The 226635-nt window shown below is 66.7% G+C and carries 211 protein-coding genes (2 of these 211 cut by a window edge); 124 read left to right on the forward strand and 87 right to left on the reverse strand.

Annotated elements, in window-relative coordinates; genetic code table 11:
* The 4 genes in view from ACQY78_RS26030 to ACQY78_RS26045 are tightly spaced (at most 53 nt apart) and all read left to right on the forward strand, a layout consistent with a single transcriptional unit that may run on beyond the window.
* Positions 1–285, forward strand: the end of a protein-coding gene (locus tag ACQY78_RS26030) for an AMP-binding protein (protein WP_428680709.1). The gene continues 1302 nt to the left of window position 1, outside the view; the window shows 285 of its 1587 coding nt (coding positions 1303–1587); the start codon falls outside the window, past its left edge; it ends in the stop codon at positions 283–285.
* A gap of 9 nt (positions 286–294) precedes the next feature.
* Positions 295–1878 (forward strand): acyl-CoA carboxylase subunit beta, encoded by a 1584-nt coding sequence (locus ACQY78_RS26035; protein WP_428680712.1) that lies wholly within the window; start codon positions 295–297, stop codon positions 1876–1878.
* A 53-nt stretch (positions 1879–1931) separates the two neighbouring features.
* On the forward strand, positions 1932–2921 hold the full coding sequence (locus ACQY78_RS26040; protein ID WP_428680715.1) for a Bug family tripartite tricarboxylate transporter substrate binding protein: 990 nt from the start codon (positions 1932–1934) through the stop codon (positions 2919–2921).
* A gap of 23 nt (positions 2922–2944) precedes the next feature.
* Positions 2945–4447 (forward strand): acyl-CoA carboxylase subunit beta, encoded by a 1503-nt coding sequence (locus tag ACQY78_RS26045; protein WP_428680718.1) that lies wholly within the window; start codon positions 2945–2947, stop codon positions 4445–4447.
* Positions 4448–4470: 23 nt separating this feature from the next.
* Here ACQY78_RS26045 and ACQY78_RS26050 read toward each other — a convergent pair whose 3' ends face one another.
* Entirely contained in the window at positions 4471–5127 is a 657-nt protein-coding gene (locus ACQY78_RS26050) for a glutathione S-transferase family protein (protein WP_428680721.1), read from the reverse strand.
* On the reverse strand, positions 5120–6316 hold the full coding sequence (locus ACQY78_RS26055; protein ID WP_428680724.1) for a pyridoxal-phosphate-dependent aminotransferase family protein: 1197 nt from the start codon (positions 6314–6316) through the stop codon (positions 5120–5122). The genes ACQY78_RS26050 and ACQY78_RS26055 overlap by 8 nt, the downstream gene beginning before the upstream one ends.
* A 62-nt stretch (positions 6317–6378) precedes the next feature.
* On the opposite strand from ACQY78_RS26055, the gene ACQY78_RS26060 reads away from it, so the two are divergent.
* The 14 genes from ACQY78_RS26060 (at position 6379) to ACQY78_RS26125 (ending at position 23749) form a co-directional block, all read left to right on the forward strand.
* Entirely contained in the window at positions 6379–7077 is a 699-nt protein-coding gene (locus ACQY78_RS26060) for a GntR family transcriptional regulator (RefSeq protein WP_428680727.1), read from the forward strand.
* Entirely contained in the window at positions 7074–8066 is a 993-nt protein-coding gene (locus ACQY78_RS26065) for a Bug family tripartite tricarboxylate transporter substrate binding protein (protein WP_428680730.1), read from the forward strand. The genes ACQY78_RS26060 and ACQY78_RS26065 overlap by 4 nt, the downstream gene beginning before the upstream one ends.
* A 92-nt stretch (positions 8067–8158) precedes the next feature.
* Positions 8159–11083 (forward strand): FAD-binding and (Fe-S)-binding domain-containing protein, encoded by a 2925-nt coding sequence (locus tag ACQY78_RS26070; RefSeq protein WP_428680733.1) that lies wholly within the window; start codon positions 8159–8161, stop codon positions 11081–11083.
* 130 nt (positions 11084–11213) lie between these two features.
* Positions 11214–12068 carry an NAD(+) diphosphatase gene (gene nudC / locus ACQY78_RS26075; RefSeq protein WP_428680736.1) on the forward strand — a complete coding sequence of 285 codons (855 nt, stop codon included), beginning with the start codon at positions 11214–11216 and terminating at the stop codon, positions 12066–12068.
* A gap of 16 nt (positions 12069–12084) precedes the next feature.
* Positions 12085–13221, forward strand: a complete 1137-nt coding sequence (locus tag ACQY78_RS26080) for an NADH:flavin oxidoreductase/NADH oxidase (RefSeq protein ID WP_428680738.1) — start codon at positions 12085–12087, stop codon at positions 13219–13221.
* A gap of 9 nt (positions 13222–13230) precedes the next feature.
* Entirely contained in the window at positions 13231–13590 is a 360-nt protein-coding gene (locus ACQY78_RS26085; RefSeq protein ID WP_428680741.1) for a response regulator, read from the forward strand.
* Positions 13591–13596: 6 nt separating this feature from the next.
* On the forward strand, positions 13597–15771 hold the full coding sequence (locus ACQY78_RS26090; RefSeq protein ID WP_428680744.1) for an ATP-binding protein: 2175 nt from the start codon (positions 13597–13599) through the stop codon (positions 15769–15771).
* Between the two features lie 39 nt (positions 15772–15810).
* On the forward strand, positions 15811–16923 hold the full coding sequence (locus ACQY78_RS26095) for an HlyD family secretion protein (RefSeq protein ID WP_428680747.1): 1113 nt from the start codon (positions 15811–15813) through the stop codon (positions 16921–16923).
* Positions 16920–18071: an FUSC family protein gene (locus ACQY78_RS26100; RefSeq protein ID WP_428680750.1), complete on the forward strand. Its 1152-nt coding sequence runs from the start codon at positions 16920–16922 to the stop codon at positions 18069–18071. The genes ACQY78_RS26095 and ACQY78_RS26100 overlap by 4 nt, the downstream gene beginning before the upstream one ends.
* A 108-nt stretch (positions 18072–18179) precedes the next feature.
* Entirely contained in the window at positions 18180–19079 is a 900-nt protein-coding gene (locus ACQY78_RS26105) for a DMT family transporter (protein WP_428680753.1), read from the forward strand.
* A 262-nt stretch (positions 19080–19341) separates the two neighbouring features.
* A complete protein-coding gene (locus tag ACQY78_RS26110; protein WP_428680756.1) occupies positions 19342–20424 on the forward strand; it encodes an ABC transporter substrate-binding protein in 1083 nt (360 codons plus the stop codon).
* Positions 20424–21359: an ABC transporter permease gene (locus tag ACQY78_RS26115; protein ID WP_428680759.1), complete on the forward strand. Its 936-nt coding sequence runs from the start codon at positions 20424–20426 to the stop codon at positions 21357–21359. The genes ACQY78_RS26110 and ACQY78_RS26115 overlap by 1 nt, the downstream gene beginning before the upstream one ends.
* Positions 21349–22176 (forward strand): ABC transporter ATP-binding protein, encoded by an 828-nt coding sequence (locus ACQY78_RS26120; RefSeq protein ID WP_428680762.1) that lies wholly within the window; start codon positions 21349–21351, stop codon positions 22174–22176. Before ACQY78_RS26115 ends, ACQY78_RS26120 begins: the two co-directional genes overlap by 11 nt.
* 31 nt (positions 22177–22207) lie before the next feature.
* Entirely contained in the window at positions 22208–23749 is a 1542-nt protein-coding gene (locus ACQY78_RS26125) for an amidohydrolase family protein (RefSeq protein WP_428680765.1), read from the forward strand.
* Positions 23750–23837: 88 nt separating this feature from the next.
* Here ACQY78_RS26125 and ACQY78_RS26130 read toward each other — a convergent pair whose 3' ends face one another.
* Positions 23838–25130, reverse strand: coding sequence for an RsmB/NOP family class I SAM-dependent RNA methyltransferase (locus ACQY78_RS26130; protein WP_428680768.1), 1293 nt, complete (start codon positions 25128–25130; stop codon positions 23838–23840).
* 81 nt (positions 25131–25211) lie between these two features.
* Here ACQY78_RS26130 and ACQY78_RS26135 point away from each other — a divergent pair, with 81 nt between their 5' ends.
* Positions 25212–26927, forward strand: a complete 1716-nt coding sequence (locus ACQY78_RS26135; protein ID WP_428680771.1) for an ABC transporter ATP-binding protein/permease — start codon at positions 25212–25214, stop codon at positions 26925–26927.
* 83 nt (positions 26928–27010) lie between these two features.
* On the forward strand, positions 27011–27388 hold the full coding sequence (locus tag ACQY78_RS26140; RefSeq protein ID WP_428680774.1) for a cupin domain-containing protein: 378 nt from the start codon (positions 27011–27013) through the stop codon (positions 27386–27388).
* Positions 27389–27459: 71 nt separating this feature from the next.
* Here ACQY78_RS26140 and ACQY78_RS26145 read toward each other — a convergent pair whose 3' ends face one another.
* The 5 genes from ACQY78_RS26145 to ACQY78_RS26165 form a co-directional block, all read right to left on the reverse strand.
* A complete protein-coding gene (locus ACQY78_RS26145; protein ID WP_428686549.1) occupies positions 27460–27744 on the reverse strand; it encodes a hypothetical protein in 285 nt (94 codons plus the stop codon).
* Positions 27696–28751 carry a 2-oxoacid:ferredoxin oxidoreductase subunit beta gene (locus tag ACQY78_RS26150; protein WP_428680777.1) on the reverse strand — a complete coding sequence of 352 codons (1056 nt, stop codon included), beginning with the start codon at positions 28749–28751 and terminating at the stop codon, positions 27696–27698. The genes ACQY78_RS26145 and ACQY78_RS26150 overlap by 49 nt, the downstream gene beginning before the upstream one ends.
* Complete coding sequence (locus tag ACQY78_RS26155; protein ID WP_428680780.1) at positions 28748–30592, reverse strand: 2-oxoacid:acceptor oxidoreductase subunit alpha; 1845 nt, start codon at positions 30590–30592, stop codon at positions 28748–28750. The genes ACQY78_RS26150 and ACQY78_RS26155 overlap by 4 nt, the downstream gene beginning before the upstream one ends.
* On the reverse strand, positions 30577–32391 hold the full coding sequence (locus tag ACQY78_RS26160; protein WP_428686508.1) for an FAD-dependent oxidoreductase: 1815 nt from the start codon (positions 32389–32391) through the stop codon (positions 30577–30579). The genes ACQY78_RS26155 and ACQY78_RS26160 overlap by 16 nt, the downstream gene beginning before the upstream one ends.
* Before the next feature lie 159 nt (positions 32392–32550).
* Complete coding sequence (locus ACQY78_RS26165; RefSeq protein WP_428680782.1) at positions 32551–33267, reverse strand: AraC family transcriptional regulator; 717 nt, start codon at positions 33265–33267, stop codon at positions 32551–32553.
* A gap of 149 nt (positions 33268–33416) precedes the next feature.
* Between ACQY78_RS26165 and ACQY78_RS26170 the strand changes: the two genes are divergently transcribed.
* The 9 genes from ACQY78_RS26170 (at position 33417) to ACQY78_RS26210 (ending at position 43995) form a co-directional block, all read left to right on the forward strand.
* On the forward strand, positions 33417–34610 hold the full coding sequence (locus ACQY78_RS26170; protein ID WP_298306303.1) for an MFS transporter: 1194 nt from the start codon (positions 33417–33419) through the stop codon (positions 34608–34610).
* A 92-nt stretch (positions 34611–34702) separates the two neighbouring features.
* Positions 34703–35680: a Bug family tripartite tricarboxylate transporter substrate binding protein gene (locus ACQY78_RS26175; protein WP_428680786.1), complete on the forward strand. Its 978-nt coding sequence runs from the start codon at positions 34703–34705 to the stop codon at positions 35678–35680.
* A 5-nt stretch (positions 35681–35685) separates the two neighbouring features.
* Positions 35686–37638 (forward strand): alkyl/aryl-sulfatase, encoded by a 1953-nt coding sequence (locus ACQY78_RS26180; RefSeq protein WP_428680789.1) that lies wholly within the window; start codon positions 35686–35688, stop codon positions 37636–37638.
* Between the two features lie 76 nt (positions 37639–37714).
* Positions 37715–39028, forward strand: a complete 1314-nt coding sequence (locus ACQY78_RS26185; RefSeq protein ID WP_428680792.1) for an ABC transporter substrate-binding protein — start codon at positions 37715–37717, stop codon at positions 39026–39028.
* 29 nt (positions 39029–39057) lie between these two features.
* On the forward strand, positions 39058–39837 hold the full coding sequence (locus tag ACQY78_RS26190; protein ID WP_428680795.1) for an ABC transporter ATP-binding protein: 780 nt from the start codon (positions 39058–39060) through the stop codon (positions 39835–39837).
* Positions 39838–39850: 13 nt separating this feature from the next.
* Positions 39851–40555: an ABC transporter ATP-binding protein gene (locus ACQY78_RS26195; protein ID WP_428680798.1), complete on the forward strand. Its 705-nt coding sequence runs from the start codon at positions 39851–39853 to the stop codon at positions 40553–40555.
* A gap of 8 nt (positions 40556–40563) precedes the next feature.
* Positions 40564–41436 carry a branched-chain amino acid ABC transporter permease gene (locus ACQY78_RS26200; RefSeq protein ID WP_428680801.1) on the forward strand — a complete coding sequence of 291 codons (873 nt, stop codon included), beginning with the start codon at positions 40564–40566 and terminating at the stop codon, positions 41434–41436.
* Entirely contained in the window at positions 41433–42404 is a 972-nt protein-coding gene (locus ACQY78_RS26205; RefSeq protein ID WP_428680804.1) for a branched-chain amino acid ABC transporter permease, read from the forward strand. Before ACQY78_RS26200 ends, ACQY78_RS26205 begins: the two co-directional genes overlap by 4 nt.
* On the forward strand, positions 42397–43995 hold the full coding sequence (locus ACQY78_RS26210) for a GMC family oxidoreductase (protein WP_428680807.1): 1599 nt from the start codon (positions 42397–42399) through the stop codon (positions 43993–43995). The genes ACQY78_RS26205 and ACQY78_RS26210 overlap by 8 nt, the downstream gene beginning before the upstream one ends.
* On the opposite strand, the gene ACQY78_RS26215 is transcribed toward ACQY78_RS26210, so the two are convergent.
* Genes ACQY78_RS26215 through ACQY78_RS26225 form a run of 3 tightly spaced genes read right to left on the reverse strand, consistent with a single transcriptional unit; the run spans position 43963 to position 46690 of the window.
* Positions 43963–45012, reverse strand: coding sequence for an adenylate/guanylate cyclase domain-containing protein (locus tag ACQY78_RS26215; protein ID WP_428680810.1), 1050 nt, complete (start codon positions 45010–45012; stop codon positions 43963–43965). The genes ACQY78_RS26210 and ACQY78_RS26215 overlap by 33 nt on opposite strands.
* Positions 45009–46004 carry a threonine ammonia-lyase gene (locus ACQY78_RS26220; RefSeq protein ID WP_428680813.1) on the reverse strand — a complete coding sequence of 332 codons (996 nt, stop codon included), beginning with the start codon at positions 46002–46004 and terminating at the stop codon, positions 45009–45011. Before ACQY78_RS26220 ends, ACQY78_RS26215 begins: the two co-directional genes overlap by 4 nt.
* The gene (locus tag ACQY78_RS26225; protein WP_428680816.1) at positions 46001–46690 is read right to left on the reverse strand and encodes a haloacid dehalogenase type II; all 690 of its coding nucleotides are present in this window, start codon (positions 46688–46690) and stop codon (positions 46001–46003) included. The genes ACQY78_RS26220 and ACQY78_RS26225 overlap by 4 nt, the downstream gene beginning before the upstream one ends.
* Positions 46691–46730: 40 nt before the next feature.
* On the opposite strand from ACQY78_RS26225, the gene ACQY78_RS26230 reads away from it, so the two are divergent.
* Both ACQY78_RS26230 and ACQY78_RS26235 read left to right on the forward strand, forming a co-directional pair.
* Complete coding sequence (locus tag ACQY78_RS26230) at positions 46731–47045, forward strand: monooxygenase (RefSeq protein WP_428680819.1); 315 nt, start codon at positions 46731–46733, stop codon at positions 47043–47045.
* Between the two features lie 48 nt (positions 47046–47093).
* Positions 47094–48059 (forward strand): aldo/keto reductase, encoded by a 966-nt coding sequence (locus ACQY78_RS26235; protein ID WP_428680822.1) that lies wholly within the window; start codon positions 47094–47096, stop codon positions 48057–48059.
* 3 nt (positions 48060–48062) lie between these two features.
* Here ACQY78_RS26235 and trxC read toward each other — a convergent pair whose 3' ends face one another.
* Together trxC and ACQY78_RS26245 are read right to left on the reverse strand one after the other, a co-directional pair.
* Complete coding sequence (trxC, locus tag ACQY78_RS26240; protein WP_428680825.1) at positions 48063–48512, reverse strand: thioredoxin TrxC; 450 nt, start codon at positions 48510–48512, stop codon at positions 48063–48065.
* Positions 48513–48608: 96 nt separating this feature from the next.
* Positions 48609–50696 (reverse strand): lytic transglycosylase domain-containing protein, encoded by a 2088-nt coding sequence (locus tag ACQY78_RS26245; RefSeq protein WP_428680828.1) that lies wholly within the window; start codon positions 50694–50696, stop codon positions 48609–48611.
* 120 nt (positions 50697–50816) lie between these two features.
* Between ACQY78_RS26245 and dapA the strand changes: the two genes are divergently transcribed.
* The 10 genes from dapA to ACQY78_RS26295 all read left to right on the forward strand — a co-directional run bounded on the left by dapA (position 50817) and on the right by ACQY78_RS26295 (position 60506).
* Positions 50817–51695: a 4-hydroxy-tetrahydrodipicolinate synthase gene (gene dapA, locus ACQY78_RS26250; RefSeq protein WP_428680831.1), complete on the forward strand. Its 879-nt coding sequence runs from the start codon at positions 50817–50819 to the stop codon at positions 51693–51695.
* A 31-nt stretch (positions 51696–51726) separates the two neighbouring features.
* Positions 51727–52200: an SsrA-binding protein SmpB gene (smpB, locus tag ACQY78_RS26255; RefSeq protein WP_428680834.1), complete on the forward strand. Its 474-nt coding sequence runs from the start codon at positions 51727–51729 to the stop codon at positions 52198–52200.
* 31 nt (positions 52201–52231) lie between these two features.
* Positions 52232–52903 carry an SDR family oxidoreductase gene (locus ACQY78_RS26260; RefSeq protein ID WP_428680837.1) on the forward strand — a complete coding sequence of 224 codons (672 nt, stop codon included), beginning with the start codon at positions 52232–52234 and terminating at the stop codon, positions 52901–52903.
* 2 nt (positions 52904–52905) lie between these two features.
* Entirely contained in the window at positions 52906–54042 is a 1137-nt protein-coding gene (locus ACQY78_RS26265; RefSeq protein WP_428680840.1) for an acyl-CoA dehydrogenase family protein, read from the forward strand.
* A 110-nt stretch (positions 54043–54152) separates the two neighbouring features.
* A complete protein-coding gene (locus ACQY78_RS26270; protein ID WP_428680843.1) occupies positions 54153–55235 on the forward strand; it encodes a TRAP transporter substrate-binding protein in 1083 nt (360 codons plus the stop codon).
* A gap of 45 nt (positions 55236–55280) precedes the next feature.
* Positions 55281–56888: a carboxyl transferase domain-containing protein gene (locus ACQY78_RS26275; protein ID WP_428680846.1), complete on the forward strand. Its 1608-nt coding sequence runs from the start codon at positions 55281–55283 to the stop codon at positions 56886–56888.
* 7 nt (positions 56889–56895) lie between these two features.
* Positions 56896–57678, forward strand: a complete 783-nt coding sequence (locus ACQY78_RS26280; RefSeq protein WP_428680849.1) for an enoyl-CoA hydratase/isomerase family protein — start codon at positions 56896–56898, stop codon at positions 57676–57678.
* Positions 57678–59684 (forward strand): acetyl/propionyl/methylcrotonyl-CoA carboxylase subunit alpha, encoded by a 2007-nt coding sequence (locus ACQY78_RS26285; RefSeq protein ID WP_428680851.1) that lies wholly within the window; start codon positions 57678–57680, stop codon positions 59682–59684. Before ACQY78_RS26280 ends, ACQY78_RS26285 begins: the two co-directional genes overlap by 1 nt.
* 39 nt (positions 59685–59723) lie before the next feature.
* Positions 59724–59930 carry a hypothetical protein gene (locus ACQY78_RS26290; protein ID WP_428680853.1) on the forward strand — a complete coding sequence of 69 codons (207 nt, stop codon included), beginning with the start codon at positions 59724–59726 and terminating at the stop codon, positions 59928–59930.
* Positions 59931–59966: 36 nt separating this feature from the next.
* Positions 59967–60506: a disulfide bond formation protein B gene (locus tag ACQY78_RS26295; RefSeq protein ID WP_428686509.1), complete on the forward strand. Its 540-nt coding sequence runs from the start codon at positions 59967–59969 to the stop codon at positions 60504–60506.
* Between the two features lie 209 nt (positions 60507–60715).
* Here ACQY78_RS26295 and ACQY78_RS26300 read toward each other — a convergent pair whose 3' ends face one another.
* The 4 genes from ACQY78_RS26300 to ACQY78_RS26315 form a co-directional block, all read right to left on the reverse strand.
* Positions 60716–61990, reverse strand: coding sequence for a solute carrier family 23 protein (locus ACQY78_RS26300; protein ID WP_428680855.1), 1275 nt, complete (start codon positions 61988–61990; stop codon positions 60716–60718).
* Between the two features lie 8 nt (positions 61991–61998).
* Complete coding sequence (locus ACQY78_RS26305) at positions 61999–62883, reverse strand: DUF2189 domain-containing protein (RefSeq protein WP_428680857.1); 885 nt, start codon at positions 62881–62883, stop codon at positions 61999–62001.
* A gap of 141 nt (positions 62884–63024) precedes the next feature.
* Complete coding sequence (locus tag ACQY78_RS26310; RefSeq protein WP_428680859.1) at positions 63025–63954, reverse strand: aminotransferase class IV; 930 nt, start codon at positions 63952–63954, stop codon at positions 63025–63027.
* A 16-nt stretch (positions 63955–63970) separates the two neighbouring features.
* Positions 63971–64729, reverse strand: coding sequence for a GntR family transcriptional regulator (locus ACQY78_RS26315; RefSeq protein ID WP_428680861.1), 759 nt, complete (start codon positions 64727–64729; stop codon positions 63971–63973).
* Positions 64730–64879: 150 nt separating this feature from the next.
* Between ACQY78_RS26315 and ACQY78_RS26320 the strand changes: the two genes are divergently transcribed.
* The 8 genes from ACQY78_RS26320 to ACQY78_RS26355 all read left to right on the forward strand — a co-directional run bounded on the left by ACQY78_RS26320 (position 64880) and on the right by ACQY78_RS26355 (position 72823).
* Entirely contained in the window at positions 64880–66190 is a 1311-nt protein-coding gene (locus tag ACQY78_RS26320; protein ID WP_428680863.1) for an aspartate aminotransferase family protein, read from the forward strand.
* Entirely contained in the window at positions 66191–67153 is a 963-nt protein-coding gene (locus tag ACQY78_RS26325) for an ABC transporter ATP-binding protein (protein ID WP_428680865.1), read from the forward strand.
* An 11-nt stretch (positions 67154–67164) separates the two neighbouring features.
* Positions 67165–68190 carry an extracellular solute-binding protein gene (locus tag ACQY78_RS26330; RefSeq protein WP_428680867.1) on the forward strand — a complete coding sequence of 342 codons (1026 nt, stop codon included), beginning with the start codon at positions 67165–67167 and terminating at the stop codon, positions 68188–68190.
* Positions 68191–68308: 118 nt separating this feature from the next.
* Positions 68309–69139 (forward strand): ABC transporter permease, encoded by an 831-nt coding sequence (locus ACQY78_RS26335; protein ID WP_428680869.1) that lies wholly within the window; start codon positions 68309–68311, stop codon positions 69137–69139.
* Between the two features lie 10 nt (positions 69140–69149).
* Positions 69150–69968 (forward strand): ABC transporter permease, encoded by an 819-nt coding sequence (locus tag ACQY78_RS26340; protein WP_428680871.1) that lies wholly within the window; start codon positions 69150–69152, stop codon positions 69966–69968.
* Between the two features lie 262 nt (positions 69969–70230).
* Positions 70231–71202 carry a hypothetical protein gene (locus ACQY78_RS26345; protein WP_428680873.1) on the forward strand — a complete coding sequence of 324 codons (972 nt, stop codon included), beginning with the start codon at positions 70231–70233 and terminating at the stop codon, positions 71200–71202.
* Positions 71203–71269: 67 nt separating this feature from the next.
* Positions 71270–72178 carry a hydroxymethylglutaryl-CoA lyase gene (locus tag ACQY78_RS26350; RefSeq protein WP_428680875.1) on the forward strand — a complete coding sequence of 303 codons (909 nt, stop codon included), beginning with the start codon at positions 71270–71272 and terminating at the stop codon, positions 72176–72178.
* Positions 72179–72229: 51 nt separating this feature from the next.
* Complete coding sequence (locus ACQY78_RS26355) at positions 72230–72823, forward strand: LysE family translocator (RefSeq protein WP_428680877.1); 594 nt, start codon at positions 72230–72232, stop codon at positions 72821–72823.
* A 6-nt stretch (positions 72824–72829) separates the two neighbouring features.
* Here the strand turns inward: ACQY78_RS26355 and pbpC are convergent, their stop codons facing one another.
* Together pbpC and ACQY78_RS26365 are read right to left on the reverse strand one after the other, a co-directional pair.
* On the reverse strand, positions 72830–74866 hold the full coding sequence (pbpC, locus tag ACQY78_RS26360; protein WP_428680879.1) for a penicillin-binding protein 1C: 2037 nt from the start codon (positions 74864–74866) through the stop codon (positions 72830–72832).
* Between the two features lie 5 nt (positions 74867–74871).
* Positions 74872–79851 carry an alpha-2-macroglobulin family protein gene (locus ACQY78_RS26365; protein ID WP_428680881.1) on the reverse strand — a complete coding sequence of 1660 codons (4980 nt, stop codon included), beginning with the start codon at positions 79849–79851 and terminating at the stop codon, positions 74872–74874.
* A gap of 159 nt (positions 79852–80010) precedes the next feature.
* On the opposite strand from ACQY78_RS26365, the gene ACQY78_RS26370 reads away from it, so the two are divergent.
* A complete protein-coding gene (locus ACQY78_RS26370; RefSeq protein WP_428680883.1) occupies positions 80011–80439 on the forward strand; it encodes a DUF1489 family protein in 429 nt (142 codons plus the stop codon).
* Between the two features lie 107 nt (positions 80440–80546).
* On the opposite strand, the gene ACQY78_RS26375 is transcribed toward ACQY78_RS26370, so the two are convergent.
* From ACQY78_RS26375 to ACQY78_RS26395, 5 genes are all read right to left on the reverse strand, one after another.
* Entirely contained in the window at positions 80547–81746 is a 1200-nt protein-coding gene (locus tag ACQY78_RS26375) for a peptidoglycan -binding protein (protein ID WP_428680885.1), read from the reverse strand.
* Positions 81747–81751: 5 nt separating this feature from the next.
* Positions 81752–82897, reverse strand: a complete 1146-nt coding sequence (locus ACQY78_RS26380; protein ID WP_428680887.1) for a flagellar motor protein MotA — start codon at positions 82895–82897, stop codon at positions 81752–81754.
* A gap of 269 nt (positions 82898–83166) precedes the next feature.
* The gene (locus ACQY78_RS26385; RefSeq protein ID WP_428686511.1) at positions 83167–84015 is read right to left on the reverse strand and encodes an inositol monophosphatase family protein; all 849 of its coding nucleotides are present in this window, start codon (positions 84013–84015) and stop codon (positions 83167–83169) included.
* A 72-nt stretch (positions 84016–84087) separates the two neighbouring features.
* Positions 84088–84657: an elongation factor P gene (gene efp, locus ACQY78_RS26390; RefSeq protein WP_428680889.1), complete on the reverse strand. Its 570-nt coding sequence runs from the start codon at positions 84655–84657 to the stop codon at positions 84088–84090.
* 133 nt (positions 84658–84790) lie between these two features.
* Positions 84791–85144 carry an MmcQ/YjbR family DNA-binding protein gene (locus ACQY78_RS26395; protein WP_428680891.1) on the reverse strand — a complete coding sequence of 118 codons (354 nt, stop codon included), beginning with the start codon at positions 85142–85144 and terminating at the stop codon, positions 84791–84793.
* Between the two features lie 44 nt (positions 85145–85188).
* Between ACQY78_RS26395 and epmA the strand changes: the two genes are divergently transcribed.
* Entirely contained in the window at positions 85189–86184 is a 996-nt protein-coding gene (gene epmA / locus ACQY78_RS26400; RefSeq protein WP_428680893.1) for an EF-P lysine aminoacylase EpmA, read from the forward strand.
* Here the strand turns inward: epmA and thiE are convergent.
* The gene (thiE, locus tag ACQY78_RS26405) at positions 86164–86808 is read right to left on the reverse strand and encodes a thiamine phosphate synthase (protein ID WP_428680895.1); all 645 of its coding nucleotides are present in this window, start codon (positions 86806–86808) and stop codon (positions 86164–86166) included. The two genes, epmA and thiE, sit on opposite strands and share 21 nt — an antisense overlap.
* 128 nt (positions 86809–86936) lie before the next feature.
* On the opposite strand from thiE, the gene ACQY78_RS26410 reads away from it, so the two are divergent.
* Positions 86937–88001, forward strand: coding sequence for a hypothetical protein (locus tag ACQY78_RS26410; protein WP_428680897.1), 1065 nt, complete (start codon positions 86937–86939; stop codon positions 87999–88001).
* Here ACQY78_RS26410 and ACQY78_RS26415 read toward each other — a convergent pair.
* Positions 87973–88488: an ester cyclase gene (locus ACQY78_RS26415; protein WP_428680899.1), complete on the reverse strand. Its 516-nt coding sequence runs from the start codon at positions 88486–88488 to the stop codon at positions 87973–87975. The two genes, ACQY78_RS26410 and ACQY78_RS26415, sit on opposite strands and share 29 nt — an antisense overlap.
* A 94-nt stretch (positions 88489–88582) precedes the next feature.
* Positions 88583–89503: a class I fructose-bisphosphate aldolase gene (locus ACQY78_RS26420; protein WP_428680901.1), complete on the reverse strand. Its 921-nt coding sequence runs from the start codon at positions 89501–89503 to the stop codon at positions 88583–88585.
* 187 nt (positions 89504–89690) lie between these two features.
* Between ACQY78_RS26420 and ACQY78_RS26425 the strand changes: the two genes are divergently transcribed.
* Complete coding sequence (locus ACQY78_RS26425) at positions 89691–91010, forward strand: MFS transporter (RefSeq protein WP_428680903.1); 1320 nt, start codon at positions 89691–89693, stop codon at positions 91008–91010.
* Between the two features lie 193 nt (positions 91011–91203).
* On the opposite strand, the gene ACQY78_RS26430 is transcribed toward ACQY78_RS26425, so the two are convergent.
* The 10 genes from ACQY78_RS26430 to ACQY78_RS26475 are packed head-to-tail and all read right to left on the reverse strand — an operon-like array spanning position 91204 to position 98658.
* Positions 91204–92127 (reverse strand): allantoinase PuuE, encoded by a 924-nt coding sequence (locus ACQY78_RS26430; protein ID WP_428680905.1) that lies wholly within the window; start codon positions 92125–92127, stop codon positions 91204–91206.
* The gene (locus ACQY78_RS26435; RefSeq protein ID WP_428680907.1) at positions 92124–92480 is read right to left on the reverse strand and encodes a hypothetical protein; all 357 of its coding nucleotides are present in this window, start codon (positions 92478–92480) and stop codon (positions 92124–92126) included. The genes ACQY78_RS26430 and ACQY78_RS26435 overlap by 4 nt, the downstream gene beginning before the upstream one ends.
* Positions 92477–93400: a polysaccharide deacetylase family protein gene (locus ACQY78_RS26440; protein WP_428680909.1), complete on the reverse strand. Its 924-nt coding sequence runs from the start codon at positions 93398–93400 to the stop codon at positions 92477–92479. The genes ACQY78_RS26435 and ACQY78_RS26440 overlap by 4 nt, the downstream gene beginning before the upstream one ends.
* Before the next feature lie 15 nt (positions 93401–93415).
* A complete protein-coding gene (locus tag ACQY78_RS26445; RefSeq protein ID WP_428680911.1) occupies positions 93416–93889 on the reverse strand; it encodes an ureidoglycolate lyase in 474 nt (157 codons plus the stop codon).
* Between the two features lie 13 nt (positions 93890–93902).
* Positions 93903–94730, reverse strand: coding sequence for an ABC transporter permease (locus tag ACQY78_RS26450; protein ID WP_428680913.1), 828 nt, complete (start codon positions 94728–94730; stop codon positions 93903–93905).
* A complete protein-coding gene (locus tag ACQY78_RS26455) occupies positions 94717–95556 on the reverse strand; it encodes an ABC transporter permease (protein ID WP_428680915.1) in 840 nt (279 codons plus the stop codon). The genes ACQY78_RS26450 and ACQY78_RS26455 overlap by 14 nt, the downstream gene beginning before the upstream one ends.
* Entirely contained in the window at positions 95553–96572 is a 1020-nt protein-coding gene (locus tag ACQY78_RS26460) for an extracellular solute-binding protein (protein ID WP_428680917.1), read from the reverse strand. The genes ACQY78_RS26455 and ACQY78_RS26460 overlap by 4 nt, the downstream gene beginning before the upstream one ends.
* A gap of 19 nt (positions 96573–96591) precedes the next feature.
* Positions 96592–96822 carry a hypothetical protein gene (locus tag ACQY78_RS26465; RefSeq protein ID WP_428680919.1) on the reverse strand — a complete coding sequence of 77 codons (231 nt, stop codon included), beginning with the start codon at positions 96820–96822 and terminating at the stop codon, positions 96592–96594.
* A gap of 5 nt (positions 96823–96827) precedes the next feature.
* Positions 96828–97685, reverse strand: a complete 858-nt coding sequence (locus ACQY78_RS26470) for an ABC transporter ATP-binding protein (protein ID WP_428680921.1) — start codon at positions 97683–97685, stop codon at positions 96828–96830.
* A gap of 58 nt (positions 97686–97743) precedes the next feature.
* A complete protein-coding gene (locus ACQY78_RS26475) occupies positions 97744–98658 on the reverse strand; it encodes a polysaccharide deacetylase family protein (protein ID WP_428680923.1) in 915 nt (304 codons plus the stop codon).
* Positions 98659–98730: 72 nt separating this feature from the next.
* Here ACQY78_RS26475 and ACQY78_RS26480 point away from each other — a divergent pair, with 72 nt between their 5' ends.
* Together ACQY78_RS26480 and ACQY78_RS26485 are read left to right on the forward strand one after the other, a co-directional pair.
* Positions 98731–100011, forward strand: a complete 1281-nt coding sequence (locus ACQY78_RS26480) for a Zn-dependent hydrolase (RefSeq protein WP_428680925.1) — start codon at positions 98731–98733, stop codon at positions 100009–100011.
* On the forward strand, positions 100001–100723 hold the full coding sequence (locus ACQY78_RS26485) for a GntR family transcriptional regulator (RefSeq protein ID WP_428680927.1): 723 nt from the start codon (positions 100001–100003) through the stop codon (positions 100721–100723). The genes ACQY78_RS26480 and ACQY78_RS26485 overlap by 11 nt, the downstream gene beginning before the upstream one ends.
* Before the next feature lie 73 nt (positions 100724–100796).
* Here the strand turns inward: ACQY78_RS26485 and gap are convergent, their stop codons facing one another.
* Both gap and tkt read right to left on the reverse strand, forming a co-directional pair.
* On the reverse strand, positions 100797–101804 hold the full coding sequence (gap, locus tag ACQY78_RS26490) for a type I glyceraldehyde-3-phosphate dehydrogenase (protein ID WP_428680929.1): 1008 nt from the start codon (positions 101802–101804) through the stop codon (positions 100797–100799).
* Between the two features lie 13 nt (positions 101805–101817).
* Positions 101818–103806, reverse strand: coding sequence for a transketolase (gene tkt / locus ACQY78_RS26495; RefSeq protein WP_428680931.1), 1989 nt, complete (start codon positions 103804–103806; stop codon positions 101818–101820).
* Positions 103807–104081: 275 nt separating this feature from the next.
* On the opposite strand from tkt, the gene ACQY78_RS26500 reads away from it, so the two are divergent.
* The 20 genes from ACQY78_RS26500 (at position 104082) to thiD (ending at position 121098) form a co-directional block, all read left to right on the forward strand.
* A complete protein-coding gene (locus ACQY78_RS26500) occupies positions 104082–104255 on the forward strand; it encodes a hypothetical protein (RefSeq protein WP_428680933.1) in 174 nt (57 codons plus the stop codon).
* 109 nt (positions 104256–104364) lie between these two features.
* Positions 104365–104697, forward strand: a complete 333-nt coding sequence (locus ACQY78_RS26505) for a cell division protein ZapA (protein WP_425066554.1) — start codon at positions 104365–104367, stop codon at positions 104695–104697.
* A 275-nt stretch (positions 104698–104972) separates the two neighbouring features.
* Positions 104973–105548, forward strand: coding sequence for a 5-formyltetrahydrofolate cyclo-ligase (locus ACQY78_RS26510; protein ID WP_428680935.1), 576 nt, complete (start codon positions 104973–104975; stop codon positions 105546–105548).
* 3 nt (positions 105549–105551) lie between these two features.
* Positions 105552–106358 (forward strand): TIGR00282 family metallophosphoesterase, encoded by an 807-nt coding sequence (locus ACQY78_RS26515; RefSeq protein ID WP_428680937.1) that lies wholly within the window; start codon positions 105552–105554, stop codon positions 106356–106358.
* Positions 106359–106657: 299 nt separating this feature from the next.
* Positions 106658–107416, forward strand: coding sequence for a YebC/PmpR family DNA-binding transcriptional regulator (locus ACQY78_RS26520; protein ID WP_428680939.1), 759 nt, complete (start codon positions 106658–106660; stop codon positions 107414–107416).
* 10 nt (positions 107417–107426) lie between these two features.
* Positions 107427–107918 (forward strand): crossover junction endodeoxyribonuclease RuvC, encoded by a 492-nt coding sequence (gene ruvC / locus ACQY78_RS26525; RefSeq protein WP_428680941.1) that lies wholly within the window; start codon positions 107427–107429, stop codon positions 107916–107918.
* Complete coding sequence (gene ruvA, locus ACQY78_RS26530; RefSeq protein ID WP_428680943.1) at positions 107915–108529, forward strand: Holliday junction branch migration protein RuvA; 615 nt, start codon at positions 107915–107917, stop codon at positions 108527–108529. Before ruvC ends, ruvA begins: the two co-directional genes overlap by 4 nt.
* Positions 108526–109584, forward strand: coding sequence for a Holliday junction branch migration DNA helicase RuvB (gene ruvB, locus ACQY78_RS26535; protein WP_428680945.1), 1059 nt, complete (start codon positions 108526–108528; stop codon positions 109582–109584). Before ruvA ends, ruvB begins: the two co-directional genes overlap by 4 nt.
* 5 nt (positions 109585–109589) lie before the next feature.
* Positions 109590–110060 carry a tol-pal system-associated acyl-CoA thioesterase gene (gene ybgC, locus ACQY78_RS26540; protein WP_428686513.1) on the forward strand — a complete coding sequence of 157 codons (471 nt, stop codon included), beginning with the start codon at positions 109590–109592 and terminating at the stop codon, positions 110058–110060.
* Positions 110061–110137: 77 nt separating this feature from the next.
* A complete protein-coding gene (gene tolQ, locus ACQY78_RS26545) occupies positions 110138–110812 on the forward strand; it encodes a protein TolQ (protein WP_428680947.1) in 675 nt (224 codons plus the stop codon).
* The gene (gene tolR / locus ACQY78_RS26550) at positions 110812–111363 is read left to right on the forward strand and encodes a protein TolR (protein WP_428680949.1); all 552 of its coding nucleotides are present in this window, start codon (positions 110812–110814) and stop codon (positions 111361–111363) included. The genes tolQ and tolR overlap by 1 nt, the downstream gene beginning before the upstream one ends.
* 22 nt (positions 111364–111385) lie before the next feature.
* A complete protein-coding gene (locus ACQY78_RS26555) occupies positions 111386–112342 on the forward strand; it encodes a hypothetical protein (protein ID WP_428680951.1) in 957 nt (318 codons plus the stop codon).
* Between the two features lie 46 nt (positions 112343–112388).
* Positions 112389–113708, forward strand: a complete 1320-nt coding sequence (tolB, locus tag ACQY78_RS26560; RefSeq protein ID WP_428686515.1) for a Tol-Pal system beta propeller repeat protein TolB — start codon at positions 112389–112391, stop codon at positions 113706–113708.
* A 73-nt stretch (positions 113709–113781) separates the two neighbouring features.
* Complete coding sequence (gene pal, locus ACQY78_RS26565; RefSeq protein WP_428680953.1) at positions 113782–114246, forward strand: peptidoglycan-associated lipoprotein Pal; 465 nt, start codon at positions 113782–113784, stop codon at positions 114244–114246.
* Between the two features lie 123 nt (positions 114247–114369).
* Entirely contained in the window at positions 114370–115095 is a 726-nt protein-coding gene (gene ybgF / locus ACQY78_RS26570; protein WP_428680955.1) for a tol-pal system protein YbgF, read from the forward strand.
* On the forward strand, positions 115092–116180 hold the full coding sequence (gene tilS, locus ACQY78_RS26575; protein ID WP_428680957.1) for a tRNA lysidine(34) synthetase TilS: 1089 nt from the start codon (positions 115092–115094) through the stop codon (positions 116178–116180). Before ybgF ends, tilS begins: the two co-directional genes overlap by 4 nt.
* Positions 116181–116192: 12 nt before the next feature.
* On the forward strand, positions 116193–118133 hold the full coding sequence (gene ftsH, locus ACQY78_RS26580; protein ID WP_428680959.1) for an ATP-dependent zinc metalloprotease FtsH: 1941 nt from the start codon (positions 116193–116195) through the stop codon (positions 118131–118133).
* On the forward strand, positions 118130–118948 hold the full coding sequence (folP, locus tag ACQY78_RS26585; RefSeq protein WP_428680961.1) for a dihydropteroate synthase: 819 nt from the start codon (positions 118130–118132) through the stop codon (positions 118946–118948). The genes ftsH and folP overlap by 4 nt, the downstream gene beginning before the upstream one ends.
* A 9-nt stretch (positions 118949–118957) precedes the next feature.
* On the forward strand, positions 118958–120307 hold the full coding sequence (gene glmM / locus ACQY78_RS26590) for a phosphoglucosamine mutase (RefSeq protein ID WP_428680963.1): 1350 nt from the start codon (positions 118958–118960) through the stop codon (positions 120305–120307).
* Positions 120304–121098: a bifunctional hydroxymethylpyrimidine kinase/phosphomethylpyrimidine kinase gene (thiD, locus tag ACQY78_RS26595; protein WP_428680965.1), complete on the forward strand. Its 795-nt coding sequence runs from the start codon at positions 120304–120306 to the stop codon at positions 121096–121098. The genes glmM and thiD overlap by 4 nt, the downstream gene beginning before the upstream one ends.
* A gap of 3 nt (positions 121099–121101) precedes the next feature.
* Here thiD and ACQY78_RS26600 read toward each other — a convergent pair whose 3' ends face one another.
* Both ACQY78_RS26600 and ACQY78_RS26605 read right to left on the reverse strand, forming a co-directional pair.
* Positions 121102–121974, reverse strand: coding sequence for an alpha/beta fold hydrolase (locus ACQY78_RS26600; protein ID WP_428680967.1), 873 nt, complete (start codon positions 121972–121974; stop codon positions 121102–121104).
* A gap of 51 nt (positions 121975–122025) precedes the next feature.
* The gene (locus ACQY78_RS26605; protein WP_428680969.1) at positions 122026–123204 is read right to left on the reverse strand and encodes an aminotransferase; all 1179 of its coding nucleotides are present in this window, start codon (positions 123202–123204) and stop codon (positions 122026–122028) included.
* A 299-nt stretch (positions 123205–123503) separates the two neighbouring features.
* Here ACQY78_RS26605 and ACQY78_RS26610 point away from each other — a divergent pair, with 299 nt between their 5' ends.
* The 6 genes from ACQY78_RS26610 to ACQY78_RS26635 all read left to right on the forward strand — a co-directional run bounded on the left by ACQY78_RS26610 (position 123504) and on the right by ACQY78_RS26635 (position 129899).
* Positions 123504–124844 (forward strand): ABC transporter substrate-binding protein, encoded by a 1341-nt coding sequence (locus ACQY78_RS26610; protein WP_428680971.1) that lies wholly within the window; start codon positions 123504–123506, stop codon positions 124842–124844.
* A 218-nt stretch (positions 124845–125062) separates the two neighbouring features.
* The gene (locus ACQY78_RS26615) at positions 125063–125992 is read left to right on the forward strand and encodes a carbohydrate ABC transporter permease (protein WP_428680973.1); all 930 of its coding nucleotides are present in this window, start codon (positions 125063–125065) and stop codon (positions 125990–125992) included.
* The gene (locus tag ACQY78_RS26620; protein ID WP_428680975.1) at positions 125992–126900 is read left to right on the forward strand and encodes a carbohydrate ABC transporter permease; all 909 of its coding nucleotides are present in this window, start codon (positions 125992–125994) and stop codon (positions 126898–126900) included. The genes ACQY78_RS26615 and ACQY78_RS26620 overlap by 1 nt, the downstream gene beginning before the upstream one ends.
* A 7-nt stretch (positions 126901–126907) precedes the next feature.
* Positions 126908–128008, forward strand: a complete 1101-nt coding sequence (locus ACQY78_RS26625; RefSeq protein ID WP_428680977.1) for an ABC transporter ATP-binding protein — start codon at positions 126908–126910, stop codon at positions 128006–128008.
* 30 nt (positions 128009–128038) lie between these two features.
* Complete coding sequence (locus ACQY78_RS26630) at positions 128039–128803, forward strand: SDR family oxidoreductase (protein WP_428680979.1); 765 nt, start codon at positions 128039–128041, stop codon at positions 128801–128803.
* Between the two features lies 1 nt (position 128804).
* Positions 128805–129899 carry a malate/lactate/ureidoglycolate dehydrogenase gene (locus ACQY78_RS26635; RefSeq protein ID WP_428680981.1) on the forward strand — a complete coding sequence of 365 codons (1095 nt, stop codon included), beginning with the start codon at positions 128805–128807 and terminating at the stop codon, positions 129897–129899.
* 4 nt (positions 129900–129903) lie between these two features.
* Here ACQY78_RS26635 and ACQY78_RS26640 read toward each other — a convergent pair whose 3' ends face one another.
* Positions 129904–131592: a hypothetical protein gene (locus ACQY78_RS26640; RefSeq protein WP_428680983.1), complete on the reverse strand. Its 1689-nt coding sequence runs from the start codon at positions 131590–131592 to the stop codon at positions 129904–129906.
* A gap of 98 nt (positions 131593–131690) precedes the next feature.
* On the opposite strand from ACQY78_RS26640, the gene ACQY78_RS26645 reads away from it, so the two are divergent.
* A complete protein-coding gene (locus ACQY78_RS26645; RefSeq protein ID WP_425066515.1) occupies positions 131691–131990 on the forward strand; it encodes a hypothetical protein in 300 nt (99 codons plus the stop codon).
* A 101-nt stretch (positions 131991–132091) separates the two neighbouring features.
* Positions 132092–133063 carry a Bug family tripartite tricarboxylate transporter substrate binding protein gene (locus ACQY78_RS26650; protein ID WP_428680985.1) on the forward strand — a complete coding sequence of 324 codons (972 nt, stop codon included), beginning with the start codon at positions 132092–132094 and terminating at the stop codon, positions 133061–133063.
* On the opposite strand, the gene ACQY78_RS26655 is transcribed toward ACQY78_RS26650, so the two are convergent.
* Genes ACQY78_RS26655 through ACQY78_RS26665 form a run of 3 tightly spaced genes read right to left on the reverse strand, consistent with a single transcriptional unit; the run spans position 133050 to position 135698 of the window.
* A complete protein-coding gene (locus ACQY78_RS26655) occupies positions 133050–134399 on the reverse strand; it encodes an MmgE/PrpD family protein (RefSeq protein WP_428680987.1) in 1350 nt (449 codons plus the stop codon). The genes ACQY78_RS26650 and ACQY78_RS26655 overlap by 14 nt on opposite strands.
* 29 nt (positions 134400–134428) lie before the next feature.
* Positions 134429–134917, reverse strand: coding sequence for a hypothetical protein (locus tag ACQY78_RS26660; RefSeq protein ID WP_428680989.1), 489 nt, complete (start codon positions 134915–134917; stop codon positions 134429–134431).
* A gap of 16 nt (positions 134918–134933) precedes the next feature.
* On the reverse strand, positions 134934–135698 hold the full coding sequence (locus ACQY78_RS26665; protein ID WP_428680991.1) for an SDR family NAD(P)-dependent oxidoreductase: 765 nt from the start codon (positions 135696–135698) through the stop codon (positions 134934–134936).
* A gap of 82 nt (positions 135699–135780) precedes the next feature.
* On the opposite strand from ACQY78_RS26665, the gene ACQY78_RS26670 reads away from it, so the two are divergent.
* Positions 135781–136581, forward strand: a complete 801-nt coding sequence (locus ACQY78_RS26670) for an SDR family NAD(P)-dependent oxidoreductase (protein WP_428680993.1) — start codon at positions 135781–135783, stop codon at positions 136579–136581.
* 125 nt (positions 136582–136706) lie between these two features.
* On the opposite strand, the gene ACQY78_RS26675 is transcribed toward ACQY78_RS26670, so the two are convergent.
* The 3 genes from ACQY78_RS26675 to ACQY78_RS26685 are packed head-to-tail and all read right to left on the reverse strand — an operon-like array spanning position 136707 to position 138976.
* On the reverse strand, positions 136707–137261 hold the full coding sequence (locus ACQY78_RS26675) for a tyrosine phosphatase family protein (RefSeq protein ID WP_428680995.1): 555 nt from the start codon (positions 137259–137261) through the stop codon (positions 136707–136709).
* A 9-nt stretch (positions 137262–137270) separates the two neighbouring features.
* Positions 137271–138008 carry a sulfite exporter TauE/SafE family protein gene (locus tag ACQY78_RS26680; RefSeq protein ID WP_428680997.1) on the reverse strand — a complete coding sequence of 246 codons (738 nt, stop codon included), beginning with the start codon at positions 138006–138008 and terminating at the stop codon, positions 137271–137273.
* Positions 138008–138976, reverse strand: a complete 969-nt coding sequence (locus ACQY78_RS26685; protein ID WP_428680999.1) for an alpha/beta fold hydrolase — start codon at positions 138974–138976, stop codon at positions 138008–138010. Before ACQY78_RS26685 ends, ACQY78_RS26680 begins: the two co-directional genes overlap by 1 nt.
* Before the next feature lie 344 nt (positions 138977–139320).
* Here ACQY78_RS26685 and ACQY78_RS26690 point away from each other — a divergent pair, with 344 nt between their 5' ends.
* Genes ACQY78_RS26690 through ACQY78_RS26700 form a run of 3 tightly spaced genes read left to right on the forward strand, consistent with a single transcriptional unit; the run spans position 139321 to position 143398 of the window.
* The gene (locus ACQY78_RS26690; RefSeq protein WP_428681001.1) at positions 139321–142098 is read left to right on the forward strand and encodes a glycosyltransferase; all 2778 of its coding nucleotides are present in this window, start codon (positions 139321–139323) and stop codon (positions 142096–142098) included.
* Between the two features lie 53 nt (positions 142099–142151).
* Positions 142152–142772: a class I SAM-dependent methyltransferase gene (locus tag ACQY78_RS26695; RefSeq protein WP_428681003.1), complete on the forward strand. Its 621-nt coding sequence runs from the start codon at positions 142152–142154 to the stop codon at positions 142770–142772.
* A complete protein-coding gene (locus ACQY78_RS26700) occupies positions 142769–143398 on the forward strand; it encodes an NUDIX hydrolase (protein ID WP_428681005.1) in 630 nt (209 codons plus the stop codon). The genes ACQY78_RS26695 and ACQY78_RS26700 overlap by 4 nt, the downstream gene beginning before the upstream one ends.
* Here ACQY78_RS26700 and ACQY78_RS26705 read toward each other — a convergent pair.
* Together ACQY78_RS26705 and ACQY78_RS26710 are read right to left on the reverse strand one after the other, a co-directional pair.
* Positions 143395–143847, reverse strand: coding sequence for a MaoC family dehydratase (locus ACQY78_RS26705; protein ID WP_428681007.1), 453 nt, complete (start codon positions 143845–143847; stop codon positions 143395–143397). The genes ACQY78_RS26700 and ACQY78_RS26705 overlap by 4 nt on opposite strands.
* Positions 143844–144338, reverse strand: a complete 495-nt coding sequence (locus ACQY78_RS26710; protein ID WP_428681009.1) for a GNAT family N-acetyltransferase — start codon at positions 144336–144338, stop codon at positions 143844–143846. Before ACQY78_RS26710 ends, ACQY78_RS26705 begins: the two co-directional genes overlap by 4 nt.
* Before the next feature lie 61 nt (positions 144339–144399).
* Here ACQY78_RS26710 and ACQY78_RS26715 point away from each other — a divergent pair, with 61 nt between their 5' ends.
* Complete coding sequence (locus ACQY78_RS26715; protein WP_428681011.1) at positions 144400–145383, forward strand: Bug family tripartite tricarboxylate transporter substrate binding protein; 984 nt, start codon at positions 144400–144402, stop codon at positions 145381–145383.
* On the opposite strand, the gene ACQY78_RS26720 is transcribed toward ACQY78_RS26715, so the two are convergent.
* Genes ACQY78_RS26720 through ACQY78_RS26730 form a run of 3 tightly spaced genes read right to left on the reverse strand, consistent with a single transcriptional unit; the run spans position 145380 to position 147432 of the window.
* Positions 145380–146438, reverse strand: a complete 1059-nt coding sequence (locus ACQY78_RS26720) for a YeiH family protein (protein WP_428681013.1) — start codon at positions 146436–146438, stop codon at positions 145380–145382. The genes ACQY78_RS26715 and ACQY78_RS26720 overlap by 4 nt on opposite strands.
* Positions 146431–146652: a biotin/lipoyl-binding carrier protein gene (locus ACQY78_RS26725; RefSeq protein WP_428681015.1), complete on the reverse strand. Its 222-nt coding sequence runs from the start codon at positions 146650–146652 to the stop codon at positions 146431–146433. Before ACQY78_RS26725 ends, ACQY78_RS26720 begins: the two co-directional genes overlap by 8 nt.
* Positions 146653–146670: 18 nt before the next feature.
* Positions 146671–147432 (reverse strand): hypothetical protein, encoded by a 762-nt coding sequence (locus tag ACQY78_RS26730; protein ID WP_428681017.1) that lies wholly within the window; start codon positions 147430–147432, stop codon positions 146671–146673.
* A 77-nt stretch (positions 147433–147509) separates the two neighbouring features.
* On the opposite strand from ACQY78_RS26730, the gene ACQY78_RS26735 reads away from it, so the two are divergent.
* From ACQY78_RS26735 to ACQY78_RS26750, 4 genes are read left to right on the forward strand one after another with little or no spacing between them, the layout of a single operon-like run.
* Positions 147510–148112: a tRNA-uridine aminocarboxypropyltransferase gene (locus tag ACQY78_RS26735; protein WP_428681019.1), complete on the forward strand. Its 603-nt coding sequence runs from the start codon at positions 147510–147512 to the stop codon at positions 148110–148112.
* Positions 148113–148129: 17 nt separating this feature from the next.
* Positions 148130–150286, forward strand: coding sequence for a thiamine pyrophosphate-dependent enzyme (locus ACQY78_RS26740; RefSeq protein WP_428681021.1), 2157 nt, complete (start codon positions 148130–148132; stop codon positions 150284–150286).
* Positions 150279–151781, forward strand: coding sequence for an indolepyruvate oxidoreductase subunit beta family protein (locus ACQY78_RS26745; RefSeq protein ID WP_428681023.1), 1503 nt, complete (start codon positions 150279–150281; stop codon positions 151779–151781). The genes ACQY78_RS26740 and ACQY78_RS26745 overlap by 8 nt, the downstream gene beginning before the upstream one ends.
* The gene (locus ACQY78_RS26750) at positions 151778–152179 is read left to right on the forward strand and encodes a PaaI family thioesterase (RefSeq protein WP_428681025.1); all 402 of its coding nucleotides are present in this window, start codon (positions 151778–151780) and stop codon (positions 152177–152179) included. Before ACQY78_RS26745 ends, ACQY78_RS26750 begins: the two co-directional genes overlap by 4 nt.
* A gap of 112 nt (positions 152180–152291) precedes the next feature.
* Here the strand turns inward: ACQY78_RS26750 and ACQY78_RS26755 are convergent, their stop codons facing one another.
* Positions 152292–153887, reverse strand: coding sequence for a GMC family oxidoreductase (locus tag ACQY78_RS26755; RefSeq protein ID WP_428681027.1), 1596 nt, complete (start codon positions 153885–153887; stop codon positions 152292–152294).
* A 166-nt stretch (positions 153888–154053) separates the two neighbouring features.
* Between ACQY78_RS26755 and ACQY78_RS26760 the strand changes: the two genes are divergently transcribed.
* The 3 genes from ACQY78_RS26760 to ACQY78_RS26770 are packed head-to-tail and all read left to right on the forward strand — an operon-like array spanning position 154054 to position 159558.
* Complete coding sequence (locus ACQY78_RS26760) at positions 154054–157254, forward strand: efflux RND transporter permease subunit (RefSeq protein WP_428681029.1); 3201 nt, start codon at positions 154054–154056, stop codon at positions 157252–157254.
* On the forward strand, positions 157244–158425 hold the full coding sequence (locus ACQY78_RS26765) for an efflux RND transporter periplasmic adaptor subunit (protein ID WP_428681031.1): 1182 nt from the start codon (positions 157244–157246) through the stop codon (positions 158423–158425). Before ACQY78_RS26760 ends, ACQY78_RS26765 begins: the two co-directional genes overlap by 11 nt.
* 32 nt (positions 158426–158457) lie before the next feature.
* A complete protein-coding gene (locus tag ACQY78_RS26770; RefSeq protein WP_428681033.1) occupies positions 158458–159558 on the forward strand; it encodes an AI-2E family transporter in 1101 nt (366 codons plus the stop codon).
* Here ACQY78_RS26770 and ACQY78_RS26775 read toward each other — a convergent pair whose 3' ends face one another.
* Together ACQY78_RS26775 and ACQY78_RS26780 are read right to left on the reverse strand one after the other, a co-directional pair.
* Positions 159559–160413 carry an SDR family oxidoreductase gene (locus tag ACQY78_RS26775; protein ID WP_428681035.1) on the reverse strand — a complete coding sequence of 285 codons (855 nt, stop codon included), beginning with the start codon at positions 160411–160413 and terminating at the stop codon, positions 159559–159561.
* 10 nt (positions 160414–160423) lie between these two features.
* Positions 160424–161629, reverse strand: coding sequence for a CaiB/BaiF CoA transferase family protein (locus ACQY78_RS26780; RefSeq protein WP_428681037.1), 1206 nt, complete (start codon positions 161627–161629; stop codon positions 160424–160426).
* Positions 161630–161745: 116 nt separating this feature from the next.
* Here ACQY78_RS26780 and ACQY78_RS26785 point away from each other — a divergent pair, with 116 nt between their 5' ends.
* The 3 genes from ACQY78_RS26785 to ACQY78_RS26795 all read left to right on the forward strand — a co-directional run bounded on the left by ACQY78_RS26785 (position 161746) and on the right by ACQY78_RS26795 (position 164703).
* The gene (locus tag ACQY78_RS26785) at positions 161746–162447 is read left to right on the forward strand and encodes a dienelactone hydrolase family protein (RefSeq protein WP_428681039.1); all 702 of its coding nucleotides are present in this window, start codon (positions 161746–161748) and stop codon (positions 162445–162447) included.
* A gap of 126 nt (positions 162448–162573) precedes the next feature.
* Entirely contained in the window at positions 162574–163749 is a 1176-nt protein-coding gene (locus tag ACQY78_RS26790) for an iron-containing alcohol dehydrogenase (protein WP_428681041.1), read from the forward strand.
* A 99-nt stretch (positions 163750–163848) separates the two neighbouring features.
* Complete coding sequence (locus ACQY78_RS26795) at positions 163849–164703, forward strand: CmcJ/NvfI family oxidoreductase (RefSeq protein WP_428681043.1); 855 nt, start codon at positions 163849–163851, stop codon at positions 164701–164703.
* 136 nt (positions 164704–164839) lie between these two features.
* On the opposite strand, the gene ACQY78_RS26800 is transcribed toward ACQY78_RS26795, so the two are convergent.
* From ACQY78_RS26800 to ACQY78_RS26810, 3 genes are all read right to left on the reverse strand, one after another.
* On the reverse strand, positions 164840–165781 hold the full coding sequence (locus ACQY78_RS26800; RefSeq protein ID WP_428676459.1) for an IS110 family transposase: 942 nt from the start codon (positions 165779–165781) through the stop codon (positions 164840–164842).
* A gap of 233 nt (positions 165782–166014) precedes the next feature.
* Positions 166015–166734, reverse strand: a complete 720-nt coding sequence (locus ACQY78_RS26805; protein ID WP_428681045.1) for an alpha/beta fold hydrolase — start codon at positions 166732–166734, stop codon at positions 166015–166017.
* A gap of 3 nt (positions 166735–166737) precedes the next feature.
* Positions 166738–167592 carry an SDR family oxidoreductase gene (locus tag ACQY78_RS26810; protein WP_428681047.1) on the reverse strand — a complete coding sequence of 285 codons (855 nt, stop codon included), beginning with the start codon at positions 167590–167592 and terminating at the stop codon, positions 166738–166740.
* A gap of 81 nt (positions 167593–167673) precedes the next feature.
* On the opposite strand from ACQY78_RS26810, the gene ACQY78_RS26815 reads away from it, so the two are divergent.
* Entirely contained in the window at positions 167674–169116 is a 1443-nt protein-coding gene (locus ACQY78_RS26815) for an amidase (protein WP_428681049.1), read from the forward strand.
* 9 nt (positions 169117–169125) lie between these two features.
* Here ACQY78_RS26815 and ACQY78_RS26820 read toward each other — a convergent pair whose 3' ends face one another.
* From ACQY78_RS26820 to ACQY78_RS26850, 7 genes are all read right to left on the reverse strand, one after another.
* A complete protein-coding gene (locus ACQY78_RS26820) occupies positions 169126–170094 on the reverse strand; it encodes a Bug family tripartite tricarboxylate transporter substrate binding protein (protein WP_428686517.1) in 969 nt (322 codons plus the stop codon).
* Between the two features lie 47 nt (positions 170095–170141).
* A complete protein-coding gene (locus ACQY78_RS26825; RefSeq protein ID WP_428681051.1) occupies positions 170142–172001 on the reverse strand; it encodes an acetyl/propionyl/methylcrotonyl-CoA carboxylase subunit alpha in 1860 nt (619 codons plus the stop codon).
* Positions 172001–172819, reverse strand: coding sequence for an enoyl-CoA hydratase/isomerase family protein (locus ACQY78_RS26830; protein WP_428681053.1), 819 nt, complete (start codon positions 172817–172819; stop codon positions 172001–172003). Before ACQY78_RS26830 ends, ACQY78_RS26825 begins: the two co-directional genes overlap by 1 nt.
* A gap of 72 nt (positions 172820–172891) precedes the next feature.
* The gene (locus tag ACQY78_RS26835) at positions 172892–174052 is read right to left on the reverse strand and encodes an acyl-CoA dehydrogenase family protein (protein ID WP_428681055.1); all 1161 of its coding nucleotides are present in this window, start codon (positions 174050–174052) and stop codon (positions 172892–172894) included.
* 9 nt (positions 174053–174061) lie between these two features.
* Positions 174062–175222, reverse strand: coding sequence for an acyl-CoA dehydrogenase family protein (locus ACQY78_RS26840; RefSeq protein ID WP_428681057.1), 1161 nt, complete (start codon positions 175220–175222; stop codon positions 174062–174064).
* 173 nt (positions 175223–175395) lie between these two features.
* Positions 175396–177012: an acyl-CoA carboxylase subunit beta gene (locus tag ACQY78_RS26845; protein WP_428681059.1), complete on the reverse strand. Its 1617-nt coding sequence runs from the start codon at positions 177010–177012 to the stop codon at positions 175396–175398.
* A gap of 7 nt (positions 177013–177019) precedes the next feature.
* A complete protein-coding gene (locus ACQY78_RS26850; protein WP_428681061.1) occupies positions 177020–177883 on the reverse strand; it encodes an SDR family oxidoreductase in 864 nt (287 codons plus the stop codon).
* 99 nt (positions 177884–177982) lie between these two features.
* On the opposite strand from ACQY78_RS26850, the gene ACQY78_RS26855 reads away from it, so the two are divergent.
* Positions 177983–178279 carry an SCP2 sterol-binding domain-containing protein gene (locus ACQY78_RS26855; protein WP_428681063.1) on the forward strand — a complete coding sequence of 99 codons (297 nt, stop codon included), beginning with the start codon at positions 177983–177985 and terminating at the stop codon, positions 178277–178279.
* A gap of 20 nt (positions 178280–178299) precedes the next feature.
* Here the strand turns inward: ACQY78_RS26855 and ACQY78_RS26860 are convergent, their stop codons facing one another.
* Entirely contained in the window at positions 178300–178863 is a 564-nt protein-coding gene (locus ACQY78_RS26860) for a CGNR zinc finger domain-containing protein (RefSeq protein WP_428681065.1), read from the reverse strand.
* A 94-nt stretch (positions 178864–178957) separates the two neighbouring features.
* On the opposite strand from ACQY78_RS26860, the gene ACQY78_RS26865 reads away from it, so the two are divergent.
* Together ACQY78_RS26865 and ACQY78_RS26870 are read left to right on the forward strand one after the other, a co-directional pair.
* Positions 178958–179329 carry a VOC family protein gene (locus ACQY78_RS26865; protein WP_428681067.1) on the forward strand — a complete coding sequence of 124 codons (372 nt, stop codon included), beginning with the start codon at positions 178958–178960 and terminating at the stop codon, positions 179327–179329.
* 32 nt (positions 179330–179361) lie between these two features.
* A complete protein-coding gene (locus ACQY78_RS26870) occupies positions 179362–179757 on the forward strand; it encodes a GFA family protein (protein ID WP_428681069.1) in 396 nt (131 codons plus the stop codon).
* 10 nt (positions 179758–179767) lie between these two features.
* Here ACQY78_RS26870 and ACQY78_RS26875 read toward each other — a convergent pair whose 3' ends face one another.
* The 7 genes from ACQY78_RS26875 to ACQY78_RS26905 all read right to left on the reverse strand — a co-directional run bounded on the left by ACQY78_RS26875 (position 179768) and on the right by ACQY78_RS26905 (position 187398).
* On the reverse strand, positions 179768–180547 hold the full coding sequence (locus ACQY78_RS26875; RefSeq protein ID WP_428681071.1) for an ABC transporter ATP-binding protein: 780 nt from the start codon (positions 180545–180547) through the stop codon (positions 179768–179770).
* Positions 180540–181400 carry an ABC transporter permease gene (locus tag ACQY78_RS26880; protein ID WP_428681073.1) on the reverse strand — a complete coding sequence of 287 codons (861 nt, stop codon included), beginning with the start codon at positions 181398–181400 and terminating at the stop codon, positions 180540–180542. Before ACQY78_RS26880 ends, ACQY78_RS26875 begins: the two co-directional genes overlap by 8 nt.
* 26 nt (positions 181401–181426) lie before the next feature.
* On the reverse strand, positions 181427–182386 hold the full coding sequence (locus ACQY78_RS26885; protein ID WP_428681075.1) for an ABC transporter substrate-binding protein: 960 nt from the start codon (positions 182384–182386) through the stop codon (positions 181427–181429).
* A gap of 106 nt (positions 182387–182492) precedes the next feature.
* Positions 182493–184091, reverse strand: coding sequence for a gamma-glutamyltransferase family protein (locus ACQY78_RS26890; protein ID WP_428681077.1), 1599 nt, complete (start codon positions 184089–184091; stop codon positions 182493–182495).
* A 13-nt stretch (positions 184092–184104) separates the two neighbouring features.
* Positions 184105–184692, reverse strand: a complete 588-nt coding sequence (locus ACQY78_RS26895; RefSeq protein WP_428681079.1) for a hypothetical protein — start codon at positions 184690–184692, stop codon at positions 184105–184107.
* A gap of 182 nt (positions 184693–184874) precedes the next feature.
* The gene (locus tag ACQY78_RS26900; protein ID WP_428681081.1) at positions 184875–186599 is read right to left on the reverse strand and encodes a long-chain-fatty-acid--CoA ligase; all 1725 of its coding nucleotides are present in this window, start codon (positions 186597–186599) and stop codon (positions 184875–184877) included.
* 49 nt (positions 186600–186648) lie between these two features.
* On the reverse strand, positions 186649–187398 hold the full coding sequence (locus ACQY78_RS26905) for a GNAT family N-acetyltransferase (RefSeq protein WP_428681083.1): 750 nt from the start codon (positions 187396–187398) through the stop codon (positions 186649–186651).
* A gap of 69 nt (positions 187399–187467) precedes the next feature.
* Between ACQY78_RS26905 and ACQY78_RS26910 the strand changes: the two genes are divergently transcribed.
* Together ACQY78_RS26910 and ACQY78_RS26915 are read left to right on the forward strand one after the other, a co-directional pair.
* On the forward strand, positions 187468–188259 hold the full coding sequence (locus ACQY78_RS26910; RefSeq protein WP_428681085.1) for a DUF2272 domain-containing protein: 792 nt from the start codon (positions 187468–187470) through the stop codon (positions 188257–188259).
* 85 nt (positions 188260–188344) lie between these two features.
* The gene (locus ACQY78_RS26915) at positions 188345–192595 is read left to right on the forward strand and encodes a beta strand repeat-containing protein (protein ID WP_428681087.1); all 4251 of its coding nucleotides are present in this window, start codon (positions 188345–188347) and stop codon (positions 192593–192595) included.
* A gap of 15 nt (positions 192596–192610) precedes the next feature.
* Here ACQY78_RS26915 and ACQY78_RS26920 read toward each other — a convergent pair whose 3' ends face one another.
* The 4 genes from ACQY78_RS26920 to ACQY78_RS26935 are packed head-to-tail and all read right to left on the reverse strand — an operon-like array spanning position 192611 to position 196222.
* Complete coding sequence (locus tag ACQY78_RS26920; RefSeq protein ID WP_428681089.1) at positions 192611–194215, reverse strand: GMC family oxidoreductase; 1605 nt, start codon at positions 194213–194215, stop codon at positions 192611–192613.
* A 10-nt stretch (positions 194216–194225) separates the two neighbouring features.
* Positions 194226–194972, reverse strand: coding sequence for a DUF2272 domain-containing protein (locus ACQY78_RS26925; protein ID WP_428681091.1), 747 nt, complete (start codon positions 194970–194972; stop codon positions 194226–194228).
* A 10-nt stretch (positions 194973–194982) separates the two neighbouring features.
* A complete protein-coding gene (locus tag ACQY78_RS26930) occupies positions 194983–195693 on the reverse strand; it encodes a VOC family protein (protein WP_428681093.1) in 711 nt (236 codons plus the stop codon).
* Between the two features lie 4 nt (positions 195694–195697).
* Positions 195698–196222 (reverse strand): gamma carbonic anhydrase family protein, encoded by a 525-nt coding sequence (locus ACQY78_RS26935; protein ID WP_428681095.1) that lies wholly within the window; start codon positions 196220–196222, stop codon positions 195698–195700.
* 159 nt (positions 196223–196381) lie between these two features.
* Here ACQY78_RS26935 and ACQY78_RS26940 point away from each other — a divergent pair, with 159 nt between their 5' ends.
* Genes ACQY78_RS26940 through ACQY78_RS26955 form a run of 4 tightly spaced genes read left to right on the forward strand, consistent with a single transcriptional unit; the run spans position 196382 to position 199809 of the window.
* Entirely contained in the window at positions 196382–196825 is a 444-nt protein-coding gene (locus ACQY78_RS26940) for a MerR family transcriptional regulator (RefSeq protein ID WP_428681097.1), read from the forward strand.
* A 25-nt stretch (positions 196826–196850) separates the two neighbouring features.
* Positions 196851–198638: an acyl-CoA dehydrogenase C-terminal domain-containing protein gene (locus tag ACQY78_RS26945; RefSeq protein WP_428681099.1), complete on the forward strand. Its 1788-nt coding sequence runs from the start codon at positions 196851–196853 to the stop codon at positions 198636–198638.
* On the forward strand, positions 198635–198967 hold the full coding sequence (locus ACQY78_RS26950; protein ID WP_428686519.1) for a YnfA family protein: 333 nt from the start codon (positions 198635–198637) through the stop codon (positions 198965–198967). The genes ACQY78_RS26945 and ACQY78_RS26950 overlap by 4 nt, the downstream gene beginning before the upstream one ends.
* Positions 198968–199008: 41 nt before the next feature.
* Entirely contained in the window at positions 199009–199809 is an 801-nt protein-coding gene (locus tag ACQY78_RS26955) for an enoyl-CoA hydratase/isomerase family protein (RefSeq protein WP_289298448.1), read from the forward strand.
* A gap of 60 nt (positions 199810–199869) precedes the next feature.
* Here the strand turns inward: ACQY78_RS26955 and ACQY78_RS26960 are convergent, their stop codons facing one another.
* Positions 199870–200661 (reverse strand): enoyl-CoA hydratase-related protein, encoded by a 792-nt coding sequence (locus ACQY78_RS26960; protein WP_428681102.1) that lies wholly within the window; start codon positions 200659–200661, stop codon positions 199870–199872.
* A 783-nt stretch (positions 200662–201444) separates the two neighbouring features.
* On the opposite strand from ACQY78_RS26960, the gene ACQY78_RS26965 reads away from it, so the two are divergent.
* Both ACQY78_RS26965 and ACQY78_RS26970 read left to right on the forward strand, forming a co-directional pair.
* Entirely contained in the window at positions 201445–202404 is a 960-nt protein-coding gene (locus tag ACQY78_RS26965) for an OmpA family protein (protein ID WP_428681104.1), read from the forward strand.
* A gap of 128 nt (positions 202405–202532) precedes the next feature.
* The gene (locus ACQY78_RS26970; RefSeq protein WP_428681106.1) at positions 202533–203174 is read left to right on the forward strand and encodes a DUF1013 domain-containing protein; all 642 of its coding nucleotides are present in this window, start codon (positions 202533–202535) and stop codon (positions 203172–203174) included.
* 2 nt (positions 203175–203176) lie between these two features.
* On the opposite strand, the gene ACQY78_RS26975 is transcribed toward ACQY78_RS26970, so the two are convergent.
* A complete protein-coding gene (locus ACQY78_RS26975; RefSeq protein ID WP_428681108.1) occupies positions 203177–204169 on the reverse strand; it encodes an NAD(P)H-quinone oxidoreductase in 993 nt (330 codons plus the stop codon).
* A gap of 66 nt (positions 204170–204235) precedes the next feature.
* On the opposite strand from ACQY78_RS26975, the gene ACQY78_RS26980 reads away from it, so the two are divergent.
* The 8 genes from ACQY78_RS26980 to ACQY78_RS27015 all read left to right on the forward strand — a co-directional run bounded on the left by ACQY78_RS26980 (position 204236) and on the right by ACQY78_RS27015 (position 210940).
* Positions 204236–204424, forward strand: coding sequence for a DUF1192 domain-containing protein (locus tag ACQY78_RS26980; RefSeq protein WP_428681110.1), 189 nt, complete (start codon positions 204236–204238; stop codon positions 204422–204424).
* 34 nt (positions 204425–204458) lie between these two features.
* Positions 204459–205754, forward strand: coding sequence for an O-acetylhomoserine aminocarboxypropyltransferase (locus ACQY78_RS26985; RefSeq protein WP_428681112.1), 1296 nt, complete (start codon positions 204459–204461; stop codon positions 205752–205754).
* Positions 205755–205756: 2 nt separating this feature from the next.
* Positions 205757–206545: an alpha/beta fold hydrolase gene (locus ACQY78_RS26990; RefSeq protein WP_428681114.1), complete on the forward strand. Its 789-nt coding sequence runs from the start codon at positions 205757–205759 to the stop codon at positions 206543–206545.
* Positions 206538–207275 carry an SDR family NAD(P)-dependent oxidoreductase gene (locus tag ACQY78_RS26995; RefSeq protein WP_428681116.1) on the forward strand — a complete coding sequence of 246 codons (738 nt, stop codon included), beginning with the start codon at positions 206538–206540 and terminating at the stop codon, positions 207273–207275. The genes ACQY78_RS26990 and ACQY78_RS26995 overlap by 8 nt, the downstream gene beginning before the upstream one ends.
* A 93-nt stretch (positions 207276–207368) precedes the next feature.
* Positions 207369–208124 carry a DUF169 domain-containing protein gene (locus tag ACQY78_RS27000; RefSeq protein ID WP_298307523.1) on the forward strand — a complete coding sequence of 252 codons (756 nt, stop codon included), beginning with the start codon at positions 207369–207371 and terminating at the stop codon, positions 208122–208124.
* 1 nt (position 208125) lies between these two features.
* The gene (locus ACQY78_RS27005; protein WP_428681118.1) at positions 208126–208608 is read left to right on the forward strand and encodes a 2'-5' RNA ligase family protein; all 483 of its coding nucleotides are present in this window, start codon (positions 208126–208128) and stop codon (positions 208606–208608) included.
* The gene (locus ACQY78_RS27010; protein ID WP_428681120.1) at positions 208605–209714 is read left to right on the forward strand and encodes a hypothetical protein; all 1110 of its coding nucleotides are present in this window, start codon (positions 208605–208607) and stop codon (positions 209712–209714) included. The genes ACQY78_RS27005 and ACQY78_RS27010 overlap by 4 nt, the downstream gene beginning before the upstream one ends.
* 302 nt (positions 209715–210016) lie before the next feature.
* Entirely contained in the window at positions 210017–210940 is a 924-nt protein-coding gene (locus tag ACQY78_RS27015) for an IS110 family transposase (protein ID WP_428686309.1), read from the forward strand.
* Positions 210941–211002: 62 nt separating this feature from the next.
* On the opposite strand, the gene sppA is transcribed toward ACQY78_RS27015, so the two are convergent.
* From sppA to fabI, 4 genes are read right to left on the reverse strand one after another with little or no spacing between them, the layout of a single operon-like run.
* The gene (gene sppA, locus ACQY78_RS27020; protein WP_428681122.1) at positions 211003–212760 is read right to left on the reverse strand and encodes a signal peptide peptidase SppA; all 1758 of its coding nucleotides are present in this window, start codon (positions 212758–212760) and stop codon (positions 211003–211005) included.
* A 34-nt stretch (positions 212761–212794) separates the two neighbouring features.
* On the reverse strand, positions 212795–213334 hold the full coding sequence (locus ACQY78_RS27025) for a hypothetical protein (RefSeq protein WP_428681124.1): 540 nt from the start codon (positions 213332–213334) through the stop codon (positions 212795–212797).
* A gap of 8 nt (positions 213335–213342) precedes the next feature.
* Positions 213343–214413, reverse strand: coding sequence for a chorismate synthase (gene aroC / locus ACQY78_RS27030; RefSeq protein ID WP_428681125.1), 1071 nt, complete (start codon positions 214411–214413; stop codon positions 213343–213345).
* A 19-nt stretch (positions 214414–214432) separates the two neighbouring features.
* Complete coding sequence (gene fabI / locus ACQY78_RS27035; RefSeq protein ID WP_422035213.1) at positions 214433–215269, reverse strand: enoyl-ACP reductase FabI; 837 nt, start codon at positions 215267–215269, stop codon at positions 214433–214435.
* 77 nt (positions 215270–215346) lie between these two features.
* Here fabI and pdxH point away from each other — a divergent pair, with 77 nt between their 5' ends.
* The 4 genes from pdxH to ACQY78_RS27055 all read left to right on the forward strand — a co-directional run bounded on the left by pdxH (position 215347) and on the right by ACQY78_RS27055 (position 219551).
* The gene (pdxH, locus tag ACQY78_RS27040; protein ID WP_428681127.1) at positions 215347–215940 is read left to right on the forward strand and encodes a pyridoxamine 5'-phosphate oxidase; all 594 of its coding nucleotides are present in this window, start codon (positions 215347–215349) and stop codon (positions 215938–215940) included.
* A gap of 7 nt (positions 215941–215947) precedes the next feature.
* Complete coding sequence (locus ACQY78_RS27045) at positions 215948–216850, forward strand: cation diffusion facilitator family transporter (RefSeq protein WP_428681129.1); 903 nt, start codon at positions 215948–215950, stop codon at positions 216848–216850.
* A gap of 114 nt (positions 216851–216964) precedes the next feature.
* The gene (locus ACQY78_RS27050) at positions 216965–218455 is read left to right on the forward strand and encodes an AAA family ATPase (RefSeq protein ID WP_428681131.1); all 1491 of its coding nucleotides are present in this window, start codon (positions 216965–216967) and stop codon (positions 218453–218455) included.
* Between the two features lie 118 nt (positions 218456–218573).
* On the forward strand, positions 218574–219551 hold the full coding sequence (locus tag ACQY78_RS27055; RefSeq protein WP_428681133.1) for a hypothetical protein: 978 nt from the start codon (positions 218574–218576) through the stop codon (positions 219549–219551).
* A 366-nt stretch (positions 219552–219917) separates the two neighbouring features.
* Here ACQY78_RS27055 and uvrA read toward each other — a convergent pair whose 3' ends face one another.
* Both uvrA and ACQY78_RS27065 read right to left on the reverse strand, forming a co-directional pair.
* Positions 219918–222806, reverse strand: coding sequence for an excinuclease ABC subunit UvrA (gene uvrA / locus ACQY78_RS27060; protein WP_428681135.1), 2889 nt, complete (start codon positions 222804–222806; stop codon positions 219918–219920).
* A gap of 75 nt (positions 222807–222881) precedes the next feature.
* Positions 222882–224126 (reverse strand): MFS transporter, encoded by a 1245-nt coding sequence (locus ACQY78_RS27065; RefSeq protein ID WP_428681137.1) that lies wholly within the window; start codon positions 224124–224126, stop codon positions 222882–222884.
* 178 nt (positions 224127–224304) lie between these two features.
* On the opposite strand from ACQY78_RS27065, the gene ssb reads away from it, so the two are divergent.
* On the forward strand, positions 224305–224817 hold the full coding sequence (gene ssb, locus ACQY78_RS27070) for a single-stranded DNA-binding protein (RefSeq protein ID WP_428681139.1): 513 nt from the start codon (positions 224305–224307) through the stop codon (positions 224815–224817).
* A gap of 3 nt (positions 224818–224820) precedes the next feature.
* A complete protein-coding gene (locus ACQY78_RS27075) occupies positions 224821–226431 on the forward strand; it encodes a DUF4166 domain-containing protein (protein ID WP_428681141.1) in 1611 nt (536 codons plus the stop codon).
* Here ACQY78_RS27075 and ACQY78_RS27080 read toward each other — a convergent pair.
* Positions 226418–226635, reverse strand: the 3' portion of a protein-coding gene (locus tag ACQY78_RS27080; RefSeq protein ID WP_428681143.1) for a thiol-disulfide oxidoreductase DCC family protein. It continues 214 nt past the right edge of the window; the window shows 218 of its 432 coding nt (coding positions 215–432); its start codon lies beyond the right edge, outside the window; it ends in the stop codon at positions 226418–226420. The two genes, ACQY78_RS27075 and ACQY78_RS27080, sit on opposite strands and share 14 nt — an antisense overlap.

Below are 226635 nucleotides of genomic sequence, written 5' to 3' on the forward strand. Positions count from 1 at the left end.
ATCGCCGTGCCGTCGGAGCTGGGCGAGGACGAGGTGCTCGCCGTGCTCGCGCCGGTCGCCGGCAAGTCGATCGATCCGGCCGAGATCCTGGCATTCCTCCTGCCGCGAATGGCGCACTTCATGGTGCCGCGCTTCGTGCGCGTGCTGCCGGAGCTGCCCAAGACGCCAACGCAGAAGGTGCAGAAGAACCTGCTCCGCGCCGAAGGTGTCACGCCCGAGACCTGGGACCGCGAGGCCGCGGGCATCCGCGTGCGTCGCGAGCGCCTCACCAAGACATCTTCATAGGGAGCGATCATGGCCGGCGATCCGACGATGCGAGACCTGATCGAGCGGGTGGAGGCGGTGCGCACATCCTTGGACGATAGCGCCCGCCAACCCGCGATGGAGAAGCTGGCCCGGCGCGGGCGGTTGAGCGCACGCGAACGCATCGCGCGACTGGTCGATGCCGGATCCTTCAGCGAGATGGGCGGACTGGTCGCGGCCGAGGAAGACGGCATCGGCGCGGACAGGTTCCCGGTGCGCACGGCGTCGCCCGCCGACGGCGTGGTCGCCGGGACGGCGCAGATCGAGGGCCGGCCGGTCGTTGTGTTCTCGCAGGACTTTTCCGTGTTTGGTGGCAGCATCGGCAAGCTGGGAAGCGCCAAGGTTCAGCGTGCGTTGCAGGTCGCCATCACGCGCGGCCTGCCGCTGGTGATGATCCTCGACGGCGGCGGCCACCGAATCCAGGACGGGCAGGATGCCCGCCACTTCGCCAACGCCAACGGGACCTTCCACAATTTTGCACGCGCCTCGGGGTGGGTGCCCATGGTGGCGCTGATGCTCGGAGCGGGTTTCGCCGGGCCCACCAACTACGCTGGCATGGCCGATTGCGTGGTCATGGTGCGCGGCCTCTCGACGATGGGCATTGCGGGTCCGGCGCTGGTCAAGGCGGCGACGGGCGAGGACATCGACGCGATGGAGTTGGGTGGCGCCGACGTGCAGGTCGATCGCCAGGGCCTCGCCGATCTCGGCGTGGACAGTGAGGACGAAGCCATCGCCGCGGCGAAGCGATTCCTGTCCTTCCTGCCAAGCAATGCGCGTGCGCCGCAGCCGATCCTTTCCGAACCGCGCCCGCTCGGCCGGTTGCCCGATTCGATCCTCGACCTGGTGCCGGTCTCGACGCGGAAGGCCTACGACGTCCGCAAGGTTCTGCGCGAAATCGCCGACCCCGGCACGCTGTTCGAGCTGAAGCCGACCTTCGCCGGCAACATGGTGACGGGCTTTGCCAGGCTGGGCGGCCGACCCGTCGGCTTCCTCGCCAACCAGCCGCTGCGGCTGGGCGGCATGATCAACAGCGATGCCTGCGACAAGGCCGCTCATTTCATCGCGCTCTGCGATGCGTACGGCCTGCCGATCGTTTCCTTCATCGACGTGCCCGGCTTCTCGATCGGCTCGAGCGCCGAACGGACCAGCCTCGGCCGGCGCAGCGCCAAGCTGGTGTTCGAGTGGGGGCACGCCACGGTGCCGCGCGTCTCCATCGTCCTGCGCAAGGGCTACGGCCTCGGATACTTCGCGATGTGCGGCGGCCGCAGCTTCTCAGCGGATGCCGCGCTCGCCTGGCCCTCGGCGGAGATCTGCGCCATGTCGATCGAGGGCGCGATCGATGTGGCCTTCCGCAAGGACTACGAGGCGGCGCGCGACCCGGCCGCGCGGCGGGTCGAGATGATCGAACATACACGGGCGCGGATCGGCGCGCTGCGCGCCGCCGAGGGATTCGGCATCGACGACATCATCGATCCGCGCGACACGCGCCGCCGCCTCGCCGAGATCCTCGATTCCGCACAGCCGCGCCGACCCGCCGACCACCCGCCCAAGTTCCGGTCGATCGCGCCGATCTGACGACAGACGACCTGCCTCGTGCAGCACGGAAAAAACAATAAAGGAGGAAGCCCATGGTCAAGAGAATGCTCGTCTTTGCACTGCCGATATTGGGGGCGGCGCTCGCCGCCCTCACGATCCAGACGGCCACGGCGCAACAGCCGGCCCTCTCGGATCGTCCGATCCGGATGCTCTATGGATTTGCCGCCGGCGGATCGGGCGATCTGGCGGCGCGGTTGCTGGCCGACGTGGCGTCGAGGGAGCTCGGACAGCGCGTCGTGGTCGAGAACCGTACCGGCGCCAACGGCATGATCGCCGCGGAGGCGGCGGCTCGTGGCCCGACCGATGGCAGCAACGTGCTGTTCTGCACCACGGGCAACATGACGATCGTGACCGAGTTGCCAGGCGCTCAGCTGCCGATCAATCCCGCCACCGACCTGATCGGCATCGGTCAGCTCCTGCGGTCGACCTTCGGGCTCGTAGTCGGAAAGGACAGTCCCTATCGCTCCATCCAGGATCTGGTGACCGACGCCCGCGCCAATCCGGGCAAGGTGAGCTACGCCACGCCCGGCGTTGGGTCGGTCCAGCACCTGTCGACAGAACTTCTCGGCCAGAAGATCGGGGCCCAGATGGTTCACGTGCCGTACAGGGGCTCGCAGGCGGCTCTGCAGGATCTGCTCGCCGGCCGCACGAGCTTCTCCATTACGAATCTGGGCGATGTGATCGGCCACATCCGGTCGGGATCGCTGCGCCTGCTGGCGCTCGGTGATCCGCTCGGCAAGCGCTTCTTCCCCGACGCGCCGATGATTGCCGAGGTGGTGCCGGGCTTCGAAACCTACGCGTGGTTCGGTCTGTGCGGTCCGACGGGTATGCCGGACGCGGTCGTCAAGCGTTGGGAGAAGGCCATCAAGGCCGCCGTCGACGATCCGACGGTCAGCCAGAAGCTGCTCGACAATGGCATGGTGCCGGCCTTCGCCGATTCGGCTGAGCTGAAGAAGACCATGGAAGAGAACCGGCGCAGCTATCGCGAGGTGATCCGCGCCGCGAACATCAAGGCCGAGTGATGGCCGGCGAGGAGAAGCGGGACATGCCGCGCGTCAGCGTCGAGCAGGTGCGGGGGGCGCGGGCGGCCCTCGAGGACGCCGCGCGGCCGGACGCCGTGGCGCGGCAGAAGGCGCGCGGAAGATGGACCGCGCGCGAGGGCATTGCGGCGCTCACGGATGCGGGCTCGTTCGTCGAATATGGCGGCCTGGTGCGGCCGGCTCTTGCCGACATGCAGGGCGCCGCCGACGGCCTGGTGATGGGGACGGCGCGGGTCGAGGGCCGCGCCGTCGACATCGTGTTCTACGACTACAGCGTCCATGCCGGGACGCAGAGCGCCAACAACCACGCCAAGATCAGCCGGATGTTCAGCCACGCCCTGCAGAACCGGCTGCCGGTGATCTGCTGGCTCGACGGCGGGGGAGCCAGGCCGCACGACATGAAGGTCGAGGGGCGGGGATCGGCCCATACCTTCGTGCTGTTCGCGCGCCTGTCAGGTCTCGTGCCGACGATCGCCATCGTGCCGGGCCGGGCCTTCGCCGGGCACGCGAACCTGGCCGGCATGTCGGACCTGCTGATCGCGACGCGTGACAGCGCCATGGGCATGGCGGGACCGCCGCTCGTCGAGGCGGCGCTTGGCATCAAGCTGAAGCCCGAGGAGATCGGCCCGCCGGAGGTCCACTACGCGGCAGGCGCGGTCGACCTGCTGGTCGACGGCGAGGCGGAGGCGGTCGAAGCTGCCAAACGATACCTCTCTTATTTCGGTCCGCCGCTGCCGGCGGGCGAGGCGCCCGACCCGGCGGCCTTGCGCACCCTCGTGCCGGACAATCCACGCCGGGCCTACGACGTGCGCAGGGTCATCCGCGGCATCGCCGATATCGACAGCGTGATGGAGCTGCGTGGAGGCTACGGGCGCGCGATGGTGACGGCCCTGGCGCGGCTGGGCGGCAGGCCGGTCGGCGTGATCGCCAACCAGCCGATGTTCCTCGCCGGCGCGATGGACGGGCCGGCCTGCGAGAAGGCCGCGCGCTTCGTCCAGCTCTGCGATGCCTTCGACCTGCCGCTGCTGGTGCTGTGCGACACGCCCGGCCTGATGGTGGGACCGGACATCGAGAAGACCGGCCTCGTCCGGCGCAGCGCCCGGCTGCTCGCGGCGCTGGCCAATTCGACCATGCCGATCATGACGGTCGTGCTCCGCAAGGCCTATGGGCTGGGCTACTACATCATGGGCTCGCGTCCGCTCGACCCCGCGATCCTGCTGGCCTGGCCGACCGCCGAGTTCGGCGGCATGGGACTGGAGGGGGCCGCCAGCATCATCTATCGCCGTGAACTGGAAGGGATCGAGGATGCCGACGGCCGCGCAGCGCGGCATCGCGAACGCACGGACGAACTCAAGCGGTACAACACCGCCCTCGAGGTCGCCGGCCGCTTCGGCTACGACGACGTCATCGATCCGGCCGATACGCGGCCCATCCTGCTGAACACGCTGGCGACGTTGCCGCCCCCACCGCCGCGCAGCGAGCGCAAGAGAACGATCGAGCCCTACTGAGCGCGGCGGGGCCCGACGGGGATCTACCGCTGCGGCGTCTCGGCCGGCTCGGTCGCCTTCATCGAGGGGCGTTGCGCGACGGTTTCGTACCAGGCTGCGAGAGCCGGGGCGGCCTCGCGCCAGCCCGGCCCGTAGCGCCATTCGTCGTAGCCGCAGGCGACCGCCGTCGTGATCCGCGCGAGATCGAACGTGTCGCCGAACGACGACATTTTCTTCTCGAGCGCCGCGAAGCAGCGCAGCCCACGGTCGCGCATCTTGGCGATGAAATCGTCGGAGCGGTCGGCGCCGGTGCGCAGCAGTTCGGCGCGGCGCATGATCTGCGCTTCGAGGATGGCGCAAGCCAGCGCATTGATCTCGAGCGCGCGCCACCGCGCGGGTCCGTCGGCGGCGAGCAGGCGATGGGTGCCGAACGAGCCGTCGAGAAAGTCCACGATCGAATGGGAGTCGGTCAGCGTGACGTCGCCGGTGACCAGCGCCGGGATGCGCACGACCGGTGTCGCAGCCACGAAGTCGGCGGGCATCTCCACCGTTCGCGTACCCCAGGTGTGCGGCCACTTCGTCTGGACATAGTCGAAGCGGTCGGAGATCCCGAGCTCCTCGATACAGACCCTGACACGCCGGACCCAGGGTGAGGCCGGCGTGACGTAGAGGCGCATCCGCTCGGCCCCCGGATCAGGCATTGCGGGCGCCCGGCGCGGTGTCGCGCAGGTAGGTGAGGGCGGCCTGGGCGCCGCCGGCCTTGTGCGGCACCTTGGCGAGGCCCAGCGCCATCTCGACGCCGGACAGGGCGCCCATCAGCATCAGGTCGTTGAAGTCCCCGAGATGGCCGATGCGGAAGACCTTGCCCGCGACCTTGGTGAGGCCCTGGCCCAGCGACATGTTGAAGTTCTCCAGCGCGACCTTGCGGAAGGCGTCGGCGTCGTGGCCCTCGGGCATGACGATCGCCGTCAGCGAACCCGAATAGGCCTTGGGGTCGCTGCACAGGATTTCGAGGCCCCAGGCGGTGACGGCGGTGCGCGTCGCCTCGGCATGGCGGGCATGGCGGGCGAACACCGCGTCGAGCCCTTCCTCCAGCAGCATGTCGCAGGCCTCGTTGAGGCCGTAGAGCAGGTTGGTGGCCGGCGTGTAGGGGAACCAGCCGTTGGCATTGGCCGTCAGCATCTCGTCCCAGTTCCAGAAGGCCTTCAGCATCTTCGACGCCTTCGAGGCCTCGATCGCCTTCTCGCTCAGGGCGTTGAAGGAGAGACCTGGCGGCAGCATCAGGCCCTTCTGCGAGCCCGCCACCGTCACGTCGACGCCCCAGGCATCGTGGCGATAGTCGATCGAGCCCAGCGACGAGATCGTGTCGACCAGCAGCAGGGCGGGGTGCTTGGCGGCGTCGATGGCCTGCCGGACGGCGGAGATGTCGCTCACCACGCCGGTCGAGGTCTCGTTGTGGACGATGCAGACCGCCTTGATGGCGTGGCCGGTATCTTCCTTCAGGCGCTTCTCGATGGCCGCCGGATCGGCCGGCTTGCGCCAGTCGCCACCCATGAATTCCGATTTGATACCAAGCTTGTCGGCCATCTTCTTCCAGAGCGAGGCGAAGTGGCCGGTTTCCCACATCAGCACCAGGTCGCCGGGCGACAGGGTGTTCACGAGGGCGGCTTCCCAAGCTCCGGTCCCGGATGCAGGATAGATGATAATAGGTTGTTTTGTCTGGAAAATTTGCCGGACGGAGCGAAGGACCTTCTTGGCCAGCGCGTTGAACTCGGGGCCCCGGTGATCGATCGTCGGGTAATCCATCGCGCGAAGAACGCGGTCGGGCACGTTGGTCGGACCGGGAATTTGCAGGAAATGACGTCCGGCGGGGTGTGAGTTCAGGCGCATCTGGCGTTCCTCTCGGCTTGGCTGTTGCATTTTGTATACAATATGCCAGAGTGAGTCCAGAGATGGATGGTTCAACCCTCCCGATTGCCCGTTCGACGCTGCCCGAAGCGGCAGCCGAGCGGCTGCGCGCCCTGATCATCGAAGGCGAGCTGCCGCCGGGCGCCAAGCTGAACGAGCGCGAACTCAGCGAACGGCTGGGCGTCTCGCGCACCCCGCTGCGCGAGGCCTTCCGCATGCTGGCGGCCGACGGCCTGCTGGTGCAGCTGCCCAACCGGGGCGCCCAGGTGGTGGCCCTGTCGCCCGCCGACGTGCGCGGTGCCTTCGAGGTGATGGGCGCGCTGGAGGGACTGGCCGGCGAACTGGCGGTGGCCCGGGTCACCGACGCCGACATTGCCGATCTACGGGCGCTTCAGGGGGAGATGGAGGCCGCCCATGCCGGCCGCGACCTGTCGACCTATTACAGGATCAACCGCCTGATCCATGACCGGCTGAATGCCCTCGCGGGCAACGCTGTGCTGGAGCAGACCTACCGCACGCTCAACGCAAGGCTGCATGCCCTGCGGTTTCGCTCCAACCTCAACCCTGCCAAATGGGATCAGGCGGTCGCCGAACATCGCGCGATGATCGCGGCGCTTGCGGCGCGGGATGGCGCTGCGCTACGTGACCTGCTCGTCGGGCACCTGCGCGCCAAGCAGCAGGCCGTGCTCGATTCCATGGAAAACAAGGACGACAAGAACCTTCAGGGAGGAAAAAAAACATGACGACGATTTCTACGACGTCGCGCCGCCGGGCCCTCAAGCTCGGCCTCGCCGCCACCCTGGCCACTCCGGCCATGGCCCGCGCCCAGCAGGGCTGGCCGAACGGGCCGATCACCTGGGTCAATCCGTTCCCCGCCGGCGGCGGCACCGACGTGTTCGCCCGTCCGCTGGCGGCGCAGGTCGGCGAGCAGCTCGGCGTGCAGATCCTGATCGACAACAAGGGCGGCGCGGGCGGCACGGTCGGCGCCTCGCAGGCGGCCAAGATGAAGCCCGACGGCCAGACCTTCTTCGTCGGCGCGATCCATCACACGATCGCCCCGTCGGTCTACAAGACCCTCGACTACGATCTCGAGAAGAACTTCGAGCCGATCACCATGATCGCGCTGGTGCCGCAGGTCATCTCGATCAATCCGAACAAGATCCCGGCCAAGACCGCGCAGGAATTCATCGCCTACCTGAAGGCCAACCCGAACAAGGTGAATTACGCGTCGGCCGGCGCCGGCACGGCGCATCACCTGGCGGGCGAGCTGTTCAAGCTCGAGACCAAGACCGAGATCGTCCACGTGCCCTATCGCGGCGCGGGTCCGGCGATGCAGGACCTGCTGGCCGGCAATGCCGACATGATGTTCGACGGCATGGGCACCTCGGCGCAGCAGATCAAGGCGGGCAAACTGCGCGGCCTTGCGGTGGCGACGACCGAGCGCGTGCCCGAGTTCCCCGACATGCCGACCGCGGCCGAGATCGGCGTGCCGGCCTGGATCGTGTCGACCTGGTACGGGCTCTGGGCCATCAAGGGCACGCCGCAACCGATCGTCGAGCGCATGTACGCCGAGGTCGTGAAGGCTCTCAAGGCACCCAAGCTGCAGGCCATCTGGAAGGAGCAGCTCGCCCAGACGGGCGGCGAATCGCAGGCCGAGTTCGCCAAGCGCATCCGCACCGAGATCGAGAAGTGGCAGAAGGTCGTGAACGCGGCCGGCGTCAAACTCGACTGAGGGTGGAGAGCGTTCGCCGATGAGCCCGATTTCATTCACGACGCCCTCTCTGCCTGCGTATTGCAAAGGGGCGCTTTAGGGTTCCATCGGACATGTCCAAGCTCGAACAAAATCTGCGGCGCAGCCTCAAGGGAGAGGTCCTGTTCGACCGGGCCTCCCGTGGTCGCTATTCGACCGACGCATCGATCTACCAGGTCGAGCCCGTGGGCGTGGTGATCCCGCGCGACGAGGCCGATCTGGCGCTCGCCGTCGACGTGGCGCGCGATGCAAAGGCTGCGATCCTGCCGCGCGGCGCCGGCACGTCGCAGTGCGGCCAGACGGTGGGCGAGGCGCTGATCATCGACTGTTCGAAATACCTGCGCGAGATCGTGGGCTTCGACAAGAGCAAGGCCCAGGTGACGGTGCAGCCGGGCGTCGTGCTCGACCAGCTCAATGCCTGGCTGAAGCCGCACGGTCTGTGGTACCCGGTCGACGTCTCGACCTCGGCGCAATGCACGCTCGGCGGCATGGCCGGCAACAATTCCTGCGGCTCGAGGTCGATCCGCTACGGCAACATGGTCCACAACGTCGCCTCGATCGACGCGCTGCTGGCCAACGGCCAGCGGGCCCGCTTCGGCTCGACGCGGCCGGAGGACATGCCCGCGGGCGTGCGCGCCATCGCCGACAAGGTGGCCGAGCTGGCTTTTGCCGAGCGCGCCGAGATCGAGCGCATGTATCCGCACGTGCTGCGCCGGGTCGGCGGCTACAATCTCGATATCTTCTTCCCGCAGTCGGAGCGGCCCTACACGACCGACAACTCGGTGAACCTCGCGCACCTGCTGGTCGGGAGCGAGGGCACGCTTGCGGTGACCGAGCGACTCACGCTCAACCTGGCGCCGCTGCCCAAGCACAAGACGCTGGGCGTCGTGAACTTCGCCAGCTTCTACAAGGCGATGGACAGCGCCCAGCACATCGTGAAGCTGAAGCCGGCCGCCGTGGAGCTGGTCGACCGCACGATGATCGAGCTGGCGCGCGCCAACCCCGCCTTCCGCCCGGTGATCGAGCGGGCGCTGATCGGCCAGCCCGAGGCCATCCTGCTGGTCGAGTTCGCGGGCGAGGAACGCGCGGACCAGCTGCGCGACCTGGCGCGGCTCGTCGAGCTGATGGGCGATCTCGGCATGCCGGGCAGCGTCGTGGAGATGCCGGAGCCCAAGCCGCAGTCGGAGCTGTGGGAAGTCCGCAAGGCCGGCCTCAACATCATGATGTCGATGAAGGGCGACGGTAAGCCGGTCTCCTTCATCGAGGACTGCGCCGTCCCCCTCGAACATCTGGCCGACTACACGCAGCGCCTGACCGACGTGTTCGGCAAGCACGGCACGAGGGGCACCTGGTACGCCCATGCCTCCGTGGGCACGCTGCACGTGCGGCCGATCCTCGACATGCGCCGCGACGGTGCCGAGAAGATGCGGGCGATCGCCGAGGAGGCCTCGGCCCTGGTGCGCGAATACAAGGGCGCCTTCTCGGGCGAGCATGGCGACGGGCTGGTGCGCTCGGAATGGGTGGCCTGGCAGTTCGGACCGCGGCTCACCAAGGCGTTCGAGACGGTGAAGGACCTGTTCGATCCCGAGAACATCCTGAATCCCGGCAAGATCGTGCGGCCCTCGCGCATGGACGACCGCTCGCTGTTCCGCTTCAAGCCGGGATACGAATCGCTGAAGTACGAGCCGGTGCTCGACTGGTCGGCCTGGAACGTCCAGACCGATCCGGTCACCGAGATCTCGACCGCGCCGGGCACCGGCGGCGACCTCGCCGGCGGCTTCGCGAAGGCGGCGGAGATGTGCAACAACAACGGCCATTGCCGGAAGTTCGATGCCGGCACCATGTGCCCGTCCTTCCGCGTGACGCGCGACGAGAAGCATCTGACGCGCGGCCGGGCCAACACGCTGCGCCTCGCACTGTCCGGCCAGCTCGGATCCGAGGGGCTGCGCTCCGATGCGGTCGCGGCGGCGATGGATCTCTGCGTGAGCTGCAAGGGCTGCAAGCGCGACTGCCCGACCGGCGTCGACATGGCGCGCATGAAGATCGAGGTGAAGTCGGCGCGTCGCATGGCCAAAGGCTTGAGCTGGCGCGACCGGCTGATCGGCGCCACGCCGTCGATGGCGCCGTATGCCCGCCGCATGCCCTGGCTGTTCAACGCGGCCTGGTTTGTGCAGTCCTATCTCGGCTTCGCCAAACAGCGGCGCCTGCCGCAGTGGCGCGGCGACACCTTCCTCTCCACCACCGAGGTCGACGATCGCGACGCCACGGTGGTGATCTTCGCCGACACCTTCTCGAACAATTTCGAGCCTGAGATCCTGCACGCCGCCCGGCGGGTGCTGACCGCCGCCGGGCATCGCGTGGCGGTCGCCTGGCCGACGCTGGGCGCGCCGGCCCTATGCTGCGGCCGGACCTATCTGGCGACCGGCCAGGTGGAGCGGGCGAGGGGCGAGGCGCTGCGCACGCTGAATGCGCTGCGGCCGTTTGCCGTCAAGGGCGTGCCGATCATCGGCCTCGAGCCGTCGTGCCTCTTTACCCTGCGCGACGAGTTCCTGGCGCTCGGGCTCGGCGAGGATGCCGAGGAGGTCGCGGCCCATGCCGTGCTGTTCGAGGAGTTCCTGGCACGCGAGAAGAAGGCGGGACGCCTCGACCTGGCGCTCCAGCCGCTGCCGGAGAAGAAGGCGCTGCTCCACGGTCACTGTCACCAGAAGGCCTTCGGCGCCATGAGCGCGGTGCAGGAGGTGCTTTCGCTCGTGCCCGACCTCGCGGTGACGCCGATCGAGTCGAGCTGCTGCGGCATGGCCGGCAGCTTCGGCTACGAGGCGGAGCACTACGAGACCTCGATCGCCATGGCCGAGCTGTCGTTGCTGCCGGCGGTACGCAAGGCCGATGCGGGAACCCTGGTCGTGGCTGATGGGACCTCGTGCCGGCACCAGATCGCCGACGGGGCCGATCGTCAGGCGATACACGTGGCGCAGGTCCTGGAGCGCGCCCTGATCTGAGGACGTGCGCCTGCCAATTGCGGTGCGGGCGGCCCTGTGGCACGGTCCGCGGCCTATGAGAAATCCAAGAAATCCCTATTCCAGCGCCGAAATCGACCGTGCCAGCCATGAGCGCGAGAACGATGAACGGATGATCGAACTTGCCTCCTCGGGGGCCGCACGCTTCGTGCCGATCGACACCGAGAAGAACCTGGTGAAGACCGGTGGCAATCCGGAAGCCGTGTTCCTGCAGGGCATGATGGGTCGCGCGATCGCCAATTCGAGCGACGTCCAGATCTTCCTGGGCTACGTCGAGGGCACGCCGTACTTCGCCGTCGACGTCACCGGCAAGGACGTGCCGCTGAAGGATCTGGGCGAGTTCGTCGACCTGCGCCAGGTCGGCCCGCTGCTGTTCGCGCGAGAGGGTTCGATCCTCGCCTATGCCCGCGGCATGACCTACTGGCACCGCCGCCATCGCTATTGCGGTGTCTGCGGCGCCACGACCAAGGTGACTCGCGGCGGCCACGTGCGCATGTGCACCAACGAGAACTGCAAGACCGAGACCTTCCCGCGGACCGATCCCGCGGTGATCATGCTGGTCCACTACGGCGACAAGTGCCTGCTGGGTCGCGGCAAGCATTTCCCGCGCGGCATGCACTCGACCCTGGCGGGCTTCGTCGAGCCCGGCGAGAGCTTCGAGGATGCGGTCGCCCGCGAGGTCTACGAGGAAGTGAAGGTCAAGGTGAAGGACGTGATCTATCGCTCGTCCCAGCCCTGGCCGTTCCCGGCGTCGGTGATGATCGGCTTCCATGCCGAGGCCGAGTCGATGGACTTCAGCGTCAACGAATCAGAGCTCGAAAGCGCCCGATGGATGAGCCGCGAGGAGTTGCGCACCGAGAATCTTCCGAAGGACGGTTCCTTCTTCATGCCGCGTCGCGATTCGATCGCCCGCCGCCTGATCGAGGAGTGGCTGGGCCACGAGGCCGGACCTTCGATCAACGGCTGAAAATCCAAGGACTCCCATGACCGCCCAACTCTTCACCCCCGTCGAGCTCGGCGGCGTAACCCTGCCCAACCGCATCGTCGTCTCGCCGATGTGCCAGTACTCGGCCGTCGACGGCAGCGCCCAGCCCTGGCACCAGGTGCATTACGGCATGCTCGCCATGTCGGGCGCCGGACTGCTCTGCCTCGAAGCCACCCATGTCGAACGCGAGGGTCGTATCACGCAGGGCTGCCTCGGCCTCTACAGCGACGAGAACGAGGCGGCGCTGAAGCCGGTGATCGACTGGGTCCGCGGCTGGATGCCGGGCGTGAAGCTCGGGGTGCAGCTGGCCCACGCCGGCCGCAAGGCCTCGGCGCAGCGTCCGTGGAAGGGCGGCGGGCCGCTGACGCAGGCCGATGCGCCGGATCTTCCCTGGACGACCTATGGTCCGTCCGCGCTGGCCTACGATCCGGCGAAGAAGTGGCACACGCCGGTGGCGCTCGATGCCGTCGGCCTGAAGCGCGTGAAGGAGGCTTTCGTCTCCGCCGCCGAGCGCAGCCTGCGGCTCGGCTTCGACGTGATCGAGCTGCACGGCGCGCATGGTTACTTGCTCAACCAGTTCCTGTCGCCGCTCAGCAATCATCGCACCGACGAATATGGCGGCACCGCCGAAAAGCGCCGCCGCTTCCCGCTCGAAGTGTTCGAAGCCGTACGCAGGATCTGGCCGGCCGAAAAGGCGCTGGGCGTGCGGCTGTCGGCCATCGAATGGGTCGAGGGCGGCATCACCCTCGAGGATTCGATCGAGACCGCCCGCCAGTTCAAGGCTCTCGGCTGCGACTTCGTCGATGTCAGCTCGGGCGGCAACGCGCCGGGGCAGAAGCTCTCGGTCGGACCCGGGTACCAGGTGCCGTTCTCGGCTCGCATCCGCAAGGAAGCCGGCATCAAGACGTGGGCGGTCGGACTGATCACCGAGCCGGAGCAGGCGGAGAAGATCATCGCGGCGGGCGAGGCCGACTGCACGGCGCATGCCCGCCCGTTCCTGATCGATCCGCGCTGGGCGTGGAATGCGGCGCGGGCGCTGGGTGTGGAAACCCCGCCCTTGCCGTTACCCGCGGCGCGCGCCACAAGCATTCTTCCGTTCAAGCCAAAAGCCGCCGCGCCCAAAGCGGCCGAATAGGGCTCCCGCATGTCGAGTGTGTTGCTGGCTGAAGACGAGTTCCTGATCCGCGCCGTCCTGGTGGACGCGCTGAGCGACGTCGGAGTCGACTGCATCGAAGCGGCGACCGGGCGCGAGGCGCTCGATGTCCTGCAGAGTGACACGCCGCTCGGTGTCGTCATCGTCGATATCGGCTTGCCCGACATGTCGGGCGAGAAGGTGATCGAGGCGGCAGCGCTGCACCGCCCCGGTCTTCCAATCATCCGCTGCTCGGGCGCATCCGCTCCGAGCACGCTGCCGGCCGGCATCAGCATGCATTCCTTTCCCAAGCCATACAGCGCGTCGGAGCTTTCCAATTTCGTGGTGTCGCTGATCCGCAAGGCTCCCTAGGCGCACGTGCGGCGGCTCCTGAAATTCGAGACTTGGACGCTGCGCGGCAAGACGGCGGCCGATGCGTCGTTCGTTCTGCTCGCCGCCACGCTCGTCGTGCCGGCCCTGCTTTTCGCGGGCGCAAGCTGGCTGGCCTACGGCGAGACCCAGCGGCAATTCGAGGAGCGGCTGAACCGGACCCTCGATCTGCTCTATGTCGGGTCCCGCGCCACCTTCGAGACACAGCAGCTCATCGTAAGCAACGTGGTCAGCCTCGTCGACGATCTGAACGACGATGAGATCCGGCAGCACGAGGCCCGGCTACACCAGCAGTTGAAGCACCTCGTTCAGAGCCTGCCGCAGGTCGAGGACGTCTTCATCCTCGACAGGGAAGGCCGCCCGCTGGTCGCCGCCAACGTCCATCCGATGCCGGCCAACGTCACGGCTGCAGACCGGCCGTATTTCATGGCGCATCGCGACGAGCGGCAGCAGCGATACGTCAGCGAGACGTATCGCAGCCGCATCAAGAACCTCGACATCTTCCAGTACAGCGAGCGGCGGCTGCGGCCGGACGGCGGCTTCGACGGCGTCATCCTCGTGACGATACCGCCATCCTATTTCGGCAAGCTCTTCGAGCAGGCGGCCGGGGCGGACAATTACACAACGTCCCTCGTGCGCGCCGACGGCGAACTGCTGGCGCGCTATCCCGCATCTGCAGGGCCAACGAGATTCGAACCCGGCTCGAGGTTCATGCAGGCCATCGCCGCAAATACCGCGTCCGGCACATACAGCACGCCGCAGGCCAGCATCGACGGCATTGCGCGGACGGTGGTCTATCGCAAGCTGCCCGACCTGCCCGTCTATGTGGCGGTGGGCGTGGCCAGCGACGCCGTCCGCGAGGCCTGGATCCACCGCATGTCGGCACATCTCCTGTTCGGGCTGCCGGCGACGCTGGCGCTGTTCGCCCTCGCGCTTCTCGCCTCGCGCCGGGCCGCGGGCCAGGCCGAGACGCTGGAACGGCTGCGCGAAGAGCAGGTCCGGCGCGCGACGGTTGAAGAGAGCCTGCGCCAGTCGCAGAAGATGACGGCGGTGGGACAGCTCACGGCCGGCATCGCCCACGATTTCAACAACCTGCTCACGGGCATCGGGGGCGCGATCGAAATGGTCGGTCGGCGTGTGCCGCAGCCGACGCCCGACGTCGTGCGCTTCCTCGATCTCGCCCGGACCGGCGTATCACGGGCCGCCACGCTCACCCAGCGCATGCTGGCTTTCGCGCGCCAGCAGCCGCTTCAGATCGAGGCGGTCGATGCCAACCGGCTGGTCACCGGCATGTCGGAGCTGCTGCGGCGAACCCTCGGCGAGACCGTGCAGATCGAGACGGTCCTGGGCGGCGGCCTGTGGCGCGCCAGTGCCGATCCGGCCCAGCTCGAAGCGGCAGTTCTCAACCTGGCGATCAACGCCCGCGATGCGATGCCGGGCGGCGGCACGCTCACCATCGAGACGGCCAATGCCCATCTCGACGATGCCTATGCCGCAGCCAACGTGGAGGTCACGCCTGGCCAGTTCGTGATGATCGCGGTCTCAGACACCGGCACCGGCATGGATCAGCAGACGATCGCGCGGGCCTTCGAGCCGTTCTTCACCACCAAGGAGCGCGGCCAGGGCACGGGGCTCGGCCTCAGCATGACCTACGGCTACATCAAGCAGATCGGCGGCCATCTCAAGATCTACAGCGAACTCGGCCACGGCTCGACCGTGAAGGTCTATCTGCCGCGCACCCAGGCTGAGGCGGGAACCCATCCGGAGACGGCGGCCGCGGTCAGCGTCGCGGCGGGGGCGGGGCCGGTCGTGCTGGTCGTCGAGGACGATCCCGTCGTGCGCGAGTTCGCCGTCGCGGCCTGCCGCGAGTGCGGCTGCACGGTGTACGAAGCCGGCGACGGCGAGCAGGCGCTGCGCCTCCTGGAGAAGCAGCGCGATATCGCGCTCCTGTTCACCGATGTGGGCCTGCCCGGCGGCATGAACGGACGTCAACTCGCCGGGACGGCCTTGGCGCAGCATCCCGACCTCAAGGTTCTCTACATGACGGGATACACGGCGAACGCGATCGTTCACCACGGCGTCATCGATGCTGGCGTGAACTTCCTCGGCAAGCCGTTCTCCGTGTCGGCGCTCGCGGCGAAGATCAAGGGCATGGGCTTCTAGCTCCGGGCACGTTACTTTGCGGACGCGATGCCGCCCGACGTGACCCCTCCCGGACAGACCGAGATCGTGCCCGCCGCGCCGAAACCCGTCGCGGTGCCTGCGCCGTCGCCCGAACCAACCCCGGTTGCGGCACCCGAACCGCCTCCAGCCCCGGCGCCGTCCCCGAGGCCGGCCGTCGAGACCAGCCGGCTGCATCGGCTGCTCACCGTCGGCGGGACGATCCTGGCGCTGTTCGTCTTCTACGAGGTGTTCACGTATTTCGTCGCCTTCACCGACGACGCCTATGTCCGTTCCGATCTGGTGGCGGTGGCGCCACAGGTGACCGGGCAGATCATCGAGGTCCATGTCGTCGACAACCAGGACGTAAAGATCGGTGACAGGCTGTATACGATCGACCCGGAGCCCTTCCAGCTCGTGGTCAATCAGTGGAAGGCGCAGATCGATCGCGCCGCGGCCCAGCTCAAGGTCGCGCAGGAGGAGCTGGCGCTTGCCCAGGCGGCCCTGCAGGTCTCGACGTCGAGCCATACCTACGCCGTCCAGGAACAGAGCCGGTTCTCCGATCTCGCCAAGCGCGAATTCGCACCCATCGCCGAACTCGACCGCGCCAACGACGAGCTGCGCCGGTCCCGTGCCGAGATGACGATCTCCACGGTGGCGATCGCCAAGGCGGAGACCGACATCGGCGCCCATCAGGCGGCGTTGGAACTCGCGAAGGCCCAGCTGGCGTCGGCGCAGTGGAACCTCGACCGCACCATCGTGCACGCGCCGAACAACGGGGCGATCACCAATCTCACGATCCGCAAGGGCGACATGGCCACCACCGGCGTGCCGAACGTCGGCATCGTCGATTCCGACGCCTGGCGCATCATGGCCAACTACAAGCAGTACTACATCCGCGACTTCAAGATCGGCGACACCGCCTGGGTCTGGCTCGACAGCTCGCCGTGGCACTTCCACAAGGGCCGGATCACCGGCGTCGCCCGCGGCTTCAGCCGCAATCCCGGCGTCGACAAGCTTCTGCCCTATGTCGCGCCGACGACCGACTGGATCCGCCTGCAGCGTCGTATCCCGGTCACGATCGTGCTCGAGGACCTGCCACCCGGCTACAAGCTCTACATGGGCGCCGATGCGCGCACCGTGATCTTCCCGTGAGCCGCGGCTCGGGAATCAGGCACTACGCAAGGGGGGCCGTAGAGGATTTCCGTGAAGGTGCGCGGCTCCTGGACCGGACACTGACCGGCTTCTGGCGCGAGCTGGCAGACATCGGCACCCGCCCGGCGCAGTCGCGCATGGGCACCGTCGCGGCGGTTTCGGTGATGCTCACGACGACGGTCGCGCTGGTGATGCAGCTCGACGCGCCGTGGTGGGCGGCGATCAGCGGTTACATGTCCCTGATGTCGACCGGTGCAGCCTCTGTGCGGCGTGGCGTGCTGCGGCTCAGCGGCACGATCGCAGGCGCCGTGCTCGGGTTCATCATGGCCCGCTGGCTGCCCTACGACCAGGTCGCGCTGTGCCTGTTCCTGGGCTGCGCGACGATGGCCGGCGTCATCGCGGTGCAGGTGAGCCCGCACGGGCTGGCCTGGCTGTTCATGGCGATCACCTCCAGCCTCGTGTTGCTGATGAGCCTCAACGACCCGACCCAGGCGTTCGAGATCGCCTGCTACCGCACGCTCGACGTGGCGGTCGGGGTCTCGTGCGCCATGGTGACGGCCAAGCTGCTGCAGGAGTGGCATGCCGAGCCGGCCCCCTCGGCGCCGGGCTGGCGGCACCTGTTGGGCGCACAATGGCCGTCGGTGCTGCACGGGGTCCGCGCGGCCATCTCCGTGGTGACCGTGATGATCGTCTGGGTGATGGTCGACCTGCCGGACGTGGGCGAAATGGCGGTCACGATCGCCGTCGTGATGGCGGCGCCGCTGATCGCCGACGGCGGCACGACGACGCGCCACCTCGTGGCGGAGAAGTCGTTCCACCGCTTCATGGGCTGCCTGCTGGGCGGCATCGTCGCGCTGGGCTGCCTCGCGCTGCAGGTCGAATCGTTCTTCTGGTGGCTGGCCATGCTCGGCGTCGTCGTCTGGGTGGGCATGCACATCCAGATGGGCCGGCACGGCGTTCCCTATGTCGGCACCCAGTTCGCCTTTGTCTTCGTCGTCACGATGGTGCAGGGGCTGGCGCCGCCGGACAGCATCATGCCGGGCGTCGACCGCTTCGCCGGGATCACCGGCGGCCTGGGCATCCTGATGATCGTCTCGCTCCTGTTGTGGCCGTCCGACCAGGAGCTCACGACGGAACTGCGCACCTGACGTGCAACGGTGCCAGTGCCAGCATCCGAAACGACCCATGCGCTGCAGGCGCCCGCTTAGTCCGCCCCTGCACTTGTTGGCCGGCGCCAGCAGGTTAAGTTGCCGCCGATGAGTGCCAGCGCGTCCCCGCCGACCGACCGGATCCTGCGGGCCATCCTTTCGATCATATTCTCGGTCCTGTGCTTTTCCGTCCTGAACGCCATGTCCAAGACGCTGAGCCAGACCTATCCGGTCATCGAGGTGATCTGGGGCCGCTACGCCTTCGCCTTCATCTTCATGATGGCGATCTTTCTGCCTCGCGCCGGGCTGGCGCTGTTCCGCTGGCACAATGTGCCGAGCCAGATCGTGCGCGGCCTGCTGCTGTTCCTGTCCTCCTACCTCTACTTCCACGGCATCGTCGACATGCCGCTGGCGTCGGCGGCCTCGATCTCGCTCACCAGCCCGCTGATCGTCACGGCGCTGTCGTCGAAGTTTCTGGGCGAGCCGGTCGGTCCGAAGCGCTGGGTGGCCGTTATGGTCGGATTCGTCGGTGCCCTGATCGTGGTGCGCCCGGGCTCCGCGCACTTCGAGTGGCATTCGCTCTGGATCGTCGGCAGCACGATCTCGAGCTCGCTCTACCAGCTCTTCTCGCGGCGCTACGGGCAGGCCGAGCGGCCCGATGCCTCGGCCACGATGGCGACGATCGTCGGCACCGCGGTGGCCCTGCCGCTGCTGCCGTTCGAATGGGTAACGCCGACCTTCGGCTGGCACTGGGTGCTGTTCATCGGCATGGGCATCATGGCCGGTGTCGGCCACTATTTCCTGACAATCGCCTACAGCCAGGCGCCGGCTGCGGTTGTGGCACCCTTCAACTACGTGCAACTGCTGGGCGCCGCCCTGCTGGGCTACCTGGTGTTCGGCGACTTCCCCGACTTCTGGACCTGGGTGGGCGCCGGCGTGATCATCTGCTCCGGCCTCTATCTCGGGCACATCGAGCGCCAGCGGCATCGGGCACTGATCAAGAAATAGCACGCGTGACCGGGAATTGACCTGAGGCTGCACGGCCGCGGGTCGTATGCGAGCCGCCACCGCTGGTTTTCTGCTGTGGCACATCCCTTGCTTCAAATGTTGGCAGCGCAGAATCGCGCTAGCGCGATTCTTCTCGGTTGGCGTGCCGGCACCTTTGAGGACGGTCGCACCGAGTAGCGACCGACAAGGAGTTGTCAGTCGCAGACTCGCCCAAGCCAGCAGTCCCTGTCCAAATTTTCTCCGCTGCCCGAGGAGGCTCTCCATGTGTGATCGCATCGGCTGTACGCATTTTCCGGATCTGTCCAAGATGAACTTCGGCGGCGCTGTCGCGCCGTCCCGCCGCGGCTTCCTGAAGGGCGCCGCCGCCGTCAGCACCATCACCATGGCCGCCGGTCCCGGTATGCTCGTGGGCGGACAGGCTCATGCCGCGGCCAGTCTCAAGTCGACGCACGGCACCGGCTTCTGCAACCTCAACCTCTTCCTCGCCCATTCGCGCCAGTACGCCAAGGCGAGCGGCACCGAACTCGTGTTCGTGAACACGCCGACCTCGGCCGAGATGGTGACGTTCCTCGGCATGGGGCAGGTCGATCTCGGCCTCATGCCCTACACCAGCTTCATGGCGCTCTACGACGCCGGCGCTCCGGTGAAGATCGTGGCCGGTGGCGGCGTCGAAGGCTGCGCGATCGTGGCGCGTCCCGGTCTCGACACGCCCGAGAAGCTCAAGGGCAAGACGCTGGGGACGTTCCAGCTCGATACGCTGGAGGTCATGCCCTACGACTACCTGAAGAAGCACGGCATCCCCTTCAAGGACGTGAAGGTCCGTTACATGGGCAACACGCCGGAGGCCGTCGAGGCCTTCAAGGCGGGCGCCATCGACTGGATCTGCACGATCGAACCCTACGCCTCGGCGCTGGTGAACGACGTCAAGGGCGCGGTCATGCTGACCAACGGCATCGACCTCTACGGCAAGGGTTACACCGACTGCGTGCTGGCCTCGCGGTCAAGCCTGATGAAGGACAATCCCGCCGGCCTCAAGGCGATCATCAAGAGCATGATGCAGGCCCAGCTCGATGCCGAGACCAATACCGACGACGTGCTGAAGGAGCTGGTCGGCAAGTATTACAAGACCTCGATGGAGAACGCCAAGATCGCCCAGGGCAAGCAGCCGGCAATCGTCGATGCGCGCAGCCAGACCGACTTCATCCTGCAGCGCACCGACAGCGTCATGGAGATGGGCTACATCAAGAAGAAGCCCGGCCGCGACGCGATCGACTGGACGTTGCTCGAAGAGGTCATCAAGGAGAACCCCGACCTCTACGGCAAGCTCAAGTACAAGTCCGCCTGATGGCTGTCGTCACTCGCGACAGCGAAGCGTCGGGCGCCGCCGCCGGGACATCCCGCCCGGCGGCGGTCTCGCGCTTCTACACCGGCATGGTCAACCTCGAATGGTTGACCAAGGCCTGGTGGACGATCCTGTCGATCAGCCTGTTCGCCGGCCTCTGGGAACTGTGCTGGTTCTTCGGCTGGGCCGATCCGAAGCTGCTGCCGCCGCCGCACATCTTCCTCGGCAACCTCGCGGAGCAGGGCAAGTTCTTCAACACCGCCACGCGCTGGCAGGTCGGCCAGGCGATGAACGCCGGCCCCTCGGCCTTCGAATCGGTGATGATCACGGTGGGGGCCACGACGGCCCGCGTCTTCATCGGCCTGGCGATGGCCTCGGTGCTGGCGATCGGGATGGGCGTGCTCATCCGCTACCACCATGTCTTCGACAAGCTCGTGCTGCCGACCATCACGCTGCTGTCGCCGGTGTCGCCCATCGCCTGGCTGCCGGTTGCCATCTTCCTGTTCGGCATCGGCAATGCGCCCGCCATCTTCATGGTGGTGGTGGCGCTGTTCTTCCACATGGTGCTGGCCACGGTCGCCCAGATCGACGGCGTCAGCCCCAATTTCATCAACGTCGCGCGCACCATGGGCGCGTCCAAGCGGCAGATCTATGCGCGGGTCATCGTGCCGGCGATCCTCCCCGGCATGCTGCAGGTGCTGCGCCTCAACCTGTTCGGTGCCTGGATGGTGGTGCTGGTCGCGGAGTCGACGGGCGTCGGCTACGGCATGGGCCAGGTCATCATGCTGGCGCGCAACACCTTCAACCCCTCGCTGGTCTTCTTCACCATCGCAGTGATCGGCGTGCTGGGCTTCGCCTTCGACTGGCTGTTGCGCCAGGCCCAGCGGCGTATCCTCTACTGGCTGCCCGACACCAAGGAGAAGCTGCGTGGCCTTTGATGCACCGCCGACATTCTCGTCCAAGGATGCCGTGGTCTGCCGCGGCGTCGGCAAGACCTGGGCGGCCGGCACGAAGCGCGCCCACAATGCCCTGACCGACATCGACCTCGACGTCGCGCCGGGCGAATTCGTGGTCCTTCTCGGCCCCTCCGGCTGCGGCAAGAGCACCTTGCTCTACCTGATCGCCGGTCTCGAGGACGCGACCGAAGGCCAGCTCTGGTCGTTCGGCGACCTTGTGGAGACGCCATCGCCGCAACGCAGCCTGATCTTCCAGGAAACCTCGCTCTTCCCGTGGCTGACCGTGTGGGAAAACGTGAGCTTCGGGCTCTCCATCCGCGGGGCGAGCAAGGAGGAGCGCCGCAGCGTCGCCGCCGAGGCGCTTCAGCGGGTCGGGCTGAAGGCCGCAATGGACAAGCGGCCGGACGAATTGTCGGGCGGCATGCGCCAGCGGGTCGCCGTGGCGCGGGCGCTGGCCATGCGCCCCAAGGTCCTGCTGATGGACGAGCCGTTCGCGGCGCTGGACGTCCAGACGCGTGCCCGCATGCAGGACTTCCTGCTCGACGTGTGGCGAGATTCGGGTGCGTCGGTGCTGTTCGTCACCCATCATATCGACGAGGCGGTGGCGCTGGCCGACCGGGTCGTCGTCTTCACCTCGCGGCCGGGCCGCATCAAGACCATCGTGCCGATCGACATGCCGCGTCCGCGCAATCTCTTTTCGCGCGAGGCGGAGGATCTTCGGATCCGGCTCACCGACCTGCTGCGCGACGAAGTCGACCGCGCCTTCGCGGAGCAGGAAGCGCTCGCCGTCACCGCCTGATTCAGCAACCACAGACAAAGGAGAAGCCGACATGGCCACCAGCCTGATCCGTAGCCGCGCCGCCATCACGGGCACCAAGGACCGTTTCACCTGGAACGAGATCAAGGACGGCGCCGTCCTTCAGGAAGACGGTGTCATCGTCGAGGTCGGCACCTATGACGACTTGCACCGCAAGCACCCGACTGTGCCGGTGATCGGCACCGGCAAGGAGATCCTGCTGCCGGGCTTCGTCAACGGCCATCATCATGTCGGCCTAACGCCGGTCCAGCTCGGCTCGCCCGACATGCCTCTCGAGCTGTGGTTCATCACCCGCATGGTGATCCGCAACCTCGACCTCTATCTCGACACGCTCTACTCGGCCTTCGAGATGATCGGCTCGGGCATCACCACGGTGCAGCACATCCAGGGCTGGATGCCCGGCACCCTGCCCGATGTCGAGAAGCGCGCGACCGAGACCATCAAGGCCTATGAAGATGTCGGCATGCGGGTCAGCTACTGCTACGCCGTGCGTGACCAGAACCGTCTCGTCTACCAGGCCGACGAGGAATTCGTGCGCAGCCTGCCGAAGGACCTGCAGGGCCCGATGCAGCGCTGGTTCGACCGGTTCAAGATGGGCCTCGACGATGCGATGGACATGTTCAAGTCCTTCCATTCGCAGCATCACAACAAGCGCCGGGTGAAGATCCAGCTGGCGCCGGCCAACCTGCACTGGTGCTCGGACCCGGCGCTCACCAAGCTCAGCGAGGCCTCGGCCAAGTACAATGTGCCGATGCACATGCACCTGCTCGAGACCGCCTACCAGAAGGAATATGCCTGGCGGCGCGGCAACTGCACGGCGCTGGAATACATCGACCGCTTCGGCATGGTGAACGAGCGGCTGACCCTCGGCCATGGCGTGTGGCTGAACGAGAAGGACATCGACCGGCTGGCCGAGGCCAAGGGCTGCGTCTGCCACAACTGCTCGTCCAACTTCCGCCTGCGCTCCGGCGTGGCCGCGCTCAATCACTTCGAGAAGAAGGGCATCAACACCGCCATCGGTCTCGACGAGGCCGGCATCAACGACGATCGCGACATGCTGCAGGAGCTGAAGCTGGTCCTGCGCGCGCATCGCGTGCCGGGCATGGTCGAGGCCGACGTGCCGACCATGGCGCAGGTACTGCGCATGGCGACGGTCGGTGGGGCGAAGACGACGCCGTTCGGCGAGAGCATCGGCACTTTGGAGGTCGGCAAGGCCGCCGACATGGTGCTGATCGACTGGGACAGCGTGGCCTATCCCTATCTCGACGAGATGACGCCGACGCTCGACGCGGTGGTGCAGCGTGCCAAGCAGCAGGCCGTCACCATGACGATGTGCGACGGAGAGGTGATCTACAAGGACGGGCTGTTCACCAAGGTCGACAAGACCGCCGCGCTGAAGGCGCTGCACGACGATCTCAGCAAGGCCCTGGCCGACGATGAGGTCGAGCGCCGCAAGCTCTCGGTCGCGCTGCTGCCGCACGCCCGCAAGTTCTACGAGAACTACATGGACCCCTCGAAGCACCAGCCGTTCTACAGCCCGAGCTCCAGGGTGTGATCAAAGGCTGGGGGCGCGCCACGAGAGTGGCGCGTCTTCCTCTTTAGTCTTGAACGCGCCACTGGAGTGGCGCGCCCCCAGCCCTCAATCAGGTTGTGGTCAGGCGCGCGATGTAGAAGCCATCGAGGCCGCCGCGGTCGGCCCACATGAAGGGGTAGGTGCGGACGTCGCCGCGCGGGGTGATGGCGTCTTCGAGGCCGGGCAGTTCCGCCGGCGTGACACGCACGCGCTTGAGCTGCGGATTGCGAACGAGGACGCCGTTGATGCGCTCGACGCCTTCGTCCTCCTGCAGCGAGCAGACGGCGTAGACCAAGGTACCGCCGGGCTTGAGCATCTCGAGGGCGCGCACCAGCAGGCGGTCCTGCGTGACCGTCAGACGCGCTACGTCCTCCTCGTCCTTCAGCCAGGCGATGTCGGGATGGCGGCGCAGGGTACCGGTGCCGGAACAGGGGGCGTCGAGCAGGATGGCGTCGAACTTCTCCTCGGGCATCCACTTGCTGGCGTCGGCGGTCACGAGATTGGCCGACAGGCCGGCGCGCGCGAGATTCTCACCGAGGCGCGTCATGCGGCGGGCGGAGATGTCGACGGCCGTCACCTGGGCGCCCGCGGCGCAGAGCTGCATGGTCTTGCCGCCCGGCGCGGCGCAGAGATCGGCGACCCGCTTGTCGGTGACGTCGCCCAGCAGCCGCACGGGCAGGGCGGCGGCGGCGTCCTGGACCCACCAGGTGCCTTCGGCAAAGCCCGGCAGCTCCGCGATGTGCCCGCCGCCCTTGCGCCGCAGCGTGCCGGTCGGCAGCTTTTCGGCCTCGAGCTGGCCGGCCCAGAAATCGGCATCCCGGCGGACGGTGAGGTCGAGCGGCGCCTCCTGCAGATGCGCCGACGCGATGGCGCGCGTCGTATCCTCGCCATAGGCGTGGATCCAGTTCTCCCACAGCCAGCGCGGCGTATTGAGGCGGGCAGGATCGCGATCCACCAGCAGGGCGTCGCCGTCGCGCGAAATCCGGCGCAGCACGGCGTTGGTCAGGCCCTTCAGGTGATGCAGGCCGGCATCCTCGACCAGGCGCACCGACGTGTCGACGGCGGCGTGGGGCGGCGTGCCGAGGAACATCAGCTGGGCGGCGCCGAGGCGCAGGACCTGACGGCCGACCGCGTTCGCGCCCTCCAGGGGCTTGGTGATCAGGCCGGACAGCACGCCCTCGATCTCGCCCAGGTGGCGCACGGTCGTGGCCAGTAGCAGCCGGACGAAGGCGCGGTCGCGCGGATCGAGGGCGGTGAAGCCGCGATGGCCGGCCAGCGCGTCATCGAGCGGCTGGCCCTTGTCGAGGCAGGCCATCAGCACATCGACTGCGGCGCGGCGGGAGGCGAGAGGGGTGGCATCCATCGTGCGGCGCTATAGCTGCCGCAGACGCCGTTGTCATCGTCGCGCTGTCTCGGCAGTGTGCCGCCCGAAAGGATTTCCTGCATGAAGAGCGTGAGTTCCTACTTCGGCGACTGGTGGCGGCTGGTCGTCCCGTACTTCCGCTCGGAGGAGCGTTGGATCGCCATCGCCCTGCTGGTGGGCGCGATCGTGCTCACCCTGGCGAGCGTCACGGTCAACGTCGCCTTCAGCGAATGGAACCGGCGCTTCTACGACAGCCTGCAGAACAAGGACGAAGCGGCCTTCTGGATCGAGATGGTCAATTTCGGCTGGATCGCGGCGCTCGCCATCGCGTTCGGCGTGGCGCGCGGGCTGGTCAGCCCGTACCTGCGCCTCCGGTGGCGGCGGTGGCTGACGGGACATTATCTCTCGCACTGGCTCGACGGGCGCGGCTACTACCGCATCGAACTCGAGCGCAAGGTCGACAATGCCGATCAGCGCATCTCCGAGGATCTGCGGCTGCTCGGATTCTACACGATGACCCTGCTGCTGGGCCTGATCAGCGCGGTGGCGACGCTGATTTCGTTCCTGTTCATCCTGTGGCAGCTGTCGGGTCCGATGTCGTTGTCCTTCATCGGCCTCGACGTGGTGATCCCCGGCTACATGGTCTGGGCGGCGCTGATCTACGCCTTCCTCGGCACCTGGCTGGCCAACCTGGTCGGCCGGCGACTGATCCCGCTCAACTTCCTGCAGCAGCGCTACGAGGCGAACTTCCGCTTCGGCCTGATGCGGGTACGTGAGAACGCCGAAGGCATCGCGCTCTATCGCGGCGAGCCGCGCGAGAACGCGGTGCTCGAGGAAAAGTTCACCGACGTGTTCAACAATGCCTGGCGCGTGCTGGTGACCGAGATGCAGCTCGTCTTCTACCAGATCGGCTATGGCCAGCTCGCCATCATCTTCCCCTACATCGTGACGGCGCCGCGCTTCTTTGCGGGTGCGATCACGCTGGGCGTCGTCATGCAGACGGCGCAGGCCTTCGGGCAGGTGCAGTCGGCACTGTCGTTCTTCATCGACAACTACACCAACGTGGCCGAGCTGCGCGCGGTGATGGACCGGTTGAAGGGGCTGCAGATCGCCATTGAGGACAAGCCGCCGGAGAACATCACCGTCGGCGCGGAGGCCGGGCGCACCGATGTCGGCACGAGCGGCCTCGATCTCGCTTTGCCGACCGGACAGACCCTGCTGAAGGACCTGAACCTCACCCTGCCGAAGGGGGCCTGGACGCTGATTTCCGGGTCGAGCGGGTCGGGCAAGAGCACGCTGTTCCGGGCCTTGGCCGGCATCTGGCCGTTCGGCCACGGGCGGGTGCTGATTCCGTCCGGCGCGCGCGTGCTGTTCCTGCCGCAGAAGCCCTACATCCCGATCGCCACCCTGCGCGACGCGGTGAAGTATCCCGACGAATCCTCCACGGCCAACGATGCCGAGATCGTGCAGGCGCTGGAGGCGGCCCGGCTCGGCCACCTGGCCGGACGCCTCGACGAGGAGGCGCACTGGAGCAACATCCTGTCGGGCGGCGAGCAGCAGCGGCTGGCCATTGCGCGGGCACTGGTCTTCAAGCCCGACTGGCTGTTCCTCGACGAGGCCACGGCCTCGCTCGACGAGGCCAACGAGGCGGCGGTCTACAGCGTGCTGAAGGAGCGGCTGCCGCAGGCGACGGTCGTCTCGATCGGTCACCGGCCGTCGTTGCGGCAATGGCACGAGACGCGTCTCGAGCTGAAGCGCGCCCCGGGCGAGACAGGGACCTTGGGCGCCGTGAACTGAGGAGCATCGTCCGATCCAGTCAAGGGGCGTTGCTCTGTAGGACAGAGACTTGCCCATAAGGCGCCAAGGGCATGGAGGCGACCGTGTCTCCTCCCGGGCAGGAGCACTGCTACGTGCTCAGGGGCGAAGTGCTGTTCCATGTCGGCGACGCGACGTACCGACTGAAGGCGGGTCACGGCATCCTGCGGCTGGAGCCGGGCGGCTGGCATCCCGATATTGGCTTCGCGCAGGTCTGGCTGGTGCTGAAGGGCGAGTTCGTCATCGACGGCCGCAACTGTACGCCGGGCACGATGCTCTATCACCCCGACCCGAATTTCGAGGGCGAGTTCAGGACCGAGACCGGCGGCGAGATCCGGATCGTGCAGTATCCCGGCCCGACGACCGGCGAACGGCCGATCTATGCCGGCCGCTTCAACATGGAGACGCGCAAGTCGGTCGCCGAGGAGCGGGTCGACCTTTAGAGGCTAGTGCTGCGCCCACCTCAACATTCCGACGATCCAAATCCGCGTCGGAAAGCTCTATGGCACGCTCGTCAGGCTTGCGGTGGAAGGGCGGGCGAGGGCTTCCAGAAATGGAGGACCAGCCAAGCCGCAATTCCGAAGCCCAGCAGACCACCGAGCGGCAGTCCGACACTCACGCCGCCCATTGCCGCAGAGCCCTCGAACGAGCCCCAGATCGCGGTGAAAAGGATCGCAAGGCCGATCGCCATCAGGCCGGCGCCGACGCAGGCGCCGACGAGGGCGGCAAGCAGGGCGACCAGCCAGCGGATCAGCGCAGGCTCGCGTTGATCTTGTCGAGCGCCGAGGTGCCGGGGCAAAGCTCCGGGGCGTTCAGCGTGTTCAGCGGCACGTCGACCGTGTTGAGGTTGGCGTGCAGGTCGCTCGGGGTCGGATCGACATAGAGCAGGCCGGTCACGACCTCGCCGGCATGCAGGCCTTCCTGGACGCGCTTCACGGCCGCGACCTTGTCGGACGGATCGTAGTCTTCGCCGAGCTTGCGCAGGCGCAGGACCGAGCCGTCATGCTGCTGCACGATCTTCGTGGTGCCGGGATCGTAGGAGGTGGTGATCTCCTCGCGGGTCTCGATGAAGTCGATGCGGTTCAGCGCCTCGTTGTGCTCGCGCACATAGTCGTAGCTCTTGGTCGAGCCCGCATGGTTGTTGAAGGCAACGCAGGGGCTGATGACGTCGAGGAAGGCCGCGCCCTTGTGGTCCATCGCCGCCTTGATCAGCGGCACGAGCTGGTGCTTGTCGCCCGAGAAGGAGCGGCCGACGAAAGTGGCGCCCATCAGGATGGCCAGCGACACCATGTCGATCGAGGAATCGGGGTTCGACACGCCCTTCTTGCTGATCGAGCCCTTGTCGGCGGTGGCGGAGAACTGGCCCTTGGTGAGGCCGTACACGCCGTTGTTCATGACGATGTAGGTCATGTTCACGCCGCGCCGCATGACGTGGGCGAACTGGCCCAGGCCGATCGAGGCGGAATCGCCGTCGCCCGACACGCCCATGTAGATCAGGTCGCGGTTGGCCAGGTTGGCGCCGGTCATCACCGACGGCATGCGGCCGTGCACGGTGTTGAAGCCGTGGCTGGCGCCCACGAAGTAGGTCGGCGCCTTGGACGAGCAGCCGATGCCCGAGAGCTTGGCGACCTGGTGCGGCAGGATGTCGAGTTCGTAGCAGGCCTGGATGATCGCGGCGCTGATCGAATCGTGGCCGCAGCCGGCGCACAGCGTCGAGACGGCGCCCTCGTAGTCGCGGCGCGTGAAGCCCGCCTTGTTCTTGACCAGCGAGGGGTGATGGAGACGGGGCTTGGCGATGTAGGTCATGACGCGGCCTTGTCGAACGAGACAACCTTGAACTGACCGAGCTTGGTGGCGATGTCGGTCGCGATGAAGCGCGCCGTGATCGGCGTGCCGTCATAATGCAGGACGGGCACGATCTTGCGCGCGTCGAGCGTGTATTCGCTGAGCAGCATGGTGCGCAGCTGCGCGTCGCGGTTCTGCTCGACGACGAAGACGCGATCGTGCTCGTGGATGAAATCCTCGACACTCTGCGCAAAGGGGAAGGAGCGAACGCGCAGCGCGTTGACGTGATGGCCCTCGGCCTCGAGATGGTCGAGCGCCTCGTCCATCGCGGGGCTCGTCGAGCCGAAGTAGATCACGCCGAAGCGCGTCGGCTTGGGCGAGGAATAGCGCAGCGGCTGCGGCGCGATCTTCTTCGCGGTCTCCCACTTCTTCTGCAGCCGCTCCATGTTGCGCACATAGACGGGGCCTTCCTCCGAGTAGCGCGCGAACTCGTCCTTGGTCGTGCCGCGCGTGAAGTAGGAGCCCTTGGTCGGGTGCGTGCCGGGATAGGTGCGGAACGGGATGCCGTCGCCGTCGACGTCGAGGTAGCGGCCGAAGGTCTTGCCGGCCTCGAGGTCCTCGGCGGTCATCACCTTGCCGCGGTCGAGGACGCGGGTCTCGTCCCAGGCGAACGGCTTGCACAGCCGGTGGTTCATGCCGATGTCGAGATCGGTCATGACGAACACCGGGGTCTGCAGCCGGTCGGCGAGGTCGAGCGCGTCGGCGGTGAACTCGAAGCACTCGCGCGGATCCTCGGGGAACAGCAGCACGTGCTTGGTGTCGCCGTTCGAGGCGTAGGCGCAGCCCAGCAGGTCCGACTGCTGCGTGCGCGTCGGCATGCCGGTCGAGGGCCCGCCGCGCTGCACGTTCACCAGCACCGCCGGGACTTCGGCGAAATAGGCGAGGCCGATGAACTCGGTCATCAGCGAGATGCCGGGGCCGGACGTGGCGGTGAAGGAGCGCGCGCCGTTCCAGGCGGCGCCGATCACCATGCCGATCGAGGCCAGCTCGTCCTCGGCCTGCACGATCGCGTACTTGGCCTTGCCGGTCTCCTTGTCGTGCCGGAACTTCTTGCAATGGCTCTGGAACGCCTCGGCCAGTGACGAGGAGGGTGTGATCGGATACCAGGCGCAGACCGTGGCGCCGCCATAGACGGCGCCCAGCGCGGCTGCGCTGTTGCCCTCGACGAAGATGCGGTCGCCGACATTGTCGGCATGGCGCACCTTGAGCTTCACCAGGTCGGGGTCGACATGCTGCTTCACCCAGTCGCGGCCGAGGTTCATCGCCTTCACGTTGGAATCGATCAGCTTTTCCTTGCCCTTGAACTGTTCGCTGAACAGCCGCTGGATCTGCTTCTCGTCGATGTCGAGCAGCACCGAGAGCGCGCCGACATAGATGATGTTCTTGAACAGCTGGCGCTGGCGGGCGTCGGAGTAGGTGGCGTTGGTGATCGCCGTCAGCGGCACGCCGATCACGTTGATGTCCTCGCGGAACATCGACGACGGCATGGGCTTGGTCGAATCGTAGAACAGGTAGCCGCCGGGCGTAATCTCCTTCACGTCCTCGGCCCAGGTCTGCGGGTTCATCGCGACCATCATGTCGACGCCGCCGCGCCGTCCGAGATAACCCTTCTCGGTGACGCGCACCTCGTACCAGGTCGGCAGGCCCTGGATGTTCGAGGGGAAGATGTTGCGCGGGCTGACGGGCACACCCATGCGCAGGATCGACCGGGCGAAGAGTTCGTTGGCCGAGGCCGATCCAGATCCGTTGACGTTCGCGAACTTGACGACGAAATCGTTAACGGCGGCTATTGCTTGCGGCATGCGTGCTCCGCGTGTGTCATTTCGATGTAATACTTGCGCATGTCCCATGCGCCGGTCGGGCAGCGTTCGGCGCACAGGCCGCAGTGCAGGCAGACATCCTCGTCCTTGACCATGACCCGCTGGGTCTTGAGGCCGTCGGCGATGTAGAGGTCCTGTGTCGGGTTCATCGCCGGCGCCGTGAGGTGCGTGCGAAGTTCCTTTTCCTCACCGTTCTCGGTGAAGGTGATGCAGTCCATCGGGCAGATGTCGACGCAGGCGTCGCATTCGATGCAGAGCTGGCCGGTGAACACCGTCTGGACGTCGCAGTTGAGGCAGCGCTGCGCTTCTTTGAAGGCGAGCTGCGGATCGAAGCCCAGCTCGACCTCGGCCATGATGTCCTTCAGCGCCTCCTTCTTGGGGCGATGCGGGACCTTCAGGCGATGGTCGATGGTGGGGGCGTTGTCGTAGCTCCACTCGTGGATGCCCATCTTCTGGCTGGCGACGTTGACGCCGGGCGCCGGGCGCTCCTCGGGGTTCTCGCCGATCAGCATCTTGTGGATGGAGGTCGCCGCCTCGTGGCCGTGCGCCGCCGCCCAGATGATGTTCTTCGGCCCGAACGCCGCGTCGCCGCCGAAGAACACCTTCGGATGCGTGCTGGCGAATGTCTTCTCGTTGAGCTGGGGCAGGCCCCACTTGTCGAACTCGATGCCGGCGTCCTTCTCGATCCACGGGAAGGCGTTCTCCTGGCCGATCGCGACCAGCACGTCGTCGCATTCGTGGAACTCGTCGGGCTCGCCCGACGGGACCAGCGAGCGGCGACCCTTGTCGTCGTACTTCGCGACCACCTTCTCGAACACCACGCCCTTGATCTTGCCGCCCTCGTGACGGACTTCCTTCGGGACGAGCATGTTGAGGATGGGAATGTCCTCGCCGATCGCGTCTTCCTTCTCCCACGGCGACGCCTTCATCTCGTCGAAGCCGGAGCGGACGATGACCTTCACGTCCTCGCCGCCGAGGCGGCGGGCGGTGCGGCAGCAATCCATCGCGGTGTTGCCGCCGCCCAGCACGATCACGCGCTTGCCGACCTTGTCGATGTGGCCGAACGAGACCGACGACAGCCAGTCGAGGCCGATATGGATGCTGGCGGCGGCTTCCTTGCGGCCGGGCACGTCGAGATCGCGGCCGCGCGGCGCGCCCGAGCCCACGAACACCGCGTCGTAGCCCTCGGCCAGCACCGCCTTCAGGGAGTCGACCCTCTGGTGGCGGAACTCGATGTTGCCGATGCCGGTGATGTAGCCGACTTCCTCGTCGATCACCGACTCAGGCAGACGGAAGTGCGGGATCTGCGTGCGGATGAAGCCGCCGAGCTTGGGATCCTGGTCGTAAATGACGATCTCGTAGCCCAGCACCGCAAGATCGCGCGCAACGGTGAGGGAGGAGGGGCCGCCGCCGATGCATGCGATCCGCCTGCCGTTCTTCTCCGCCGCCTTGGGCATCTTGGAGTCGATGTCGTCGTCGTCCTTGTAGTCGGCGGCGACGCGCTTCAGGCGGCAGATCGCGACCGGCTCCTTCTTGCCCTTCACCAGCGTCTCGTCCTCGACGCGGCTGCGCCGGCAGGCGGGCTCGCAGGGACGGTCGCAGGTCCGACCCAGGATTCCCGGGAAGACGTTGGACTTCCAGTTGATCATGTACGCATCGGAGTAACGTCCGTGCGCGATCAGCCTGATGTACTCGGGGACGGGGGTATGGGCAGGACAGGCCCATTGGCAATCGACGACTTTATGAAAGTAGTCGGGATTGGCGATGTCAGTCGGCTTCAACATAAACTCCAGGCGGCGGCGGGAGCGCAGACTCAAGAAACTGGTAAACGACGGTTTAGATTACCCTAAACGGGGGGCGCATTGGGTGATTATTACCATCCAGCGTCAAGCGCTAACCATTTGCAATCGTGCGGTAAATCCCGCACGCGCCGGAGGGTCTTAGCGGGAAGGGCGATAGGCGCTGGGGGAAGCCCCCGAGGCGCGCCGGAACATGGCGCTGAAGGCGCTGACGCTTTCATAGCCTAGCTCGAGGGCGACCTCGGTCACGGCCTGGCCGCCGCCCAGACGGCCCATCGCCTCGAGCACGCGGGCTTGCTGGCGCCAGGCGCCGAAGGTCAAACCGGTCTCCGTCATGAACAGGCGGGCCAGCGTCCGCGGGCTCGCATTCGCCCAGCCCGCCCACTCCTCCAGGGTGCGCTGATCGCCGGGATGGGCGAGGAGGGCCGAGCAGAGGCGATGCAGCCGCTTGTCGCGCGGCATCGGAAGGTGCAGCGGCAAGGACGGTTCGCGGTGCAACTCGTCGAGGATCAGCGCCACGACATGGCCCGCGGCGCCGCGCTCGTCATAGTCCATCGGCATTTCGGTCGCGCGCACGATCAGTTCGCGCAGCAGGGGAGATATGTGCAGGACGCGGCACACGTCCGGCATGCCAGCCGCTGCATCCTGGCGCAGATAGAGCGTACGCATCGTCACATCGCCCGACATCACGATCGAATGGTGAACGCCGGGCAGCATCCAAAGCGCGCGCTGGGGCGGGACCACCCAGACGGCTTCCTCCGTGGAGATGCGCATCGTGCCGGCGGTCGCATAGATGAGCTGGGCGCGGCGATGACGGTGCGGCGCGATTTCGAAACCGTCCGGAAAGTCCTTGGGCATGGCCGCGACCGCCCGCGGGACGTGCTGGTAATCCTCGGGGTTGGTCGAACGCAGAGCGGCTTGGCGTTTTCGCGACATTAATTGGCAATATAGCGCAAGCCAGACAGGCGGACCAAGTCTAGTCTCGGCGTTCCTGGAGGAACAACAAGATGAGCCACAGCAGTCCGACTTCTCTCCTGCTCAACATCGGCCATGCCATGGATCACTGGATCCTGGTGGTCTTTGCCTATTCCTGGGGCGTGATCGCCGGGGTGTGGGGCGTCGAATGGACCGAGCTCACGCCGTTCAACTATGGCGCGCTCTTCATGTTCGGCGCCGGCTCGATCGTGAGCGGCCGCCTCGGCGACCATTGGGGCCGCTGGATCATGATGGTGATCTTCTTCGTGGGCATGGGGGTCTCCGCGCTGATCATCGCGCTCTGCACCAACAAGTGGCAGATCGGCGCGGCGCTGACGCTGATGGGCGCCTTCGCCTCGATCTATCACCCGGTCGGCATCCCGATGCTGGTGCAGAAGGCCAAGAACCCCGGCTTCACGATCGGCGTGAACGGCCTGGCGGGCAACATGGGCATCGCCATCGCGGCAGGCCTCTCCGTCTACATCGCCCAGCGCTTCGGCTGGCAGGCGGCGTTCATCATCCCCGGCGTCATCTGCCTGATCTGCGCCGTCGCCTTCGTGGTCCTTGTGCCGCGCGAGGAAGAGGCGCCGGCCAAACGCAAGGCCAAGATGCTCGACCTGCCGCCGTCGGTGATGGCGCGCGTTTTCGGGATCATGACCTTCACGGCCGTGACCGGCAGCATCATCTTCAACTTCACGACCAACGGAAACGGCGAGCTGCTGGCCAACCGCGCCAAGGCCATTGCGCAGGATCCGGCCATGCTGGCGACGATGCTGTTCGTCATCTTCGCGCTGGCTTCGCTCGCCCAGCTCGTGGTCGGCAAGATGATCGACCGGTATCCGCTGAAGAATATCTACCTGCCGATCGTGCTGCTGCAGGTGCCGCTGTTCCTGATCGCCTCGCAGGTCGAGGGCTGGGCGCTGTTCTTCACGGCCATCGCCTTCATGCTGCTGGTGTTCGGCGCCATTCCGTTCACCGACGCCATGATCGTGCGCTACATCGACGACCGCATGCGCAGCCGCGTCACCGGGGTCCGCCTGGCGATCGGCTTCGGCGTGAGTTCCTTCGTCGTGGCGCTGATCGGCCCGGCGGTGAAGGATGCGGGCTTTCCCGTGCTGCTTTCGGTTCTGGCCGGCGTGGCTTTCTGCTCGTTCCTTGCCCTGTCGATGCTGCCCAGCGAAAGCGACGTGCATGCCGCTTCGGCGGCGCCGAAGCCCGCCGAGTAGCATCGCCTCCCTGCAAACGGCGGCCGCGCGCATTGCGCGGCCGTCGCGCGTTTGCGATCCTGCCTGCAAACGAAAACAGCGAGGGTAGGATCATGCTCAAGAGACGTGGTGTGCTGGCGGGTGCCGCGGGCTGGACGATCGTCGGAGCCTCGTCGGTGCGGGCCCAGGCCTGGCCCAGCCAGCCGATCCGGCTGGTGGTGCCTTATGTGGCCGGCGGTTCGACCGACACGGCCGCCCGCATCGTCGCCGAGAAACTGTCGGGCATGCTCGGCCAGCAGGTGATCGTCGAGAACAAGGGCGGCGGCAACACCATCATCGGCATGGATGTGGTGGCCAAGGCCAGGCCCGACGGCAACACGCTGCTGCTGGGGGCCGCCACGATGGCGACCAACGTCGCCCTGGGGCTGAAGCAGCCGTTCGATCCGCTCAAGGATTTCCAGATGATCTCGACCCTGGTCGACATCCCCGATCTCCTGGCGATCGACGGCAAGGCGTTGCCGGCGAAGAACTACGCCGAATTCGCCGAATGGGTGAACAAGCAGCCGCAGCGCGTGCGCTACGCCACGTCGGGCATGGGCAACCAGCCGCACCTGTGGGGCGAGCTGTTCCGCACCCGCAACAAGCTCAATCTCGAGAGCGTCAGCTACAAGGGTGCGGCCGATGCGCTGCGCGACGTCATGGGCGGCCACCTGCCGATCATGATCGACGTCGTGCTGCCGACGGGCACGCACGTGGCGGCCGGCCGACTCACCGGCATCGCCGTCGCCTCACCCGAGCGCTCGACGGTCTGTCCCGACGTCCCGACCGTAGCCGAACTCGGCATGAAGGATCTGGAGAGCGCCGCCTTCTTCGGGCTGGTGGGTCCGGCCGGGCTGCCTGCACCGATCGTCGAGAAGCTCAATGCGCTCTGTCTCGAGACGCTGAAGGATCCGGCGGTCAAGAAGCGGTTCGCCGAACTCGGCTTCTTCACGACGGGCAGCACGCCGCAGGCCTATCTCGACCGGGTCAAGTTCGAGACCGAACGCTGGACCAAGGTCGTCAAGGAAAACAACATCAAGGTCGAGGGTTAGCAGTCATGGCGTCCGCGTCGGCAGTTCCGGTTCCATCCTCCCATCTCGACGCCGCACGCGACGCCGAACCCGCAACCAAGGCCGCCAATGCGGCGATGGCGGCGCATCTGCCGTTCGCCGACACGGACGACTTCGAGGCTGCGAAGCGCGGTCTGGTTGCGACCGTGCCCGAGGGGATCGTGCGCACCGGCGGTGGCACGGTGCTCTGGAACCTGGGCGAATACGCCTTCATCGACGGCGAGCTGGCGCCCGACACGGTCAATCCAAGTCTGTGGCGTATGGCGCGACTCAACCTTGCCAACGGGTTGTTCAAGGTCACCGACCGGCTCTACCAGCTGCGCGGCTTCGACATCGCCAACATGACGGTGATCGAGGGTGACAGCGGGCTGATCCTGATCGATCCGCTGACCACGGCCGAAGTCTCGCGCGCCGCGCTCGAGCTCTATTATGCGCATCGGCCGCACAAGCCGGTGGTCGCCGTGATCTACACCCACAGCCATGTCGACCATTACGGCGGCGTGCGCGGCGTGATCGACGAGGCCGACGTCAAGGCGGGCAAGGTCCGGGTGATCGCGCCGGCCGGCTTCATGGAGGCGGTATCGGGCGAGAACGTGCTGGCGGGGCCGCCGATGGCCCGGCGTGCGCAATTTCAGTTCGGCACGATGCTGCCGCGCGGGGCCCGCGGCCAGGTCGATGCCGGCCTCGGCAAGAGCGTCGCGCGCGGCACGCCCGGCCTGATCGCGCCGACGCAGTCGATCGCCAAAGCGGTCGAGACGCACACGATCGACGGTATCGAGATCGTCTTCCAGCTCGCGCCGGAGACCGAGGCGCCGGCCGAGATGCACATGTTCTATCCGCAGCTCGGCGTGCTCAACATGGCGGAGAATGCCTGTCCTCTGTTGCACAACTTCATCCCGTTGCGCGGCGCCGTGGCGCGCGATCCGCGCATCTGGGCCAAGTATATCGGCGACGCCATCGCGATGTACGGACCGAAGACGAAGGTGCTGATCGGCCAGCATCACTGGCCGACCTGGGACAACGCGAAGATCATCGACTATCTCGAGGCGCAGCGCGACCTCTACAAGCACATTCACGACCAGACGCTGCGCTACATGAATCGAGGTTGGCGCCCGGCCGAGATCGCCGAGGTGATCGACCTGCCGGCGGGCCTCGCCGAACGCTGGGCCGTACGCGGCTACTACGGATCGGTCAGTCACAATGTGAAGGCCGTCTATCAGCGTTATCTCTCCTGGTACGACGGCAATCCCTGCAACCTGCATCCGCTGCCGCCGGCGCCAGCCGCCGCCAAGTTCGTCGAGTATATGGGCGGTGCCGCTGCCGTGATCGAACGGGCGCGCAAGGACTTCGCCAGGGGCGAGTATCGCTGGGTGGCGCAGGTGATGAAGGAGGTCGTCTACGCCGAGCCGGGCAACGAGGAAGCCCGCGCCCTCTGTGCCGATGCGCTGGAGCAGATGGGCTACCAGGCGGAGTCGGCCACCTGGCGCAACGCCTTCCTCTACGGCGCGCAGGAACTTCGCCACGGCGTCTTCCAGATGCCGGTGCGTCCCGGCATGGGCGCCGACACCATCGCCGGCCTCACCAGCGACGTCTTCTTCGACCTGCTGGCGATCCGCCTCGATGCGAAGAAGGCGGCCGGACAGTCGCTGGTCGTCAACTGGCGCTTCACCGATCGCGACGAGACGCTGGTGCTCACCTTGAAGCACAGCACGCTCACGCACCGCATGGGTGACACGGCGGCGAATGCCGATGTCTCCGTCACGACGACTCGCGCCACGATGGACGCGATCGTGATGCGCAAGCTCACCATTCCCGACGCGCTGGCGAGCGGGGCCCTGCAACTGCAGGGAGAAATCCCGAAGCTCGGCGCGCTGTTTGCGATGATGGACCCGCCGGCGGGAATGATGTTCGAGATCCTCACGCCGGGGGAGGGCCGGTAGCGCGAAACGCTTGACAGAACCTCCCGCGTTCCCTGTGATGGGGACAAGAAATATTAAAAGTATATGGGAGGAGTTCATGCTCATGCGTAGGGCTGTGCGCTTTTTGGGTGGGGCGGTTGCTGCCGTCACGGCGCTGGGCATGGCGGTTTCCGCCCAGGCCCAGGAAAAGAAAATCAAGATCGGCGTCATCTACGATCTGACCGGCCCGCTGGCCGGTGGCGGCTCGGAGCTGAACTACACCGGCGCCAAGATCATGATCGACAACTTCATCAAGCAGGGTGGGGTCGAGGGCTACAAGATCGAGGCGATCTACGCCGACGCGCAAAGCAAGCCCGACGTCGCGATCAACGAGGCGGTGCGCCTGATCGAGCAGGAGAAGGTGAACCTCGTGCTCGGCTTCTTCTCCTCGGCGCAGTGCGTGCCTGTGGCGGCGCGCGTCGAGCAACTCAAGAGCTTCATGTGGATCACGACCTGCATCTCGACGGGCGTGGTCGAGAACAAGAACCTGAAGTACGTCTTCCGTCCGCAGGCGAGCGGCCAGCAGTTCGGCCTCATGGCCGCCGACATGATCGAGAAGAACGCCAAGGCGAAGTTCGGCAAGGAGCCGAAGGACATGCGCGTGGCCATCATCCACGAGGATGGCTCGTACGGTGTCGACGTCGCCAAGGGCAACGAGGCGGGCTCCAAGAAGGCCGGCTTCAACGTCGTCATGAAGGAAGGCTATTCGGCGACCGCGCCCGACTTGTCGTCGCTGGTGACCAAGCTGAAGCGTGCTCGTCCCGACGTCATCTTCCACACTGGCTACAACCCCGACATCACGCTGTTCGCCCGACAGGCGCGCGAGCAGGGCCTCAAGTTCGGCGCGCTGGTCGGCCATGGCGCGGGCTACGGCGTCTACGAGAAGCTCAAGGACGGCATGGGCAGCGATGTGAACTACGTGTTCAACATCGACCCGATCTCGATCTGGCTGGCCAACCAGGCGACGCTCGATCCGAAGCTGCCGCCGGTGATCAAGATGGTCGGCGAGGAGTTCGACAAGGTGAAGCCCGGCGTCGCGATCCGCTCGGCGCATGTCGGCATCGCGGCCTCCAATACCTACGTGTTCTTCACCGAAGTCCTGCCGCGCGCGATCAAGAAATACGGCGGTGTCGATCCCGAGGCGCTGCGCAAGGCCGCTCTCGACGTCGACCTGCCGGAAGGCGGCACGATGCTGGGCTTCGGCGTGAAGTTCGCGGGCGAGGGTTCGCCGATCGCCGGGCAGAACGAGCGCTCTTTCCCGGTCATCATCCAGTATGTCGACGACAAGTCGTACGTGGTGTGGCCGAAGAGCCAGCAGCAGCGTGAGCCGGTGCTGCCGCTGCCCAAGACCTCGGGCTTCAGCAACCAGTAGGCCGCGGCCGCAACGAACGAGGGCGTGCCGTGCTGGTCGTCGAGGGTCTGGTAAAGCGTTTCGGCGGCTTCACGGCCGTGAACAACGTATCGTTCAAGGTCGATCAGGGCGAGATTCTCGGCCTGATCGGTCCCAACGGTTCGGGCAAGAGCACGATCTTCAACATGCTGTCGGGCACGTTCCCGCCGACCGCCGGATCGATCCGGTTCGACGGGAAGGAGATCGCTGGCCTGCCGCCGCATCGCATCATCAACAGCGGCGTCGGGCGCACCTTCCAGATCCCGCGGCCGTTCCGCCGGCTCACCATCTTCGAGAACGTGGCGCTGGCGGGCTATTACGGCCAGGGCAGTCACAGCCTGGCCAGGGCCGAGGAGGCCGCCGAGCGCGCGCTCGACATGGTCGGCCTGCCGACCGACCGGGGCGCCAGCGTCGACGGGCTGGGGGCGGCGGGCCTCAAGAAGCTGGAACTCGCCAAGGCGATCGCGACGGGGCCGAAGCTGCTGCTGGCCGACGAGAGCCTGGGCGGTCTCGACGAGACCGAGATGGACCAGGCCGCCGACATGCTGCGCAAGATCCGCACCGAACTGGGCATCACCATCATCTGGGTCGAGCACATCATGGGCGTGCTGATGAAGGTCGTGGACCGCGTCATGGTGCTGGATCATGGCGAGAAGATCTCGGAGGGCCTGCCGAGCGCGGTGTCGCACGATCCCCGCGTGATCGAGGTCTATCTCGGCACTGATGCGCATGCCACGCAGGCGACGGCTGCCGCCGCCGCTGCCGCGGGCGGCAGCCCGGCCAAGCGCTGACGGGGCCGAGAGCATGCTTGAACTCAGATCGATCGACGCCGGCTACGGCAGGTTTCAGGCGCTGTTCGGCGTCGACCTAGACGTCAAGGCCGGCGAGGCCGTGGGGGTCATCGGTCCCAACGGCGCCGGCAAGACGACGCTGATGCGCGTGATCTCCGGCCTGATCCGCCCGACCAAGGGCTCGATCAGCATGCAGGGCACCGATGTGCTGACGACTGCGGCGCATCGGATCGTCAGTCTCGGCATCGCGCACGTGCCGGAGAACCGGCGGCTGTTCCCGCGGCTCAGCGTCGAGGACAATCTGCGCATGGGCGCCTTCATGCCCGAGGCGCGGGCGCGCTACCGCGAGCGCATGGACTTCGTCTTCGACCTGTTCCCGCGCATGAAGGAACGTCGCAACCAGCTCGCCGGGACCATGTCGGGCGGCGAGCAGCAGATGTGCGCCATCGGGCGCGCCCTGATGAGCGATCCCAAGCTGCTGCTGCTAGACGAACCGTCGGCGGGGCTGGCGCCCGTCGTGGTCCAGCAGGTGTTCGAACTGGTGAAGCGCATCCGGGCCGGCGGCCTCACGGTGCTGATCGTCGAGCAGAACGTGCAGCAGGTGCTGCAGGTCGTCGATCGCGCCTACCTGCTGGAGGCCGGTTCGATCCGGGCCTCCGGCGCGTCGGCCGATCTGCTGGCCGACGATTCCATCCGGCAGGCGTATCTCGGTGTGTAGGTGAAGCGATGATGGAAATTTTCGACATCTACCTGCTCGAGGCGCTGGTTAACGGCATCCTGCTGGGCGGCGTGCTGGCGTTGCTGGCGCTCGGCCTGAACCTGATCTTCGGCGTCATCGACGTCACGTGGATCTGCTACGCCGAGCTGGTGATGATCGGCATGTACGGCATGTACTATATGTTCTCCGTGTACGGACTGCCCTACTGGGTCGCCGCGCCGATCTGCATCCTGCTGGTGGCGGCCCTGGGGGCGGCCCTGCACTTCCTGGTGATCGAGCCGCTGCTGGGGGCGCCGCCGATCAACCAGTTGCTTGCCACGGGCGGCGTCCTGTTTGTGCTGCAGAGCTTCGCCACGGTGGCTTTCGGCATCGACTTCCGCAATCTCGGCATCCGCCTGCCGGTCCTGGCGCTGGGCGAGATGCATTTCAGCTACGCCCGGCTTCTCGCCTTCATCGCCGCGCTGGTCGGCATGGTCGCGGTCTATCTCTTCATGACGCGCACCTACACCGGCACGGCCATCCGGGCGATCGCCCAGGATCGCCAGATCATGGCCTTGATGGGCGTCGACACGAAGAAGATCTACCTGGTCACGTCGGCGCTCGGCGGCGGACTGGCGGGCCTGGCGGCCTGCCTGCTGGTGCTGCAGTACGACGTTCACCCCTTTGTCGGCCTGTCCTTCGGACCGATCACCTTCCTGATCTGCGTGCTGGGCGGGCTCGGCAACTTCGTCGGTGGCTTCGTGGCCGCCTTCCTGTTCGCCGAGATCATCTCGCTCGGCGGTCTCTTCGCCGACCTCGAATGGGGCTATGTGCTGGCCTTCGCCTTCTTCATCGTCATGATGTTCATCCGGCCCGCCGGGCTGCTGGCGAAGCGCTCATGAACAAGCAGCTCGCCTGGGGCCTGGGTCTGGCGGCGCTGGTCGCGCTGCCCTTCGTCTATCGCGACCCCTACCATCTGCACATCCTGGTGCTGATCCTCATCTGGTCGTTCGCCTACACATCCTGGTCGATGATGGGGCGTTTCGGGCTGGTGTCGCTGGGCCATGGCGGTTTCATGGGTGTCGGCGCCTACGTGACGGCGTTGCTGTGGAACCATCTCGGCGTCTCGCCGTGGATCGGCATTCCGGCGGCCATGCTGTGCGCCGGGGCGCTGGCGATGGTCGTGGCCTACCCGTGTTTCCGCTTCCGCATCACCGGCCATTATTTCGCGCTGGTGACGCTCGCGCTGTCGGGCATCGTCCTGCAGATCATCATTGCGACCCGCGACTATACCGGCGGTTCGCTGGGTTACACACCGGAGCGCACCAAGGGCAGCCATCTCCTCGCGTTGCAGTTTGACGACAAGGTCGTGTGGTACCTGATCGCGCTCGGCGTGTGGGCAGGGGGCCTGGCGGTCTGGTACTGGATCGATCACAGCATGAGCCGCTACGCGATGGAGGCGATCTCGGAAGACGAGGACGCGGCGGCGGCGGCGGGCGTCAACGTGACCGCCGAGAAGCTGCGCATCACCGTGATCAGCGCCGTCATGACGGCGATGGCGGGCGCCCTCTATGGCCAGTATCAGATGTTCATCGCTCCCGACACGGTGAGCGGAATTGCCGTGTCCCTCCAAATGGTGTTCGCAGCGGTCGTGGGCGGAATATACGTGGCGCTCGGACCGACGATCGGCGCCATCATCACCATCATGTTGGCCGAAGTCCTGCGCATCGGCTTCGGAACCAAGGCGGTGGGCTGGGACAATCTGCTCTACGGCGTGCTGCTGGTGGTCTTCATCATCTTCCTTCCGAAGGGCATCCTTGGCAGCTTGCTCGCGTGGCTGAAGTCGCCTAGCAAGCAGAGGAATGGATGAGTTCGACTACGTCGTCGTAGGGGCGGGATCTGCTGGCGGCCCCCTCATTGACCGTCTGACGGCAACGGGGCGCCATTCCGTGCTGCTGCTCGAGGCTGGCCCCGAGGCGAGGAGCCCGTGGCTCTCGATCCCGGCGGGCTTCGCCGTGACGGTGCGGGATCCCGCCGTAAACTGGAAGTCTTCGACGGAGCCTGAGGGGTATCTCGGCGGCCGCCGCATCTATTGGCCGCGCGGCAAGGTCATGGGCGGCTCGAGTGCGATCGGCGGCACGGTCTATGTCCGCGGGCTGGCGTCGGACTATGATGGCTGGCATCGGCTGGGCAACGAGGGATGGTCCTTCGAAGATTGCCTGCCGTACTTCCGCCGCCTGGAAGCCTTCGCCGATGGTGGGACGGAGCTGCGTGGCGACAATGGTCCGGTCAAGATCACGCAGAGCGAATATCACAACGAGCTGGGCGACTCCTTCCTGGAAGCCTGCACCGAGATCGGCCTCAGGACGACATCCGACTTCAACGGCGCCCAGCAGGAGGGCGCGGGCTACTACCATGCGACAGCGAGCGACGGCCGGCGCAATTCGACGGGTCGCGCCTATATTGCGCAGGCACGCCGCCGAGCGAATTGTCGGATTCTCACCCGCGCCCTGGCCGAGCGCGTTGTGGTCGAGGGGGGCCGCGCCGTCGGCGTGGCCTACCGTCTGGGGGGAATCAGCCGGGTCGTGCGGGCGCGCCGTGAGGTGATCCTGAGCGCCGGCGCCGTCGGCTCGCCGCAACTGCTGCAGCTTTCGGGCATCGGGGACGGGGCGCACCTGTCATCGCTCGGCATCCCCGTCGTCTGCGATCTCCCGGGCGTGGGCGACAACCTGCAGGATCATTACTGCGTCCGCTCGACCTATCGGACCTGGTGGCAGCTGTCGCTGAATGACGACTTTCACGTCATTCACCGCCGTCTCAGCGCCGCGCTCGTCTATGCTCTCGGGCGCAGCGGCCCGCTCATCGCGACGCCGGCCTTTGCCGGCGCCTTCGTGCGCGTGCTGCCGCAATCGGCGGAGCCCGACACCCAGTTGCATTTCCTTCCGTGGTCATTCGACAGCACGGAGAGAAGGCTGCATCGTTTTTCGGGCTTCACGATCCTGGCGAACCAGTCACGGCCCGAAAGCCGCGGCCATGTCCGCATCACGTCAAGCGAGGCAGATGTGCCGCCGGCGATCGTGGCCAATTATCTGTCGACCGACGGCGACCGGCGGGCCGTCGTCGCGGCCGCCCGGTTCACCCGTCTCCTCGCACGCAGTCCCGCTCTCGGGCGCATCGTCACCGAAGAGGTTTTGCCGGGAGTCGAAGTGTGGAACGACGAGGACTTCCTCGCCTTCGCCCGACAGGAGGGCCAGTCGGCCTTCCATCCGGTCGGCACCTGCCGGATGGGGCGCGACCCTGGGGCGGTCGTCGATCCTCAGCTTCGGGTGCATGGGATCGCGGGCCTTCGCATCGCGGACGCCTCGGTGATGCCGACGCTGGTATCGGGCAGTACCAATGCGGCCTGCATGATGATCGGCGAGAAAGCCTCAGACCTGATCCTGGCCGACGCGCAGCGATAGCGCGGCGATCTCCAGCGGCGCGTCGCGGCCGCGGATCGACAGGGTCGGCAGCGGCTCGGCCTGGAGGTCTGACGGAAGCCGGGCCAGCCCCAGCAATTCGGCGGAGACGAGCACGTCGCGCCCGAGACCCTTCGAGGCGTCGAGCAGGCGCGCCGCCACGTTCAGCGTATCGCCGACATAGGCGATCTCACGGCGGACATCTCCGATTTCGCCGGCGACGATCTCCCCGCAATGCAGCGCCGCCCGGAATCCGGGGACCGCGCCGAACCGGTCGCGATAGTGCGTGGCATTGCGGGCAATGTTCTGGCGGGCGAGGAACGGGCAGGCGAGACAGTCGCCCTCCTTGAGCGCGGGGCCGGCGGGCCAGGTGAGGATCACCTCGTCGCCGACGTACTTGTGGATCTCCGCATCGCATTCCATCGCGGCGTCGGCGACGTCGCGGAAGAAGGCGTTGAGCAGTTCGTGGAACCGGATCGCGCCCAGCTTCTCCGCAAGCCCGGTCGAATCCTTCATGTCGATCAACAGGAACGCCTTCTGCTCGTTTCGAGGCCGGGCATAGCGCCCCAGCAGCAGGTTCTTCAGGGTGCCGAACCCCAGCAGGCGGCCCGTCTCGATGATGAGGTTGCCGACCACCGACATGGCAATGGCGAAGAATACGGAGTTCCGGAAGATCGAATCGAAAATCACGAAGTGCCGGGTTCCGATCGACATCAGCAGGCGCGCGAGGATCAGGCCGGCGACGATGACGACGCAATAGAACACGACCTTGACGATGAAATAGCCGGCGAGCGGCAGTCGCCGCATCCAGCCGAGCGAGTTGATGCGGGCGCGTCGCACCTCGAAGAACACGATCGGTGTGGCGATCAGCAACGAGGTGAGGGTGCCCTGCAGCACCCCACGCAGAACGGGCTCGCTCGGGGCCACCGCCTGGCCGAAGTAGGCGCTGATCACGGCGCTGGCCAGGCTGATCCAGAGGATGATCCGCCATTCGCGTCGGTTGCGCCGCGACATCGTCATGCGGCGATGCGGTCCGCCCGGTCGAGCGCGCGCTTGAAGGTGGCATGGTCGACATTGCCGCCCGAGCAGACGACGGCCACGGCCCGGCCCTTCACCGGCAGCTTGCCGGTGAGCGCCGCTGCGAACGCCACGGCGCCGCCTGGCTCGACCACCAGTTTGAACTCGCGAAAGGCCACTTCCATGGCGTCGAGCACTTCCTCATCCGTGACGACGAGCCCGGGACCGAGGAGCTGCTGCGCCAGTGGGAACGTCACGTCGCCGGGCGTCGGCGCCAGCAGCGCGTCGCAGATCGATCCGGAGAGCTTTTCGTTCTTCTGCTTGGTGCCCGATGCGAGCGACCGAGCGAGATCGTCGAAGCCGGCGGGCTCGCCGGCATGCACGTACGTCGCCGGGCTGACGCCCTTGACCCCCAGCGCCACGCCGGTCGCCAGTCCGCCGCCCGAGCAGGGCGCCGCCACGGCGTCGAGGGTGACGCCCAGGGCCTTCGCCTGCTCGGCGATCTCGAGACCGGCCGTGCCCTGTCCGGTCAGGATCCAGGGATGGTCGTAGGGCGGCACGATGGTGGCGCCGGTCTTCGCCGCGATGCCCTGGCCGATTTCTTCCCGGCTGTCCTTGATGCGGTCGTAGAGGACCACCTCCGCGCCGCTTGCCCGCGTGTTGGCGACCTTGAGGGCCGGCGCATCGGCCGGCATCACGATGGTGGCCTTCGTGCCCAGCAGCCGTGCCGCCTCGGCCAGCCCCTGCGCGTGATTGCCCGACGACCAGCCGACCACGCCCCTGGCGCGATCGGCCTCGCTCATCGACGCGAGGAAATTGTAGGCGCCGCGCAGCTTGAAGGAGCCGGTGCGCTGCAGGCACTCGGCCTTCAGGAACAGCCGGCCGCCGAGCTGCCGGTTGACCCTCTCGTTCTCGAGCAGCGGCGTGCGGATCGTGACGCCCTCTAGTCGGCGGGCCGCGGCCTGTACGTCTGCAAAAGTCGGAAGCGAACTCATCGAGGAACACCAATCAGGTCGGGGAGCTCGGACAGGTCGCGGATTTGGGCCGAGAGCCTGCCGGGCAGGTTGTCGTTGGGCGCGCCGGTGCGGTTCACCCAGACGGTGCGGAAGCCGAACTGTGCAGCGCCATGCGCGTCCCAGCAGTTCGACGAGAGAAAACACACTTTGTCCGGCGTCACGCCGCAGCGCGCCTCGACGAGGCGATAGACGCGCGGGTCCGGCTTGAAGACGGCGGCCTCGTCGACGCTCAGCACCGCCTCGAAGTGGTTGGCGAGGCCCGATGCCGTGACCATCGGGTCGAGCATACCGGGATTGCCGTTGGACAGGATCGCCGTGCGCATGCCGGCTCGCGAGAGGCAGGCCAGCATGCCCGGCGCCTCGGGAAAGGGAGCGAGGGCCAGATAGGCCCCCATCAACCGCTCGCGCACGGCGGGATCGGCGATGCGATGGGCGGTCAGGCAGTGGTCGAGCGCCTCGCCCGTCACCTGCCAGAAAGGGGCGTAGGTGCCCATGGCATTGCGCAGCCATGTGTATTGGATCTGCTTGGTTCGCCACAGGTCCGACAGCGCATGGGCTGAAGGCCCGATCGCCTTGCGATGGCGCGACACTGCCGAATTGAAGTCGAACAGCGTGCCATAGGCGTCGAAGACGCACATCTCGATGCCAGGCAGGGGAACGGCCATTCAATTGCTCCAGAGCGGGCTAGACCGTAGGCTAACAAGCATGTTCGTCGCCATCGTTCAAATCCCCATGACGAAGCGTCCACCGGACGTTGCCGTCGAGGCTGCCACCAGATCGGCGCCGACCTACACGGCGCTCGGCGCGAAGGGCCTCCTCAAGAAGTACTATCTGAACGGCGAGGCGGGCGGCGGCGGTGTCTATCTGTGGGCCTCGGAAGCGGCAGCCCGCGCCTGGTATACGCCGGAATGGGAGGCGCGCGTGGAAGCCGCCTTCGGCGCCCGGCCGATCGTCACCTACTATGACAGCCGCGTCGTCGTGGACAACGAAACAGGCCAAGTTCGGATCGAGCAGGCCTGACGGCGCAACAGCCGTTGCGCGAGCCGGCCGAATGGCAGGGAGGAAAGTATGCAGAAGCGCAGGCTCGGCCGGACCGGGCTCGAGGTTTCGGTGCTGGGTTACGGTGCCGGCGCAGTCGGCGGGCTGTTCACGAAGGGCGCTGCGCAGGATCAGGAACGCGCCGTGGCGCGTGCGATCGAGGCCGGAATCAACTATTTCGACACGGCTGCGAAATATGGCGACGGCGAATCCGAGAAGAACCTTGGCCGTGTCCTGAAGGCGCTGAAGGCCGACGTCGTGGTCGGCACCAAGTTCCGCCTGACCGCCGCCGATCGCGCCGACGTCGCAGGTCTGGTCACCCGGTCCCTCGAGGAAAGCCTCAAGCGGATGGGCCGCGACCATGTCGACCTGCTGCAGCTCCATAATCCTCTGACGGCCAGGGACGGCGGGGACAATCTCGACGTCGAGATCGCCCTGAACGAGGTGGTGCCGGCGCTGGAGAGGCTGAGGAAGCAGGGCAAGACCCGCTTCATCGGCTTCAGCGGCGTGGGCGAACCCGCCGCACTCCTGAAAGCCGTCGACTCGAAGCTCTTCGACACGGTGCAGGTCGTTTATAACGCATTGAACCCCAGCGCCGGCGGGCCGATGCCCAAGGGGGCGCCCGGCCTCGACTATGGCCGCCTGCTCGACCGGGCCGAGGCCGCCGGCATGGGCACGATCGTCATCCGCGCGCTGGCGGGCGGCGCGCTCTCCGGTACGATGGACCGCCATCCGCTCGCTCAGCAACAGGTCCCGCCGATCGGCTCGGCCCCCGACTTCGCGGGCGACGTAGCGCGTGCCCGGCAACTGGAGCCCCTCGTGAAAGAAGGTGTAGCCGAGAGCCTCACGGAACTCGGCGAGCGCTTCGTGATCTCGCATCCCAACGTGTCGACGATGCTGGTCGGGTACTCGACCTCGCAGCACCTCGAGGAAGCGATCGCCGCGGTGAACAAGGGACCGCTGCCGGCGGCGACCCTGCAGCGGATCGCCGGCTAGGGCTTACGACAGAGCCAGTGCGTCGCGCGTCCAGCGCTCGATGGCGCTCGCGTCCATGGCGCCGGACTGGCGGGCGATCGGCTTGCCGTGGTGGAACAGGATCATGGTCGGAATCCCCTGGATGCCGAAGCGTTGCGCGAGTTCCTGCTCGTCGTCGGTGTTGATCTTGGCCAGGCGGACGGCGGGTTCGAGGCGGGCGGCCGCGCGCTCGAACTGCGGTGCCATGGCCTTGCAGGGGCCGCACCAGGGCGCCCAGAAGTCGACCAGGACCGGCAGCTCGCTCTTGGCGGCATGGGCTTCGAAGCTGCCGGCATTGAGCGCGACGGGATGACCGTCGAACAGCGGCGCGCCGCACTGGCCGCACTTGCCCTTGTTGCCCGCCGCCAGCTTCTCGCGTGGAAAGCGGTTCAGGGTGCTGCAGCGGGGACAGGCGAGGAGCAGGGCATCGGTCATGGCGTACCTCTTGGCATTTGAGCACGATGCGGCCGCAGCGACACGGCAGCCTTGATGCCGATCAACGCCGCGCCGCGCCGGACGTTTCGGCGCGAGCTACGAGCGGCCCACGGCCGGCGGCACGGTCTGGAACGGGCCGGCGAGGCGGCTGCGGTAGACGGCGAGGCCTTCCATGATGCGCTGGACGTAGTTGCGGGTCTCGCGGAACGGGATCATCTCGATCCAGTCGACCATGTCGATCTTGGCGGTGCGCGGGTCGCCGCCCGCCTCGATCCAGCGCGCGACCCGGTTGGGGCCGGCATTGTAGGCCGCCAGGGCCAGCTCGTAGGAGCCGCCGAAACGCTGCAGCATCTCGGCGAGATACTGGCTGCCCAGCTGGACGTTATAGGCGGGATCGCGCGTCAGCTTGTCCTGGATGAACGGCACTTTCGCCCGGCCCGCCACGTCGCGCGCCGTACCGGGCAGGAGCTGCATCAGGCCGAGCGCGCCCGACGTGGAGACGGCGCCGGCGTTGAACGAGCTCTCCTGCTTGGCCAGCGCCAGGGCGAGCGCGCGCTCGATCGACCCGGTGGCGCCGAGATCGACCATCGGGAAGGCCGCATCGAACAGGACCACGCCATTCTCCGCCCCGCGGCGGGCCACGGTGAGGCCGACATCGGGGCGCTTCAGCTCCAGGGAGAGCTGCGCCAGCAGCGCCACTTCGCCCGGCGTCGTGATCGAACGCGCGAGGCGCAACAGGAAGGGGCGGGCGCGGTCATAGTCGCCGGCCTGTCCGAGATAGCGCGCCATCGTCGCCAGTTCGCGCCCTGCCAGCGCCTGCTTGTCGCCGGCGGTAGGCACCGGATCGACCGGGAACTTAGGCTCCACGCCCTGCAGCTTCTTGGCCGCGAGCTGGCCGTAGAAGGTCTGGCCGTAGCCGGCGGCACGCGCATACCAGTCGGTAGCATCCTTGGTCTGCTTGGCGGCCTCGTAGGTGCGGGCGAGCCAATAGGCGCCGCGGCTCTTGGAGATGTCGGTCGAGACGCCGTCGTAGAGCGTGGAGAAATGCTTCAGCGCAACGGCCGGTTTCTTGAGCTGGCGCAGCGCGATCCAGCCCGCGAGGAATTCCGCTTCGGCGAACGACACGCCCTTGGTGAGTCCGTGACCGGTGGCGACGGTGTAGGCGTCGGCCGGACGATCGGCGTCGAGCAGCGCCCGCACCACGAGGTTGCGCTCGCTCCACCAGGCATCGGTCTGGTTGGGAATCGGGCCCGTGAGCGCCGCCTTGGCTTCATCGAGCGTGCCCGTCTTGCGAATCCACTGCATGCGCTCCAAGCGCAGCGTGGGCTCGGCGAGGCGTGCCGGCGGGACGGCGCGCAGGAGCGTGGCCGCGTCGGCGGCACGGGTCGCCATGGCGAGGCGGGCATTGGCGACGGGCTGGTAGTCCGGCGGCAGCTTCGGCACGAGATCTCGTGCGACCTGATGGCGACCTTCGCGCATGATGCGGTCGAAGCGGGCGACTTGGTCGGGGCCGGTCAGGAGCTGGGCGTAGCGATTGAGGAAATCGTTCTCGTCGGAATTGCGCAGCGTGGCGTTCTGCCAGGTGTCGCGGGCGAGCCGGGCGACCTCATTGGGCGCCGCTGTCGAAGCCGCCTCAAGCCGGCGCATATGGCCGGTGCTGGTGAGGGGCGGGAAGGCCGTGAAGTAGCGGACGACCTCGGAGGCCGGCGTCTCAGGTCCGATCCGCTCCTCGGCCTGGCGCCGCAGCACTTCGGGCTCGGGCCAGTCGGGTTGCTCGCGCAGGAAGCGCCAGGTCGCGGCGAAGCTCGCCTCGGTCCGCGGCGCCGCGCGCAGGATGCTCCAGGCGATGTAACGCTCGAGCAGGGTATTGCGGAAATTCGCGACCGCGGCCTGGGCATCGGCCCAACGATTGTCTTCGATCGCCTTGAGGGCGGCGGTGAAGGCCGTCGTCTCCGCCGCGTTGAGCGGATTGGCTGCCACGGCCGGGCCGGGGGGCGGCGGTGTCGCCGCGGAAGGAGAGGGCGAACTTCCCTGCACGGACGGTGCGGAGGCCGGCGCCGGCGGCGGGCTCGGCTTCTCGACGTCGCCCGGCAGCCGCCGCACGCCGGTGGTCGGCGCGGCGGACTGGGCCAGGGCGGGTGCTGCGGTGAGCAGCACCGCCAGCAAGATGAAGGGGGATTTCATGGGTTTCACGCCAGGAATCGTAGGCAGGGAGTTACGGCATCACAATGGCAAGTTGCCCAACTTGCAGCGCCAAACCCCGGAGCCTAGAGTGGTTCTTCAAGGGAAAATCGGAGGAAGACCATGTTCACCGGATCGCTCGTTGCGCTGATTACGCCGTTCAAGAACGGATCGGTGGACGAGAAGGGATTCGAGAAGTTCGTGGCCTGGCAGATCAAGGAAGGCACCGACGGTCTGGTCCCGTGCGGCACCACCGGCGAATCGCCGACCCTCTCGATGGAAGAGCACAAGCGCGTCATCGACATCTGCATCAGCGCGGCCAAGGGCTCGGGCGTGCCGGTGATCGCCGGTACGGGCTCGAACTCAACCGCCGAGGCGATCGAGCTGACGCAGCACGCCAAGAATGCCGGCGCGGACGCCGCCATGCTGGTCGTGCCCTACTATAACAAGCCGACCCAGGAAGGCCTGTTCCAGCATTTCAAGGCGGTGGCCGAAGCCGTCGACATCCCCATCCTGCTCTACAACGTGCCGCCGCGTACGGGCGGCGACATGCAGGTCGAGACGGTGATCCGGCTGTCCCAGGTCAGGAACATCGTCGGCATCAAGGACGCGAGCTACGACATGGCGCGCCCGACCCTGACCCGCCTCAAGGCGAAGAAGGGCTTCGTCCAGCTCTCCGGCGAGGATGCGAGCGCACTCGGCTTCCTGGCGCAGGGCGGCGACGGCTGCATCTCGGTAACCGCCAACGTGGCGCCGCGCCTGTGCGGCGACATGCACGATGCGTGGAAGAAGCGCGACCTCGACAAGGCGTTCGAGCTGCAGGACCGGCTGATGCCGCTGCACAAGGCGATGTTCTGCGAGACCAGCCCCGGCCCGGTGAAGTACGCCGCCGAGCTGATCGGCCAGTGCAGCGCCGAGATGCGCCTGCCGATGGTGCCGATCGCCGAGAGCAGCAAGAAGGCGGTGCACGAGGCCATGGTCCAAGCCGGCCTGATCAACTAGAAACCGGGTTCTTCCAACTCACGAGTGTCCTGTGGCCCCTAAACCGGAACTGGACCGCACCGTTGTGGCCCAGAACCGCAAGGCGCGGCATAACTACTTCATCGAGGAGACTTTCGAGGCCGGGCTTGCGCTGACCGGCACCGAGGTCAAGTCGCTGCGCGGCGGGCGCAGCACGATTGCCGAATCCTATGTCACGGAGGAGGGCGGCGAGGCGTGGCTGGTCAATGCCAACATCCCGATCTACGCCTCGGGCAATCGCAACAACCACGAGCCGCGCCGGGCGCGCAAGCTGCTGCTGCATCGGGGCCAGATCAACAAGCTGATCGGCGCCATCCAGCGCGAGGGGCGCACGGTCGTGCCGCTGCAGGTCTATTTCAATCCGCGCGGTCGCGCCAAGATCGAGATCGCGCTGGCCACCGGCAAGCAGGCGCACGACAAGCGTCAATCCATCAAGGATCGCGACTGGCAGCGCCAGCGCGCCCGGATGATGTCGACCCGCCGCTGAGGCGCCGGTCGTTCAGCCAAAGGAGTACGCGATGAGCACAGTCCTGATCACCGGTGCCGCGCGCGGCCTCGGCCTCGAATTCGTCAAGCAGTACGCCGCCAAGAGCTGGAAGGTTCACGCCTGCGCGCGCTCGCCCGAGTCGCTGAAGGAGGTCGCGGGCGACATCCATCTCCACAAGCTCGAAGTCACCGACTACGCGGCCGTGAAGGCGCTGGCGGCAGAGCTGAAGGGCGAGGCGATCGACGTGCTGGTCTGCAATGCCGGCGTGTCGGGTCGCGAGGCCGCCGATCTCGGCACCATCGATCCCAAGGTCTGGCGGGACACGTTCGAAGTGAACGCACTGGCGCCGCTGATGATGGCCGAGGCCTTCGTCGAGCAAGTGGCCGCCTCGAAGGATCGCAAGCTGATCGCGATCTCCAGCCGTCTGGGCAGCATCACGCACAATGACGGCGCCCGGTACGCCTATCGCGCCAGCAAGACGGCGCTCAACATGGAATGGAAGAGCCTGTCGAAGGACACGGCCTCCAAGGGCCTGATCTGCGTCGTGCTGCATCCCGGCTGGGTGCAGACCGACATGGGCGGCCAGGCGGCGACGCTCACCATCGCGCAGAGCGTGCCGTCGATGGTGAAGGTGATCGACGGGCTTAAGCCCTCCGACAATGGCCGCTTCCTGAACTACGACGGCGCCGAGCTGCCCTGGTAGCCATGCTGCTCAGCGAAGAACAGACGCTCATCCGCGACACCGCCCGCGCCTTCGCGCAGGAGCAGGTGCTGCCGCATGTGCGGGCCTGGGAAGCCGCCGGCGAGATTCCCCGGTCGCTGCTGGCCGAGATGGGACGCCTCGGCTTCATGGGCATGACGGTACCGCCCGAGTGGGGCGGCGCCGGCGCCGACATGGTGTCCTACGTGCTGGCGCTGGAGGAGATCGCGGCGGCCGATGGCGGCCTGTCGACGGTGATGAGCGTCAACAATTCGCCCGACTGCGCCGCACTGCTGGCCTATGGCTCGGACGAGCAGAAGGAGAAGTGGCTGAAGCCGCTCGCGCGCGGCGAGATGCTGGGCGCCTTCTGCCTGACCGAGCCGCACGCGGGCTCCGACGCCTCGAACCTCAAGACGCGCGCCGAGAAGCGCGGCAATGGCTGGGTGCTGAACGGCGTGAAGCAGTTCATCACCTCGGGCCGCAGCGCCGACATGGCGCTGGTCTTCGCGGTCACCGATCCGTCGTCGCCCAAGCGCGGCATTTCCTGCTTCATCGTGCCGACCGACACGCCGGGCTATCGCGTCGCCTCGGTCGAGAAGAAGCTCGGCCAGAAATCCTCCGACACCTGCCAGATCGCCTTCGAGGACTGCACCGTCGGGGCCGACGCGATGCTGGGCGGGGAGGGCGAGGGCTATCGCGTGGCGCTGGCCAATCTCTCGGTCGGACGCATCGGCATTGCTGCCCAGTCGGTGGGCATGGCGCGGGCGGCCTTCGAGGCGGCGCGCAGCTACGCCCAGGAGCGGGAGGCGTTCGGCACCAAGATCGCGAACCACCAGGCGGTCCTGTTCCGGCTCGCCGACATGGCCACCAAGGTCACGGTCGCCCGGCAGATGGTGCTGCATGCGGCAACGTTGCGCGACGCCGGCCGTCCATGCCTCACCGAGGCCGCAATGGCGAAGCTATATGCTTCGGAAATGGCTGAGGAAGTGTGCTCGGCCGCAATTCAGATCCATGGCGGTTACGGATACGTTTCCGATTACCTGGTGGAGAAGATCTGGAGAGACGTCCGCGTCTGCCAGATCTACGAGGGCACCAGCGACGTACAGCGCATCCTGATCGGCCGTGGCCTGGCAGCCTTGTAGTCTCGCCTTTCGCTTGTTCCCGATCACGCCGCGTGCGAGCATCATGAGGTGTGAGGCCGCGAAAGCGGTTTTTGGGGAATTTGGGGGAGCCGGGCGACGGATGGTCGGTCGTGCGCCGTAACTTTATGAAACTGATTGCACTTGCCGCAGCCCTGCTGTCGGTGACGGGCGCTGCTGTTGCGCAGGACACCAAGGCGGTGCCCAAGAACGTGGCCGCGCCGTCGACCACTCGCATGATCCAGATGCAGACGGCCTTCAATCCCGCCCTGCCGGGGTCGGGGGACGGCGTGCGCGTCTTCACCCGGTCCGTGAAGCACATGACGGCGGGTGCTTTCGCCATCAAGATCCTGGAGCCGGGCCGCGTGGCGCCGACGGCCGACATGCTGGATGCGATCATCGCGGGCGATCTCGAAGCTGCCTTCACTTGGTCGGGCTATGCCGCCAGCAAGGCGCCGGTTTTCAACATCTTCGCCACCGTGCCGTTTGGTCTGGGGCCCGAGGACATGGCGTCCTGGATGCTCGAGGGCGACGGGTCCCGCATTCACCGCGACGCTTACGACAAGCTGGGCGTGGCCGGCATCCCCTGCGGCATCCAGGGCCCCAAGGGCGGCGGCTGGTTCCGCGGCGAGGTCAACACCGTGGCCGACTTCAAGGGCTTGCGGCTGCGCTACGGCAAGCTGGCGGCCGAGGTGATCGCGCGGCTGGGCGCGGTTGCCGTGCCGCTGCCGCCGGGCGAGTTCTTCTACAAGCTGCAGCAGGGCAACGTGGACGGCGGCGAGATGTCGACGCCGGCCATGGATGCGGCCCTGGGCTTCGACAAGCTCGGCCTCCCTTACTACCTGCCGGGCTGGCAGCAGCCCTCGGCCGTGCTCGACTTCCTGATGCGCAAGGACAAGTGGGCGGCCCTGCCGGCCTCGCTGCGCGCCCAGATCCAGACGGCCTGCCAGGCCAACATCGCCTGGATGCTGAGCCGTTCGCCCAATGTGCAGGGCGTGGCGCTGGAGAAGCTGAAGGCGTCGGGGGTCGTGGTGCGCGAATGGTCGCCCGACGTGCTGGCCGCCTTCCGCAAGAACAGCGACATCGTGGTCAAGGACCTGGCCGAGCGCGATGCCGACTTCGCAGCCGCACTCGCCAACCAGCGGGCCTTCATGGCGCAGGGCGCGCACTGGCGGATGCTCTCTCGCCTGCCGTAACCACCGGCTTGCACACGGTCACGTGTCCGGGCAGTTTGCCCTGACATGACCGTACTTTCCTCCGAGATCGACACCCGTTCCGACACCTTCAAGCGCAACGCCGAGTCGATGCGGGCGCAGGTCGAGGATTTGCGTCGCCGCACCGACACGGTCCGCCTCGGCGGCGGCGAGGACTCGCGCAAGCGCCATGTCTCCCGTGGCAAGCTGCTGCCGCGCGAGCGGGTAAGGGCGCTGCTCGATCCAGGCTCGCCCTTCCTCGAACTGTCGCCGCTGGCCGCGCTCGACATGTACGACAACGAGGCGCCGGGCTCGGGCGTGATCACCGGCATCGGCCGCGTGAGCGGCGTCGAGTGCGTGATCGTCTGCAACGACGCCACCGTGAAGGGCGGCACCTACTATCCGATGACGGTGAAGAAGCATCTCCGCGCCCAGGAAGTGGCGATGGAGAACCGACTTCCCTGCGTCTATCTCGTGGATTCCGGCGGCGCCAACCTGCCGCAATGGCCCGAGGTGTTCCCCGACAAGCACCATTTCGGCCGCATCTTCTACAATCAGGCCAACATGTCGGCCCAGGGCATCCCGCAGGTCGCGGTGGTGATGGGCTCGTGCACGGCGGGCGGCGCCTACGTGCCGGCGATGAGCGACGAGACGGTGATCGTCCGCAAGCAGGGCACGATCTTCCTCGCTGGCCCGCCGCTGGTGAAGGCCGCGATCGGCGAGGTGGTGAGCGCCGAGGATCTGGGCGGCGCCGACGTGCACGCCCGCACCTCCGGCGTTGCCGACCACTATGCCCAGAACGACAGCCATGCGCTGGGCATCGCGCGCCGCATCGTGGCCAATCTCAACTGGAAGAAGTCGCCGTCGGCCTCGCTGCTGCCGCCGCGCGATCCGAACTACGCCGCCGAGGAACTGTACGGCGTGGTGCCGATGGACACCCGCACGCCCTACGACATCCGCGAGATCATCGCGCGCCTGGTCGACGGCAGCGAGCTCGACGAGTTCAAGCACCTCTACGGCACGACCATCGTCACCGGCTTCGCGCGCATCTGGGGCTATCCGGTCGGCGTCGTCGCCAACAACGGAGTCCTGTTCAACGAATCGGCGCTGAAGGCGGCGCACTTCATCGAACTGTGCGGCCAGCGCGGCATTCCGCTGCTGTTCCTGCAGAACATCACCGGCTTCATGGTCGGCAAGAAGTACGAGGCGGGCGGCATCGCGCGCGACGGCGCCAAGATGGTGACCGCCGTCTCGACGGTGAACGTGCCGAAGTTCACCGTGATCGTCGGCGGCAGCTACGGCGCCGGCAACTACGGCATGTGCGGCCGCGCCTACAGCCCGCGCTTCCTGTGGATGTGGCCGTCGGCGCGCATCTCCGTGATGGGCGGCGAGCAGGCGGCGAGCGTGCTGGCCACCGTGCGGCGCGACAATATCGAGGCCAAGGGCGGCACCTGGCCCAAGGACGAGGAAGAGAAGTTCAAGCAGCCGATCCGCGAGGCCTATGAGCGCGAAGGCCATCCATATTACGCGACGGCGCGGCTGTGGGACGACGGCATCCTCGATCCCATCGACACGCGCATGACCCTGGGCCTCGCCCTGTCGGCCTCGATGAACCAGCCGATCGGACCGACGAAGTTCGGCGTCTTCCGGATGTGATCCGGACATGACCGACACGATCCTGACGAAGATCGAGGGCGGCGTGGCCACGCTGACGCTCAACCGGCCCAAGGCGATGAATTCCTTCGACGGCGACACGGCGCGCGCCATCATCGACGCGGTGGAGGGTTTTGCCGCCGACGATGCGGTGCGCCTGCTCGTGGTGGCGGCCGGAGGCCCGGTTTTCTGTGCCGGCGGTGACTTCAACTGGGTGCTGAGCTGGCCCGAGCTCGACGCCATCACCCGCAAGGTCGGCGCCGATTCGATGATGGCGGCGGTCCAGGCGGTCTACGATTTCCCCAAACCCTCGATCGCGCGCGTCCAGGGCGCGGCGGTGGGCGGCGGCGTTGGCCTGATGCTGGCCTGCGACTTCGCGGTCGCCGTTTCCTCGGCACGCTTCGGCCTCACCTCGGCGCGCAACGGGCTGCTCGCGGGCATCGCGATCCCGGTGCTGATCCAGGCGGTCGGCCCGCGCATGGCGCGGCAGCTCCTGATGCACGGCGGCATGTTCGACTCCGCCACAGCGCTGCGCATCGGCCTGGTCGACCAGGTGGTCGAGGAGGAGGCGCTCGACGCCACGATTGCGGCCCTCGCCGACGAGCTGCGCCGCGGCGCGCCCTCCGTCCAGACCCTGGTCAAGAAGCTGATCACCGAGATCGATGCCATGCCGCACGATCGCGCGGTCGCCGACCTGATCGGCGAGCACGTCGCCGTCCAGTGCACCACCGACGACGCGATCGAGGGCATGAGCGCGTTCCTGAACAAGCGCAAACCGAAGTGGGCCGTCTGATGTTCTCCAAGATCCTGATCGCCAATCGTGGCGAGATCGCCTGCCGGGTCATCAAGACGGCGAGGCGATTGGGCATCAAGACGGTGGCGGTCTATTCCGACGCCGACCGCACCGCGCGCCACGTCGCGATGGCCGACGAGGCCGTCCATATCGGCCCCTCGGCGGCGCGCGAGAGCTACCTCGTGGCGGACCGGATCATCGACGCGGCCAAGCGGACCGGGGCGCAGGCGATCCATCCGGGCTACGGGTTCCTGTCGGAGAATGCCGGCTTTGCCGATGCCTGCGCCGCGGCCGGAATCGTGTTCATCGGACCGCCGGCGGCTTCGATCCGGGCCATGGGCTCCAAGAGCGAAGCCAAGAAGATCATGGAGAAGGCCAGGGTGCCGCTGGTGCCGGGCTATCACGGCGACGACCAGTCGCCGGAGCTGCTGGCCGCTGAGGCCGCGAAAATCGGCTTCCCGGTGCTGATCAAGGCCTCGGCCGGCGGCGGCGGCAAGGGCATGCGCGTGGTCGAGAGCGCGGAGAAATTCGCCGACGCGCTGGCGGGCGCCAAGCGCGAGGCCAAGGCCTCCTTTGCCGACGACCATGTGCTGGTCGAGAAGTACCTGACGCGGCCGCGGCACATCGAGATCCAGGTCTTCGCCGACGGGCAGGGGAACTGCCTCTATCTGTTCGAGCGCGACTGCTCGATCCAGCGCCGCCACCAGAAGGTGATCGAGGAGGCGCCGGCGCCCAATATGGATCCGGCGCGGCGCAAGCAGATGGGCGAGGCGGCCGTCGCGGCGGCGCGGGCCATCGGCTACCAGGGCGCCGGCACGGTCGAATTCATCGCCGACCAGGACGGCACCTTCTTCTTCATGGAGATGAACACCCGCCTGCAGGTCGAGCATCCCGTCACCGAGGCCATTACCGGCCAGGATCTGGTCGAATGGCAGCTCATCGTGGCCGCCGGTGAAAAGATGCCGCTGACGCAGGACGAACTGCGCATCGACGGGCATGCCGTCGAGGTTCGCCTCTATGCCGAGGACCCGGCGCGGAACTTCCTGCCCTCGACGGGTACGCTGGTGCACCTGAAGCTGCCGGAAGAGGGCGCGCATGTCCGCGTCGATACCGGCGTGCGCCAGGGCGATACGGTGACGCCGTTCTACGATCCCATGATCGCCAAGGTGATCGTGCACGACCGCGATCGCACGTCGGCCCTGCGGCGCATGGCGGCGCTGATGGACGAGACCGAGGTAGTGGGCGTCACGACCAACTCGGTGCTGCTGAAGGCGCTGTGCTCGCATCCTGCCTTCGTGGGCGGCGAGGTCGATACCGGCTTCATCGAGCGCCATCGTGCGACCCTGTTCGCGAAGCCGGCGCCCGCTGGCGACCGTGCCTTCGCCGTGGCCACCCTGGCGCGCCTGCTCGAATGGCAGGACGCGGCCCAGCCGGCGGCGGGCGATCCGTGGTCGCCGTGGAACCAGCAGAACGGCTTCCGTCTGCTCGACGAGGGCCATGAGGAAGTGCGCTGGAAGGACGGCGAGCGCGAGGTCGTCGTGATCGCGCGGCGCCTGCGCAGCGGCGGCGTGCGGCTGGAACTCCCCGAGGGCACGTGTGAGGCGCGGGTGGAGCGGCGCGACGACGGAACCCTGTCGATCGGATTGGGCGAGGACACGTTCCAGGCCACGGTCGTGCGGCGCACCGCCCTCGACGGCGGCATCGACTACACGCTGTTCATGGACGGCGGCAGCCTCCGCCTGCGGCTCGTCGATCCGCTCGACGTCACGCAGTACGAGGCGACGGCCTCGGCCGATGCCGTGGTCCGCGCGCCGCTGCCGGGCAAGATCATCGACCTGCGGGTCAAGGCCGGCGACACGGTGAGCAAGGGCCAGGCGCTGCTGGTCCTCGAAGCCATGAAGATGGAGCACACGCTCGCCGCACCGGCCGACGGGACGGTAAAGAGCCTGCGCTACGCGGTGGGCGAGCAGGTGCCGGAGGGTGCTGAACTGGTCGAGTTCGAATGAGCGTGCGATGAGATCGCGCTCGACGGGGCGGTCTTTCCAATGATGACGATCGCTTTCGCCGTGCTGTTGGCGGCGTTCGTGCTCCGTCTTTTGAATCTGCCGCGATCGGCGATGGTCTGTCTCTTCCTGTCCTCCATCATGGCCATCGGCCTCTTCCTCTGGGAGATCTACAGCCCCGACTATGGCTTCCGCATGCCCTGGCTGCAGGTCGAGCTGAGGCACGCCGTCACTTCGGGAAGCACCTGAATGCGCGGGCTGCGCATCGAGCCTTCCACCCTGATCATGCTGGATCGGCTCGTCCTGCTTCTCCTGACGATTATTCTGTCGGCGGTTCTCACCGCCGCGATGGTGATGCAGTTTGCCTTCGGGGAAATCCCGTGCCCACTGTGCCTGCTCCAGCGAGTGGCAATGTTCGGCTGCTGCTTCGGGTTGCTTCATCAACTTCGCGCCCGTGAAACGGAGCGGGGCGGCGGCATCGCGCTGCTCTTTGCTCTGCTGCTCCTCGTCATCGCCGCACGGCAGACTTTGATCGATATCGTGCCGCGCCCCGGTCACGCCTATATCGGCACCGCGGTCTTCGGCCTTCACATGCCGGTCTGGTCGGTCGTGGTCGGCGTGTGTCTGCTGCTCGCCCTGGCTCTTCGGCTCACCCTCTTCGGAGCGCCGCGCCTTCTGCCGCCAGCCGGACGGCCACCGCTTGCCCGGGCGGCGCGCCTTCTGGAGTTCTACGTCGTGGTGATCTGCGCCCTCAACTTCGGGGCGGTCGTTCTCCAATGCGGCTTCGACCAATGCCACACGTTCGGATATCGCCTCCTGACATAGGGCGAGGGGGCTATCGGTCGTGCGCGATCTACTCGACCTTCCTCCTCATTCAGATGGGGAGGTGTCGTCGTCTCACGACGACGGAGGGGTCAAGATGTGCTGTAGCGACGAGCATGACCCCATCGCCCCGTATGACGGGGCACTTCCCCATTTGAATGGGGAAGCGGGTGATCCCGAATTTGGGCGGTTCAATCCACGTCGGAAAGACTCTAGCGTCGTGCGGCTCCCAGCACGGCGTTCAGCAGGATCGCCCCGAAGGTCGCCGTCCCGATGCCGCCCAGGGCGAATTCGCCGAACTTCAGGGTGAAGTCGCCGGTGCCCAGCACGAGCGTGATGGCGGCCACCATGAGGTTGCGGCTCTGGGTGAAGTCGACCTTGTTGTCGACCCAGATCTTGGCGCCGGCGACGGCGATCAGGCCGAACACGACGATGCTGACGCCCCCCATCACCGGCAGCGGAATGGTGTGGATCAGCGCGCCGAACTTCGGGGAAAAGCCCAGCAGGATCGCGAACAGGCCGGCGACCACGAACAGGGCGGTCGAGTAGATGCGCGTCGCGGCCATCACGCCGATATTCTCGGCATAGGTGGTGACGCCGGTGCCGCCGACGCTGCCCGCCACCATCGTCGCCACGCCATCGCCCAGGAAGGCGCGGCCGACATAGGGATCCATGTTGCGGCCCGTCATGGCGCTGACGGCGCGCAGATGGCCGAGATTCTCGGCGACCAGGATCAGCGCGACGGGTGCGATCAGCACGATCGCCCTGGTGTCGAAGACCGGCGCGGTAAAGGCCGGCATCCCGAACCAGGCGGCTTGCTCCAGCAAGGCGCCGCTCACCGGCTTGCCCCAGCCCAGCCCGTTGGCCAGCAGGCAATAGACGAGGGTCGCCACGACGAGGCCGACCAGCACCAGCAGTCGCCGGGTCATGCCGCGCGTGAAGACCGCGACCAGGGCGATGCTCAGGAAGGTCACGGCCTGCATCCAGGCGTCGAACGAGGTCGGGGCCATGTTCTTGATCGGCACGGCGGCGAGGTTGAGGCCGATCACGGCGACCACGGCGCCGGTCACGACCGGCGGCATCAGCCGTTCGATCCAGCCGGTGCCGCTCGCCATCACGACCAGGCCGATCAGCGCATAGAGGGCGCCGCAGATCACGATGCCGCCGAGCGCCAGCGCGATGTTGGCGTTGGCGCCCTGGCCGGCATAGCCGGTCGCTGCCACCACGACGGAGATGAAGGCGAAGGAGGAACCGACATAGCTCGGGACCCTGCCGCCCACGGCCACGAAGAAGATCAACGTGCCGACGCCGCTCATCAGGATGGCGACGTTGGGATCGAAGCCCATCAGCAGGGGGCCCAGTACGGTGGCGCCGAACATCGCCACCACATGCTGGATGCCCAGCGCCACGGTCTGCGGCCACGGCAGCCGCTCGTCCGGCGCGACGACCATGCCGTCGGCCGGCTGTTTCACCGTCCAGTGGAGCATTCTCCCCCTCAGTCTTCTTGGTTCACGACGACCTTTCTATAGAGGTGCCACGTCGCGTGGCCCAGTACCGGCAGCACGATGGCGAGTCCGATCAGGAGAGGCAGCGCGCCGATCGCCAGGCTCGCCGCCACGATAACGCCCCACATCGCCATCGGCCCGGGGTTCATCCGCACCGCGCGCACCGAAGTCGCGACGGCGGTGCCGACGCCGACAGGGCGATCGAGCAGCATCGGAAGCGACACGACGCCGATCACCAGGACGACCAGCGCGAACAGGAAGCCCACGCCGATGCCGACGATCGTCATCGTCAGGCCCTGCGGCGTGGTCAGCGCATCGCGCACGAAGGCCTGGGCCGAGACGGGCGCGTCAGGCCCGAGGGTGACGGTGTAGAGCAGGTTCGCCGCGAACAGCCACAGGCAGAAGATCGCCAGCAGCAGCAGGCCCATGACCATGATCGAGCCGATATTGGGCGAGCGCGCGACGGCGAAAGCATCGGTCCAGCGCGTTTCCAGGCCGCGCTCTCGCCGGCGGCTGATCTCGTAGAGTCCGAGCCCGAACAGCGGCGCGATCAGGGCAAAGCCGGCGATCAGCGGGAAGACCAGCGCCAGCATGCCGTAGTCGAAGGCCATACGCGAGATCGCGAGGCCCGCGAGGGGATAGAGCAGGCAGAGCATCACGACGTCGGTGCGGGCGGCGCCGAAATCACGGACCCCCTTGGCGAGCGCGTCGCCGACATCGGCGGCGGTGATGCGACGGACCGTGGGCGGCGCGATCGCGCGGTCCTCCCAGGCTCCGTCCATCGAGTCGGCCGTCGACCCGACGGCCTGGCTTGTCTGCTTGAGATGGTCCCATCCCCATTCGAGGGGATTGCGTACGTGGTTCTGGGTCGCCATGACTGCCTCCTTGCGAACGAAAGTCCGAAGGTCGCGGTCCGTCGTGATCACGACAGAGCGCGATCCACCACAAGGAAAGAGTCTACGCCCGGCAGAGGGGGAAGTCTCCCCCTCTCGGTGTACGGCGCCGAGAGCCGTTCCTTACTTCGAGAACTTGAGGTACTGGGCCACGAAATCGCAGCCGACGCTCTTGGAGTAGGCGTCGATCAGCTTCTTCGTGATCGGGCCCGGCGCCTTGCCGTCGCCGACCGGTGCGCCATTGAAGCTCTTCACCGGCAGGATGCAGAGGCTGGTCGAGGTCAGGAACATTTCCTCGGCATTGGCGGCGTCGAACAGGTCGATGTCGCCCGGCGTGCACTCGACGCCGATCTGCTTGGCCATGTCCATGGTCATCTGGCGGCTGACGCCCGGCAGCACATAGCGCTCCGACGGCGTGAAGAGCTGGCCCTCGCGCACGATGAAGATGTTGCTGCCCAGGCCCTCGGCGAGGTTGCCGTTTTCGTCGAGCAGGATCGGCCAGGCGTCCGGATTGAGAGCCTTGATCGGCTTCTCGGCCATGATCATGTTGAGATAGTTGTGCGTCTTGGCGCGGGGCGAGAGCATCGACGGGGCGATGCGGCGCGCCGTCGTGGTCATCGCCTCGGCGCCCTCGCGATAGAGCTTGCCGCGCTTGGAGAGCGGCAGCGGCGTCATCTCGATCACGACCTGCGGGCCGACATTTTCCCAACCTTCGTCGCCCACGGCGTCGACGCCGCGGCTCACCCGCTGGCCCAGCCACCAGTCGCCGACAGCGGCGCGCAGATGCTCATTGCGGGCGACGACCTCCTCGCTGTGCGCGATCATCTCCTTCGGCGACAGGCCGGGATCGATCTGCAGGTAGCGCAGCGAGCGGTAGAAGCGGTCGATATGCTCCTTCAGACGGAACGGCACGCCGTTGAAGGTGCGGGTCATGTCGAAGGCGCCGTCGCCATACTTCCAGCTGCGGTCGCGGAACGGGATCATGACTTCGTTCTCCGGCACGAACTTGCCGTTGAACCAGGCGATGCGTTGATTGCTGAGCTGCTGGGCCATTGATGTGTCCTCCTGATCAGTTGACTTGAAGTTCGAAGACGGCGGCGCTGGCCGACGGACGGCGTCGCTTCCCGGCGGTCGCCGGGATGGCCGGCGCGATGTTGCCATTCTCGTCGGCGAGGCCGGCGACATAGGAAAGGGCGCGGCGAATGTCGTTTTCCATCTCGCGCCGGGCGGCTGCCGAATCGCCGGCCTGCAGGGCCTCGATGAGGCGCTCGCGCCCGGCCGGTCCGCGGGCTGAGGAGATGAAGTCGGGATAGAGGAGGTTCATGTAGGGACCGGTCTGCAGCCACAGGCCTTCGATCAGGCGCAGCAAGGTCGGCTGCGCCGCCGCGGCATAGACGGCGAAATGGAACTCGCGCACCTTCTGGCGATCGGTGGCGTTGTCTCCGCGGCTGCGGGCCGCGATGATCTCGCGGGCGGCGCGGCGGATCCCGGCAATCTGAGGGCGCGTTGCGGCGAGGGCCGCCTTGGCGGTCGCGAGACCTTCCAGCTCCATGCGGATGTCGCGCAGTTCGAGGACCTTGTCGCGGGTCATCAGCGGCACGCGCACCGACCGGTTGGGGTTCATCTCGAACGCGCCCTCGGCGACGAGGCGGCGCAGCGCCTCACGTACCGGCGTCAGGCTGACACCGAGGACGCCCGCGACGTAGCGGAAGGTGACCTTCTGGCCCGGCGCGAATCGGCCCATGGTCAGGGCCTCACGCAGCGAGAGGTACACCTGCTGGCGGAGCGAGGTGTCGGCGGCATCCGGAGGGGGCGCACTGCGGGGCATCGGCGGTGAAGCTTAGCGCAGGCCGGCGAGATTTGTGATCACAAAAATGCATTGCTGGGGTGAGAAGCGGCGGCTAGGCTCGGCTCGATTCGTGATCACAATTTTCTGCGGTCGCCGCGCCGCGGGCATCAATCTTGCTGGGTGAAGGACATGCGCTCCTACGCGAAATCGATCGCACTCTACGACAAGACCCGAAAGCACCTGGCCGGTGGCGTCAGCAGCAACGTGCGCTACGCCAGCGTTCCCGTGCCCCTGTTCTTTGCACGCGGCGAGGGCGCGCGCCTCTATGATGTCGATGGCAACGTGCACATCGACTACGTGCTGGGCAACGGACCGGCCATCCTCGGCCACGCGCCGAAGAAGGTGGTGGAAGCCGTCGCGGCCTCCCTGGGCGAGGGCCAGCTCTTTGCTGCGCAGAACCCGCGCGAGACCGAGCTGGCGGAGCGGCTGTGCGGCCTGCTGCCGAGCGCCGAGGTCGTGCGCTTCACGACGTCGGGAACGGAAGCGGTGCTGATGGCCTTCCGTCTGGCCCGCGCCTTCACCGGCCGCGACAAGATCCTGAAATTCGAGGGCCACTATCACGGCTGGAGCGACCAGGCCTATATCAGCGCGCGGCCGCCGCTGAACGAGGCGGGACCTGCCGACGCGCCGGTCCCCGTCGCCGGTTCGCCGGGCATGCCGGCCAGCGTCCTGGGCGACGTCGCCGTCTGCACCTGGAACGATCTCGACCTGCTGGAGCAGACGCTGGAGCGCCATCGCGGCGAGATCGCCGCGGTTATCATGGAACCGATCATGGTGAACGGCGGGGCGATCCCGCCGGCGCCCGGCTATCTCGAAGGCGTCCGTGCACTCTGCGACAAGCATGGCGCCCTGTTTATCTGCGACGAGGTCATCACCGGCTTCCGTGTCGGCCTGGGCGGCGCGCAGGCCAAGTTCGGCGTGACGGCCGATCTCAGCATCTATGCAAAGGCGGTGGCGGCAGGCTTCCCCCTCGCGATGGTCGCCGGCCGGCGCGACATCATGGATACGCTGGCAGACAAGGGCGTAATGCACGGCGGCACCTATAACGGTAACGTCCAGAGCATGGCGGCGTCTCTGGCGGCACTGGATATCCTCGAAGCGGACGGCGGCGCGGTTTATCGCGATCTCGAAGCGCGCGGCACCGAGCTGATGCAGGGTCTCGCGTCGCTGGCCGCCAGGCACAAGCTGCCGATCCGGGTTCAGGGCATGCCGGCGATCTTCCAGACCTTCTTCACCACGGCTCCGGCGCCCCGTAACTATCGTGAATCGGCGGCCTGCGACCGCGACGCCATGCTGGCCTTCCATGCGGCCCTGCAGGAAGAGGGTGTTCGTGCCCAGCAGGCCGGAAAGTGGTTCCTCTCCACGGCGCACGACAAGCCGGTGATCGAGGAAACGCTCGCCGCCGCCGATCGCGCCATGGCCAAACTGGCACGCGCCTAGATGTCGGATATCCGTCTCGAAGCGGTGACCAAGCGCTACGGCACGTTCGCCGCGGCCGACGCGGTCGACCTTTCGGTGACGCAGGGCGAGTTCGTCACCATCCTGGGGCCGAGCGGCTCGGGCAAGACGACGCTCCTGTCGCTGATCGCGGGGCTCAACCGGCCGACCTCGGGGCGCATCTTCATCGGCGGCCGCGATGTCACCAACGCGACGGCGCAGGAGCGCAATATCGGCCTGGTCTTCCAGTCCTATGCGCTGTTCCCGCACATGAGCGTGCTCGAGAACGTCCTGTTCCCGTTGGGCGTCCGCAAGATCGGCGGCGCCGAGGCGAACAAGCTGGCGCGCGATGCGCTGAAGCTGGTCCGGCTCGACGGTCTCGAGGCACGCCGTCCATCGCAGCTTTCGGGTGGGCAGCAGCAGCGCGTGGCGCTGGCGCGGGCCGTGGTCTTCAAGCCCGACATCCTGCTGCTCGACGAGCCCCTGGGCGCGCTCGACCGCAAGCTGCGCGAGGAACTGCAGGTCGAACTGAAGCAGCTCCAGCGCACGCTGGGGGTCACGACGCTCCTTGTGACGCACGATCAGGAAGAGGCGCTGTCGCTCTCCGACCGGATCATGGTGCTCGACAAAGGTCGCACGCAGCAGGTCGCGGCGCCGACCGAGGCCTATCTCAGGCCGGCGAACCGCTTCGTGGCGGAGTTTCTGGGCATCGCGAACTTCGTCGACTTGCCCGACGGCCGCCAGGGCGTGGTGCGGCCGGAGCGTGTGCGTCTGTCGGCGGGCGAGCAGGGCAAGACGGCGCGTGTCGTCGAGGCGATCTATCTGGGCCAGATGGTGCGCTATCACCTGGCTCTCGACGACAATCGCTCGCTGGTCGCGGCCGTGCCGTTCCTGGGCACGGCTCATGCGCCGGGAGAGCGTATAAGCGTTTCGTGGGAGTCGGCCGATGTGTGGCCGGTAACATAAAGGGGATCGAGATGAAGAGACGTACGTTCGTCGGTACCGCCGCCGCCCTGCCGGCCGTGAGCCTTCTGGGAGCGGGGAGCGCCCGGGCACAGGTCAAGGAAATCCGCATGATCGAGTCGGGCGGCAAGTCCGGCGATTCGATCGAGGTGGGATACATCGAGCCCTTCACCAAGAAGACCGGCATCAAGGTCATTCGCGAGAGCCCGAACTCGCTCGGCAAGCTGCGCGCGCTGGTCGAAAGCGGCCAGACCAGCACGGTGCTGATGGAACTGGGCTCGGGCACGCTGGTGCAGGCCAAGAACCTGAAGCTGATCGAGCCAATCGACTGGGCCGCCGTGAATCCGGCGCCGATGTTTCCCGAAGCCAAGAACGAATACGGCTTCGGCTACCAGTACTTCTCGACCATCATGGCCTGGCGGGCCGGCGCCAAGGCGCCCAAGAACTGGGCCGAGTTCTTCGACACCAAGGCCTTTCCGGGCAAGCGTTGCCTGCCGGACTTCCCGCATTACAGCCTGCCGTTCGCCGTCATGGCGACGGGCGTGCCGGCCGACAAGCTGTTCCCGCTCGATGTCGAAACCGGCTTCAAGAAGCTGAACGAGATCAAGAAGGACATCGCCGTCTGGTGGAAGGCGGGCGCGCAGCCGCCGCAGCTCATGAAGGACAACGAGGTCCAGTACGTGATCTGCTGGTCGGGCCGCGTCGTGGGCGATCCCGCCTTCGGCTGTAACTTCGACGGTGGCATGGCCGACCTGTCCTACTTCTCGATCGTCAAGGGTTCGAAGCCCGAGGATCGCGCCGCGGCCTACAAGCTGATGTACGAGATGTCGCTGCCCGCCAACCAGGCCAAGGCGGCGACGGTGGTCTCCTACACCGGCCCGAGCCCCGATCTCGATGCGCTGCTGCCGAAGGACAAGCTGTCCGAGTTCCCGTCCAGCAAGCAGAACAAGGCCGTTCAGTGGTTCCAGAACGCCGAATGGTGGGCGGCCAACGGCGAGGCGGTGAACAAGAAGTGGGAAGCCTTCAAGCTCAGCCTGTAAGGAGCGCACGCTGTCATGCCAAGCGCAGCGAGGGACCTTTGCTGAGCAGTAAAGGTCCCTCGGCCGGAGTTTACCCTGAGCTGCGCCGAAGGGGCCTCGGGATGACAGTCTTTATGTCATGAACAGAGCCAGTCGCCTCGAAGGTTTCGGATTCATCGCGCCGCTGCTGGTGCTGATGGTCGTCGCCTTCAATGCGCCCATCGTCTACATGCTGGGCCTCGCCTTCTGGGAGAAGGGGCGGGGCTTCACGCTCGAACACTACGAAGGCCTGCTCGAAGCGCCGGTCTATCTGCGCGTGCTGGGCAACACGATGCGCATCGCGTTGATCGCGACCGTGGCCAACATCCTCATCGGCTATCCGCTGGCGCACTGGATGCGGGGTTTGAGCAGCCGGGGCCGCATGATCGCGCTGGCGATGGTCGTGCTGCCCTTCTGGGTCTCGATCCTCGTCCGCACCTATGCGTGGATCGTCGTGCTGGGCAATGGCGGCATCGTGAACCGCGCGCTGCAATGGAGCGGCCTCACCGATGCGCCGGTGTCTTTCCTCTACAACGAGCTGGGGGTGACCATCGGCATGGCCAACGTGCTGCTGCCGTTCCTCGTGCTGCCGCTGTTCGCCGCCATGACCCGCATCGACGACCGGCTGCTGCAGGCCGCCGCCTCGCTCGGCGCCCCGCCGCGCACCATCTTCTGGAAGGTCTATTTTCCGCTCACCCTGCCGGCGCTGGCCGCGGGGGCGCTGCTGGTCTTCATTCTCTGTCTCGGCTTCTACGTGACGCCGGCCATCCTCGGGGGCGGCCGCGTGCCGATGATCTCTAACCTGCTCGACACGCTGATCAACCAGATCCCGCGCTGGGAGCAGGCCTCGGCGATCTCGACGATCCTGCTGATCGTGACCCTCCTGATCTTCGCGGCCTATCGCCGGCTCGACCGCAAGGCCTCGGCATGAAGGAGGGGGCATGAACCGCGAAGCGATCGGCGGCTCGGTCTGGACGCGGCGCGGGCTGGCGGCCATGGGCATCTTCGGCCTGGTCTTCCTCACCGTGCCGCTGGTCATCGTGATCCCGATGTCCTTCTCCTCGGCGCGGGCGCTCACCTTTCCGCCGCCCAGCCTGTCGCTGCGCTGGTACGAGACCTTCTTCGGCGATCCGCGCTGGATGGAGGCGATGTGGACCTCGACCTTCGTGGCCGCGATCTCCTCGGTGGCGGCGCTGATCCTCGGCGGCCTCGCGGCCTACGGGCTGCGGCGCGGCACCTTCAAGGGGCGCGACTGGGCCGAGGGCAACTTCATGGCGCCGCTGATCGTGCCGACGATCATCGTGGCCATTGCCCTCTATCTCGGGCTGGCCAAGGTCGGGCTGCTGGGTTCGCTGGTGGGTCTCGTGGTCGCGCACACGCTGCTCAACGTGCCGCTGGTGATGATGGTGCTGGGCGTCGCGATCCGCGAATTCGACCAGCGGATCGAACAGGTCGCCTGGAGCCTCGGCGCCTCGTGGGGCTACACGATGCGCAAGGTGGTGCTGCCCAACCTGGCGCCCAGCGTGTTCGCGGCCTGGATCTTCGCCTTCATCGGCAGCTTCGACGAGGTCATCGTCACCTCGTTCATCGCGGGAAAGTACGAGACCGTGCCGAAGAAGATGTTCAACGAGCTGGTCCTCGAGGTGAATCCGACCATCACGGCTGTCGCGACCCTGCTGATCGCCTTCACCGTGCTGGCGCTCGCCGCCGTGGCCTTCGTGCTCGGCCGAGCCGGAAAGCTCAAGGAGACCGTGGTCTAGAAGGCCGCCAAAACGCCGGAGTCCCGGCGGATAATCGAAACAAACGAAATAAACGAAACAATCGAAGCGGGAGTCGCACCCCCGGGACCGGCGCCGTCCGCGCAACAATATTGCTCTATAGTCCCGGCAGAGAGGCCGTTTTTTTCTGCCGGAAACGGCTTGTTCTCCGGTTTTTCCGTCGTGGACTTGGAAACGAGTGAAGCTACAAACTCCCCTCGTTATGCGGACAGTGTCCTCCGTGATCCCGGACGAGGAGATTTGTGTGGCTGGTATCGAGAGTTTCCCCAATTACGACCTGCTGACGAGCGACGCGCAGTATTTCGACTACAGCTCGGCCGCAAACCCGATCCAGCAGGGCATCATCCCGCCGGTACCGTACCGGACCTTCTCGCCGTCCTTCTTCGACGAGGGGCCGACCCGTGTGCAGCCGCTTGATGTCAGCGAAGAGTTGGGGATCGTCGGTCCCGCGACCAGCCCGGCGCTCTGCGCCAACTTCATCCGTATCGTCCGCGGCTCGGTGATGACCTCGGCCGAGGCGACCAGCCAGGTGTTCTTCGTGTTCCGCGGCAACGGGCGGACGGACGCGTGCGGCGAGACGATCCACTGGTCGGAAGGCGACTACATGGTGCTGCCGGCGCACGGCCACGCCCTGCATCATTCGGAGGGCGAGGCCGGGCTCTACTGGGTGCACGACGCGCCGCTGCTGCGCTATCTCGGCGCGACGCCGACGGTCGCGCGTTTCAAGCCGACCTTCTATCAACACAGCAAGGCGCAGCAGAAGCTGGCGGAGATCGCCACCGATCCCAAAACCGCGAACGCCAACCGCGTCAGCGTCCTGCTCGCCAACCGCAATTTCCCCAGCACGCGGACCATCACCCACACGATGTGGACGATGTTCGGCCTGCTGCCGAAGGATGCGGTCCAGTACCCGCACCGCCATGAATCGGTGGCGGTCGATTTCGTCATCGACTGCAAGCCCGGCTGCTACACGATGATCGGCACGGAACTCGACGAATCCGGGATGATCAAGAACGGTCGGCGCGAGGACTGGGTCCCCGGGGCCAGCTTCATCACGCCGCCCGGCTACTGGCACTCCCACCACAACGAATCGGGAGAGGACGCCCATGTCCTGCCGATCCAGGATGCCGGGCTGCACACCTACCTGCGGACGCTGGAGATCATGTTCAGCCATCCCGGACACGATCGCACCGCGCATATTTCGCAGACGCCGTAGGGGCGAAAATCCTGTCTGGCGGCCCTCCCACTGGTGCAGTATGTGGCGCCAGGATCGGGAGACAACGATGAATCATCCCAAGCACGTGCGACTCGTGGAAGTGGGCCCGCGCGACGGGTTGCAGAACGAGGCGAAGCCGGTGTCGGTCGAGGCCAAGGTGGCCCTGATCGACGCGCTGTCGGCCGCCGGCCACTCGGCCGTCGAGGCCGGCAGCTTCGTGTCGCCCAAGTGGGTGCCGCAGATGGCCAACACCGACCAGGTGATGGCGCGCATCCAGCGCAAGCAAGGCGTGAGCTATCCGGTGCTGGTGCCCAACAAGCAGGGCATGAACGGCGCGGTCGAGGCCGGGGTCGGCGAGATCGCGATCTTCACCGCGGCGTCGGAGGCTTTCTGCCGAAAGAATACGAACTGCTCGATCGACGAGAGCTTCGAGCGTTTCGCGCCGGTGATGGAAGCGGCGCAGAAGCACGGCATGAAGGTCCGAGGCTACGTCTCGACCGTGATCGCCTGCCCCTATGACGGCAAGGTGGCGCCGGCCAAGGTGGCCGAAGTGTCCGAGCGGCTCTTCCGCATGGGCTGCTACGAGGTCTCGCTCGGCGACACGATCGGCGTCGGCACGCCCAGCGACTGCGTCGCCATGATCGATGTCGTGGCCGAGAAAATGCCGCGTGACAAGATCGCCGCGCACTTCCACGACACTTACGGCCAGTCGCTGGCCAATATCCTGGCGGTCATGGAGCGCGGCATCGCCGTGTTCGACACCGCCGTCGCCGGGCTCGGGGGCTGCCCCTATGCCAAGGGCGCCTCGGGCAATGTCGGCACCGAGGACGTGATCTACCTGCTGAACGGTCTCGGCATCGACCACGGCGTCGACCTCGACGCCATTGCCAAGGCCGGCCGCGAAATCTGCACCGCCTTGGGCCGCGAGCCCGCCTCCAAGGTGGCCCAGGCGCTCAAGGCGAAGGTGGCCGCTTAGGCCTCACGAACGTTCAAGACGGAAGCCCATGCCCCGCCGTCATATCGGGGCATGGATGCACTTCCCGGATTCCTGATCGCCGCGGTCGCGCTGGCCGGTAGTCCCGGTCCGGCGACGCTCAGCCTTGCGGCCGCCGGGGCTGCATTTGGTGCGCGTGGTGGCATGACCTATCTCGCGGGCATCGTCGTGGGCATGGTCGCCGTGATGGCGATCGTCGCGAGCGGGATGGTGGGTCTCCTGCTCGCCGTGCCGGGCGTGGCACCCGTCGTGGCGATCCTGGCCGCACTCTACTTCCTGTGGCTGGCGTGGCGGATCGCGACCGCGCCGCCTCTGTCGGAAGAGGGCGTGCGGCGGGAAGCGCCGACCTTCGCCGCCGGCCTGCTGCTGTCGCTGGTCAATCCCAAGGGCTATGTCGCGATGGCCGCGCTCTATTCCGGCTTCACCCTGCTGCCCGACCGGCTCGGCGCCGACGTGGCACTGAAGCTGGTCGTACTCACGCTGGTCATTGCCGCCGTGAATGTTGCGTGGCTGCTCGCCGGCGCGGCGCTCACGCGCTTCTTCCGTGATCCGCGCACCAACAGGCTCATCAACCTCGTCTTTGCCGCCGCGCTGGTCGCATCGGTCGCTCTGGCGTTCGCCATCTGATCGCTTCTATTGCCGCTGTACGATCCTGACGGTCACCGAGGTCGAGCGGCCGGCTTCGTCGACCACGGCGAGGCGGGCGGTACCGGCAGCGTCAGGCACCCACTGCGTGCCCTCCAGCGGGCGGCCGTCGACCAGCCAGCGCAGGCGGCCCTGGCCGCCCATGGCGTTCAGGGGGACGGCCTCGCGGGCGGCCAGTTCGATGCGGGCATCGGCCGGCGGATAGGCGATACGCGGGCCGCCGCTGGTCTCGCTGTAGGGCGCGAGGGTGCGCATGCGCGGCGGCAGCTCGCGATGCGACGCGACCTTGATTGCGTCGGCGGGCGGTCTGATCGCGCGATTGTCCTCGCCGGGCAGGCGGCCATAGGCCTTGAACAGGATGGGCAGCGCCGAGAGCCGGCCGAGTTGGCCCGGGCGCGGCGTGCCGTCGGCGTGACCGACCCACACCACCACTGTCCAGTTGGCGCTGTAGCCGGCCGCCCAGGCGTCGCGGTAGCCGGCCGACGTGCCGGTCTTGAAGGCGATGCGGCGTTCGCGCAGGGCGACGGGCAGGGAGGCGAAGCCTTCGGGCAGCGGCGCTTCGGTCAGCACGTCCGAGACGTACCAGGCGGCGGTCGGTCCGATGAGGCGGAGTGGCTGCGGCTTCGGCCGGTCGCGGCGGACCTGGGGCGGCGCGAAGCTGCCGCCATTGGCCAGGCCCGAATAGAGTCCTGCCATCTCGATCGGTGAGATCGTGGCGCTTCCGAGCGCCACGCCCAGCGAATTGCCGTTGTCGCCCGGCGGCAGGCCGGGGGCGACGCCGGCGGTGCGCAGGGTGGAGAGGAAGCGCTGCGGGCCAACCTTCTCCAGCGCCAGCACGGCTGGAACGTTCAGGGATTGCTGCAGGGCGCGGCGCACCGTCACCGCGCCCTGATGGTCGCGATCGAAGTTGCGTGGCAGCCAGTCGCGGAAGCGCACCGGCACATCCTCGACCAGGGTCTCGGGATGCAGGGTGCGGTCGTCGAAGGCCATGGCGTAGATCAAGGGCTTCAGCGCCGAGCCCGGCGAGCGGCGGGCGCGCACGAGGTCGACCTGACCGGCGCGGCCGAAGAAATTGTCGCCGCCCAGCCAGGCCACGACGCCGCCGGTCCTGTTGTCGAGCACGACCATGGCGATCTCGGCGCCGTCGCCGAGCGGGCGCCTTTCCTCGTGCACCATCTGGGCGAGCGACTGCTGCAGCTCGTAGCGCAGCGTGGTCGGCACGGTGGTGCCGGGCGACTGGCCGGCCAGCCAAGTCGCGAGATGCGGGGCCTGCATCGGCATCGCGAGCCGGCGGTCGGGCGCGGGGCGGCTGCGCGCCATCTCGAGGAGTGGCGCATCGATCACGCCGTGCTCTACTCCGCGTTCCAGCACGCGGTCGCGCGCCGCCTGCGCCACGGGAGACGCGCGGTCGGGGCGTCGCCGCTCGGGCGACTGGGGGATGGCTACCAGCAGCGCGGCCTCGGCGGCGCTGAGCTGGCGCGGTTCCTTGCCGAAATAGGCCAGCGAGGCGGCGCGCACGCCTTCGAGGTTGCCGCCCATCGGGGCCAGCGTCAGGTAGATCGCCAGCACTTCGCGCTTCGAGTAACGCCACTCAAGCTGGAGTGCGCGGGCCGACTGGATGGCCTTCGTCGTGAAGCTGCGCGGGCGGGGATCGAGCAGCCGGGCGGCCTGCATGGACAGAGTCGAGGCGCCCGAGACGATGCGGCCGCGCTCGGCGAGCTGGCGGGCCGCGCGCACGGCCGCCAAGGGATCGACGCCCCAGTGAGAATCGAAGCGGCGATCCTCGTAGGCCTTGAGCAGGCCGAGATAGAGCGGATCGACATCGTCGACCGACGTCTTGAGCCGCCACTTGCCGTCGGCCGTCGTGAATGCGCGCAGCAGCCGGCCGTTGGCGTCGACCACCTCGGTCGACCGGTCGTGATAGCGCGACAGGTCGGGCGGGAAGTTTCGGTCGAGCGTCAGCGCCGTCGCTGCCAAGGTCGTGGCGGCGACGGCGAGGCTGGCCAGCAGAGGCCTGAGGCGCATGGTGCCTACTTCGTTCCCGCCGGAACGATCGTCAGCGTACGCATCGCGGTTCGGCCGACGACCCGCGGCGCATACATGTCGGACACGTTCGTTGCCGGGACGGCATAGGTGCCGGGCGTCACGGCGCGAACGATGTAGGCGACGTGATAGGAGTTCGGGTTCTTCGCCGAGGAATCCCACCAGGTCTGGTAGGGCCGGGTCCCCATGTTGAAGGACGCAAAGAAGCGGTCGTCGCGTGCCTCGGCAATGCGGGTCTCGGTGATGTCGGGCAGGAACGGGAAGGACTTCGCCGTCTCGTCGTTCAGCACCGCTTCGATCTCGAAGCCGGCCGGCAGCAGGTCGAGCAGCGCCACCTCATGGTAACCGCCCTCCAGGTTGCGGCCGGAGATCGAGACGATGAAGCGCTCGTTCTGCACGACCTGTCCCAGTGAAGCAGGATCGCCGTTGAACTTCAGGAACTCGCGCTGGACGCTGATGCCGGCCGTCGCCGCAGGCTGCGGATCGACCGGCACGCCGCGCGCCGTCACCTGCATCCAGATCGGACGGTCGGTGTCGTTGCGCAGCTTGAGGCCGCGCGCGAGGGCGGCCGCGTCGGGGTTGATCGTCACCGGTTCGGCAGCCGCCTGGCGCTGCTGGCCGTCCACCGAATAGGCGAGTTGGGCGCTACCGCTCATCGCCCGGGCTGCCATGACCAGCCACGCTTGTTCCTGCGTGGTGGTGAGCCCGATCGATGCGGCAAGCCTTTCGCCCACCAGGCTCGTCACCTCGGTGAGGGCGTCGCGTCCGCCCGCCTCGACCGCGAGCGTGACGAGGGCGGCGCGGTTGCGCAGCGGCGAGCCGTAATAATCGGACGGGTCGCGTTCGTCGATCCGCTGGCGGGCCAGCGCAAAGGCGAGGCGGCCGCGTCCCGGTTCGCCCACCTGGTTCAGCGCCGCGGCCAGCATCGCCCAGGCGATGCCGCCCTTCATCTCGGCGGCCTTCGTGTCCTGGAAGTAGCGGACGCGGCCGGGATCGGCGTAGCCCGACTTCGCCAGCACGTACCATGCATACGCCTGGGCGTTGGGCGAGAACTTGTCGGCGGTCTTGTTGAGCCAGCCCAGCGCCCGCTGCAGCGACGCGGAAGGCACGGCCATCTGCTGCTGGTTCGCGCGCACCAGGAAGTCGAGCACGTAGGTCTGCAGCCATTCCGCCGCCGGCGTGGAGAAGGGTCCCCACATGCCGAACGAACCATCAGGCAGCTGCATGTCTACGATGCGATAGACCGCGTCCTGCACGCGGTCGTTGATGCGCGGATCGGTGGGTCCGTATCCGAGCAGCGCAACGTCGTTGTAGTAGAGCAGGGGCATGGCGCGGCTGGTCGTCTGCTCGATGCAGCCGAACGGATACTTGTCGAGCGAGCGCAACAGTCCTGCAACGTCGATGCCGGGAATGCGCGTGAGCGAGGCGCTGACCTGCGCCGTACCGGGCGCGAAGGACGCGATCACGTTGCGGTCGACCGTGGCTTCGTTGCCCGCTCCGAGGCGCGTTACGGTGTCGACGGCGCTGGGCGTCTGAGCCGGCCGCACCTGGATGTCCCATTCGCGCTGGACGGAGAAGTTGCCCGGTCCCTGGACGGCGACCGTGACCTTGCCGAACCCGGCCTCGCCGGCCCGCAGCGGCCAGGTCAGCAGCTCGCGCTGGTTGGCGGCGAGACGCTTGGTCTCTGCGACCGGGCGTTCGAGCGAAACCGAGCCGCTGGCGGTCAGCGTCACGCGGTAATCGCCCGCCTGGCCGTCGACATTGTGCAGCGACAGCGCCACCCGCCCGAGATCCTTCGGCGCGAGGAAGCGCGGCAGCACGACGTCGGCGGTGACGGCATCGCGCACGAACAGGCGCTGCTCGCCCGAGCCGACACGGGTCTTGTCGTAGGCGACCGCCATCAGGCGGAGCTGGCCGATGAAGTCGGGGATGTCGAAGGCGATCTTCGCCTCGCCCTTGTCGTCGAGCTTCACCGGACCGCTGAACAGCGAGACGGTGCGCGTCGGCACGATGTCGAGCCCGCCGATCTCGCCGGCGTCGCCGCCGGCCCGGATGCGGCCGAGTTCGTCGGCGCGCGTGTCGAGCAGGCGGCCGTAGTCGTCGCGCATGGAAACCCCGAGGCGGCGCTTGCCGAAATAGTGGTCCGCGGGATTGGGCGTCTTGTAGCGGGTGAGCTGCAGGATGCCCTCGTCGACCGCGGCGAGGGTGACGAAGGCTTCCTGCCCGGCCTGCAGGTTGGACACCTTCAACGGCACCTCGATGCGCTGCCGCGGTGTGATCTTCTCCGGCGTGCCGATCTGGATGCCGAGCGTGCGCAGGGCCGGGTTGAGGCCGATCCAGGTCGCGCCGATTGCGCGCGTGGGGGTGCGTTCGGCCGGGGCCGCCAGCGGCCGCCAGGCCGTGACCAGCGCGTAGGCGCCGGCCCCCCATTCGCCCTTCACCGGAATGTCGACGGTCGTCCCGCCGGCCGGCACCTGCACCGACTGGGTGGAGACGATGCGGTCGGTGGCGATGGCGATCAGCGCCTCGCCGGCGAACGGCGCCTCGATGCGCAGGCGGGCCGTGTCGCCCGGCGCATAGTTCTGTTTGTCGCTGGCGACGCGCAGCGTATCGGGCGCCTCCTCGGTGCCCGTGCCGCCGTACCAGCCGACGTAGAAGGTGAGGCTGGTCGAGGTCTTCTTCTCGTTGTCGATGATGGTGAGCTTGTGCTGACCCCAGTCCAGCCTTTGCGAGAGACGGGTCGGCGTGTCGGCCTTCAAGGTCACCTTGTCGGCCGTCAGCAGCCGCGTGTTCGTGACCGATTGCCAGCGCCAGCGGCCGTCGACCTGGAACCACTGATAGGCGTAGATGATGCGCTCGATCCGGTACTCGACCGAAGGCCGCGCGATCTGCGTGCCGGCCGCGTCGACCGCCACGATGTCGAACTCGGTGTCGACACCCTCGCGGGAATAGCGGCCCTCGAAGGTCGGGCGGACACCGATATAGGTGTCGCGGGTGCGCACGGGCATGACCTTCTCGGTCTTGGTCGCGCGGCCGCCGCCCGGCTCGAAGACGCGCGCCTGGATCTGGGCGCGCAGCGGCAGGACCGTCTCCTTGGCCAGGTCACCCGCCCATTCGAGGCTCGACTTGCCGGCCGGGTCGGTATTCTCGCCCTTGAGCTCGATGAAGGGCGGCTCGAACTTCTCGCGATCGTCCTCCGGTCCGAACCGGTACTTGGCGAAGGCCGGGAACGGCACATCGTCGACCGTGATGCGCATGTCGCCTTCGACTGCGAGATCGGAAGCCGGCGCGCCGTATAGAAAATCAGCCGAGAGGACGAAGCGATTCACGCTCCCCGGCCGGATGATCGGCTCGTCGGACGTCAGCTCGATCTTGAGCTTCTCGGGCACGAAATCTTCGACCGAGAACTCGGCCCGGCCGACGGGCGCGCCCTTGGGGTCGATGTGGGCGGCGACCGACCAGCGACCGCGACGCGACGATTTCGGCAGGTCGATGGTCTGGGCGATCGCGCCTGAGCCCTGCAGGCCGTGGGTGAAGCGGGTGAACTCGCTGCCGTCCGGCCGCTTCACGATCAGGGTGACGGGCAGGTTCGAGAGCGCGTTGGCTGCGTCGTCGCGCATCAGCGCCATGAGCTGCACGGTCTCGCCCGGGCGGTAGATGCCGCGCTCGGTGTAGAGGAAGGCATCGACCGGGCCCGGCTGCGGCCGGCCGTCGACGCCGCGGTCGGACAGGTCGAAGGCCGACTTGGTGAGTTCGAGGCGCGAGAATTCCTTCTTTGCCGGATCCTGCGCCATGATGGCGACCGCTTCCGCCGCGCCGGTGCCCTTGAGCAGCCCGGCCGCGAACGTGGCGCGACCGTCGGCCCCCGTCACCACCTTGCCGATCGGCTCGTTGCCGCGCGACAGGACGGTGACCTCGATGCCGGCCAGCGGCTGGGCGGTTTGCAGCGAGCGCGCGAAGACGTTCAGCCCGTCGTCGCCGCTGAAGGAGGTGAGGCCGATGTCGGTGTCGATCACCCACAGGCCGGCTGCGGCGCCGCTGGTCGACTCGTCGTCGTCATAGTCACGCGCCGGCGGCTTGGCGGCATTCCACACGACGACGAAATAGGCGCCGGGCTTCCAGTCCTGGATGGTCTCGCGGATCGGGAAGGCGGTGACGACGGCCTGGTTGGGCACGTTGCGCACTTCCATCGTGCCGCTCCACTGCTCGGCGCCGTTGCTGCCGTTCAACCAGCTGCGCAGCGACCAGGGTTCGGTGATCGGCTCGGAGCCTGGAAAGGAGACGTCGTAGGAGCGGTCGGCGGAGAAGCGATCGATGCCGCGCTCGTTCACCCGGTAGACCGAGATGCCGACCTTGGAGACGTTGATGGTCGTGACAGGCAACCCTGCGGCGCTGCCGCGCGGCAGGATGAAACCCTTGCCCGGCAGCGTGACCACGGCGGGACGGGCCCCCAGCGCCACGCTCACGCTCTGCTCGCTGCGCAGCTTCTCGCCATCGCGCCCCGGAAAGCCCGCCAGCAGCTTCACCGTGTAGTCCTGGCCGTAGGTGAGGCCGGCGATGCACAGCCGGTCGTCGACGGTGCGGAGTGCGGTCTTGGCTTCGGGCTCGATGCGGATGAAGTCGCCGTACTTCACGTCGCCGGTGGCCAGCGGCTTGTTGAAGGCGAGGCAGGCTTCCGCTTCGCTGCGGCTCGAATCGACGCCGACGCGCCGGAAGGAGAAGGGATCGGAGGGCGACGCCGGCGGCGGGGCGATCGGCGCGGGCGCGGCCGATTGTGCCGTCTGGCCCGCCGGTGGGGTCGAAGCCGGAGGCGGGGTGGCAGGCGCCGTGGCGGGAGGCGTCGTGGATGCCGTCGTCGCCGGCACGGCCCGGTCGACGGAATCGCCCGGTCTCCCGATCAGGTAACCCGCAATGCCGGAGCCCAGCATCAGGGCCACAACCACGGCAGCCAGCGTCGATCGATTCATGAGAACCCCCGCAAAAAGCGACCGGACAATAGAGCTTGGATTGTGCAGACAGTGTGGAGTCTGAAATCCGGTCGGCAATTCTCGCAGCCTGTGGCGGGAAGGTCACGCTGTGGATAGGCGGGCTTGAGCAGGGGACCGGTCACGTACTAAGCGCAGGCGATGGCGTTGCATCTCATCAAGCTCGCGGTCGGCATCGACGATCTCGCCCACATGAAGAAGGTCCAGGCGGCGCGTCGCCAGGAGCGCGGGCAGTCGGCGCGCTCGCCGCACTGGGTCTACACCCGCAACTCGCCGCGGCGAGCCGAAGATCTGCTGGGCGGCTCGCTCTACTGGGTGGTGCGCGGCGTCATCCGCTGCCGGCAGGAGCTGGTCGGCTTCGAGGACGATTTCGACGAGGACAGCGGCAAGAAGTTCTGCCGGATCAAGCTCAAGCGCCCCTTGATCGAAATCGCCCCCCGCGCCTGCAAGGCTTTCCAGGGCTGGCGCTACCTCGAGCCCGACCGTGCGCCACCTGACTTGTCGAGCGGCGACAGCGCCGACATGCCGGCCGAGATGGCGGCGGAGCTGAAGAGACTTGGGCTTCTTTAGGCTTCGACGCGTCCTGTCATCCTGAGCGAAGCGAAGGATCCAGCGCCAGCTATGTAGCCCTATGATCGTTCCGCAAGGTCCTTCGCTTCGCTCAAGACGACATGAGCTCAGCGGTTCGTCAGCTTGAGCTCGATGCGGCGGTTGCGGGCGGTGTCGGTGGACGAGAGCGGCTGGTACTCGCCGTAGCCTGCGGCCACCAGGCGGTCGTTCGGGATGCCTTCGCTGTGCAGGAACTTGACCACGGCGATGGCGCGGGCGGCGGAGAGTTCCCAATTCGACGGATATTGGGCGCTGGCGATGGCCTTGCTGTCGGTATGGCCGTCGACCTGGAGCACCCAGTTGACCTCCTTCGGGATCGTGGCGGCGATCTCGACGAGGCGCTTCGCCACGTTCGCCAGCTGCTTCTCGCCGCTCTCCTGGAGCTTCGCCGAGCCGGAGGCGAAGAGCACTTCGGACTGGAACACGAAACGGTCGCCCACGACCTGGAGGTCGCGCTGGCCGCGCAGGGCCTCGCGCAGCTTGCCGAAGAATTCGGAACGATAGCGCGCCAGCTCCTCGACCTTGCTGGCCAGCGCCCGGTTGAGCTTCTGGCCGAGATCGACGATCTGCACCTGCTGTTCCTTGGCCTTGGCGTCGGCGGCATCGAGAACGGTGCTGAGGCGCGCCAGCTCTCCCTTTAGGGCGGCGAGCTCGGCGGTCAGCCGCACGACGGCGGCCTTCTGCTCGGCGCTGAGTTTCTGCTCTTCCGTGAGATCGCCGAACAGCTTGCCCTTGTCCTGGTTGGCGGCGGCCAGGGAAGCGGCGAGGCGGGTGAGCTCCAGCCGCTGGCGTTCGATCTCCTTCTGAAGGTCGCCGGCCTTGGCGGCCGCCTCTTTATTGGAACTCTCGAGCGAGGAGGCCAGCCGGTCGCGCTCCGCCAGCATCGAGGTCAGGCGTTCCGTGAGCTGGTCGCGCTCGATCTTGAGCGCGTCCGACGCGGTGCGCTGGGCGGAAAGGTCGGCGCCGAGCCGGTCACGTTCGGCCTGGTTCTGGCGCAGTTGCAGGGTGAGCTTCTCGATATCCTGCTTCAGGCCTTCGCTCGCCGCCTGCTCGATCGAAAGCACGCTGGCGAGATTGCCGAGCTGCTTGTTGAGGGCGTCGATGGCGCTGTCGCGTGTGTTGAGCGTGTCGGTCAGCGTGAACTGCGCGACGCTGAACAGCGACAGCAGGAAGATCAACACCATCAGCAGCGTCGTCAGCGCATCGACATAGCCCGGCCAGGTGTAGTCGGCCGAACCTCCTCCGCGACGGCGGGATGCGGCTGCCATGGCGGCTAGTGGTCGCCCGGCGTCGCGCCGCGCGTCGAGGCAATGGTGCGGGCGAGCAGGCGAAACTCGCCGCGCAGCTCGTCGGCCAGCGCGGTGCGGCTGCGTACGCTCTCATCGATCAGCCGGCTGAGGCCGGCCTCTAGGTTGCGCTGGTGCGCAAGGAGCGCCTCGCTGTCGGCCTCCGGTTTGCGCTCGGTCAGGCGCGCGACGGTGCCGCGCAGCTCGATCGACTGCTCGGCCAGGCGTGCCAGCAGCGCCTGCTGCGAGCGCATGCTTTCGGTCAGGGACGTCAGGCGCTCGACCAGGGTGGCGTTTGCCGTTGCGGCCTGTTCGCGGCCCTCCTCGCTGCGGCGCAGCGTACGGGCGAGATCGTCGAGCCCGTCGGCGGTGCGCTCCAGCAGCGCCTCGACATAGGCCGAGACGCCCTGTTCACCTTCGGTCTGCAGGGTGCCGCTCGACAGCCGCGTGGCGCCCGCCAGCCACTCCTCCAGTTCGGTGTGGAAGCGGCCTTGGGCCTGGCTGGCCTGCAGTTCGAGGAAGCCCAGAACGAGCGAGCCGGACAGGCCGAACAGCGAGGCGCCGAAGGCGGTCGACATGCCCTTGAGCGGGCCCTCGATGCCCTGTTTGAGCTTGGCGAACATCTGGACGGCATCGCCGCCGGTGACCTGCATGCCGACGATGGCATCGGCGACGGCGCCGATCGTCTCGAGCAGGCCCCAGAAGGTACCGAGCAGGCCGAGGAAGATCAGCAGGCCGATCATGTAGCGGCTGAGTTCGCGCCGCTCGTCGAGGCGGCTGGCGATGCCGTCGAGCATGGCGCGCGTCGCCGTGGGGGACAGGCGGAAATTGTCCTGGCGGTCGCCCATCATGACGGCCATTGGCGCCATCAGTTCGATCGAATCGGTCTCGAGCAGCGGGGCGCCGGGCTCGCGATGCTGGAAACGCCGCAGCCACCGAACCTCGGGCCACAGGGACAGAACCTGGCGCATCACGAAGAAAATGCCGATCGCGAGGACGCCCAGGATGACGCTGTTGAGGATCGGCGTGTTCAGGAACACACGCAGCAGGTCATGGTGGAGCAGGTAGGCGATGCAGGCCACGATCGCCAGGAACAGAAGCATGCGAACGAGATACGGAAGCGGGTTACTCATGCGTACTTCCGATGCCTGCGCGACGTTGGCGGGGAGATCATGCCAGTGGCACCCCGGATGCGCCCTGCATCCCGGTTCCGCCCGCCGTACCGCCGTCCGGCGAGCCTGCGTCGCCGGAGCAGGGACCAAAGGCGGCGCGGCTGGGGACAGCGGCCGAAGAGGGGGGCATAACCAATTGCCTTTCCAAGGGATTTGGCGGATCGACCATAACGAATGGTCGACCCGCGCTCAACCGCTCGCGGCAAGGTCCTGCGGACTGGACGCGGCCGTCAGGCCTTGGACAGGATCTCGACCATCGGGTCGCGAAGCCCGAAGTTGCTGGCGAGGATCGACGGTCCGCCCAGCTCATAGGGCTGACCGGAAATGTCGCCGACGAGCCCGCCGGCTTCGCGCACCATGAGGATACCCGCAGCGACGTCCCACGGCGCCAGGCCGAACTCGAAGAAGGCGTCGTAGCGGCCGGCCGCCACGAAGGCGAGGTCAAGCGCGGCCGCGCCCCAGCGACGGACGCCGGCCGTGCGTTCAGTGACGGCGGCCAGCTTGGCGTGATAGGCGGCGTGATTACCCTTGCCGATATGGGGGATACCGGTGCCGACAAGCGCGCGGGCCGGCTCCTTGCGGCCGGACACGCGCAGACGCCGCGAACGGGCGTTCGGCGTGTCGATATAGGCGCCGTTGCCCTTCTCGGCCCAGAACAGCTCGTCGGAGATCGGCTGGTAGATGACGCCGGCAACGATCTCTTTCTCGCGTTCCAGCGCGATGGAGATGGCGAAGTGGGGAACGCCGTGCAGGAAGTTGGTCGTGCCGTCGAGCGGATCGACGATCCAGCGGTTGCGGCCGTCCCCCTTGGTCTCGCCGCCTTCCTCGCCGAGGAAGCCGTAGTCGGGACGGACCCGCGAGAGCTCGGCGCGCAGGGTGCGCTCCGCCTTGATGTCGGCGTGACTGACGAAGTCGCCGGGGCCCTTCTCGGAGATCTGCAGATGCTCGACTTCGCCGAAATCGCGCTTGAGGTTCTTCGCCGCGGCAAAGGCCGCGCGGATCATGACGGTGACGGTGGCCGAGCGCTGCGCCAGCGATTTGCGCTCGGGCGGGCCTGAGCGCTCGCGAGCCTCGCCCATCGGGGCGCGGCCCACGCGGGCGACGGGAGTCTCTCGCGGGGGGCGATTGGTGGGGAGGGCCACGGTGCGCGCCTAGTCCTTGGCGCGTTCCATGTAGGTGCCCTCTTCGGTGTTGATCACCAGCCGCGTGCCCACACCGATATGGGGGGGCACCATCACGCGGATGCCACCCTCGACGATCGCCGGCTTGTAGGAAGAGGAGGCGGTCTGACCCTTCACGACGGCGTCGGCCTCGGTGACGGCCAGAACGACGGTCTTGGGCAGCTCTGCGCCGACCGGCGTGCCCTCGTAGAGGGACACGGTCACTTCCATGCCGTCCTGCAGCCAGCGCGACTGGTCGTCGTCGAGGACGTCGGCGCCGACCACGAGCTGCTCGAAGGTCTCCTTGTCCATGAACGTGAAGCCGTTCTCGTCCTTGAACAGGTAGGTGCACTCGCGTTCGTCGATATGGACGCGCTCGATGGTCTCGCCGGAGCGGAAGCGTTCCTGCAGCTTGTTGCCCTCGCGCAGCGCCTTGGCCTCGATCGCCACGAACGCGCCGCCCTTGCCGGGGCTGATATGCTGCACCTTGGAGGCGACCCAGAGCTTGCCGTTGTACTCGATGACGTTGCCGGCTCGGATGGAGTTGACTTGGACTTTCATGAGCTTACCCGGCCTTACCGCTGTCTCGGATGAATGGAATTCGGCCTCGTCCGCGGAAGCGGTTCGAGGCCGGCGCGGCCTTCTATCAAAGGCAGCCCTGGGTCGCAACCGGCCCGCCCAGGGCGATCCGGCGCTATTTCAGGCCGAATTCGGCCCGTTTCTTCTTCGAAAGCCCCGCCGCGATGACGGCATGCGCCTGCCTCAGATAGGCTCTCGTCTCGGCGGGTGTCAGCACCGCGGGATCCTCGAGGGCGACCCATTTCGCGCGGGCGAGATAGGGGGCCGGCTTGAATCCCCTGGCGTGCGAAAGCGCCTCGTAGTGCTCGGGCGGGCACTTGAAGCTGATCCGCGCGACGGAGTGGCCCGGTGGCCCGATCAGGCAGAACATCTTGCCGCCGACCTTGAAGACGGTGACGCCCTCCCACTGCACGCTCCGTGTGGCGGCCGGCAGCTTGCGGCAATAGGCATCGATCTGCTTGGGCGTCATGACGATACCCTACACGCCGCGCCGTTCGCGTGCGATGGTCGGGCATGACCGAGTGGCGCCCCGATAAACTCGCCCGGCGCCTGCCGCACCTGCAGACGCGCACCCGGATACAGGCCGCGATACGGCAGTGGTTCGCCGCTGAAGGATTCGTCGAGGTCGAGACGCCGATCCTGCAGGCGGCGCCCGGCGCCGAGGTCCATCTCACGGGCTTCGCCACGGAGTGGGAACTGCCCGACGGTGAAGAGCGCGAACGCTGGCTGCACAGCTCGCCCGAGTTCGCGATGAAGAAGCTCCTGGCCGGCGGCCTGCCGAAGATCTTCCAGTTCGCGCGCGTGTTCCGCAACGCGGAGGGCTCGTCCCTGCACCATCCCGAATTCACGATGCTGGAATGGTATCGCGCGGGGGTGGGCTACGAGGCCATCATGGCCGACTGCCAGGCGTTGCTGGCCGCTACCGGCGTCGACGAACTGCGCTGGGCCGGCCATGTCTGCGATCCCCGGGCCGAACCGGAGCGGCTCACCGTGGCGGAGGCCTTCGTCCGCCACGCCAGGGTCGACCTGTTCGCGACCGTCGGCAATGCCGCGGCGCTGGCGGGTGCATCGGGCATCGCCATGCATGTCGGCGACACCTGGGAGGATGTCTTCTTCCGAATCATGTTCGAGAAAATCGAATCGAAGCTCGGCATGGGCCGGCCGACCATCCTCTGCGAATATCCGATCTCGATGGCGGCGCTTGCCCGGGCCAAGCCCGGCGATGCGAGAGTGGCGGAGCGTTTCGAACTCTATGTCTGCGGCGTCGAACTGGCCAATGCCTTTGGCGAACTCACCGATCCCGCCGTCCAGCGCACGCGGCTTGCCGCGGACATGGACCTGAAGGACGAACTTTACGGTGTGCGCTGGCCGGTCGACGACGATTTCCTCGCCGCGCTCGATCACGGCCTGCCGGATTGCTCCGGCATCGCGCTCGGCTTCGATCGCCTGGTGATGCTGGCGACGGGCGCGTCGCACATCGAGGACGTTCTATGGCTCCCCGTCCGCTGATCCGTGGGCTGCGAAGAGCTCGTTGAAGGCACGCACCGCGGCTTCCGGGCCATCCTTGTAGCTCCACACGCCCCCGGCGACGGCCAGGAAGTCCGCGCCCGCGGCGATGAGCGGCCGGCAGTTCTCGACCGTGATGCCGCCGATCGCCACACAGGGAACTTCCATCAGGCCGCTCCACCATTCGACGATCTCGATTTCGGCCGGCGTCGTCACCGGTTTGGTGGAGGAGGAGAAGAAGGCGCCGAAAGCCACGTAGTCGGCGCCGGCTTCTGCCGCGTCCATCGCGAGGTGCCGCGACGCCTTGCAGGTGACGCCGACCTGGCGCTCAGGCCCCACGATCCGGCGCGCTTCAGCGTAGGGCATATCCTCCTGGCCGACATGCACGCCGTCGCAATCGAGCTTCACCGCAAGGTCGGGGCGATCATTCATGATGAAGGCGACACCGCGCTGCTGGCAGATCGGCCGCAGCGTATCGGCGGCGCGGACGATCGCCTCGTCGGAGACGTCCTTCAGCCGCAGCTGGAAGGCCGCGACGTCGCCGCCATCGAGGGCGGCGCGAAGGTCGTCGGCAAAGATCGCCGGATGCTCGATGCGGGCGGGAGAGATCAGATAGAGACGGGTCACGGGCTTCCTGATTTTCGTGTGGTGTATGCGGAACCCGGCGTCCCGTCGAGAGCCGGGTTGGGGGAATCCTCCCATTGTCCTGGCGCTTCGGCCTGGGCTAACTGACGGCAGCCTTCTCGCCAGGAACCATGAACAAAGTCATCAAGACCCTTCTTCTGGTTCTCGTTTCGACCGCCGCCAGCCTGCTGGTCGGGATCGCGATCGCCAGCTACCTGACTGTCCCGCGCATTCCCCTGATCTCCGAAGGCGACCGTCTCCTGGTGTTCGATCCCGAGATCGGTGCGATCGCCAATCCCAGTTCCCAGGCGAGGCGCATCTACCCCGCCGTGGCCGACCGCAAGACCTTTGCCTTCGACATCTATACCGACGATCGCGGCGCGCGGGTCGACGAGCCCGGGCTGCAGAGCCCTGAGCGCGTCGACGTCCTGGTCGTCGGCGACTCGTTCACTTGGGGCTACGCGCTGGCCAACGAGCAGACCTATGCAAGGCTGCTGTCACGCGAGCTCGAAGCCAGTGTGTCGAACTTCGCGATGGCGGCCTACGGAACGACCCAGTCGCTGCAGCTCTTGCGGCGCAACGGCGATCTCTCGCCGAAGCTCGTGGTCTACGGCATCATCGCACATCACTTCGAGCGCAACGTCTCGCCGTGCCTTCCATCCTACTATCCGTTCTGCTTCAGCGCGTCACACGTCGCCTGGGACGACGAGGGGCAAGCGTCGATCGCCCCGCCGCAGAGCAACGGCGTGCAGCGCTTCCAGCGGCACCTTGCCGGCGACTTCCTGCATCCCGTGACCTGGCTGCTGCATGGCATCGATGTGGTGCGCGGCCGCTTGGAATATGGCCGGGCCGCCTACGGCGCGCGGAGCGACGAGCAGAAGGAAGAGGCCGTGGGCTACCTCCTGCGCGAAATGCAGCGATCGGCCGACGAGATCGGCGCGAACCTGCTCGTGGTCTATCTGCCCACGAACTATTACTCGGCGCCGGAAGCCCTGCCGCGCGTCATCGGCGACATCGACTTGCTCGACCTCACCGAGGCCTTCCAGCGGGAGAGAGAGAAGGGCGCCAACCTCTACATCGTGGGCGACGGGCATCCGAACCAGGCCGCCCACGAGCTGATCTCGCGGGAAATCGCGAAGTACGTTCGCGACAACGGCCTGCTCGAGGTCACGAGCTCGCGCCGCCGGCCCGGGTGAAGCTCAGGCGTTCCGACCACGCCGGATCGAGGCGGGAGCGCAGCCCGTAGACGTCGCCCAGCACCCACAGGTCGCGCACCAGCGGCCCGTCGAACGTGAAGATGGGAGCGCCGTACCACCAGACGCGGCTGTTGGTCGGCGGCTCTCCGAACAGCGTCCGGCGATGGATGCCGTGGAAGCGCAGCTTGCCCGAAACGCGGTGACCTTCTTCCATCAGCTCGAGAATGTCGGACGTGTAGTCGTCGAGCGTGTCGGTGAGCCAGCTCACATAGTTGCTGAATTGCTGGTGACCGACCAGCACGGGCCCGAGCGAGCCGCGAAAGGTGAAGTCGGGGTGGAATATCTGCGGGACGAGCGAGAGATCGGCCTTGTCCCAGAGATCCTTGTAGAACACGCGCACGACATTCTTCTGCGCACTCAGGCGGGAGGGTGTCAGGTCGACTTCCGTCTCATGGGGCAACCCAGGCTGCTTCTGCTGATCCTTCATCGCACGTCCTCCTCCGAAATCCGTGACCCCGCCTGCCAACAAAAAGGGCGCTGGTTGCCCAGCGCCCTCTGCAGGCAGGCCTCTCTGGCCGTCCTTACATCTTGCCCTGGTAGATGCTGATGATCTTGTCGAGCATGTCGAGCGCCTCGGCGCGAGGACGCTGGAAGGTGTTGCGGCCGATGATCGAGCCGTTGGCGCCGCCATCGCGGAGGCTGCGGATTTCGGTGAACAGGCCCTCGAGGTCCTTGGCCTCGCCGCCCGAGAAGACGACGATGCGGCGGCCGTTGAAGGTCGCCTGCATCACGTGCTTGATGCGGGCGGCCATCGTCGAGATGTCGACGTTGGCCTTCTCGTAGGCGGCCTTCGCCTCGGGCTGCCACAGCACGTTGGTCGGCGGCTTCACCTTGATGATGTGGGCGCCGAGCAAGGCCGCGATATGGGCGGCGTAGGCGCAGACGTCCATCGCCGTCTCGCCGGCCTTGTCGAGCTTGCCACCGCGCGGATAGGACCACATGACGACGGCGAGGCCGACCGACTTGGCTTCCGCCGAGAGCTCGCGGATCTCTTCCATCATCTCGTACTGGTCTTCGGCACCCGGATAGATGGTGAAGCCGATCGCCGAGCAGCCCAGGCGCAGCGCGTCGGCCACGGTGGCCGTCACGGCCTGGTCCTTGTTGGTCGACAGCGAATTGGCCGAGTTGCACTTGAGGATGGTCGGGATGGCGCCCGCGAAGCTGTCGGCGCCGGCCTCGAGCGGGCCCAGCGGGGCGGCATAGGCGTTGAGGCCGGCGTCGATGGCCAGCTGATAGTGGTAGTGCGGATCGTAGGCGTCGGGGTTCGGCGCGAAGGAGCGGGCCGGGCCGTGCTCGAAGCCCTGGTCGACGGGGAGGATCACCATCTTGCCCGTGCCGCCGAGGCGGCCATGCATCAGGATGCGGGCCAGATTGGCCTTGGTGCCGGGGCAATCGCTCTCGTAGTTGTCCAGGATCTTCTTGACGGTGCGGGTGATCTTCACGTCCGGGCTCCCATTTTGTGCGGTTGCGCGGTGATAGCGGCGCCGGAAGAGCGGTTCAAGTCCCGGTGGGCACCCGGGAGGTCCGACTACCTGCCACGTCATTGACCTCGGGGCGGGCGTGGGGACAGGGTATCACCCCCTCCGGGCCACGATGCGTCTGGCGAAACGCGAGAAAAAGGAAAAGTCGGTGCCGTCTCCCCAGTTGCCCGCGCGATCCGCGTCGTTCGCGGCGCGCCTGCCTTTCTTCTTCGGCTGGGTGATCATCGCGGTCGCGTTCCTGACCGTCGCCGTGAGCGTGACCACCCGCACGGCCTTCTCCCTGATGTTCCCGCCGATCGTCGACGAATTCGGCTGGGATCGCGGCCTGGCGGCGGGCGCCTTCTCCTTCGGCTTCCTGGTGTCGGCCGTGATCAGTCCCGTCGTCGGCCGGACCATGGACCGGCGCGGACCGCGCTTCGTGATCGAGATCGGCGTCGTGCTGACCGCCGCGGGCCTGCTCGGAGCCACGGTGATCGACTCGCCGTGGCAGCTCTACGCAACGCTGGGTGTGCTGGTGGGGGCGGGGGCGAACTGCATGAGCTTTTCCGTGCAGTCGCAATATCTGCCCAACTGGTTCGTGCGCCGCCGCGCGCTGGCGACCGGCCTGGCCTTTTCCGGGGTGGGTGTGGGCGCAATTCTGATCCTGCCCTGGCTGCAGACGATCATCCTGAAGGACGGTTGGCGCAGCGCCTGCTGGGCGCTCGGCCTGATGACGCTATTCGTGCTGCTGCCGATCAACCTGATCGTGACCAAGCGCCCTCAGGACCTGGGCCTGCTGCCGGACGGGGCGAAGGAAGCGGGAACCGCCGCGGCGCGCCGTGCCGCGGCCATCGTCGACGCGCGCTGGGTCGCCATCGAATGGACCGTCGCCAGGGCGGTCCGCACACAGCGCTTCTGGTGGCTCTGCATCGGCTTCTTCAGCACCGGCTATGCCTGGTACGCGGTGCAGGTGCACCAGACCAAGTACCTGGTCGAGATCGGCTTCGGCCCGATGCAGGCGGCCTGGGCTCTGGGCCTCGTGGCGATGGTAGGTATCCCGGGCCAGATCCTGCTCGGCGGCCTGTCGGACCGTATCGGTCGCGAGATCGTCTGGACGATCGCCGGCACGGGCTTCGTGATCTGCTACGCGGCGCTGCTGGCGCTCGGCGCCGGCCCGTCGGAGCCGCTGCTCTATCTCATGGTCCTGTCGCAGGGCGTGCTGGGCTATTCTTTCACCAGCCTGATGGGATCGGTGGTGGCCGAGATCTTCGAGGGCCCGCACTTCGGCTCGATCTTCAGCATCATCATGGTCTCGCTGCTGGCCGGCGGCGCCGCGGGCCCCTGGATCACCGGCGTGCTGTACGACTATGAGGGCGCCTATCGTCTGGCCTTCATCGTGGCGCTCGCGTTCAGTGTCCTGGGCGCCGCCTCGATCTGGTTCGCCTCGCCCGGCAAGGTCCGCATGGTCGCGGGGCGCGCGAAGGTCTGACGTCCGCTGACGTATCGAGCGCGACGATCGCGCGGGGCAAGAGAAAGGTCCCTCACTTCGTTCCAGGGCGGGGGTTACCCCGCCCGCGATGACAATGTTTGTTGAGTTTTGCGCAGTGCGCCGATGCAAGAAAATGCTGTCATCCCGAACGAAGTGAGGGACTTTTAACTCTTACTTGCTCTTGCAGAGCGCTTTATTCGTTCAGTCCCTTGCCGGGATACGGATGTGTCGCGATCCAGTGCTTGGCGATGTCCAGGCGCTTGGTGACCCAGACGCCCTCGTGCTTCTGGACATAGTCGAGGAAGCGCCAGAGGCCGGCCATGCGGGCGGGGTGGCCGATCAGGCGCTGGTGCAGGCCGACCGACATCATCTTGGGCTGCGTCGAGCCTTCCTTGAAGAGGACGTCGAACGCGTCCTTCACCAGGCCGAACCACTGGTCGGAGTGGACCATGCCGGCGGCATACTTCCCGTCGTTGTTGGTTAGCGAATAGGGCACGACGAGGTGCGGCTTGCCCTCGACGGTTTGCCAGAAGGGCAGTTCCTCGCCGTAATAGTCGCTGTCGTAGGTGAAGCCGCCTTCCTCGATCAGCAGCCGGCGGGTGTTCACGCTGGGTCCATAGCGGCAGTACCAGCCGGCCGGCCGCTCGCCGACCGTCTGCTCCAGCGACTTGATGGCCTTCTGGATGTGCTCGCGCTCCTCTTCCTCGGAGAGCTGGAAGTGGCGCACCCAGCGCCAGCCATGGCAGCAGACGTCCCAGCCGGCGGCCCGGATCGCCTCCGCGGCCGGCAGATTGCGCTCCAGTGCCAGCGCGCAGCCGAACACGGTGAGCGGCATTCCGCGCTCCTGGAAGGCACGGTGGATGCGCCAGAAGCCGACCCGGCTGCCGTATTCGAACATACCTTCGCCGGCGAGGTCGCGGCCCTTCAGGCCCTGCGAGGAGGTGCTCGATTCGGTGAGGCCGGTCTCGGTGTAGCCCTCGCCATCCTGGACCGAGGGTTCCGAGCCTTCCTCGAAGTTCACGACGAAGTTGATGGCGAGGCGCGCGCCGCCCGGCCATTTCGGATCGGGCGGATTGGCGCCATAGCCGATCAGGTCGCGTTTCGGTTGCCAGCTCATGCAGGTCTCCTCACCAGTTCGGCGCCCATCTGACGGGCGATGTCGGCAATTTTGTCGTTCCAGGTGCGCATCGACAGGGTGCGTACCCCGGCGCGCAGACAGGCCAGCGCGTAGCCCGGCGCGTCGCCGCAATCGACGATCAGCGTGAAGGCCACGTCCGCAAACTCCTCTCGCGCCCGTTCCTGCAGGGCGCCGAGATAGCCCGCGCCGTAGAACGAGGCTGCATCCTCAGGCGTCAGCAGCACCGGCGCCGTCCCCGCGGCGCGCGCCGCGAGCAGCGCCGCCTCGGTCTGCTTCCAGTCGCGTACCAGGATCACCGGATGGTCCATCGCCGCCACAATACACGGTGTCACTCATTCAGGCCCTTGCCCGGATAGGGATGCGTCTCGATCCAGTGCCGGGCGATGTCGAGGCGGCGGGTCACCCAGACGCCCTCGTGCTTTTGGATGTGGTCGAGCAGGCGTTGCAGCCCGACGGCGCGCGCGGGATGGCCGATCAGACGCATGTGCAGGCCGATCGACATCATCTTGGGCTGCGTCGCGCCCTCGCGGTAGAGCATGTCGAAGGCGTCGCGCACGAAAGAGAACCACTGGTCCGACGTACCGATCGACGCGCCGAACTGCCCATCATTGTTGGTGACGGAATAGGGCACGACGAGCTGCGGCTTGCCGTCGACGGTCACCCAGAAGGGCAGCTCCTCACCGTAATAATCGCTGTCGTAGAGGAAGCCGCCTTCCTCGACCACGAGCCGGCGCGTGTTCACGCCCGGTCCATAGCGGCAGTACCAGCCGAGCGGCCGCTCGCCGGTCATCTTCTGGATGGCGGCGATCGCCTTGCGGATGTGCTCGCGCTCGGTCGCCTCGTCGAGTTCGTAGTGCTTGATCCAGCGCCAGCCATGCGAGCAGACATCGAAGCCCGATTTGGCGATGGCGGCCGAGGCTTCGGGATTGCGCTCCATCGCCAGCCCGCAGCCGAAGATCGTCATCGGCAGGCCACGCTCCTGGAAGAGGCGCATCAGCCGCCAGAAGCCGACGCGGCTGCCATATTCGAACAGGCCTTCCGCCGCGAGATCGCGGCCCTGGATCGACTGGCCCATACCGGCCGCGTCGCTGAGCCCGATCTCGGTATGGCCCTCGCCGTCCTGGATGGAGGGCTCGGAACCCTCCTCGTAGTTCATGACGAAGTTCACGGCGATGCGCGCGCCGCCGGGCCATTTCGGATCGGGCGGGTTGGCGCCGTAGCCGATGAAATCGCGGCGGACCTCGTAGGGCATCGTCTCGGCTCCGGGTCAGGGAATGCGAATGGTAAAGGGGGGAACCGGCACGAATTCCTCGTCGCCCTTGCCGCCGTCGCGCCACATGAAGACGGCGAAACGGCCCGGCCGGTCGAGCACGGTGAGGCCATGATGCCAGGTGTCGGGCCGGTAGGTGACGCCCTGCTTGCCGGTGGCGATGAAGGCTTTCATGCCGCTCACCTCGGGGCCTCCGGCGGCGGCATGCGGCGCCACGACGATCAACCATCGCTCGACATCGAGAGGAACGAAGGTCTGGGAGGAATATTCGTGACGTTCGAGATAGTCGCTGCGCAGCGGCCGGTCCGGCGTCTCGGCCTTCAGGCTGACCGAGAGGCTCGCATGCGCGGTCGGACGCAGGTTGCCCAGCGCGTCCTCGTAGTAGGTGCGGCCCGGAGCGTCGGGTACGTCGATCACGTCGCCGAACGGGGCGAAGGCTTCTTTGGTGAGGGGCTGGGGGATCAGTTCCATTGGCGGGTCCTCGTCAGTCGCGCATGCGGCGGGTCAGTCCCACCGTCCATTCCATGATCAGCATCAACAGGAAGGCGGCCGTGATCAACACGCCCGACACGGCGGCGATGCGCGGGTCGAGCGTGGATTCCATCATGCCCCACATGCGGATCGGCAGCATGTCGGTGCGCGCCGTCGACAGGAACAGCGACACCGGGACGTTGTCGATCGAGGCCATGAAGGCCAGGAACGCGCCGGCGAAGATGCCGGGGGCGATCAGCGGCAGGGTCACGCGGCGCATCGTGTAGAACCAGCTGGCGCCCAGGCTCTGCGAGGAATCATTCAGCGCCGGGTCGAGCTGCGAGATGCTGGCGGATGTCGTGCGAATGATGAACGGCACGGTGACGATCATGTGGCCGGCGATGATCAGGTTTATGGACGGCCGGAAGCCGATCAGGGTGAAATACATCAGCGCCGCCAGGCCGAAGGTGAGGCCGGGCAGGACCAGCGGCGACATGAACAGCCCATCGGCCACGCGCGCCAGCCGGTGGCGGTTCCGTGCCAGCCCGAGCGACGCCATGCTGCCGAACAGGATGCCGAAACCGGTCGACCAGGCGGCAACTTCGAGTGAGTTGTACACCGCACGATGGATCTGCCGCGACTGCGAGGCGTCGAACAGGGCTTCGTACCATTGCAGCGAGAAGCCGGTCGGCGGGAATTTGAGCGAGCGGCCCTCGGTAAACGACGTCGTCAGCACGATCACCACCGGCGCCACGATGATCAGCAGCGCCAGCGCCGCCAGCGTGCCGATAACGAGGCTGTAGGAGAGGTCGGCGAGGCTGCGGCGCCTACCCATGGACATAGCCTCCGGAGCGGCGGCCCAGATAGGACAGCGCGCTCACCACCGTCAGCACCGAGACGAGCAGGGTGAGGGACACCACGGCGGCGAAGGGCCAGTTGAAGACGACAAGCGACTGTTGCCAGATGAGGAGCGGCAGGTAGATCAGGCGGACGCCGCCGATCACGGTCTGCGAGATGAAGGCGGTGGTGGAGCTCGCAAACACCAGCAGGCAGCCGGCGACCAGCCCGGGCATGCTGAGCGGCACGATCACCTTGAACAGTGTCCGCCAGCGCGAGGCGCCGAGGGCGGAGGAGGCGTCGCGCAGGTTGGGATCGAGCCGCGACATCACGCTGATCAGGGGCAGCAACATCAGCGGCATCTCGATCTGGGTGAGTGAGATCACGAGGCCGAGTTCGGTCTGCAGCAGGCGCAGGGGCTCGGAGATGATGCCGAGCTGCATCAGCAGCGTGTTCACCACGCCCTCGCGGCCCAGCACGACGATCCAGGCAAAGGTACGCACCACCACAGAGAGCAGCAGCGGCATGACGATGATGAAGATCAGCACCTTCTGCAGGCGCGGCGAGGCGTCGAGGTAGATCAGGGCCAGCGGATAGCCGATCACGATGGTGGCGCACACCGTCTTGAAGCCGAGCATCATCGTGTCGGCGATCACCTTGTAACTGAAGGGATCGCCGAGAAACTTGGCCCACTGACCGAAGCCCGGCTGGCTGATCTTGTCGTCATTGAAGAAGCTGACGCCGACCAGCATGAGCAGCGGCGCCAGGAAGATCGATGCAAACGCCAGCGCGAGCGGCAGCGCGAGCTGCCACTCCGCCAGCTTCCTCACTTCGCCATTTCCTTGTTGAACTTCTCGATCCAGCCGGCGCGCAGCGGATTGATCTTGGCCCAGTCGTGCCGGATGTAGCTCGACATCTCGTCGAGGCTCTTCATCGGCAGGTAGGACGGGACCGGCACGTCCTTGTTCACCGGGATGAAGTTGTACGGCGGCTTGGTCAGGGCTTCCTGCACCTCCTTGCCGGCGACGATGTCGATATACTTGTAGGCGTTCTCGACGTCCGCAGCGCCCTTGGCGATGTGCAGGGTCGTGAGGAACGTGATGGCGCCGGTCTCGGGCTTCACGAATTCGATGTCGACTCCGCGGCCCTTGAGCGTCGCGACGGTCTGGGTGTTGGTGTACATCACGTCGCACTGGCCTTGCTGGAACAGGCTCGGCATGGCGGCCGGCTGGCCGACCGCGGCGATTTTCGGCAGGACCTTCTTCAGTTCGACGAGCGCCGGCTCGATGTTGGTCTCGGAGCCGCCGAATACCTTGGCGATCTCGATCAGCGACACCGTTCCGAAGGTGGTCTGGAAGCCGGTGAGGCCGAGACGCGACACCCACGGCTCGACGAACAGGTCCTTCCAGCCCTTGGGAGCCGGAACCTTCTTCGGATTGTAGGCGATGCCGACGACCTGAGCGTTGACGCCGACGCCCCATTCGTCGACCAGCCCGGCCGGCAGCTTCGAGGCATTGGTGATCTTCTTGATGTCGAGCTTGTCGAAGAGGCCGTCCTGGATCGCGGTGATGCGCGGGCCCGGATCGAGCACGAAGGCGTCGAACGGCGGCGCTCCGCGCGCGGCCTTGGCCTTGGCGACCTGGTCGACCGCGAAGAGCGGCTGAAGCTCGAGGTCGACGCTGTCCTTCTTCTTCAGCGCCGGCGCCACGATGGCGCGAAAGGCTTCTTCCCAGGTGCCGGGATAGATGGCGGCGGCGACGCTGCCCTTAGCGTGGGCGATCGAGGGAAGGAACGAGGCGCCGCCGAGGGCGGTGGCACCGGCGAGCAGGCGTCTGCGGCTGAACATGGAAGGATCTCCGTGGTTGTCAGGTGGTACGCGGAAACAGCGTGGGACGCGCATCGGCGGCCAGGGTGCAGTAGGTCCGGGCCGCCTCGCCCGCGACCGTGCGGCGCGGCTCGATGATCTTCAGGAACGCGCCGTCGGTCGTGCGGGCCTCGTGGACGAGCTGGGCGCCGATCGGGAGGGCGAGCCCGGGCTCGATCTTCCAGGCATCCGGGCCGGGGATCGCGGAGAGGGCCAGTTGCTCGGGCCGCACCGACATCAGGACGGGCGCGCCGATGCCAAGACCGCCGGGGGCTGCAAGGTGACGGTGGCACCGGCCTCCAGCGCTACGGTGGCCGTGCCGTTCTGAAGCGAGGCGACCCTGCCGTTCATCAGGTTGGTGGTGCCGATGAAGCCGTTCACGAACAGCGTCTGCGGCCGGTCGTAGATCGCGACCGGCGAGTCGAACTGCTCGACTCTGCCCTTGTTCATGACGGCGATGCGGTCGGCGACGCTCATCGCCTCGTCCTGGTCGTGCGTTACCAGTATGGTCGTGAGACCCAGCGTCCGCTGCAGGCGCTTGATCTCGATCTGCATGTCGAGGCGCAGGTTGCGGTCGAGCGCTGCGAACGGCTCGTCGAGCAGCAGGATCGAGGGCTCGATCGCGAGGGCACGCGCCAGCGCCACGCGCTGCTGCTGGCCGCCCGAGAGCTGACGCGGCAGGCGGTCCTTGAAGCCCCCGAGCTGAACGGTCTCGAGGAAGCGCGTGACCCGCGCCTGGACCTCCGGCCCCTTGAGGCCGCGGGCGCGCAGGCCGTAGGCCACGTTTTCCGCCACCGTCATGTGCGGGAAGAGCGCGTAGTTCTGGAAGACGATGCCGATGTTGCGCTGGTTGGGCGGGAGGTGGTCGATGGTGGCGCCGTCGACCCGCACGCGGCCGGCGGCCTGCCGCACGAAGCCGGCGATGACCCGGAGAAGGGTGGTCTTGCCGCAGCCCGAGGGACCGAGCAGCGCCACGACCTCGCCGGGCTCGATCGCGAGCGTCACGCCGTCGACCGCGGTCGACGTTCCATAGCGGACGCTCAGATCCTCGACGTCCAGCGTGCGCGCCGCGTTGGCTTTCACTGCTTGCTGCAACTGTTCCGCCTCCCTGCGACTGCAAACGCAAGGGGCATGCCAACCATCGGCGGAGCACTCATGCCGGGAACTGTTCCCGCCACGATTGCGCGATGGCGTCGCGCCGCGCGATCCACACCTTTTCGCCGTAGGATTCGAGCAGCGCGAGCACGCGCTTGAAGGCGGCGAAACGGCCGGGGCGTCCGGCGATGCGCAGGTGCCAGCCGATGTTCAGCATCTTCGGATGGCCGGCCTCGCCTTCTTCGAGCAGCGTCTCGATGGCGTCGCGTACATAGTCGACCATCTCGTCGGCGCGCACGAAGCCGTTGGGATGGAAGAACTTCATGTCGTTGCTGTCGAGCGCGTAGGGCACGACCAGCAGCGGGCGCTGCGCGTCGGCCCTGTCCCAGTAGGGCAGGTCGTCGTCGAAGCCGTTGCTGGCATAACCGAAGCCGAGCTCGCGCAGGATGGAGCGCGTTTGCGTGCTTTCACTGCCGCGGCAGAAGAAGCCCGTAGGACGCTGACCCGTCGCGCTTTTCATGACCTCGACGCAGCGCTGGAGATCGTTCAGTTCGCTCGCCCTGTCGGCGTATTCGGCATGCGCACGCCACAGCCAGCCATGGCAGGCCGCCTCGTGTCCGGCCTCGACGATGCGCCTTGCAAGCTGTGGCAGGCGCTCGACGGCGCGGCCGCACATGTAGAAGGTCACGGGCGCCTGATGCTTCTCAAGTGCGGCCAGCATGCGCCAGATGCCGGCGCGCATGCCGTAGGCGAAGATCTGCTCGTTGCCCTGGTCCCAGCGTCCAGGCGGCACGACGCTCACCACCTCGGAAATCTTCTCGGCCTGCGGATCGCCGTCGCTGACGGCGAGTTCGGCGCCCTCCTCGAAATTGACCACCAGGGAGACGGCGAGCCGGGCCCCGCCGGGCAGCTTCCAGGCCGGCGGCGTTCCGCCGTAGCCCACCAGGTCGCGCGTCTGGCTCACGCCTTGCATGTCGTCCTCCGATCAGATGTGCACATTTCTTGGCGTTATGTGCACATAATTTTACCAACCGCCGGCAGGCCCATGACCGAACTCCACCGCGACCTCGATCCCGAAACCGCCCTGGCAGGCCGGTGGTTCGAGCACCTGCGCACGCATTCCAAAGGCCGCCTCGGCGTCACCCGCGCTTCCTACGGCGAGGGTGAGCAGATGGCGCACGACCTGATGCAAGGCATCGGCCAGTCGCTGGGGCTGGAGACGCGCACCGACGCTGCTGGCAACCTCTATGTGACCCTGCCGGGGCAGGACCGGTCACTGCCTGCCATCATGACGGGCTCGCATCTCGATTCGGTACCCGAGGGCGGCAACTACGACGGCGCAGCAGGTGTGGTCGCGGGCATGGCGATGCTGGCGCGCTGGCATCGCGCCGGCCGCCGGCCCAGGCGCGATATCACCGTGATGGGCGTGCGGGCCGAGGAACTCTCCTGGTTTCCCGCGCCCTATATCGGCAGCCGCGCCGCCTTCGGCCTGCTGGAGCCCGAAGCGCTCGATGGCTGCCGGCGTCCCGACACCGGCCGAACGCTGGCCGAGCACATGAAGGAGGCGGGCTTCGCACCCGACCGCATCCGCGCCCGCGAGGCTCAGCTCGATCCCGCGCGCATCGCCTGCTTCCTTGAGCTGCATATCGAGCAGGGGCCGGTGCTGGTCCAGTGCGGCCTGCCGGTCGGGATCGTGACGGGGATCCGAGGCAACATCCGCTATCGCGATCCGCACATCGTCGGCCGCTACGGTCATGCCGGCGCCGAGCCGCGTCTGTCGCGCAACGACGCGCTGCTGGCCGGCGTCGAGTTCGTGTCGCGGCTGGAGGCGTTTTGGCTGGAGCACGAGGCGACGGGCAAGGATCTCGTCTGCACCGTCGGCCAGTTCCACACCGACACCGCCGTGCACACCATGACCAAGATCCCCGGCGAACTCTGGTTCTCGATGGACATCCGCAGCGAGGACAACGAGGTGCTGCTCGCCATCGACCGGCGCCTGCGCGAGATCGCGGCGGAGATCGGTGCACGGCGTAGCGTCACGATCGATCTCGGCGCGCTCACCAACGCAAAGCCCGGCCCGATCGACCGCGGACACCGCGTGCGGCTCGAGCGGCTGGCGAAGCAACTCGGCATCGAGGCGCTGCCGATGGCGAGCGGAGCGGGCCACGATGCGGCGGTGTTCGGCATCCTGGGCGTGCCGACAGCGATGATCTTCATCCGCAACGACCACGGCAGCCACAATCCCGACGAGGCGATGGACCTCGGCGATTTCGCGCAGGGACTCCGGTTGCTGGTCGCCGCGGTGGAGGAGATCGATGCCGCGTAAGCCGAGAAAGGGCGACGTGGCCGCCGACGAGGCGGTCTACGGCGCCATCAGGCGGGCGATGCACATGGGCCGCCTCTCGCCAGGCACCAAACTGCAGGAGCCGGCACTCGCGCGTGTGCTCGGCGTCAGCCGCGAGCGCGTGCGCAAGGCGCTGCACCGGCTGGTGCACGAGGGTTGGCTGACCGCGATCCCCAATCGAGGGACCTTCGTGCCGTCGCTCACGGTCGAGGAAATGCGCCAGATCTACGACGTGCGCTCGATGCTCGAGGCGGCGATCGTGCGTCGCCTCAGCGAGGGCCATACGGCGGCGGCGGCGAAGCGCCTCAAGGCGCATGTCGCCGAGGAGAAGGCCGCGACCCGCCGCGACGATCGTGGCCGCCTGTTCGAACTGTCGGGCGAGTTCCACGTCCTGCTCGCCGAACTCTGCGGCAATGACGAGCTGACGCGCCTGCTGCGCGGCCTGCTGACGCGCTCCACCATGCACTTCTCGCTCGCGGCCCCGCGCCAGCTCACCAACTGCGCCGGCCCGCACGACCATGGCGACATCGCCGACGCGATCTTGGGCGGCCGGGCGGACAAGGCGGCGAAGCTGATGCTGTGCCATCTCGCCGGCCTCGTGACCCTGCAGGCCGCGCGCCCGCCGGAGCATGAGGGAGTCGATCTGGTGGACGCCTTTCGCGGCATCAAGGCGCGGCGGCCTAACGTCGACTGAGGTTGCGGACTCGGCTCCAAACGAAAACGGGCGCCCCGAAGGGCGCCCGTCGTTTCCTCGCGGAACGGTTGGATCAGCCGAGCTTGCCCATCGCGACGGCGGTGTCGGCCATGCGGTTCGAGAAGCCCCACTCGTTGTCGTACCAGCTCATGACGCGGACCAGCGTGCCTTCCAGGACCTTGGTCTGGTCCATGTGGAAGGTCGACGAGTGCGGGTCGTGGTTGAAGTCGATCGAGACGTTCGGCTGGTCGGTCCAGCCCAGGATGCCCTTGAGCTGGTTGGCGGCGGCCAGCTTGACGGCCTTGTTGATCTCTTCCTTGTCCGTCTTGCGCTTGGCGACGAACTTGAAGTCGATGCACGAGACGTTCGGCGTCGGCACGCGGATCGACACGCCGTCGAGCTTGCCGTTCAGTTCCGGCAGAACCAGACCGACGGCCTTGGCGGCGCCGGTCGAGGTCGGGATCATCGACATCGCCGCGGCGCGGCCGCGGTAGAGATCCTTGTGCATCGTGTCGAGCGTCGGCTGGTCGCCGGTGTAGGCGTGGATGGTCGTCATGAAGCCGTGGTCGATGCCGACCGCGTCGTGCAGGACCTTGGCGACCGGAGCCAGGCAGTTCGTCGTGCACGAGGCGTTCGAGACGATGATGTGGTCCTTGGTGAGCTTGTCGTGGTTCACGCCATAGACCACCGTCAGGTCGGCGCCGTCGGCGGGGGCCGACACCAGGACGCGCTTCGCGCCGGCCTCGAGATGGGCCGAGGCAGCCTTCTTCGAGGTGAAGAAACCGGTGCACTCGAGCACGATCTCGACGCCCAGCGCCTTGTGCGGCAGCTTCGCGGGATCGCGCTCGGCGGTGACCTTGATCGGGCCGCGGCCGACATCGATCGTGTCGCCGGCGACCTTCACTTCACCGTTGAAGCGGCCGTGCACCGAGTCGAAGCGGAAGAGGTGGGCATTGGTCTCAACCGGGCCGAGATCGTTGATTGCCACGACCTCGATGTCCTTGCGGCCGGACTCCATGATCGCGCGCAGCACATTGCGGCCGATACGGCCGAAGCCATTGATTGCAACACGAACAGCCATCTTATTCCCTCCGTTATTGCGCCAGACGGCGCGCCGCTTGTGCGATCGCTTCGGCCGTAATGCCGAAATGCTTGTAGAGTTCCGCGGCCTTGGCCGAAGCGCCGAAGCCCTTCATGCCGACGAACGCGCCCTTCGATCCGAGCCAGCGCTCCCAGCCGAAGCCGGTCGCCGCCTCGCAGGCGACGCGAACCGTGCCGTCGCCGCCCATGACCCTGTTGCGATATGTGTCTTCCTGCGCCGCGAACAACTCCCACGACGGCATGGAGACGACCGCGGCGGAGAGCCCGTCTTTTGCCAGCAGGTCGCGTGCGGCGAGGGCAAGCTGTACTTCCGAGCCCGACGCGATCAGGCGGATCGGGGCGATCTCTTCGCCGGCGAGGATGTAGGCGCCCTTGGCGCATAGATTCTCGTCACCGGCGCCGCGCACCGTCGGCAGGTTCTGGCGGGTCAGCGCGAGGACGCTCGGCGTGTGCCTGGATTCCAGGGCGATCTGCCAGCATTCGGCCGTCTCGATGGCGTCGGCGGGACGCAGGACCTGCAGGTTGGGAATGGCGCGCAGGGCCGGGAGGTGCTCGACCGGCTGGTGGGTCGGGCCGTCTTCGCCGAGGCCGATCGAATCGTGCGTCATCACATAGATGACCCGCACGCCCATCAGCGCCGAGAGGCGGATCGACGGCCGGCAATAGTCGGTGAACACCATGAAGGTGCCGCCGTAGGGGATGATCCCGCCATGCAGCGCCATGCCGTTCATCGCGGCGGCCATCGCATGCTCACGGATGCCGTAATAGATGTAGCGGCCGGCCGTGTCGGCGCGCGAGGCGCCCTTCAGCGTGGCGGTCTTGGTGTTGTTCGAGCCGGTCAGGTCGGCCGAGCCGCCGACCGTGTCGGGCAGCACCGGATTGATGACCTCGAGCGCTTCCTGGCTCGACTTGCGCGTGGCCCAGGACGGCTTCTCAGCCGCAAGCTTGGCCTTGAACGCGGCAATCGCCTCGCCCACGGCGGGGGGGATGTCGCCCTTCTGGCGGCGGTCGAACTCGGCACGATCCTCGGGCGCCATCGCGGCGAGGTTCTTGGTCCACTTGCGGCGGGCCGACTTGCCGCGGGCGCCGATCTTGCGCCAGGCGGAGAACACCGCCTCGGGAATGTCGAACGGGCCATGGATCCAGCCGAGCTTGGCGCGGGCGCCGGCGATCTCGTCCTTGCCCAGCGGCGAGCCGTGCGTGGCGGCGGTGCCGGCCTTGGTCGGCGCGCCGTAGCCGATCACCGTCTTGCAGGCGATCAGCGAGGGCTTGTCGGTGACGTTGCGCGCCTTGCGGATGGCGCGCGTGACAGCCTCGGCATCGTGTCCGTCGACGGCGAGCACGTGCCATCCGGCGGCGGCGAAGCGCTTCTTGTGGTCCTCAGAGGTCGACAGCGAGGTCGGGCCGTCGATCGAGATGCCGTTGTCGTCGAACAGCACGATCAGGCGGCCGAGGCCGAGATGGCCGGCCAGCGTGATCGCTTCCTGGCCGACACCTTCCATCAGGCAGCCGTCACCGGCGATCACATAGGTGTAGTGGTCGACGACGTCGCGGCCGAACCGCTCGGCGAGGATGCGCTCGGCGAGGGCGAAGCCCACCGAGTTGCCGAGGCCCTGGCCCAGCGGACCGGTGGTCGTCTCGATGCCGCTGGCATGGCCGTATTCGGGATGACCCGCGGTGCGGGCGCCGAGCTGGCGGAACTTCTTCAGCTCGTCGAGGGTCATGTCGGCGTAGCCGGTGAGATGCAGCAGCGAGTAGAGCAGCATCGAGCCGTGGCCGGCCGACAGGATGAAGCGGTCGCGATCGGGCCAGTTGGGCTCCGAGGCGTCGAACTTCAGGAACTTGGAAAACAGGACGGTGGCCACGTCGGCCATGCCCATCGGCATGCCGGGATGACCCGAATCCGCCAACTGCACGGCGTCCATGGCCAAGGCCCTGATGGCGTTCGCCATGTCACGCGGGGCAGCGGTCTGATCGGTCATTTTATGCTTGTGCCGTATAGGTTTTCGGATGGCGCGCAACATGACGACCACCCCTTGGCCCGTCAATGCGCAAAAACTCGGGCCAGGCCAACATATTGCGGGCCTTTACCCTCCACAGGGGCAAGATGTTGACCGCTAACAGGCACACCACTTAATCTCGCCCAATGGAGCAGATTCAGCCGGGCGACCCACGGCGATCCGCTGTCGGGGGAATGATGTCCAAGGCAGCCAGCGTAACGGACCGAGTCGACAGCGCCCTGAGCCGGCTGGAGTCGATGCTCGACGAACGTCTGCGTGTCGAGCGGGAGCGTTCCGACGCACTCGCCGCCCGGCTCGCCAAGGTCGAGAGCGAGCACGAAGAGCTGAAGCGGGTCGCGACCGAGGTCGAAGGCCGCCTCGAACGCGCGATGGAATATATCCGGTCGCTGCTGGCCGCCGATCAGTCGTAGCGGATATCCGGTTCTCCCCAGCCCGTGCGTGCGTCGCCGGAAGCGACGTGGCAAACTCTATCTCCCCTCAGACGCCGAACACGGCGCAATAAAACAGGAGAAGCGGAAAATGCCGCAGGTTTCGGTTCAGATTGCCGGTCGTAGCTACGAACTCGCTTGTGGCCAAGGCGAGGAAGCGCGTGTCCAGGAGTTGGCCGCCTATGTCGAGGAGAAGGTGACCGAACTTCGTCGCCAGCTTCCCGGCACGCCGGAATTCAAGCTACTTGTGTTCGCCTCGCTGCTGCTCGCCGAGGAAAGCCGCGAGGCGCGTGGCGTCGCGAAGGCCGCGGAGAATGCGCGGGTGACCGCAACGGACAGTGCCGACACGCTGGCCACCGCGCTCGAGGAGCTGATCACCGCCCGCGTCGACAAGATGTCGAAGAAGGTGTCAGGAGCCGCGTAGGCGGATCCTGACATCGCGTGCGAAGCGCGGGATCTGCATCAGTACGGTGTCCTCTCATTGCGATGGCCGCCCCGAGTCCCTACATTGGGCGTGGGGCGGAATTCTGCGCAGCGCGTGGCCCGCTTAAAACCCCGGGGCCAATAAGAACTCCTGGGAGTTGTTCCTGGCTCTGACCTTGGTCTAGGCTACACGACGCCCACCTGCTTACGCAGGCCTTGGAGGTTCTACGAGCCACGGCCCATCGTGGAGCCGCCCCACTTGTTTCCCTTGCCGGCATGACCCCGATCGAGAGCAAACGGGCGCTTCGCGCCGCCATGCTGGCCCGCCGGCAGGGTCTCGGCGAGGCTGAGCGCCGGACTGCAGCCGAGGCCTTGCTCGAGTGCTTCCGCCTCGAGCGCCCCATCAAATTGCCGGCCATCGTCTCGGGCTTCTGGCCGATTAAGGACGAGATCGATATCCGCCCGTTGATGGCCCATCTGCACGGGGAGGGCTGCCGGTTGGCCCTGCCGGTCGTGCAGGGGCGTGGCCAGCGGCTGTCGTTTCGCGCGTGGCGTCCCGGCGACCCTCTGGAAGCCGGCGTGTTCGGCACGCTGCAGCCCCAGGCCAGCTGCGAGACGCTCGAGCCCGACGCTTTGCTGGCGCCCTTGCTGGCCTGTGATGCCGAAGGCTGGCGGCTGGGATATGGCGGAGGCTTCTACGACCGGACGCTCGAGGACCTGCGCAAGCGCCGCAAGGTGACGGCGATCGGCGTCGGCTTCGACCAACAACTGGTGCCCGACGTGCCGCACGGCGCCGATGACCAGCGGCTCGATTGGCTGTTGACCGACCGGCGCGCTTGCGCCTTTGTCTGACGCATGAAAATCATGTTTTGCGGCGATATCGTCGGCCGCGCCGGCCGCGATGCCGTCATCAAGGAAGTGCCGCGGCTGCGTCGTGAGCTGGGGCTCGATTTCGTCGTGGTGAACGGCGAGAACGCGGCGGCCGGGTTCGGCATCACGGCCAAGATCTGCGCCGAACTGCACGAGGCGGGCGTCGACTGCATCACCACCGGCAACCATGCCTGGGATCAGCGCGAGATCATCCCCTACATGGCGCAGGACAAGCGCCTGTTGCGGCCGATCAACTTCCCGCCCGGCACGCCGGGATGGGGTGCCAACCTGTTCCAGACGCCGCGCGGCCACAAGATCGTCGTGATCAACGTCATGTGCCGGCTGTTCATGGACGCGCTCGACGACCCGTTCCGCGCGCTCGATGCCGAACTCGCGAAATATGCACTGGGTCGCAGCGCCCAGATGATCCTGGTCGACGTCCATGGCGAGGCGACCAGCGAGAAGCAGTCGATCGGTCACTATTGCGACGGCCGCGTTTCGGCGGTGCTGGGCACCCATAGCCATGTCCCCACGGCGGATGGCTGGGTGCTGCCCGGTGGTACGGCCTACCAGACCGATGTCGGCATGTGCGGCGACTACGACAGCGTGATCGGCATGAAGAAGGACGTCGCGATCCAGCGCTTCGTCCGCAAAATGCCGGGCGAGCGCCTGTCCCCGGCCGAGGGAGAAGGCACTTTGTGCGGGGCGGTGGTGGAGACCGACGACCGGACCGGGCTGACGAAGTCCATCCGGCCGGTCAGGACCGGGGGGCGGCTGGCTCCGGCGATCTGACTTCCCGCATCTTGTATCCGCAGGGCACGGTTAATAGCTATTAGCGGTGGCCGAAGAGGGGCGTTGACGGCCTGGGGAAAAAGCGGCATCCTTTTGAAGTTAAACGGTTTTTCGCCGGATTGGCGATCTGTCTTCCAGGTTAGAGGGGGCGTCGGAATCAAGGTTCCGACGTTATTTAGCGGGGGCTTCGGCCCCCGCCTTTTTTTGTCCTGAACGCCTCAGGAGGCCTCTCCAGCCTGCCAAAACCCACGAGAAGTGGTATAGCCGCCTCTTCCGGTTACCTAATCTGGTTGTTGGCAATGGCGGGGCATTCCCAGTTCAAGAACATCATGCACCGCAAAGGGCGTCAGGACGCCGTGCGGGCCAAGATCTTCACCAAGCTGATCCGAGAGATCACGACGGCGGCCCGGCTGGGTGCGACCGATCCGGCGTCCAATCCGCGTCTGCGGGCGGCCATGATCGCCGCGCGCGACGCCAACATGACCCGCGACACGATCGATCGCGCGATCAAGCGCGGCTCTGGCCCCGACGCGGACGCGAACTACGACGAGGTGCGCTACGAAGGCTACGGCCCGGCCGGCGTCGCCGTGATCGTCGAGGCACTCACGAACAATCGCAACCGTACCGCCGGCGAGGTCCGCTCGAGCTTCTCCAAGCACGGCGGCAACCTGGGTGAATCCAACAGCGTGTCGTTCATGTTCGACCGGCTGGGCGAATTCCGTTTCCCGCTGTCCGTCGGCAGCGCCGACGAGGTGCTGGAAAAGGCGATCGAGGCTGGCGCCGACGACGTGGTGAGCGGCGAAGGCGAGGGGGCCGTCCACGAAATCTACTGTGCGCAGGACAGTTTCAACGTGGTGCGGGAAGCGCTCGAGAAATCGCTGGGCCAGCCCAGCGTGGCCAAGCTGACCTGGCGTCCCAAGACCGGCGCGCCGGTCGAGGGCGAGACCGTGCAGACGCTGCTCGACCTCATCGCGGCCCTGGAAGACAACGACGACGTCCAGAACGTCTACGCCAACTTCGAGGTGTCGGACGACGCTCTGGCGAAGTTCGCGGCCTGAGCCGGGCAGGATGAGACTGATCGGCCTCGATCCCGGCCTGCGGTTGACCGGCTGGGGCGTGATCGAGGTCGAGGGCAACCGGCTGCGCCATGTGGCGCACGGCGTCGTCAAGGTCGCAACGACAGGCACGCTGGCGGAGCGGCTGAGGGAATTGTTCGAGGGCGTCGTGCGCGTCGTCGAAGCGCAGCGGCCGGTCGAGGCTGCGGTCGAGGAGACCTTCGTGAACGTCAATCCGGGGTCCACCCTGAAACTCGGTCAGGCGCGCGGCGTCGTCATGCTGGCGCCGGCCCGCGCCGGCCTGCCGGTGTACGAATATGCGACGAACCTGGTGAAGAAGTCGGTGGTCGGGACGGGGCATGCCGACAAGAACCAGATCGCCATGATGGTCGGCCGGCTCCTGCCGGGCGTCGATGCCAAGCAGGACGCAGCCGACGCCCTGGCGGTCGCGATCTGCCACGCCCATCATCGCGCCACGGCGCGACGCATCGAGGCCGCCCTGTGATCGCCAAGCTGAAAGGCCTCGTCGACTCGGTCGACACCGACAGCGCCGTCATCGACGTCGGCGGTGTCGGCTATCTCGTGTCGGCCTCGGCGCGCACCTTGCGCGACCTGACCGTCGGCGGACCGGCGACCATGCTGGTCGAGACGATCGTGCGCGAGGACGCCATTGCGCTCTACGGCTTCCTCCAGGCGAAGGAGCGCGACTGGTTTCGCATCCTGACGACGGTGCAGGGCGTCGGCGCCCGCGTGGCGCTGTCGATCCTGTCGACCCTGTCGCCCGACGAGATCGTCCGCGCGATCGCCGCCCAGGATCGGGCGACCCTGAGCCGTCCCCCCGGCGTCGGTCCGAAGCTTGCCGCGCGACTGGTCACCGAACTGAAGGACAAGGCGGCCGCGTTCGGTATCGCGCCGTCGCCCACCTTGGAGAGCCGGTCCGGAGAGGCGGCGAGCCCCGCCGGATCGATCAACGAGGATGCGGTCTCCGCCTTGGTCAATCTGGGCTACAAGCGCGTCGAGGCCTTCGGGGCGGTGGCGCGCGCGACCCAGCGGCTCGGTGACGGGGCCGGGCTCGATGCCGTGATCCGCGCTGGCCTCCAGGACCTCGCACGATGAATGCCGCTCCCGACCGCCTGGTGACGCCGAAGCGCTCCGAGGAAGACGCCGCCGAACTGGCGCTGCGCCCGCAGACACTTGACGATTTCATCGGCCAGAAGCAGGTCCGCGAGAACCTGAAAATTTTCATTGCCGCCGCCAAGGGGCGCGGCGAGGCGCTGGACCACGTCCTGCTGCACGGGCCACCCGGCCTCGGCAAGACGACGATGGCGCAGATCGTGGCGCGGGAGATGGGCGTGGGCTTCCGGGCGACCTCCGGCCCGGTCATCCAGAAGGCGGGCGACCTTGCCGCGCAGCTCACGAATTTACAGGCACACGATGTGCTGTTCATCGACGAGATCCACCGTCTCAATCCTGCAATCGAGGAGGTTCTCTATCCCGCGATGGAGGATTTCCAGCTCGACCTGATGATCGGCGAGGGACCGGCCGCGCGCTCGGTGCGCATCGAGCTGCCGCCCTTCACCCTGGTCGGCGCGACGACGCGGTCCGGCCTCATGACGCGGCCGTTGCGCGAGCGTTTCGGCATCCCGCTGCGCATGATTTTCTACACGCCAGCCGAGCTCGAGACGATCGTGCAGCGCGCTGCCCGCGTCCTCAAGATGTCGCTGGCGCCCGATGGCAGCGCCGAGATCGCCAAGCGTTCGCGCGGCACGCCGCGTGTTGCCAACCGACTGCTGCGCCGCGTGCGCGACTTTGCGGCGGTCGCCGGGGATGTCGAAGTCACCTCCAAGGTCGCTGATGCGGCGCTGACCCGGCTGGAGGTCGACGGACGCGGCCTGGACGCGATGGACCGCCGTTATCTCGCGTGCATCGCCGAGAACTACGCCGGCGGCCCGGTCGGCGCCGAGACTCTGGCGGCGGCGCTGGCAGAACAGCGCGACGTCATCGAGGACGTGATCGAGCCCTACCTTATGCAGCTCGGGCTGTTGATGCGCACACCGCGCGGCCGCCTGTTGTCCGAGGCCGGCTATCGCCATCTCGGTCTGGCAATGCCCAACGGGCAGAAGCAGCAACTCGACCTGCTGGCCGCGGGCGATCCGGCGGAGGATGCGTGAGCGCCATGCCGACCTCCGGCCACCTGCACGACGGCAGCCATGTGTTGCCGCTGCGCGTCTATTACGAGGACACCGACGCCGCGGGCATCGTCTACTATGCCAACTGGCTGCGTTTCCTCGAGCGGGGCCGCACGGAACTGCTCCGCTTGCTGGGGCAGCAGCACAGCTCGTTGCGCGAGGAGCGCGGCATCAACTGGGTCGTGCGCCGCTGCGCCATCGACTACCTCAAGCCCGCGCGGCTGGACGACACGATCGAGATCGTGACCCGCTGCGGTGAGTTGCGCGGCGCGTCGCTCGACATGATTCAGCATGCGCGCCGCAATGAAGAGACCCTGGTTCGAGCCGAACTCGTCGTCGCCTGCATGGGCGAGGGCGGTCGGCCTGTCCGATTGCCGCCGCTCGTGCGGACTGCCCTGGCCCAGGTAGCCGTGAGTGGATCGCCCCGCTCACGCCATATTCGGATACAACCCTCTTGAACCAACGGAGAACATAAATGGACGCGCTAGCGCAGGTCGCCGGAGCCCCCCTCGGCGGCGGCACGGGGACAATCGACATGTCCGTATACGGCCTGTTCATGCAGGCCGACTGGGTCGTCAAAGGCATCATGATCCTGCTCATGCTGGCTTCGTTCTGGTCGTGGGCAATCATCTTCGAAAAGGTTCTCCGCCTGCGCTCGCTGAAGCGCAGCGCCCAGTCGTTCGAGGACACGTTCTGGTCCGGCGTCTCGCTCGAGGACCTCTACGACCGCGTCGGCGCCAAGCCCGACGATCCGATGTCGAGCATCTTCGCCGCCGCCATGCGTGAATGGCGCCGCTCGGTGTCAAAGGGGCTCGCCTCCAGCGCCACGGCCCGCGCGGCCCTGCGCCAGCGCATCGAGCAGGTGATGGGAGTTACCATCCAACGCGAGATGGAGGGGATCGAGAAGCGGCTGGGCTTCCTGGCCACGGTCGGCGCCAACGCCACCTTCGTGGGTCTGTTCGGCACGGTCTGGGGCATCATGAACAGCTTCAGCCACATCGCGCAGTCGAAGAACACTTCGCTGGCGGTTGTCGCCCCCGGCATCTCGGAGGCGCTGTTCGCCACCGCGATCGGGCTGGTCGCCGCCATTCCCGCCGCTGCCGCCTACAACATCCTGTCGGGTCAGGTCTCGCGCTACGCCCAGCAGCTCGAGGCGTTTGCCGGTGAGTTCATCACCATCCTGTCGCGTCAGCTCGAGGAACAGGTCTGATGTCGGGCGTCATCCCGGCACCCGGCGCCAATTCCTCGGGCAGCAAGTTCAAGCGACGGAGCTACACGCCCATCGCCGACATCAACGTGACGCCGCTGGTCGACGTCATGCTGGTGTTGCTGATCATCTTCATGGTGACGGCGCCGCTGCTCCAGGTCGGCGTGCCGGTCGACCTGCCGAAGACCAGCGCCAGCCAAGTCGGCGGCAAAGACGAGCCGATGGTCGTGTCGGTAAACTCCCAGGGCGAAGTGTTCCTGGGCGAGACCAAGTACGACATCGCCGAACTCGGCGCGAAGCTGAAGGCCGTGCACGAGGAGAAGCCCGACCAGCGGGTCTTCATGCGCGGCGACAAGAGCGTCGACTACGGCAAGATGATGGAAGTCATGGGCGTCGTGATCGACAGCGGCTTCCGCCAGCTCGGCCTGCTCGGCGAGCAGGCGCAGGCCCTGGGACGGGGCACCGTCACGCCGGCCGCGCCCGGCCAGACCGCGCCGCGCGCCCCGCAGGCCCCGGCCCAACCGCAAACCCCGGCGCCGACCCCGCGGCGCTGAGAGAACGGACACGAAGAAGACGATGGTTCGTCGCCATCCCGCCAGCATCGAGATGCGCACACCGGCCATCGTGTCGGCGATGGTGCACGTCTTCGTGCTGGGGGCGGCGGTGCTCAATCTCGACTTCTTCGGGCGCACACCGCCGATGGAACCCGAACCCGTGATGGTCGAGTTCGAGGCGATCGACAAGAAGGCCGGCGCGCCAACGGTGGCCAACCTGCCACCGCAGCCAAAGGATGCGCCGATCGCCCAGGAGACGACCAAGGCGCCGCCGGTGAAGTCGGCCGAGCCGCCGCCATCGCCGCCCACGCCGAAGCCGCCCGAGGTCGTCGAGCCGCCGAAGCCGCAAACGCCACCCAAGCCGGAAGAGAAGCCCAAGACGGAGGCCGCCAAGCCCGTCGAGGATCTCGTGGCGATGAAGCCCAAGGAGCCAGAGCCGCCGAAGGTCGAGAAGCCGCCGGAGCCGCCCAAGCCCGCGCCCGAGGCCAAGAAGCCCGAGCCGCCGAAGCCGCCGCCGCCCAAGCCTGCGCCGCCCAAGCAGAGCGTCGATTCGATGATCGACGACATCCTGAAGAACAAGCAGTCGCAGCAGAAGATCCAGACGCCGGAGCAGAGCCCCAAGCCGGTGCAACAGGTCACCCGTCAGGCGCCGGCCGCGCCGAACCTTGCCGCTGTCGTCACGGCGAGCGAGATCGAGGGCGTGCGCCAGAAGATCCGCCCCTGCTGGAACACCCAGGGCGGCTCTCGTGACCAAGCTATGATCATTACGTTGACCGTCGAGATGAATCAGAACGGCATGCCGGTGAAAGCTGAACTGCGCGACACCGGACGCTATAACAGCGACCCGGTCTTCCGCGCCGCCGCCGACGCCGCGCATCGCGCGATCATGAATCCGCGTTGTCAGCCGTGGCCGCTCTCGCCGGACAAGTTCACGAGCTGGAAAACCATAACGTTCAATTTCGACCCCCGCGACTACTAGACATCAACGGCTTAATAGAAACCTTGGAATGAAGAGGTCCGACATGATGCTTCCTCGACGGACGACCCTGCTCGGCGGTGCGGCGCTTGCCACCGCCGGCATTGCGGGCACCGCGCGCGCGCAGCTCACCATCGACATGACGCGGCCGAGTTTCGAACCGGTTCCGATCGCCATCGTCGACTTCAAGGGCGATCCGGTGGGCGCCCAGATGGCGGGCGTGATCCGCAACAATCTGCAGAATTCCGGCCTGTTCCGGGTGATTCCGACCAGTGCCTACATCCAGAAGGATGTCGACGCGACGACGCCGCCGCGCTTCCCGGATTGGCGCAGCGTCGGCGCCGCCGGTCTCGTCGTCGGCCAGGTCACCTCGGTGGGCGGCAGCATCAAGGTTGACTTCCGGCTATGGGACGTCGTCACGAGCCAGCAGGCGACGGGCCTCTCCTTCACCAGCCAGCCGAACAACTGGCGTCGCCTTTCGCACATCATCTCCGATGCGATCTACAAGCGCGTGACCGGCGAGGAGGGCTATTTCGACACCCGCATCGCCTATGTGTCCGAGACCGGGCCGGGCAACAACCGGACGAAGCGCATCGCCGTCATGGACCAGGATGGCGCCAACAACCGCTATCTCACCGACGGCAAGACCATCGCGCTGACGCCGCGCTTCTCGCCGACCCTGCAGGAAATCGTCTACATGGCGTACGGCGAGAACAACGGGCCGCCACGGGTGTATCTGCAGAACGTCGATAGCGGCCGCCGCGAGCTGCTGGGTAATTTCCCAGGCATGAGCTTCGCCCCGCGCTTCTCGCCGGACGGCACGAAGGTCGTCATGAGCATCGCCGAGAACGGCCGCACCAACCTCTATGAGATGGATGTGCGCGGCCGGCAGCTCCGCCGCCTGACCAACTCGCCGGCCATCGATACCTCGCCGTGCTTCTCGGCCGATGGCTCGCAGATCGTGTTCAACTCGGACCGCGGCGGCGCGCAGCAGCTCTACGTGATGAGCGCGGGCGGAGGCGGCGAGCGCCGTATCAGCTTCGGCGACGGACGCTATGCCACCCCGGTCTGGTCGCCGCGCGGCGATTTCATCGCCTTCACCAAGATCGGAGCCGGCGGCTTCGGCATCGGTGTGATGCGCTCGGACGGCAGCGGCGAGCGCATGCTGGCGAGCGGCTTCCTCGTCGAAGGTCCGACCTGGGCGCCCAACGGACGCGTGTTGATGTTCTTCCGCGGGCAGCCCAGTTCGGGCGGCCGCGCGGGTTCGGCTTCACTGCATCAGATCGACATCACCGGCCGCTTCGAACGCCAGGTGCCGACGCCGACCGATGCCTCGGATCCGGCCTGGTCGCCCTTGATTCCGCAGTAGCGAAATATATGATCTTTTTTGTCGACCCGTGCGCCCTCGCGCGGGTCGATTCCGTCAGGGAGTGGATCGAAATATGAGCATGATCAAGGCTTTGTCGGCCCTTGCCGCGATGTTCCTCATCGCGGCCTGCAGCAATAACAACGACACGCAGACGGCATCCGCTGCAACCACGTCCGTGACGCCCGGATCGGTTGGTGACTTCCGGCAGAATGTCGGCGACCGAGTCTTCTACGATACAGATTCCTCCACCGTGCGCGAGGACGGTCGCCAGACCCTCAACCGCCAGGCCGAGTGGTTGAAGAAGTACGGCAACTACCAGATCACCATCGAAGGCCATTGCGACGAGCGCGGCACGCGCGAGTACAATCTGGCCCTCGGCGAGCGCCGCGCGAATGCGGCGCGTCAGTACCTGATCGCGCAAGGCATCCCGGCCGCGCGCATCAAGACCGTCAGCTACGGCAAGGAGCGTCCTGATCCGGTCGGCTCCGACGAGGCGTCGTGGGCGCGCAACCGCCGCGCCGTGACGGCCCTGGAATAGCGCCAACCTCGAACCGAGGCGGAGTGCAGGAAACGCCGGTCGTCATGCGACCGGCGTTTTCATTTGGAAGCGAGGCGGCCATGCCTGAAAATGGCCGCGTTTGATGTGAACAAAGCGTTGGCCATGAAGATCCTTCCGTCCCGGCTCGTCCTCCTGATTGCCCTCGCCCTGCCCACGGCAGCAGCGGCGCAGCGTGGGGGCGACGCGGTCTATCTCGAGGACCGGTTCAATCAGCTCCAGCAGTCTCTCACCAACCTGACCGGCCAACTCGAGCAGCTGCAGAATCGCAATGCGAAGCTGCAGCAGCAGATGGAGAAGATGCAGGCTGACTACGAGTACCGGATCGAGCAGCTGGAGAAGGGCGGCGGCGCCCGTCCTGGGGGAGCCGCACCGCGTCCGGGGGCGCAGGCCGCCGCTCCGGGAGCGCCTTCGACGCCGACGCCAACCCCACCGCCGGCTGGTGGCACGCCCGAGCAGCTCTACGACGACTCCGTCAAGAAGCTGCAGGACGGCGACTACGCCGGCGCCGAGCGCGGCTTCAAGACCTTCATTCAGCGCAGTCCGCAAAACAAGCTGGCCGGCAACGCGCAATACTGGCTTGGCGAGACCTATTACGCGCGTCGCGACTACAACAGCGCCCTGACCGCTTTCGCCGAGGGCTACAAGGTCTACAAGACCAGCCCGAAGGGCCCCGACAATCTCCTGAAGCTCGGCATCACGATGTCGGTGCTGGGGCGCAAGCCCGATGCCTGTGCGGTGTTCGCGCGGTTCAACCAGGACTATCCGCGGGCGACCGACCTGCAGAAGCGGCGGATCGAACAGGAGCGCCAGAAGAACGGCTGCGGGTGATCGAGCTCGCCGAGCCGCGAGACGTCGACGGAGCGACCTTCGCGCGCCTGATGGCGTCGTTCGACCCTTTCGAGACCAATCCCGAGCTCGCCGTCGCCGTTTCCGGCGGCCGCGATTCGCTCAGTCTCGCCCTGCTGGCACACGAATGGGCCGCCGGTCGGGGCGGCCGGGTTCTTGCGCTGATCGTCGATCACGGCCTGCGACCGGCGGCGGCGGCGGAAGCGCTGACGACGGCCGGTGTGCTGCAGAGATCCGGAATCGAAAGCCTCGTCCTGCGTTGGACCGGGGACAAGCCGCCGGCGGGCCTGCAGGAGGCCGCGCGCGCCGCCCGCTACCGGCTGCTGCGCGAGGCCTGCCGGGAGCGGGGCATCCTGCACCTTCTCGTGGCGCACCACTCAGACGACCAGGCCGAGACGATCGCGATGCGGGCTGCCCGGGCGAGCGGTCCGGACGGGCTCGCCGGCATGGCGGCGCTGGTCGAATGGCCGGAGGTTCGCCTCCTGCGGCCGCTGCTCCCGGTGCCGCGTGCGCGGCTGACAGCCACGCTCCGGTCGCGGGGCATCGCCTGGATCGAAGATCCCTCCAACGGCGACCCGCGCTTCGAGCGGGCCCGCCTGCGCCGCGCGGGGACGGTTGCAGTCATCCTGCCGGATGCAGATCATGTGAGGTCTGGCCGCGAGCTGCAGGCTGCCCGTACCGGTGTGGCGCTGCTCCAGGCCCGCGAGGATGGCAGCATTGCGATCGACCGCGCGGCGATCGAGCGTCTGCCCGTCGATCTTCGTCGCAGGCTGGCCAGTCGTGTCGTGCAGGCCCTGGGCGGGGGCGATCATCCGCCGCGGCGCGAGCGTCTGGAGCGGGCGCTGGTCCGACTGTCCGGAACGCCCGAGCGTGGCAAATCGGGCCGGGGGCAGGATTTCACCCTCTCGGGCTGCCAGTTCGCCCTGCGGCAAGCTACCGGCTCGCGGCAGCTTGAGTGGATTGTCCGACCCGAAAATGGCAGGAAAGGAAGGCAGCCCTTGATTCCGGCTGCATTTTTCGCTTGCTACCCTGCGGCCGCAACCCATCTTGATCGTAGCCCCACTTAACGGAAGCCATCAGTGAACCCGTTCAATCGCAACGCTGCCCTCTGGATCGTCATCGTCCTGCTGCTCGCGCTGCTTTACAGCGTCTTCCAGGGTGGGGCGACGCGGACTCCCGGCAACACGATCTCGTACTCGGAATTCGTTCGCGCGGTTGAGCAGCGGCAGATCCAGGATGTCCGCATTCAGGGCAATACGATCAACGGCACCTTCCGCGAGCCGCGCAATGGCGTGCAGAAGTTCTCGACCTACGCGCCGAGCACGCCGCCCGACGACCAGCTGATGCCGATGCTCATCAAGAATGTCGACCGCGTCGACGCGGGACCGGCGGAAGAGGGCATGAACCTCGGCAGCATCTTCGTGAGCTGGCTGCCCGTACTCGTGCTCGTGGGCGTCTACATCTTCTTCCTGCGCCAGATGCAGAGCGGCACCGGCCGCGCCATGGGCTTCGGCAAGTCCAAGGCGCGCCTGCTGACCGAGAAGCACGGCCGCGTCACCTTCGACGACGTCGCCGGCATCGACGAGGCCAAGGGCGAACTCGAGGAGATCGTCGACTTCCTGAAGGACCCGCAGAAATTCCAGCGGCTGGGCGGCAAGATCCCCAAGGGCTGCTTGCTGGTCGGTCCTCCGGGTACCGGTAAGACGCTGCTGGCGCGCGCCATCGCCGGCGAAGCCAACGTGCCGTTCTTCACCATCTCGGGCTCCGACTTCGTCGAGATGTTCGTGGGCGTGGGCGCCAGCCGCGTGCGCGACATGTTCGAGCAGGCCAAGAAGAACGCGCCCTGCATCGTGTTCATCGACGAAATCGACGCCGTCGGTCGCCATCGCGGCGCTGGCCTGGGCGGCGGCAACGACGAGCGCGAGCAGACGCTGAATCAGTTGCTGGTCGAGATGGACGGCTTCGAGGCCAACGAGGGCGTCATCCTGATCGCCGCCACCAACCGTCCCGACGTGCTCGATCCCGCGCTGCTGCGTCCGGGCCGCTTCGACCGCCAGGTCGTGGTGCCGAATCCCGATGTCGGCGGTCGCGAGAAGATCCTCAAGGTCCACATGCGCAAGGTGCCGCTGGCGCCGGACGTCGATCCGCGCGTGCTGGCCCGCGGCACGCCGGGTTTCTCCGGCGCCGATCTGGCCAATCTCGTGAACGAGGCCGCCCTGCGCGCCGCGCGCGTCGGCAAGCGTCTCGTGACCATGGGCGATTTCGAATACGCCAAGGACAAAGTGCTGATGGGCACCGAGCGCCGCTCGATGGCGATGACCGACGAGGAGAAGACGCTCACGGCCTATCATGAGGCGGGCCACGCGCTCGTCGCCATGCATGTTCCCAAGAGCGATCCGCTCCACAAGGTGACGATCATCCCGCGCGGTCGCGCGCTGGGCGTCACCATGCAGCTCCCCGAGCGCGATCATCTCAGCCACACCAAGCAGTACTTGGAGTCGCGACTGGCCATCATGTTCGGCGGTCGCCTGGCCGAGGAACTGGTGTTCGGCCCGGAGAACGTCACGACGGGTGCCGCCAGCGACATCCAGGTCGCGACCCAGACGGCGCGCGGCATGATCACGGCCTACGGCATGTCCGAGAAGCTCGGCCGCGTGCGCTATCAGGCGAACGAGCAGGAGGTCTTCCTGGGCCATGCCGTCACGCAGACGCAGAACGTCTCCGAGGCCACGTCGCAGCTGATCGACCAGGAGGTTCGCCGGCTGATCGAGGAGGCCGAAGGCCGCGCCCGGACGATCCTGACCGAGCGCCTCGAGGACCTGCATACGATCGCCAGGGCCTTGCTCGAGTACGAGACGCTGAGCAACGACGAGATCGGCACGATCCTGCGCGGCGAAAAGGTCGTGCGCGACGACACTGGCGGTGCCGGCACGTCTGATCGCCGCCGCCGCGCCTCGGTTCCGACCACGACCACCGGCCCGGCGCCGGGTGCCAACCCCGAGCCTCAGCCGGGCGTTTGACGCGGAGCTTCGCGGGCCTCGCGCTCGATCGCCCTCTCGTGATGGCGATCGTGAACGTGACGCCCGACTCCTTTTCCGACGGCGGTGAACGCCTCGACTCGGCGCGGGCCATCGACGATGGCCTGCGCTTCGTGGCAGAGGGAGCCGACATCCTTGATGTCGGCGGCGAGTCCACGCGCCCCGGCTCGGCGGCTGTTTCGCCCGAGGAAGAATGCCGGCGGGTTCTTCCCGTCGTGGAAGGCCTGGTGCGGCAGGGCGCCATCGTCTCCCTCGATACACGTCGCGCCCTCGTCGCCGAAGCCGGATTGGCCGCGGGAGCGCGAATCGTGAACGACGTATCGGCGCTGCGCGATGACGTCGCCATGCTGCCCCTGGTGGTGCGGAGCAAGGCGGCGGTCGTCCTGATGCACCGGCGGGGAAGGCCGGAGGAGCGCTATGCCGGCCCGGCCTACCAGGACGTCGTCGAAGACGTCCGGCGGTTCCTGCTCGATCGCGCGGCGGCCTGCAAGACGGCGGGCGTGGAGCGGCAGCGCATCGCCCTCGATCCCGGCCTCGGTTTCGGCAAGAACGTCGAGGAGGAACTTGCGCTGATCGCGGGCACGAAGCGCCTTGCGGAGGAGGGCTATCCGGTGTTGATCGGCTGCTCCCGCAAGAGCTTCATCGGCCGGCTCACGGGCCTCGAAAAGCCCGCCGATCGCGATCCGGCATCGGCCTGGCTGGCGGTAGAGGCTGTGCATCGCGGCGCTTCGATCGTTCGCGTTCACAACGTCGTGGCGACGCGGCAGACCCTCGCCGTCTTCGAGGCGATGCGTTAGATTCCCCCAATGGTTCGTTCACTCTTCGGCACCGACGGCGTTCGCGGTCGTGCAAACACCGCTCCTATGACCGCCGAAATGGCGATGCGAATCGGCATGGCCGCCGGCCAGGTCTTTCACCGCGGGGCTCACCGAAACCGCGCCGTGATCGGCAAGGACACGCGTCTGTCGGGCTACATGCTGGAGCAGGCCCTGACGGCCGGCTTCCTCTCCGTAGGCGTCGACGTGTTCCTGCTGGGTCCCATTCCGACGCCCGCGGTCGGCTTCCTGACGCGGTCGATGCGAGCCGATGTCGGCGTGATGATCTCCGCGTCGCACAATCCCTATGAAGACAACGGCATCAAGCTGTTCGGCCCGGACGGCTTCAAGCTGTCCGATGCCGTCGAGAGCGAGATCCAGGCCCTGGTGATGAGCCCCTCCGACCTCGTCCTTGCCGACGCCGCCGCCATCGGCCGGGCCAAGCGGCTCGACGACGTGCAGGGCCGGTACATCGAGTCGGTCAAGGCATCGGCACCGCGCGGCCTCGACCTCAGCGGCCTCAAGGTCGTCGTCGATTGCGCCAATGGTGCCGCCTACAAGGTGGCGCCCACGGTGCTCACGGAGCTCGGCGCCGAGGTCGTTCGCGTCGGCGTCGCGCCGGATGGCTTCAACATCAACGGCAATTGCGGCTCGACGCACCCAGGCGTGCTGCAGGAGCAGGTCGTCGCCCACCATGCCCATATCGGCATTGGCCTCGATGGCGATGCCGACCGCGTCATCCTCGTCGATGAGACCGGACGCGTGATCGATGGCGACCAGCTGATGGCGACGATCGCCGATCAGTGGAAGCAGAGAGGCCTCTTGTCGGGTGGCGGCGTCGTGGCGACGGTCATGTCCAATCTCGGGCTGGAGCGCTACCTTGAGGCGCGTGGCCTGAAGCTCGTGCGTACCCAGGTCGGCGACCGGTACGTCCTGGAGCGCATGCGGGCCGACGGCTTCAATCTGGGGGGCGAACAGTCGGGCCACATCATCATGACGGACTATGCCACCACGGGCGACGGGCTGATGGCGGCGCTGCAGGCGCTGTGCGCCCTGATCCTCTGCGAACGTCCGGCCAGCGAGTTCTTCCGCGCCTTCGAACCGGTGCCGCAGCTGCTCAAGAACATCCGTGTCGCCGACGCGACGGCCGCCCTCGATGCCGTCTCCGTTGCAAAGGCCATCGCCTCCGGAGAAGAACGGCTCGGCAAGACCGGGCGCATCCTCGTGCGCAAGTCGGGTACCGAGCCGTTGATCCGCGTCATGGCCGAAGGCGACGATTCCGAACTCGTGCGCAGCGTGGTCGACCAGATCATCGACGCGATCCCGCGGCAGGCGGCATGAAGGGCCGCGTGCTGATCGTCGCCGGATCGGACTCCGGCGGCGGCGCCGGGATTCAGGCCGACATCAAGGCGGTCACCGCGATGAAGGGCTTTGCCGCGACGGCCATCACGGCGCTCACCGCACAGAATACCGAGGGTGTGCATGGCGTGATGGGCATCGAGCCTTCCTTCATTGCCCAGCAGATCGAGGTCGTGCTGAGCGACATCGGTGCCGACGCGGTGAAGACCGGCATGCTGCACAGCGCCGAAGTGATCGCTGTGGTGGCGGCCGGCATCGCCCGGCATACGGCCGGCGTGCCTCTGGTCGTCGATCCGGTGATGGTGGCCAAGGGCGGACACCGGCTTCTGCTGAGCGAAGCCGAAGCGGCGCTGCGCGACACGCTGCTGCCGATGGCGGCCCTTATCACGCCGAACCTGCCGGAAGCGGAAGTGCTGGTGGGGTTTCCGGTGAGGGTCGAGACCGACATGAAGCGCGCCGCCGAACGTCTGGTCGAACTGGGCGCCGGCGCGGTGCTGATGAAGGGCGGCCATCTCGAAGGCGATCGCGTCGTCGACCTGCTGTTCCACGATGGAAGGTTTGACCGGTTCGAGGATGCCCGGATCGTGAGCCGCAGCACCCATGGCACGGGCTGCACGTTGGCCTCGGCCATTGCGGCGGGTCTGGCGCAGAAGATGACGCTGCGTGATGCCGTTGCGCGCGCGCGGGACTATGTCCGCAGGGCGATCGAGACCGCGCCCGGCTTCGGGCGCGGCCATGGCCCGCTCAACCATGCCGTGACCATCGGATCGTGACGCTCAGATAAGGCCGGCGCCTTCGGTGACCGGCTGCCGTCCGGTCCATTTGCCCGCTTCGGCCAGGACGATGAAATTCCAGAGCTCGCGGTTGAAGGCGTCCGGCTCCTCGAGGTTCACCGCATGTCCGGTCTTGGCGAACATCGCGAGGCCGGCGTTCGGCAGGACCTGCTTCAGGTACAGGCTCGGCTGCAGGCAGGGATCGTCCTCGTCACCGCAGATGATCAGCGTCGGCAGGTCGAGCTGCTTCCAGTCCTGCTCGAAGTCGTAGAGAGACGGCCGCTTGCCCTGGTAGTTCTCCATGGTATTGGCGGCGCCGACGGCAGAGTGCTCGGAGAGATGCTTCGTGAATTCGTCGAAGCCGCGCGGATCCTTCAGCTTGAAGCGCGAGCGCGTCGGATTGGTCGTGAGGCTTTCGGCATACTTCGCCATTCCGTCCTTGCGGATCAGCCCGGCTGTCGTCACGGCATCCTTCTTGAACTGTTCGTGCCCGTCGAGGCCCGCGCCGGAGCCGACACCGGCGAGGATGAGCGATAGAGCGCGATCAGGATAGCAGCGGCCGAAATGCGCGGTCGCGAAGGCGCCCTGCGACAAGCCGACGATATGCGCCTTCTGGATCTTCAGGTGATCCAGCATGTGCAGAGCATCGTCGACGGCAGGTTGCTGCCCGTAAATGTCGCCGCTCGGCGGCACGTCGGAACCGGGATAGCCGCGGAAGGAATAGGTGATGCAGCGGTGGCGACGAGCGAAGAAGCGCATCTGCGGCTCCCACGCCCGCCAGTCGCCGCAATATTCGTGGACGAACAGGATCGGCGTGCCGCTACCCGCTTCCTCGTAAAAGAGCTTCACCCCGTCGGGCGTGGTGGCGTGGGGCATGGCGCGTTCCTCTTCGCAGCGTTGATGACGGCGGCGGACAGGCCGGCATTCCTACACGCCGAACCGCTCCAGTCGCTCGAGAACCGTCGGGATCTTGTCGTCGGTGACGTTGGCGAAGGCGAGGCGGATGAAGCGCTCCTGGCCCGCACCGAACATGTCGCCGGGGATGGTGAGCAGGTTCTCCTCGTCGGCCATGCGCTTGGAGACTTCGGTGGAAGCGGTGCCGGCGAAAGGATGCTCCACGTAGGCGAAGTAGGCGCCGATGCTGACCAGTCGCCAGCGGTTGGAGCGTTCGAGCCCCTGGCCCAGCAGGTCGGCCCGTGCCTTGAGGCCGGCGGTGTTGTTCCGCGCCCAGGGCAGCAGGTTGCGCAGGCCGTACAGCGCGGCCTCCTGCGCAAGCCGCGGCGGGCAGATCGAAACGCAGTCCATCGCCTTCTCGATCTCCGCCATCAGTTCGGTACCCGCGGTGACGGCGCCGACGCGATACCCGGTCAGCGCGAAGACCTTGGAGAAGCTGTAGAGGTGCACCAGGGTGCCGCGCCAGTCCGGCCGGCTGAAGAGATCGTGCGGGCGCTCACCGGCGGGGAGAAAATCTTTGTAGGTCTCGTCGAGCAGCAGGGCGATGCCGTGCTTTCTCGCGAGCTCGAAGAAGGCGTGGATCGTTTCGGGCGGATAGACCGCGCCCGTCGGATTGTTGGGCGAGATCAGGATGATCGCGCGCGTGCGCGGCCCGATCAGCTTCTCGGCATCCTCAGCGCTCGGCACCGCGCCGGAGCCCGGCCGGAAGTCGAGCGGCACGGGCTCGACGCCCTGCATGCGCATCCACATGTCGTGATTGAAGTAGTGGGGCCGCGGCACGATCACCTGGTCGCCCGCCTTGGCGATGCTCATCAGGGCGAGGCAGAAGGCCTGGTTGCAACCCGACGTGATGCCGACTTCGGCGGGCGTGACGGGCGCGCCGTAGAAGTTGGAGAGATGTCCCGCATAGGCCTCGCGCAGAACCGGCAGGCCGAGGATCGGGGTGTAGCCATGCATCGTCGGATCGAGCAGCAGCTCGCCCAGGTGCTGGCGCAGCTCGAGCGCCGGCGGATAGCCCGGCACGGCCTGACTGAGATCGATCAGCGGCCGGTCGGTCGGAAAGGTGCGGCCCAGCACCCAGCGCTTGGTTTCGCCGATGGGCGAGGGGGCGACGGCGGCGAGCCACGGATTGGCTTTAGGAACGGTATTCATGAGGAGGCGTAAGCTTCTTTCAAAACAGGCGGCCGAGAAATCCGGCGATTGTCGCGGCGTGTAATTTACAGTGGTTTCTAGCAGGAATTGCAGGTCCCGATTCAACTCGGGCGGCGGAGCATCCAAGCCCATCCGTGGCCTGTCAAATCGATCCTGATTCGAAGTCGCATGTCAAAATGCGTTGCTTGACCGGCATCTTGTGCATAGCATCGCCTCAAGGCTCCGAATGAGAGCCATTGCCTTTGCGTCAAAGCAGGCCCGGGTCAATCGGCCGTACGAAACGGCTCTGAGGAGGAAACATGGTCTCGAGGAAGGTCAATCGTCGTCGATTCGTGGCCGGTACCGCTGCGGTTTCCGCAGCGTTCGTGGCTGCGCCCTTCGTCCGCGGCGCTCACGCCGCGGGCAAACTCACCTGCGGCTTCTGGGACCACTGGGTGCCCGGTGCGAACAAGGCCACCGAAGATCTCTGCAAGGAGTGGGGTGAGAAGAACAAGGTCGATGTCCAGATGGACTTCATCACCTCGCAGGGCAACAAGCTGCTGCTGACTACCGCCGCCGAAGGCCAGGCCAAGTCCGGCCACGACGTGCTCGCCTTCTCGACCTGGCTGCCGGCACGCTATTCCGAGCAGCTCGTCGCCATGAACGACGTCATGGAGCCGCTCATCAAGGAGAACGGCGCGGTCAACGGCACCGTCGAGTATCTCGGCAAGTTGAACGGCAAGTGGCTCGCCGTGCCGGCCACCGCCGGCAGCCAGATCAAGGGACCGTGCTCGCGCATTGACCTTCTGAAGAAGCATGCCGGCATCGACATCCAGGCGATGTACCCGGCCGGCCAAGCGCCCAAGGCTGACGACTGGAACCTCGACAACTTCCTCAAGGCGGCGGAAGCCTGCCAGAAGGGCGGCAACCCGTTCGGAATCGGGCTCGGCACGACGTCGGACAATGTCGACAGTGCCGGCGCGCTGTTCCACGCCTTCGGCGCCCAGCTCGTCAACGCCAAGGGCGACATCGTCGTGAAGAACGACCAGGTCCGCCAGGTGCTGGATTACTACAAGAAGCTGATGCAGTTCCTGCCGCCCGACGTGCCGTCGTGGGACGACGCCTCGAACAACAAGTTCCTGGTCTCGGGCCAGGGCTCGCTGATCATGAACCCGCCCAGCGCCTGGGCCGTCGCCAAGCGTGACGCGCCGCAGATCGCCGAGCAGCTCTGGACGCACGGTTTCCCCATGGGACCGAAGGGCCGCTACGCGCCGTTCCTGCCGTACTTCTGGGGCATCTGGAACTTCAGCAAGAACCAGTCGGCGGCCAAGAGCCTGATCACCTTCCTCTCGCAGGCCAGTTCGGCCGAGAAGATGACCAACGCTTCGCAGGGCTACGACCTGCCGTCGTTCGAGAAACTCACCACGTTCAAGGTCTGGTCTGAAGAGGGGCCGCCCAAGGGCACGCTCTATCACTACCCGAACCCGCACAACCACCAGACGCTCTCGATCGCCGCCGCGCCCGCGCCGCACAAGATCGCCGAGCAGATCTACACCCAGGCCATCCAGACCCAGATGGTCGTGCGCTACGCCAAGGGCGAAGCGATGGACAAGACCATCGACTGGGCGGCCAAGGAGCTCGAGGGCTTCACCCGCAACTGATGCGAGTCCGCCCGCCGGCCCCCCACAGAGGGATTGGCGGGCGGCTCCGAGATCGGTCCCGGAATCGGCCTTCAGCGCCGGTTCGGGAGGAAATGGGGTGGTCCTGCGGCTGGCAGGGCGGCCGCCGCTTCCGACACGGCGGGCCGGTCCGGCGTTGGTCTCGTAGCCTGTTTCACCCTGGCGTTTCCCGCATGGCCCGACGGGGCCTGGAGTACCCGATGGCAGACATCGCCGCCCGCAACCCTGCCGGGCACCCGACACAGCAGCGCAGCGGCCTGCACAAGCTCATGCAGCGCAAGTCGACCATCGCCTTCCTGATGGCCCTGCCGCTGATCCTCCTGATCCTCATCCTGGTCGCCTATCCGGCGGGCTATGCGGTCTATCTCGCGACCCTCAACAAGGGGATGACCCGCTTCGTCGGCTTCGGGAACTTCGAGTTCCTTTTCGGTCGCGACACATTCTGGCTGGTGGTCTACCAGTCCTGCCTGTTCGCCATTACCGCGGTGATCTTCAAGGCGATCATAGGCTTCGTGGTCGCCCATTTCGTCCACAACATTCCGGCGAAGGGGCAGCGCAAGTGGCGCGGCATGCTGCTGGTGCCGTGGGTTATCCCGCCGGCCATGAGCACGCTCGCATGGCTGTGGCTGTTCGATCCATCCTACAGCGCGCTGAACTGGCTCCTGGCGATCTTCGGCTTCGAGGGCATTCCCTGGACGGGCGAGGCGGGCTGGGCCCGTTTCTCGGTCATCCTGGTCAATGTCTGGATCGGCTCGCCGTTCTTCATGATCATGTATCTGGCGGCGCTGAAGTCGGTGCCCGAGCAGCTCTACGAGGCGGCCTCGATCGACGGCGCCACCTGGTGGCAGCGCATCTGGTACGTGACCCTGCCGATGATGCGCAACATCATCGCCATCACCGCGCTGTTCTCGCTGATCGTGACCTTCGCCAACTTCGACATCGTGCGCGTGCTGACCGCGGGCGGTCCGCTCAACAGCACGCACATCTTCGGCACCTGGGCTTTCCGCGTCGGCATCGAAGGCGGTGACATTCCGCTCGGTGCGGCCGTGTCGCTGTTCATGGTGCCCATCCTGGCCGTCGCCGCGACCTTCATCCTGCGCGACATCACCAAGCGGGGGAGTGAAGTCTGATGGCAAACGCCGCAATCGCCACCGGAGAGCCGAGCCGTCCCAAGTACGGCAGCATGAGCCGCGACCGGACCTGGGCGCTGCGCTGGTCCTATTTCTTCCTCGTGCTGTTCGCCATCTTCTTCCTGATGCCGCCTGTCTACATGCTGATCACCTCGCTGAAGACCAGCGCGGAGATCTCGGCGGCGAAGAATCCGTGGTGGATCAGCAGTCCGACGTTGCAGAACTACATCGACCTGCTGTCGCAGAACCAGTTCCTGGTCTTCTTCCGGAACTCGGCGATCGTGTCGATCTGTGTCGTGATCCTGACCATGCTGATCAGCGTGATCGCCGCCTTCGCGCTCGCCCGCATGAAGTTCTGGGGATCGGCCACGCTGGCGACCGGCGTGTTCCTCACCTATCTGATCCCCGAAACCCTGCTCTTCATCCCGCTTTTCAAGATGTTCGCGTGGGTGAACGAGGTGTTCGACGTCCAGCTGATGAATCACTGGTGGACGATGATCATCCTCTATCCGACGCTGACCGTGCCCTTCGCCACCTGGATCATGATCGGCTACTTCGCGTCGATCCCCAAGGAGCTCGACGAGGCGGCCCTGATCGACGGCGCCACTTGGATGCAGACCTTGACCAAGATCTTCATTCCGGTGGCCCTGCCGGGGATCATCGCGGCGACGATCTTCACCTTCACCGTCGCCTGGGCTCAGTTCCTCTACCCGCTGGCCTTCACCACCTCGACCAGCGAGCTGGTGCTGCCGGTGGGCATCATCACGACGCTGATCAAGGGCGACGTGTTCAACTGGGGGCAGATCATGACGGGCGCGCTGCTCGGCGCGGCGCCACCGCTCATCATCTACGCCTTCCTCATGGATTACTACATTGCGGGTCTGACCGCGGGCGCGACAAAGGGATAGTCGACACATGGCTCAGGTAACGTTGCGTAAGGTCGTCAAGAAGTACGACGAAGTCCTCGCCGTCCGCGGCATCGACCTCGACATTTCCGACAAGGAATTCATCGTCCTGGTGGGACCGTCGGGCTGCGGCAAGAGCACCACCCTCCGCATGATCGCGGGGCTGGAAGAGATCAGCGGCGGAGACATCGCGATCGGCGGCGACGTCGTCAACGACGTGCCGCCCAAGGACCGGGACATCGCCATGGTGTTCCAGAACTACGCGCTCTATCCGCACATGAACGTCTACGAGAACATGTCGTTCGGACTGAAGCTCAAGAAGACGCCGAAGGACGAGATCGACAAGCGCGTCAAGCAGGCGGCGCAGATCCTCGACATCACGGAGCTGTTGGATCGCAAGCCCAAGCAGCTCTCGGGCGGCCAGCGCCAGCGTGTCGCCATGGGCCGCGCCATCGTGCGCGATCCCAAGGTGTTCCTGTTCGACGAGCCGCTGTCGAACCTCGACGCCAAGCTGCGCGTGCAGATGCGCACCGAGATCAAGAAGGTGCACCAGAAGGTTCGCACCACCACGGTCTACGTGACCCACGACCAGGTCGAGGCGATGACCCTGGCGGACCGCGTGGTGGTGATGAACGGAGGTCTGATCGAGCAGGTTGGCTCGCCAAACGATCTCTACCACTCACCGGCGACCAAGTTCGTCGCGGGGTTCATCGGCTCGCCCGCCATGAACTTCATCACGTGCCAGCTCGAGCAGGCGGCGGGCGCCCTCAGGGTGCGGGTAAACGACACTCTGTCCTTCCCGGTGCCGGCCGACCGCACGGCCCGCTATACCGCCCATGTCGGCAAGCCCAGCCTGATGCTGGGGCTGCGGCCCGAGCACATCACCGAGACCAAGCCACACACCGAATCGAACCAGCACGATTTCGACATGCTGATCGACGTCGTCGAACCGATGGGCATGGAGACGCTTGTCTATTTCACGGTGAACGGCCGGGAAGTCTGCGGTCGCGTCAACCCGAATGCGGGCGCGGCGGCGGCACAGTCCATGAAGCTGAGGGCCGACCTCAGCAACATGCATCTGATCGACGACAGCACCGGCAAGGTGCTTTAATCGCCGCTTTCTGGCGTTGAGGAGAATTTCATGGGTTCGTTGACGGGCAAGGTTGCCTGGGTGACCGGTGCTGGCTCGGGAATTGGCCAAGCGGCGGCTGTGGCGCTGGCCAAGGACGGTGCGACCGTAGTGCTGACCGGGCGCCGCCGCGAGGCGCTCGAAGAGACGGCCGAGATGATCCGTAAGGCGGGCGGCACGGCCGAGGTGAAGCCTGCGGACCTGATGAAAGCCTCTGCGGTCGAGAAGACCGTTGCCGCGATCGCCAAGAAGCACCGCCGCATCGACATCCTGGTGAACAATGCCGGCCTCAACATCCAGAAACGGAGCTGGAAGCAGCTGACGCCCAAGGGGGTCGACGAGGTCGTGCACGGCAACCTGTCGAGCGCCTTCTACTGCACCTCGGCGGTGCTGCCGCTGATGCGCAAGAACAAGGGCGGCGTGCTGATCCATACCTCCTCGGTGGCCGGCAAGGTGCCGAGCCTGCTGTCGGGCCCGGCCTATTCGGCGGCCAAGCACGGCGTGGTGGCGATGAGCCACACGATCAACATGGAGGAATGCGTCAACGGCATCCGCTCCTGCGTGGTCTGCCCGGGCGAGGTGGCGACGCCGATCCTCGACAAGCGGCCGATCCCGATCACTCCGGCCGAGCGCAAGCGCATGGCGCAGTCGGAGGATGTCGGCGACCTGATCCGCTACATCGCCTGCCTGCCGCCGCACATCGTGATCAACGAGGTGATGATCAACCCGACCTGGAACCGCGGTTACGTCGCGAGCCTGCAGCGCGGGAAGTCCTGACATGGGCAGCGTGACGATCAAGGCGAAGGAACTCGAATCCTTCGTCGCGGACATCTTTGCCACGGCGGGATGCTCGAAGGAGGAGGGCGGTCGCATCGGCCGCTACCTCGTCAGCGCCAACCTGTCGGGCCACGACAGCCACGGCGTGGTGCGCGTGCCGCGCTACGCCTCGCAGAAGAAGAGCGGCACGGTCGTCGCCGACGTGACGGTCGACGTGCTGGTCGACACTCCGGTGATCGCCGTGGTCGACGGCAAGTATGGCTTCGGCCAGACCGTGACGCCGCAGGCCGTGCAGATCGGCATCGAGAAGTGCCTGAAGAACGGCCTCTCAGCGGTGACGCTGCGCAATGCCGGCCATGTCGGCCGGGTGGGCGACTGGGCCGAGATGGCGGCCGAGGCGGGTCTCGTCTCGGTGCATTTCGTCAATGCCTCGGGCAGCGTGCTGGTGGCGCCCTATGGCGGCGTCGAGCGCCGCTTCTCGACCGCGCCCTACTGCGTCGGGGTCCCGCGGGCGGGTGAAGATCCGCTGGTCCTCGACTTCGCCACCTCGATCGTGGCCGAGGGCAAGGTGCTGGTGACAAGCCAGGGCGGCAAGAAACTGCCGGAAGGGGCGCTGATCGGCCCCGACGGCAAGCCGAGCGCCGACCCGCATCTGCTCTACGGCGACTACACGCCCACGGGGCCGCGCGACCACAGCAAGGGCACCGGCGCCATCCGCGCCTTCGGCGACCACAAAGGCTCGGGTCTCGCCTTCATGTGCGAGATCCTGGGAGGGTCGCTCTCGGGCACCGGCGCGACCGATCCCAAGCGCGGCCGCTTCGCCAATGGCATGCTGTCCTTCTACGTCGATCCCAAGGTGTTCGACGCCGAAGGCTTCTTCCCGACGGACATCGCCAAGTACGTTTCGTTCGTGAAGGGCTCCAAGCCCGCGACTCCCGGCGTCGAGATACTGGTGCCGGGCGAGCAGGAATCGCGTACCCGCGCCCAGCGTCTCGCCGACGGCGTGCCGCTGCCGGACGACACCTGGGCCGCCATCGTGGAGACGGCGCGCTCGGTCGGGCTCGACGAGCGGCGCATCCAGCAGGCGACGATGTAGGCCGTCAGCGGCCAGCGGTTCGCTGCAGCCGGTAGACGGACCCCGCGACCGGATCGACGGACACCGGCGTAGCCAAAAAGTCGGTGCGCAGCATGCGTTGCAGCGCACCGAGCCGGGAGGCATCGGCGACCATGCCGGTCTCGGTCAGCAGCTGCGCCTCGGGAATGTCCCACAGGCGCACGACCAGCACCTCGTAGCCGAGCGCCAAGGCGCGGTCGATCTGTTGCCGCAGCGATTCGACGTGCCGCTCCGTGCTCCAGTCGGGATGACGCAGGACGTCGCCGGTGAAGCCGATCCATTTGAACTTCGGCAGCGCCTGCGGGGCCTGTCCGAGGTCGGCGACACCGGGCTCCGCCGTGCCCCAGTGCAGCGAACCGTAGACCATCGTCCAGTCGAAATCGTGCAGCAGGAAGACGGTGCGCGCCGGATCGCCCTGTCGTTCCAGGCGCCCGATGGCCTCGCGCCACTTGCTGTCGAGGCCGCGCAGCGGGGCGATGCTCCAGACATTGTAGGCGAACAGCGCCATCGTCACCGCAGCCATGGCGGCGGGGCCGCGCGCCGGCCAGCGGCGGTGCGCAGCCAGCAGCACCAGCGACCAGGCGGGCGTCACCCAGGCCATGACGTTGATCTGCATCTGCGGGTCCTGCGGCTGGGAATAGAGGTTGAAGACCTCGCCCGCGAGGAAGGTGACGCCGAATACGGTCAGTACGGCGCGCGCACGGCCCTCGTCGCGGGCGCGCCACAGGGTTGAACACGCGACGAAGCCGATGCCCAGCAAGACGAAAGTCGTGGTGAAGCGCCAGATGTCCCAGCCGGGAAGCCCGTCGAACGTCGTGACACCGGTTCCCAGCAGGTAGGCCACGATGCCGTCCCAGAGATAGCCGACCTTGGCCCAGGTGAAGCCCGCCCACACCGAGCGCACCGCCTTTCCCGTCCAGATGAGATCGAACGGCCCGACGGCGCCCGCATGGCCGCGCCAGGCCAGTGCCACGAGGGCGGCCGTGGCGACCAGGCAGGCCAGGAACAGCGCGATCCAGGCGAAGCGCCGGGCGAGGCGCGGCTCGCAGAACCAGAGGGCGGCCAGCATCGCCGGCAGGGTGGGGAACATCAGCCGCCATTCAAACAACCAGCCGATCGAGAACAGGACGGAGACGGCCGCGACCCTCGCCGCAGACGGCCGCGCGAACCAGATTGCGCCCAGCGCCATGGCCGCGAACATCACCGTGTAGCTCGGCATGATGTCCTCGTTGACGATGGCGAGGAACATCACGTGACTGGTCGCGAGGTGGAACGCGGCCGTCAGCCAGGCGATGGCCCGATCGCCCGTCATGGCGCGGGCGAGAAGATAGGCCACTCCAGCGCAGAGGCTGGCGCTCACCGCGTTCAGGATGGTGAGCTGCCGCCGTGGGTCGCCGGCGAAGACGCCCAGCAGGTCGAGCAGCCGGCAGAGTGCACCGTAGACGGGGTAGAAGAGATAGTTCGAGGCGAACAGCGGGGCGTTCGCCGGATCGACCACCCAGGGTTTCAGTTCGAGGCTCTTGAAGACGCCGTTGCCGGTCAGGCCGCCCTGCGCATTGTCGAACCACAGGATGAGGGCAATCAGCACGGCGCTTCCGCCCAGAACGAGCAGGGCGAGATCGGCGGGCGTGCCGCGTGCCTTGCGGTCCTCGCCGAAAGGGTTGGAAAGAGCCACGGGGGTCACCCGGCTGCCGGGCGGCGTCGCCCAGGGTGCTTGCAGCAGGGCCGAAGCGCGCGCACCATCCCCTCCGAGAACAGAATCAGGCGGGTGGCATGTATCGAGTAACTTCCCAGTTCAAGGCGACGATATTGGCGCGTTTCGCGGCGGCGCTGCATCAACTCGACGATTGGAATCGCGAGCCCAACTATCTCGAGGAGGAGCGCCTCTTCCGTGCCTTGGGCTACATGAAGCGTGGGAACTTCAAGCTGGCCGAGGCCGAGCTGAAGGAACTGAGCGGCGTTTTCGCCTCCCCGCCGGACAAGAATGCCGTCGTGCCGCTGATTACGCGTGAACGCTACACGAAGGCCCTGATGCGGCGCGGACTCGCCCAGTTGCGAGGGGAGGCGGCCTAGCGCCGCGCCAGACACGCGAGATTGCCCCATAGAAATATTTCAGTAGCGCTTGTCTGCGGCATTCTCAACGATGCCGCCAATGAAGTTCTATGGAGGAAACGATGAAGAAGGTGATGAGGCGCGCGGCCTGCGCGCTCGTGCTTGCGATGGTCGCAGGTCCGGTTTGGGCACAGGACTTTCCGTCCAGGCCTCTTAAACTCGTCGTGCCCTATGCGCCGGGCGGCGGTGCCGATTCGGTGGCGCGGATCGTCGCCAAGAAGGTTGCTGAGAATATCGGCCAGCCGATCGTGATCGAGAACAAGGGCGGGGCTGGCTCGATCGTCGGCACCGACCTGGTGGCCAAGGCCGAGCCTGACGGTTACACGCTGCTGCTCGGCCAGTCCGGCCCGATCTCGATCAATCCGGCCGTCTACAAGTCTCTGCCCTATGATCCGGTGAAGGACTTCGCGCCGATCACCATGACGACGGCCTATCCCTACATCCTCGTCGTCAATTCCGAGTCGTCGGCCAAAACCCTGCAGGAGTTCGTGGCGCTGGCGAAGAGCAAGCCCGGCGCCCTGAACTACGGTTCGACCGGTGTCGGCGCGGCCAACCATCTGGTGGCCGAGTTGTTCGCCAGCAAGGCCGGACTCAAGATGACCCACGTGCCCTATCGCGGCACGGCGCTGGCGGTCGGCGATCTCGTCAGCGGCACGCTGAACGTCGTGTTCGGCGATCCGATCAGCGTCCTGCCGCACATCAAGTCCGGCAAGCTGCGCGCGCTCGCCGTTACCAGCCTGGAACGCTCGCCGGTGGCGCCCGAAGTGCCGACCGTCGCGGAGAGCGGCTATCCCGGCTTCGAGGCGCTGGCCTGGCACGGCATCCTGGCGCCGGCCAAGACGCCGCCCGCCGTCATCCAGAAGCTGAACGCCGAGATCGCGAAGGCCTTGGCAGATCCCGCCACCAAGGAGCTGCTGGAGAAGCAGGCCATGCAGACGGTCGGGAACTCGCCGGAAGCGTTCGCGGCCTTCATCCAAAAGGACATCGCGACCTGGAAGGCGGTCGCAGCGGCCGCCAACGTCACCGTCGAGTAGGCACCGCCAACGCCAGCAGCGAGGAGACATCCTCGCTGCGATCGAGCGCCCACACCGCGTCGATCAGCGGCTGGATGTCGTGGTCCGGCTCCCAGCGCCTTGCTTCGTCGCGGAGCTTGCCCTCGATCTCGGCATCCTTCAGCGGGTTCGATGAGCTGCCGCGCGCCGCCGGGGTGGAAAGCGCGTGCTTCTTGCCGTCGATGGTCCAGATGTCCATTTCGGCGGCGATGGTCGAGATTCGGTCGTCGCTCGTGCACTCGAACTTGCCGCGCAGGGCCTTGATGGCGGGATCGGCGACGCAGGCATCGGTCAACTGGTCGAGGCCGGCCTTGCCGAGCACGAGCGCGGCCGCCACGCAATGCTGCAGGCTGACCTGGGCCTCGCGCCCTGTGGCGATGTCCGCACGATCCGTTCGTTGCAGGAGCAGGGGATTGCCGCGCACGGTGATCCGCTCGACGGCGACATCCGGATGGGCGCGGCGCCAGTCGAGCGCCAGGTCGAGCAGGGGATGGATCACAAAGCCCGCAGCATAGGGCTTGATCGAGTTGTGATTGACCTGCCAGTCCTTGCCGAGTCCGTCGAGCAGGGCCGCCCAGTTAGGCGGCTCGCCCATGGCCGCGAGGAAGCCCTGCGCGCCGGCGATCGGCTCGGGCGGGCCGGCGAAACCCTTCTCCGCGAGCAGGGCCGAGAACAGCCCGTTGCGGGCCGCGTTGCCGACGCTGACGCTCTTGGCAGGCCAGCCCAGGCATTCGCACAGGCCGGCGGACTGCGTCGCGGCGCTGCCCAGCGCCCATACGGTGCGCTCGACGTCGAGGTCCAGCAGCTTGGCTGCGCCCGCCGCCGAGCCGAACACGCCGCAGGTCGAGGTGATGTGCCAGCCCTTGGGATAATGGCCGGGCGAGACCGCACCGCCCACCCGGCATTCGATCTCGAAGCCCAGGGCGAAGGCCAGGAGGAGGTCCGGGCCGGTCACGTGGCGGATCTCTGAGAGGGCCAGCAGCGCGGGTGCCAGCGGCGACGTCGGGTGAACCACGGTTGGCAGATGGGTGTCGCAATAGTCGAAGACGTTGGCGCCTGCCGCATTCAGGAAGGCGGCCGTCAGCGGATCGATGCGCTCTGAGCGGCCGACTATGGTGGCCTGCCGGCCGCCGGAGAATTCGCCCAGGGTCCGCAGCGCCAGTTCGACCGGCTGGGTGCGGCATCCCGCGATTGCCACGGCAAAGAAGTTCAGCAGGGCGCGCTTGGCTTCGTGACGGGCCTTCTCGGGAAGGTCACCCCACTTGGTGTCGACGATGAAACGGGCCAGTTCCGGGGTGACGCCTTGTCTGGGCAGCATGGTTTACTCTTTCAATCGGTGAAGCGGGTCTATTCGCGGACCGGAGAGCCGTCGAGCCTGAGCGGCGCATCGGCGGCGGGCTTGATGCCTTCGTCGAGCCGCAGGCAGCCGGCGTTGAGCCCGTCCCCCGGCTTCTTGTCGACCGGCGCGATGAACAGGGCGGTGACCTTGATGTCCCCCACGGCGAGGCGCGCCTCGCTCAGCCAGCGCGTGGCGCGGATCGACGCACCGCCCTTGTCGAGCGGGACCCAGCCGCAGATCACGGTGCGTTCGCCCGACGGGTCGATACGAACATGCGCGGTGTCGTTACCCTTGAAGCTACCGGCGGCGCTGTTCACCTGCCATTCGAAGGGGACGGCGCGGTAGAGCTTTGCGTCATCGGCCGAGACGTCGATGGTCCCGACATAATCGGCCTTCGCCAGCGACGGGTCGCGCAGCCAGCCCTGCGAGACCGCGACGGCGTAGAGCGCGAAGGCCGCGGCCGCCAGGAGCATCGCCCAGCGCGGAATGCCGGTCATGGTCAGGCGCGTCCGATCAGGCGAGGATGGTGGTCAGGCCGCCATCGACCACCAGCGTGTGGCCGGTGATGTAGCTGCCCGCATCGGATGCGAGCAGCAGCAGCGCGCCGCGCAGGTCCTCGGGCTTGCCCCAGCGCGCGGCCGCGGTACGCCGTTCCAGCATGTCGCTGAATTCCTTGTTCTGCTGCAGGGGGACGTTGAGCTCGGTCCGGATGTAGCCGGGTGCGATCGCGTTGGCGGTGACGTGCGGTCCGAACTCGGCCGCCAGGTTCTTGGTGAGGCCGACCAGCCCGTGCTTGGCGGAGACGTAACCCGCGACCGAGGCGCGGCCGAGCACCGCCATGACCGACGAAATATTGACGATGCGGCCATACTTGCGCGCCAGCATGTGACGGCCGACCTCGCGGGCGACGATGAACTGCGAGACAAGGTCAGTTTCGATCACCTTGCGGAAATCGGCTGTTGCCGTGTCGACGATGTCCTGGCGGTGCACGATCCCGGCATTGTTCACCAGCACATCGATGCGGCGGTGCTTGGCCACGATGGCCCGGACCTTGGCGACGACGTCCGCCTCGTCGGTCACGTCCATGGTGACGACGTGGGCCCTGCCGCCCTTGCGGTCGATGGCGCGGGCCGTCGTATCGAGCTCTTTCACCGTGCGGCCGGCGCAGAGCACTGTGGCGCCGGCCTCCGCCAGGGCCAGCGCCATGTCGCGCCCTAGTCCGCGCGAGGCGCCGGTCACCAGCGCCACGCGATTCTTCATCGAAAACAGATCGGCCATGATCCCGCCTGACATGCGTTTCTTTGCCTTGAGCCCCGATCCTAGCCTATGAAAGGTGCTGCGAGATATCGGGAGAAACGACATGGCGAAATCGAACAAGGTGGCAATCGTGACGGGCTCGGCGACCGGGCTGGGCGCCTCCTGCGCGCTCGACCTGGCGGAGCGCGGCTGGAACGTCGCGATCAACTACACCAAGAGCAAGAAAGAGGCGGACGAGACCTACGAGGCGGTGAAGGCCAAGGGCGTCGAGGCGATCCTCGTCCAGGCCGACATGGGCCAGGACGTCGACTGCCGGAAGCTCGCCGACGAGACGATGAAGCAGTGGGGCCGCATCGACGGTCTGGTGAATAATGCCGGCACCACCAAGTTCCAGAACCAGGGCGACCTCGACGGCGTCACGCCGGAGGATTTCGACCGCATCCTGCGGGTGAACGTCACCGGCCCCTACATGATGAGCCGCGCCGTCTACCCGATGATGAAGAAGCAGTGGGAGAGCGACCAGGATCGCGGCTCGATCGTGAACATCTCCTCGATCGCCGGCGTCATGGGAGTCGGCAGCTCGATCCCCTATGCCTGTTCCAAGGGCGCGCTCAACACCCTGACCCTCACGCTCGCGCGCTGGCTGTCGCCGGCGGTGCGGGTAAACACGGTCTGCCCGGGCTTCATCCAGACGCGCTGGCTGCTGGGCGGCATGGGCGAGGAGAACTACAACAAGATGAAGATGGGGCAGGAACAGAACACCCCGCTGCGGCAGGCCGGTACGCCCGAGCAGATGGCGGAAGCCGTCATGTTCTTCCTGACCAGTGCCAGCAACATCACCGGCGAGTTCCTGATCGTCGATGCCGGCACCCATCTCGCCAGCCTGCCGATGAAGGCTCGGTAGACGGTTCTATTCTGTCATCGCGGGCGGGGTACCCCCCGCCCTGGAGCGCGAGCGAAGGATCTGACGCCGGCAGGAGAGTCCGCTGGCCGCGATGTGAGGTCCTTCGCCAAGGCTCAGGACGACTCTTAAGTCGGAATCTCGTGGCCGCGACCGATGTTGCGGACCACTTCCTTGAGGTGCGGCTTCACCTCGAGCAGAGCCCTTCGATAGGCGACCAGGCCGCGCAGCATGGCGCCGTCGCGCTTCAGCAGCGTGTCGGCGAACTCGATCATGCGGGTGTTGGGCCAGCCATGCTTGCGCAGGTCCAGCAGCTTCAGGAAGGCCTCTTCCTCGTTGCCCGGCGCGAACTGGGTCATCAGGATGGCGGCCGCCGCCGTCGAGCGCGAGATACCCGCGTGACAATGGACGAGCACGTGCCCGTCGGGCTGCGCATGGACGCGCTCGCCGAAGGCCAGGACCTTCTCGATATGAGCCTGCGTGCAGGCCTCGAAGCCGGGATACTCCGCCACGACGTCATCGAAGCGGATCAGCTCGTGGTCGATGCCGGAGTAGGTGTCGAGCGCGGGCGGGCGCGGCTCGTGGGTGTCGATGATCGACAGGACGTGGCTGACGCCGACGGCGCAGTGCTCCGGCAGCTCGGGAATGCCGCAGATCGTGACCTTGAAGGGAGGGAGTGACATGGCCCGACCCTACAACAAGCCACGCGCCATGTGCAGCCCGAGGGCCAGCAGCCCGATCAGGAAAACCCGGCGGAACATCTCGGGCGACAGGGCATTGCGCGACTTCTGGCCGAGCCAGACGCCGATCGAAGTCGGCACGATGGCGGCAATCCCGCCAATGACGTTCGTGGCGTCGAAGGCGCCCTGGCGGAACAGCGCAAAGGTGAGCGAGCCGATCAGGAAGATGAAGAGGATGCCCAGCGCCTGGACGAGGTCGTCCTTGTCGATGTCCAGCGACTGCATGTAGGGCAGGAACGGTACCGCCGCGATGCCTGTGAAGCCGGCGACGCCGCCGCTGGCGATGCCCATCAGCGGGTTCATCCAGCGTTCGGCCCGGCGCGACACCCGCGGGCGCCACGCCAGGAGTACGATCGTTGAATAAAGAGCGAGCATGACACCCAGCCAGGCGGAGGCCTGGGCCGAGCCGAGCTTGTCCAGGCTCGCGGCCACGAGGATCAGCGTGACGGTCGCGGTCAGGGCGAGCGTCCAGAAACGGCGGAACAGGCGCATCAGGCCGCGCCCATAGGCCGCCTGCCAGATGTTGGTGACCAGCGTCGGAATGGTCATGATCGCCAGCGCGTCTTCGAGCGGCACGGCCAGCGTCATCAGCCCCACGGCGATCGGTGGCAGTCCGATGCCGACCGCACCCTTGGCGATGCCGGCAAAGATGAAGGCGACGAAGATCACCAGTATCTGGACTTCGGTCATCAGCTCAGCACACCCTTCACCAGCCGGTCGAACGCTTCCCAGAACAGGGCCCGGATCTCGTCGGTCTCCATCATGATCTCATGACGGGCGTGGCCGATCGTGAAGTGCTCGCCGTGCTTCAGGCGGGCCACCAGCGGGGCATGGGACCGGGAGTCGATCAGCCGGTCCTCGCCGGCGCTGATGACGAGGAGCGGAATGTCGATGCGCTCGAGATAGCCCGGGGCCTGGACGGCGGCCATCGACCGGACGGCCTGCCGGGACCAGCCGAGAGTCGGACCGCCCATCGAGAGCCGCGGATCGGCCGTGTACCAGTCCTCAGTGAAGCGATAACGGCGCTCGTCGTGGGTCACGAAGTTCGAGGCGAACTCGCGGGCCAGCAGGACGAAGGGGCCGGTTCCGAACAGGTAGCGTTCCTCGACGGCGGGCACCTCGGGCATGATCATCAGGACCGACCGAAGCATGGCTTCGCGGCGGAGCGCCGTCATCGGCGCCACGAACAGGGCGGCGGAAAAGGGACCGGTCCCGTTCTCCGCCATTTCGCGCATCATGATGTGGCCGCCCATCGAGTGGCAGAGGGCCAGCACCGGACGAGGCGCGTCAGGTGAAACCACGGTTTCGAGGAACAGCCGGATGTCGGCCATGTAGGTCGTGAAGGTGTCGACGTGTCCCTTGCCGCGATCCGGCAGCGGCCGGTCCGAGAGGCCCTGGCCACGCCAGTCGACGGCGGCCACGGCAAAGCCGCGCTTCAAAAGGTCACCGACCACCTCGGTGGCATATTTTTCGATGAATTCGCCCCGGCCCGTGAGGATGACGACGGTGCCGCGGGGGACCCCGAGGGCATTCCACCAAGCGTAACGGAGGTGCGCGCCGGCGCGCTCCAGAAAGCCGTAACGATCTGCCGTGCGATAGGTTGCGCGAAGAGAGGGAGGGACCGCAGCGGGCGCTGCAGCGGGGTCCTGTTCAGTCATGGTTTGTGGCGTTTTGGCGAAGGACGGGCGACAAGGCCAGCGACAATTAGGCATTTTAGCCATCATCGCTTTGGGTCTCTTTACCGTACCCGAAGCCGCAGGCTATAGATTGCGGTGTCGCCTTACCGGCTGCGAAGGGTCGCAGCCGAGGAAATCGGGCGCAAGGAAACCTCGAAGAGGTCCGCCGCACTGCGTGGTAGTCGGCTCGCTGGAAGAGTCGATCCGGGCACGGTCCTTGCGTCGACGATTGTCGTCCGCAGGAGACATGCGACCGCGATCCCGAAGCGAGCGTCAACCACCGGCGGATTTGCCGGAGCGATTGTCCCTTTATGATGCGTCGGGGCTTGGTTCTACTCATCGTCGTCGCCGCCACGCTGGTCGGTTGGCGTCTGCTGGACGGCCGTGTGACGGCAGCCGACCTGGAAGGGCCGCTGCATGGCGTGACGTACGCCCCGTGGGCCAAGGACCAGGATCCGCTCGCCGGCAAGGCCAGCGGCATCTGGAGCTTCCTGCGCACGGCGGTGAACGAGACCGCCACGCCGCAGATCAAGCCGCGCAAGGACCAGATCGAGCGTGACTTCGCGATGCTCGGCGGCAAGGTCAACTACGTCCGTACCTATCGCACCACCGACGGCGGCGATTCGATGCCGGCCCTGGCCGCCAAATACGGCCTTAAGCTGGTGCCCGGCGCCTGGATCTACAGTCCCAACGAGGCCAAGCTGCAGTTCGGACGTGAGTCGAGCGAAGTCAATGCCGAGGAAACCGGCGCGTTGATCCGCATGGCCAACCAGAACCCGAACATCGAGCGCGTCCTGGTCGGCAACGAGAACATCCTGCGCTTTGATGGCGAGAAGGACCTGCGCGATCCCAACGCCACCAGCCCCGCCCAGCTCATTCGCGAGATCCGCAACGTCAAGCGCAACGTCAAGGTGCCGGTCAGCACCGCCGAGCCGTGGCACATCTGGGAGCGCTATCCCGAGCTCGCGCGCGAGGTCGACTATCTCGCCGTCCACATCCTGCCCTACTGGGACGAGCAGTCGAGTTCGACGCCGCTCGAGTATGTGAAGGAAAAGATCGGCCTGCTGCGCAAGCTCTACCCGAACAAGAACATCATCGTGACCGAGGTCGGCTGGCCGTCGAACGGCGCCGCGCGCCGCAGCCCGGGTTCAGGTGTCGTGAAGTATGCGACGCCGGCCGAGCAGGCCAAGAACATACGTGACATGGTGGCGTGGCTGCGCTCGCAGAACATCGACACGTTCGTCGTCGAGGCCGTCGACCAGCCATGGAAGTCCTACGACCTGGAAGGCAAGGCGGGCGGCTACTGGGGCCTCTGGAACGCCGACCGCGAGGCGAAATTCTCCTGGACCGGCTCGATCGAGACCTTCCCGCAATGGCTGTCCTGCGCCGCCTGGTCGCTGGTGGCGTCGCTGCCGCTGATGCTGATCTTTCTGTGGCGCTGGCCGCGGCTCGGGATGGCGGGGCAGGTGGGCTTCTGCGCCCTGGTGGCCCTGTCGGCGAGCGCCGTGGCCTACGGTGCGTCCGTCGCCGCCGGCACCTACATGGTCGCCTCCGAGATGGTCGGCTGGGGGGTGCTGGCCTTCTTCCTGGTGTCCAGCCTGGGCATGGCGCTCGTGCAGGCGCTTGAGATGGCTGAGACGATCTGGCGGGGCCGCTGGACGCGCGAGGCGCTGCCGGCCGCCGAGATGATCGCGCGCCAGCCGGCGGACCGCGACTGGCCGAAAGTCTCGCTGCATCTGGCGATCTGCAACGAGCCGCCGTCGATGGTCATGCAGACGCTCGATTCGCTGGCCGGGCTCGACTACCCCAATTTCGAAGTCATCGTCATCGACAACAACACCAAGGATCCCGCGGTGTGGCGCCCGGTGCAGGACTACTGCGCCCAGCTCGGCGAGCGCTTCAAGTTCTTCCATTTCGACGTCATGAAGGGCTTCAAGGCCGGCGCCCTCAACTTCGTGCTGAGCCAGACCGCGCCCGACGCCAAGGTGATCGGCGTCATTGACAGCGACTACATGGTGCGCCCGGATTGGCTGAAGGCGCTGGTGCCTTATTTTGACGATAGCAAGATAAGCTACGTTCAGGCGCCGCAGGACCACCGCGACTGGCGCGGCGACCGGTTCAAGGAAATGCTGAACTGGGAATATGCCGGTTTCTTCGACATCGGCATGTGTCTGCGCAACGAGTACGACGCCATCATCCAGCACGGCACGATGACCCTGGTCCGCCGCTCCTGCATGGAGGAGATGGACGGCTGGGCGACCTGGTGCATCACCGAAGACACCGAGCTCGGCCTGCGCCTGATGGAGAAAGGCTACGGCGCCATGTACAGCCGCGAGCGCTTCGGCCACGGCCTGACGCCGGATCATTTCTCCGGCTACAAGAAGCAGCGCTTCCGCTGGGCCTACGGCGCCATGCAGATCATGAAGGCGCATGCCGGCAAGATGTTCTTCGGCGATACCAAGCTGACCTTCTGGCAGAAATACCATTTCGTGGCCGGCTGGCTGCCCTGGTTCGCCGATGCGCTGAACCTGATCTTCACCTGGGCGGGCCTCGCCTGGGTGCTGGCGGTCGTCCTGCCGCCGCTGTTCGGCCTGAAGCCGGTCGGCCTGCCGCCGGCCGAGTTCATCGCCCCGACCATCGGCATCTTCGTCTTCAAGCTGCTGTACTCGTTCGGCCTGTATTTCGACCGCGTGCGCTGCACTTTCCGGCAGAGCATCGGCGCATCTCTGGCGGGCCTGGCGCTCACCTACACGGTCGGGCGCGCAGTGATCTATGGACTGGCGACCAGCCGCCTGCCCTTCATGCGCACGCCGAAAATGGACGAACGCGCGACGCTGGGCATGGCGCTCGGCATGGCACGCGGCGAGGCGATCCTGGCCGCGCTGCTGTGGATTGCGGCGGCGGTGCTGTGGTTCGGCAACGGTGTCGTCGATCCCGAGGCCCGCCTGTGGTCGCTGTTCATGATCGTGCAGTCGCTGCCCTACGCGGCCGCCGTCTACGTCTCCATGGTCAACGCCGTGGAGCAGATGCGGCATGCCGAGCCGGTGTTCGAGGCGCCTGCCCAGGCGCCTGCGACGGAGCCCGTCCTGCAACCCGCGCAATAGGGAGCGGCTGCTTTTTCCTGTCGACCTGGAGAAGCGTCTGTTAGCGTTCCGCCATGCCCCCGATCGAGACCCGTGACGACCTCGGCTCGCGCGCCGGCACCGCCCTTTTCCTGAAACGCTGGCTGCGCCGGCCGTTTGCGGTGGGGGCGGTCGTGCCGAGCGGGCGGTTGCTGGCAGAGGCGATGGCCCGGACAACCCTCGCCGAAATGATGGGCCGTGAGGGCCATGTGATCGAACTGGGCGCCGGGACGGGCGAAGTCACCAAGGCACTGCTCGCCGCGGGCATCCCCGCCCAGCGCCTTGCGCTGGTCGAGCGCGACCCCGAACTCGCCTCCTTCCTACGCCGGCATTTCGCCGGACCGCAGATCGTCGAGGGCGATGCCGCCCGGCTACCCCGGATTTTGGCGGAGCAGGGGATCGGCACCGTGTCGGCCGTCGTGTCGAGCCTGCCGCTGCTGTCGCTTCCCGCAGATGTCGTGCGCGGTATCGTGGAGGGTGTGTTCGATGCCCTGCCGCGCGGCGGCGCCCTGGTGCAATTCACCTATGGTCCGGCGCAGCCGGTGCCGCGCAACCTGTCCCAGGCACTTCGGCTCGTCGGCACGCGCGGCCCCCGGATCTGGCGCAACATACCGCCTGCCGTGGTCTGGACGTTCCGGAGACCCGCCGGCTCGTGAGCCCGATTCCCTTCGATGAGGCCTTGCGCGCCAGGGTCACGCAGCATCTTGGCCGCTTCGATCTGCGCCGCCGCATCGATGCCGGCGGGCTCAAGCGCGCGGCCGTGGCCATCGTCATCGCCGAAGCCGACGAGCCCGGCGAGGCGGCGTTCCTTCTGACGCGGCGGACGCCGAAGCTGCGTGCCCATGGCGGCCAGTGGGCCCTGCCGGGCGGGCGGGTCGATCCCGGCGAGACGATCGAGCAGACCGCCCTGCGCGAGCTGCACGAGGAGTTGGGCGTGCTGGCCTCCACCGACGACATACTGGGGACGCTCGACGATTATCCGACCCGGTCGGGCTACCTGATCGCGCCGGTGGTGGTCTGGGCGTCCGGCGTCACGCTGACGCCCAATCCTTCGGAAGTGGCGGGGGCCTACCGGATCGGCTGCGCGGAGCTGTTCCGGGAGGGCTCGCCGGAGATCTTGGCGATCGAGGAGTCCGACCGTCCGATCATCCGCCTGCCGCTGCCGGTCGCCACGGTGAATGCCCCGACGGCGGCGGTGCTGTTTCAGTTCCGGGAAGTGGCGCTGGCCGGCCGCGACACGCGGGTCGACCACTACGAGCAGCCGGTCTTCGCCTGGCGCTAGGCAGCGGCGCGCCGCTTCAGGAAGACCGTCGTCTCCTGTTCCATGACCTGCTCGCCGCGCTGGTTGATCGTGACCTGGCGCAGCCGCGCAATGCCGCGGTCCGGCTTTGAGGTGGAGGGCCGGAGCTGGACGATGTCGGACACCACGCGCAACGTATCGCCGGGCCGGACGGGACGGGGAAACTGGACCTCGCCGATGCCGGGTGAGCCCAGGCTGCAGGCGCGGAAGATGCCGAGATCGAGCCACAGGCGCAGCGTCGCCGCCATCGTGTGGAGACCGGACGCGATCAGGCCGCCGAACGTCCACTTTGCGGCGAACGCGGGATCTGTGTGGAAGGGCTGCGGATCCCACTGTCGCGCGAAATCGATGATGGCGGCCTCGGTGATCGTCATGCCGCCGCTCATGAAGCGGTCGCCGACCTTGAAATCCTCGTAGAAGCGATCGGTCAAAGGACCAGCTCCATGTAGACGGTGCCGGGCACCGGACTGGGGTAATAGGGCGCGATCTCTGTGAAGCCCATCGTCCGATAGAGCTTGATCGCTGCCTCCATTTTGGGACCGATTGTGTCGAGCCTGAGACGTCGATGACCGCAGGCGCGTGCAGCCTCGACGATTCGCAGCGCAAGCTCGCGGCCGACCGAGTTTCCGGTCTCGGAGCGTTCCCGGCGGAAGCCCGGCCGGACGTAGAGCCGCTTCATCTCGCCGATCCCGGGCTCGAGTTGCCGGAGCGCCACGGTGCCTGCCGGTTCGCCATCGACCCGAGCAAGCAGCAGGGCACCGCCTGGCGGGCCATACTTTGCGCCAAGGTCGGCGAGTTCTGTCTCGAAGTCCTGGTAGTCGAGGGAGAAGCCGAGCGATCCTGCATATTCCCGGACCAGATCGGCTATGGCGCCGTGGTCCACCGTATCGCGGGGCGGAGCGATATGAATTCTGCCTGTCATGCGGTCATTTTCGGGGGCCTGTGGTACCCTGTCACTCGAAACGAACTGGGAGGTTCCAGAAATGAATCCGACGCGTCGCCATGTCATGGCGCTCGCAGGAGCGGCAGGCGCAGCGCTTGCCGGACCGGCCATCGCGCAGTCTGCGTGGCCCAACAAGCCCGTACGCTTCATCGTACCTTTCCCGCCGGGACAGGCCGCCGATATTTTTGCGCGTCTGATGGCTGAGAAGCTGTCGGAGAAGTGGAAGCAGCAGGTCATCGTCGACAACAAGGCGGGGGGTAGTGGTATCCCCGCCACCGAGTACGGCAAGATGGCAGCGCCCGACGGCTACACGCTGATGGTCGTGTCGAGCGGCACGTTCGGCGTCAATCCCAGCCTCTATCCCGACTTGCCCTACAAGCCGCTGACGGACTTCCTGCCGATCTCCAACATCTTCCTGGTACCGCTGGTGATCGTGGCGCATCCCAGCCTGCCGGTGAACACGCTGCCTGAGCTGATCGCGCTCGCCAAGAAGGAGCCGGGACAGCTCTCCTACGCTTCCGCCGGTCCTGGCACCTCGCAGCATCTGGCCATGGAGCTGTTCAAGCTCAAGGCCGGGGTCGACATCGTGCATATTCCCTACAAGGGCAGTGGGCCGGCGATGGCCGACCTGCTGGGTGGACACGTCAAGCTGATGATGGACAGCACCGCGTCCGCGCTCAATGCCATCAAGGACGGACGCATCAAGGGGATCGCCGTCACCACGTCGCGCCCCGCGCCACCGCCGCTCGACAAGATCCCGCTGATCGCGGCCACCATCCCGGGCTTCAATGCCGCCGGCTGGTCTGGACTCGCGGCACCGGCGCGCACGCCGCTCGAGATCGTGGCGAAAGTCAGCCGGGACATCCAGACGCTGTTGAACGACGAGGCGGTGATCAAGCAGATCGAGCAGCGCGCCGCGCTACCGGCCCCCGGCACGCCCATTCAGTTCGCCGAGTTCATCAAGAACGAAATCGACACCTGGGGCGAGGTCGTGAAGGCGACCGGCACCAAGCCGGGGAATTAGAGTCCCGCGGCCCGCAAGCCGTAGATCAGGCCGACGACCAGCAGGCCGACGAAGATCGTCTCGGTGATGAGCAGCATCACCGGGGCCATGCCGATGCGGACCAGCGCCAGCAGCGACGTCTTCATACCCAGCGCCGCAATGGCGGTGATGATCAGGAAGGCGGAGATCTGGCCGACGGCATCGCGGACGGCGGCAGGAATGATGCCCAGCGAGTTCAGCGCGGCGAGCGCCAGGAAACCGAACAGGAAGACCGGTGGCGTCGGGCGTGCCGAGGTCTGCGGACCGCCGCTCCTCGCCACCCACCAGGCGATACCGGCGATGGCCGGCAGCAGGGCCGCCACACGCAGCAACTTCGTGATGATCGCGTCGCTCAGCACCTGCGGGCCCATCGTCTGGCCCGCGCCCGCAACCTGCGCCACGTCGTGGATGGCGCCGCCCAGGAAAACGCCCATCTCGAACAGCGAGAAGCCCAGCGTCTCGCGCAGGGTTGGGTAGATCACCATCACCACCGTGCTGAGGAAGTTGACGCCCATCACCGTGAAGGCGAGGTCGCGGTCGGAGTTCTCGTGCTTGGGCAGCACGGCCGAAGCGGCCATTGCCGCCGCCGCCCCGCACACTCCGGTCGCACAGCCTGTGAGCAGGCCGAAATTCTGGCTGAGGCCGAACAGGCGCGACACCCAGGCGCCGAACACGATGGTGCCTCCGACGGCGGCCACGGCGACCACGATCGGCAGCGCACCGCCTTCGACGAGATTGCCAAGGGTCAGGCGCGCCCCCAGCAGGGCAACGCCGATACGGAGCAGCGTGCGCCCGGCGAACTCAAGGCCGGGCTTGAGCACGGGCTTCGCCGACAGCGGCTGCAGCGCCATGCCAATGACGAGGGTGAGGATCAGCGGTGGTACCCAGACCGCGCCGAATCGTAGAAGGCTCCTCGTGTCGGCGTAGTAGGCGACGGCGGCAATGGCAGCGCACAGGGCGATGCCTGGGGCGGAACGGCGGAGATTGTCGGGCGCCCAGAGCTTCGCGAGGTCGGCGGCGACGGCGCTGTTACGCATCGAGCACGGCCACGAGCTGGCCTTCGCCGATTGCCTCGCCTTCGCTGACCTTGAGTTCCTTGATGACCCCCGCTTTGGGCGACAGGACGGGAATTTCCATTTTCATCGATTCGAGGATCATGATCTCGCCATCGGCTTCGATCCGATCGCCCGCCTTGACCTGGATCTTCCAGACATTGCCGGCGATCTCCGACTTCACATTGACGACGGCCATGCCCCAAGCGTCTCCCGTTCAGCTTTGCCGAGCTTTTTCTGCCAGTGCGCGCGTCAGTGCAAGCGCGGAGCCTCCCACGCGCGCGCCGAGCCGGTATGCGGTTGTGTTGACGTCGGAAATCGTTCCGTCCTGCAAAGTGGATCGCCCATCTCCGATGCGTGCCGACTGCGCAGCGACTGCGATGGCGGCGATCTCATCCTTGTCGAGTTCGGGCAGGGCCAGCACGCCACCGCGGTCGGCGCCGAAGCCTGCGTCGTTGAACATCAGCAGCATTGCCCGGAAGGGCGCCGTCGCCCTGTATGAGTTGAGCGCGGCGTGACTGCCGGTCGCGACGATCCGACCGCGATCCTGCGGCAGCAACAGCGTCGCCGAATCGGCGCAGACGGCACCCTCGATCTCGTGGCGGCTTTCGCCCTTTGCGGGTGGCATCGTGTGCGGCCACGGCGCCCGCTTGAGCAGCTCGGCCGCGTCGCGGGCCGGCATGCCGGGGATCACGCCGCAGGCGGTGGCGAGGCCATTGGCGCGGCTGATGACGCCGCGCGCTTCCAGATCCGCCCCGTCGCCGATGCGCGCGCTTTCCGTTGCCACCGCCGCCATCGCCATGCCGAGCTTGTCGGCGTAGGCGAGGCCACTGACGCCGGCTTCGTCCTTGCCGATGCCGGCATCGTGGTGGATCGCGGCGCGGCATCCGAATTTCGCCGACATATAGGCGGCATAGACCGCGGCATGGCTTGCGCCGATGACGACCGCGCCGTCCGCTTCAGGGGGCAGCTTGGTCACGCTATCGAACACCAGGACCGGAACGTGAGGAGGGACGGGCATCGCGCAACCCTAGCCGGGAGGCTATACCCTCGGCCATGACTCAGCCGGTGGACAACAAGGTCACGATCCTCGTCCTGCAGCATCCGCAGGAGCAGGACCGTGTGCTGGGCACGGCGGGCCTGCTGGTGGGTGGGCTCGCGAATGCCAAGGTGGTGGTGGGCTTGTCCTGGCGAAACCTCGCCCATGCGCTGGGCGGCGAGGCGGCCGAGCCGCGCGATTGGGGCGTGCTTTATCTAGGGTCGACGCAAACCAAAGGCCAGACGACCCCGCTGGTCGCGATCGATGGCAAGGGCCAGCCGCTGCCTGACCAGGAAGCGGCGCGCGCCGGCTTGAAGGGCTTGATCGCGCTCGACGGCAACTGGGCGCAGGCCAAGGCCCTTTGGTGGCGGAATGCCTGGCTCACCAAGCTGCGCCGCTTCGTCGTGGTGCCTGACGGTCCCTCGCTCTACGGCGAGCTGCGGCGCGAGGCGCGGCCCGATGCCGTCTCGACCCTGGAGGCGGTGGCGCTCTCGCTGCAGGTGCTCGAAGGCGATGCTGCGGTGCGGGAGAAACTTCTCGTGCCGTTTCGCGCCCTGCTGGCGAAGGCGCGGCGCGAGGGCGTTCGCGATTCCAAACGGGATCGTCGCGTCCGGCGTTAGCCCCTATACTTCGCGCCATGCTCGACCAGCCGGCGGCCCAACTTCCCGTTTCCCAGCGGACCAATCCCGAGCGCTCCTTCACCGAGGAGGTACGGGCCCTGCGCTTGGGCGACGGCGAGATTTTCCGCGGCGAGGGAATCCTGGCCGTCACCAAGGCGATCCTGCAATCCGGCGTCGCCTATGTCGGCGGCTATCAGGGCGCACCGGTCTCGCATCTGGTCGACGTGCTGGTCGAATCGCAGGACCTGCTGGACGAGCTGGGCGTCCATCTCGAGACCTGTACCAACGAATCCTCGGCGGCGGCGCTGCTCGGCGCCTCGATCAACTACCCGATGCGCGGCTGCGTGACCTGGAAGTCGATCGTCGGCACCAACGTGGCGGCCGACGCGCTCTCCAACCTCGCCTCGCCCGGCGTGATCGGCGGCGCGCTGATCGTGGTCGGCGAGGATTATGGCGAGGGCGCCTCGGTCATCCAGGAGCGCACGCAGGCCTATGCGCTGAAATCCTCGCTCTGGCTGATGGACCCGCGGCCCTCGCTGCCGACCATCGTGCGCTGCACGGAGAAGGCCTTCGAGCTTTCCGAGGCGACTAACACGCCGGTGATGATGGAACTGCGCATCCGCGCCTGCCACGTCACCGGTGAGTTCGTGGCCAAGGACAACGTTCCGCCGGCCATTTCGCGCAATCATCGGCTCGCCGAGCCCGCCGCACACAATTACGACCGCATTTCGCATCCGCCGTCGACCTATGCGCACGAGAAGCTCAAGGTCGAGGTCCGCCAGCCCGCCGCCGAGCGCTTCATCGTTGAGCACGGGCTGAACGAACATCTGCCGGGCGAGCGGTCCGATCTCGGCATCATCGTCCAGGGCGGCATCACCAACGTGCTGGTGCGCGGCCTCGACCGGCTGGAGGTCGAGGGCAAGATCCCTACGCTGGTGCTCAACGTCACGCACCCGCTGGCGCCCGACCAGATCGCCGACTTCTGCAAGGGCAAGCGCGCCGTTCTGGTCGTCGAGGAGGGGGCGCCCGACTACATCGAGCAGGCGATCCACGTCCTGCTGCGCAAGCGCGACATCGACACGAAGATCTATGGCAAGGACGTGCTGCCGATGGCCGGCGAGTACACCGCCGAGGTGGTGACCGAAGGCCTGCTGAAGTTCTTCGCCCAGTCGGCCAACGACATCGACCTGAGCGGCCCGCGCGAGCGTTTCGAGGCGGCGCGAGCCGGACGCGCCGAGGCGCAGCGCCTGCTGGGTGGGCCGCTGCCGCTGCGGCCGCCGGGTTTCTGTGTCGGCTGCCCGGAGCGGCCGGTCTTCTCGGCGATCAAGCTGCTCGAACGCGAGGTCGGCAAGGTCCATATTTCGAGCGACATCGGCTGCCACTCCTTCGCGACCCTGGCGCCGTTCAATCTCGGCAATTCCATCCTCGGATTCGGCATGTCGCTGGCGGCGGCCGGCGCCGTGGCCCCGGTAATGCAGAAGCGCACGATCTCGGTGATGGGCGATGGTGGCTTCTGGCACAACGGCCTGCTGAGTGGCGTCGCCTCGTCGATGTTCAATCGCGGCGACCGCGTGCTGGTCATCATGCAGAACGGCTACACCTCGGCCACCGGCGCGCAGTTCATTCCCAACACATCGGGCAACCGCCGCGATGGCGAAACGACGTCCGACATCGCCGCGACCCTGAAGGCGATGGGTGTCGGATGGCTGCGCACCATCCGCACCTACAATGTCGGCACCATGCTCCAGACGCTGCGCGAGGCGATGAGCACGGACGACAAGGGCCTCAAGGTCATCGTCGCTGACGGCGAATGCCAGCTCGCGCGCCAGCGCCGCATCCGCCCGCAGATCGCGGCTCAACTCAAGCGCGGCGAACGGGTCGTGCGCACGCGTTACGGTGTCGACGACGAGGTCTGCACCGGCGACCATTCCTGCATCCGGCTCTCCGGCTGTCCCTCGCTGGTGGTGAAGCCCAGCCCGGACCCGCTGCGCAGCGATCCCGTGGCGAGCGTCAACAACGGCTGTGTCGGCTGCGGCCTGTGCGGCGAGGTGGCGGATGCCGCCGTTCTATGCCCGTCCTTCTACAAGGCCGACATCGTGCAGAACGCGACCTGGTGGGATCGGCTGAAGTGGAAGGTGCGGACGAAGGTCATCGGAGCGATGGCAGGTGCCTAAGCCCGTCACCATCCTGATCGGCGCGCTGGGCGGCGATGGCGGCGGCGCGCTGTGCGACTGGATTGTATCGGCGGCGCAGAGCCGCGGGCTTGGCGTTCAGGCGACGCAGATTCCCGGCGTCGCGCAGCGCACCGGCGCCACCACCTACTATGTCGAGGTGATGCCGGCAGGGGCTGCCCCTTCGTCGGTGCTGGCGCTCAATCCGGCGATCGGCGAGGTCGACGTCGCGCTGGCGACCGAGCTGCTGGAAGCCGGCCGCATGATCTTCAACGGCTTCGTGACGCCCGACCGCACGACGCTCATCGCGTCGACGCATCGCGTGCTGGCGATCGGCGAGCGCATGGCGATGGGGGACGGCAGCTTCGATGTCGGCCGGCTGCTGCGCGCGGTGAAGGAGCGCAGCCGCGAGCAGATCCTGTTCGATATGGACCAGGCGGCCGAGGAGTCCGGCGGCGTCCTCAACGCGGTGCTGCTGGGCGCGCTGGCCGGCTCGGGCAAGCTGCCGATTCCCGACAGCGCCTTCGAAGCCGCGATCCGGCAGGCGGGCAAGTCGATCGACACCAACCTCGCGGCCTTCGCCTTCGGTCGCGGCCATGCGCGCGGCGAACTGGAGCAGGCGGTGCGCGAGCATCGCAAGCGGCAGACCTCGGTGCAGGGCGCCGAGGACCTGGTCGATCGCGGGAGACGGAGTTATCCGGCCGCCAGCCTCGATGTCGTGGAGGAGGGCATCCGCCGTCTCACCGCCTATCAGGACCGTCGCTACGCCGCGCTCTATCTCGACCGACTCGACACGGTCCAGGCGCTGGGCTCGGCCGAGCTGCTGCGCGAGGTCGCGCGCCATCTCGCCGTGCGCATGTCTTTCGAGGACGTGATTCGCGTGGCCCAAGCCAAGACTTCGGCCGAGCGGGTCGCGCGCGTGCGGGCCGAGGTTCGTGCCAAGGATCACGAGCCGCTGGAGGTCACCGAGCATTTCAAGCCGGGCATCGAGGAGATCGCCGCCCTCCTGCCGCCGTCGCTGGCGGGGCGCCTTCTGAATTGGGGGCAGCGAACCGGGCGCGTCGGCAAGGTCTACTTCTCGATGCATGTGCGCACGACCACCATCCTAGGGTTCGCGCGGCTGCGCCTCGTCGCCGGCCTGCGTTGGTGGCGGCCACGCACCTCCCGCTATGTCGAGGAGCAGGCCGAGATCGAGCGTTGGCTTGGACAGATCCGTGCCGCTGCGCCGCTGGGACTCGAGCTCGCGCGTGAGATCACGGAATCCGCGCGTCTCATCAAGGGCTATGGCGACACCCACAGACGCGGGCTCGGCAACTACCGCCGCATCGCCGACGAGGTGATTGCCCCCGCTCTGGCCGGCCGGATAACGCCGCGCGCCGCGGCCGACGCCGTCGCCAATGCACGTGTGGCGGCGCTGGCCGATCCCGAAGGCGATTCGCTTTCGAAGACGCTGGCCGCCATCGCGGCAGCGATGCCGCTGCGGCAGGCTGCCGAATGATCGACGTCTCTGCGCTGGCAAGGCGGGATGCCTTCACCCTCGGCCTCGGCATCGAGTTCGTCGAGGCCTCTCTCGGCCGGGCCGTGACGCGGGTTACGATCGAGGAGCGCCACCTCAACTTCAATGGCGTGGGCCATGGCGGTCTCACCTTCACCCTGGCCGACGCCGCCTTCGGCTATGCCTGCAACTCGCAGGGCGTCGTCTCGGGCAGCATCGACGCGCACATCGTCTACAGCGTCGCTGTCCGCCTGGGCGACGTGCTGACCGCGACGGCCGTCGAAATCTCGCGCTCCAGCAAGGCCTCGAACTATCGCATCGACGTGCTGCGCGGCGACGGCAAGCTGGTCGCCGCAATGACCGGCACCGCGCTCATCAGCGGCAAGCCGGTGGTTGGCTAACGACATACAATTCATGTCATCCTGAGCGCAGCGAAGGATCTGACGCCAGCAACGGAGTCCGCTGGTCGCTCCGCAAGGTCCTTCGCTGCGCTCAGGACGACAGGGCTCTTTGCTAAGCAGCGCCCTTCAAGATGTCCGCCATCTTTTCGCCGACCATGATTGAAGGCGCGTTGGTGTTGCCCGAGGGCATGGTCGGGAAGATCGAGGCGTCGGCGACGCGGAGGCCCTGGATGCCGTGGACCCGCAGCTTGTCGTCAACCACGGTGTTCGGGCCCTCGGGGCCCATGCGGCAGGTGCCGATCGGGTGATAGGCAGTCTGCGAGTTGTTGCGGATCCAGGTGAGGATCTCCTCGTCGGATTGCACCGACGGGCCGGGCGAGAACTCCTCGTCGCGGTAGCGATCCATGGGGGCCGCATCGACGATCTTCCGCATCATGCGGAAGCCGGCCGTCATCGCGTCCTGGTCGATCCTGTCGGCCAGGAAGTTGAAACGGATCGCCGGATGCGCCTTGGGATCGGCCGAGCGGATGTGGATCGAGCCCAGGCTCTCGGGGCGGAGCTGGTAGCAGGCGATCGTCATCGACGGAAAGTCCTGCAGCTTGCGCGTCTTCGGGTCCTTGATCGAATAGGGCACGAGATGCATCTGCACGTCGGGCGTCTCGAGCTCCGGCCGCGTCTTCAGGAAGCCCAACAGCGGCGCCGAGGGCAGGCTCATGAAACCGCCGCCGGTGGCGAGGTACTTCATCATCTGCGTCACCGCGCCGATGCCGCGCGCCATGTGGTTGTAGGAGACGCTCGCCACCTTCAGGCGCCAGATGATGCGGGCATTGATGTGATCGCGGAAGTTCTCGCCGACCGCCTTCAGCTCGTGTTTCACCTCGATGCCGTGCTTCTTCAGCAGCTCCGGCTGGCCGATGCCCGAGAGTTCGAGGATCTGCGGACTGGCGACGCCGCCGGCCGAGAGGATCGTCTCCTTCGCCTTGGCCTGAATCGTCTTGCCGTCCTTCTCGTACTCGACGCCGACGCAGCGCTTGCCCTCGAGCAGGACGCGCAGCGTGTGGGCGTTGGTGACGACGTGCAGGTTCGGCCGCTTCATCGCCGGCTCGATGTAGCAGTGCGCCACGCTCATGCGCCGGCCCTTGTAGATCGAGGTCTGCGTCTTCACGACGCCTTCCTGGTCCTCGCTGTTGTAGTCCGGGTTGGTCTTGAAGCCGGCGGCCTTCGACGCCTCGAACAGCGCGTCGTAGAGCGGGTTCTGGTCGGGAACGGTCGAGACCTTGAGCGGCCCGTCGGTGCCCCGGCCGTTCGAGCCGTCGCCGTCGACGAAGTTCTCCATGCGGGTGAAGAGCGGCGCCACGTCGCGCCAGCTCCAGCCGCGGCAGCCCATCTGCGCCCAGGTGTCGAAGTCGAGCGGCTGGCCGCGGACCCAGACCAGGCCGTTGATCGAGCTGGAACCGCCCAGCACCTTGCCGCGCGGCACCGGGATCACCCGGTTGGCCGTGCCGGGCTCGGGCTCCGACTGGTAGAGCCAGTTGGCGGCCGGATTGTCGATCAGCAGGCCGAAGGACAGCGGCATGCGGGAGTAGGGGTGGCTGGCCGCGCCGGCCTCCAGCAGCAGCACCTTGTTGGTCGGCACTTCCGTGAGCCGTGCCGCCAGGGCACCTCCCGCCGAACCCGCGCCAACGATGATGTAGTCGTACTCGGCCATTTCCCCTGATCTCCCCGGGCATTCGCTGTCATGCAAGCGTAGCGCACCGCCATGCAGATGACAGGGGCAATCTCGCCTCGACAGGTCAGAACAGCCATGTTCCGATGGGCGAGCCGCCACGGCTGGGGAGCGCAGCGGCTCACACTTGGGTGGAAGTACAGCCTAGATGATTGGTTTGGTCCGGGTCGCGCTCAAGCGTCCCTATACGTTCGTCGTGATGGCGCTCTTGATCCTGATCGTCGGGCCGCTCGCGGCCCTTCGGACGCCGGTCGACATCTTCCCCGAAATCCGCATCCCCGTCATCGCCGTGGTCTGGCAGTACACCGGCCTGCCGCCCGACCAGATGTCGGGCCGCGTAATGCTGAATTTCCAGCGCTCGCTCACCACCACCGTCAACGACATCGAGCATATCGAGGGCACGTCCTATACCGGCGTCGGCATCGTGAAGGTGTTCTTCCAGCCGGGCGTCGACATCAGCATCGCCAATGCCCAGGTCACCGCGATCGCGCAGACCGTGCTGCGGCAGATGCCGCCCAACATCACCCCGCCGCTGATCCTGAACTACAACGCCGCGACCGTGCCGATCATCCAGCTGGCGCTGGCCGGCAAGGGCGTCTCGGAACAGGCCGTGTTCGACCTGGCCATCAACACGGTGCGCACGCCGCTGGTGACGGTGCCGGGCGCGGCCATTCCGTTCCCGTTCGGCGGCAAGTTCCGCCAGATCCAGATCGACCTCGACCCGGCGGCCCTGCAGGCGCGCGGCCTGTCGGCCGCCGACGTTGCCAATGCACTGGCGGCGCAGAATCTGCTGACGCCGGTCGGCACCCAGAAGATCGGTGGCCACGAGTACGCCATCCAGCTCAACAACGCCCCGGTCGACTTCAACGCCCTGGCAGATATCCCCGTGTTCGCCGCGAACGGCACCGTCGTCTACCTGCGCGACGTGGCACAGGTGCGCGACGGCAACCCGCCGCAGCAGAACATCGTCCATGTCGATGGCGGCCGGTCGGTGCTGCTGGCGGTGCTGAAGAACGGCGCCACCTCGACCCTCGCGATCATCGCCGGCATCAAGGAACGCGTGGCGGAACTGAAGAAGGCGCTGCCGGAGAACGTGTCGCTCGCGATCCTGGGCGACCAGTCGCTGTTCGTCGAAGGCGCCGTGTCGGGCGTGGCGCACGAGGCCGTGCTGGCCGCGGTGCTGACCAGCCTGATGATCCTGCTGTTCCTCGGCAGCTGGCGGTCGACGGTGATCATCGCCATCTCGATTCCGCTGGCGATCCTGGGCTCGATCGCGCTTCTCGCGGCGTTCGGCGAGACCCTGAACATCATGACCCTGGGCGGGCTGGCGCTTGCCGTCGGCATCCTGGTCGACGACGCCACGGTGACCATCGAGAACATCAACTGGCATCTGGAGCAGGGCAAGGACGTCGAAACCGCCATCATGGACGGCGCCCAGCAGATCGTGGCGCCGGCCTTCGTGTCGCTGCTCTGCATCTGCATCGTATTCGTGCCGATGTTCTTCCTCGAGGGCGTGGCACGCTTCCTGTTCGTGCCGATGGCGATGGCGGTGATGTTCGCGATGGTGTGTTCTTTCGTCCTCTCGCGCACGCTGGTGCCGACGATGGCGAATTACCTGCTGAAGCCGCATGTCCTGCACGACCACGGCGCGGAACCGCCGCGCTCGCGCAATCCGCTGGTGCGCTTCCAGCGCGGCTTCGAGGCGCAGTTCGAGGGTCTGCGCGCCGTCTATCACGACCTGCTGGGGCTGGCGCTGCGCCACCGCCCGGTGTTCATCGTCTGCTTCATGGCCTTCGTGCTGGGGTCGTTCGCGCTGGTGCCGTTCCTCGGCCGCAATTTCTTCCCATCCGTCGACTCTGGGCAGATCCTGATGCACGTGCGCGGACCGATCGGCACGAGGGTCGAAGAGACCGCCAATCAGTTCGTGGCGATCCAGAAGGCGATCCGCACCATCATCCCCTCCAATCAGATATCGACGATGGCCGACAATGTCGGGATGCCGGTCAGCGGCATCAACATGGCCTACAACAATACCGGCACGATCGGGCCGCAGGACGGCGACATCCAGATCAAGCTGACGCCGGACCACAGGCCGACCGAGGCGTACGTCGCCGAGCTGCGACAGCGTCTGCCCGAGCTGTTTCCCGGCTTCACCTTCTCGTTCCTGCCGGCCGACATCATCAGCCAGATCCTGAATTTCGGTGCGCCATCGCCGATCGACGTGCAGGTCCGCACCTCCGATATCGGCGCCGGCTTCGAGCACGCCAACAGGCTGCTGGCGCGCATCCGCAAGATCCCCGGCGTGGTCGATGCGCGCATCCAGCAGGCGCGCGGCGCGCCGGTCTTCGCCGTCGACGTCGACCGCTCGCGTGCCCAGACCGTCGGCCTGACGACGCGCGACGTCACCAACTCGCTGGTCGTCAATCTCGCGGGCTCCAGCCAGGTGGCGCCGACCTACTGGCTCAATCCGGCGAACGGCGTGACCTACAACATCGTCATGCAGACGCCGCAGTACCGGCTGGATTCCCTGGCATCGCTCAGCAACCTGCCGATCATGGCGCCGGCCGCCACTCAGCTGCAGGTGCTGGGCGGCGTGGCAGACATCCGGCGCGACACCGCCAACGCCGTTGTCTCGCAGTACGATCTCCAGGGCGTGGTGCAGGTCTATGCCGCCGTGCAGGGCCGGGACCTTGGCTCCGTGGCGGCCGATGTGCGCGCCGTCGTGGCCGAGCTGGCGCCGCTTCAGTCGCCGCGCATCCGCTCGGTCAAGGTCCAGGGGCAGGTGAAGACCATGGAGTCGGCGTTCTCAGGCCTGCTGTTCGGCCTGCTGGGCGCCGTCGTCCTGATCTACCTGCTGATCGTGGTGAACTTCCAGTCGTGGAGCGATCCGTTCGTCATCATCACCGCCCTGCCGGCTGCCCTGGCGGGGATCGTGTGGATGCTGTTCGCCACCGACACGACGCTCTCGGTGCCGGCGCTGACCGGCGCCATCATGTGCATGGGCGTGGCCACCGCGAACTCCGTGCTGGTGATTTCCTTCGCCCGCGAGCGACTGACGGAGCTGGGCGATGCCACGGCGGCCGCCCTCGACGCCGGCTTCGTCCGGTTCCGCCCCGTCATCATGACCGCGCTCGCCATGATCATCGGCATGGCGCCGATGGCGCTGGGCATGGGCGAGGGCGGAGAGCAGAACGCCCCGCTCGGCCGGGCGGTCATCGGCGGCCTCATATTTGCTACGATCGCCACGCTGATCTTCGTCCCCGTGGTCTTCAGCCTCGTCCATCGAAATCATGGCAAGGCGGCCGACAAAGCACACGCTGCCGTCCCCGGAGCACCTCATGTCGCCTGATACCTCTCCTGCAGTGCCCAAGCCGCGGTCGCGCCGTGGGCTCGCCTTGTTCGGGATCGCCGCCGCCCTTGGCCTGGGCGCCGTCGTTGTCAACGGCATCTGGAGCCGGCAGGCCAGCGAAGCCAAGCTGAAGGAATGGACCGACACCCAAGCCGTGCCGACCGTCAGCGTGATCAACCCCACCACGGGGGCGAACAAGACGTCGCTCGACTTGCCGGGCCGCCTCGAGGCCCATTCCCGCGCGCCGATCTATGCCCGCGTCGGCGGATTCCTGAAGGCCTGGTACGTCGATATCGGCGCACCCGTGAAGGCAGGCCAGCTCCTCGCCGAGGTCGAGGCCCCCGATCTCGACCAGCAGCTCCTGCAGGCCAAGGCGTCGCTCGCGAGCGCCCAGGCCTCCGAGCAGCTGGCGACCGTGACGGCCGGACGCTGGCAGCAGCTCGGCGGCGCCAACACCGTGTCGCGTCAGACGGTCGACGAGAAGACCGGCGACCTCACGGTGAAGCAGGCCCTGACCAAGGCGGCGCAGGCCGCCGTCGACCGGCTCGAAGTCCTGTCGGCGTTCAAGCGCATCACCGCGCCGTTCGATGGCATCGTGACGACCCGCAACACCGATGTCGGAGCCCTCATCGGCGCGGAATCGAGTTCCGGCCTGGCGCTGTTCGTGATTTCCGACGTGAACAAGCTCCGCCTCAACGTCAGCATTCCGCAGAGCTATGTGCCGGCGGTGAAGCTGAACAGCGCGGTGCAGATCACGGTCCCGGAGTACCCCGGCAAGGTCTACAACGGCGTCGTCGAGGCGTCGGCGCGCGCGGTCGATGCCCAGACCGGCACGACGCGCATGCAGGTCGTGGTCGACAATGCCAACGGTGAGCTGATGCCCGGCGCTTTCGCCAACACCCGGATCGAGCTGCCCTCCAGCATGCAGTCGCTGGCCGTGCCGTCGGGAGCCCTGATCTTCGACCAGAAGGGCCTGCGCGTGGCCACCGTGGACGCCAACAGCAAGGTCGTCCTGAAGCCGATCACCATCGCACGCGACCTCGGCCAGATCGTCGAGATCGGCAGCGGCCTCACCGCCCAGGATCGCGTGATCGAGAGCCCGCCGGACGGGCTGGCGAACGGCGACCCGGTTCGTGTGATCGATACCGCGAGGCCTGCCGCCGTGCGATAAACTTCGCCGCCAACGGGGCGGGGGAGACGGCGATGATCGACACGGAAAAGGGCAGGGCGGAAGTCACTCGGTTCACGATCGACGTTGCGATCCGCCTCGGCCTGATCGCCTGCGTCATCTATGTCAGCCTGCTCCTGCTGCAGCCGGTGGCGGCCCTGATGATGTGGGCCATCATCCTGTCGGTGGCCGTCTATCCCTTGTTCGACATGGCCCGGCGCCGCCTGCACCTGCGGGACGGGATCGCGGCCTCGCTGTTCTCCATCCTGCTGCTCGTGCTGCTGCTGACGCCGGTCGTCCTTCTCGCAGCGTCCGCCGTGGGAAGCCTCGACGAGTATGCCCGGATGCTTCTGCGCGGCGAGCATGTCGTGCCGCCGCCGCCCGAATCGGTGAAGGACTGGCCGATGGTCGGCGCGCGCGTCTACGACTTCTGGCTGACTGCGTCCAACGATGCGCGAGCCCTGGTGACGGCCCATGTCGGGCAGCTGGCCTCGGTCGGCCGCTGGATGGGAGGTATCGCGGCGGGAACCTTTCTCGGCGTCCTGCAGTTTGCCGGCGCCATCGTCGTGGCGGGCGTCCTTCTGGCCTATTCCGACGAGTTGACGGGAACGCTGCGCGGCCTCGCGGTGCGGGTGGCCGAAACGCGCGGCCGGCACTTCCTTGAGATCGCCGGGTCGACCATCCGCAACGTGTCGCAGGGCGTCATCGGCATCGCCCTCCTGCAGTCGGTGCTCCTGGCGATCGGCATGCTGGTGGCGGGCGTCCCGTTTGCCGGCGCCATCACCTTCGTCTGCCTTGTGCTGGCGATCGTGCAGGTCGGGCCCAATATCGTCATGATTCCGGTGATCATCTGGACGTGGATGTATCTGCCGGCCCTGCATGCCGGCCTGTTCACGGCCTATACGCTGCCGTTGCTGCTGGTCGACAATGTGCTGCGACCGATCCTGATGGCGCGCGGCCTGCCGACGCCGATGGCGGTGATCGTGGCCGGCGTCATCTGTGGCACGCTGGCAGGTGGCCTCATCGGCCTGTTCGTGGGCCCGGTGGTCCTGTCGGTCTTCTACGATTTGCTGGTGGCCTGGATCGCGGCGGGCCGGAAGGTCGATCAGGTCGACGTTCCGGCCCCCGCGGCCTGATTACTTCTTCTTCGGACGGATCGCGTCCCACTGCTCGTCGGTCCAGTCGAGCATGGCCGAGGTGTTGGCGCCGCCGCCGCCCGACTGCAGCATCTTGCCGCCGTCGATGACGATCGCATCGCCGTTGATGTAGCCCGCGCCGTCGCTCACCAGGAAGGCCGCGAGGTTGGCCAGCTCGATATGTTCACCGGTGCGGCGCATCGGGATCGCCTTGATCATGTCGTCCTGCGCGCCGCGTTCCTTCGGCATCAGCCGACTCCAGGCGCCCTCGGTCGGGAACGGGCCGGGCACGATCGCGCAGGTGCGGATGCCCTTGGGACCCCATTCGACGGCCAGGCTCTTGGTCATCGCGAGCACGCCCGCCTTGGCCATCGCCGAGGGCACGGTGAAGGGCGCGCCGGTCAGCGACGAGACCGTGAGAATCGACATCACGACCTTGTTGCGTTCGCCGGCATCGATCCAGCGGCGGCCGGCCGCGACGGTGCAGTAGGCCGAGCCGTGCAGCACGATGCCCAGCACGGCGTCGATCGCCCGCGAGGACATCTTGTGGGTCTGAGCGAGGATCTGGCCGGCGGCATTGTTGACCAGGATGTCGAGCGGGCGCTTCTCCCAGATCTTGTCCATCATCGCCTCAACGGCGTCGGGGATGCGCACGTCGCAGCCCACCGTCTCGATCTCGCCGCCGGTGTCCTTAGCGAGCTCGGCCGCGGTCTCCTTCAGCACGTCCTCGCGGCGGCCGCAGATGATCACGTTGGCGCCGAGTTCTAGGTAGCGGTGCGCCATCGAGCGGCCGAGGCCGGTGCCGCCGCCGGTGACCAGGATGCGCTTGCCCTTGAGCAGGTCGGGTTGGAACATCTTCTTTTTCCTACTTCTTGATTTCAGTGAGCGCGATGCCGGCGGCGACCAGACTGTCGATCTCGCCGGCGGAATAGCCGGCTTCCTGGAGCACCGCGCGGGTGTCGGTGCCGAACTTCTTGGGCTTGGTGCGCACCTTGGGCGGGGTCCGGGAGAGCTTCACGGGATTGCCGACGTTCCGCCAGCCGTCCTTCTCCCACACCATGCCGCGATGCTTGGTGTGCGGCGCCTCCATCACGTCGGAGACTTCCAGCACGGCGGCTGAGGGCACGCCGCCCTTCATCAGCTCCTGCGAGAGCTCGTTGGCGTCACGGTCCTTCAGCAGCGCGCGCAGCTCGGTCTCGAGCTCGGCGCGATGGGCGACGCGCTCTTTGTTGGTCTTGAAGCGCGGATCGTCGGCCAGTTCCGGCTTGCCCAACATCTTCGTCAGCTTGGCGAACTGCCCGTCATTGCCGGCCCCGACCACGATGTTGCGGGTCTTGGTCGGAAAGTTGGAATAGGGTACCAGGCTCGCGTGGCTGTTGCCGACGAGCTTGGGCTTGAGGCCCGCCATGAAGTAGTTCGGCGCATGCGGCTGGTGCAGCGCAATGGCGCTGTCGTAGAGCGTCGCGTCGACGAACTGGCCCTTGCCGGAGCGGTTGCGCTCATAGAGCGCCATCATGATGCCGATCGTGGCGTTCATGCCGGTCGAGAGGTCCACCACCGGCACGCCGATGCGGACCTGGCCGCCCTCGGGCGAGCCGTTGACCGAGACGAGGCCGGCCGAGGCTTGCACCATGGCGTCGTAGCCCGGGAAGCCGCCCAGCGGCCCATCGGCGCCGAAACCCGAAACGCGGGCATGGACCAGTCGCGGGAACTTCGCGGCCAGCACGTCGTGGTAGCCGATGCCCCACTTCTCCATCGTGCCGGTCTTGAAGTTGTCGATCAGCACGTCGGCGGTCTCGAGCAGCTTCAGCAGCACCTCGCGGCCCTCGGGCTTGGAGAGGTCGAGCGCGATCGTGCGCTTGTTGCGGTTGATACCGGCGAAGTAGGCCGAGATGCCCTCTGCGTCGAACGGAGGGCCCCAGGTGCGGGTCTCGTCACCCTGCGGCGGCTCGATCTTGATCACGTCGGCGCCGTGGTCGGCCAGCATCTGGCCGCAATAGGGGCCTCCCAACACACGCGACAGGTCGATCACTTTCAGGCCCTCGAGCGCGCCCCCGCTTGCCACCGCCATTTCGTTCCACTCCTCGCATTCAGACAGGAGGCGCGGTTATAGACCATGGGGCTGGAGCCCGGTACCGTGCGGGCATGATCGAACGCGAGCTGGATATCGCCACGCAAGATGGCGCCATGAACACTTATACGGTGCGGCCCGACGATGGCGGGGCGCTACCGGTCGTCATCATGCTGATGGACGCGCCGGGCGTACGCGAGGGACTGACGGAAATCTGCCGGCGGATTTCGCAGTCCGGCTACTACGTCCTGCTGCCCAATCTCTACTATCGCAGCACGCGCGAATTCGTCTGCGGCCCGACCCGCAACCATCCCGACGGCGAGGCCAATCTGAAGCGCATGTTCGGCCTGATGGAGTCGATCTCCAACGCAAGGGTGGCGGCCGACACGGGCGCGGTGCTCGACGTGCTGCCGACCTTGCCCGACGCCAAGCCCGGCAAGGTGGGGCTGGTCGGCTATTGCATGAGCGGCGCCTTCGTCACGGCGGCGGCGGCGGCGCATCCCGACCGTATCGGCTGCTTCTCCTCCTACTATGGAACGCGCCTTATCACCGAGAAGCCGGACTCGCCGCACCTGATGCTGGGGGACATCACGGCCGAGGGCTACTACGCCTTCGCCGAGCACGACACCTACGTGCCGCTTTCTGACGTCACAAAGTTCGAGACTCTGCTGGCGTCCGCGCCGTTCCCGTCGCGCGTCGAGACCGAGGCGGGCACGCATCACGGCTACGCCTTCTCCGACCGCGGCAACCTGCACGAGGCCGCCCGCGAAAAGCACTACGAACGCATGCTGGCGCTGTTCCGACGGCACTTGAGTTAAGCGCATCACCTCACCCTGAGGAGCGGCCAACGGCCGCGTCTCGAAGGGTGAGCAACAGTCTTGTCGTTGCCCATCCTTCGAGACGGCGCTGGCGCGCCTCCTCAGGATGAGGAGGGGGAGTTGGACATGTTGAACGGTATCCACGGACATCAGGACATCGAGCGCGTCGTCTACGGCAAGCCGGCGGGTGTCGCGTTGCGCGCCGAGGCCGAGCGGCTGGGCGCGAAGAAGGTGTTCATCACCACCTCGAAGTCCGTGGCGCAGAGCGCGCTGCTCGCGTCCGTGATCGACGGTCTGGGCGACCTGCACGCGGGAACCTATGCCGGCATCACCGCGCACTCGCCGCGGCCCTGCGTCGTCGAGGGCGCCGCGATGGCGCGCGCGGCCGGTGCCGATCTGATCGTCGCGGTGGGCGGCGGCTCGGTGATCGATGCTACCAAGACCATTCTGATCGCGCTGTGGCAGAACGTGACTACGGTCGACGAACTCGATGCCTACCGCGCGGGCAAGCCGAAGGAGGGCGCGGCGCCGCCGTCCGAGGCCATCCGGCCGCCGGCCGATGCGATCCGCATGATCGCCGTGCCGACGACGTTGTCGGCCGCCGAGTTCAATGCCTTCGCCGGCATCTCCGATCCGCGCAAGGGCATCAAGGAGAGCTTCGGCCATCGCCTGATCGTGCCGCGGGTCATCGTGCTCGATCCCGCCGCCACCCTGGCGACGCCCATGGACCTGATGCTCTCCACCGGCCTTAAGGCCGTCGATCATGCCGTCGAGCGTCTCTGCTCGCAGCAGGCGCATCCCTTCGTGCTGGGCACCGCCACCGAGGCGCTGAAGCTGCTCGCCCGCGCCCTGCCGGCGCACAAGGCCAATCCCGACGACATGGCGACGCGGCTCGATCTCCAGTTCGGCATGTGGCTGTCGATCGGCGCCGGCACCTCGGGCGTCGGCGTGGGCGCGAGCCACGGGATCGGCCATGTGCTGGGCGCCGCCTGCCATGTGCCGCACGGCCATACGTCCTGCGTGATGCTGCCGTCGGTGCTGCGCTGGAACCTGCCGGCCAATGCCGAGCGGCAGAAGCGGGTAGGGGAGGCCTTCGGTCAGCCGGAGGCCGCGGCGGGAGACCTGGTGGAAGGGCTGGTGAAGTCCCTCGGCCTGCCGGGACGTCTCTCCGAAGTGGGCGTCGGCAAGGATCGCTTCCGCGAGATCGCCGAGAAATCGATGCATGACCGGGCAGTGCTGAACAATCCGCGGCCCATCAAGGGGCCGGAGCAGGTGATGGAGATCCTCGAACTCGCTGCCTGAAGCGACATGACCCCATGAAATCTTCTCGTGAGCCCGAGGGGTGGCAAGCAGCTAAAGCCACACGACCTAAGAGGAGCCAACGCAGTCACGGGTGAAACCATGGTCGATGTCCGAACCGCCGAATCCACCGCTATGCGGCCGCCGCTCGCCGGCTGGGTCGATGCACCGGTGAACTACCTGGCCGATCTCAGCGTCAAGCCGGTGACCTACAATCCACCGCATGGGACTGGCCTGCCGCGCCGGGACGGCAACTACCGTGACTTCACGGTACGGATTCACGATGCCCGTCCGATCGCGCGCGATCTTTCGCTCGATCGCCAGGCGTTTATCCTGACGCACCACGACACGGCGGTGCGTGACTTCTATGACGAGGAAGAAGTGCGCACGAAGTACCACGCCGAGGTCGAGGCGCTGATCATGCGCGAGACCGGCGCGTCGAAGGTGGTGGTGTTCGACCATACGGTGCGCACGGCCGACCGCGCCGTCGAGCGTGGCCTTAGGACACCCGTGCGCAGCGTGCACAACGACTACACCGAGAGGTCGGGCCCGCAGCGGGTTCGCGATCTGCTCCCGCCCGAAGAGGCCGAACGGCGCCTCCAGAAGCGCTTCGCCGAGTACAATGTCTGGCGCAACATCGATCACGCGCCGATCGAGATGGCGCCGCTCGGCTTCGTCAATTCGGAGAGCATCGCGCCGCGCGACCTGGCGGTCTGCGACCTGGTCTATGCCGATCGTACCGGCGAGATCTATCAGGGCGTCTACAACGCCGATCACCGCTGGTTCTACTTCCCCAAGATGACGCGGGACGAGGCGATCCTGATCAAGTGCTACGACTCGCTGAAGGACGGCCGTGCGCGCTTCTCGTTGCACTCGGCCTTCGACGATCCGACCTCGCCCGCCAATCCTCGGCCGAGGCAGAGCATCGAGGCGCGGGCGTTCGCGTTCTTTGATTAAAGCGCGTTCACACGCGCCGGTTCAAATTGCGCACTTCTTGTCATCCTGAGCGAAGCGAAGGGTCTAACGTTAGCTGCGCAGTACCCTGGTCGTTCCGCTAGGTCCTTCGCTTCGCTCAGCAACCATTAAGAATGCACTATGCGGCGACGCGGCGAGATGAGATCCACGGGGTGCCGCGGGCGACGACGGCGTTGACCTGGATGAGCATCTTGCGCGCACAGGCGATCATGATCTTACGATGGGGTTTGCCGGCGGTCTTCAGGCGTTGATACAGCGCCTTGATGGCCGGATTCCAGCGGAAGGCTGCCGCGAGGCTGGCGGCATAGAGCGCGCGACGCACCCGATCGCGGCCGCCGCCGATGCGGCTCTGGCCTCTCCATTTGCCCGACTGCCGCACGAAGGGAGCCAGCCCCGCCAGGGAGACAATCGGTTCACGCTCGAGACGCCCGAGTTCGGGCAGCAGCAGCAGCAGGCTGAGCGCGGTGCGCTCGCCGACCCCGTCGACGCTCTGGATCAGTTGCAGCCGGGCCAGCAGGTCAGGCTCGGCGGCGATGCTCTTCATCAGCAGGATCCGCTCTGCCGCCTCGCGCCGTTCCAGCCGCTCGACCTCCCGGCGCAGGAAGCGGCGCACATGCGCCAGATGCGCGGCCTCCAGGCGCGTCTTGGCCCGCACCACGTCGTCCTCCAGCTGCTCGATCAGCCGCAGATGCTCGGCAAGGGGAACCAGCCGCGCATCCGAAGCCTCGTGCACCTTGTCGAGCAACGCCGCGCAGGTGGCGATCAGCGCCGCATCCAGTGGGTCACTCTTGGCCCGGCGCAGGCGGTATTGCGCGAACGCCCGGACCTGTAGGGGCTGCAATACCGCTACTTCGAAGCCGGCCTCGCGCAACGTGCCAGTCACTTCCTGCGAGTACGAACCGGTGGATTCCAGACCGACCCGCACGACCTGCGCCGCGCGGAGCCATTGGATCAGCTGGTGATGGCCGGCCGCACTGTTGTCGAACGCCATGCGGTCTGCCGCGCCGTGCAGCGCCACGTCCAGCCGCGCCTTGCCGATGTCGATCCCGGCTACGACCATGCTAACATCGCTCATCTTCGTCCATCCTGCCTCGTCTTCGAACCTGGAGTTCGGGCAACCATCCGGATCGGGTGAAGAGGCCGGCCGCGATCTTGCTGAGCTCATCCCCCAAAGGGATCAGACGACGTCGATCCGACGACCGGCCGCGCGGGCCCGGATGGCCATCCGGGCCCGCGCGCTCCTTGCGAAGCGTCTAAAGGCTAGCCGTTTTTGCTAAGACGAGGACGACAGTCTTAGCTCGCCGCAATCGCCGCGAGATGTTCCACGAGTTCTTCCGGATTGCTGAAGAACGGCGAGTGTCCGCTTTCCAGTCGCAGCACCTTGCACGGGGTCGCCTTCACCATCGTGCGCTGCAGGGCGATGCGAATGGCGTTGTCGTGGAGGCACTCGATGTACCAGCGCGGCACCGAGCCGAAGCGCTCCTCGGTGAGGGTCAACGGGGTGGTCGAGATGGCGATCGGCTGCGGGCGGAGCCGTTCCATCGCCTTGTAGCGATCCTCCGGCGAGACGTCGGCGTAGAACAGGCTCGGCAGCTTGTCGCGCGCGAAGGTATAGGTCTTGCCGTCGGGGCTGACCTGCCGCGACAGCCGGAACATCGTGTCCGGTTCCAGCGCCGTCATGTCCTTGCCGCTCTTGCCCGAGGTCGGCAGCAGGGCGCAGAGATAGACCAGCGCCTTGATCTTGCGCCGCCGCGCCTCCGCGAGCTGGCTGATCGTGACGCCGCCCAGCGAATGGCCCACGAGGATGACCTGCTCCTCCATCTTGTCGAGGAGGCGCGCCAGCTTCTCGACATTGTCGGCAAGCGTGACGTTGGCCGGCGGGGTCTGGTCCTTGCCGAGGCCTGGCAGGTCGGGCGCGCAGACCTTGTGGCCGGCCGCTTCCAGCAGCGGCACGACCTTCTCCCAGCACCAGCCACCGGTGCAGGCCCCATGGACCAGCAGGAACGTCGCCACGCGCTAGGCCTTTCCGACGACGGTGCGCGCGCCGGGGGCGGGCACGAAGAAGTCGGGCATCAGCGGCGTGCCAGGCGAGACGGCGTATTTGTCGAAATCGGTGACGCCTTCGGCCGCCAGCACCTCGTCGTCGATGAAGAAGTTGCCGGTGCAGTCGCGCGACGGGCGGCTGAAGATCGCGTGGGCGGCATCGGCCATGATCTCGGGCTTGCGGCACTGCTTCATGCCTTCCTCGCCGCCCAGGATGTTCTGGATCGCCGCGGTGGCGATGGCGGTGCGCGGCCACAAGCAGTTGAAGGCGACACCCTTGCCTTTGAATTCCTCGGCCATCGACCAGGCGAAGACCGACATGCCGTACTTGGCGAGCGTGTAGGCGGCGTGATTGGCGAACCACTTCACGTCGAAGTCCAGCGGCGGCGATAGGTTCAGCACGTGTGGGTTGGCGGCCTTCAGCAGGTGCGGGATGCACTTCTGCGAGACCATGAAGGTGCCGCGCGCGTTGATCTGGTGCATCAGGTCGTAGCGCTTCATCGGCGTGGCGAGCGTGCCGGTCAGGCTGATGGCGCTGGCATTGTTCACCAGGATGTCGATGCCGCCGAACTTCGCGACGGTCTCGGCCACGGCCTTTTCCACGCTCTGCTCGTCGCGGATGTCGCAGGCGAGCGGCAGCGCTTTGCCGCCGGCCTTCTCGATCTCGTCCGCCGCGGTGAAGATCGTGCCGGGCAGGCGCGGATCTGGCGTCACCGTCTTCGCGGCGATGGCGATGTTGGCGCCGTCGCGCGCGGCCCTCAATGCGATCGCCAGTCCGATGCCCCGGCTTCCACCGGTAACGAACAGGGTCTTGTTACCCAAGCTCATAGCGTCCCCAAGAAATCTTCGGGCTCTATAGCCGGGCCGGGGTAGCGGCGGCTAGTGTCGCCACACTCAAGGGAGACATGCATGAATCCGTGCTTCGAAACGGCGACCAGACTTGCACGCGCCATACGAAACGGACGCTTGAGTTCGGTGGAAGCGACGAAGGCGCATCTCGATCGGATTTCACGTGTGAACGGGACGCTGAATGCACTCGTACTGGTCGACGAGGCCGGAGCGATGAAAGCCGCCCGGGCCGCCGATCGTGCCCGCGGCCAGAAGAAGGCCCTGGGACCCTTGCACGGCGTGCCGATTACCATCAAGGAAGCCTTCGACGTCGCGGGCCTCAAGACAACCTCCAGCCATCCCCCCTTGAAAGACAATGTCGCGGCGGAAGATGCCAGCCTCGTCGCACGTCTGCGGGCAGCGGGCGCGGTGATCCTCGGCAAGACCAATGTGCCTGAGCTGTGCGCAGACTTTCAGACGGACAGCCCGATTTTCGGCACTACCCTCAATCCATGGGACGAAAGTCGTACGTCGGGTGGCTCCACCGGCGGAGGCGGCGTCGCCGTGGCGGCCCGCCTATCGCCGCTGGAACTCGGCAGTGACATCGGCGGTTCGGTGCGCAATCCGGCGCACTTCAACGGCATCTTCTCGCTGAAGCCTACCGAATGGCGCGTGCCGGGACACGGCCACGTGCCGGATCTCCCCGGAGCGACGCGAAGCACCCGCTACATGGGCACGTTCGGCCCGCTGGCGCGCTCGGTCGACGATCTCGAGGTCGCGCTACGCATCATCGCCGGGCCGGACGGCTACGAGACCGAGGCAGCGCCCGTGCCGCTCGGGCCGACGCCCAAGCTCACGGCCAAGGGGCTGCGCATTGCCGTCCTGACCAGCAATCCGCTGGTGCAGGTTTCGGCCGCGACGGCTTCGGTCGTCGAGGCGACGGCGAAGCTTCTGTCGAAAGCCGGCGCAAAAGTGAAGTATGCCGAGCCTGAAGAGATGGACTGGCAGCAGGGCTGGGACGACTGGTCGGACCTGTTCCAGTACATGATCCAGAGCGAAAAGCCGCTTGCCGAGCGCGAGCGGCATTTCGACAGGCTCGAGTCGCCCGATCCGACCAGACGCTCGCTCGCTCGTGCCGCGCGTCTCAGCATGGCCCAGTTCTTCGCCGTGCTCGACCGGCGGGACCGCATCGTGCGTCAGTGCGAGACCTTCCTCGACGACTACGATGCCTGGCTGATGCCCGTGATGCCGGATGCGGCGTTCGTCCGCCAGCCGCAGAAACTGCCGCTCAAGGTCGACGGCGTCGACCATCCCTATTTCTTTGCGGGCACCGCCTACAACTTCCTGGGCAACCTGACGGGCCAGCCCTCGATCGTGCTGCCCTGCGGCTTCTCGAAGGAGGGCTTGCCGATCGGTCTGCAACTCACCGGCAAGCGCTGGGGCGAGGCAAAGCTGCTTGGCGTTGCCAAGGTGCTGGAGAAGCTCCTGCCGCCGTGTCCGATGCCGCCGTCTTTCGCGTCGTGAGGGGCCGCCTCACTCCACCTTCACGCCGGCCTTGTCGATGATCGGCTTCCATTTGGCGAACTCCGCCTTCTGGTAGGTGCCGAACGCATCCGACTTCATCTGCTCGGGCGTCGGAATGTCCTGTCCCAGATCCTCGAGCTTGCGGCGGATTTCCGGATCCTGCAGGGCCTTGATGGCCGCCGCGTTGAGCTTTTCGACAATATCCTTCGACGTTCCCTTGGGAGCCCAGAGCCCGTGCCAGATCGCGACCTCGATGCCGGGAAAGCCGGCCTCGGCGGTCGTCGGGATATCCGGCGCCGCCGCAGTGCGCTGCCTGGCGGTGACCGCGTAGACCTTGAGCTTGCCGGCGCGGACATGCGGCAGCGAGTTCGACGACTGGTCGATCATGACCTGGATCTGGTTGGCGATCAGGTCCTGCACGGCGGGGCCGGTGCCGCGATAGGGCACGAGCTGGTAGTTCGTGCCGGTCACCGCGAAGAAGGCCAGTGCGCCGATATGCGAGCCCGAGCCCATGCCGGCCGTACCGCCCGAGATCTTGTCGGCATTGGCCTTGAGGTAGGCCACCAGCTCCTTGAGGTCCTTGGCCGGGACCTGGTTGGAGGTCACGACCAGCAGCGGATTGGACGGCAGGAGCGCGATCGGCTCGAGATCGTTGATCAGGTCGTAGTTCAGGTTCTTGTAGATCGCCCCGTTCACGACGTTGGTGCCGAGATGGCCGATGCCGATCGTGTAGCCATCGGGCGTGGAGCGGGCGAGCTTGCCCATGGCGATCGATCCCGCCGCGCCCGTGACATTGTCGATGATGAACTGCTGGCCCAGTTCCTTGCCCATGCGCTCGCCGACGATGCGCGCCATGAGATCCGTCGGGCCGCCAGCCGCGAACGGGACGATCAGGTTGATGGGCTTGTTGGGATAGGCCTGGCCGAAAGCGGGGCCGGCAGCGGCAACCACGAGCAAGGCGAGCGCAACTCTACGCAGCATGGCAAATCCTCCCAGAACTTCTCTTGTTGGGAGGGAGCGTAGCGCTAAGCGGCGTCCGGCTCCATCGCCACCAGGACGGTCCGGTTCGAGACCTGCTGGCCTTCCTGGACCGAAATCGTCTCGATCTTCGCGTCGAGCGCCGCCTTGAGCTGATGCTGGATCTTCATGGCCTCCAGCACGATCAGGGTCTGGCCGCGGCTGACCTTCTCGCCCGCACTCACCTTGATCGACACGATCCGGCCGTCCATCGGCGCACGCAGCTTGCCGTCGCTGCCGGCTGCCGCTGTCTCGGGCGGAGCATAGGTCTTGTCGGTGAATCGAACGGTGAGCGCATCGATGTCGAGCACGATGTCGTTGCCGTCGATATGGAACGGCACTTCGACCGGATCGGGCTCGCGGACCTGCACAAGCCGCTCCTGGCCGCCTGCAGCCAGTCGGATCGGCGTCGGCTCGGGATTAGAATTGCGCCAACCTCGCATCGCCGGCGGATACTTCTGCGCCGAGGCCTGCCACAGCAGGTTCGCCGCGGCGGTCCAGTGCGCGTCGCTGATCGCCGGTGCGGGGAACTCGTGCTTGGTGAGGAAGGCGGTCGTGGCCTCGCCGGCGGCGAAGTCGGGATGCTCCAGCAGGCGGATCAGGAAGTGCCGGTTGGTGGTCGGTCCGAGCACGACCGTCTCAGCGAGCGCTCTGACCAACCGCAGGCGAGCTTCCTCGCGGGTGGCCCCATGCGCGATCACCTTGGCGATCATCGGATCGTAGTAGGGCGAGATCGCGAGCCCGTCCTTCATGCCATGGTCGATGCGAACGCCGGGGCCGGTCGCCGGACGCCACACGTCGATGCGACCGGTCTGCGGCAGGAAGCCGGCATAGGCGTCCTCGGCGTACAGGCGCACCTCGATGGCGTGGCCGGTGAACGTCACCTGCTCCTGGCGCAGCGGCAGGTGCTCGCCGCGTGCGACGCGGAGCTGCCATTCGACCAGGTCGAGGCCGGTGATGGCCTCGGTCACGGGATGCTCGACCTGAAGGCGGGTGTTCATCTCCAGGAAATAGAAGGCGCTGTCGGCCCCCAGCAGGAACTCGACCGTGCCGGCGCCGCGATAGCCGATGGTCCGCGCGGCGGCCACGGCCGCGGCGCCCATCTGGTCGCGCAGCGTGGCATCGACGGCGGGCGAGGGCGCTTCCTCGATCACCTTCTGATGGCGGCGCTGCACCGAGCAGTCGCGCTCGCCGAGATGGATGACGTCGCCATGGGCGTCGGCAAAGACCTGGATCTCGACATGTCGTGCATCGACGATGGCCTTCTCGAGGATCAGTTCACCCGAACCGAAGGCGCTCTCGGCCTCGGCGCGGGCGGTGCGGATCGCCTCCTGCAGGTCCCTCTCGTCCTGGACGAGACGCATGCCGCGCCCCCCGCCGCCGGCCGCGGCCTTGACCATGACCGGCAGGCCGATCTTACGCGCCTCGGCTTCGAGATTGGCGTCGCTCTGATCGGCGCCCTGGTAGCCCGGCACGCAGGGCACGCCGGCGTCGATCATGCGCCGCTTGGCGGCGGCCTTGTTGCCCATCGCGGCGATGGCCGCCGGCGGCGGGCCGATGAAGGTGAGGCCTGCCTTCTCGCAGGCGGTGGCAAAGGCTTCGTTTTCAGACAGGAATCCGTAGCCGGGATGAATGGCGTCGGCGCCACTCCTGTGTGCGGCTTCGAGGATGCGATCGATGCTGAGATAGCTCTCGCCCACGGGCGGCGGGCCGATGCGAACCGCCTCGTCGGCGAAGGCGACATGCGGCGCGTCCCGGTCGGCGTCTGAATAGACCGCGACCGTGCGATAGCCCATCGCCTTGGCGGTCCGCATCACTCGCCAGGCAATCTCGCCGCGGTTGGCGACCAGGATCTTGGAGAAGGTCATTACTCGATGGCCCAACGCGGCGGCCGCTTCTCGGCAAAGGCGCGCAGACCCTCGCCGGCTTCAGGGCCGCGGCGCGCCTCGGCGAACTTGTCGGCGGCGAAGTCGAGCACGGCCGACAGCGGCTCGGTCCCGACCTTCATCACCACCTGCTTGGTGAGCGCGTTGGCGAGGGGGGCGCACTTGTCGATCTGCTTCAGCACTTCTTCGAGCTTGGCGTCGAGGGCGGCGGAGTCTGCGACCAGATAATGGGCGATGCCGAGCCGCAGGGCCTCGGGCCCCTTGAAGCGCGCGGCCGTGAGCGCCAGGTGCCGCGTCTGTGGCACACCGATGCGCTGGGCGACGAAGGGCGCGATCTGCGCCGGCACGATGCCGATGGCGGTCTCGCTCATGGCAAAGCCCGCGCCCTCGGTACAGATCGCCACGTCGGAGACGCAGAGAATGCCGAAGCCGCCGGCAATGGCGTAGCCCTCGACCGCCGCCACGACCACCTGCGGCGTGCCGTTCAGCATTTCGAGAAAGGCGCCGAACTGGCGGTTCCAGACCGCGATCGGATCCTTCTCGCCGGGCTTGGGCTTGTCGGTGAAGCTCTGCTCCATGTTCTTCAGGTCCGCGCCGGCGCAGAAGGTGCCGCCTGCACCGCGCAGGATCACGACCTTGATGTCGCGACGGTCGCGCAGGATGCCGAACACCGACTTCAGCTCCTCGATCAGCGTCGGGTTCAGCGCATTCTTCACTTCCGGCCGGTTGAGCGTCACGTAGAGACGCGAGCGCTCGCGACGGAGGATGAGGGCTTCGTACTTGTCGGCGAATTCAGTCATTACAAACTCCTCCGCAACGCACTTCGGTTCCCACGCCATGACAGGGTTGTTGTCGCGACGGCCGTGCGCAATTTATCTGTTCTCCACCCGCGGCAGGGTGCCCATGTGCTTGGAGATGATCTGCAGCATCACCTCGTCGGCGCCGCCGCCGATGGAGGCGAGGCGCGAATCGCGGAAGGCGCGCGCGGTCGGCGACTCCCAGAGATAGCCGGCGCCGCCCCAGTATTGCAGGCAGCCGTCGGTCACCAGGCGCACCATGCGGCCGGCCTTCAGCTTGGCCATCGAGGCCAGCATCGTGACGTCCGCCCCGTCGAGATACTCCTCGCAGGCCCGGTAGCAGAGCGAGCGCACCAGCTCGATCTCGGTGCGCAGCTCCGCCAGCTTGAAATAGATCACCTGGTTGTCGAGCAGGGGCCGGCCGAACACCTTGCGCTCGCGGGTGTACTCGATGGTCTGATCGATCAGCCGTTCCATGCCGACGACGGCGCTGATCGCGCCCCACAGCCGCTCCTCCTGGAACTGCTGCATCTGGTAGATGAACCCCATACCCTCCTGGCCGATCAGGTTCCGGACCGGCACCTTCACCTCGTCGAGGAAGATCTGCGCGGTGTCGGAGGAGCGCATGCCGAGCTTGTCGAGCTGCTTCACGACCTCGACGCCCTTGGTCTTCATTGGCAGGCAGATCAGCGACTTGTTCTTGTGCATCGGGCCTTCGCCCGTGCTGGCCAGCAGGCACATCCAGTCGGCTTGCGTGCCATTGGTCGTCCACATCTTGCCGCCGTTGATCACCCAGTCGCCGCCGACGCGGCGGGCCGTCGTCTTGATCGAGGCGACGTCCGAACCGGCGCCGACCTCCGAGACACCGAGGCAGGCGACATAATCACCGGCAATCGAGGGGCTGAGAAACTCCCGGCGCAGCTCGTCGCTGCCGTGGCGGGCCAGCGCCGGCGTTGCCATGTCGGTCTGCACGCCGATCGCCATCGGCACCGAACCGCAATGGATGTGGCCCAGCTCCTCGGCCATCACCATGGCGTAGGAATAATCGAGGCCCATGCCGCCGAATTCGGCAGCCTTGTTGATGCCGAGCAGGCCGGCGCTGCCCAGCTTCTTGAAGACCTCGTGGGCGGGGAAGATGCCGTCCTCTTCCCACTGGTCGACATGCGGATTGATGTCCCGGTCGATGATCGCCCGCAACGTGCGGCGGATCTCGTCATGTTCCTGAGTGAACTGCATGATCGCCTCCTAGCGGTTGCCCAAGCGGGGCAGGGTGCCCATCAGCTTGGAGATGATCTGCAGCATGACCTCGTCGGCGCCGCCGCCGATCGAGCCGAGACGGCCGTCGCGATAGCCGCGCGCCACCGGATTGTCCCAGAGATAGCCGGCGCCGCCCCAGTATTGCAGGCAGGCGTCGGAGACCTCGCGACGCAGGCGGCCGGCCTTCAGCTTGCCCATCGAGGCCAGCATGGTGACGTCCTTGCCGGCGAGATAGTCCTCGCAGGCGCGGTAGACGATGGAGCGCAGCCCCTCGACCTCGCTCTTGAGTTCGGCCAAGCGGAAGTGGATCACCTGATTGTCGAGCAGAGGCTTGCCGAAGACCTTACGCTCGCGCGTGTACTCGATGGTTGCGTTGATCAGCCGCTCGCAGGTGTTGAGCGAGCCCGCGCCGGCCCACAGCCGCTCCTCCTGGAATTGCTGCATCTGATAGGTGAAGCCCATGCCGGGCTGGCCGATCGTGTAGCGTACCGGCACCTTCACCTCGTCGAAGAAGGTCTGGACGGTGTCGGAGGCGCGCATGCCGAGCTTGTCGAGCTTCTTGGCGATCTCGAGGCCCTTGGTCTTCATGGGCACGACGATCAGCGACTTGTTCTTGTGGGCGGGTCCGTCATCGGTGCTGGCCAGCAGGCACATCCAGTCGGCCTGGGCGCCATTGGTCGTCCACATCTTGCCGCCATTGATCACCCAGTCGCCGCCGACCCTACGGGCCGTCGTCTTGATCGAGGCGACGTCGGAACCGGCGCCAGTCTCGGAAACGCCGAGACAGGCCACGTAGTCACCGGTGATCGAGGGGACGAGGAATTCCTTCCGCAGTTCGTCGCTGCCGTAGCGGGCGAGGGCAGGCGTCGCCATCGAGATCTGCACACCGGTCGCCATCGGGATCGAGCCGCCATTCACCCAGCCCAGCGATTCGGCACAGACCATGGCATAGGAGAAGTCGAGGCCCGAGCCGCCATATTCGACCGGCTTGTCGACGCCCAGCAGCCCGGCATCGCCCATCTTCTTGAAGAGTTCATGGGCGGGGAACTGGCCGTCCGTCTCCCACTGGTCGACAAAAGGATTGATCTCGCGATCGATCAGCGTCTTCCAGGTCTGGCGCAGCGCCTCGTGCTCGGGGGTGAACTTCATCGTGAGGTCCTTGCTCCAAGGTGTTCCTCCCCATTCAGATGGGGAGGTGTCGCGGCAAGCCGCGACGGAGGGGTCATAGGTATGGAGGTGTCGCTGATGACCCCTCCGTCAGCGTAGGACGCTGACACCTCCCCATCTGAATGGGGAGGAAGACGGAAGCGCTGGATCATCCCTCACATCCTCGCCACGCCGAAGGAGATGGGATTGAGCGGTCGCACGATCGATTCGCGTGCGATCGACAAGGTGAAGGCCAGAACCCGGCGCGTGTCGCGCGGATCGATGATGGCGTCGTCCCACAGGTGGGCGGTGCCGTAGAGTGCGGTCGATTCGCGCTCGAACTGGTCGACGATGCCTTTGAACATCTTGTCGATCTGTTCGTGCGGCGGCTCCTTGCCCTCGCGCAGGAACTTCTGCTCGGTCACTGTCTTCATGACGCCGGCGGCCTGTTCGCCGCCCATCACCGCGGTTCGGCTGTTGGGCCAGGCGAAGATGAAGCGCGGGTCGAAGGCGCGGCCGCACATGCCGTAGTTGCCGGCGCCGAAGCTGCCGCCGATCACGATGGTGATCTGCGGCACGGTCGCGTTGGCGACTGCCTGGATCATCTTGGAGCCATGCTTGACGATGCCGCCGCGCTCGCTCTCCGTGCCGACCATGTAGCCGGTCGTGTTCTGCAGGTAGACGATCGGCGTGCCCTGCTGGCAGCAGAGCTGGATGAACTGCGCGGCCTTGACGGCGCCCTTGGCGGTGATCGGGCCGTTGTTGCCGATCAGCGCCACCGGCTCGCCCTCAATGGCGGCCCAGCCACAGATCGTCTGCTGGTCGAACAGGGCCTTGAACTCTAGGAAGTCCGAGCCGTCGACGAGGCGCGCGATCACCTCGCGCACGTCGTAGGGATCCTTGTGCGAGGGAGGCACCACGCCGCACAGTTCCTCGACGTCGTAGAGCGGCTCCTTGAACGTCCGCTCCGTGCGTGGCGGCAGGCCATCGTTCCAGTGCCACTTGGCGATCACGTCGCGCGCCATGCGGATGCCGTCGGCGTCGTTCTCGGCCATCCATTCGGCGACGCCGGAGACGGTGGCGTGCATCTCGGCACCGCCCAGCTCTTCGTCGGTCGCGATCTCGCCGGTCGCGGCCTTGAGCAGCGGCGGCCCGGCCAGGAACACCTTGGCCTGGTTGCGCACCATGATGACGTAGTCGGAGAGGCCCGGCAGATAGGCACCGCCCGCCGTCGAGGAGCCGTGGACCACGGTGACCTGAGGGATGCCGCGCGCCGACATGCGCGCCTGGTTGGCGAAGCCGCGGCCGCCGGGCACGAAGATCTCGGCCTGGTAGAGCAGGTTGGCGCCGCCGGACTCGACCAGGTTCACGACCGGCAGCTTGTTCTCCATGACGATCTGCTGGACGCGCTGGCCCTTGCGCTGGCCGGAGGGCGCCACGGTGCCGCCCTTGATCGCGCTGTTCGAGGCCGTCACGACGCAGCGCACACCCTCGACATAGCCGATGCCGGCGACCGAGCCGCCTCCGGCGCTCGACCCGTCCTTGTCGTCGTGCATGCGGTAGCCGGCCAGCGGCATCAGCTCGAGGAAGGGGGCGCCGCGATCCAGCAGCAGCGCGATGCGTTCGCGCGGCATCAACTGCTTGCGCTTGGCGAAGCGCTCACGGGATTTCTCGGAGGCCGCCTGGACGCTGGCTTCGGCCTCGCGGAATTCGGCGATGGCGGCGAGCATGCGTTCGCGGTTCTGCTTGAACTCGTCGCTGTTGCGATCGACCTGGCTTTCGAGGATGGGCATGTCTTCCTCAGCCGCCCAGGACCTTGGGCGTCTTGGCGAGATGGAAGCCGTCGAATAGCTTCGATCTGTCCGTCGCCGGCAGGTCGACCGAGCGGTTGGCGAGCGGCACGCCGCCGTCGATGCGGATCTCCGTGCCGGTGATGTAGGAGGAGGCGTCGCTCAGCAGGAAGCAGACGGCGGCGGAGACTTCGCTTTCGGTGCCGAGACGGCCCAGCGGGCAGTAGCCCTTGAGCTTGGGGATCTGCTCCTTGAAGTCGCCGGTATAGGTGTCCATGCCCGAGGACGCGATCCAGCCCGGCGCCACCGAATTCACCCGCACCCCCGCGGCCGCCCATTCGTAGGCCAGCGTCATGGTGAGGTTCGCCATGCCGGCGCGCGCGGCCCCGGTGTGCACCATGTTGGGGAAGCCGTTGCGGTAGTCCGCCGTCATGTTGACGATCGAGCCGCCGTGGTCCTGCATCGACTGGGTGAAGACCTCGCGGCTCACGATGAAGCCGCCCGTCAGGTTGTTGCGAAGCACCACGTCGAAGCCCTTGGCGCTGAGCGACGCCGCAGGGGAGGGGAACTGGCCGCCGGCATTGTTGAACAGACCGTGGATGCGGCCGTTCTTCGCGACGATCGCGGCGACCGCTTCCTTGACCTGGGTTTCCTCACGGATGTCGAAGATATGCGTCTCGCAACTGCCGCCGGCGGCCTCGATCTCGGCCTTCACCGTGTCGAGCTTTTCCTGTTTGCGGCCGGTGATGATGACGTGTGCGCCCAGCGCTGCGATCTCGTGCGCCGTGCAACGGCCGATGCCGCTGCCGCCGCCGGTCACCATGACGGTCCGGCCCTCAAACAGTCCCGGTTTGAAGACCGAGCGATAGGTCATGTTTCCTCCGATTGAACGACCGTTTACCGGCCTGTAGTTGACGTTTACGTAAAGGTCAAGTAATCCCCCCGGACCATTGCCGACGGGAGGAACACGCTCATGACCTTGCAGGAAATCACCGCGAAAATGAAGGAAGGCGCTTCGAAGAAGTCGGCCTTCGGCAGCAGCGTCAAGTTCGCCACGGATCAGGGCGTCGTTCTTATCGACGGCAACCAGAATCCGCCCAGCGTCACCAACGAAGACACGGCCGCCGACTGCACCATCAAGATGGACTTCAGCGACTTCGCCGACCTGATCGAGGGCAAGCTCGACGGCATGAGCGCGTTCATGACCGGCAAGCTCAAGATCGAAGGCGACATGGGCGTCGCCATGAAGCTCCAGTCGATCCTGCGCTAAGCGCTTAGCGCCACGCCGTACTAACCAAGGGCCCCTTCGTGGGGCCCTTTCTGCGTCTGTTTGGCCTTGTGGTGGTGCCGCCTGGCCTTGGCGCGGTTGCCGCAGGACGACATGGTGCACCAGCGCCGTTTGCCGGCCCGGCTCTCGTCGAGAAACAGGTAGAGGCACTCCGGGTTGGCGCAGCGCCGGATCTTGTCGAGCTTGCCGCTCGCCAGCAGGTCGCCCGCCGACCACAGGACGGGGGCGAGGAGGGCCAGCGCCGTGCCCGATCGCATGTCGACCTCCCAGTCGAACGTCTCCTTGCCGCGCTTCAGGACCGTACGCGCCGGCGCGCCGGCCAGCGCCGCATTCAGACCCTCGAAATCACGGCTGGCGGGCGCCTTGCCTTGGGCGACGGCATCGAACAGGCGATGGATCGTCTCGCGCAGCTCGAGCGCGCGCTCGAACTCCCTGGGGGCGGGGGCCTTCGGCGCCTTGGCCCAGACTGCCAGATCCGCCGGCGTGTTCAGCGTCTCCGTCGGCATGTCCTGGCCGCGCCAGTAACGCGTGTTGGCGAAGTCGAGGCAGAGGTCAGGGCGATTCATCGAGCGGACTTACTAACCGGTTGTCCGGTTGACAAGGAATGCATGTCAACATAACCATGTAACCAGTTACATAGTTATACAGGAGGGAATTGCCATGTTCGACCATGTATCCATTGGCGTCGCCGACATCGCCCGCACCCGGAGGTTCTATGACGCCGCGCTGGAGCCGCTCGGTTATGCGCGGCTTAGCGACGGAGAAACCTCGCTGGGCTACGGTGAGAAGGAAGTCGGCCTGTGGATCGGCAAGGCAGTGAAGCCTGTGAAGGCCGATCTGGAATCCGGCCTGCACTTCTGCTTCGTTGCGAAGGACCGGAAGTCGGTCGACGCGTTCCATGCCGCGGCGCTCAGGAGCGGCGGCAGCGACAACGGCAAGCCCGGCCTTCGTTCGGACTACAGCCCGACCTACTATGCGGCCTTCGTGATCGACCCCGACGGTTACCGGCTCGAGGCCTATTGCGGGAAGTGAGGCCCGGCGTCCCGATCACGACGGAGGTGGCGATGCTGAAAGGCGGTTGTTTCTGCGGCACCGTCCGCTACGAGGCCGAGGGCGAGCCCTGGCACGAGACGGTTTGTCATTGTTCGATCTGCCGTCGCACCACCGGCGCGCCGATCGTGGCGTGGTTCACCGTCAAGACCGGGGACTTCCGTATCGTTGCCGGCGAGCCGGCGCGCTTCCGGTCATCCGGGGCTGCGACGCGAACCTTCTGCGGGGCGTGCGGCACCGCGCTCACCTTCCAGTCCGCGGACCATCCCGACGAGATCGACGTGACGACCTGCTCGCTCGATGACCCCGAACGGGTACCGCCGAAATCCCACACATGGCGGGCGTCCGGCCTGGCTTGGGTGAAGAGCGCGGACGGTCTGCCTGCCTACCCGGAGAAGCGTCCGGATTAGGACCGGCCGGTCAGGCCGCCTTCTTGCCGTGGTGGCTGTGCAGCTTGTTGCTCAGGACGCGGCGGATGGCATTGAATTCAGGGCTGGCCACGTCGCGCGGCCGCGGAAGATCCAGCATGTTGTCGCTTTCGATGCGGCCCGGGCCGGGTGTCATCACCACCACGCGGTTGGCCAGCAGGATCGCTTCCTCGACCGCATGGGTCACGAACACGACGGTGAGCTTGGTGCGCTCCCAGATGTCCAGGAGCTCGTCCTGCAGGCGCTCGCGCGTCATGGCATCGAGGGCGCCGAACGGCTCGTCCATCAGCACCAGCTCGGCATCGTTGGCCAGCACGCGGGCGATCGCCACGCGCTGCTTCATGCCGCCCGAAAGCTGGTGCGGATAGGCGTTGGCGAACTTGGCGAGGCCCACGAGGTCGATGAACTTGTCGACGATCTGCTTGACCTCGGCGGCGCCCAGGCCGCGCGCGGCCGGGCCGAATCCGATGTTGGCGCGCACGCTGAGCCACGGGAACAGCGCATAGTCCTGGAAGACCATGCCGCGCGACGGATCGGGTCCGGCGATCGGACGGCCCCACATCAGCGCCTCTCCCGACGAAGGCTGGTCGAACCCGGCCATGATGCGGAGCAGGGTGGACTTGCCGCAGCCCGAGGCGCCGATCAGGCAGATGAACTCGCCCTTGTTGATCGAGAGGTTGGCGTCCGAGAGCGCATGGATCGTCTGATCCTGTAGCTGGAAGACCTTGGACACGCCCTTGATCTCGACGATCGGAGTCGCAGACTCAGCCATGGTGATTGGGGCTCCAGCGCAGCAGGTAGTTGCCGAGCGCCACCACGACGCGGTCGGACAGGTAGCCGGCGAGGCCGATCACGATCATGCCGCAGATCACCAGCTCGGTGCGCGACAGGGTGCGGCCGTCCATGATCACGGCACCCAGCCCCTGCGGCACGCCGGTCATCTCGCCGACGACGATGACGAACCAGGCGAGGCCGAGGCCGAGCCGTAGGCCGGTGAAGATCGACGGCGTGGCCGCCGGCAGCACCACTTTGTAGAACTGCGCGTTGCCGCGGCAGCCCAGCATCGAGGCCGCTTCGAACAGCTTGGGATCGACCGAGCGCACACCGAAGATCGTGTTGAGCAGGATCGGATAGAAGGCGCCGAGGCAGACCAGGGCGAAGGCCGACTTGGCGCCCAGCCCGAACAGGATCATCGACAGCGGCAGCCAGGCGGTGACCGGGATCGGCCGCATGACCTGGAGGAACGGATCGAGCAGCATGCGCGCGGTCGGCACACGCCCGACCAGGATGCCGATGGGCAGTGCGAACATCGCAGCCAGCGCGAAGCCGCCATAGACGCGGCTCATCGACGCCAGCAGATGCGTGGCCAACGTCGCGGAGTAGGCATCGTCGTAGATGCCGCCCACGGCGAAGTCGATCATGTACTCCCCGACCGCGTAGGGCGTCGGGATCAGCCGGGTCCATTGCTGGGTGGTCGCCACCTGCCAGAAGGCGAGCAGCATCAGCGGTACGATCAGCGCCAGCACTGTCGGCTTGAAGCGCGACCATGTCGAGCGCGTCGCTCTGCGCGGCACGACGGCGGTCGGTGCCGCCGCGTGAACCGATCCTGTCTCGACGATCGCCATGGTGCGCTCCGTCGCCCGTCTTCCGGCTAGCTGGCGATCTCGTTCGAGAACTTGGGATTGAGGAAGACGTCGAACTTCGGCAGCGCGCGGATCTGCTTCAGCTCCAGCATGTGCTGGGCGTAGGTCTTGGCCTGGCCCTGCACCTTGTCGTCGAGCTTCCACACATACTCAACATTGTCGGCGCCGAGTGCCTGCTCGACCGCGGCGCGGTTGGCGCCAAGCTTCTGCACCGTCATCTCGACCACGGCCGGCTTATTCGCCGACATGAACTCGACGGCCTGGCGGTGGATCTTCAGCATGGCGCGGATCATGTCCGGGTTCTTGGTGACGGTCTCCTCATTGGTGCCGATGATCATGTTGAGGCCGCCCATGGACGTGCCATAGGGGTACTCGACGAGCTGACCGACGCCGGACGTGATGGAGAGCGCCGGGCCGGGCTCGGCGCCGACATAGGCGTCGATGTCGCCGCGCGCGAGCATGGCCGGCATTTCGCCGAACGGGACGCGGACCGACGTGATGTCCTTCGGCGTGAGACCCTCCATGCGCATGCGCTCGAGGATGAAGACTTCCTGCGTGGAGCCCGGCCAGATGCCGACCTTCTTGCCTTTGAGGTCCTTGATCGTCTTCACGTCGGAGCCGGCCTTGGAGATCACGCCCATGCCCTTGTTCGACATCGCGCCCACCACGACGACCGGTTCGCCGGCGGCAGCGCCCAGGATACCGGCGGCGATGCCGAACGTGCCGAGGTCCACCGACTTGGTGACCACAGCGTTCTTGCAGTCGGTCGGGCTGTCGAAGGTGATGATCTCGATCTTGAGGCCGGGAGGCGCGAACTGCGCGTAGAAGTGCGGCGGCATCGAATGAACGAGTCGAAGGGCGCCCATCTTGACCGTCTGGCCGGCTTGCGCACGAAGGACGGACGGCGCGGCCAGGGTTCCCACGGCAGCAAGGCTGGCCCCGGCCAGCAGACGACGACGATTGATCATTAAAATGCCTCCCAAGCAGTTCCCTTGGGAGGCAACAAGCGTGCCAATTCTCATGGTCCTCTCCGCCCGCGCGGCGGGGGAGAGGACATATGAGGGCGGTCGGTCCTTAGAACCCGACCGCGGCGCCGTCGCGGCGGCTCTCGGAGGCGCCGAGATAGGGGCCGCCGTCGGGGAAGCGCCAGATGATCTGGCTCGATCCGAAGGCGAAGCTCGGCCAGCCCGTGCGCGTGATCTTGTGGCCACGCTCCTCGAGGCCGGTCGCCGTCGCCGCGGGGAAGTGATCCTCGGTCCACACCGTTCCGTCCGTCTCGTGCACGCGCCAGCGGCCGGCGTCGATGGCGGCCTGCGGGTTCTGGCCGTAGTCGACGATGCGCGAGAAGACCTGCATGTGGCCCTGCGGCTGCATGGCGCCGCCCATCAGGCCGAAGGTCGCGACCGGCTTTCCGTCCTTGGTGATGAAGGCCGGGATGATCGTATGGAACGGCCGCTTCTTGGGGCCGACCTCGTTGGGATGGCCCTTATTGGTGACGAAGCCGGTGGCGCGGTTCTGGAGCGCGATGCCGGTGCCGGGGACCACGACGCCCGAGCCGAAGCCGGTGTAGTTCGACTGAATCAGCGACACCATCATGCCGGACTCGTCGGCCGTGCCGAGATAGATCGTGCCGCTCTCCTTGGGCGTGCCCGGACCGAAATCCTGCGCCTTCTTCGGATCGATCAGCTTGGCGCGGCTCTTCAGGTAGCCCTTGTCGAGCATCTGCGCCGGCGTCACTTCCATGAAACGAGGGTCGGCCACGTAGCGATAGATGTCGGCGAAGGCGAGCTTCATTGCCTCGATGCGCAGATGCGCGACCTCGGGCCCGTCGGGGTCGCGGCCGGCCAGTTCGAAGTTCTCGAGGATGCCCAGCGCCATGCAGGCGGCGATGCCCTGGCCTGAGGGCGGAATCTCGTGCAGCGTCGTTCCGCGATAGGTGAGGCCGATCGGATCGACCCAGTCGGGCTTGTGCTCGGCGAGGTCTTCCTTGCGCAGCGCGCCGCCGGTTTCGCGGGCGTACTTGTCCATCATCTCGGCAAGTTCACCGCGATAGAAGGCTTCGCCCTTGCTCTCGGCGATCTTGGTCAGCGTCCTGGCCTGGTCGGGGAACTTCCAGAGTTCGCCCGGCTGCGGCGCGCGGCCGTTCGGCAGGAACGCCTTCACCCAGCTCTCCTGGCCCTTCAGCCGGTCGATGGCGCTCTCCCATTGGCGTGCGACCATGTAGGAGACGCGGAAACCGTCATGGGCGTACTTGATGCCGGGTTCGAACAGGTCGGCGAACGGCAGTTTCCCGTAGCGCTTGTGCAGTTCCATCCAGAGCGACACCGCGCCCGGCGTGGTGACGCTGCCCCAGCCGACATTGGGCATGTTGGCCTGCCCCTCATAGCGATCGGGCGTCATCAGCGCCGGCGAATGGCCCGAGGCGTTGAGGCCGACCAGCTTCGTGCCGTCCCACAAGATGCAGAAGGCGTCGGCGCCGATGCCGTTCATCGTCGGCTCGACGACCGTGATGGCGACGGCGGCCGCGATCGCGGCGTCGACTGCGTTGCCGCCCTTGGCCAGCATGCGCAGGCCGGCGGTGGCCGCGAGATGCTGCGAGGAGGCCACCATGTTCGAGGCGAAGACCGGCAGTTTCTTGGACGCGTAGGGAAACTCATACGAAAAAGACGGCACCTCGAAATCCTTTCTACTTCTTCGAAGCCTGGAGGGCTTCTATGCGCGCCACGAAGCGTGGCGTCTGCAGGAACTGGCGATGATCCGTGGCGGTCTTGCCGAACAGACGGGAGAGATCCAACACGCCGGAGCCCGCGATCTCGCCCATCCGGCCGGAAAGCGTCACCCTTTCGGCAAGCCGCAGGGTTTTTAGCGCCGCGACGGCCGGTTCGGAAAGGCCCGGTGGCGGCGTGGCACGCGATCGTGTGGAGAAAAAGTCGGTCACCGTGCCGGCAAAGGCCAGCGCCCAGTCGTTGAACGCGTAGAGCGAAACCTGCCGGCCGATGTCGATCGTGACCGTCGCGGTCTGGGCATTGCCCTCGATCTTGGTCAGCGTGCCGCACCAGTCGCCGAAGGCCCCGACCTTGTCGGCGAGGGCCACGCTCTGACGGGCGGCTTCCTCGACCCGCAGCGGGTTGTTCGAGGCGAGGGCGGGCTTGGCCAGCTCCTGCAGCCCGTCGAGGAACGCCTTCTGCGCCGGATTGCGCTCATGGCACGGCCGGTCGAAGCAGCCGCCCAGCACCAGGGTGGCGCCGCCGAGTATCAGAACGCGTCGCCTCATCTTCCTTCCCCGTCAGACGAGGGAGGTGCCCCCGTAGGGGGCGGAGGGGGAAGGCAGCGGACGAGGTGCATGAACCTATTGTGCCACGAATATCTTGCCTGTGGCTCTCCCCCTCCGGCCAAAGGCGCCGTAAACGGCGCCGGGGCCACCTCTCCCGTATGATGGGGGAGGTGTGAGCCGGCCTAGGCCGCCTTCGACTGCGCCTTGGCCCGTTCTTCTTCCTTGAGTTCCTTCTTGGAGAGCTTGCCGACCGGCGTCTTGGGCAGCTCCGCGCGGATCTCGAGGGCGACCGGCATCTCGTGCTTGCCGATCTTGCCCTCGAGATGCTTCTTCAGCTCCTCGAAGGTGAGCGAGGCGCCGGGCTTCAGCTTCACGAACACCTTGGGCGCTTCCTGGCGATAGGGATCGGGGATGCCGATCACGATCACCTCGTCGACCGCCGGATGCTCGTAGACGGCCTCCTCGATCATGCGCGGATAGACGTTGTAACCCGACGAGATGATCAGGTCCTTCGAACGGTCGACCAGGTAGAGCCAGCCGTCTTCGTCCATGTAACCCATGTCGCCGGTGCGCAGGCCCATCCAGTTGCTCGACGGATGGCGGAACAGGACCTTCTCGGTCTCCGTCGGGTTCTTCCAGTAGCCCTTCATCACTTGAGGCCCGATGATGCAGACTTCGCCGACATGCTCCTTGCCGACGGGCAGCACCTTGTCACCGTCCTCCATGTCGCGGATCTCGATGATGGTGCCCGGCATCGGCACGCCGCACGAGCCGATCCGGCGCACGCTCTTGTCGACCGGGCAGATCGCGCCGGTGGGCGACGTCTCCGTGAGGCCGTAGCCTTCGATCAGGGTGGCGCCCGTCAGCTTCTCGAAGCTCTGTTGCACTTCGACCGGCAGGGGAGCGCCGCCCGACATGCAGATCTTCAGCGAGCTGAGGTCGAGCCCCTGCGCCTTGGGATGCTTGTTGATCGCGGTGTAGAGCGTGGGAACGCCGGGCAGGAAGGTCGGCTTCTTCTTCGCCAGATCGCTCACGATCATGTCGATGTCGGGTCGCGGGTAGAGGATGAGCTGGTTGCCGTTGCGCACCGCGCCCAGCATGATTCCCGACAGCGCGTAGATGTGGAACAGCGGCAGCACGCAGACGACCTTCTCGGTGCCGGGCGTCGTGTAGGGCGTCGTCCAGGCCTGGCCCTGGCTCATCGCCGCCATCACGCAGCCATGCGTCAGCATCGCGGCCTTGGGCAGGCCTGTGGTGCCGCCGGTATATTGCAGCAGCGCCACCTCGTCCCACAGGTTCTCGCTCGCGGGCTGGTAGGCCGCGTAGGCGCCGTCGTTCGCCAGCAGGTCCTTGAACGACATGTGCCAGTCGTCGCGCGGCCAAGCCGACAGGTCCTTCTTCTTCGCGATCGGGTAGAGCCAGTTCTTGGGCCACGGCAGGTAATCGGCGATCGATCCCACGATCAGCTTCTTGAGCCGCGTCTTGCCGCGCATCGCCGCCATCTTCGGGTAGAGCGCGGTGACCTCCAGCGTCACCAGGATGTCGGTCTCGGAGTCACCGATCTTGAATTCGAGTTCGCGCGCGGCGTCGAGCGGCGAGTAGTTCACCACCCGGCCGCCGGCCTTCAGTACGCCAAAGAAAGCGATGATGTAATGGGGCGTGTTGGGCAGATAGAGGCCGACATTGACGCCGGGCTTGACGCCGAGCTTCTGGAAGCCGGCCGCGGCACGGTCGGAAGCCTGCTTGTAGTCACGGAACGTCATCACCTTGTCGAGGAAGTCGGTGAAGGGCCGGTCGCCGTACTTGGCGCAGCTTTCCTCGAAGCTCTGATGGATCGTCGTCTTCGGGACGTCGAGTTCCCACTTCACGCCCGGCGGATAGCTCTTTTCCCACGCATAGTTCGACATTTATGGATTTCCTCCCTGCATCGACTATGCGAGGCCTGACGCGGGAGGGTCAAGAAGTCGGCGGGATCAGATACTCGTACTCGTAGACCGTGCGGAAACCCTGCGCCGCGTAGAGGGGCATCGCCGCTGCATTGGTGGCGACCACCTGCAGGTAGGCGAAGCGCGCGCCCCGTTCCCAGGCCCAGGCATACAGGCTCTCGGTGATGCGCCGCGCCAGACCCTGCCGCCGCGCCTCTGGCATCACCAGCACATCGAACAGCCCCATGTGATCGCCTTCGACCGCGCCGATCGCCATCGCCATCGGCCGGCCCTCGTGCTGGACGAAGGCGAAGCCGGCAGGCTGGGCGATCGCCTGCAGCATCCGCTGCATGGTCTCGCGATGCTCGGGTCTTACGGGGCTGTGGGCCGCGAAGGCCTCGATCCAGGCGGGGGACGGGCTCAGGGAAATTCCGACGGCGGAATCCGGCCGGAACCCCTCGTGGAGCGGGCAGCGCTGAAGGAGGCTGCGCTCGATTGGCGCGTAGCCCCGTGCTTTCAGGAGATCGGACATGCCGGCGGGCGCCAAGGGCGTGAGACGCCAGACCGGCGTTCTTCCGCGCTCGCGGAAGGCTGCCTCCACGGTTTCGACGTCAGTTGAAATTTTGTCTCCTAGAGCACTGATCGAATTGGCTCTTTTTGTGTAACCGCCAGAGAAGCGCAGATGCCATCCCTGGACATCACGGCTTTCGAGAGCCGGCCAGCCCCGGAAGGCAAGGGCTTCTAGTCGACGAACTTCATCCAAATTCTTAAGAGGTGACATGATGCGCAATCTCTGCTACTTTAAATGATAATTATAACAGTCGCTTATTTTATAAACTGTATGTGACGCATGAAGTCTGACCCCCTCGATGTCGGCTTTCGCGTTTGCTGGCAGCCCTCCGGTCGTTTCCATTGTTTCCCGACCGGGCACCGGCTGCCAGCACTCCTTTCGCTCGTCCTCGTGCTGGCACTTGCTCTGGCCGGATGCGGAGGGGGCGGATCGGGCCCTGATGAAAGGCCGCCCAGCGACAAGGTCGCCTACACCGCCTGGAAGGAATGGTCGAAATTCGGCCGGGCCACCGTGGTCTATGGCGGGCAGGCCAATGGCTATACCAACCGGTACGGCATAACCGAGCGCAGCGAGCCTCTGTCGAGTCGCGTCGGCGAGTATTGGGGCGCCTGCGGCCGGCCACAGTGGAACGGCACCTCCGACAAGCCCTGGTCGGGCGCCTTCGTCACCTGGGTGATGGTGCAGTCCGGCTACAGCGCCTCGCAGTTTCCACGCGACGGGCGCCATGGGAGCTATCTGGCCTCGCTGTACGATCGCGAGCGCGCGTCGCGCAGCGCACCGTTCCTGCTGCACGCGCCGAGCGAATATTCGCCCAAGCCGGGCGACCTCGTCTGCTCGGGTTCCGCCGGTCCGACCTGGCGCTATGCCGACCCGCGCACCGCCCACCGCCGCATCGACAACACCGCCGCCCATTGCGACATCGTCACCGAGGTGCGCGGCGGATACGTCCACGCGATCGGCGGCAACGTGAAGGACAGCGTGGCCATGAGCCTCTTCCCGGTCGACTCGCGCGGCCGCCTGATGAACGTCTCGGGCCGGCCCTGGCTCCTTGTCGTGGAAAAGCGCGGCTAGGCGGAATCTCCGAGGGATTTAGGATTTGAGCTTGCACACGTTCTGAACCAGGATCGCGCCGCATTCATCGGTTCGGGAGCGTACAATGTCGACTAGCCTTACGATCGCTCTCAGCCAACAGCTTCAGACGACGCTGTCGAGCACGTCGAACGGTCAGATCGGCCTATGGGCCGTCTACTTCACGGACACGGGTGCGCCCGTCGCGACCGCTCTCCAAGTGGGGAGCACGCCCACCCCATCGACGCAGATCACGCTGCCGAATCCGTACGACGGCGGCAAGGTCTACCTGCTCATCCAGAGCTACGATACCGCCAATCCCAATTCTCCGGCTGAACTCACCTTCGGAGCGGGCGGCGTCATCCAGCAGGAGTCGGACATCAGCTGGGACGTCGCCGACACGAACCAGTTTCGCTACGACAGTTTCGAACTCTCGCTGCTGGGCGCCGCCGCGGATGCCGGCAACCTGACCGACGTCAACGTCTTCGGTATCCCGATGTCGGTCGATATCGCGTTTCCCAACGGCGCGGTCACTCAAACCCGCGGCTATCAGGTCAACGGAAGCGCGGTCTTCAGCGACATCGAAACCGCCTTCACGGCCGACGGTGGGCTGGTTCACAACTTCGAGTACGGACCGCTGGCTGGCCAGCCCCGACTGGCGGCCGCGCCGACGACGGCGTTGGCGCCCGGCGGACCCGGGGGCGTGTCCGCCTCCGACTGGAACGCCTATATCGAATCGATCGGCAACGAGATGGCTTCGAGCGTGAGGATTGCCGGCCAGTACAATGGCGCGGGCACGGTCGACTACGTGGTTGGGCAACCGCCAAGCGCTTCCTATACGGAATGGCACAATGCCGGTTTCTATTCGTACAAGCTGACCTACGAGAAGCAGCCGGCGACGGTCTACGATGCCTCGACGACGCTGGGAGCCAATCCCTTTTCGGTGCAGCTGAACAGCAGCGCCATCACGGTCACCGATCCCAACGCCAGCCAGTACGTCGCCGGCCAGACCTATGTGACGTTCGAGAACGTCGCGCCCTTTGCAGGCTTCTCCGCAGCTGAACTCAACTCGACCTATCTCGTTAGCAACGTCATCGATGCGAACACCTACCAGTTCGTCATCCAGGCCACGCAGGCGAACGAGACGACGACGGGAGGCGGCAGCGCCATCGTCAGCTCGGTACCTCTGGGCGACAACCCGTTCTCGGCCAATGCGGGCGACATGTTCTTCACGGTGACCGATCCCACCGCCTCGAAGTATGCCGCCGAGGGGGTCGAAGTCACGTTTACAGGCGCTGAGGCCTTCGCGGGATTTACCGCCGATTATCTCAACGGCACGACGTTCACCATCACCAAGGTCCTGAATGCCACGCAATACGAGCTCGGCATCTCGACGACCGCCCAGCAGGGCACGGGCGGCGGAGATACGGTCTCGCCTACGTATGTTCGCCCCGACGCCGGCACGTATGTCTTCACGCCGGACGTCAACAGCCAAGTCAAGGGTACCATCAAGATCGATACCCAGGATCTCGCGAACAGCATCTACTCGACCCTCGGGTTCGCGCAGATCTACAGCCCCGACAAAGCTCCGTACGAGTTCTCGACGCTCGTCAACAATGTCGGCACCGCGACGACCGATCTGAATACCGGCTTCAACACGCAGTGGGGTGCCTTCTTCGTCAAGCTGCTGACGGGCTATATCGGCGGCTACATGGGCGGCCAGGGGCATTTGCCGAACCAATGGACGGGCGGTCCGACGACCGTCGACCTCAGCCAGAACTGGAATTTCGATCCCAGCTACGCCTTCAGCGCCAACACGATGACGCCTTGGACCTGGGACGTGTCGACGTACGGAGCGGGCGTTTCCTACGACAAGTATGCCGAGATTTTCTTCTCCCACACGAACTCGTACGGGAACGGTTACTCCGACGCCCTCATGAGTCTGTTCCAGCAGGGCGGTCCGCTGATCCCGACCGGCTATACCGTCCCGCTCGGCGCCAACCCTTTCACGACGACGGCTGGCTCGAACATCGTCTCCGTCACCGACCCCAATGCCGGGACCTATGGATACCAGGTGGGCGACCTGGTGACGTTCGCCGGGGCGGGCACCGTCGGGGGCATCAACATGGCGGCGCCCCCCAGCCTCAACATACCGGGCGATCCCGGAAAGGCTGCCTTCGTCATTAAGAGTGTCGCGGGCGGTAGCTACACCGTCGAGGCAGCGACCAGTGCAACGTCCTCAGTCACCGGCGGCGGGTCGGCGGTCGTAGCCGGATTGGACGTCACCAACATCACCCTGACTCTCTACGACGACAACGAGACGGCGCCCGCGGGCAGCACGTTGCCGGACCACCAGCTCTACACACCTACCGAGATCTACAAGACGAGTCCCGGACCGTTCGTGAATGCGTTGGGTTCGACCGACACCATCGATGTCCAGTTCGCGCTCGGGCTTGGGCAGATGCGGCCCGTGACCGGCTTGAAGGTCAGCCTGGGCTTCTTCACTGGAGGCGCCGCAGGCGACTACAAGTTCGAGTACGTTGTTTTCGATACGGCAACCGAGACACTCTATCAGCAGTGGAACTACGACGCCGCGACCAAGACCCTGACGGCCGCAGGTGGAGCCGCACCGACGGGCACCGGCCTTACGATCAACGACTTGCCCTACGCGACGGGTGTGAACTGGTATCAGCTCGTCTTCTCCGAGAAGAACGAGCACAACCCCATCAGCCGCACCTACAACATCTACATGAACGGGGTGGCGGGATCGGGGATCCTCAATCCAAACTACGTCGCCACGGGCGTCAACCAGGCGGGCAGCATAGCCATCGACGGTCTGGCCTCGTACGTGGGAAGCGACGTCGCGGACCAATACCTCACGGGGACTGGCGGCCTGTCGTTCAACATGTTCAACGGCAACACCTTGTCGATGGACCCGCGGCTGCTCGAACTGATCACTGACCAGACCATCATCGAGGCCAATCCCACTGTCTGGCAGGCGCCGCTGGCGCCGGTGCTGGGCACGCGCACGAACTCCATCTTCAGCAACTGGGGCGGTTCGACCACGCTGGGCACGCCAAATGCCGATCTCTCCGACGTGACCGACGGTTCGCTCGCGTTCGGCTGGTACGCGTCGGACCAGGCGTGGCTGAACCACAATGCGGAGAACGGCCAGGGTGGCGTGATCGCGAACTTCACCAACAAGATCGGGGCGCTGAATACCGCGCAGATCTCCTTCCTGTCGGGCGCCGGCCTGTCCTCGCACGTGCCGATCACGGCCGTGGCGGATATCGATGGCAAGTGGACGACCGCCGCTTCGTCGTTCGGCAGCGGCACCTATACCGCCGTGCTGACCGAATTCCTGGGCTATGCCACGTCGCATCAAATTGGTAACCCGAGCAGCTACCTGACCTTCACCGTGGACCTGGACAGCCTCGATTTCCAAAGCGCCAGCAGCTATATCGCGCTCGACGGAGCCAGCGGCGATGCCGCGGGCAACTGGATCACGCTGCAGACGGCGAATTCGAGCCTGCCAAACGGCACGCTGCTGGTCTATGCGACCGACGCCAACGGAGATTTGGTCGGCCGCGACGGACAGGTCGGCGCGTCGCTGGAGGAGTCGGTGCTGGCGCGCATCGGCTCGGTCGCCTTCGACAGCGGGACGGTCATGGGGCAGGGCACACAGTCCGTCTACCTGTCGGTCGGCCTGCAACTCCAGTTCGCGATCCAGACCGGCGCGAATTCGATCGAGCAGCTTCCGGGCATCGTCGTGACGGGCAGCGGCGCGCTAGCGGTCAACGTCAGCGGCGCCTTCGGAACGCTCAATCTGTCAGCCGCTGTGGACAACACGCTTTCTGCCGCGGCGCAGCTTGCGCAGAGCCAACAGCAGGACGATCAGGCCTGGGTGTATCTCACGCAGGGCTCGACCATGCAGGTCGACGTGGCGGGCAGCGCCTGGAATCTCAATACGATCCACTTCGTGAAGATCGACGTCAATTCGACGACCGGAGAGTGGAGCGTCGGCGGTGTTCCCTACAGCAATACCGACGCCTTCCGGACGGCGGTGCAGCAGAACTGGGATCCGAACTTTGCGGTGTCCGGAGGACGCGGCAACTTCGCCGCGTCGGACGACTGGGTTGTCTCAAAGGGAACGGGATACTACGCGCCGGTCCTCTATACCGAGAGCGGCAACACGTTCGTCCTCGGGACGGCCAACGCGGACGGGCAGGAGCATATCCGGACCTACGGCCAGAACATGTTCGGCTTCGAGGACCTACTCGCCAGCCAAGGCAGCGATTTCGACTACAACGATCTCGTCATGAAGATCGCGATCGCCTGAGCCGGCGGCCCCGGCTCAGTTCGTCATTCCCGCCGCGTGCATGATCGCGGCGGTGCGCTCGGCGAGCATGATGGTGGGCGCGTTGGTGTTGCCGCCGATCAGGGTCGGCATGACCGACGCATCGACCACGCGCAGTCCCTCGACGCCGTGCACCAGCAGCTTGTCGTCGACCACCGCCATGGGATCGCTGGCCGGGCCCATCTTGCAGCTGCCGACCGGGTGATAGATCGTCTCGCACTTGGTGCGGATCCACTGCTCGATCTCGGCGTCGGTCTTCACGGCCGCGCCCGGCGCCAGTTCATCGGCGCGATAGGGATCGAGGCCGGACTGGGCGAGGATGTCGCGACCCATCTTCACGCCGGCGATCAGCGTGTCGAGGTCCTGGCGCTCGCCGAGATAGTTCGGATCGATCAGCGGATGTTCCTTCGGGTCCTTGCTGCGCAGCCGGATCGTGCCCTTGCTCTCGGGCCGCAGGGTGCAGACGTGCAGGCTGTAGCCGTCCTTGTTCAGGCGGGTGCGGCCATGGTCCATCACAAGCACGGGCAGGAAATGAAGCTGGATGTCGGGCGCCGCCAGGCCCGGGCGTGTTCGCAGGAAGCCGCCCGACTCGGCGATCGGCGAGGTGCCGGGCCCCTTCTTGTTAACGACATACTGGTAGAGCGACGCCAGCTTGTTGGCGCGGTCGTAGGTATCGCGCGTCTTGCAGAACTGCAGCAGCGAGGCGTCGAGATGGTCCTGCAGGTTGGCGCCGACGCCGGGCAGATCAAGCAACGGCCGGATGCCGATCGACTTCAGGTGATCGGCCGGGCCGATGCCCGACAGCATCATGAGCTGCGGCGAGTTGATGGCGCCGCCGCACAGGATGATCTCGCGGGTGACGCGGGCGACCTCGTCGCGGCCTTCCAGCGTGTAGCGCACGCCCATGGCGCGCTTCTGGTCGAAGATGATGCGTTCGGTGAGGGCGCCGGTGACGACCTTGATGTACGCGCCGCTGTTCTCGACCGCGGGGCGCAGGTAGGCACTCGCCGCGCTCCAGCGCTGCTTATTCTTCTGTGTCACCTGGTAGAGCCCGACGCCATCCTGCTCGGCGCCGTTGAAGTCCTTGTTGCGCTTGTGGCCGGCCTGCTCGGCGGCCTTGAGGAAGGCCTCGTTCAGCTTGCTGGGATCGACCTGGTCGGCGACGTTCAGTGGACCGCCGGTGCCGTGGAAGGCGTCGGCGCCGCGCTCGTTGTTCTCCGCCTTCTTGAAGTACGGCAGCACATCTTCATAGGACCAGCCTTCGTTGCCGAGCTGGCGCCAGTGGTCGTAATCCGAGGCGTGGCCGCGTACGTAGAGCATCGCGTTGATCGCGGAGGAGCCGCCCAGAGTCTTGCCGCGCGGCCAGTACATGCGGCGATCGTTGCAGTTCTTCTGGGGCGTCGTCTCGTAGTGCCAGTTGTAGGGATTCTTCTCGCCCAGCGAAGCGAAGCCGGCGGGCATCTTCAGCATGAACGACTTGTCTGGTCCCCCGGCCTCGAGGACCAGGATGCGCAGGTTCGGCCGTTCCCAGGCCAGTCGTGCGGCCAGGGCGCAACCGGCCGAGCCGGCGCCGACGATGATGTAGTCGTAGAGCGAAGACATTGTCCTTCCTTCAGGGCAGCCGGTTTTCGATGACCGCGAAGACGGGTCGGCCGGATATGGGCGACAAAATACCGTTCGCGTCCAGTGGAAAGACGCTGCGGGTAACGGAGTCCCCTACATTGCCGCCGATCGCGGAGAGATGGCCCGGCTGGACGTCAACCACGATGTCGCAATGTCCTGCCCCTCGATTCAGGTTTTGCAGGGTCGTGCCGCTGCCCTCGCGCGAGGCGCAGACGAGATCGCCCACTCTGGGCGCATAGGCGTCAGGCTGGTGCGGGAAGAACACCGCACCCGGCCTCTTCGCGCGTTCGACGATTCGCTCGACGTAGATCGTATGGCGCTGGTCGGGGCAGAAGAGGTCGCGCGGCACGCCGGCACTCTCGATGTCCCACGAGATGAAGGCCGCCGACCACGGCACGTCGTTCAATCCGCTCAGCCTGTTGCCGACCGAAGCCCAGTAGTCGGCGATGCGCTGCGGCGCCTCGCGCTCCCTGATGCCGAGTTGTTCCGTCCGGGGCGGTCCATCCTTCGAGTAGGTGATAACCTGCTTGCCGTAGCGACCCCATTCGCCGACCGCCAGCAACACCATCGACGTCCTAGCACTCGACGACGGCGGCGGCGATTCGGGTTTCCAGGACGATGCTGGGCAGGGACCGAGCGGCGGCAAGTCCTTGGCCTGCACGACCGGCTTGCTGGTCGGCGGCGTCGTACAGGCGGCGGCGAGGACGAGAAGCGGGATCGCGAGGAGGCGACGCATAGGGGGCTGTTCAGCCTCCCTGCCAGCGGCCGACGCTGCCGATCAGGATCGTCGGCACGCCTTCGGTGGCGTTCTTCACGGTGAAGATCTGGCTCCCCGGCCGGCGCCCGTCGCGCGGCTCGGAGACGTCGAGCCCGGCAGCCTTCAGCCGGACATGGGCAGCCCCGATGTCGGGCACACGCCACGAAAGACCCCAGAGATGATCGGGTTCGTCGCACACGCCCTTCTTGAGGTCGTGGGCGATCTCGACCACCAGGTCGCCGCAGCGGAAGAACAGCAGGCGCGCGCCCCACTTGGGATTGCTGCGGTCGAGCCGCAGGTCGAGGCCGAGCCGTCCGGCGTAGAAAGCGACGGCGCGCTCGGGGTTGGGCGTGCGCACGACGACATGGTCGAGGCTGGCGACGGCAGCCGCCGCCTCCACCGCGAGGGGAGAAGGGGATTCTTCCGACTGCGCGCACAGTCCGATCGCGACGCCATGAGCGAGGAGCGCCAGGCCCTCGTCCGTTCTCGTCGACGGGACGGCGCGGCGCTCCAGAAGCGTCGCCGCCTTGTCGAGGTCTTGCGTCGCGAACACCATCGATCGCAGGCCCCACGCTTCGGGCTCAAAACGTACTCCGACATTGTCGGTGCGCAGGCGCCCGTCCACCGCACGTCGCCCCAGCAACGTCTCGTACACGGCGGGCGAGCCGCCGACGACGAGATGGTCGAGTGCCGCGATCATGATGTCAGCCGATGCGCTTCAGGTTCGCCTTGTAGTCCTGGCCGCGCTGCACGTAGCTCTCCGCGCTCATGGCCAGACGCGAGGCGTTCTCCTCGCTCAGCTCACGCACGACCTTGGCCGGCGAGCCCAGGATCATCGACCGGTCGGGAAAGCTCTTGCCCTCGGTGACGATCGAGCCGGCGCCCACCAGGCAGTCCTTGCCGATCACCGAGCGGTTGAGCACGACCGACTGGATACCGATCAGCGAACCGTCGCCGATCGTGCAGCCGTGCAGCATGACTTGGTGGCCGATCGTCACGTTGCGGCCGATGGTCAGCGGCGCGCCGGGATCGGTATGCAGGACGCTCAGCTCCTGGATGTTGCTGTCGTCGCCGATGACGATCGGCTCGTTGTCGCCGCGCAGCACGGCGCCGAACCAGATGCTCACCCGTTCGCCCAGGATCACCGACCCGATGATGGTCACGCCCTCCGCGATGTAGCAGGAGGCCGGAATCACCGGCACGCGGTCGTTCAGCTGGTAGATCGGCATCTGGAATCCTTCTGCGAGCGCACTCGTGGGACAGGCCGTCCGGCATGCCAGCTTGCCATGGCCAATTCAATAGACCCGGCGGAACCTGGCTTCCGTAAACGCTCGCTTACGTGAGCGGCGTTTGACGTTTACGTAAACGTCAACTAAATCACCTCCATTATGTCAGTCGCTGCCATTCCTTCGGCCAAGACGCCGGCGCCGCGAGACGCGCAGCGCATCTACAGCATCGCTGAACTGTCGCGTGAATTCGCGATCACGCCGCGCACGATCCGCTTCTACGAGGACGAGGGGCTGATCAAGCCGCGGCGGCACGGCACGACCCGTCTTTACACCGTGGGCGATCGCACGCGGTTGAGCTGGATCCTGCGCGGCAAGCGCCTCGGTTTCTCGCTCGCCGAGATCCGCGAACTGCTCGACCTCTACCAGGTCGACCGCACGGGCATGCAGCAGCTGCGCGAGCTGCTGCGCCGCTGCCAGCTCCATATCGGCGATCTGGAGCGCAAGCGCGCCGATCTCGACCAGCACATCAGCGAGTTCAGGGAAGTCGAAGCACAAGTGAGCGCCGAGCTGAAGCAGCGCGGTCTCGATCCGGAAAGCGATTAGGAAAACTGCGACCGAGGAGGAAGCCATGGCCGTCTACAAGGCCCCGATCAAGGACATCCAGTTCGTTCTGAACGAAGTCATCGACGTGTCGAAGCTCGCCAAACTGCCGGGTTATGAAGACGCGACCCCCGACACGATCCACGCCATCGTCGAGGAAGCCGCCAAGCTCTGCGAGAACGTGCTGTTCCCGCTGAACCGCACCGGCGACGAGGAAGGCTGCCACTACGAGAACGGCGTCGTGCGCACGCCCAAGGGCTTCAAGGAAGCCTACAAGCAGTTCGCCGAGGGCGGCTGGACGGGCATCACCTGCGATCCCGAGTTCGGCGGGCAGGGGCTGCCAGCGACGGTGGGCTTCGCGCTGCAGGAGATGTTCACCGCCGCGAACCAGGCCTTCGCGATGTATCCGGGCCTCAGCCACGGCGCCTACGAGGCGCTGTCGCGCCACGGCTCGGACGAGCTGAAGAGCCGGTACCTGCCGAAGCTCGCCGACGGCACCTGGTCGGGTACCATGTGCCTCACCGAGCCCCATTGCGGCACCGACCTCGGCATGCTGCGTACCAAGGCGGAGCCACAGGCCGACGGCAGCTACAGCATCACCGGTACCAAGATCTTCATCTCGGCCGGCGAGCACGATCTCACGGAAAACATCATCCATCTCGTGCTGGCGCGCCTGCCGGATGCGCCGGGCGGGACCAAGGGCATCTCTCTCTTCATCGTGCCGAAGTTCCTGCCGAAGGCGGACGGGTCGGTCGGCGAGCGCAACGGCATCCGCTGCGGCGCTCTCGAGCACAAGATGGGCATCAAGGCCAACGCGACCTGCGTGATGAACCTCGACGGCGCCACAGGCTGGCTGGTCGGCGAGGCCAACAAGGGCATGACGGCGATGTTCGTCATGATGAACGCCGCGCGCCTCGGCGTCGGCATGCAGGGTCTCGGCATTGCCGAGACGGCCTACCAGAGCGCCGTCGCCTATGCGCGCGACCGCCTGCAGGGTCGCTCGCTCACGGGCCCGAAGAACGCCAGCGGCCCGGCCGATCCGATCATCGTGCATCCCGACGTGCGCCGCATGCTGATGATCCAGAAGTCCTTCACCGAGGGCGCCCGCGCGCTCTCGCTGTGGGTCGGCATGCTGATCGACGAGGCGCATTCGCATCCCGACGCCGCGACGCGCGAGGCGGCCGACGATCTCATCCAGATGCTGACGCCGATCATCAAGGCCTACTTCACCGACATGGGCAGCGAATGCGCCAACCTCGCGGTGCAGACCTGGGGCGGCCACGGCTTCATCCGCGAGAACGGCGTCGAGCAGCTCGTCCGCGACGCGCGCATCACCCAGCTCTACGAAGGCACCAACGGCATCCAGGCGCTCGACCTGGTCGGCCGCAAGCTGCCGATGAAGGGCGGCCGCGCCGCTCAGCGCCTGCTCGGCGAGATCGGCGGCTTCATCGCCCAGCACAAAGCCGACGAGACGATGAAGGAGTTCGTCGAGCCGCTCGAGAAGGCGATGGGCCGCGTGCAGGACTCGGCGCTGTTCCTGATGCAGAACGCGATGAAGAATCCTGACGAGGCCGGCGGCGCTGCCACCGACCTGCTGCGGCTGATGGCACTGACGGCGATGGCCTATATGTGGAACCGCATCGTCGTCGCCGCGCACAAGGGACTGGCGGCCGGCAACGACAACGGCTTCTACGAGGCCAAGATCGTCACCGCGCGCTTCTTCATGGCCCGCGTGCTGCCGCAGACCGTGTCGCTCAACCACCAGATCAAGGCCGGCGCCTCGACCCTGATGGCCCTGCCGGCCGACGCCTTCTGAAGTCGATCCTCGCCTACGGGGCAGCGGCGTTCCTCGAGATCGCCGGCTGCTTCGCCTTCTGGGGGTGGTTGCGGCTCGGTGCATCGCCCTGGTGGCTGGCGCCGGGCCTCGTGGCCCTTGGCCTGTTCGCCTGGCTGCTCACTTTCATCGAGTCGGATGCGGCGGGCCGCGCCTACGCCGCGTACGGCGGCGTCTACATCGCCGCGACGCTCGTCTGGCTGTGGGCCGTCGAAGGCACGCGGCCCGATCGCTGGGACATCACCGGCGCCCTGATTTGCCTGATCGGCGCCGGCATCATTCTTTTCGCGCCGCACCGCGCGACGGGCTAACCTTGGGGCGTCGTACAATAAACGCTTGAGGAAATTGCCCCATGTCCGCACCGCACGTTCTCGCCGAAGTCAAAGATGGCATCGGCTGGATGACGCTCAACCGGCCCGAGTCGCTGAACGCGCTGTCGATGGAGATGCGCGACCTGCTGATCGAGCACAGCGCGAAGTTCGAGAAGGACCCGGCGGTGCGCTGCGTGGTGATCCGCGGCGCCGGCACGCACTTCATGGCGGGTGGCGACATTCGCGGCTTCCACAAGTCGCTGACCGAGGACAAGGAGGCCCATCTCGCCGGCTTCGAGATGCGGGTGGTGAAGGCGCACCAGGCGATCTACCAGATCCGCCGCATGAACAAGCCGGTGCTGGCCTCGGTGCAGGGCGCCGCCGCCGGCTTCGGCCTGTCGCTGATCCTGAACTGCGACCTGGCCATCGCGTCCGACGATTCGTTCTTTACCCTGGCCTACCGCCATATCGGCCTCAGCGCCGATGGCGGCGCGACCTACTTCCTGCCGAGGGTGGTGGGAGAGCGGAAGGCGCTCGAGATCGCGCTGCTGGGCGAGCGCTTCTCGGCGCAGGAGGCCAAGGACAACAATATCCTGAACTGGGTCGTGCCGAAGGATCAGCTGGTGGCCGAGACCGAGAAGATGGCGCGCAAGCTGGCCGACGGTCCGACCTACGCGCTGGGCGTGGCCAAGAAGCTGATCCGCAACTCGTTCGACAATAGCTGGGACGAGCACTCGCACCGCGAGGCCGAGGGCCTGGCCGCCTGCGCCGCCACCGAGGACCATTTCGAGGGCCTGAGCGCCTTCCTCGAAAAGCGGAAGGCGAAGTTCAAAGGCAGGTAGTCGAGATCAAATGACGGCAGGTGAGGGGCGTCCGATCGCGGACGCCCCGCCCAAACCCGCTTAGCGGCCCTTCCAGTTCGGCTTGCGCTTTTCGGCGAAGGCCTTCGGACCCTCGACCGTGTCCTCGCTGTGCGCCATGGCGACGAAGGCGGGGTAGGTCTGGTTGCGCATGCCGATCTCGAGCGACGGCTGGTCGAGCGAACGCATCACGACCTGCTTGGTGGCGCGGATCGACATCGGCGAGCATTCGAGGATCTGGGCGGCCCACTTCTTCGCCGACGCCATCAGCTCGGCGTGCGGCACCACCTCGGTGACGAAGCCCAGCTCGTAGCCTTCCTTGGCCGGTACGTGGCGCCCGGTGAGCATCATGCCCATCGCCCTCTTGAGCGGGATCATGCGGCTGAGGCGCTGCATGCCGCCGGCGCCGGCGGCCAGGCCGACGCGCGGCTCGGGCAGGGCGAACTTGGCCTGGTCGGAGGCAATGATGATGTCGCAGGCCAGCGCGATCTCGAAGCCGCCGCCCATGGCGATGCCGTTCACCGCCGCGATCACCGGCTTGTCGAGGTCGAACCGGTTGGCGAGGCCGCCGAAGCCCTTGGCCGGATGAACCGGGCGCTTGCCGGTCTTGGCCTGGATTTCGGCGTGATACTTGAGGTCGTTGCCGGCGCAGAAGGCCTTGTCGCCGGCGCCGGTGATGATGGCGACCCAGAGGTCCGGGTTGGCCTGGAACTCGTCGAACGCCTCGACCATCTCCTGGTTCGCCATGGGATGGCAGGCGTTGTAGACCTCCGGGCGGTTGATCGTAACGATCATCAGATGGCCGTCGGTCTCGACTTTGCTGTACTGGCCCATGGCGATTACTCCCTATTTCGTGAACGCCGATTTACCGTCCAAAGTGCCACGGTGAAAAGCCGGACGATGCTGCCTATCTGCATCGTGAAATGACATTCTCAGTGTTCAGATACGCGTTCGGCGGCTTCCTGGGGGCGCTCGTCGCTCTCCCGGCCGGAGTAGCTTGCGCGGCGACCTTAAACCAGAATCTTCAGACCGGCCTGACCGGACCACAACCCATTGTAGTGGGGGCAGGCCCGACCGCGTCGTCTGCACCGCCGCCGCATGTGGTTTCGACGGCCGAGCTCAAGAAGCCTTTGCCGGGTGTAAAATCGGCTGAGCCGGCCACCGCCGCAGAGATCGCTGGCAGGTTGTTGGCTCCCGAGTCCTCCAATCCGGACATGCCTTTGCCGCATCCCGGCCTGTCTGAAGAGTTCTCCGACAGGACCGATGTCCCGAGACCGCTGACGGGCCTCACCCCGTTCGGACGTGGCGAGACGGGGGGCGGCATCCTGGGCTTCCGGTTGCCTCTTCCGGCGCCACGCAGCAAAATAGACCGAACCACTACATCTAGTCCTTGATATCTGAGGCTGGGACGCCCTCCGGAGAGCCTTTCGAGGCCTCCAACTTCCGCACTGTTGCGTCCGTGTCACAGGTTTCAGGCGAGTCGGCGCGGGCAGGGTGGTTTGGTTGCACCGCACCAGTGGTGGTGTGTATATTAAAAACAGTTGGCGAAACCACAGCGCGCCGACGGTCAAGAACACAGTTTCAGTCTGCAAGTATTCAGAACGAGGGGAAGAACTCATGAAGAAGGCTCTTCTGGCGGCCGCCGCCATTGTCGCGCTGCCGGTGGCGGCGCAGGCGCAGGCCCCGCAGCCGGGTCTGTACATTGGTGCCGAAGGCGGCATCAACTGGCTGACGAACTTCACGGCCAACACGAACATCCCGGCGTTCCCGACGGTGAACGTGACCCCGCAGCTCGGCTGGATGGCCGGTGGCGTGATCGGCTACGACTTCGTCGGTCCGCGCGTTGAGTTGGAAGGCATCTATCGCTGGAACCCGACGAACGTCGGCGTCCCGGGCACGGCCGTGAACAACCAGGTCGGCCAGCTGGGCATCATGGCGAACCTGCTGTACGACTTCATGCCGGGTTCGGTCATCACCCCGTACATCGGCGCTGGCGCCGGTCTGGGCCTGGTCGACGGCAACTCGTCGCTGTCGAGCACGGTGTTCGCCTATCAGGGCATCATCGGTCTCGGCTGGAACGCCGACACGAACTTCCGCGTGAACCTGGACGGCCGTTACTACGGCACGTCGAACCCGACCGTGAACGGCGTGGGTTGGACGAACAACAACTTCAGCATCATGCTGGGCCTGCAGTACAAGTTCGTTTCGGCTCCGGCCGCCCCGCCGCCGCCGCCGCCGGTCGTTGCGCCGCCGTCGTTCATGGTGTTCTTCGACTGGGATCGCTCGAACCTGTCGGCTCAGGCTCTGAACACGATCAAGCAGGCTGCCGGCGCCTACAAGGCGAAGGGTAACGCCCGCATCACGGCGACGGGTCACACCGACACGTCGGGCACCGAGGCCTACAACATGGCGCTGTCGCTGCGTCGTGCGAACGCCGTCAAGGACGCCCTGGTTCGCGAAGGCGTGCCGGCGACCGCGATCGCGGTGGTTGGCCGTGGCGAGCAGGGCCTGCTGGTCCAGACCGGCCCGAACGTCCGCGAGCCGCAGAACCGCCGCGTCGAAATCGTCATCCAGTAAGACGATCCGAAGCGTTGACTTCAGGAACGGCCGGGGGCAACCCCGGCCGTTTCCATTTTCGGCTATGTGCTTTTCGGGTTGGCGGCGGGGGAGTCGGCCTCTATATCCGGGCACAGGAGAGTGAATTCATGTCGCAAGTGTTGATGCCCAAGGCGACCGCCGTCTGGCTGGTCGAAAATACGACCCTGACGTTTGACCAGATCTCGGCCTTCACCGGCCTGCATCCGCTCGAAATCCAGGCGATCGCCGACGGCGAAGTCGCGGGCGGCATGACCGGATACGACCCGACGACCAATGGTCAGCTCACCAAGGAGGAGATCAAGCGGGTCGAGGCCGACAGCAACGCGCGGTTGAAGCTCAGCCCGCGGGACGTGCCGATGCCGCAGGCCCGCTCCAAGGGGCCTCGCTACACGCCGGTGGCCAAGCGCCAGGATCGTCCCGACGCCATCGCCTGGCTGCTGAAGACCCATCCCGAACTCCAGGACAGCCAGGTCGCCAAGCTCGTCGGCTCGACCAAGAGCACGGTCCAGTCGGTGAAGGACCGCTCGCACTGGAACATGCAGAACGTGCGCCAGCGCGATCCGGTGACGCTCGGCCTGTGCTCGCTGAAGGACCTGAACGACGCGGTCGACCGCGCGCGCCGCAAGGCCGCCCGCGAGGACGCGGCCCGCAAGAAGGAAACGGCACAGGCCGGCGTGGTCGAGGAGGTCGCCGAGGAGGCCGACCTCGATCCGGCCGAGGCCGACCAGCCCGACGTCGCCGAGCGTTAGACCTAGACGGTCATCATCACCTTGCCGACATGGTCGGCGCGCTCCAGCTCGGCATGCGCGCCGGCGGCGTCCCGAAGCGGGAACGTCTTGTAGATGATCGGCTTGATCTTGCCGCCTTCGAGCAGCGGCCAGACCTTCTCCTTCAGACCGCGCGCCATGCGGCCCTTGCTCTCGATGCTCTGAGGACGAAGCGTCGAGCCGGTGAGGGTGAGGCGATTGACCATCAGGAAGCCGGCGCTGATCGTGGCGGTCGCGCCGCCCTGGACGGCGATCACGACACAGCGTCCGTCGAGCTTCAGCAGCGACAGGTTCTTCGGCAGATAGTCGCCGGCCACCATGTCGAGCACGACGTCGACGCCGCCCGACAGCTTCTTCACCTCGGCCGCCCAGTCATTGTCCTTGTAGAGGATGGCGTGATCGGCCCCGAGGGCCTTCACCGCATCGGCCTTCTCTTTCGTCCGCACCGTGGTGAGCACCGTCGCGCCGAACGCCTTGGCGAGCTGAATGGCCGTCGTGCCGATGCCGCTCGCACCGCCATGGATCAGCGCGGTCTCGCCGGCCTTGAGCTGGCCGCGCTCGAACAGGTTGTGCCAGACGGTGAAGTAGTTCTCCGGCAGTGCCGCGGCGTGCAGCAGGTCGAAGCCCTTGGGCGGCGGCAGGCACTGCGGCGCCGGCACGACGCAGTATTCGGCATAGGCGCCGCCCGGCGTCAGCGCACAGATCTCGTCGCCAACGGTCCAGCCGCTGACCCCTTCGCCCAACTCGGCGACGGTGCCGGAAGCCTCGAGACCCGGCAGGTCCGAGGCGCCCGGCGGGGGCGCGTAGTTACCCTGGCGTTGGGAGATATCGGGCCGGTTGACCGCGGTGGCGGCGACCTTGATCAGGATTTCGCCGGCCTTGGGCCGGGGCACCGGCCGCGTCGCCGGCACCAGCACTTCCGGGCCGCCATACTTGGTGATTTCGATGCAGGTCATCGTGGCGGGCAGGGCACTCATGGTCGGCCTTTCGAAGCGGGTGGAGCGGTGCTAGTCCTGCCTTAGCCGCTTCCGTGGAGACGCGCCATGGCCTTCGATCTCGACGATCTCGACCCCAGACAGAAGAAGACACAACCGAAGAATCTCGACGTGATGAACGTCGAGGACCTGAAGGAGTACGTCGTCGCGCTCAAGGCCGAACTCGAGCGGGCCGAAGCGAAGATCAAGGCCAAGCAGAGCCACGCCGCGGCAGCGGCTTCGCTGTTCAAGAATTAGCGGCGGCAAGATCGCTCGCTGAGAGGGAGACAAAGTGGTCGAAGCCAAGTTCCTGAGGCCCGATACGCTGGCGCTGCACGCCGGTCAGCATCCCGATCCCGCGACCGGCGCGCGCGCGGTGCCGATCTACCAGACGACGTCGTTCGTGTTCCGCGACGTCGACCACGCGGCGAGCCTCTTCAACCTCGAAGTGGGGGGCCACATCTACAGCCGCATCTCCAATCCGACCGTATCGGTCTTCGAGGAGCGGGTGGCGGCGCTGGAGGAGGGCTCGGGCGCGCTCGCGGTGTCGAGCGGACAGGCGGCGCTGCACATCGCCATCGCGACGCTGATGGGCGCGGGCAGCCACATCGTCGCCTCGACCTCGCTCTACGGCGGCACGCGCAACATGCTGGCGCTCACCCTGCCGCGCTTCGGCATCGAGACGACGTTCGTGCATCCGCGCGATCATGACGGGTTCCGCAAGGCCATCCGTCCCAATACGCGCCTGGTGCTCGGCGAGACGATCGGCAATCCGGGCGGCGAGGTGCTCGACATCCCGGCCATTGCCGCGATCGCCCACGAGGCCAGGATCCCGCTGATGATCGACAATACCTTCGCCTCGCCGGTCCTGTGCAAGCCGCTGACCCTGGGCGCGGACATCGTCTTCCATTCGGCCACCAAGTTCATCGGCGGCCACGGCGTGGCGATCGGCGGCGTGATCGTCGAGTCCGGCCGCTTCGACTGGGAAGCTTCGGGCAAGTTCCCGACGCTCACCGAACCCTATGCCGGCTATCACGGCATCGACTTCGCCGAGGAGTTCGGCCCGCATGCCTTCGTGATGCGCGCCCGCAGCGAGGGCGTGCGCGACTTCGGCTGCTGCCTGTCGCCGCAGAACGCCTTCTATCTGATCCAGGGCCTCGAGACGCTGCCGCTCCGGGTCGCGCGTCACGGCGAGAATGCCCGCAAGGTGATGGCGTTCCTGAAGTCAAACCCGGCGGTCGAGCGCATCGCTTCGCCCGACATGCCGGATCATCCCGACCATGCGCTGGCGCAGCGGATGCTGCCCAAGGGGACGGGGTCGATCTTCAGCTTCGACATCAAGGGCGGGCGCGAGGCCGGCCGGCGCTTCATCGAGCGGCTGAAGCTGTTCTCGCATCTGGCCAATGTCGGCGACGCCAAGTCGCTGGTGATCCACCCTGCCTCGACCACGCACGCCCAGCTCGATGCCGCGGCGCTCGCGCAGGCGGGCATTGGCGAGGGCATGATCCGGCTCTCGGTCGGCCTCGAGGATCCCGAGGACCTGGTCGACGATCTCGGGCAGGCGCTGCGCGCCTCGCAGAAGGGCTGACCATGAAGCTCACCGTCGATGGCCGGACCGTCTTTGCGACGACCGGCGGCACCGAATTCGATGCGGCCAAGCCCGCGATCGTCTTCCTCCATGGCGCGGGCTTCGACCGCACGGCGTGGCGCCTGCAGACACGCTGGTTCGCCCATCACGGCCGCAGCGTGCTGGCCGTGGACTTTCCGGCGCATGGCTGGTCGGACGGGCCGGCGCTCGACAGCATCCCCGCCATGGCCGACTGGACGGCACGCGTGATCGACGCCGCCGGTTTGAAGCAGGCGGCGCTGGTCGGTCATTCGATGGGAGCGCTGGTCGCCCTCGACTGCGCGGCGCGCCACGGCGACAAGGTGCGGGCGCTCGGCCTGTGCGGCGTCGCCTCGGAAATGCCGGTCCATCCCGAGATGCTCGAATCGGCCAAGGCCAACACGGAAAAGGTGCAGGAGCTCATGACCTTCTGGGGCATGGGCACGGCGCTGCACAAAGGCGGCATGGTCTCGCCTGGCCTGTGGCTGCGGCGAGAATCGCTGGCCGTGCTGGCGAGCAATGAACCGGGCGTGATCCATACCGATCTGGCCGCCTGCAATGCCTACAAGGACGCGCCGGCACGCGCGGCTGCCGTGACGTGCCCGACCGTGTTCGTGCTGGGCGACGGCGATCTCATGACGCCCGCCGCCAAGGCCAAGGCGCTGGTCGCCGCGATTGCCGGGTCGACGGCCGTGACCATTCCCGATTGCGGGCACTTCATGATGGTGGAGCGTCCCGACGAAACGCTGGAGGCGTTGAAGTCCCGTGTCTGATCGCATTGCTCTCGTCACCGGTTCGACCTCCGGGATCGGCGCCGCCATTGCGCGCCGTCTGGCGCACGACGGCTACACCGTGGCGCTTCATTCGCGCAGCTCCGCCGAGGTCGGAAAGGCGATGGCCGCCGAGCTGCCGCGCGCGAGCTACCACCAGGCCGATCTCGGCGACGAGACGGCGGCGCGCGGCCTGGTCGCTTCGGTCCTGGAGGCGCATGGCCGGCTCGACGTGCTGGTCAACAATGCCGGCCTCTCGATCCGCATTCCGCACACGGACCTCAAGGCCGCGACGCCGGCACTGTGGCGGCAGATGCTCGACGTCAACCTGATCGCGCCCTTCGTCCTGGTCGCGGAGGCCGAAGCCGCGCTCCGCGAATCGGCCGGGGGCGGCCGTCCGGCCAGCATCGTCAACATCGGCACGCATGCCGGCTCGCGGCCCAAGGGCTCGTCGATCCCGTATGCGGCGTCGAAGGCGGCGCTGCATCACGTCACCAAACTGCTGGCGCTGTCGCTGGGGCCGGACATCCGCGTCAACGCCGTGGCGCCCGGTCTGGTCGAAACACCAATGACGGCGAACTGGCCCGACATGCTGGAGACCTGGAAGGCGAAGTCGCCGATGAAGCGCCCTGCGAAACCGGAGGACATCGCCGATCTCGTGGCCGCGCTGTGCGCCAACGACTACGTTACCGGAGAGATCGTCATCGCCGACGGTGGGTTGAACCTCACCTAGCCAGACACGGAGGAAACAACAATGAACGTCCAGACGCTGCCGCCGGGCTACAAGACCGCCCCATGGACGCCGCCGGAGACCATCACCGGCGCCATGCTGGCCGAGGCCAGCAACAAGCTGATCGAACTGCTGCGCATCCGCACCCAGCCGATCGGCATGCGCCTGTTCGAAGACCCGGCCGAGATGGACAAGATCAAGGGCGTGCGCAAGCCGACCGAGGGCTTCAAGTTCACAATGTGCCAGATGGTGACGCAGTCACGCTGGTACGGCTTCACGCTGGGCATCACCGTCGACAATACGCGCGGCGGCAATTGCGGCGGCGTCGTCGGCCTCAACCATCCGGGCGAGGGCTTCCTCTCGGGCGACCACATGAACGGCGTGTGGTTCGGCAACAAGGAAGCCTCCGCTGCCCATCAGGCGCAGATGCCGCGCGTGCCGGACGGCAAGTACAACGGCCTGGTCGTAGCGCCGCTGCGCTCGGCGCGCCTCGATCCGCCGGACATCTGCCTGTTCTACGGTACGCCCGGCCAGATGATCTATTTCATCAACGGCCTGCAGTATCACCGTTACCGCCGCTACGACTTCACGGTGACGGGCGAGAGTGCCTGCGCCGATTCGTGGGGCCGGGCGCTCGCCACGCGCCAGACCTCGCTGTCGCTGCCGTGCTTCGCCGAGCGCCGCTATGGCGGCGTCGCCGACGACGAGCTGCTGATGGCCTGCCCGCCGGACGAGCTGCTGCGGGCGGTCGAGGGCATGGGCCATCTCGGCAAGAATGGCCTGCGCTATCCGTTCCCGCCCTATGGCGCGGTGATGGATCCGGCGCTCGGCATGGCCAAGAGCTACAGCTGAGATGCTCTACGTCGTGGCCTGGCCGGTGCTCGGCGAGGCCGACGACACGGCGCTGCGCCGGTTGCGGGCGCAGTACCATCCGGGTGAGGCGGCGCTGATCGGCCCGCACTTCACGCTCGTGTTCGGCGCTGCGGCCGAACGCGAGGAAGAGCTGCGCACGACGCTGCGGGGCGTCACGCAACGGCCCTTCTGGTTCATGATCGAACGCATCGTGCGCTCCGACCTCTATCTCTATGCCGAACCCTCCGATGGCGCGGCGGAGCTGGCGGCGCTGCATGAGGCGCTGAATCCCGTGCCGGGTCGCGCGCCGTTCGAGCCGCACATCACGCTGGGGCGGTTTCGCAGCCCCGCCGAGGCCGAGCAGGTGGCGCGCATCGTGGGCCGCCAGAACCTGCCGATGACCGGCCGGATCGAGGAGCTGGCCCTGTTGCGGCGCACCGGCGACACTCTCGACACATTGGCCAGCGTGCGCCTCGGCGCATGAAGGCGCTGCGCCGCCTCGCGATCGTCCTGTTGGCAGGCCTCGCGCTGCTGTTCGTCTTCGGCCGGCCGATCGTCTGGACCGAGGCCGTGCTGGTCATGTGGGACGTGGCGGCGGGCGGCACGCCGACCCTGTGGCAGAAGCTGACCGCGGCGCCCGAGGAACAGGCGATGCGCTGGGAGACGGGCGAGGGGGACCTCTACCTGCCGGCCAGCCAGGCGCGGGCCGCGATGGTGCTGGTCCCGGGGGCTGCCGTGTTGGGGCGCGACGAGCCGAGGCTGCAGGCCTTTGCCCGGACGCTTGCCCGTGCGGGCTTCGCCGTTCTGGTGCCGGAACTGCCCGAGGTGCGCCAGCTCGTCCTGTCCCGCGCCGACGGCGAACGGGTGGCCAACGCGTTGCGGCAGTTGAACAAGCGCCTGCCCGATCTGCCGCTCGGCGTGGCGGCGATCTCCTATGCCGCGGCCCCCGCTATCATCGCGGCGATCGAGGACGATCTCGCCCCGCGCGTCGCCTTCGTGGTCGCCATCGGCGGCTATCGCGATGCATACGCGGCCATCCGCTTCGTGACCACGGGCGCCTTCCGGCCGAGAGGCGACAGTCGTGAGTTCCGGGTTGAGCCGAACGCCTATGGTCGCTGGGCGATCCTGCGCGCCAATGTCAGCCGCCTCGACGATCCGCGAGACGCGCGCCTCCTGGAAGAGATCGCGCTGCAGCGCTTCCATGACCGCAATGCCGACATCTCCCGCGAGGTCTCGATGCTCGGACCGCAGGGCCGCGCAGTGCTGGCCCTGGTCGACAATCGCGATCCCGATGCCGTCAACCGCCTGATCGAAGAGCTCCCCGAGAGCGTGCGTCGCGAGATCGATGGCCTGAACCTCGCCTTTTACGATCTGTCGAAGCTGCGTGGCCGTCTGATCCTGGTGCATGGCCGCACCGATCCGATGGTGCCCTACAGCGAGAGCCAGGATCTGGCGGTCGCGGCATCGAAGGCGCGCGTGTCGCTGTTTCTCATCGACGATATCGGCCATGTCGAGTTCACGGCCGTCAACGTCGCCAATGCCTGGAAGATTTGGCAGGCGATCGTCGCGCTGCTGGAAGAGCGGCGATAGGGTCTTTCCACTTCAGCACCACCTCATCCTGAGGAGCGGCCGCAGGCCGCGTCTCGAAGGATCGGCAACAGGCGCAGTGCTCGTGCCCATGCTTCGAGACGGCTGCTGCGCAGCCTCCTTGTATCAAGGGACGGCCGCGCCGGCGTAGAGTTGCGGGTGCGGTCTCGGTGGAGAGCCCGGAGGCTCCTGGGGCCTACAAGCCCGTTGCTGAGCGTGGTGCCTCCACCGTTGATTTTGTGATCCCGAACGGTCGCCTGGGCCGAACCGCGAGCCCGCATGCGCAAGGATGGGAGCCAAGATCCATGTTCGTAGGTATCGATGTGGCGAAAGATCACCTGGATGTTCATGTTCGCCCTGCCGGCGAAGCCTTCACCGTTGCCCGCGACGGAGAAGGCATCGAGGACTTGGTTGGGCGGTTGAGTAAAATGGCGCCCGCTCTGATCGTGCTCGAAGCAACCGGTGGCTTCGAGACGATCGTGGCGGCAGGTCTGGGCGCGGCGGGCCTGCCCGTGGCAGTCGTCAATCCTCGGCAGATCAGGGACTTCGCCCGGGCCACCGCACGGCTGGCCAAGACCGATACCCTCGATGCTGCTGTCATCGCTCACTTCGCCGAGGCGGTGAACCCACCGGCGCGGCCGCTCGCCGACGAGCAGTCCAGGTTGTTGGGCGAACTGATGGCGCGCCGCCGTCAGCTCATCGAGATGATCGGGGCCGAGAGCAACCGCCGGCGCATGCTCACCGTCCGACGCACCCTCAAGAGCGTCGATCGAGTGCTTGCGACCTTGAAGGCCCAGCTCGAACAGATCGATGACGACATCGATACCGCCGTCCGGGGAACACCGGCCTGGCGCGAGGCCGAGGATCTTCTGATCAGCGTTCCCGGCATCGGGCCCAGGATCGCTCGCACCCTGATCGCCGAACTGCCTGAACTGGGCCGTCTCGGCCGACGAGAGATCGCTTCGTTGACCGGCGTCGCCCCGTTCAATCGCGACAGCGGCACCTTGCGTGGCCGCCGTACCATCGCGGGAGGACGACCCGCCGTACGGGCTGCCCTCTACATGAGCATCCTCGTCTCCATCCGCCGCAAGCTGCCCTTGGCGCTGACCTATCATCGCCTGCGCGCCGCCGGAAAGCCGGCCAAGGTCGCCATCGTCGCTTGCATGCGCAAGCTCGTGACCATCCTCAACGCCATCCTCAGGGACAGAAAGCCATGGGCAAACGCTTGACCGCCACGACGGTCGCTCAGCATGAGGTTGGTGGTGGTGATTCTGTCGGAATCGGAAGGACCCTAACGCCAGAGCGGCGGCAGCGGTGGCAGGCGGACGTTGCCGGGGCGCGTCGCCACGCCGAACTTCGCCAGGGCCTCGCGGACCTCGCGGGGCATCGCCAGGTTCGGTGACGCCGTGACCCCCGCCAGCTTGAACACTCGATCGATGAGGCGCTGAAAGCGATCGGTTTCGTCGGGATAGCGGCGGATTTCGACCTTGCGGCCCTCGTCGATGCCGGCCTTTGCCTTGGCGATGTTGAGGGCGAGCTGCAGGCCGCCCAGCTCGTCGACCAGTCCGGCGCGCTTGGCGTCGATGCCGCTGAACACGCGTCCGCGGGCCGCCGCGTCGATGCGGTTGGCGTCGAGGTTGCGCGACTCCGCCACCTGGGCGGTGAAGGCGGCATAGATCACGTCGAGCTCGCGATTGATGGCGGCGCGCTGCGCCGGCGTCGGCGGCTGGAAGGTCGAATGCATGCCGGCATTGCGGCCGACCGACACGCGCTCGACGTTGATGCCGACCGACGTCAGCAGCTCCTGGGCCATCGGCCAGATGCTGAACACGCCGATCGAGGCGGTGATGGTCGTCGGCTGGGCGACGATCACGTCGCCGCGCACCGCGGCCAGATAGCCGCCGGAGGCCGCTATGTCGCCCATCGAGATGATGACCGGCTTGCCGGCGGCACGGGCCCGGCCGACCGCGTCGGCAATCGCGTCGGCGGCAGGGTAGGTGCCGCCGGGCGAGTCGATGCGCAGGACGATGGCGCGCACGTCCTTCGCCTGCGAGGCGTTCTCCAGCGCCTCGACGACGTCCTCTGCATTGGCCATCGCTTCGTCGTCGAGCGGACTGCCGTTGCCGCCGCCGGACGCGATGGCGCCGCTGGCGCGCACTAAGGCGATGACTTCGCCGTTCGTCTTGGGACGCGCGCCGTCGCCGGCATATTCGTCGAGGGTCACGAGATCGCGCTTGCCGTTGGCCCGCTGGTAGACGTCCTCGAGCGCATCGGTGCGATAGCCGATCTTGTCGACGAGGCCGTCCCGACGCGCCTGCTCCGATTCGTGAGGCGCGGTGTCGATCAGGCGGCGAAGCTGGGCGGCCTCTATCTTGCGGTCGCGGGCCACGTCGGCGACGAACTGGTCGAACAGGCTGTCGATGAGCTGCTGCAGATTCTCGCGCGCAGGGCGGCTGTAGCCCGTCTCCGTGAACGAGTCGGGGGCGCTCTTGTACTCGTAGCGCTTGCCGCCCTCGACCTTGACCCCGAGCTTGTCGAGGCCGCCCTTCAGGAACGGCGTCTCGACGGCGATCCCGGTGACACCGAAGCCGCCGCTCGGCTGCAGCCAGATCTGCTCCAGCGCGGCCGCGAGATAATAGTCGGCGACGTGGCGGCCGCCGCTGCCGAGCGATTCCGCGAAGCCTACGGTGAACTTGCCCTTGCCGCGGAAGTGGGCGATCGCCTGACGCAGCTCCTGGACGCGGGCCATCCCGCCATCCTCGTCGCCGATCTCAACGTAGAGGCCGACGACGCGCGGATCGTCGGCCGCCTGCCACAGAAGCTGAACCGTCTCGACGATGTCACGTGAGCCGCCGAAAAGGCCGCCGCTCAGCAGACCGGTCGAGGTCGTCTCCGGCGGCAGGGAGCGCAGGTCCAGCGACAGGACCATCTGCTGCGGCAGCGGCTTGGCCGAGAAGGGCCCCGAGGCGAAGAAGGCCACGCCGGCGACGACCCCGAGGAGAACGAGGGTGCCGATGGTCGCAAGAAAGCCGACGATGAAACGCCGCATGCGAATGTTTCCCTCTTGTGACTGTGTGTGCTGGCTAGGACTGGACGAGATTCGGCCGGAACGTCTTCACGGCGTCAAGCATGGCCACGGCTTTTGTATCGAGGCCATTGTCGCGGACCAGGATGGCGGTCGGCATGCCCCGGATCGGCCGCAGGCTGTCGTCGAGGTTGAGGAGCGACAGGCGCAGGTCGGCTGCGAGAAAGGCCCGCGGTTCGACGCCGATCTGAAGCTGGGGGCGCAGGGCGAGGCGACGCAGGCGCACCCACTGGATGTCGTTCCAGGCGAGGCGGGCGTTGCGGCCAAATCCCAGGGTGATGCCGTCATGGTCGATGACGATCTGCGGGGTGCGATTGAGATAGCGGCTGATCCCTGCGTAGACATAGTAGGCCATCGCCAGCGCGAGGACCGAGAACAGCACGAACCGCGGATCGTTCAGGGAAAGCGTCGGCGCGTTGGCCGAGTTGCCCGAGGCAAAATGGGCGATCGCCGTGCCGATCATCAACAGCGAGACGACGGCCATGCCCGCGTTGTGAAGCGTGCCGTAGCGCGCTTCCAGGGCTTGCCGGGCGGCCACGCTGAGCGCTAACCGGCCTGCGCTCGGTGGCGCAGCAGATGGTCCGCGAGGACACACGCCATCATAGCTTCGGCGACCGGCGTACCGCGGATGCCGACACAGGGATCGTGGCGGCCCTTGGTGCGCAGCTCGATCTCGCGGCCGTTGCGGTCGACGCTGCGGACCGGCGTCAGGATGGAACTGGTGGGCTTGACCGCGAGACGGCAGACGATGTCCTGGCCGGTCGAGATGCCGCCCAGGATGCCGCCGGCATGGTTGCTGAGGAAGGCGGGGTGGCCGTCCTGCATGCGCATCTCGTCGGCATTCTCCTCGCCGCTCATCGCCGCCGCGGCGAAGCCGTCGCCGATCTCCACGCCCTTCACGGCATTGATGCTCATCATCGCCTTGGCGAGGTCGGCGTCGAGCTTGTCGTAGACCGGGTCGCCCAGGCCCACGGGCACGCCAGAGGCCACGATCTCGATCACGGCGCCGCACGAGCTGCCGCGCTTGCGCACATCGTCGAGGTAGCCCTCCCAGTTCTGCGCCGCCTGACGGTCGGGGCACCAGAAGGGATTGTCGCCGGTGGCGTCCCAGTCCCAGTTGGCGCGGTCGATCTTCTGCGTGCCGATCTGGACCACGGCGCCGCGGATGGTGACGCCATCCCCCAGGATTTTCCGCGCGATGGCCCCGGCGGCAACGCGCACCGCGGTTTCGCGCGCCGACTGGCGGCCGCCGCCGCGATAGTCGCGCACGCCGTACTTCATTTGATAGGTGTAGTCGGCGTGGGACGGGCGGAACTGGTCCTTGATCTCGCCGTAGTCGCGGCTGCGCTGGTCGACATTGTCGATGTGCAGTCCGATCGGCGTGCCGGTCGTGACGCCCTCGAACACGCCGGACAGGATCTTCACCGTGTCCGGCTCCTGGCGCTGGGTGACGAAGCGGGACTGGCCGGGACGGCGCTTGTCCATCCACACCTGGATATCGGCCTCGGTGAGGGCGATGCGCGACGGCGTGCCGTCGACCACGCAGCCGATCGCGGGCCCGTGGCTTTCGCCCCAGCTGGTGAACCGGAAAAGGGTACCGAAACTGCTGCCGGCCATGGCCTGCCGGCCTCCTGCGCTACTCGCCTTCGAAGTTGCCGAGCAATTCGGCGATCTGCTTCGCGGACGAGGTGTTGATCATGCCGACGACATGGTAGCCGGCATCGACGTGCATCACTTCACCGGTCACGCCGGTGCCGAGGTCGGACAGGAGATAGAGGCCGGCATTGCCGACTTCCTCGGTCGTGACGTTGCGCTTCAGCGGGGAGTTGAGCTCATTCCACTTCAGGATGTAGCGGCCGTCGTTGATGCCGGCGAAGGCCAGCGTCTTGATCGGGCCGGCCGAGATCGCGTTGACGCGGATCTTCTGCTCGCCGAGATCGGCCGCCAGGTAGCGCACGCTTGCCTCGAGGGCGGCCTTGGCCACGCCCATGACGTTGTAGTGCGGGATCACCCGCTCGGCGCCGTAGTAGGTGAGGGTGAGGAGGCTGCCGCCATCCTTCATCAGCGGCACGGCGCGCTGCGCCACCGCGGTGAAGGAGTAGACGCTCACGTTCATCGTGAGGGTGAAATTGTCGGACGAGGTGTCGAGATAACGGCCGCGCAGCTCGTCCTTGTTGGAAAAGGCGATGGCGTGGACGACGAAGTCCAGCTTGCCCCATTCCTTCTCCAGCTTGGCAAAGACGGCGTCGATGCTGGCGGGGTTGGTGACGTCGCACGGCTCGATGATCTTGGCGCCGATCGAGTTGGCCAGCGGCCGCACACGCTTCTCCAGGGCTTCGCCCTGGAAAGTGAAGGCCACCTCGGCCCCCTGGTCGTGGCAGGCCTTGGCAATCCCCCAAGCGATCGAGCGTTCGTTGGCGACGCCCATTACGAGGCCTTTTTTACCGGCCATCAGTTGTGCAGCTACGGTCATGCCTCGTTCTAGCTGGGGAACGGTATTGGGACAAGATGCCGGTGGTGGAACGGGCCGGGCCCCCTCATATTGTGGTCATGATCAGGGAAACGACCGATCCGCTTGAGCTTTTCGCCGCCTGGTACGGCGAAGCCGCCACTTCCGAGCCCAATGACCCCTCCGCCATGGCGGTGGCCACGGTCGGTCCGGACGGCACGCCCGCCGTACGCATGGTCCTTTTGAAGGACTATGACGCCGACGGTTTCGTGTTTTACACAAACTATGAAAGCCGGAAGGGCAACCATCTCCTGGCCCATCCCAAGGCGGCGCTGCTTTTCCACTGGAAGTCGCTGCGGCGCCAGGTTCGCCTCGAGGGACCGGTCACCCAGACGACCGCCGCCGAGGCCGACGCCTATTTCGCGAGCCGGGCGCGGGGCAGCCAGATCGGCGCCTGGGCCTCGGAACAGTCGCGGCCGCTGGAGAGCCGGTTCGCGCTGGAGAAGCGGGTGGCGGAGTATGGCGCCCGCCACGTGATCGGGACGGTGCCGCGGCCACCGCACTGGTCCGGCTTCCGCCTGCAGCCGAACCTGATCGAATTCTGGCAGGACGGCGCCTTCCGGCTGCACGACCGGCTGGAATATCGGCGCAGCGCTCCCACCGAGCCGTGGACCACGCGTACGCTTTATCCGTGAGGGCGTGATGGCGATGGAGCCCCAACGGCTGATGCGACTGGCGACCGTCGCTTCGATGTCGACGGCGCTCATCCTGATCGTCGCCAAGTTCCTGGCCTGGCGGCTCACCGATTCGGTGAGCATGCTGTCCTCGCTGGTCGATACGTCGCTCGATCTCGTCAGCTCGATGGTGACCTTCTTCGCAGTGCGGCAGTCGCTCGTGCCGGCAGACGACAATCATCGGTTCGGTCACGGCAAGGCCGAGGGGCTGGCGGGACTCATCCAGGCCGGGTTCATTGCCGCCTCGGGGTGTGCGCTCCTGGTCGCGATCGTCGAGCGACTGGGCAATCCCCGGCAGGTTCGCGAGGAAGGGATCGGCCTTGCCGTCAGCGCGGTGGCGATCGGGCTGACCCTGTGCCTCGTCACGTTCCAGAAGTACGTCGTGCGGCGCAGCGGGTCGCTCGCCATCAGTGCCGACATGGCCCACTACAACACCGATCTCGTGGCGACCCTGGTCACCGGCGCGGGCGTCTTCCTGTCGGGCCTGCTGGACCAGCCGCTGATCGACAGCGGTGTCGCGGCCCTCGTGGCGCTCTACCTGATGCATGGCGCGTGGACGGTGGGCCGTGAATCGCTGAACGTGCTGATGGACCACGAGCTGCCGGCCGAGGACAGCCGGAAGATCGAGGCGATCGCGCGGGCGCATCCCGGCGTGAAGGACGCGCACGATCTGAAGACCCGGTCGAGCGGGCTCACCAAGTTTATCCAGCTCCATATCGAGGTCGATCGCGACCTCTCGGTCGTGCTGGGACACGCGATCGGCCTCGAGGTGCAGGCCGAGATTGCGAGGGCCTTTCCCGGGGCGGAGATCATCATCCACGTCGATCCGTCTTCGTTGAATGCGAAAGGTCCTTCGCTGCGCTCGGGATGACAGCGGTTTTTGCATGAACGCACTGCGTCCGTTCCGGCAAAATTGTCTTCCTGAGCGCAGCGAAGGACCTTTGATCCGACACCCCAACCCATAAACGTCCCTTTCCAGGAACCCATGACCATGCGTCCTTCCTTCATCGTCGAGGACCAGTCCGAGACGGTTGCCTTCCTCGAGGCCGAGCTGAAGCCGGAGCGGAAGATCGACACGCACGGCGCCGTCGTCTTCCTGTGCCGGGAGCGCGCCTACAAGCTGAAGCGGGCCGTGAAGTTCCCCTACATGGACTTCTCGACCGAGGCCCGGCGCGCCGCGATGTGCGCCGCCGAGATCGACGTCAACCGGCGCTCCGCCCCGGAAATCTATCTTGGCATCGCCCCGGTGATGCGGCGCGACGGCAAGCTGGCGCTGGGCGAGGTCGGTGAAACCTCCGGACAAGCTGTCGACTGGCTGGTCGTGATGCGGCGCTTCGACGAGGAGGGGCTGCTCGACCGCATGGCGGCGCGCGGCGCGCTGACGCCGGAGCTCATGGCGGCGCTCGGCGGCCGCGTGGCACAGTTCCATGACGGGTTGCCGGCCATCGCCTCGGGTTTCTGTTCGCCCGACGATTACCGTCATTCGGTGGCGGCCGATGTCCGCCAGATGCGCGAGGCGGGGGACCGGCTCGATCCACCGACCAGCGAGGCGCTGGCCGAGGCGATGCCGGGGTCGCTCGAGCCTTTCGTGGATCTCGTGGCGCGCCGCGTCGCGGCCGGCGCGATCCGGCGCTGCCATGGCGATCTGCACCTGCGCAACATCGTGACCCTGAACGGCCAGCCCGTGCCGTTCGACGCGATCGAATTCTCCGACAAGATCGCCAATATCGACGTGCTCTACGACCTTGCCTTCGCGCTTATGGACCTGGCGCGGCAGGGGCTGGGGGCGTTGGCCAACCGGCTGCTGAACGAATGGCTGTGGCGGGTCGGCGAGGTCGAGGGCGCCTCGCATGAGGAGGCGCTGGCGTTGCTGCCGATGTTCCTCGCGCGCCGCGCCGCGATCCGCGCCTATGTCGATTCGGCGGTCACGGCCGTCAGCGGCGCCGACAATGCGCCGGCGCGCGCCTACCAGAAAGCGGCGCTGGCCTTCCTGCAGCCCGCGCCGCCGCGCCTGGTCGCGATCGGCGGCCTGTCGGGCAGTGGCAAGACCACGCTGGCGCTGAAGCTCGCCCCGGAGATCGGCCGCACGCCAGGCGCCGTCGTGGTCCGGACCGATGTCGAGCGCAAGCGACAGGCGGGCGTGCCTCTGGAAGATCGCATGCCGGCGGGGAGCTATTCGCCGGAGGCGTCCGCTCGAATTTATGCCGCGTGCCTCGCGCGCGCCGGGCGCGTGCTGCGGGCGGGGCACAGCGTCGTGTTCGATGCCGTTTTCGCCCGGGCCGACGAACGGGGCGCGGCCGAGGCGCTGGCGCGCATGGTCGGCGTGCCGTTCCAGGGCATCTGGCTCGATGTCCCCAAGGACGTGGCGCAGCAGCGCGTGACGGACCGCAAGGGCGACGCTTCCGACGCCACGGCAACGGTGGTCGAGCGCCAGTTCGCCTACGATTTGGGACGAATCGACTGGGAACGTCGCTGACCTCGGCTTGACGGAAATCCCATGAGTGAGCAATCACTCAATTATAAAATCGGCGAAGGCTATCGATGTGTCGGACGGCGCGGCCTCCGGTCATGTGCGCCAGCGGGAGGCCGAAGCCTTGGCCGTTCGCGACGCCTGCCTCGGCTGGCTGCCGCTCGGGGGATTGCTGGCCAGGCTCGCCGACCCGATCGTGCGCGCCTGGATGAAGCGGGCAGGGACCGCCTACGCCGCCGAGATCGACATCGTCGCCCGCACCCTGAGGAAACCAGGCATCTGGCTCCTGCACGGCGCCTACCTCTTCGGCTGCACCGCGCTGGCCGACGACACCGCGCAGGGGCCGCGTCTCCGTCGCACGCTCGACTGGCCGTTTCCCGGTCTCGGCCGCCTCGTCGAGGTGAGGCGCCAGCACGGCGCGGCCGGCGGATTTCTGAACGTCACCTGGCCGGGCTTCGTCGGCGTGCTGACCGCGGTGGCCCCGGCGCGCTTCGCCGCCTCGATCAACCAGGCGCCGATGCGCCGGCGTTGGCGGACACCGGTGTTGCTGTGGCTCGACTATGTGCTGAACGCGCTGGGCGGCCTGCCGGGCAGCGGGCGCCTGCCGCCCGAACATCTGCTTCGCCACGTCTTCGAGACCTGCACGAGCTTCGACGACGCGCGCCGCCAGCTCGAGACCTCGCCGGTCGCACGACCCGTCCTGTTCCTGCTGGTCGGCACCCGGCCCGGCGAGCGCATCGTGATCGAACGCAAGGAGACCAGCGCACGGACCTATCGCGACGACACCGCCTTCGCCAACGACTGGCGCGAACGCCATCCGGAGTGGCGGCCCCGCGCCTGCGGTGACGGCGAGCCGGTCGAGAACAATATCCGCCGCCGCAGCGCGCTCGCCGCGTGGACCGGGCGTGACGCGGCCGATCTGGAGTGGGTGGCCGCGCCGGTATTGAACGCCTGCACGCGCCTCTCGGTCGAGATGTGCCCCGCGACGGGCCAGCTGACCGTCGCGGGCTGGGAAGCCGACGAACGAGGCAGCGCCGCCTGCGTCACCGCGATCTCGACCTTCCAGCAGGCCGCTCAAATAAACCGGCGTCCTGGCCAATAAACGAAACAACCGAAATAAACGAAATAAATGAACCGGATGTCGCACCCCCTCCCCCAAATCAAGCTTCGTGTTGGGGGTTGAGGGAGGCAGGAAGCAGCGCGGGGCTCCTGCTCACCCTTCGAGACGCTCACTGCGTTCGCTCCTCAGAGGCTGGCCGGAAATGAATGCAGCTAAAACAAGAGGCTATGAACAGCCCCGTTGACCTCACCCTGAGGAGCATCGCGCAGCGATGCGTCTCGAAGGGTGGGAACGCGCACCGTGCCTGTGGCCCATCCTTCGAGACGCCGCGCAAGGCGCGGCTCCTCAGGATGAGGTAAGTGTGGGAGGCTCGGATCGATTCAATCTCGCCCGGAAGGGCTCCGGCTCCTAAGCGCGCTTCTTTGCCGTCGAACTGCGCGGCAGCAGGCGGGCGAGGTACTGGCCCGTATAACTCTCGGGCACCTTCACGATCGCCTCGGGCGGGCCCTCGGCGACGAGGCGGCCGCCGCCGGATCCTCCGTCGGGGCCCATGTCGAGGACCCAGTCGGCGGTCTTGATGACTTCGAGATTGTGCTCGATCACCAGCACCGTATTGCCGGTCTCGACCAGGCGATGCAGCACTTCCAGCAGCTTGCGCACGTCCTCGAAGTGGAGACCGGTGGTCGGCTCGTCGAGGATGTAGAGCGTGCGGCCGGTGGCGCGGCGCGACAGTTCCTTCGCGAGCTTGACCCGCTGCGCCTCGCCGCCCGACAGGGTCGTTGCCTGCTGGCCGATATGGATGTAGCCGAGGCCGACCTGCTGGAGCGTCAGCAGCTTGTCGCGGATGACCGGCACCGCCTTGAAGAACTCGCAGCCCTCGTCGACCGTCATGTCGAGCACGTCGGCGATCGACTTGCCGCGGAAGATGATCTCCAGCGTCTCGCGGTTGTAGCGTTTGCCCTTGCAGACGTCGCACTCGACGTAGACGTCGGGCAGGAAGTGCATCTCGATCTTGATGACGCCGTCGCCCTGGCAGGCCTCGCAGCGGCCGCCCTTCACGTTGAAGGAGAAGCGGCCGGGCTTGTAGCCGCGCTCGGTCGATTCCGGCAGTTGCGAGAACCAGTCGCGGATCGGCGAGAAGGCACCGGTATAGGTCGCCGGATTCGAGCGCGGAGTACGGCCGATCGGCGACTGGTCGATGTCGACGATCTTGTCGAGATGATTGACGCCCTCGAGCCCGGCGTGGGCGCCGGCATGCTCGCGCGCCTTGTTCAGCTGCTTGGCCAGCGCCTTGTAGAGCGTCTCGACGATCAGGGTGCTCTTGCCGCTGCCCGACACGCCGGTGACGCAGGTGAAGGTGCCGAGCGGGATGCTGGCCGTCACGTTCTGGAGATTGTTCTCCTTGGCGCCCTTCAAGGTCAGCCAGCGGCCGTTCTTCGGCGGCGGCTCGCGCCGCACCTTCGGAATGGGGACCTGGCGGAAGCCGGAGAGATACTGGCCGGTAAGGCTCGCGCTGTTGCGCATCACCTCCTCGGGCGTGCCTTGGGCGACGACGCTGCCGCCGAGCGCGCCGGCGCCGGGGCCCATGTCGACGAGATAGTCGGCCGAACGGATGGCGTCCTCGTCATGCTCGACCACCAGCACCGTGTTCCCGAGGTCACGCAGGCGCGTCAGCGTCTTCAGCAGGCGGTCGTTGTCGCGCTGGTGCAGGCCGATCGACGGCTCGTCGAGCACATAGAGCACGCCGGTCAGGCCGGAGCCGATCTGGGAGGCGAGGCGGATGCGCTGGCTCTCGCCGCCGGACAGCGTGCCCGACGTGCGGTTGAGAGTCAGGTAGGACAGGCCGACATTGTCGAGGAAGCCCAGCCGCTCGTTGATCTCCTTCAGGATGCGGGCGGCGATCTCGCGCTGCTTGGCCGTGAGCTTGGGATCGAGCGCCAGGAACCACTTCACCGCCTCGCCGATCGAGAACTCGGTGGTCTGGCTGATGTTGAGGCCGGCGATCTTGACAGCGAGCGCCTCGGGCTTGAGGCGGGCGCCGTTGCAGACCTCGCACTTGCTCTCGTGCTGGAAGCGCTCCAGCTCCTCGCGCACCCACGAGGAGTCGGTCTCCCGCCAGCGGCGGTCGAGATTGGGGATCACGCCCTCGAACGGCTTGGTCGTCTGATACTGGCGGATGCCGTCGTCGTAACGCATGGCGACCGACTCGCTGCCGCTGCCGTACAGGATCGTGTCGCGCACCTTCTTCGGCAGGTCGCGCCACGGCACCGAGGTCTTGACCTTGAAGTGCTTGGCGAGGCTCTCGAGCGTCTGCATGTAATACTGGCCCGACGAATCGGCCCACGGCGCCACCGCACCTTCGGAGAGCGAGAGCCGGTCGTCCGGCACCACCATCTCCGGATCGAAGAACATCTTCACACCCAGGCCATCGCAGGCCGGACAGGCACCCTGTGGTGCGTTGAAGGAGAAGAGGCGCGGCTCGATCTCCTCGATGGTGAAACCTGAGACCGGACAGGCGAAGCGGGCGGAGAAGACCGTGCGCTCGCCATTGTCGGCGTTCTCGGCGATGGCCAGGCCCTCGGCGAGGGTAAGCGCCGTCTCGAGCGAATCGGCGAGGCGGTTGCCGAGATCGGGCTTCACGACGATTCGGTCCACCACCACGTCGATGTCGTGCTTGAACTTCTTGTCGAGCGCGGGCGCCTCGGCGATCTCGTAAAGCTTGCCGTCGACCTTGACCCTCTGGAAGCCCTTGCGCTGCAGGTCCTGCAGTTCCTTCCGGTACTCGCCCTTTCGACCGCGCACGATCGGCGCCATCAGATAGAGGCGCGTGCCCTCGGGCATCGTCTTGATGCGGTCGACCATCTGCGAGACGGTCTGGCTCTCGATCGGCAGTCCGGTCGCCGGTGAGTAGGGCACACCGACGCGCGCGAACAGCAGGCGCAGATAGTCGTAGATCTCGGTGACGGTGCCGACCGTCGAGCGCGGATTGCGCGAGGTCGTCTTCTGCTCGATCGAGATCGCGGGCGAGAGGCCTTCGATCGAATCGACGTCCGGCTTCTGCATCAGCTCGAGGAACTGGCGGGCATAGGCCGAGAGACTTTCGACGTAGCGACGCTGGCCCTCGGCGTAGATCGTGTCGAAGGCGAGCGACGACTTGCCCGAGCCGGAGAGGCCGGTGATCACCACCAGCCTGTCGCGTGGCAGGTCGACGTCGACGTTCTTGAGATTATGCTCGCGCGCCCCCCGTACGGAGATGAAGCGATGCGGCTCGGCAGCGGGTAAGCGGGACTTGGCCATCAGGACCGGAACCATAAGGTATGCGCGGGATCAGCGCATATGGCGATTATCCCACAGCTCCGCCAGTGCCCTGCGTCAAGCTGGCGATGCTTGCGCTGCCAGCACCCGAGCGGTCGGCCGGTCGTTCATCAGAAGCTGCGCGGTACCCGCGATCAGCCCGATCAGGACGCCGATCTTCCAGGCGAGGTCGTAGGAGCCCATCAGATCGAAGAGATAGCCGCCGCCCCAGGCGCCGAGGAAGGATCCGGCCTGGTGGCTGAGGAAGGCGATGCCGGTCAGGGTCGACAGGAAGCGCAGGCCGAAGATCTGCACTACCAGCCCGTTGACCAGCGGAATGACCCCCAGCCAGAGCGTGCCCATGGCGGCACCGAACAGCACAACCGAGAGCGGCGTCGGCGGGAACAGGAAGAACAGCGCCACCGCCAGCGAGCGCAGCAGGTAGATCGTCCCCAGCAGCAGGCGCTTGGGGTATTTGTCACCCAGCCAACCGAACAGCCATGAGCTCAGGATGTTGAAGCCGCCGATCAGCATCAGCGCCACGGCGCTGTAGGACGGGTCCATGCCGCACTGGGCGAGATAGGTCGGCAGGTGGGTGGTGATGAAGACGAGCTGCAGCCCGCAGACGAAGAAGGCGAGCGCCATCACGACATAGCCGGTGTGGCGCCGCGCCTCGTCGAGCGCGCCCGCCAGGGTGAGGTTGCGATCGGTCGACAGGGTGTTGGGCAGCTTGTCGGCGCGGCTGCCGATCCAGGCGGCCGGCAGCATGGCCAGCGCCAGGATGACGAAGGCCCAGACCGCCGCGCGCCAGCCGTCGGTATTGAGAAGGTAGGCCGCGATCGGCGCCGTCACCATGGTGCCGACAGAGCCGGCAGCCGAGACGATACCGAAGGCCAATGTCCGGCGCCCCGGTTCGACGACGCGGGCGGCGATATTGGCGGTGATACCCGAGGTCGTGCAGGCCAGCGCCACGCCGATCAGGACGCCGGCGCCCAGGATGATGGGCAGGGCGGCCTGCGCCGTGGCGGTCAGCCAGATCCCGAGGATGTACAGGGCGCTGCCGATCATTGCGACCCAGCGCGTCCCGTATTTGTCGGCGAAGAAGCCGGCAACCGGCTGGCTCAGGCCCCAGGCGACCTGCTGCACGGAGATCGCCAGGGCGAAGTCCGAGATCGCGATTCCCAGTTCCTTGGAGGCCGGCGCCTGGAACAGGCCGAGATTCTGCCGGATGCCCATTGCCAGGGTCATCATCAGGGCCGCGCCGCCCAGCATGGCGTAGGCTTGGCCGGTCGAAACCTGGGGAACGTGGAAGGATTTGCTCATGGCCGGGGAAGATACGGGAGAGTTTGTTGCCGGAACCAATGAATTGTCGGAGGGCGCTCATGAGCAGACCTAACTTCACAACCGAAGTTAGGTGTTTCCCACAGGCTCCCGGAGCTAGGTTGCCCGCCGTGAGGTAGGTGCCGCGTCCTGCGGTGCCGGGAAAGCCAAGGAGGCCCCCATGGCGGGCAGCGTCAACAAAGTCATTCTGGTCGGCAATCTCGGCCGCGACCCCGAAGTGAAGTCCATGCAGGACGGCCGTTCGCTGGTGAACATGTCGGTGGCGACGTCGGAGACCTGGCGCGACCGCAACAGCGGCGAGCGCAAGGAACGCACCGAGTGGCACCGCGTCGTGATCTTCAACGACAAGCTGGCCGAAGTGGCCCAGAAGTTCCTGAAGAAGGGCGCCAAGATCTATCTCGAAGGCCAGCTCACCACCCGCAAGTGGACCGACCAGAGCGGCCAGGAACGCTACACGACCGAAGTGGTCATTCCGCGTTTCGGCGGCTCGCTCACCATGCTCGACGGCCGCAGCGGCGGCGGTGAGGGCGGCGGGGGCGGCGGCATGGACGACGATTTCGGCGGCGGCGGCATGTCCGGCGGCGGCGGGATGCCGAGCGGCGGTGGTGGTGGCGGGGGCGGCCGCGCTGCACCGCGCGGCAAGGCCGAGCTCGACGACGACATTCCGTTCTAGGCCATGCGGACGCTCGTCCTTGGCGGGACGGGCGTCTTTGGCGGCAGGCTATGCCGCCTGCTGGCGGACGATCCTCTCATCGATCTCACGATCGGCGCGCGCGATCGCGCGCAGGGCGAGGCGATGGCCGCAGAATTGGGCGTGGCCGGCCTCGCGCTCGATTGGCGGCGCGACCTCGATCGCCTGCTTGCCTTGCGGCGTTTCGACGTTCTGATCCATGTGGCTGGGCCCTTCCAAGGCCAGGACTATGCGGTCGCGGAAGCCTGCATCCGTCACGGCGTCCACTATCTCGACCTTTCGGACGATCGCGCCTTCGTCTGCGGCATCGACTGCCTGGACGCGGCGGCGAGAGCTGCGGGCGTGTTCGTTTGTTCGGGAGCAAGCACGGCGCCTGCACTCACCGGCGCCGTCCTGGAGCAGGCGTTGCAGGAGGGTATGACCGTCGACCGCGTGTCGTTCGGCATCGTGCCGGGAAATGACGCGCCGCGCGGCCGCGCCCTGATCGAGGCCATCCTGTCGGGTGCGGGGAAGCCCATTCCTGATCAGCCGGGCCGGCATGTCTGGGGCAGCCTTCGCCGTTTCGCCGTGCCCGGCTTGGGCCGGCGTTGGGCGGCTTCGTGCGACCTGCCCGAGCCGGCCCTGTTTCGTCAGCGTTTCGGCGTCGCCAAGACCTATGCCGGCGCGGGTCTGGAACTCTCGGTCCTGCATCTCGGCCTCTGGCTGCTGGCCATCCCCGTCAGGCTCGGGGTGCTTCGCTCGCTGCAACCGGCGGCGACGCCGTTGGCCTGGATCGCCGACCGCCTGCGCGCCTTCGGCACCGACAGAGGCGGGCTGCGCATCGATCTCGAGGGCGCGGGTGGTTCGCGCACTTGGGCCCTGGTGGCGGAGGCCGGCGATGGTCCTTTCGTGCCGGCGACGCCTGCGGCAGCGCTGGTTCGCAAGCTGGCGCGCGGCGAAGTCTCCCAGCGGGGCGCCATGCCCTGTATCGGCCTCCTGTCTCTGGCCGAGATCGAGGCCGAGTGGGTGCGGGCGCATCTGCGCATCGCATCGGGATGGGGCGAGGACGGCGCGTCGTTCCGGCCCTCGCTCTATCGCCGCGTCCTGGGCCGTGCCTACTGTGCGATGTCCGGTGCCGGGCAAGTCCTTCATGACGGCGGCGTCGTGAGGTGGAGCGGGCGGTGCATGGTCGAGGGGCCGACCAGCCTCGCCGGACGGGTCGTGGCTCGACTGTTCGCCTTGCCGCCCGAGGCGGAAGATGCCCCCATCGAGGTCGACTTCGTCGTACAGGGCGGGCGCGAGACCTGGATCCGGCGGGTCGGTGGCCGCACCATGCGTTCACAGCAAGATATCGGGCTGCGTCGACCCATGGGCTGGATCGTCGAGCGGTTCGGGCCGTTCGCCTTCGATCTCAGGCTGGCCGTGAAAGGCGGCCGGCTCGAACTGGTGATGCTGGGGATGCGTTTCGCGGGCGTGCCGCTGCCGTCCTTCTGCTGGCCCCTCATCAAGGCGGTTGAGACCGAGGATGAGGAGGGGCGTTTCCGGTTCGATGTCGAGATCGGCCTGCCCTGGATCGGCCGGCTGGTCCGCTATCGCGGCTTCCTCACAGGTCGATGAAGCGGTCCCGCGTCTGCGGCGACGGCACCAGGCAGGAATCGAGTCGGCCGAACCAGCGGATCCGGTTGCGTGCGACGACGTCGTAGATCGGGTCCCGCAGGATCTTCGGGAGCAGGATCATCGGGTAGAGAAAGCGTGCGGGGCCTCTCAGATGGCGCAACGCCCGCAACGCGGCGGTCGAGCGTGTGTGGACCTGGCCGTCCT

Source organism: Reyranella sp. (assembly GCF_965279625.1).
Lineage (GTDB): Bacteria > Pseudomonadota > Alphaproteobacteria > Reyranellales > Reyranellaceae > Reyranella.

Coding starts and splice junctions, on each gene's coding strand:
- ACQY78_RS26035 (WP_428680712.1), top strand. CDS start 295: ATGGCCGGCGATCCGACGATGCGAGACCTGATCGAGCGGGTGGAGGCG.
- ACQY78_RS26040 (WP_428680715.1), top strand. CDS start 1,932: ATGGTCAAGAGAATGCTCGTCTTTGCACTGCCGATATTGGGGGCGGCG.
- ACQY78_RS26045 (WP_428680718.1), top strand. CDS start 2,945: ATGCCGCGCGTCAGCGTCGAGCAGGTGCGGGGGGCGCGGGCGGCCCTC.
- ACQY78_RS26050 (WP_428680721.1), bottom strand. CDS start 5,127: ATGCCTGATCCGGGGGCCGAGCGGATGCGCCTCTACGTCACGCCGGCC.
- ACQY78_RS26055 (WP_428680724.1), bottom strand. CDS start 6,316: ATGCGCCTGAACTCACACCCCGCCGGACGTCATTTCCTGCAAATTCCC.
- ACQY78_RS26060 (WP_428680727.1), top strand. CDS start 6,379: ATGGATGGTTCAACCCTCCCGATTGCCCGTTCGACGCTGCCCGAAGCG.
- ACQY78_RS26065 (WP_428680730.1), top strand. CDS start 7,074: ATGACGACGATTTCTACGACGTCGCGCCGCCGGGCCCTCAAGCTCGGC.
- ACQY78_RS26070 (WP_428680733.1), top strand. CDS start 8,159: ATGTCCAAGCTCGAACAAAATCTGCGGCGCAGCCTCAAGGGAGAGGTC.
- nudC (WP_428680736.1), top strand. CDS start 11,214: ATGATCGAACTTGCCTCCTCGGGGGCCGCACGCTTCGTGCCGATCGAC.
- ACQY78_RS26080 (WP_428680738.1), top strand. CDS start 12,085: ATGACCGCCCAACTCTTCACCCCCGTCGAGCTCGGCGGCGTAACCCTG.
- ACQY78_RS26085 (WP_428680741.1), top strand. CDS start 13,231: ATGTCGAGTGTGTTGCTGGCTGAAGACGAGTTCCTGATCCGCGCCGTC.
- ACQY78_RS26105 (WP_428680753.1), top strand. CDS start 18,180: ATGAGTGCCAGCGCGTCCCCGCCGACCGACCGGATCCTGCGGGCCATC.
- ACQY78_RS26110 (WP_428680756.1), top strand. CDS start 19,342: ATGTGTGATCGCATCGGCTGTACGCATTTTCCGGATCTGTCCAAGATG.
- ACQY78_RS26115 (WP_428680759.1), top strand. CDS start 20,424: ATGGCTGTCGTCACTCGCGACAGCGAAGCGTCGGGCGCCGCCGCCGGG.
- ACQY78_RS26125 (WP_428680765.1), top strand. CDS start 22,208: ATGGCCACCAGCCTGATCCGTAGCCGCGCCGCCATCACGGGCACCAAG.
- ACQY78_RS26130 (WP_428680768.1), bottom strand. CDS start 25,130: ATGGATGCCACCCCTCTCGCCTCCCGCCGCGCCGCAGTCGATGTGCTG.
- ACQY78_RS26135 (WP_428680771.1), top strand. CDS start 25,212: ATGAAGAGCGTGAGTTCCTACTTCGGCGACTGGTGGCGGCTGGTCGTC.
- ACQY78_RS26150 (WP_428680777.1), bottom strand. CDS start 28,751: ATGACCTACATCGCCAAGCCCCGTCTCCATCACCCCTCGCTGGTCAAG.
- ACQY78_RS26155 (WP_428680780.1), bottom strand. CDS start 30,592: ATGCCGCAAGCAATAGCCGCCGTTAACGATTTCGTCGTCAAGTTCGCG.
- ACQY78_RS26165 (WP_428680782.1), bottom strand. CDS start 33,267: ATGCCCAAGGACTTTCCGGACGGTTTCGAAATCGCGCCGCACCGTCAT.
- ACQY78_RS26170 (WP_298306303.1), top strand. CDS start 33,417: ATGAGCCACAGCAGTCCGACTTCTCTCCTGCTCAACATCGGCCATGCC.
- ACQY78_RS26175 (WP_428680786.1), top strand. CDS start 34,703: ATGCTCAAGAGACGTGGTGTGCTGGCGGGTGCCGCGGGCTGGACGATC.
- ACQY78_RS26180 (WP_428680789.1), top strand. CDS start 35,686: ATGGCGTCCGCGTCGGCAGTTCCGGTTCCATCCTCCCATCTCGACGCC.
- ACQY78_RS26185 (WP_428680792.1), top strand. CDS start 37,715: ATGCTCATGCGTAGGGCTGTGCGCTTTTTGGGTGGGGCGGTTGCTGCC.
- ACQY78_RS26195 (WP_428680798.1), top strand. CDS start 39,851: ATGCTTGAACTCAGATCGATCGACGCCGGCTACGGCAGGTTTCAGGCG.
- ACQY78_RS26200 (WP_428680801.1), top strand. CDS start 40,564: ATGATGGAAATTTTCGACATCTACCTGCTCGAGGCGCTGGTTAACGGC.
- ACQY78_RS26205 (WP_428680804.1), top strand. CDS start 41,433: ATGAACAAGCAGCTCGCCTGGGGCCTGGGTCTGGCGGCGCTGGTCGCG.
- ACQY78_RS26210 (WP_428680807.1), top strand. CDS start 42,397: ATGGATGAGTTCGACTACGTCGTCGTAGGGGCGGGATCTGCTGGCGGC.
- ACQY78_RS26215 (WP_428680810.1), bottom strand. CDS start 45,012: ATGACGATGTCGCGGCGCAACCGACGCGAATGGCGGATCATCCTCTGG.
- ACQY78_RS26220 (WP_428680813.1), bottom strand. CDS start 46,004: ATGAGTTCGCTTCCGACTTTTGCAGACGTACAGGCCGCGGCCCGCCGA.
- ACQY78_RS26225 (WP_428680816.1), bottom strand. CDS start 46,690: ATGGCCGTTCCCCTGCCTGGCATCGAGATGTGCGTCTTCGACGCCTAT.
- ACQY78_RS26230 (WP_428680819.1), top strand. CDS start 46,731: ATGTTCGTCGCCATCGTTCAAATCCCCATGACGAAGCGTCCACCGGAC.
- ACQY78_RS26235 (WP_428680822.1), top strand. CDS start 47,094: ATGCAGAAGCGCAGGCTCGGCCGGACCGGGCTCGAGGTTTCGGTGCTG.
- trxC (WP_428680825.1), bottom strand. CDS start 48,512: ATGACCGATGCCCTGCTCCTCGCCTGTCCCCGCTGCAGCACCCTGAAC.
- ACQY78_RS26245 (WP_428680828.1), bottom strand. CDS start 50,696: ATGAAATCCCCCTTCATCTTGCTGGCGGTGCTGCTCACCGCAGCACCC.
- dapA (WP_428680831.1), top strand. CDS start 50,817: ATGTTCACCGGATCGCTCGTTGCGCTGATTACGCCGTTCAAGAACGGA.
- ACQY78_RS26260 (WP_428680837.1), top strand. CDS start 52,232: ATGAGCACAGTCCTGATCACCGGTGCCGCGCGCGGCCTCGGCCTCGAA.
- ACQY78_RS26265 (WP_428680840.1), top strand. CDS start 52,906: ATGCTGCTCAGCGAAGAACAGACGCTCATCCGCGACACCGCCCGCGCC.
- ACQY78_RS26275 (WP_428680846.1), top strand. CDS start 55,281: ATGACCGTACTTTCCTCCGAGATCGACACCCGTTCCGACACCTTCAAG.
- ACQY78_RS26280 (WP_428680849.1), top strand. CDS start 56,896: ATGACCGACACGATCCTGACGAAGATCGAGGGCGGCGTGGCCACGCTG.
- ACQY78_RS26285 (WP_428680851.1), top strand. CDS start 57,678: ATGTTCTCCAAGATCCTGATCGCCAATCGTGGCGAGATCGCCTGCCGG.
- ACQY78_RS26290 (WP_428680853.1), top strand. CDS start 59,724: ATGATGACGATCGCTTTCGCCGTGCTGTTGGCGGCGTTCGTGCTCCGT.
- ACQY78_RS26295 (WP_428686509.1), top strand. CDS start 59,967: ATGCTGGATCGGCTCGTCCTGCTTCTCCTGACGATTATTCTGTCGGCG.
- ACQY78_RS26300 (WP_428680855.1), bottom strand. CDS start 61,990: ATGCTCCACTGGACGGTGAAACAGCCGGCCGACGGCATGGTCGTCGCG.
- ACQY78_RS26305 (WP_428680857.1), bottom strand. CDS start 62,883: ATGGCGACCCAGAACCACGTACGCAATCCCCTCGAATGGGGATGGGAC.
- ACQY78_RS26310 (WP_428680859.1), bottom strand. CDS start 63,954: ATGGCCCAGCAGCTCAGCAATCAACGCATCGCCTGGTTCAACGGCAAG.
- ACQY78_RS26315 (WP_428680861.1), bottom strand. CDS start 64,729: ATGCCCCGCAGTGCGCCCCCTCCGGATGCCGCCGACACCTCGCTCCGC.
- ACQY78_RS26320 (WP_428680863.1), top strand. CDS start 64,880: ATGCGCTCCTACGCGAAATCGATCGCACTCTACGACAAGACCCGAAAG.
- ACQY78_RS26325 (WP_428680865.1), top strand. CDS start 66,191: ATGTCGGATATCCGTCTCGAAGCGGTGACCAAGCGCTACGGCACGTTC.
- ACQY78_RS26330 (WP_428680867.1), top strand. CDS start 67,165: ATGAAGAGACGTACGTTCGTCGGTACCGCCGCCGCCCTGCCGGCCGTG.
- ACQY78_RS26335 (WP_428680869.1), top strand. CDS start 68,309: ATGAACAGAGCCAGTCGCCTCGAAGGTTTCGGATTCATCGCGCCGCTG.
- ACQY78_RS26340 (WP_428680871.1), top strand. CDS start 69,150: ATGAACCGCGAAGCGATCGGCGGCTCGGTCTGGACGCGGCGCGGGCTG.
- ACQY78_RS26350 (WP_428680875.1), top strand. CDS start 71,270: ATGAATCATCCCAAGCACGTGCGACTCGTGGAAGTGGGCCCGCGCGAC.
- ACQY78_RS26355 (WP_428680877.1), top strand. CDS start 72,230: ATGGATGCACTTCCCGGATTCCTGATCGCCGCGGTCGCGCTGGCCGGT.
- pbpC (WP_428680879.1), bottom strand. CDS start 74,866: ATGCGCCTCAGGCCTCTGCTGGCCAGCCTCGCCGTCGCCGCCACGACC.
- ACQY78_RS26365 (WP_428680881.1), bottom strand. CDS start 79,851: ATGAATCGATCGACGCTGGCTGCCGTGGTTGTGGCCCTGATGCTGGGC.
- ACQY78_RS26370 (WP_428680883.1), top strand. CDS start 80,011: ATGGCGTTGCATCTCATCAAGCTCGCGGTCGGCATCGACGATCTCGCC.
- ACQY78_RS26375 (WP_428680885.1), bottom strand. CDS start 81,746: ATGGCAGCCGCATCCCGCCGTCGCGGAGGAGGTTCGGCCGACTACACC.
- ACQY78_RS26380 (WP_428680887.1), bottom strand. CDS start 82,897: ATGAGTAACCCGCTTCCGTATCTCGTTCGCATGCTTCTGTTCCTGGCG.
- ACQY78_RS26385 (WP_428686511.1), bottom strand. CDS start 84,015: ATGGGCGAGGCTCGCGAGCGCTCAGGCCCGCCCGAGCGCAAATCGCTG.
- efp (WP_428680889.1), bottom strand. CDS start 84,657: ATGAAAGTCCAAGTCAACTCCATCCGAGCCGGCAACGTCATCGAGTAC.
- ACQY78_RS26395 (WP_428680891.1), bottom strand. CDS start 85,144: ATGACGCCCAAGCAGATCGATGCCTATTGCCGCAAGCTGCCGGCCGCC.
- epmA (WP_428680893.1), top strand. CDS start 85,189: ATGACCGAGTGGCGCCCCGATAAACTCGCCCGGCGCCTGCCGCACCTG.
- ACQY78_RS26410 (WP_428680897.1), top strand. CDS start 86,937: ATGAACAAAGTCATCAAGACCCTTCTTCTGGTTCTCGTTTCGACCGCC.
- ACQY78_RS26415 (WP_428680899.1), bottom strand. CDS start 88,488: ATGAAGGATCAGCAGAAGCAGCCTGGGTTGCCCCATGAGACGGAAGTC.
- ACQY78_RS26430 (WP_428680905.1), bottom strand. CDS start 92,127: ATGAGCTGGCAACCGAAACGCGACCTGATCGGCTATGGCGCCAATCCG.
- ACQY78_RS26440 (WP_428680909.1), bottom strand. CDS start 93,400: ATGCCCTACGAGGTCCGCCGCGATTTCATCGGCTACGGCGCCAACCCG.
- ACQY78_RS26445 (WP_428680911.1), bottom strand. CDS start 93,889: ATGGAACTGATCCCCCAGCCCCTCACCAAAGAAGCCTTCGCCCCGTTC.
- ACQY78_RS26450 (WP_428680913.1), bottom strand. CDS start 94,730: ATGTCCATGGGTAGGCGCCGCAGCCTCGCCGACCTCTCCTACAGCCTC.
- ACQY78_RS26460 (WP_428680917.1), bottom strand. CDS start 96,572: ATGTTCAGCCGCAGACGCCTGCTCGCCGGTGCCACCGCCCTCGGCGGC.
- ACQY78_RS26475 (WP_428680923.1), bottom strand. CDS start 98,658: ATGCAAGGCGTGAGCCAGACGCGCGACCTGGTGGGCTACGGCGGAACG.
- ACQY78_RS26480 (WP_428680925.1), top strand. CDS start 98,731: ATGACCGAACTCCACCGCGACCTCGATCCCGAAACCGCCCTGGCAGGC.
- ACQY78_RS26485 (WP_428680927.1), top strand. CDS start 100,001: ATGCCGCGTAAGCCGAGAAAGGGCGACGTGGCCGCCGACGAGGCGGTC.
- gap (WP_428680929.1), bottom strand. CDS start 101,804: ATGGCTGTTCGTGTTGCAATCAATGGCTTCGGCCGTATCGGCCGCAAT.
- tkt (WP_428680931.1), bottom strand. CDS start 103,806: ATGACCGATCAGACCGCTGCCCCGCGTGACATGGCGAACGCCATCAGG.
- ACQY78_RS26500 (WP_428680933.1), top strand. CDS start 104,082: ATGCTCGACGAACGTCTGCGTGTCGAGCGGGAGCGTTCCGACGCACTC.
- ACQY78_RS26505 (WP_425066554.1), top strand. CDS start 104,365: ATGCCGCAGGTTTCGGTTCAGATTGCCGGTCGTAGCTACGAACTCGCT.
- ACQY78_RS26510 (WP_428680935.1), top strand. CDS start 104,973: ATGACCCCGATCGAGAGCAAACGGGCGCTTCGCGCCGCCATGCTGGCC.
- ACQY78_RS26515 (WP_428680937.1), top strand. CDS start 105,552: ATGAAAATCATGTTTTGCGGCGATATCGTCGGCCGCGCCGGCCGCGAT.
- ACQY78_RS26520 (WP_428680939.1), top strand. CDS start 106,658: ATGGCGGGGCATTCCCAGTTCAAGAACATCATGCACCGCAAAGGGCGT.
- ruvC (WP_428680941.1), top strand. CDS start 107,427: ATGAGACTGATCGGCCTCGATCCCGGCCTGCGGTTGACCGGCTGGGGC.
- ruvB (WP_428680945.1), top strand. CDS start 108,526: ATGAATGCCGCTCCCGACCGCCTGGTGACGCCGAAGCGCTCCGAGGAA.
- ybgC (WP_428686513.1), top strand. CDS start 109,590: ATGCCGACCTCCGGCCACCTGCACGACGGCAGCCATGTGTTGCCGCTG.
- tolQ (WP_428680947.1), top strand. CDS start 110,138: ATGTCCGTATACGGCCTGTTCATGCAGGCCGACTGGGTCGTCAAAGGC.
- tolR (WP_428680949.1), top strand. CDS start 110,812: ATGTCGGGCGTCATCCCGGCACCCGGCGCCAATTCCTCGGGCAGCAAG.
- ACQY78_RS26555 (WP_428680951.1), top strand. CDS start 111,386: ATGGTTCGTCGCCATCCCGCCAGCATCGAGATGCGCACACCGGCCATC.
- tolB (WP_428686515.1), top strand. CDS start 112,389: ATGCTTCCTCGACGGACGACCCTGCTCGGCGGTGCGGCGCTTGCCACC.
- pal (WP_428680953.1), top strand. CDS start 113,782: ATGAGCATGATCAAGGCTTTGTCGGCCCTTGCCGCGATGTTCCTCATC.
- ybgF (WP_428680955.1), top strand. CDS start 114,370: ATGAAGATCCTTCCGTCCCGGCTCGTCCTCCTGATTGCCCTCGCCCTG.
- glmM (WP_428680963.1), top strand. CDS start 118,958: ATGGTTCGTTCACTCTTCGGCACCGACGGCGTTCGCGGTCGTGCAAAC.
- thiD (WP_428680965.1), top strand. CDS start 120,304: ATGAAGGGCCGCGTGCTGATCGTCGCCGGATCGGACTCCGGCGGCGGC.
- ACQY78_RS26600 (WP_428680967.1), bottom strand. CDS start 121,974: ATGCCCCACGCCACCACGCCCGACGGGGTGAAGCTCTTTTACGAGGAA.
- ACQY78_RS26605 (WP_428680969.1), bottom strand. CDS start 123,204: ATGAATACCGTTCCTAAAGCCAATCCGTGGCTCGCCGCCGTCGCCCCC.
- ACQY78_RS26610 (WP_428680971.1), top strand. CDS start 123,504: ATGGTCTCGAGGAAGGTCAATCGTCGTCGATTCGTGGCCGGTACCGCT.
- ACQY78_RS26615 (WP_428680973.1), top strand. CDS start 125,063: ATGGCAGACATCGCCGCCCGCAACCCTGCCGGGCACCCGACACAGCAG.
- ACQY78_RS26620 (WP_428680975.1), top strand. CDS start 125,992: ATGGCAAACGCCGCAATCGCCACCGGAGAGCCGAGCCGTCCCAAGTAC.
- ACQY78_RS26625 (WP_428680977.1), top strand. CDS start 126,908: ATGGCTCAGGTAACGTTGCGTAAGGTCGTCAAGAAGTACGACGAAGTC.
- ACQY78_RS26630 (WP_428680979.1), top strand. CDS start 128,039: ATGGGTTCGTTGACGGGCAAGGTTGCCTGGGTGACCGGTGCTGGCTCG.
- ACQY78_RS26635 (WP_428680981.1), top strand. CDS start 128,805: ATGGGCAGCGTGACGATCAAGGCGAAGGAACTCGAATCCTTCGTCGCG.
- ACQY78_RS26645 (WP_425066515.1), top strand. CDS start 131,691: ATGTATCGAGTAACTTCCCAGTTCAAGGCGACGATATTGGCGCGTTTC.
- ACQY78_RS26650 (WP_428680985.1), top strand. CDS start 132,092: ATGAAGAAGGTGATGAGGCGCGCGGCCTGCGCGCTCGTGCTTGCGATG.
- ACQY78_RS26655 (WP_428680987.1), bottom strand. CDS start 134,399: ATGCTGCCCAGACAAGGCGTCACCCCGGAACTGGCCCGTTTCATCGTC.
- ACQY78_RS26660 (WP_428680989.1), bottom strand. CDS start 134,917: ATGACCGGCATTCCGCGCTGGGCGATGCTCCTGGCGGCCGCGGCCTTC.
- ACQY78_RS26665 (WP_428680991.1), bottom strand. CDS start 135,698: ATGGCCGATCTGTTTTCGATGAAGAATCGCGTGGCGCTGGTGACCGGC.
- ACQY78_RS26670 (WP_428680993.1), top strand. CDS start 135,781: ATGGCGAAATCGAACAAGGTGGCAATCGTGACGGGCTCGGCGACCGGG.
- ACQY78_RS26675 (WP_428680995.1), bottom strand. CDS start 137,261: ATGTCACTCCCTCCCTTCAAGGTCACGATCTGCGGCATTCCCGAGCTG.
- ACQY78_RS26680 (WP_428680997.1), bottom strand. CDS start 138,008: ATGACCGAAGTCCAGATACTGGTGATCTTCGTCGCCTTCATCTTTGCC.
- ACQY78_RS26685 (WP_428680999.1), bottom strand. CDS start 138,976: ATGACTGAACAGGACCCCGCTGCAGCGCCCGCTGCGGTCCCTCCCTCT.
- ACQY78_RS26695 (WP_428681003.1), top strand. CDS start 142,152: ATGCCCCCGATCGAGACCCGTGACGACCTCGGCTCGCGCGCCGGCACC.
- ACQY78_RS26710 (WP_428681009.1), bottom strand. CDS start 144,338: ATGACAGGCAGAATTCATATCGCTCCGCCCCGCGATACGGTGGACCAC.
- ACQY78_RS26715 (WP_428681011.1), top strand. CDS start 144,400: ATGAATCCGACGCGTCGCCATGTCATGGCGCTCGCAGGAGCGGCAGGC.
- ACQY78_RS26720 (WP_428681013.1), bottom strand. CDS start 146,438: ATGCGTAACAGCGCCGTCGCCGCCGACCTCGCGAAGCTCTGGGCGCCC.
- ACQY78_RS26725 (WP_428681015.1), bottom strand. CDS start 146,652: ATGGCCGTCGTCAATGTGAAGTCGGAGATCGCCGGCAATGTCTGGAAG.
- ACQY78_RS26735 (WP_428681019.1), top strand. CDS start 147,510: ATGACTCAGCCGGTGGACAACAAGGTCACGATCCTCGTCCTGCAGCAT.
- ACQY78_RS26740 (WP_428681021.1), top strand. CDS start 148,130: ATGCTCGACCAGCCGGCGGCCCAACTTCCCGTTTCCCAGCGGACCAAT.
- ACQY78_RS26750 (WP_428681025.1), top strand. CDS start 151,778: ATGATCGACGTCTCTGCGCTGGCAAGGCGGGATGCCTTCACCCTCGGC.
- ACQY78_RS26755 (WP_428681027.1), bottom strand. CDS start 153,887: ATGGCCGAGTACGACTACATCATCGTTGGCGCGGGTTCGGCGGGAGGT.
- ACQY78_RS26760 (WP_428681029.1), top strand. CDS start 154,054: ATGATTGGTTTGGTCCGGGTCGCGCTCAAGCGTCCCTATACGTTCGTC.
- ACQY78_RS26765 (WP_428681031.1), top strand. CDS start 157,244: ATGTCGCCTGATACCTCTCCTGCAGTGCCCAAGCCGCGGTCGCGCCGT.
- ACQY78_RS26770 (WP_428681033.1), top strand. CDS start 158,458: ATGATCGACACGGAAAAGGGCAGGGCGGAAGTCACTCGGTTCACGATC.
- ACQY78_RS26775 (WP_428681035.1), bottom strand. CDS start 160,413: ATGTTCCAACCCGACCTGCTCAAGGGCAAGCGCATCCTGGTCACCGGC.
- ACQY78_RS26780 (WP_428681037.1), bottom strand. CDS start 161,629: ATGGCGGTGGCAAGCGGGGGCGCGCTCGAGGGCCTGAAAGTGATCGAC.
- ACQY78_RS26785 (WP_428681039.1), top strand. CDS start 161,746: ATGAACACTTATACGGTGCGGCCCGACGATGGCGGGGCGCTACCGGTC.
- ACQY78_RS26790 (WP_428681041.1), top strand. CDS start 162,574: ATGTTGAACGGTATCCACGGACATCAGGACATCGAGCGCGTCGTCTAC.
- ACQY78_RS26795 (WP_428681043.1), top strand. CDS start 163,849: ATGGTCGATGTCCGAACCGCCGAATCCACCGCTATGCGGCCGCCGCTC.
- ACQY78_RS26800 (WP_428676459.1), bottom strand. CDS start 165,781: ATGGTCGTAGCCGGGATCGACATCGGCAAGGCGCGGCTGGACGTGGCG.
- ACQY78_RS26810 (WP_428681047.1), bottom strand. CDS start 167,592: ATGAGCTTGGGTAACAAGACCCTGTTCGTTACCGGTGGAAGCCGGGGC.
- ACQY78_RS26815 (WP_428681049.1), top strand. CDS start 167,674: ATGAATCCGTGCTTCGAAACGGCGACCAGACTTGCACGCGCCATACGA.
- ACQY78_RS26825 (WP_428681051.1), bottom strand. CDS start 172,001: ATGACCTTCTCCAAGATCCTGGTCGCCAACCGCGGCGAGATTGCCTGG.
- ACQY78_RS26830 (WP_428681053.1), bottom strand. CDS start 172,819: ATGACTGAATTCGCCGACAAGTACGAAGCCCTCATCCTCCGTCGCGAG.
- ACQY78_RS26835 (WP_428681055.1), bottom strand. CDS start 174,052: ATGCAGTTCACTCAGGAACATGACGAGATCCGCCGCACGTTGCGGGCG.
- ACQY78_RS26840 (WP_428681057.1), bottom strand. CDS start 175,222: ATGAAGTTCACCCCCGAGCACGAGGCGCTGCGCCAGACCTGGAAGACG.
- ACQY78_RS26845 (WP_428681059.1), bottom strand. CDS start 177,012: ATGCCCATCCTCGAAAGCCAGGTCGATCGCAACAGCGACGAGTTCAAG.
- ACQY78_RS26850 (WP_428681061.1), bottom strand. CDS start 177,883: ATGACCTATCGCTCGGTCTTCAAACCGGGACTGTTTGAGGGCCGGACC.
- ACQY78_RS26855 (WP_428681063.1), top strand. CDS start 177,983: ATGACCTTGCAGGAAATCACCGCGAAAATGAAGGAAGGCGCTTCGAAG.
- ACQY78_RS26860 (WP_428681065.1), bottom strand. CDS start 178,863: ATGAATCGCCCTGACCTCTGCCTCGACTTCGCCAACACGCGTTACTGG.
- ACQY78_RS26865 (WP_428681067.1), top strand. CDS start 178,958: ATGTTCGACCATGTATCCATTGGCGTCGCCGACATCGCCCGCACCCGG.
- ACQY78_RS26870 (WP_428681069.1), top strand. CDS start 179,362: ATGCTGAAAGGCGGTTGTTTCTGCGGCACCGTCCGCTACGAGGCCGAG.
- ACQY78_RS26875 (WP_428681071.1), bottom strand. CDS start 180,547: ATGGCTGAGTCTGCGACTCCGATCGTCGAGATCAAGGGCGTGTCCAAG.
- ACQY78_RS26880 (WP_428681073.1), bottom strand. CDS start 181,400: ATGGCGATCGTCGAGACAGGATCGGTTCACGCGGCGGCACCGACCGCC.
- ACQY78_RS26885 (WP_428681075.1), bottom strand. CDS start 182,386: ATGATCAATCGTCGTCGTCTGCTGGCCGGGGCCAGCCTTGCTGCCGTG.
- ACQY78_RS26895 (WP_428681079.1), bottom strand. CDS start 184,692: ATGAGGCGACGCGTTCTGATACTCGGCGGCGCCACCCTGGTGCTGGGC.
- ACQY78_RS26900 (WP_428681081.1), bottom strand. CDS start 186,599: ATGTCGAACTATGCGTGGGAAAAGAGCTATCCGCCGGGCGTGAAGTGG.
- ACQY78_RS26905 (WP_428681083.1), bottom strand. CDS start 187,398: ATGTCACCTCTTAAGAATTTGGATGAAGTTCGTCGACTAGAAGCCCTT.
- ACQY78_RS26910 (WP_428681085.1), top strand. CDS start 187,468: ATGAAGTCTGACCCCCTCGATGTCGGCTTTCGCGTTTGCTGGCAGCCC.
- ACQY78_RS26915 (WP_428681087.1), top strand. CDS start 188,345: ATGTCGACTAGCCTTACGATCGCTCTCAGCCAACAGCTTCAGACGACG.
- ACQY78_RS26920 (WP_428681089.1), bottom strand. CDS start 194,215: ATGTCTTCGCTCTACGACTACATCATCGTCGGCGCCGGCTCGGCCGGT.
- ACQY78_RS26925 (WP_428681091.1), bottom strand. CDS start 194,972: ATGCGTCGCCTCCTCGCGATCCCGCTTCTCGTCCTCGCCGCCGCCTGT.
- ACQY78_RS26930 (WP_428681093.1), bottom strand. CDS start 195,693: ATGATCGCGGCACTCGACCATCTCGTCGTCGGCGGCTCGCCCGCCGTG.
- ACQY78_RS26935 (WP_428681095.1), bottom strand. CDS start 196,222: ATGCCGATCTACCAGCTGAACGACCGCGTGCCGGTGATTCCGGCCTCC.
- ACQY78_RS26940 (WP_428681097.1), top strand. CDS start 196,382: ATGTCAGTCGCTGCCATTCCTTCGGCCAAGACGCCGGCGCCGCGAGAC.
- ACQY78_RS26945 (WP_428681099.1), top strand. CDS start 196,851: ATGGCCGTCTACAAGGCCCCGATCAAGGACATCCAGTTCGTTCTGAAC.
- ACQY78_RS26955 (WP_289298448.1), top strand. CDS start 199,009: ATGTCCGCACCGCACGTTCTCGCCGAAGTCAAAGATGGCATCGGCTGG.
- ACQY78_RS26960 (WP_428681102.1), bottom strand. CDS start 200,661: ATGGGCCAGTACAGCAAAGTCGAGACCGACGGCCATCTGATGATCGTT.
- ACQY78_RS26965 (WP_428681104.1), top strand. CDS start 201,445: ATGAAGAAGGCTCTTCTGGCGGCCGCCGCCATTGTCGCGCTGCCGGTG.
- ACQY78_RS26970 (WP_428681106.1), top strand. CDS start 202,533: ATGTCGCAAGTGTTGATGCCCAAGGCGACCGCCGTCTGGCTGGTCGAA.
- ACQY78_RS26975 (WP_428681108.1), bottom strand. CDS start 204,169: ATGAGTGCCCTGCCCGCCACGATGACCTGCATCGAAATCACCAAGTAT.
- ACQY78_RS26980 (WP_428681110.1), top strand. CDS start 204,236: ATGGCCTTCGATCTCGACGATCTCGACCCCAGACAGAAGAAGACACAA.
- ACQY78_RS26990 (WP_428681114.1), top strand. CDS start 205,757: ATGAAGCTCACCGTCGATGGCCGGACCGTCTTTGCGACGACCGGCGGC.
- ACQY78_RS27000 (WP_298307523.1), top strand. CDS start 207,369: ATGCTGGCCGAGGCCAGCAACAAGCTGATCGAACTGCTGCGCATCCGC.
- ACQY78_RS27005 (WP_428681118.1), top strand. CDS start 208,126: ATGCTCTACGTCGTGGCCTGGCCGGTGCTCGGCGAGGCCGACGACACG.
- ACQY78_RS27010 (WP_428681120.1), top strand. CDS start 208,605: ATGAAGGCGCTGCGCCGCCTCGCGATCGTCCTGTTGGCAGGCCTCGCG.
- ACQY78_RS27015 (WP_428686309.1), top strand. CDS start 210,017: ATGTTCGTAGGTATCGATGTGGCGAAAGATCACCTGGATGTTCATGTT.
- sppA (WP_428681122.1), bottom strand. CDS start 212,760: ATGCGGCGTTTCATCGTCGGCTTTCTTGCGACCATCGGCACCCTCGTT.
- aroC (WP_428681125.1), bottom strand. CDS start 214,413: ATGGCCGGCAGCAGTTTCGGTACCCTTTTCCGGTTCACCAGCTGGGGC.
- fabI (WP_422035213.1), bottom strand. CDS start 215,269: ATGACCGTAGCTGCACAACTGATGGCCGGTAAAAAAGGCCTCGTAATG.
- pdxH (WP_428681127.1), top strand. CDS start 215,347: ATGATCAGGGAAACGACCGATCCGCTTGAGCTTTTCGCCGCCTGGTAC.
- ACQY78_RS27045 (WP_428681129.1), top strand. CDS start 215,948: ATGGCGATGGAGCCCCAACGGCTGATGCGACTGGCGACCGTCGCTTCG.
- ACQY78_RS27050 (WP_428681131.1), top strand. CDS start 216,965: ATGACCATGCGTCCTTCCTTCATCGTCGAGGACCAGTCCGAGACGGTT.
- uvrA (WP_428681135.1), bottom strand. CDS start 222,806: ATGGCCAAGTCCCGCTTACCCGCTGCCGAGCCGCATCGCTTCATCTCC.
- ACQY78_RS27065 (WP_428681137.1), bottom strand. CDS start 224,126: ATGAGCAAATCCTTCCACGTTCCCCAGGTTTCGACCGGCCAAGCCTAC.
- ssb (WP_428681139.1), top strand. CDS start 224,305: ATGGCGGGCAGCGTCAACAAAGTCATTCTGGTCGGCAATCTCGGCCGC.
- ACQY78_RS27075 (WP_428681141.1), top strand. CDS start 224,821: ATGCGGACGCTCGTCCTTGGCGGGACGGGCGTCTTTGGCGGCAGGCTA.